This is a genomic window from Solilutibacter silvestris, from assembly GCF_050574925.1.
In the GTDB taxonomy this organism is placed as follows: domain Bacteria; phylum Pseudomonadota; class Gammaproteobacteria; order Xanthomonadales; family Xanthomonadaceae; genus Solilutibacter; species Solilutibacter silvestris_A.
Genome location: NZ_JBCMOO010000002.1, coordinates 1 through 229,397, shown reverse-complemented (window position 1 = coordinate 229,397; position 229,397 = coordinate 1). Strand labels below are relative to the sequence as shown.

The 229,397-nt window shown below is 64.2% G+C and carries 218 protein-coding genes, 4 tRNA genes and 1 other RNA gene; 148 read left to right on the top strand and 75 right to left on the bottom strand.

The features are described 5' to 3' along the window. Positions 1-13: 13 nt before the first annotated feature. The 33 genes from ABE093_RS01635 (at position 14) to ABE093_RS01475 (ending at position 23,293) form a co-directional block, all read left to right on the top strand. A complete protein-coding gene (locus ABE093_RS01635; RefSeq protein WP_430759121.1) occupies positions 14-274 on the top strand; it encodes a hypothetical protein in 261 nt (86 codons plus the stop codon). Positions 275-359: 85 nt separating this feature from the next. Next, a complete protein-coding gene (locus tag ABE093_RS01630; RefSeq protein ID WP_430759120.1) occupies positions 360-908 on the top strand; it encodes a glycoside hydrolase family 19 protein in 549 nt (182 codons plus the stop codon). 5 nt (positions 909-913) lie between these two features. Continuing rightward, on the top strand, positions 914-1,222 hold the full coding sequence (locus ABE093_RS01625) for a hypothetical protein (protein ID WP_430759119.1): 309 nt from the start codon (positions 914-916) through the stop codon (positions 1,220-1,222). Next, entirely contained in the window at positions 1,219-1,464 is a 246-nt protein-coding gene (locus tag ABE093_RS01620) for a hypothetical protein (protein WP_430759118.1), read from the top strand. The genes ABE093_RS01625 and ABE093_RS01620 overlap by 4 nt, the downstream gene beginning before the upstream one ends. Beyond that, positions 1,461-1,895 (top strand): hypothetical protein, encoded by a 435-nt coding sequence (locus tag ABE093_RS01615; RefSeq protein ID WP_430759117.1) that lies wholly within the window; start codon positions 1,461-1,463, stop codon positions 1,893-1,895. The genes ABE093_RS01620 and ABE093_RS01615 overlap by 4 nt, the downstream gene beginning before the upstream one ends. Before the next feature lie 195 nt (positions 1,896-2,090). Beyond that, on the top strand, positions 2,091-2,246 hold the full coding sequence (locus ABE093_RS01610) for a hypothetical protein (protein WP_430759116.1): 156 nt from the start codon (positions 2,091-2,093) through the stop codon (positions 2,244-2,246). A gap of 2 nt (positions 2,247-2,248) precedes the next feature. Then, complete coding sequence (locus ABE093_RS01605; RefSeq protein ID WP_430759115.1) at positions 2,249-2,572, top strand: DUF5681 domain-containing protein; 324 nt, start codon at positions 2,249-2,251, stop codon at positions 2,570-2,572. 3 nt (positions 2,573-2,575) lie between these two features. After that, positions 2,576-4,171 (top strand): TerL protein, encoded by a 1,596-nt coding sequence (locus ABE093_RS01600; RefSeq protein WP_430759114.1) that lies wholly within the window; start codon positions 2,576-2,578, stop codon positions 4,169-4,171. Beyond that, positions 4,168-5,670, top strand: a complete 1,503-nt coding sequence (locus ABE093_RS01595; protein ID WP_430759113.1) for a DUF1073 domain-containing protein — start codon at positions 4,168-4,170, stop codon at positions 5,668-5,670. The genes ABE093_RS01600 and ABE093_RS01595 overlap by 4 nt, the downstream gene beginning before the upstream one ends. Before the next feature lie 25 nt (positions 5,671-5,695). Then, positions 5,696-6,361 carry a phage minor head protein gene (locus ABE093_RS01590; RefSeq protein WP_430759112.1) on the top strand — a complete coding sequence of 222 codons (666 nt, stop codon included), beginning with the start codon at positions 5,696-5,698 and terminating at the stop codon, positions 6,359-6,361. Continuing rightward, positions 6,358-7,638, top strand: coding sequence for a DUF2213 domain-containing protein (locus ABE093_RS01585; protein WP_430759111.1), 1,281 nt, complete (start codon positions 6,358-6,360; stop codon positions 7,636-7,638). The genes ABE093_RS01590 and ABE093_RS01585 overlap by 4 nt, the downstream gene beginning before the upstream one ends. A gap of 12 nt (positions 7,639-7,650) precedes the next feature. Then, entirely contained in the window at positions 7,651-8,142 is a 492-nt protein-coding gene (locus ABE093_RS01580; RefSeq protein WP_430759110.1) for a structural cement protein Gp24, read from the top strand. A gap of 74 nt (positions 8,143-8,216) precedes the next feature. Continuing rightward, a complete protein-coding gene (locus ABE093_RS01575) occupies positions 8,217-9,227 on the top strand; it encodes a DUF2184 domain-containing protein (RefSeq protein ID WP_430759109.1) in 1,011 nt (336 codons plus the stop codon). Between the two features lie 2 nt (positions 9,228-9,229). Beyond that, positions 9,230-9,502, top strand: coding sequence for an STY1053 family phage-associated protein (locus ABE093_RS01570; protein ID WP_430759108.1), 273 nt, complete (start codon positions 9,230-9,232; stop codon positions 9,500-9,502). Further along, positions 9,499-9,876, top strand: a complete 378-nt coding sequence (locus ABE093_RS01565) for a DUF4054 domain-containing protein (RefSeq protein WP_430759107.1) — start codon at positions 9,499-9,501, stop codon at positions 9,874-9,876. Before ABE093_RS01570 ends, ABE093_RS01565 begins: the two co-directional genes overlap by 4 nt. Next, positions 9,873-10,358 (top strand): hypothetical protein, encoded by a 486-nt coding sequence (locus tag ABE093_RS01560; protein ID WP_430759106.1) that lies wholly within the window; start codon positions 9,873-9,875, stop codon positions 10,356-10,358. The genes ABE093_RS01565 and ABE093_RS01560 overlap by 4 nt, the downstream gene beginning before the upstream one ends. Before the next feature lie 14 nt (positions 10,359-10,372). Continuing rightward, entirely contained in the window at positions 10,373-10,729 is a 357-nt protein-coding gene (locus ABE093_RS01555) for a hypothetical protein (RefSeq protein WP_430759105.1), read from the top strand. Next, positions 10,729-11,277, top strand: coding sequence for a phage neck terminator protein (locus tag ABE093_RS01550; protein WP_430759104.1), 549 nt, complete (start codon positions 10,729-10,731; stop codon positions 11,275-11,277). Before ABE093_RS01555 ends, ABE093_RS01550 begins: the two co-directional genes overlap by 1 nt. A 12-nt stretch (positions 11,278-11,289) precedes the next feature. Continuing rightward, entirely contained in the window at positions 11,290-13,092 is a 1,803-nt protein-coding gene (locus tag ABE093_RS01545) for a DUF3383 family protein (protein WP_430759103.1), read from the top strand. A gap of 18 nt (positions 13,093-13,110) precedes the next feature. Continuing rightward, the gene (locus ABE093_RS01540) at positions 13,111-13,557 is read left to right on the top strand and encodes a phage structural protein (RefSeq protein WP_430759102.1); all 447 of its coding nucleotides are present in this window, start codon (positions 13,111-13,113) and stop codon (positions 13,555-13,557) included. Beyond that, positions 13,557-13,952 (top strand): phage tail assembly chaperone, encoded by a 396-nt coding sequence (locus ABE093_RS01535; protein WP_430759101.1) that lies wholly within the window; start codon positions 13,557-13,559, stop codon positions 13,950-13,952. Before ABE093_RS01540 ends, ABE093_RS01535 begins: the two co-directional genes overlap by 1 nt. Before the next feature lie 26 nt (positions 13,953-13,978). Beyond that, the gene (locus ABE093_RS01530; protein WP_430759100.1) at positions 13,979-14,122 is read left to right on the top strand and encodes a DUF6889 family protein; all 144 of its coding nucleotides are present in this window, start codon (positions 13,979-13,981) and stop codon (positions 14,120-14,122) included. Next, positions 14,119-15,858, top strand: a complete 1,740-nt coding sequence (locus ABE093_RS01525) for a transglycosylase SLT domain-containing protein (protein ID WP_430759099.1) — start codon at positions 14,119-14,121, stop codon at positions 15,856-15,858. The genes ABE093_RS01530 and ABE093_RS01525 overlap by 4 nt, the downstream gene beginning before the upstream one ends. After that, positions 15,855-16,487, top strand: coding sequence for a phage baseplate protein (locus tag ABE093_RS01520; protein ID WP_430759098.1), 633 nt, complete (start codon positions 15,855-15,857; stop codon positions 16,485-16,487). The genes ABE093_RS01525 and ABE093_RS01520 overlap by 4 nt, the downstream gene beginning before the upstream one ends. Then, the gene (locus ABE093_RS01515; RefSeq protein WP_430759097.1) at positions 16,487-16,795 is read left to right on the top strand and encodes a phage baseplate plug family protein; all 309 of its coding nucleotides are present in this window, start codon (positions 16,487-16,489) and stop codon (positions 16,793-16,795) included. Before ABE093_RS01520 ends, ABE093_RS01515 begins: the two co-directional genes overlap by 1 nt. Further along, on the top strand, positions 16,792-17,802 hold the full coding sequence (locus ABE093_RS01510) for a baseplate hub protein (protein WP_430759096.1): 1,011 nt from the start codon (positions 16,792-16,794) through the stop codon (positions 17,800-17,802). Before ABE093_RS01515 ends, ABE093_RS01510 begins: the two co-directional genes overlap by 4 nt. Beyond that, the gene (locus tag ABE093_RS01505) at positions 17,802-18,482 is read left to right on the top strand and encodes a Gp138 family membrane-puncturing spike protein (protein ID WP_430759095.1); all 681 of its coding nucleotides are present in this window, start codon (positions 17,802-17,804) and stop codon (positions 18,480-18,482) included. Before ABE093_RS01510 ends, ABE093_RS01505 begins: the two co-directional genes overlap by 1 nt. Positions 18,483-18,497: 15 nt before the next feature. Beyond that, entirely contained in the window at positions 18,498-18,851 is a 354-nt protein-coding gene (locus ABE093_RS01500; RefSeq protein ID WP_430759094.1) for a hypothetical protein, read from the top strand. Further along, positions 18,848-20,356, top strand: a complete 1,509-nt coding sequence (locus ABE093_RS01495) for a baseplate J/gp47 family protein (RefSeq protein ID WP_430759093.1) — start codon at positions 18,848-18,850, stop codon at positions 20,354-20,356. The genes ABE093_RS01500 and ABE093_RS01495 overlap by 4 nt, the downstream gene beginning before the upstream one ends. A 1-nt stretch (position 20,357) precedes the next feature. After that, positions 20,358-21,002 carry a DUF2612 domain-containing protein gene (locus tag ABE093_RS01490; protein ID WP_430759092.1) on the top strand — a complete coding sequence of 215 codons (645 nt, stop codon included), beginning with the start codon at positions 20,358-20,360 and terminating at the stop codon, positions 21,000-21,002. A 15-nt stretch (positions 21,003-21,017) separates the two neighbouring features. Then, complete coding sequence (locus ABE093_RS01485; protein WP_430759091.1) at positions 21,018-21,815, top strand: gp53-like domain-containing protein; 798 nt, start codon at positions 21,018-21,020, stop codon at positions 21,813-21,815. 3 nt (positions 21,816-21,818) lie between these two features. Further along, positions 21,819-22,583, top strand: a complete 765-nt coding sequence (locus tag ABE093_RS01480) for a hypothetical protein (RefSeq protein ID WP_430759090.1) — start codon at positions 21,819-21,821, stop codon at positions 22,581-22,583. Further along, positions 22,505-23,293: a LamG domain-containing protein gene (locus tag ABE093_RS01475; RefSeq protein ID WP_430759089.1), complete on the top strand. Its 789-nt coding sequence runs from the start codon at positions 22,505-22,507 to the stop codon at positions 23,291-23,293. The genes ABE093_RS01480 and ABE093_RS01475 overlap by 79 nt, the downstream gene beginning before the upstream one ends. A 106-nt stretch (positions 23,294-23,399) precedes the next feature. Here the strand turns inward: ABE093_RS01475 and ABE093_RS01470 are convergent, their stop codons facing one another. The 3 genes from ABE093_RS01470 to ABE093_RS01460 form a co-directional block, all read right to left on the bottom strand. After that, entirely contained in the window at positions 23,400-24,395 is a 996-nt protein-coding gene (locus tag ABE093_RS01470) for a P63C domain-containing protein (protein ID WP_430759088.1), read from the bottom strand. A 68-nt stretch (positions 24,396-24,463) separates the two neighbouring features. Continuing rightward, positions 24,464-24,760: a hypothetical protein gene (locus ABE093_RS01465; protein ID WP_430759087.1), complete on the bottom strand. Its 297-nt coding sequence runs from the start codon at positions 24,758-24,760 to the stop codon at positions 24,464-24,466. A 114-nt stretch (positions 24,761-24,874) separates the two neighbouring features. Then, positions 24,875-25,012, bottom strand: coding sequence for a hypothetical protein (locus tag ABE093_RS01460; RefSeq protein WP_430759086.1), 138 nt, complete (start codon positions 25,010-25,012; stop codon positions 24,875-24,877). On the opposite strand from ABE093_RS01460, the gene ABE093_RS01455 reads away from it, so the two are divergent. From ABE093_RS01455 to ABE093_RS01430, 6 genes are all read left to right on the top strand, one after another. Beyond that, the gene (locus tag ABE093_RS01455; RefSeq protein ID WP_430759085.1) at positions 25,011-25,985 is read left to right on the top strand and encodes an FKBP-type peptidyl-prolyl cis-trans isomerase N-terminal domain-containing protein; all 975 of its coding nucleotides are present in this window, start codon (positions 25,011-25,013) and stop codon (positions 25,983-25,985) included. The genes ABE093_RS01460 and ABE093_RS01455 overlap by 2 nt on opposite strands. Positions 25,986-26,059: 74 nt before the next feature. Further along, positions 26,060-26,899 carry an FKBP-type peptidyl-prolyl cis-trans isomerase N-terminal domain-containing protein gene (locus tag ABE093_RS01450; protein ID WP_430759084.1) on the top strand — a complete coding sequence of 280 codons (840 nt, stop codon included), beginning with the start codon at positions 26,060-26,062 and terminating at the stop codon, positions 26,897-26,899. Between the two features lie 27 nt (positions 26,900-26,926). Next, complete coding sequence (locus tag ABE093_RS01445; RefSeq protein WP_430759083.1) at positions 26,927-28,276, top strand: UDP-glucose dehydrogenase family protein; 1,350 nt, start codon at positions 26,927-26,929, stop codon at positions 28,274-28,276. Continuing rightward, positions 28,273-28,485, top strand: a complete 213-nt coding sequence (locus tag ABE093_RS01440) for a SlyX family protein (protein ID WP_430759082.1) — start codon at positions 28,273-28,275, stop codon at positions 28,483-28,485. The genes ABE093_RS01445 and ABE093_RS01440 overlap by 4 nt, the downstream gene beginning before the upstream one ends. Positions 28,486-28,491: 6 nt before the next feature. After that, positions 28,492-29,082: a DUF2058 domain-containing protein gene (locus tag ABE093_RS01435; RefSeq protein WP_430759081.1), complete on the top strand. Its 591-nt coding sequence runs from the start codon at positions 28,492-28,494 to the stop codon at positions 29,080-29,082. After that, complete coding sequence (locus ABE093_RS01430; protein WP_430759080.1) at positions 29,082-29,864, top strand: transporter; 783 nt, start codon at positions 29,082-29,084, stop codon at positions 29,862-29,864. The genes ABE093_RS01435 and ABE093_RS01430 overlap by 1 nt, the downstream gene beginning before the upstream one ends. 7 nt (positions 29,865-29,871) lie before the next feature. Here the strand turns inward: ABE093_RS01430 and ABE093_RS01425 are convergent, their stop codons facing one another. From ABE093_RS01425 to ABE093_RS01405, 5 genes are read right to left on the bottom strand one after another with little or no spacing between them, the layout of a single operon-like run. After that, positions 29,872-30,912, bottom strand: coding sequence for an acyltransferase family protein (locus ABE093_RS01425; protein ID WP_430759079.1), 1,041 nt, complete (start codon positions 30,910-30,912; stop codon positions 29,872-29,874). Then, positions 30,909-31,580 (bottom strand): hypothetical protein, encoded by a 672-nt coding sequence (locus tag ABE093_RS01420; protein ID WP_430759078.1) that lies wholly within the window; start codon positions 31,578-31,580, stop codon positions 30,909-30,911. The genes ABE093_RS01425 and ABE093_RS01420 overlap by 4 nt, the downstream gene beginning before the upstream one ends. 22 nt (positions 31,581-31,602) lie before the next feature. Further along, positions 31,603-34,284 carry a methionine synthase gene (gene metH / locus ABE093_RS01415; protein WP_430759077.1) on the bottom strand — a complete coding sequence of 894 codons (2,682 nt, stop codon included), beginning with the start codon at positions 34,282-34,284 and terminating at the stop codon, positions 31,603-31,605. After that, positions 34,281-35,381 (bottom strand): homocysteine S-methyltransferase family protein, encoded by a 1,101-nt coding sequence (locus ABE093_RS01410; protein ID WP_430759076.1) that lies wholly within the window; start codon positions 35,379-35,381, stop codon positions 34,281-34,283. The genes metH and ABE093_RS01410 overlap by 4 nt, the downstream gene beginning before the upstream one ends. Continuing rightward, on the bottom strand, positions 35,378-36,307 hold the full coding sequence (locus ABE093_RS01405; protein ID WP_430759075.1) for an ArsR/SmtB family transcription factor: 930 nt from the start codon (positions 36,305-36,307) through the stop codon (positions 35,378-35,380). The genes ABE093_RS01410 and ABE093_RS01405 overlap by 4 nt, the downstream gene beginning before the upstream one ends. Before the next feature lie 103 nt (positions 36,308-36,410). Between ABE093_RS01405 and ABE093_RS01400 the strand changes: the two genes are divergently transcribed. The 5 genes from ABE093_RS01400 to ABE093_RS01380 all read left to right on the top strand — a co-directional run bounded on the left by ABE093_RS01400 (position 36,411) and on the right by ABE093_RS01380 (position 46,617). Beyond that, positions 36,411-37,580: an acyl-CoA dehydrogenase family protein gene (locus ABE093_RS01400; RefSeq protein WP_430760054.1), complete on the top strand. Its 1,170-nt coding sequence runs from the start codon at positions 36,411-36,413 to the stop codon at positions 37,578-37,580. A gap of 33 nt (positions 37,581-37,613) precedes the next feature. Then, positions 37,614-42,464, top strand: a complete 4,851-nt coding sequence (locus ABE093_RS01395; RefSeq protein ID WP_430759074.1) for an NAD-glutamate dehydrogenase — start codon at positions 37,614-37,616, stop codon at positions 42,462-42,464. Positions 42,465-42,527: 63 nt separating this feature from the next. Next, positions 42,528-43,295 (top strand): NAD kinase, encoded by a 768-nt coding sequence (locus ABE093_RS01390; RefSeq protein ID WP_430759073.1) that lies wholly within the window; start codon positions 42,528-42,530, stop codon positions 43,293-43,295. 26 nt (positions 43,296-43,321) lie between these two features. After that, positions 43,322-45,676 carry a GH92 family glycosyl hydrolase gene (locus ABE093_RS01385; RefSeq protein WP_430759072.1) on the top strand — a complete coding sequence of 785 codons (2,355 nt, stop codon included), beginning with the start codon at positions 43,322-43,324 and terminating at the stop codon, positions 45,674-45,676. Between the two features lie 29 nt (positions 45,677-45,705). Next, positions 45,706-46,617, top strand: coding sequence for a 5'-nucleotidase (locus ABE093_RS01380; protein ID WP_430759071.1), 912 nt, complete (start codon positions 45,706-45,708; stop codon positions 46,615-46,617). A gap of 3 nt (positions 46,618-46,620) precedes the next feature. Here ABE093_RS01380 and ABE093_RS01375 read toward each other — a convergent pair whose 3' ends face one another. From ABE093_RS01375 to ABE093_RS01350, 6 genes are read right to left on the bottom strand one after another with little or no spacing between them, the layout of a single operon-like run. Beyond that, a complete protein-coding gene (locus ABE093_RS01375) occupies positions 46,621-47,184 on the bottom strand; it encodes a DUF2939 domain-containing protein (RefSeq protein ID WP_430759070.1) in 564 nt (187 codons plus the stop codon). A 2-nt stretch (positions 47,185-47,186) separates the two neighbouring features. Then, on the bottom strand, positions 47,187-47,873 hold the full coding sequence (locus ABE093_RS01370) for a DUF2461 domain-containing protein (RefSeq protein WP_430759069.1): 687 nt from the start codon (positions 47,871-47,873) through the stop codon (positions 47,187-47,189). Next, entirely contained in the window at positions 47,870-49,309 is a 1,440-nt protein-coding gene (sbcB, locus tag ABE093_RS01365) for an exodeoxyribonuclease I (protein WP_430759068.1), read from the bottom strand. The genes ABE093_RS01370 and sbcB overlap by 4 nt, the downstream gene beginning before the upstream one ends. A gap of 7 nt (positions 49,310-49,316) precedes the next feature. Continuing rightward, positions 49,317-50,669, bottom strand: coding sequence for an FAD-dependent oxidoreductase (locus ABE093_RS01360; RefSeq protein WP_430759067.1), 1,353 nt, complete (start codon positions 50,667-50,669; stop codon positions 49,317-49,319). Then, a complete protein-coding gene (kynU, locus tag ABE093_RS01355) occupies positions 50,666-51,943 on the bottom strand; it encodes a kynureninase (RefSeq protein WP_430759066.1) in 1,278 nt (425 codons plus the stop codon). The genes ABE093_RS01360 and kynU overlap by 4 nt, the downstream gene beginning before the upstream one ends. After that, positions 51,940-52,965: an amidohydrolase family protein gene (locus ABE093_RS01350; protein ID WP_430759065.1), complete on the bottom strand. Its 1,026-nt coding sequence runs from the start codon at positions 52,963-52,965 to the stop codon at positions 51,940-51,942. The genes kynU and ABE093_RS01350 overlap by 4 nt, the downstream gene beginning before the upstream one ends. A 222-nt stretch (positions 52,966-53,187) precedes the next feature. Here ABE093_RS01350 and ABE093_RS01345 point away from each other — a divergent pair, with 222 nt between their 5' ends. The 16 genes from ABE093_RS01345 to ABE093_RS01270 all read left to right on the top strand — a co-directional run bounded on the left by ABE093_RS01345 (position 53,188) and on the right by ABE093_RS01270 (position 68,148). Then, entirely contained in the window at positions 53,188-53,565 is a 378-nt protein-coding gene (locus tag ABE093_RS01345; protein WP_430759064.1) for a hypothetical protein, read from the top strand. Positions 53,566-53,577: 12 nt separating this feature from the next. Beyond that, positions 53,578-54,513 (top strand): virB8 family protein, encoded by a 936-nt coding sequence (locus tag ABE093_RS01340; RefSeq protein ID WP_430759063.1) that lies wholly within the window; start codon positions 53,578-53,580, stop codon positions 54,511-54,513. Between the two features lie 8 nt (positions 54,514-54,521). Beyond that, positions 54,522-55,265: a TrbG/VirB9 family P-type conjugative transfer protein gene (locus tag ABE093_RS01335; protein ID WP_430760053.1), complete on the top strand. Its 744-nt coding sequence runs from the start codon at positions 54,522-54,524 to the stop codon at positions 55,263-55,265. Next, positions 55,262-56,575: a TrbI/VirB10 family protein gene (locus ABE093_RS01330; RefSeq protein ID WP_430759062.1), complete on the top strand. Its 1,314-nt coding sequence runs from the start codon at positions 55,262-55,264 to the stop codon at positions 56,573-56,575. Before ABE093_RS01335 ends, ABE093_RS01330 begins: the two co-directional genes overlap by 4 nt. Positions 56,576-56,585: 10 nt before the next feature. Then, entirely contained in the window at positions 56,586-57,626 is a 1,041-nt protein-coding gene (gene virB11, locus ABE093_RS01325) for a P-type DNA transfer ATPase VirB11 (RefSeq protein WP_430759061.1), read from the top strand. 96 nt (positions 57,627-57,722) lie between these two features. Next, positions 57,723-58,502 carry a lytic transglycosylase domain-containing protein gene (locus ABE093_RS01320; RefSeq protein WP_430759060.1) on the top strand — a complete coding sequence of 260 codons (780 nt, stop codon included), beginning with the start codon at positions 57,723-57,725 and terminating at the stop codon, positions 58,500-58,502. 69 nt (positions 58,503-58,571) lie between these two features. Next, on the top strand, positions 58,572-58,967 hold the full coding sequence (locus ABE093_RS01315) for a TrbC/VirB2 family protein (protein ID WP_430759059.1): 396 nt from the start codon (positions 58,572-58,574) through the stop codon (positions 58,965-58,967). Then, positions 58,960-59,271: a type IV secretion system protein VirB3 gene (locus ABE093_RS01310; protein WP_430759058.1), complete on the top strand. Its 312-nt coding sequence runs from the start codon at positions 58,960-58,962 to the stop codon at positions 59,269-59,271. Before ABE093_RS01315 ends, ABE093_RS01310 begins: the two co-directional genes overlap by 8 nt. 3 nt (positions 59,272-59,274) lie before the next feature. After that, complete coding sequence (locus ABE093_RS01305) at positions 59,275-61,749, top strand: VirB4 family type IV secretion/conjugal transfer ATPase (RefSeq protein WP_430759057.1); 2,475 nt, start codon at positions 59,275-59,277, stop codon at positions 61,747-61,749. 23 nt (positions 61,750-61,772) lie between these two features. Continuing rightward, positions 61,773-62,684, top strand: coding sequence for a hypothetical protein (locus tag ABE093_RS01300; protein ID WP_430759056.1), 912 nt, complete (start codon positions 61,773-61,775; stop codon positions 62,682-62,684). A 32-nt stretch (positions 62,685-62,716) separates the two neighbouring features. Further along, complete coding sequence (locus ABE093_RS01295; RefSeq protein ID WP_430759055.1) at positions 62,717-63,862, top strand: type IV secretion system protein; 1,146 nt, start codon at positions 62,717-62,719, stop codon at positions 63,860-63,862. After that, the gene (locus ABE093_RS01290) at positions 63,859-64,353 is read left to right on the top strand and encodes a DUF4189 domain-containing protein (RefSeq protein ID WP_430759054.1); all 495 of its coding nucleotides are present in this window, start codon (positions 63,859-63,861) and stop codon (positions 64,351-64,353) included. The genes ABE093_RS01295 and ABE093_RS01290 overlap by 4 nt, the downstream gene beginning before the upstream one ends. Continuing rightward, complete coding sequence (locus ABE093_RS01285; protein ID WP_430759053.1) at positions 64,353-64,865, top strand: hypothetical protein; 513 nt, start codon at positions 64,353-64,355, stop codon at positions 64,863-64,865. Before ABE093_RS01290 ends, ABE093_RS01285 begins: the two co-directional genes overlap by 1 nt. A gap of 134 nt (positions 64,866-64,999) precedes the next feature. After that, positions 65,000-65,392, top strand: a complete 393-nt coding sequence (locus ABE093_RS01280) for a hypothetical protein (protein WP_430759052.1) — start codon at positions 65,000-65,002, stop codon at positions 65,390-65,392. Positions 65,393-65,675: 283 nt separating this feature from the next. After that, on the top strand, positions 65,676-67,346 hold the full coding sequence (locus ABE093_RS01275) for an XVIPCD domain-containing protein (protein WP_430759051.1): 1,671 nt from the start codon (positions 65,676-65,678) through the stop codon (positions 67,344-67,346). A gap of 88 nt (positions 67,347-67,434) precedes the next feature. Beyond that, positions 67,435-68,148 (top strand): pseudouridine synthase, encoded by a 714-nt coding sequence (locus ABE093_RS01270; protein ID WP_430759050.1) that lies wholly within the window; start codon positions 67,435-67,437, stop codon positions 68,146-68,148. A gap of 6 nt (positions 68,149-68,154) precedes the next feature. On the opposite strand, the gene ABE093_RS01265 is transcribed toward ABE093_RS01270, so the two are convergent. From ABE093_RS01265 to ABE093_RS01230, 8 genes are all read right to left on the bottom strand, one after another. Continuing rightward, positions 68,155-68,523 (bottom strand): hypothetical protein, encoded by a 369-nt coding sequence (locus tag ABE093_RS01265; protein ID WP_430759049.1) that lies wholly within the window; start codon positions 68,521-68,523, stop codon positions 68,155-68,157. An 86-nt stretch (positions 68,524-68,609) separates the two neighbouring features. Continuing rightward, positions 68,610-69,161: a 3-hydroxyanthranilate 3,4-dioxygenase gene (locus ABE093_RS01260; RefSeq protein WP_430759048.1), complete on the bottom strand. Its 552-nt coding sequence runs from the start codon at positions 69,159-69,161 to the stop codon at positions 68,610-68,612. 21 nt (positions 69,162-69,182) lie between these two features. Beyond that, a complete protein-coding gene (locus tag ABE093_RS01255) occupies positions 69,183-69,629 on the bottom strand; it encodes a RidA family protein (RefSeq protein ID WP_430759047.1) in 447 nt (148 codons plus the stop codon). Continuing rightward, positions 69,626-70,288 (bottom strand): carbonate dehydratase, encoded by a 663-nt coding sequence (can, locus tag ABE093_RS01250; protein ID WP_430759046.1) that lies wholly within the window; start codon positions 70,286-70,288, stop codon positions 69,626-69,628. Before can ends, ABE093_RS01255 begins: the two co-directional genes overlap by 4 nt. Continuing rightward, a complete protein-coding gene (locus tag ABE093_RS01245; RefSeq protein ID WP_430759045.1) occupies positions 70,285-71,709 on the bottom strand; it encodes an aldehyde dehydrogenase in 1,425 nt (474 codons plus the stop codon). The genes can and ABE093_RS01245 overlap by 4 nt, the downstream gene beginning before the upstream one ends. Before the next feature lie 27 nt (positions 71,710-71,736). After that, positions 71,737-72,522 (bottom strand): SDR family oxidoreductase, encoded by a 786-nt coding sequence (locus tag ABE093_RS01240; protein WP_430759044.1) that lies wholly within the window; start codon positions 72,520-72,522, stop codon positions 71,737-71,739. A 22-nt stretch (positions 72,523-72,544) separates the two neighbouring features. Continuing rightward, positions 72,545-72,859 (bottom strand): hypothetical protein, encoded by a 315-nt coding sequence (locus ABE093_RS01235; protein WP_430759043.1) that lies wholly within the window; start codon positions 72,857-72,859, stop codon positions 72,545-72,547. A 1-nt stretch (position 72,860) separates the two neighbouring features. Then, entirely contained in the window at positions 72,861-73,181 is a 321-nt protein-coding gene (locus tag ABE093_RS01230; protein WP_430759042.1) for a hypothetical protein, read from the bottom strand. 128 nt (positions 73,182-73,309) lie between these two features. Here ABE093_RS01230 and ABE093_RS01225 point away from each other — a divergent pair, with 128 nt between their 5' ends. After that, positions 73,310-73,594 carry a hypothetical protein gene (locus ABE093_RS01225; protein ID WP_430759041.1) on the top strand — a complete coding sequence of 95 codons (285 nt, stop codon included), beginning with the start codon at positions 73,310-73,312 and terminating at the stop codon, positions 73,592-73,594. Between the two features lie 59 nt (positions 73,595-73,653). Here ABE093_RS01225 and asnS read toward each other — a convergent pair whose 3' ends face one another. Further along, entirely contained in the window at positions 73,654-75,048 is a 1,395-nt protein-coding gene (asnS, locus tag ABE093_RS01220) for an asparagine--tRNA ligase (protein ID WP_430759040.1), read from the bottom strand. An 84-nt stretch (positions 75,049-75,132) separates the two neighbouring features. Here asnS and ABE093_RS01215 point away from each other — a divergent pair, with 84 nt between their 5' ends. The 5 genes from ABE093_RS01215 to ABE093_RS01195 all read left to right on the top strand — a co-directional run bounded on the left by ABE093_RS01215 (position 75,133) and on the right by ABE093_RS01195 (position 78,477). After that, on the top strand, positions 75,133-75,471 hold the full coding sequence (locus ABE093_RS01215; RefSeq protein WP_430759039.1) for a HesB/IscA family protein: 339 nt from the start codon (positions 75,133-75,135) through the stop codon (positions 75,469-75,471). A 167-nt stretch (positions 75,472-75,638) separates the two neighbouring features. After that, positions 75,639-76,055: a 30S ribosomal protein S6 gene (gene rpsF / locus ABE093_RS01210; RefSeq protein ID WP_430759038.1), complete on the top strand. Its 417-nt coding sequence runs from the start codon at positions 75,639-75,641 to the stop codon at positions 76,053-76,055. A gap of 11 nt (positions 76,056-76,066) precedes the next feature. Further along, positions 76,067-76,297, top strand: a complete 231-nt coding sequence (gene rpsR / locus ABE093_RS01205; RefSeq protein WP_430759037.1) for a 30S ribosomal protein S18 — start codon at positions 76,067-76,069, stop codon at positions 76,295-76,297. Positions 76,298-76,349: 52 nt separating this feature from the next. Next, on the top strand, positions 76,350-76,802 hold the full coding sequence (gene rplI / locus ABE093_RS01200; protein ID WP_430759036.1) for a 50S ribosomal protein L9: 453 nt from the start codon (positions 76,350-76,352) through the stop codon (positions 76,800-76,802). Between the two features lie 244 nt (positions 76,803-77,046). Then, the gene (locus ABE093_RS01195; RefSeq protein ID WP_430759035.1) at positions 77,047-78,477 is read left to right on the top strand and encodes a replicative DNA helicase; all 1,431 of its coding nucleotides are present in this window, start codon (positions 77,047-77,049) and stop codon (positions 78,475-78,477) included. Positions 78,478-78,488: 11 nt separating this feature from the next. Here ABE093_RS01195 and ABE093_RS01190 read toward each other — a convergent pair whose 3' ends face one another. The 3 genes from ABE093_RS01190 to ABE093_RS01180 are packed head-to-tail and all read right to left on the bottom strand — an operon-like array spanning position 78,489 to position 79,981. Beyond that, complete coding sequence (locus ABE093_RS01190; RefSeq protein WP_430759034.1) at positions 78,489-78,857, bottom strand: VOC family protein; 369 nt, start codon at positions 78,855-78,857, stop codon at positions 78,489-78,491. Beyond that, complete coding sequence (locus ABE093_RS01185; protein WP_430759033.1) at positions 78,854-79,474, bottom strand: pentapeptide repeat-containing protein; 621 nt, start codon at positions 79,472-79,474, stop codon at positions 78,854-78,856. Before ABE093_RS01185 ends, ABE093_RS01190 begins: the two co-directional genes overlap by 4 nt. Before the next feature lie 30 nt (positions 79,475-79,504). Continuing rightward, entirely contained in the window at positions 79,505-79,981 is a 477-nt protein-coding gene (locus ABE093_RS01180; protein WP_430759032.1) for a MarR family winged helix-turn-helix transcriptional regulator, read from the bottom strand. Positions 79,982-80,111: 130 nt separating this feature from the next. Between ABE093_RS01180 and alr the strand changes: the two genes are divergently transcribed. After that, positions 80,112-81,239, top strand: a complete 1,128-nt coding sequence (alr, locus tag ABE093_RS01175; RefSeq protein ID WP_430759031.1) for an alanine racemase — start codon at positions 80,112-80,114, stop codon at positions 81,237-81,239. Positions 81,240-81,246: 7 nt separating this feature from the next. On the opposite strand, the gene ABE093_RS01170 is transcribed toward alr, so the two are convergent. Continuing rightward, positions 81,247-82,185: a hypothetical protein gene (locus tag ABE093_RS01170; RefSeq protein ID WP_430759030.1), complete on the bottom strand. Its 939-nt coding sequence runs from the start codon at positions 82,183-82,185 to the stop codon at positions 81,247-81,249. After that, positions 82,182-82,739 (bottom strand): RNA polymerase sigma factor, encoded by a 558-nt coding sequence (locus ABE093_RS01165; protein WP_430759029.1) that lies wholly within the window; start codon positions 82,737-82,739, stop codon positions 82,182-82,184. The genes ABE093_RS01170 and ABE093_RS01165 overlap by 4 nt, the downstream gene beginning before the upstream one ends. Positions 82,740-82,863: 124 nt before the next feature. Here ABE093_RS01165 and ABE093_RS01160 point away from each other — a divergent pair, with 124 nt between their 5' ends. Continuing rightward, positions 82,864-85,746 (top strand): sensor domain-containing phosphodiesterase, encoded by a 2,883-nt coding sequence (locus tag ABE093_RS01160; RefSeq protein ID WP_430759028.1) that lies wholly within the window; start codon positions 82,864-82,866, stop codon positions 85,744-85,746. Position 85,747: 1 nt separating this feature from the next. On the opposite strand, the gene ABE093_RS01155 is transcribed toward ABE093_RS01160, so the two are convergent. Together ABE093_RS01155 and xseA are read right to left on the bottom strand one after the other, a co-directional pair. After that, a complete protein-coding gene (locus tag ABE093_RS01155) occupies positions 85,748-87,175 on the bottom strand; it encodes an aldehyde dehydrogenase family protein (RefSeq protein ID WP_430759027.1) in 1,428 nt (475 codons plus the stop codon). Between the two features lie 2 nt (positions 87,176-87,177). Continuing rightward, positions 87,178-88,533 carry an exodeoxyribonuclease VII large subunit gene (xseA, locus tag ABE093_RS01150; RefSeq protein ID WP_430759026.1) on the bottom strand — a complete coding sequence of 452 codons (1,356 nt, stop codon included), beginning with the start codon at positions 88,531-88,533 and terminating at the stop codon, positions 87,178-87,180. A 48-nt stretch (positions 88,534-88,581) separates the two neighbouring features. Here xseA and ispG point away from each other — a divergent pair, with 48 nt between their 5' ends. Both ispG and ABE093_RS01140 read left to right on the top strand, forming a co-directional pair. Continuing rightward, positions 88,582-89,838 (top strand): flavodoxin-dependent (E)-4-hydroxy-3-methylbut-2-enyl-diphosphate synthase, encoded by a 1,257-nt coding sequence (ispG, locus tag ABE093_RS01145; protein ID WP_430759025.1) that lies wholly within the window; start codon positions 88,582-88,584, stop codon positions 89,836-89,838. Beyond that, positions 89,804-90,511, top strand: a complete 708-nt coding sequence (locus ABE093_RS01140; protein WP_430759024.1) for a phosphatase PAP2 family protein — start codon at positions 89,804-89,806, stop codon at positions 90,509-90,511. The genes ispG and ABE093_RS01140 overlap by 35 nt, the downstream gene beginning before the upstream one ends. On the opposite strand, the gene ABE093_RS01135 is transcribed toward ABE093_RS01140, so the two are convergent. From ABE093_RS01135 to ABE093_RS01070, 14 genes are all read right to left on the bottom strand, one after another. Next, positions 90,493-91,056 carry a hypothetical protein gene (locus tag ABE093_RS01135; protein WP_430759023.1) on the bottom strand — a complete coding sequence of 188 codons (564 nt, stop codon included), beginning with the start codon at positions 91,054-91,056 and terminating at the stop codon, positions 90,493-90,495. The two genes, ABE093_RS01140 and ABE093_RS01135, sit on opposite strands and share 19 nt — an antisense overlap. 24 nt (positions 91,057-91,080) lie before the next feature. Continuing rightward, positions 91,081-92,148, bottom strand: a complete 1,068-nt coding sequence (locus ABE093_RS01130; RefSeq protein WP_430759022.1) for a DUF5694 domain-containing protein — start codon at positions 92,146-92,148, stop codon at positions 91,081-91,083. A gap of 91 nt (positions 92,149-92,239) precedes the next feature. Beyond that, positions 92,240-93,139 carry a DMT family transporter gene (locus tag ABE093_RS01125; protein ID WP_430760052.1) on the bottom strand — a complete coding sequence of 300 codons (900 nt, stop codon included), beginning with the start codon at positions 93,137-93,139 and terminating at the stop codon, positions 92,240-92,242. 67 nt (positions 93,140-93,206) lie between these two features. After that, positions 93,207-94,232: a UDP-N-acetylmuramate dehydrogenase gene (murB, locus tag ABE093_RS01120; RefSeq protein ID WP_430760051.1), complete on the bottom strand. Its 1,026-nt coding sequence runs from the start codon at positions 94,230-94,232 to the stop codon at positions 93,207-93,209. Continuing rightward, positions 94,229-95,293: a quinone-dependent dihydroorotate dehydrogenase gene (locus ABE093_RS01115; protein ID WP_430759021.1), complete on the bottom strand. Its 1,065-nt coding sequence runs from the start codon at positions 95,291-95,293 to the stop codon at positions 94,229-94,231. The genes murB and ABE093_RS01115 overlap by 4 nt, the downstream gene beginning before the upstream one ends. Before the next feature lie 33 nt (positions 95,294-95,326). After that, the gene (gene amaB, locus ABE093_RS01110; RefSeq protein ID WP_430759020.1) at positions 95,327-96,865 is read right to left on the bottom strand and encodes an L-piperidine-6-carboxylate dehydrogenase; all 1,539 of its coding nucleotides are present in this window, start codon (positions 96,863-96,865) and stop codon (positions 95,327-95,329) included. A gap of 17 nt (positions 96,866-96,882) precedes the next feature. Further along, positions 96,883-96,959 (bottom strand) — tRNA-Arg (locus ABE093_RS01105). Between the two features lie 62 nt (positions 96,960-97,021). Continuing rightward, positions 97,022-97,849, bottom strand: a complete 828-nt coding sequence (thiD, locus tag ABE093_RS01100; protein ID WP_430759019.1) for a bifunctional hydroxymethylpyrimidine kinase/phosphomethylpyrimidine kinase — start codon at positions 97,847-97,849, stop codon at positions 97,022-97,024. A gap of 58 nt (positions 97,850-97,907) precedes the next feature. Next, a complete protein-coding gene (locus ABE093_RS01095) occupies positions 97,908-99,515 on the bottom strand; it encodes a hypothetical protein (RefSeq protein WP_430759018.1) in 1,608 nt (535 codons plus the stop codon). A 16-nt stretch (positions 99,516-99,531) separates the two neighbouring features. After that, complete coding sequence (locus tag ABE093_RS01090) at positions 99,532-103,140, bottom strand: hypothetical protein (RefSeq protein ID WP_430759017.1); 3,609 nt, start codon at positions 103,138-103,140, stop codon at positions 99,532-99,534. Positions 103,141-103,170: 30 nt separating this feature from the next. After that, positions 103,171-103,869 (bottom strand): YoaK family protein, encoded by a 699-nt coding sequence (locus ABE093_RS01085; RefSeq protein WP_430759016.1) that lies wholly within the window; start codon positions 103,867-103,869, stop codon positions 103,171-103,173. 5 nt (positions 103,870-103,874) lie between these two features. Next, positions 103,875-105,275, bottom strand: coding sequence for a PhoH family protein (locus ABE093_RS01080; protein ID WP_430759015.1), 1,401 nt, complete (start codon positions 105,273-105,275; stop codon positions 103,875-103,877). A 37-nt stretch (positions 105,276-105,312) separates the two neighbouring features. After that, positions 105,313-105,795, bottom strand: coding sequence for a peroxiredoxin (locus ABE093_RS01075; RefSeq protein WP_430759014.1), 483 nt, complete (start codon positions 105,793-105,795; stop codon positions 105,313-105,315). Between the two features lie 20 nt (positions 105,796-105,815). Continuing rightward, positions 105,816-106,376: a glycine cleavage system protein R gene (locus tag ABE093_RS01070; protein WP_430759013.1), complete on the bottom strand. Its 561-nt coding sequence runs from the start codon at positions 106,374-106,376 to the stop codon at positions 105,816-105,818. Between the two features lie 127 nt (positions 106,377-106,503). On the opposite strand from ABE093_RS01070, the gene dapA reads away from it, so the two are divergent. Beyond that, positions 106,504-107,388, top strand: coding sequence for a 4-hydroxy-tetrahydrodipicolinate synthase (gene dapA / locus ABE093_RS01065; protein ID WP_430760050.1), 885 nt, complete (start codon positions 106,504-106,506; stop codon positions 107,386-107,388). A gap of 49 nt (positions 107,389-107,437) precedes the next feature. After that, positions 107,438-107,965, top strand: a complete 528-nt coding sequence (locus ABE093_RS01060) for a hypothetical protein (protein WP_430759012.1) — start codon at positions 107,438-107,440, stop codon at positions 107,963-107,965. A gap of 69 nt (positions 107,966-108,034) precedes the next feature. On the opposite strand, the gene fdxA is transcribed toward ABE093_RS01060, so the two are convergent. Continuing rightward, positions 108,035-108,358 (bottom strand): ferredoxin FdxA, encoded by a 324-nt coding sequence (gene fdxA, locus ABE093_RS01055; protein ID WP_430759011.1) that lies wholly within the window; start codon positions 108,356-108,358, stop codon positions 108,035-108,037. 73 nt (positions 108,359-108,431) lie between these two features. Beyond that, positions 108,432-108,507 (bottom strand) — tRNA-Glu (locus ABE093_RS01050). A 123-nt stretch (positions 108,508-108,630) separates the two neighbouring features. Between ABE093_RS01050 and pcnB the strand changes: the two genes are divergently transcribed. From pcnB to ABE093_RS01010, 8 genes are all read left to right on the top strand, one after another. Beyond that, on the top strand, positions 108,631-109,908 hold the full coding sequence (gene pcnB, locus ABE093_RS01045) for a polynucleotide adenylyltransferase PcnB (RefSeq protein WP_430759010.1): 1,278 nt from the start codon (positions 108,631-108,633) through the stop codon (positions 109,906-109,908). Further along, a complete protein-coding gene (gene folK, locus ABE093_RS01040) occupies positions 109,905-110,423 on the top strand; it encodes a 2-amino-4-hydroxy-6-hydroxymethyldihydropteridine diphosphokinase (RefSeq protein ID WP_430759009.1) in 519 nt (172 codons plus the stop codon). The genes pcnB and folK overlap by 4 nt, the downstream gene beginning before the upstream one ends. Positions 110,424-110,472: 49 nt before the next feature. Further along, a complete protein-coding gene (gene panB, locus ABE093_RS01035; RefSeq protein WP_430760049.1) occupies positions 110,473-111,282 on the top strand; it encodes a 3-methyl-2-oxobutanoate hydroxymethyltransferase in 810 nt (269 codons plus the stop codon). Between the two features lie 3 nt (positions 111,283-111,285). Next, positions 111,286-112,134: a pantoate--beta-alanine ligase gene (gene panC / locus ABE093_RS01030; RefSeq protein WP_430759008.1), complete on the top strand. Its 849-nt coding sequence runs from the start codon at positions 111,286-111,288 to the stop codon at positions 112,132-112,134. Positions 112,135-112,205: 71 nt separating this feature from the next. Further along, positions 112,206-112,586: an aspartate 1-decarboxylase gene (gene panD, locus ABE093_RS01025; protein ID WP_430759007.1), complete on the top strand. Its 381-nt coding sequence runs from the start codon at positions 112,206-112,208 to the stop codon at positions 112,584-112,586. Between the two features lie 4 nt (positions 112,587-112,590). Beyond that, positions 112,591-114,099 carry a glucose-6-phosphate isomerase gene (pgi, locus tag ABE093_RS01020; RefSeq protein ID WP_430759006.1) on the top strand — a complete coding sequence of 503 codons (1,509 nt, stop codon included), beginning with the start codon at positions 112,591-112,593 and terminating at the stop codon, positions 114,097-114,099. A gap of 1 nt (position 114,100) precedes the next feature. Continuing rightward, positions 114,101-115,705 (top strand): hypothetical protein, encoded by a 1,605-nt coding sequence (locus tag ABE093_RS01015; RefSeq protein ID WP_430759005.1) that lies wholly within the window; start codon positions 114,101-114,103, stop codon positions 115,703-115,705. Between the two features lie 4 nt (positions 115,706-115,709). Further along, the gene (locus ABE093_RS01010) at positions 115,710-116,672 is read left to right on the top strand and encodes a PIG-L deacetylase family protein (RefSeq protein ID WP_430759004.1); all 963 of its coding nucleotides are present in this window, start codon (positions 115,710-115,712) and stop codon (positions 116,670-116,672) included. 10 nt (positions 116,673-116,682) lie between these two features. Here ABE093_RS01010 and queG read toward each other — a convergent pair whose 3' ends face one another. After that, the gene (gene queG / locus ABE093_RS01005; RefSeq protein ID WP_430759003.1) at positions 116,683-117,780 is read right to left on the bottom strand and encodes a tRNA epoxyqueuosine(34) reductase QueG; all 1,098 of its coding nucleotides are present in this window, start codon (positions 117,778-117,780) and stop codon (positions 116,683-116,685) included. Here queG and ABE093_RS01000 point away from each other — a divergent pair. From ABE093_RS01000 to ABE093_RS00980, 5 genes are all read left to right on the top strand, one after another. After that, positions 117,779-118,633, top strand: coding sequence for an NAD(P)H-hydrate dehydratase (locus ABE093_RS01000; RefSeq protein ID WP_430759002.1), 855 nt, complete (start codon positions 117,779-117,781; stop codon positions 118,631-118,633). The two genes, queG and ABE093_RS01000, sit on opposite strands and share 2 nt — an antisense overlap. Beyond that, positions 118,630-119,133: a tRNA (adenosine(37)-N6)-threonylcarbamoyltransferase complex ATPase subunit type 1 TsaE gene (gene tsaE, locus ABE093_RS00995; RefSeq protein ID WP_430759001.1), complete on the top strand. Its 504-nt coding sequence runs from the start codon at positions 118,630-118,632 to the stop codon at positions 119,131-119,133. Before ABE093_RS01000 ends, tsaE begins: the two co-directional genes overlap by 4 nt. 79 nt (positions 119,134-119,212) lie before the next feature. Next, complete coding sequence (locus ABE093_RS00990) at positions 119,213-120,517, top strand: N-acetylmuramoyl-L-alanine amidase (protein WP_430759000.1); 1,305 nt, start codon at positions 119,213-119,215, stop codon at positions 120,515-120,517. A 44-nt stretch (positions 120,518-120,561) separates the two neighbouring features. Further along, positions 120,562-122,367 carry a DNA mismatch repair endonuclease MutL gene (mutL, locus tag ABE093_RS00985; RefSeq protein ID WP_430758999.1) on the top strand — a complete coding sequence of 602 codons (1,806 nt, stop codon included), beginning with the start codon at positions 120,562-120,564 and terminating at the stop codon, positions 122,365-122,367. Positions 122,368-122,402: 35 nt separating this feature from the next. Then, complete coding sequence (locus ABE093_RS00980) at positions 122,403-123,356, top strand: TraB/GumN family protein (protein ID WP_430758998.1); 954 nt, start codon at positions 122,403-122,405, stop codon at positions 123,354-123,356. Here the strand turns inward: ABE093_RS00980 and rnfB are convergent. From rnfB to ABE093_RS00955, 5 genes are all read right to left on the bottom strand, one after another. Then, positions 123,340-123,780, bottom strand: coding sequence for an Rnf electron transport complex subunit RnfB (gene rnfB / locus ABE093_RS00975; RefSeq protein ID WP_430758997.1), 441 nt, complete (start codon positions 123,778-123,780; stop codon positions 123,340-123,342). The genes ABE093_RS00980 and rnfB overlap by 17 nt on opposite strands. Continuing rightward, the gene (gene metG / locus ABE093_RS00970) at positions 123,777-125,819 is read right to left on the bottom strand and encodes a methionine--tRNA ligase (protein ID WP_430758996.1); all 2,043 of its coding nucleotides are present in this window, start codon (positions 125,817-125,819) and stop codon (positions 123,777-123,779) included. Before metG ends, rnfB begins: the two co-directional genes overlap by 4 nt. Positions 125,820-125,919: 100 nt before the next feature. Beyond that, positions 125,920-126,360: a DUF2147 domain-containing protein gene (locus tag ABE093_RS00965; protein WP_430758995.1), complete on the bottom strand. Its 441-nt coding sequence runs from the start codon at positions 126,358-126,360 to the stop codon at positions 125,920-125,922. 164 nt (positions 126,361-126,524) lie between these two features. After that, positions 126,525-129,464: a TonB-dependent receptor plug domain-containing protein gene (locus ABE093_RS00960; protein WP_430758994.1), complete on the bottom strand. Its 2,940-nt coding sequence runs from the start codon at positions 129,462-129,464 to the stop codon at positions 126,525-126,527. 206 nt (positions 129,465-129,670) lie between these two features. Next, positions 129,671-131,677, bottom strand: coding sequence for an alpha/beta hydrolase family protein (locus ABE093_RS00955; RefSeq protein WP_430758993.1), 2,007 nt, complete (start codon positions 131,675-131,677; stop codon positions 129,671-129,673). 171 nt (positions 131,678-131,848) lie between these two features. Between ABE093_RS00955 and apbC the strand changes: the two genes are divergently transcribed. The 3 genes from apbC to ABE093_RS00940 are packed head-to-tail and all read left to right on the top strand — an operon-like array spanning position 131,849 to position 133,867. Further along, complete coding sequence (gene apbC, locus ABE093_RS00950; protein WP_430758992.1) at positions 131,849-132,694, top strand: iron-sulfur cluster carrier protein ApbC; 846 nt, start codon at positions 131,849-131,851, stop codon at positions 132,692-132,694. A gap of 55 nt (positions 132,695-132,749) precedes the next feature. Then, a complete protein-coding gene (gene dcd / locus ABE093_RS00945) occupies positions 132,750-133,316 on the top strand; it encodes a dCTP deaminase (RefSeq protein ID WP_430758991.1) in 567 nt (188 codons plus the stop codon). Between the two features lie 32 nt (positions 133,317-133,348). Beyond that, positions 133,349-133,867, top strand: coding sequence for an RDD family protein (locus ABE093_RS00940; RefSeq protein ID WP_430758990.1), 519 nt, complete (start codon positions 133,349-133,351; stop codon positions 133,865-133,867). Here the strand turns inward: ABE093_RS00940 and ABE093_RS00935 are convergent, their stop codons facing one another. Together ABE093_RS00935 and ABE093_RS00930 are read right to left on the bottom strand one after the other, a co-directional pair. Then, positions 133,868-134,293, bottom strand: a complete 426-nt coding sequence (locus ABE093_RS00935) for an HIT domain-containing protein (RefSeq protein WP_430758989.1) — start codon at positions 134,291-134,293, stop codon at positions 133,868-133,870. After that, positions 134,290-134,955: a dienelactone hydrolase family protein gene (locus tag ABE093_RS00930; protein ID WP_430758988.1), complete on the bottom strand. Its 666-nt coding sequence runs from the start codon at positions 134,953-134,955 to the stop codon at positions 134,290-134,292. Before ABE093_RS00930 ends, ABE093_RS00935 begins: the two co-directional genes overlap by 4 nt. A gap of 62 nt (positions 134,956-135,017) precedes the next feature. Between ABE093_RS00930 and rimO the strand changes: the two genes are divergently transcribed. Beyond that, positions 135,018-136,349, top strand: a complete 1,332-nt coding sequence (rimO, locus tag ABE093_RS00925) for a 30S ribosomal protein S12 methylthiotransferase RimO (RefSeq protein WP_430758987.1) — start codon at positions 135,018-135,020, stop codon at positions 136,347-136,349. On the opposite strand, the gene greB is transcribed toward rimO, so the two are convergent. Both greB and ABE093_RS00915 read right to left on the bottom strand, forming a co-directional pair. Further along, positions 136,346-136,849: a transcription elongation factor GreB gene (greB, locus tag ABE093_RS00920; protein ID WP_430760048.1), complete on the bottom strand. Its 504-nt coding sequence runs from the start codon at positions 136,847-136,849 to the stop codon at positions 136,346-136,348. The genes rimO and greB overlap by 4 nt on opposite strands. 31 nt (positions 136,850-136,880) lie before the next feature. Beyond that, the gene (locus ABE093_RS00915) at positions 136,881-138,404 is read right to left on the bottom strand and encodes a helicase HerA-like domain-containing protein (RefSeq protein WP_430758986.1); all 1,524 of its coding nucleotides are present in this window, start codon (positions 138,402-138,404) and stop codon (positions 136,881-136,883) included. Between the two features lie 142 nt (positions 138,405-138,546). Between ABE093_RS00915 and ABE093_RS00910 the strand changes: the two genes are divergently transcribed. Beyond that, positions 138,547-140,127, top strand: coding sequence for a transglycosylase SLT domain-containing protein (locus ABE093_RS00910; RefSeq protein WP_430758985.1), 1,581 nt, complete (start codon positions 138,547-138,549; stop codon positions 140,125-140,127). 3 nt (positions 140,128-140,130) lie between these two features. Here ABE093_RS00910 and asd read toward each other — a convergent pair whose 3' ends face one another. After that, positions 140,131-140,973: an archaetidylserine decarboxylase gene (asd, locus tag ABE093_RS00905; protein WP_430758984.1), complete on the bottom strand. Its 843-nt coding sequence runs from the start codon at positions 140,971-140,973 to the stop codon at positions 140,131-140,133. Further along, positions 140,970-141,623 (bottom strand): SCO family protein, encoded by a 654-nt coding sequence (locus ABE093_RS00900; protein ID WP_430758983.1) that lies wholly within the window; start codon positions 141,621-141,623, stop codon positions 140,970-140,972. Before ABE093_RS00900 ends, asd begins: the two co-directional genes overlap by 4 nt. 74 nt (positions 141,624-141,697) lie before the next feature. Between ABE093_RS00900 and prmB the strand changes: the two genes are divergently transcribed. The 10 genes from prmB to ABE093_RS00850 all read left to right on the top strand — a co-directional run bounded on the left by prmB (position 141,698) and on the right by ABE093_RS00850 (position 151,788). After that, positions 141,698-142,624: a 50S ribosomal protein L3 N(5)-glutamine methyltransferase gene (prmB, locus tag ABE093_RS00895; RefSeq protein WP_430758982.1), complete on the top strand. Its 927-nt coding sequence runs from the start codon at positions 141,698-141,700 to the stop codon at positions 142,622-142,624. Beyond that, positions 142,621-143,697, top strand: coding sequence for a chorismate synthase (aroC, locus tag ABE093_RS00890; RefSeq protein WP_430758981.1), 1,077 nt, complete (start codon positions 142,621-142,623; stop codon positions 143,695-143,697). Before prmB ends, aroC begins: the two co-directional genes overlap by 4 nt. Positions 143,698-143,727: 30 nt before the next feature. Next, the gene (locus ABE093_RS00885; protein WP_430758980.1) at positions 143,728-144,747 is read left to right on the top strand and encodes an aspartate-semialdehyde dehydrogenase; all 1,020 of its coding nucleotides are present in this window, start codon (positions 143,728-143,730) and stop codon (positions 144,745-144,747) included. Positions 144,748-144,802: 55 nt separating this feature from the next. After that, a complete protein-coding gene (locus tag ABE093_RS00880) occupies positions 144,803-146,575 on the top strand; it encodes a FimV/HubP family polar landmark protein (RefSeq protein WP_430758979.1) in 1,773 nt (590 codons plus the stop codon). Positions 146,576-146,578: 3 nt separating this feature from the next. Beyond that, complete coding sequence (gene truA / locus ABE093_RS00875) at positions 146,579-147,358, top strand: tRNA pseudouridine(38-40) synthase TruA (protein ID WP_430758978.1); 780 nt, start codon at positions 146,579-146,581, stop codon at positions 147,356-147,358. A 138-nt stretch (positions 147,359-147,496) separates the two neighbouring features. After that, positions 147,497-148,132: an N-(5'-phosphoribosyl)anthranilate isomerase gene (locus ABE093_RS00870; protein WP_430760047.1), complete on the top strand. Its 636-nt coding sequence runs from the start codon at positions 147,497-147,499 to the stop codon at positions 148,130-148,132. 41 nt (positions 148,133-148,173) lie between these two features. Then, positions 148,174-148,527, top strand: coding sequence for a DUF3144 domain-containing protein (locus tag ABE093_RS00865; protein WP_430758977.1), 354 nt, complete (start codon positions 148,174-148,176; stop codon positions 148,525-148,527). Positions 148,528-148,573: 46 nt separating this feature from the next. Beyond that, complete coding sequence (accD, locus tag ABE093_RS00860; protein WP_430758976.1) at positions 148,574-149,464, top strand: acetyl-CoA carboxylase, carboxyltransferase subunit beta; 891 nt, start codon at positions 148,574-148,576, stop codon at positions 149,462-149,464. Further along, a complete protein-coding gene (glmM, locus tag ABE093_RS00855) occupies positions 149,461-150,816 on the top strand; it encodes a phosphoglucosamine mutase (RefSeq protein ID WP_430758975.1) in 1,356 nt (451 codons plus the stop codon). Before accD ends, glmM begins: the two co-directional genes overlap by 4 nt. A gap of 18 nt (positions 150,817-150,834) precedes the next feature. Continuing rightward, positions 150,835-151,788, top strand: coding sequence for an isopenicillin N synthase family dioxygenase (locus ABE093_RS00850; protein WP_430758974.1), 954 nt, complete (start codon positions 150,835-150,837; stop codon positions 151,786-151,788). 18 nt (positions 151,789-151,806) lie between these two features. Here the strand turns inward: ABE093_RS00850 and ABE093_RS00845 are convergent, their stop codons facing one another. Beyond that, positions 151,807-152,478 (bottom strand): DUF6445 family protein, encoded by a 672-nt coding sequence (locus ABE093_RS00845; protein WP_430758973.1) that lies wholly within the window; start codon positions 152,476-152,478, stop codon positions 151,807-151,809. Between the two features lie 89 nt (positions 152,479-152,567). On the opposite strand from ABE093_RS00845, the gene tpiA reads away from it, so the two are divergent. The 22 genes from tpiA (at position 152,568) to ABE093_RS00735 (ending at position 175,043) form a co-directional block, all read left to right on the top strand. Further along, positions 152,568-153,332, top strand: coding sequence for a triose-phosphate isomerase (tpiA, locus tag ABE093_RS00840; RefSeq protein ID WP_430758972.1), 765 nt, complete (start codon positions 152,568-152,570; stop codon positions 153,330-153,332). 17 nt (positions 153,333-153,349) lie between these two features. Beyond that, the gene (gene secG, locus ABE093_RS00835; protein WP_430758971.1) at positions 153,350-153,769 is read left to right on the top strand and encodes a preprotein translocase subunit SecG; all 420 of its coding nucleotides are present in this window, start codon (positions 153,350-153,352) and stop codon (positions 153,767-153,769) included. A gap of 50 nt (positions 153,770-153,819) precedes the next feature. Then, positions 153,820-153,904 (top strand) — tRNA-Leu (locus tag ABE093_RS00830). 89 nt (positions 153,905-153,993) lie between these two features. Further along, complete coding sequence (locus ABE093_RS00825) at positions 153,994-154,350, top strand: NADH-quinone oxidoreductase subunit A (RefSeq protein WP_430758970.1); 357 nt, start codon at positions 153,994-153,996, stop codon at positions 154,348-154,350. Continuing rightward, the gene (locus ABE093_RS00820; RefSeq protein ID WP_430758969.1) at positions 154,341-154,925 is read left to right on the top strand and encodes a NuoB/complex I 20 kDa subunit family protein; all 585 of its coding nucleotides are present in this window, start codon (positions 154,341-154,343) and stop codon (positions 154,923-154,925) included. Before ABE093_RS00825 ends, ABE093_RS00820 begins: the two co-directional genes overlap by 10 nt. Position 154,926: 1 nt before the next feature. After that, positions 154,927-155,715, top strand: coding sequence for an NADH-quinone oxidoreductase subunit C (locus tag ABE093_RS00815; RefSeq protein ID WP_430758968.1), 789 nt, complete (start codon positions 154,927-154,929; stop codon positions 155,713-155,715). Next, entirely contained in the window at positions 155,712-157,031 is a 1,320-nt protein-coding gene (locus ABE093_RS00810) for an NADH-quinone oxidoreductase subunit D (RefSeq protein WP_430758967.1), read from the top strand. Before ABE093_RS00815 ends, ABE093_RS00810 begins: the two co-directional genes overlap by 4 nt. Then, positions 157,028-157,555, top strand: coding sequence for an NADH-quinone oxidoreductase subunit NuoE (gene nuoE, locus ABE093_RS00805; RefSeq protein ID WP_430758966.1), 528 nt, complete (start codon positions 157,028-157,030; stop codon positions 157,553-157,555). Before ABE093_RS00810 ends, nuoE begins: the two co-directional genes overlap by 4 nt. A 2-nt stretch (positions 157,556-157,557) precedes the next feature. Next, positions 157,558-158,922, top strand: coding sequence for an NADH-quinone oxidoreductase subunit NuoF (nuoF, locus tag ABE093_RS00800; RefSeq protein ID WP_430758965.1), 1,365 nt, complete (start codon positions 157,558-157,560; stop codon positions 158,920-158,922). After that, on the top strand, positions 158,919-161,156 hold the full coding sequence (nuoG, locus tag ABE093_RS00795; protein ID WP_430758964.1) for an NADH-quinone oxidoreductase subunit NuoG: 2,238 nt from the start codon (positions 158,919-158,921) through the stop codon (positions 161,154-161,156). The genes nuoF and nuoG overlap by 4 nt, the downstream gene beginning before the upstream one ends. Then, on the top strand, positions 161,153-162,244 hold the full coding sequence (gene nuoH / locus ABE093_RS00790; protein WP_430758963.1) for an NADH-quinone oxidoreductase subunit NuoH: 1,092 nt from the start codon (positions 161,153-161,155) through the stop codon (positions 162,242-162,244). The genes nuoG and nuoH overlap by 4 nt, the downstream gene beginning before the upstream one ends. Further along, positions 162,241-162,729, top strand: coding sequence for an NADH-quinone oxidoreductase subunit NuoI (gene nuoI / locus ABE093_RS00785; protein WP_430758962.1), 489 nt, complete (start codon positions 162,241-162,243; stop codon positions 162,727-162,729). The genes nuoH and nuoI overlap by 4 nt, the downstream gene beginning before the upstream one ends. A gap of 7 nt (positions 162,730-162,736) precedes the next feature. Continuing rightward, on the top strand, positions 162,737-163,369 hold the full coding sequence (locus tag ABE093_RS00780; protein ID WP_430758961.1) for an NADH-quinone oxidoreductase subunit J: 633 nt from the start codon (positions 162,737-162,739) through the stop codon (positions 163,367-163,369). Then, entirely contained in the window at positions 163,366-163,680 is a 315-nt protein-coding gene (gene nuoK / locus ABE093_RS00775; RefSeq protein ID WP_430758960.1) for an NADH-quinone oxidoreductase subunit NuoK, read from the top strand. The genes ABE093_RS00780 and nuoK overlap by 4 nt, the downstream gene beginning before the upstream one ends. Positions 163,681-163,691: 11 nt before the next feature. After that, entirely contained in the window at positions 163,692-165,746 is a 2,055-nt protein-coding gene (gene nuoL / locus ABE093_RS00770) for an NADH-quinone oxidoreductase subunit L (protein ID WP_430758959.1), read from the top strand. Positions 165,747-165,751: 5 nt separating this feature from the next. Continuing rightward, positions 165,752-167,272 (top strand): NADH-quinone oxidoreductase subunit M, encoded by a 1,521-nt coding sequence (locus ABE093_RS00765; RefSeq protein WP_430758958.1) that lies wholly within the window; start codon positions 165,752-165,754, stop codon positions 167,270-167,272. Then, positions 167,269-168,726 carry an NADH-quinone oxidoreductase subunit NuoN gene (nuoN, locus tag ABE093_RS00760; protein ID WP_430758957.1) on the top strand — a complete coding sequence of 486 codons (1,458 nt, stop codon included), beginning with the start codon at positions 167,269-167,271 and terminating at the stop codon, positions 168,724-168,726. Before ABE093_RS00765 ends, nuoN begins: the two co-directional genes overlap by 4 nt. 227 nt (positions 168,727-168,953) lie before the next feature. Beyond that, positions 168,954-172,025, top strand: a complete 3,072-nt coding sequence (locus ABE093_RS00755) for a TonB-dependent receptor (protein ID WP_430758956.1) — start codon at positions 168,954-168,956, stop codon at positions 172,023-172,025. A 109-nt stretch (positions 172,026-172,134) separates the two neighbouring features. After that, a tRNA-Met gene (locus ABE093_RS00750) sits at positions 172,135-172,211 on the top strand. Positions 172,212-172,329: 118 nt separating this feature from the next. Next, positions 172,330-173,295 (top strand): glucokinase, encoded by a 966-nt coding sequence (locus tag ABE093_RS00745; RefSeq protein WP_430758955.1) that lies wholly within the window; start codon positions 172,330-172,332, stop codon positions 173,293-173,295. Between the two features lie 63 nt (positions 173,296-173,358). Continuing rightward, complete coding sequence (locus ABE093_RS00740; protein ID WP_430760046.1) at positions 173,359-174,318, top strand: N(4)-(beta-N-acetylglucosaminyl)-L-asparaginase; 960 nt, start codon at positions 173,359-173,361, stop codon at positions 174,316-174,318. After that, complete coding sequence (locus tag ABE093_RS00735; protein WP_430758954.1) at positions 174,315-175,043, top strand: copper homeostasis protein CutC; 729 nt, start codon at positions 174,315-174,317, stop codon at positions 175,041-175,043. The genes ABE093_RS00740 and ABE093_RS00735 overlap by 4 nt, the downstream gene beginning before the upstream one ends. A 9-nt stretch (positions 175,044-175,052) precedes the next feature. On the opposite strand, the gene ABE093_RS00730 is transcribed toward ABE093_RS00735, so the two are convergent. From ABE093_RS00730 to zwf, 5 genes are read right to left on the bottom strand one after another with little or no spacing between them, the layout of a single operon-like run. After that, positions 175,053-175,691 (bottom strand): bifunctional 4-hydroxy-2-oxoglutarate aldolase/2-dehydro-3-deoxy-phosphogluconate aldolase, encoded by a 639-nt coding sequence (locus ABE093_RS00730; RefSeq protein WP_430758953.1) that lies wholly within the window; start codon positions 175,689-175,691, stop codon positions 175,053-175,055. Further along, positions 175,688-176,710 (bottom strand): glucokinase, encoded by a 1,023-nt coding sequence (gene glk, locus ABE093_RS00725; protein ID WP_430758952.1) that lies wholly within the window; start codon positions 176,708-176,710, stop codon positions 175,688-175,690. The genes ABE093_RS00730 and glk overlap by 4 nt, the downstream gene beginning before the upstream one ends. Next, positions 176,707-178,539 (bottom strand): phosphogluconate dehydratase, encoded by a 1,833-nt coding sequence (edd, locus tag ABE093_RS00720; RefSeq protein ID WP_430758951.1) that lies wholly within the window; start codon positions 178,537-178,539, stop codon positions 176,707-176,709. Before edd ends, glk begins: the two co-directional genes overlap by 4 nt. After that, positions 178,539-179,228 (bottom strand): 6-phosphogluconolactonase, encoded by a 690-nt coding sequence (locus ABE093_RS00715; protein WP_430758950.1) that lies wholly within the window; start codon positions 179,226-179,228, stop codon positions 178,539-178,541. Before ABE093_RS00715 ends, edd begins: the two co-directional genes overlap by 1 nt. Continuing rightward, on the bottom strand, positions 179,225-180,697 hold the full coding sequence (gene zwf, locus ABE093_RS00710; protein WP_430758949.1) for a glucose-6-phosphate dehydrogenase: 1,473 nt from the start codon (positions 180,695-180,697) through the stop codon (positions 179,225-179,227). Before zwf ends, ABE093_RS00715 begins: the two co-directional genes overlap by 4 nt. Before the next feature lie 335 nt (positions 180,698-181,032). On the opposite strand from zwf, the gene rimP reads away from it, so the two are divergent. The 4 genes from rimP (at position 181,033) to rbfA (ending at position 186,235) form a co-directional block, all read left to right on the top strand. Then, complete coding sequence (gene rimP / locus ABE093_RS00705; protein WP_430758948.1) at positions 181,033-181,626, top strand: ribosome maturation factor RimP; 594 nt, start codon at positions 181,033-181,035, stop codon at positions 181,624-181,626. Continuing rightward, positions 181,619-183,100, top strand: coding sequence for a transcription termination factor NusA (nusA, locus tag ABE093_RS00700; protein WP_430758947.1), 1,482 nt, complete (start codon positions 181,619-181,621; stop codon positions 183,098-183,100). The genes rimP and nusA overlap by 8 nt, the downstream gene beginning before the upstream one ends. Before the next feature lie 104 nt (positions 183,101-183,204). Beyond that, complete coding sequence (gene infB / locus ABE093_RS00695) at positions 183,205-185,856, top strand: translation initiation factor IF-2 (protein ID WP_430758946.1); 2,652 nt, start codon at positions 183,205-183,207, stop codon at positions 185,854-185,856. 4 nt (positions 185,857-185,860) lie between these two features. Further along, positions 185,861-186,235, top strand: a complete 375-nt coding sequence (rbfA, locus tag ABE093_RS00690; protein WP_430758945.1) for a 30S ribosome-binding factor RbfA — start codon at positions 185,861-185,863, stop codon at positions 186,233-186,235. On the opposite strand, the gene ABE093_RS00685 is transcribed toward rbfA, so the two are convergent. After that, the gene (locus ABE093_RS00685; protein ID WP_430758944.1) at positions 186,232-186,663 is read right to left on the bottom strand and encodes a nuclear transport factor 2 family protein; all 432 of its coding nucleotides are present in this window, start codon (positions 186,661-186,663) and stop codon (positions 186,232-186,234) included. The two genes, rbfA and ABE093_RS00685, sit on opposite strands and share 4 nt — an antisense overlap. A 50-nt stretch (positions 186,664-186,713) precedes the next feature. Here ABE093_RS00685 and truB point away from each other — a divergent pair, with 50 nt between their 5' ends. The 5 genes from truB (at position 186,714) to ABE093_RS00660 (ending at position 194,895) form a co-directional block, all read left to right on the top strand. Beyond that, entirely contained in the window at positions 186,714-187,688 is a 975-nt protein-coding gene (truB, locus tag ABE093_RS00680) for a tRNA pseudouridine(55) synthase TruB (protein WP_430758943.1), read from the top strand. Between the two features lie 122 nt (positions 187,689-187,810). Then, entirely contained in the window at positions 187,811-188,071 is a 261-nt protein-coding gene (gene rpsO / locus ABE093_RS00675) for a 30S ribosomal protein S15 (RefSeq protein WP_430758942.1), read from the top strand. A gap of 123 nt (positions 188,072-188,194) precedes the next feature. After that, positions 188,195-190,303: a polyribonucleotide nucleotidyltransferase gene (pnp, locus tag ABE093_RS00670; RefSeq protein WP_430758941.1), complete on the top strand. Its 2,109-nt coding sequence runs from the start codon at positions 188,195-188,197 to the stop codon at positions 190,301-190,303. A gap of 216 nt (positions 190,304-190,519) precedes the next feature. Then, a complete protein-coding gene (locus tag ABE093_RS00665; RefSeq protein ID WP_430758940.1) occupies positions 190,520-192,817 on the top strand; it encodes a TonB-dependent receptor in 2,298 nt (765 codons plus the stop codon). Positions 192,818-192,822: 5 nt separating this feature from the next. Next, on the top strand, positions 192,823-194,895 hold the full coding sequence (locus ABE093_RS00660; RefSeq protein WP_430758939.1) for a phosphocholine-specific phospholipase C: 2,073 nt from the start codon (positions 192,823-192,825) through the stop codon (positions 194,893-194,895). On the opposite strand, the gene ABE093_RS00655 is transcribed toward ABE093_RS00660, so the two are convergent. Then, complete coding sequence (locus ABE093_RS00655; RefSeq protein ID WP_430758938.1) at positions 194,896-195,819, bottom strand: hypothetical protein; 924 nt, start codon at positions 195,817-195,819, stop codon at positions 194,896-194,898. Positions 195,820-195,899: 80 nt separating this feature from the next. Between ABE093_RS00655 and ABE093_RS00650 the strand changes: the two genes are divergently transcribed. After that, entirely contained in the window at positions 195,900-196,937 is a 1,038-nt protein-coding gene (locus ABE093_RS00650) for a LacI family DNA-binding transcriptional regulator (protein ID WP_430758937.1), read from the top strand. A 15-nt stretch (positions 196,938-196,952) separates the two neighbouring features. Here ABE093_RS00650 and ABE093_RS00645 read toward each other — a convergent pair whose 3' ends face one another. Together ABE093_RS00645 and ABE093_RS00640 are read right to left on the bottom strand one after the other, a co-directional pair. Next, the gene (locus ABE093_RS00645; protein ID WP_430760045.1) at positions 196,953-198,542 is read right to left on the bottom strand and encodes an alpha-amylase family glycosyl hydrolase; all 1,590 of its coding nucleotides are present in this window, start codon (positions 198,540-198,542) and stop codon (positions 196,953-196,955) included. A gap of 128 nt (positions 198,543-198,670) precedes the next feature. Beyond that, positions 198,671-200,152, bottom strand: a complete 1,482-nt coding sequence (locus tag ABE093_RS00640; protein ID WP_430758936.1) for an MFS transporter — start codon at positions 200,150-200,152, stop codon at positions 198,671-198,673. A 217-nt stretch (positions 200,153-200,369) separates the two neighbouring features. Between ABE093_RS00640 and ABE093_RS00635 the strand changes: the two genes are divergently transcribed. The 4 genes from ABE093_RS00635 to ABE093_RS00620 all read left to right on the top strand — a co-directional run bounded on the left by ABE093_RS00635 (position 200,370) and on the right by ABE093_RS00620 (position 208,032). Then, positions 200,370-201,995 carry an alpha-glucosidase family protein gene (locus ABE093_RS00635; RefSeq protein WP_430758935.1) on the top strand — a complete coding sequence of 542 codons (1,626 nt, stop codon included), beginning with the start codon at positions 200,370-200,372 and terminating at the stop codon, positions 201,993-201,995. Further along, positions 201,992-204,034 carry a glycoside hydrolase family 97 protein gene (locus tag ABE093_RS00630; RefSeq protein ID WP_430758934.1) on the top strand — a complete coding sequence of 681 codons (2,043 nt, stop codon included), beginning with the start codon at positions 201,992-201,994 and terminating at the stop codon, positions 204,032-204,034. Before ABE093_RS00635 ends, ABE093_RS00630 begins: the two co-directional genes overlap by 4 nt. Positions 204,035-204,045: 11 nt before the next feature. Continuing rightward, the gene (locus tag ABE093_RS00625) at positions 204,046-205,008 is read left to right on the top strand and encodes an alpha/beta hydrolase (RefSeq protein WP_430758933.1); all 963 of its coding nucleotides are present in this window, start codon (positions 204,046-204,048) and stop codon (positions 205,006-205,008) included. A 243-nt stretch (positions 205,009-205,251) separates the two neighbouring features. Further along, the gene (locus ABE093_RS00620; protein ID WP_430758932.1) at positions 205,252-208,032 is read left to right on the top strand and encodes a TonB-dependent receptor; all 2,781 of its coding nucleotides are present in this window, start codon (positions 205,252-205,254) and stop codon (positions 208,030-208,032) included. A gap of 78 nt (positions 208,033-208,110) precedes the next feature. On the opposite strand, the gene dinB is transcribed toward ABE093_RS00620, so the two are convergent. Both dinB and ABE093_RS00610 read right to left on the bottom strand, forming a co-directional pair. After that, positions 208,111-209,199, bottom strand: coding sequence for a DNA polymerase IV (dinB, locus tag ABE093_RS00615; protein ID WP_430758931.1), 1,089 nt, complete (start codon positions 209,197-209,199; stop codon positions 208,111-208,113). Positions 209,200-209,215: 16 nt separating this feature from the next. After that, positions 209,216-210,619, bottom strand: coding sequence for a GntP family permease (locus ABE093_RS00610; RefSeq protein WP_430758930.1), 1,404 nt, complete (start codon positions 210,617-210,619; stop codon positions 209,216-209,218). 159 nt (positions 210,620-210,778) lie between these two features. Here ABE093_RS00610 and ABE093_RS00605 point away from each other — a divergent pair, with 159 nt between their 5' ends. Both ABE093_RS00605 and ABE093_RS00600 read left to right on the top strand, forming a co-directional pair. Continuing rightward, entirely contained in the window at positions 210,779-213,025 is a 2,247-nt protein-coding gene (locus ABE093_RS00605) for a TonB-dependent receptor (protein WP_430758929.1), read from the top strand. Between the two features lie 136 nt (positions 213,026-213,161). Continuing rightward, complete coding sequence (locus ABE093_RS00600; protein ID WP_430758928.1) at positions 213,162-216,482, top strand: hybrid sensor histidine kinase/response regulator; 3,321 nt, start codon at positions 213,162-213,164, stop codon at positions 216,480-216,482. Here ABE093_RS00600 and ABE093_RS00595 read toward each other — a convergent pair. Next, on the bottom strand, positions 216,479-217,147 hold the full coding sequence (locus ABE093_RS00595; protein ID WP_430758927.1) for a response regulator transcription factor: 669 nt from the start codon (positions 217,145-217,147) through the stop codon (positions 216,479-216,481). The two genes, ABE093_RS00600 and ABE093_RS00595, sit on opposite strands and share 4 nt — an antisense overlap. A 175-nt stretch (positions 217,148-217,322) precedes the next feature. Between ABE093_RS00595 and ABE093_RS00590 the strand changes: the two genes are divergently transcribed. From ABE093_RS00590 to ABE093_RS00570, 5 genes are all read left to right on the top strand, one after another. Next, positions 217,323-219,056, top strand: a complete 1,734-nt coding sequence (locus ABE093_RS00590) for a 3-hydroxybutyrate oligomer hydrolase family protein (protein WP_430758926.1) — start codon at positions 217,323-217,325, stop codon at positions 219,054-219,056. 37 nt (positions 219,057-219,093) lie between these two features. Continuing rightward, the gene (gene pssA, locus ABE093_RS00585; protein WP_430758925.1) at positions 219,094-219,726 is read left to right on the top strand and encodes a CDP-diacylglycerol--serine O-phosphatidyltransferase; all 633 of its coding nucleotides are present in this window, start codon (positions 219,094-219,096) and stop codon (positions 219,724-219,726) included. A gap of 65 nt (positions 219,727-219,791) precedes the next feature. Beyond that, on the top strand, positions 219,792-220,877 hold the full coding sequence (phaE, locus tag ABE093_RS00580; protein ID WP_430758924.1) for a class III poly(R)-hydroxyalkanoic acid synthase subunit PhaE: 1,086 nt from the start codon (positions 219,792-219,794) through the stop codon (positions 220,875-220,877). A 1-nt stretch (position 220,878) separates the two neighbouring features. Continuing rightward, positions 220,879-221,985 (top strand): class III poly(R)-hydroxyalkanoic acid synthase subunit PhaC, encoded by a 1,107-nt coding sequence (locus tag ABE093_RS00575; RefSeq protein ID WP_430758923.1) that lies wholly within the window; start codon positions 220,879-220,881, stop codon positions 221,983-221,985. A 20-nt stretch (positions 221,986-222,005) separates the two neighbouring features. Then, positions 222,006-222,443: a hypothetical protein gene (locus ABE093_RS00570; RefSeq protein WP_430758922.1), complete on the top strand. Its 438-nt coding sequence runs from the start codon at positions 222,006-222,008 to the stop codon at positions 222,441-222,443. Here ABE093_RS00570 and ABE093_RS00565 read toward each other — a convergent pair. Next, on the bottom strand, positions 222,440-223,537 hold the full coding sequence (locus ABE093_RS00565; protein ID WP_430758921.1) for a dipeptide epimerase: 1,098 nt from the start codon (positions 223,535-223,537) through the stop codon (positions 222,440-222,442). The genes ABE093_RS00570 and ABE093_RS00565 overlap by 4 nt on opposite strands. Positions 223,538-223,680: 143 nt before the next feature. Between ABE093_RS00565 and ABE093_RS00560 the strand changes: the two genes are divergently transcribed. Next, positions 223,681-224,352 (top strand): YceH family protein, encoded by a 672-nt coding sequence (locus tag ABE093_RS00560; protein ID WP_430760044.1) that lies wholly within the window; start codon positions 223,681-223,683, stop codon positions 224,350-224,352. Positions 224,353-224,435: 83 nt separating this feature from the next. Here ABE093_RS00560 and ssrA read toward each other — a convergent pair. Further along, positions 224,436-224,789: a transfer-messenger RNA gene (gene ssrA / locus ABE093_RS00555) on the bottom strand. A 48-nt stretch (positions 224,790-224,837) separates the two neighbouring features. Here ssrA and ABE093_RS00550 point away from each other — a divergent pair. Next, the gene (locus tag ABE093_RS00550; RefSeq protein WP_430758920.1) at positions 224,838-227,006 is read left to right on the top strand and encodes a CHASE domain-containing protein; all 2,169 of its coding nucleotides are present in this window, start codon (positions 224,838-224,840) and stop codon (positions 227,004-227,006) included. 6 nt (positions 227,007-227,012) lie between these two features. Here the strand turns inward: ABE093_RS00550 and smpB are convergent, their stop codons facing one another. Continuing rightward, positions 227,013-227,498, bottom strand: a complete 486-nt coding sequence (smpB, locus tag ABE093_RS00545) for an SsrA-binding protein SmpB (protein ID WP_430758919.1) — start codon at positions 227,496-227,498, stop codon at positions 227,013-227,015. A gap of 12 nt (positions 227,499-227,510) precedes the next feature. Here smpB and ABE093_RS00540 point away from each other — a divergent pair, with 12 nt between their 5' ends. Beyond that, entirely contained in the window at positions 227,511-227,948 is a 438-nt protein-coding gene (locus tag ABE093_RS00540; RefSeq protein WP_430758918.1) for a type II toxin-antitoxin system RatA family toxin, read from the top strand. Next, positions 227,948-228,250 (top strand): RnfH family protein, encoded by a 303-nt coding sequence (locus ABE093_RS00535; RefSeq protein ID WP_430758917.1) that lies wholly within the window; start codon positions 227,948-227,950, stop codon positions 228,248-228,250. Before ABE093_RS00540 ends, ABE093_RS00535 begins: the two co-directional genes overlap by 1 nt. Positions 228,251-228,254: 4 nt before the next feature. On the opposite strand, the gene ABE093_RS00530 is transcribed toward ABE093_RS00535, so the two are convergent. Further along, positions 228,255-228,665 (bottom strand): outer membrane protein assembly factor BamE, encoded by a 411-nt coding sequence (locus ABE093_RS00530; protein WP_430758916.1) that lies wholly within the window; start codon positions 228,663-228,665, stop codon positions 228,255-228,257. A gap of 113 nt (positions 228,666-228,778) precedes the next feature. Between ABE093_RS00530 and fur the strand changes: the two genes are divergently transcribed. Beyond that, entirely contained in the window at positions 228,779-229,177 is a 399-nt protein-coding gene (gene fur / locus ABE093_RS00525) for a ferric iron uptake transcriptional regulator (RefSeq protein WP_430758915.1), read from the top strand. The last annotated feature ends 220 nt before the right edge of the window (positions 229,178-229,397 follow it).

Genomic DNA, 229,397 nt, shown 5'->3' with positions numbered 1-229,397 from the left:
CGAGGAATCCGAAATGCACTACCGCAATGGCCGCGAGGCCAAGAACGGTGACAAGATCGTGTCCCTTTCCGGATACGGGAGCGCTCACCTGAGCATCAATGCCATCGGCATCCTGTTCGATGCGAAGCCAGGAAATGACTACTGCAATGGCAGCGTCGCCTCGACCATCGGTGGTCCTGTCGTTGGCGCGTGTCTGTGTGACTGCCTGCATGTCGAAGATGTTGTCGCGCTCCTTGCTGAGAAGGGGTTGGACAAACGTCCGCCCGGCAAGTAACACCCCCGTTTTGCCCGCGTCCTCTCGCCAGACCAAGCCATGCCTCCCGCTGGATCGCAGGCCGGGCACCCATTCGGAGTTCCTCATGTACCCCACAACTGATCAGCTTGTGGCGCTTGGGGCTTCACCGGCGAACGCTGCGCGGTATTCCGATGCGCTCGCCGAATCGTGCATCCACTATCAGATCACCACGGCAGCACGCGCTGCGGCGTTTCTGGCGCAGGTGTTCCACGAATCCATCCGACTTCAGTATGCCCGCGAGTTGTGGGGACCGACCCCGGCGCAACAGCGCTATGAAGGCCGCACTGACTTGGGGAACAAGCAACCTGGCGATGGGTTCAGGTTCCGTGGTCGCGGCCTGATACAGATCACGGGCCGCGCGAACTATGCGGACATGCGGGATTTCCTCCGCCAGTCCATTCCTGACGTTCCTGACTTCGAAGCGCATCCGGAACTTCTCGAGCTTCCGCAATGGGCGGCTTATTCCGCGGCAGCATTCTGGGCGCGTCATGGGCTCAATGCAGTGGCAGATTCAGGTGACTTCAACGCGGTCACTCGCGTGATCAATGGCGGATACAACGGCATGGTCGATCGCCAGCAGCTTTGGGCGAAAGCCAAGACGGTGCTGGCGTAATGGACTTGAACACGGACACCGGTGCCTATGCCCTTGGGGGCGGTGGAATGTTTTGGATTGCCCAGCAGATTTGGCGAAAGGTGTTCAGCACTCCGGAAAAGGCGCATGACCAGCTGGTGACGCAGCTCGCTGCAGAAATCGCCGACCTTCGTCTCAGACAGGACAAGCTCGAGCAGGCATTGGATGACGAGCGCAAGCGCCGTCGATCTGCCGAAGACAAGGTTCACGCCTTGGAATTGGACAATTTGCAGCTTCGGGCCACTCTGAAGCAGCACGATATCGAACTTCCTCCCTCATTCGTTGTGGCGCCATGAATCTCGTCCCCGATATCCACAATTTCTGGAAGTGGTGGTCGGTACAGCTTGGGCTGATTTCGTTCGTCCTGACTGGACTGGCTGCGACGTATTCGAATCTGCCGGTGGATTGGACGGCTGGAATCCCTGCATGGGTCAAGACCGCACTGGCTGCAGCGGCAATGCTGTCTTCGGCATCCGCCTTGGTGATGCGCGGTATTCAACAGCCGAAGCTGACGGCGACACCGGATGATCCGCAATGATCGGGCCTGCAGACCTCAACCCGGCCACTTTGGAAGAGCGTGCCTATGCTTGGTTCGCCAAGTTCGTATGGCACCTGGTGCTGCTTGCCATGTTGTGCGGATCTCTGTGGCTGAACCTGGACCAGTACGGCAAGGCCAAGGCCGCGAAAGCTGAGTGCAAGGCTGGAATGTTCCAGGCCGCATCCATCGCCATCCAGAACGAGCGCGATCGCGCCGCCAAGGCCGATAAGCAGGCTGCAGAGATCGCCGACAAGGCCAAGGCCGTCACCGCCAAGGCTGTGGCCACCGATCAAGGGAAGACCAATGAACGCTCGACGCAGATTCATGGCGTGCAGTTGCATGGCGATTGCCGTGTGCCTGTCGGCATGCCAGACCTTTCCGCAGCCGCCCGTGAAGCCAACGCCGCCGCCCGTCTCAAAGTGCATCGCTGACCCGCAAGGCATTTACCCCGATCCGCCCGCCAGCCCGCAACCTGGCGAATCGATCACGGACAACTACCTCGTAGCGCTGGCCGACTACATCAACGTGATCCTCGGGATCGCCACCACGGACAGACACAACTGGTCCGGTGAAAACGACTGCCTGCGTGAACTGCAGAAAGCCGGCCAGATCCGATAGGAGACACCATGTTCGATTTCTTCCTGATCCTCATCATTCTGGTTCTCGCTTCGGCACTGTGGCTCGTGCTAATTCGACATTTCGATCTGAATGAGTACGTTACTGACCTCCTCCAACGGATCAAGGATCTCGAGGATTCGGTCAAGGTAAAACTGAAGGGATAATCGTGGCTGCGCGGTCGAATGGGTTCAAAAAGGGGGTTTCCGGAAATCCTGGGGGGCGCCCGAAAGAGCTTGAAGAGGTCCAGAAGTACGCCAGATCCAAGGGTATGGCTGCGATCAAGAATCTCGAAAGGCTCATGAAGTGCGGGAATCAGCGGGTTGAGGTGGCTGCTACAGAAGCGCTACTCAACCGTGCCTTTGGCAAGCCCAAGGAAGCTGTGGAGCTGTCAACTCCGCCTGGTCAGCCACTCGAGGTCGCTCACCTTCCAATAGATCCAACGGAAGCCGCTCGGGTCTATTCGGAGTTCATGGCAGGAAAGAAGGGCTGATTCATGCCCTTGCCGTTTGAGTTCGATTTCCGGAATCCGGATTATCGAGCTGTTCTGGAATGGCGCATTGAAAGACTGAACCGAATTCGAGCAACGCCTGCGATTCTTCCGGCGTTGTTCGAGTTCTACAAGGCCAATCCGGCCCAGTTCATCATCGACTGGGGCATGACGTTTGATCCTCGTAATGTCGAGCTCGGGTTGCCGGCTTCAATCCCGTTCCTGCTGTTTCCGAAGCAGGAGGAATGGATCCAGTGGTTCATGGACCGCTGGAAGAATCAGGAGCCTGGGATCACAGAAAAGACCCGCGATATGGGGATGTCGTGGCTGACGGTAGGGTTGTCCTCGACCATTTGCCTGTTCAACAAGGGTGTTGTGGTCGGGTTTGGATCTCGCAAGGAAGAGTACGTAGACAAGATCGGCTCTCCCAAGAGCCTATTCTGGAAGGCGCGGCAATTCATCGCCAATCTACCGCCTGAGTTCCGGCAGTCATGGAATCCGGCGACATGCGCTCCGCACATGCGGATCCTGTTCCCGGATACCGGTTGCGTCATTACTGGCGAGTCAGGAGACGGAATTGGTCGTGGTGACCGATCTAGTTTCTACTTCGTGGACGAATCAGCCTTTCTGGAACGTCCGCAGCTGGTTGATGCATCACTCTCGGCGACAACGAATTGCCGGCAGGACATTTCGACACCTAACGGATTGAACAACTCGTTCGCTCAGCGTCGGCATGGTGGCAAGGTCAAGGTCTTCACGTTCCACTGGCGTGATGATCCGCGCAAAGATGATGCCTGGTACGCCAAGCAGGTTGCCGAGCTTGATTCGGTCGTGGTCGCGCAAGAGATCGACATAAACTATGCGGCCTCGGTTGAGGGTGTCGTCATTCCGTCCGCATGGATTCAGGCGGCGATCGATGCCCATGTGAAGCTTGGCATCACTCCCTCCGGCTCGAAGTACGGGGCCATGGACGTGGCGGACGAGGGACGAGACAAGAACGCTTTCGCTGGCGCGCATGGTGTCGTTTTGGATGTCCTCGAGGAATGGTCGGGGGAAGGTGGAGACATCTTCAAGTCGGTGACTAAGGTCTTCGGGTTGTGTGAATCGCATGGATACGAGCGTTTTCTGTACGACGCAGACGGCCTTGGTTCCGGCGTCCGCGGTGATTCGCGTGTGATCAATGAAGCACGACAGGTGGAAGGAAAGAATCAAATCAAGGCTGATCCTTTCCGGGGATCCGGAGAGGTCTATCAACCTGATGGAGAGATGGTCCCGAAGCGCAAGAACAGGGATTTCTTCGCCAATTCCAAGGCGCAGTCTTGGTGGGCGTTGCGACTGAGGTTCCAGGAAACATACCGCGCGGTGATTGAGGGCATGCAGGTCGATCCGGACAAGATCATTTCGATCCCGTCCGGATTGCAGTACCGCGATCGATTGGTGGCTGAGCTTTCCCAGCCAACCTACAGCCTCAATCTCGCGGGAAAGATCGTGATCGACAAACAACCTGACGGAATGAAGTCGCCAAATCTGGCTGACGCCGTCATGGTCCGTTTTAATCCGGGCGGAAACGCCATCGACATTTGGAGCCGATTGGCAGCATGAGCCGCAAGAACCGCCAACGAAATCAGGTGGTTCAGGTTCCTGCAAAGGGGCAGATGCCAGCCGCCGCCCGGGATTCCGCGGCTGCCAAGCGCTGGAATTCTCAGGACAGCTTTGCGAACTTCGAAGCCCGTGTTGGGGTTGGAACGGATAACCAGAGCAGCCAAGGCAGCTATGGGTTCGACTTCATTTCACGCAATCGCATCCAGTTGGAAGCGATGTATCGCTCGAGCTGGGTGGTCGGCGCGATCGTGGACAGCATCGCGGATGACATGACCCGCGCAGGCATCGACCACGAGGGCGAAGTCGATCCGGGCGACACCGCGAAGATCGATCGGGCCTTCGAGCGCATGCGCTTGTGGGATGCGATCAACGACACGATCAAGTGGTCGCGTCTGTATGGCAGTGCGTTCGGCGTCCTGCTGATCGATGGCCAGAAGATGGACCAGCCATTGCGGCTGGATTCCATCGCCAAGGGACAGTTCAAGGGCATCTTGTCGCTGGATCGGTGGCTTGTGCAGCCCACGCTGTCCACACTAGTGCAGGAATACGGCCCGGATTTCGGGATGCCGAAGTTCTATGACGTAGTCGCTGATAGCATGGCGTTATCTCGCCAGCGCATCCATCATTCGCGCATCCTGCGACTGGACGGCGTCGATCTTCCCTATTGGCAGCGCATCAGCGAGAACCTGAGCGGACAGTCGGTGGTGGAACGCCTGTTCGATCGCTTGGTGGCGTTCGACAGCACGACGCAGGGCGCGGCGCAGCTGGTCTACAAGGCCCACCTGCGGACCTATGCCGTGGATGGGCTGCGAGACATTATCGCGACCGGTGGCAATGCACTGGACGGCCTGCTCAAGCAAATCGACATGATCCGCCGCTTCCAGTCCAACGAGGGGTTGACCCTCATGGATGCCAAGGACAAGTTCGAGGCACACCAGTATGCCTTCAGCGGTCTGGATAATGTCCTATTGCAGTTTGGCCAGCAGTTGGCAGGTGCCTGCGGGATACCGTTGGTCCGGTTGTTCGGTCAGTCGCCTTCAGGTATGAACGCGACCGGCGAGTCTGACCTGAAGATCTACTACGACAACATCAAGCAGCAGCAGGAACGCCGGTTGTCGGCTCCGCTGACCAAGCTGATGGGCGTGATGTTCCGGTCGGTGTTGGGCCAAGACATGCCCGACGACTACAACTTCCAGTTCCGCCATCTCTTGCAGATGAGCGAAAAGGAGCGGTCGGAAATCGTCCAGCAGGTGACGACGGCGATCATCGAAGTTTATGACGCGGGCCTGATCTCCGCGGCCACGGCATTGAAGGAACTGAAGCAGCAATCGGACGTGACCAACGTCTTTACCAATATCACCGACGAGATGATCAATGAGGCCGACCAGGAACCGCCAGAGCCGAGTGAGGGCGACGGATCGGAGAATGGCGCGGAAGGCTCGGGAACGGAACCTGACGCGATCGAGGAAGGCCGAGAAGCAATACGCGGCGCAGCTTAGGAAGATCGCCCGCAACGTCGGTCAGATGATCGACGCCATGCGACCGGATGAGAATCCGGAAGTGATTCCTGAGCTCAGATCGATGTTGGAGCGGTACGCAACGACGATTGAACCATGGGCACGAAACGCCGCGCAGCGGATGTTGAACGAAGTCAATGCGCGGGACGCTCAGGCATGGACGCAGCATGCCAAGGCAATGGGCGTGGCATTGCGCAAGGAAGTGGCGAACTCCCCAACGGGAGAAGCCATGAAAGCGTTGCTGCAGGAACAGATTGACCTGATCACCAGCTTGCCAAGGCAGGCCGGAGAACGGGTGCATGAGCTCGCGCTGAAAGGCTTGTCCGACAGCACCCGGGCATCCGAGATCGCCAAGGAAATCCAGCGGTCTGGCGAGGTTACCAAGAATCGCGCCACGCTGATCGCTCGCACGGAAGTGGCGCGAGTGGCATCGACGCTGACTCAGGTCCGGGCACAACACGTTGGCAGTACGGAATACATCTGGCGCACGTCGGGTGATTCCGATGTGCGCCCGGGCCACAAGGCCATGAACGGAAAGGTCTGCAGGTGGGATTCTCCGCCGGCAGTAAACGAAGGTACGGCCAACAGGCCGCATGTGATGCACCACCACGCAGGGGCGATCTGGAATTGCCGCTGCTATCCGGAACCGATCATTCCAGAGGACGACGAGTGAAATTCAACGATGACGGCCTGCGCATCTTCACGCCGGAACGGCTGAGTGCGAAGCAGAGCCTGACGCCGGAGGGTTTCCTGCTATGCCGTGATGTGCCGATCGCCCGCACCGGTGAAATGCTCTACGGCAGTGGGGAAGTGCCGGTCGAGGCCTCCACGGATGGCCTGATCCGCATCAGCCGCACGCCGGAAGAGGTGTTCCGAGACGAGACCTTGGCAAGTTTCGAAGGCAAGCCGGTCACGATCGACCATCCGAGTGATTTCGTGTCGCCGGACAGCTGGCAGGAGCTGACGCATGGGACGGTGTTCAACGTGCGCCAGGGGACTGGCATTGAAGACGATTATCTGCTCGCGGATCTCTTGATCACGAGCAAGCAAGCAATTGAGGAAGTTCGAAGTGGCCGGCGCGAGGTTTCGTGCGGATATGAGGCCGACTACGAACAACTCGAGCCCGGTCGCGGGGTCCAGCGGCAAATCCTTGGAAATCATGTGGCGCTTGTAGAGCGTGGCCGTTGTGGCCCGCGTTGCGCTATCGGAGATGAAGACATGACGCAGAAGCGTAGCAAGTGGCAAGACATGCTCCGTAAGGCGTTACGTGCGCGTGACGCGGAAGAGCTGAAGGAGATCGAGAAGGAGGCCGAAGCCTATGACTCCGAAGAGGAGGAAGAGGAAGAGGAGTCCAAGAAGAAGACCGGTGACCGTGTCGCCAAGGCCCTGGATGCCATCGAAAAACGCCTGAAGGCGATGGACGAGGACATCAAGGAGCTGAAGGAGAAGTCCGAGTCGGAAGACGACGATGAAGACGAAGACGACATGACCGGCGACGAAGATGGTGACCTCACCGATCCGAAGAACGGCGACAAGCTCGATCAGTCGGACGTGAAGCTCTACACCGGCGATGCCGCGGTTCGCATCCAGTCGGCTGCGGAGATCCTCGCACCTGGCACCAAGGTGCCGACGTTCGACTCGAAGGCCAAGGCGAAAGATCGTGCACTGGCGTTGTGCAGTTGCCAACGGCGTGCGCTCGATGTCGCCTACAAGACAGACGATGGCAAGGCCGCCATCGATCCCCTGATCGTCGGAATCGGAGCGACTTTCGACACGATGGCCCCGCAGGCGCTGAACGCGATCTTCCATGCGGCTGCGGCTGCGATCGGTCGTTCGAACAACGGCAATGTGACTTCGCCGACCCGCACCCGTGATTTCGGGAAAACCCTCACCCCGGCGGATCTCAACGCCAAGAACAAAGCTTACTGGGCCGCCCGGTCCAGCCACTAAGGAGAGCATCACATGGGCAACGCATACACCTTTCGCATGCCGGGCGGCATCCCGGGCGACCTGAGCCGCCAGTCTCAGGCGACTGTCGAAGATGGTCGTTTCAACTCGTCCCTTCCGTTCCCGGGCTATGGCTTGCCCGGCAAGCTGGATGGTTCTGGCAACTTCGTGCCGATCGCCGGTGGCGATACCGCGGCTGCGGTCTACGGCTTCCTCGTGCGTCCGTACCCGACGCAGAGCGCCCAGGAAGGCATTGGCGTCGCAACTCCGCCGACCACCGGCATCTCGAACGTGCTGCGCCGCGGCTACATGACCGTGAAGAGCAATGCGGGCACTCCCGCCAAGGGTGGCGCAGTCTTCGTGCGAATTTCTGCCCCGTCCGGTGCCAAGGTCATCGGTGGTGTCGAAGCCGTCGCGGATGGCGCGAACACGATTCAGCTCACCAATGCCACGTTCAACGGTGCCGCTGATGCAGCTGGCAACGTGGAAATCGCCTACAACATCTGATCAACCCCACCAGCTGCCACGCACGGAAACCGCCTTCGGGCGGTTTTTTTGTGGGCGCGATTCGGAGAACACACATGAAAGAACTGATCCTCCCGCGTGCACTCAAGCGCGCCTACACCCGCGATTCGTTGATGACGTTCGATAACCGGACCATCGACAGTGCAGGTGCGTTCCTGGTCGGCGAGCTGGAACGCCTCGACCAGAAGCTGCATGAGCCCTTGGCCTCGGTCACCTGGTCGCGCGACATTGACCTGCGTTCCGACGTCAGCATCGCCGACGAAGTTTCGTCCTTCACCAACTCGTCCTTCGCCGCTGCCGGTGGCAACTCGCCGAATGGCAAGGCATGGGTCGGCAAGGACCAGAACGCCATCACCGGCCTGTCGCTGGACATCGGCAAGACCGCCAATCCGCTGACCCTGTGGGGCATGCAGATCGGTTGGACGATCCCGGAACTGGAATCCGCGCAGCGTCTGGGCCGCCCGGTTGACCAGCAGAAGTTCGCCGGCATGAACCTGAAGTACCAGATGGACGTCGATGAGCAGGTCTACATCGGTGATTCCAGCATCGGTGTGCAGGGTCTGGTCAATAACAGCCTCGTGGCTGCGACCAATGCCCCGAATGGCGCATCGTCTTCTCCCCTGTGGTCGAGCAAGACCCCGGATGAAATCCTGAAGGACATCAATACGCTGCTCAACAACGCATGGCTGGCTTCCGGCTACGCGGTGTGCCCGGGCCGCCTGCTGCTGCCCCCGACCCAATTCGGCCTGCTCGTGACCAAGACCGTGTCCAGCGCCGGCAACATCTCGCTGCTGGAATACGTGAAGGTCAACTGCCTGGCCAACACGATCAACGGACGTCCGCTTGAGGTCTACCCTCTGAAGTGGCTCCCGGGCCGCGGCACCGGTGCAACCGATCGCGCGGTGGCGTACACCAAGGAAGAAGACCGCGTCCGCTTCCCGCTGACCCCGCTGCAGCGCACTCCGCTGGAATATCGCGACATCCGGCAGCTGACCACATACTTCGGTCGCCTGGGCGTGGTGGAAGTGGTCTACCCCGAGTGCATGGCCTACCTGGACGGCATCTGATCATGGCCATCATCGATGTCCATACCCCGTTCACCCTGATGGATGATGACCACAAGGCACACCGGTTCGAAGCCGGTGGGCAGGAAGTCAGCAATTTTGTCGCCAGCCATTGGTGGACGAAGCTCTTTGCTGAAGTGGAAGACGTCACTGAAGACAAGGACGACGACCATTCCGAAGATGATCGGGAGAATGAGTCCAGCGGAAACGCTGATGATTCATCCGATGACTATGATCAGTCCGATGATTACCACGACGATGGTGATTCTAAGAAATGAGCATCACCGTAGCTCAGTTCCGGACGGACTTCCCGGCGTTCTCTGATACAACGAAATGGCCTGACCCCATGGTCCAGTTCTGGATCACGCAAGCCGGATTGTCGTTGAACGAAGATCGCTGGGGTGCATTGCTTCCGCTAGGGACTGAGCTATTCGTCGCGCACAATCTCGTGGTGTCCGCAGGGGATGCCACAGCAACGACGCCGGGCGCCATCAAGGGCCCGGCTAGTTCGAAGTCGGTGGACAAGGTCAGCGTGTCCTATGACATTGCGAGCATCACGATTGCCGATGGCGACTTCTGGAACATGAGCCGATTCGGCATCCAGTTCCTGAGGTATGCACGCATGATGGGCGCCGGGGGCATCCAACTGTGACGGCGGAAGTGGTAAAGGACAACGTGGAACACGTCCTTCGGCAGATCAAGGCGCTCGCTAAGAACGAAGTTTTGATCGGAATCCCGGACGAAACGGCGGGACGCCAGACCGGCGATGCCATCACGAATGCTGCGATTGGCTACATCCAGGAGACCGGATCGCCGATCAACAACATCCCGGCACGTCCGTTTCTCGTGCCGGGTGTGGAGGCCAGCCTGCCCGTGGTCGAGAAATCCCTGAAGCATGGGGCGAAACAGGTACTGCGCGGCATCGGCGGGGCCATCGACAAGGCGTTGAACAAGTCTGGATTGCAGGCCCAGAACAGCGTCCGGGCCACGATCAACAGCGGTATCGATCCGGCCTTGGCCGAGTCCACCTTGGCCGCCCGAAAACGCCGCGGCAGGACAGGCACCAAGCCACTGATCGATACCGGCCAGCTGCGCAACGCCATCACCTACGTCATCCGGAAAAGGAGCAAGTAATGCCATTTCTAGACGTGACGGAAGTGCTGGAAGACCCAGACTTTCTCGATTCGCTCATCTGCAAGCGCAAGGCGCAGACGATTGGATCAGATGGCCGTGCGGTGAATACTGATTCGGTCACGCCATTCCAAGGCGTGGTCACGTCAGATCGTCAGCGCGAGATGATCCGCATGGAAGCCGGGGAACACAACACCGGATCGATCATCGTGATCTCGAAATTCATCCTGTCCAGCGGCAAGCCCGGCTATGACGCGGACGTGGTGACGTGGAACGGGGCGGACTATACCGTGGTCCAGATAGATGATTACTCCCGCTATGGGGCTGGCTTCACCCAGGCGCACTGCGACCTGATCCCGCTGGCAGGTGCGTAATGGCGGACAGTTCTGCTGCTGGCTACCTGTCGCCGACCACGACTGCGATCGAGGATGACGCGCTCGACAACGTGTTGCATGACGCTATCTCCGCAATCTCTGGATTGCCCGGAAACATGGTGCGCCCGCGCTGGCAGCCGACCGTTCCCAAGATGCCTGAGCAGTCCACCAATTGGTGCGCGTTCGGGGTCAAGGAAACACATGCGGACGAATACCCGGCAGAGTCCCACGACCCCACCGGGACGGGCACCAGCACACTGCAGCGGCACATCGAATTTGACGTGTTCCTGAGCTTCTACGGCACCAACGCCATGTCGTTCGCCAGCACCTTGCGCGATGGACTGTTTGTCGCCCAGAACCGTGACGTGCTGATGGCCAACGGAATCAATCTGATCAGCGTGGACCGGATCATCACCGCGCCTGACCTGGTGAACCAGCAATGGATTCACCGCTATGACCTGACGCTGCATTGCAAGCGCCGGGAAGACCGGACCTATCCGGTCCTCAACATCCTGTCGGCGCCGATCGCCGTCACATCATCCCACTGACGGAGCAATCCAATGTCCAAAGGACTCAGCGTTGGCGACATCGTCAACGTCTCGGTAACCCTGTCGCCGCTTGCCGCTGCGGTCCGCAATTTCGGATCGCTTTTGATCATGGGCGATTCGAACGTCATCAACAGCGTGGAGCGTGTCCGGTCCTATCCGAACATCACGTCCGTCGCCAATGACTTCAGCCTTACCTCTCCCGAATACCTCTCCGCGACCGCGTATTTCGCGCAGAGTCCGCAGCCTTCAGCCCTGTATATCGGTCGCTGGATCGCCTCGGCCACCTCCGGAAAGCTGATCGGCACCGGCCTGACTGTGGCGCAGCAGGCCATGGCGAACTTCACCTCGATCACAACCGGCGCGATGAATATCACCGTCGATGGCGTGGTGAAATCGCTGACCGGAGTCAACTTCAGCGCTCAGACCAATCTCAACGGCGTGGCCTCGCAGGTCGGTACCGCGCTGGGTGCCTCGGCCTCGTGCGTGTGGAATTCGAACTACTCGCGATTTGAAGTCACCAGCGCATCCACCGGTGCAACTTCGCTCCTGACCTTCGCCACGCCTCCGGGCTCCGGCATGGCGGCTCCGATCGCCAATAACCCGACCACTTCCACCACGGGCGGCACGCTGGCGGCTGGCACGTACTACTACAAGATCACCGCCATCGGCGCATCGGGCGAATCGCTGGGCTCGAACGAAGTGTCTGTCGTGGCCACGGGTTCGACCAGCTCGAACACCATTACCTGGTCTGCGGTCACCGGGGCGACGGCCTACAAGATCTATCGCGGCACTGCAGCAGGCACTGAAAACGTCTACTACGCGCCTGCGGGAACCGCGACTACTTACACCGATACCAATGCCTCCAGCACTGCGGGTTCGCCGCCTTCTGGAACGGATATCTCGGCGCTGATGGGCCTCAATTCCGGCCAGGGCGGCTATCTGGTGGGCGGCATGGCGGCGGAATCTATGCCTGCAGGTGTCAATGCCATGCTCAATGCATCCAGCGATTGGTACGGCCTCTACATCGCGACCACTGCCACGCAGGCGGCTGCGGACATCCTGACCATCGCGGCCAACATCGAGGCTTCTTCGGTCACGCACATCTACGGCGTCACCTCGCAGGATCCCAACATCCTGGACCCGACCCAGACCACAGATATCGCCTCCAAGCTGCAGGCCGCCAAGGTCAGTCGCACCTTCGTGCAGTACAGCTCCACCAACGCCTATGCAGCGGCCAGCTTGTTTGGTCGTGCATTCACCGTTGACTTCACCGGCAACAAGACCGCGATCACCCTGAAGTTCAAGGGCGAACCGACCGTCACCCCAGAAACCCTGACCGAAGCGCAGGCATCGACGCTGGGCACGAAGAACTGCAACGTCTTCGTGAACTACAACAACACGACCGCGATCATCCAGCAGGGCGTAATGTCGAACGGCTACTTCTTCGATGAAATGCACGGCCTCGACTGGCTGCAGAACAATGCGCAGACCTCGGTGTTCAATCTGCTCTATACCAGCCCGACGAAGATCCCGCAGACCGATGCGGGCACCAATCAGATCGTCAATGCGGTGGATGCTGCGATGGCGCAGGGCAACGCCAATGGCCTGCTGGCTGGTGGCATCTGGGGCGGTCCTCCGATGGGTGCACTGCAGACCGGACAACATGTTGGCAAGGGCTATTACATCTACTGCCCGCCGATCGCAACCCAGAACGCATCCGATCGCGCTGCACGCAAGGCTCCCACCATCCAGGTCGCGGCCAAGCTCGCCGGCGCGGTGCATTTCGCCAACGTCCTGATCAACGTCAACCGCTAATTCCTGGAGAGATAACCCATGGCTGGCACTACTTACAGCTTCCTCAACGTCCAGGCGGCCATCACCGGGCCGGGCGGTTCGTTCAACATCGGTCAGGGCGCAGGCGTCACCGACGAAGGCATCACGATCGAGCCCACCGGCGACAAGAACACCATGACCATTGGCGCGGATGGGTCCGGCATGCATAGCCTGCATGCGGACAAGTCCGGAAACATCACGGTGCGCCTGCTCAAGACGTCACCGACCAACGCCATGCTGATGGGCATGTATACCCTGCAGACCGCCTCTGCGGCGCTGCACGGCCAGAACGTGATCACCGTGACCAACATGGCCAGCGGTGACACCTTCAGCTGCACGGGCGTGGCTTTCAAGCGCCGTCCTACGCAGACCTATGCGAAGGACGGCCAGTTCACCGAATGGCAGTTCAGCGCCATCTCGATCGACGGCATTCTGGGTACCTACTGATGGACTTCAATATCGGTAGCAATACCTATCGCTCCGGGAAAATGGATGCGATGAAGCAGCTTCACGTCGCGCGCCGGCTGGCCCCGTTCATTGGGCAGTTGGTCGGGGTGTCTGACAAGAACCTCATCACGCGTCTCACGGAAGCTGCATCCAAGTTGTCGGATGAGGATTGCGATTACGTGATCAAGTCCTGCATGGCAGTCACCAAGCGCCAGCAGGGCGATGCCTGGTCTCCGGTCATGAATGGCGCCGGATTCCAGTTCGATGACATCGATCTGCAGGCCATGCTTCAGATCGCCTCGCATGTCCTTCAGGACAACCTGTCTGGTTTTTTCTCCGGGATCGTCCAAGCATCACCAGCAGCTGGGACGACGGAGCAGGCGTCCGCTGGGTAAGCCTGCCCAATGGAGAGGACTGGATCATGCGTCCAGTCCTCTCCGGGTTGTGCAAGTTCGAGAGCCTGAAAGACGGATCACTCGATCTTGAAGACGTTGCACTGATGAACGACGCGCTTGACGTGCGCGCCGAAAACGAACGGCTATTCCGGGAGAGTCAAGAACCATGAGCGGGGACGTGATCAAGGAGTTCCTGGTCGGGCTTGGATTCAAGGTCGATAAGCAGGGCGAGCGCCAATTCCTTGAAGGGATCAAGAGCGCGACCGATCACGTCAACACGCTTGGGAACACCGTCAAGGCGATTGCAGGCGGCGCCGCGGTTGCCGGTGTTGCGGCATGGCTGAAGAACATGGCCTCTGGAATGGAGGACTTGTACTACGAAGCCCAGCGTGGCAACACCACGGTCAAGAACCTGCAGGCATTCGGCTATGCGGCATCCCAGATGGGATCGTCTGCTGAAGCCGGACGTGCAGCGGTTGCCAATCTTGCCAATTGGATGCGGACGCATCCGGGAGGTGAGGCATGGTTGCAGGGATTGGGCATTGTCACGCGCGACCCGAAGACCGGCGCAATGCGCGACACCACGGAGATCCTGGACGACTTTGGGCGTTCACTGAAGCAGCGCGATCCTGCCTTGCGTCAGGCACTGGCCAATCAGATCGGTCTTGATCTGCCGACCATGAATGCCCTGATGGAGGGCATGGGTAAGTTCGAGCAACAATACAAGGACAAGGTTTCAGCGTCCGGCGGTGATCCCGACAAGGAAGCAGAGAAGGCCCATAAGGGCATGGTCGCATTGCGGGATTTCTGGTCCACGCTCGCGAATGTTGGTCAGCGTGTCGCTGGAGCCCTTCTATCTCCTGAAGGTGGTGGTGGGGCGCTCAAGAAATTCGAAGACCTCGTTCTGACTCACGTTCCCCAGATCACCAAGCTGGTCGAGAAGTTGGCCAACGTGGCGATCAAGGCATTTGAGTGGGTGCTGGGCCAAGATCCGGACAAGATCGTGATGGGCCTGACGGCGATCGGTGGTGCTTTGGCGCTGCTGATTGGGGCCAACATGCTGAGCGGCGTGGTAACACTCGTCAGTGCATTGACATCGCTCGCTGGCGCCATTGGTGGCGTAGGCGCGGCAGCAGGTCTGGCGGCTACCGCTGCTGCCGTTCTCGCTGCAGGTGCAGGCGGCGCATATGTCGGGAACAAGATTTACAACAGCACGATCAAGGGGACTGCGGCTGACGATTGGATTGGGCGGACGGTCGCCAAGGGACTGGCGTTCTTCGGCAATTCTGATGCCCAGAAAGCTCTGGACAATGAGGCGGCAGCGAATGCGCCTATTGGCCAATCTCCTCGTGGAACGGCCTCACGTGGCAGCGCAGGAATCAATCCACAAGCTTTGTTCGCCAATCTCGAGCGCCAGTATGGACTTCCGGCTGGACTCCTGGATGCCGAATGGGGCGCTGAATCTGCGCGCGGCAAGAACATGCGATCCAGTGCAGGCGCGTTGGGACATTTCCAGTTCATGCCGAAATCCGCGAAGGCATGGGGTGTCAGGAACCCGTTCGATCTGCAGGACTCGGCAACAGGTGCGGCCAAGTATCTGCAATATCTGCTGAAGATGTTCGGTGGTGATGTTCGCCTCGCCACGATGGCCTACAACGCAGGCGAAGGCCGCATGCAGGACTATTTGAAGGGAAAGGGCAAGCCTCTGATGCCTGAAACCATGAACTACTTCAACCGGGTCAAGAAGAACTGGCGGACTGGAACCCAAGGCGCTGGTCTCCAAGCATCGACTGTGATCAACGTCAACGGCGCAGGTGATCCCATGGCCGTGGCCAAGAACGTGGCTGGATTGCAGGTGGATGCCCACAAGCGCATCCAGCGCAACATGAACGTGGCGATCGCATGAACGGTTCCCTCGCCCCCGGCCTGATGCTCGCGGCTTCAGGACATCTGCAGAACGTCCTGCTGAAGCAGGGGCGAAGCATCGCCGGGTTCATCCCGCAGGTGGTGATCGAGGAAGAGCACACCGACGAGCTGATGATCACGTCGCACCCGGTCCAGAAGGGCGCGAACATCTCAGACCATGCGGTGAAGCTTCCGTCCAGCGTGATCATGCGCTGCGGATGGAGTTCATCCGGAACGGCCATCCAAGGCTTGGCCAGCGCACTGGCGGGGCAGAAATCTACGTTCAACCCCAAGGACGCCTACAACACCCTGCTGAACCTGCAGTCGAATGCGCAACCGTTCGACGTGATCACCGGCAAGCGCAAGTACAAAAACATGCTGATCCGCAGGCTGTCCACGGTCACCGACCAGGAAAGCGAGAACGTCCTGATCGCGGAAGTGGAACTTCAGCAGATCATCATCACGAGTCGAACAGGGGAACAGACGACTGCACCACAAGGGCTTGAGCCTGCCAATGCAGCCAACCCTGCCGATGTCACGGCTCCCACCCAGACGGGTGCGGTACAGCCGACCGATGTCACCGCATCGCTGGGTGCGAATGACCTGGCGTATCTCACGGGTCCGAACTGATGGCCGTCTATGAGATTCCGCTCACCGGAGTGAGCCAGAACCTGACCGTGACGCTGGCGGGCGTGGCCTACCAGTTCACGGTGACATGGCGCGATTACGTCAGCACGTACTTCCTAGACATCGCCGATGGCAGCGGGAACACCTTGGTGACGGGGATTGCACTGGTGCCGGGAAGCAATCTCATCGGTCAGTTCAAGCCCATCGGGTTTGGTGGAATGCTGAAAGTCGTCACCCCGGCAGGAAATGCATTCCCGCCGAATTTCGGTGACTTTGGTTCTGTCGCACACCTGATGTTCGTGACGCCATGACGACTCTGTTCAAACGTCAGGTTTTCCTGAACGTCAGCAACCCCGGGCAATTGGTGAACCCGGGAATCCCTGGTGTTTATAAGCCTGGAACTGGTGGTGATGGGTTCAACCTAAGTGACTTGCACATCCAGTTCCATGTGGTGTGCGCGACCTCGCAATCACTGAAACATGCGGTGATCCGCGTGTGGAACCTGTCGCGGGACAATGCGACCAAGGTGATGAACGAGTTCACCAAAATCACATTGTTGGTCGGTTACGAAGGTGTCAATGGCGACGGTGAGCCGATGCGGACGCTGATCGATGGACAGATCGCGGAAGTGCGGTCAGGTAGTGAGGATGCGGTCAACTCCTACCTCGAAATGATCGTGCAGGATGGCGACATGGGGGCCAACAACGGATCCATGTCGAAGACGATCAGCGACGGCTGGACGGATGATGACGTGCTGAACACCCTGCTTCCAGAGTGGAAGAACTATCAGGTGACGCTTGGCTACAAGCCGACCTTCACCACAACTCCGGGACCTCGCGACAAAGTGTTGCATGGTGGACTGCGGGAACTGACCACGGAACTGGCCAAGCGCCAAGGCTGCGACTGGTTCATCGAGGATGGGCAGTTGAACTTCGTTCCGCGTGGAAAATCGATTCCAGGGCAAGCGATCCAGATTTCAACCACGGGCGGCATGATCGGCGTTCCGATCCAGACGTACCAGGGCATTGAGGCACGCTGCCTGATGAATCCCGCAATCCGGGTGGGACGCACGATCCAGATTGAAAACGCCGCCATCAACGTGGCGAAGCGCAACACGCCGGTGGTTGGTGTGACGAATGCCGGTGATGTGTTTCCAAGCCTGAACGCACCGACCGAGCAATTCGGCAGCTACCGCGTCGGCTATTTGGAACACAGCGGTGATACCCGCGGCAACCAGTGGGAGACCTACGTGATCTGCACCTCGATCGATGGCACGCAGCCTAATAGCGGCCCGGCGATCTACGGGGTCGATCTCTGATGCGTGCCTACGAGCGATTCAACGACCCGGAGGAATCCATCCGGCAATCGATGCACCTGCTGAAAACAACCATGTGGTCGTCCATCCCGGGCTATGTGGTGGACTTCGATCCTGCGACCTGTTCCGCCAGCGTGCAGGTGGGTGTGAAGGCGATCCAGCGGGCAAGTGATGGCAGTACACAGGCGATCAACATCTCGGTGCTGAAGAAGGTCCCGGTGGTCTTCCCGCACGGTGGCGGCTGCGCTTTGACCTTCCCGGTGAAGAACGGAGACGAATGCTTGGTGGTGTTCGCCTCACGTTCCATGGATGCCTGGTGGCAATCTGGGGGTATTCAGGCGCAGTCAGATCCGACCAGGGCACACAGCCTGTCCGATGGTTTCGCCATCCTCGGGCCCATGTCGAAACCGAATGTGATCACGGGCATCAGCACGACCACGACCCGGCTGCGCAGCAACGACAACTCCACGTTCGTTGAACTCGACCCGACCGGCAAGCTGGTGAATATCACCGCGCCGAACGGGATCAACCTAAACGGCGTGACCATCGATTCAAGCGGAAATATGAATTCTCCGGCGACGATCACTGCTTCCACAGACGTGGTTGGCGGAGGCAAGAGCCTGAAGACGCACACCCATGGTGGCGTCACTTCCGGTGGTTCCAACACCGCACCTCCGAACTGACGATAAGGAACCCGAATGCGCTACCGGAGGCTTGACGCCTCTGGCGACTATTCCTTTGGTCGCCAGAACGCGAACTTCTACCAAAACCAACCGGAAGCGGTCGCGCAGGCGATCCAGACCCGGCTGCAATTGTTCACGGGCGAATGGTTCCTCGACCTCACCGAAGGCACGCCATGGCAGACGGACGTGCTGGGTAAGTACACGCAAGATGTCTATGACTCGGCTATCAAGGACCGTGTTCTGGGCACGACCGGCGTCTCTGAAATCGTCGCCTACACCAGCACGTTCAACGGCCAGACCCGCAGCCTGAGCGTGAGCATGACCGTCTCGACCCTCTATGGATCAACGCAACTGGATCTGACCCTGTGACCATCACGACCGTAGCCGCTCAGATCACGCCCCAAGGGATCACGGCGCCCCAGTTCGCCGATATCCTCGCCTACCTGCAATCGCAGTTCCGGTCGATTTACGGGGCGGACATCTACATCGATCCGGACTCGCAGGATGGTCAGTTTCTTGCGGTGATCGCCCAGGGATTCACCGACATGAATTCCCTGGCGCTGCAGATTTACAACAGCTTCAGCCCCGCGACTGCGACCGGTAACGCGCTCGCGTCCAACGTCAAGATCAATGGAATTGCACGTCTTGTGGCGAGCTATTCCACGGTGGATGTGACCATCGTCGGCACCGCTGGGACCACGATCACCAATGGCGTTGTCGCGGACGCCAATCGCAACAAGTGGAACCTACCGGCATCGGTGACGATTCCATCTGGTGGATCCATTGTGGCCACGGCGACGTGTCAGGTGCTGGGCGCGATTGGCGCAGCCGCGGGCACCGTCACGACCATCGCCACCCCGACGTTGGGATGGCAATCGGTCACCAACGCCGCTGCAGCCGCGCTGGGTGCCCCGGTGGAGTCCGATGCTGCCTTGCGAACTCGACAGGCGCACTCGACCACGCTGGCATCGCAGGCGATCACGGACGGCATCCTGGGCAACATCGCCTTGTTGCCGAACGTCACGCGCTGGGCGGCCTTCGAGAATTCCAGCGGCACGGCCGATTCCAACGGCATCCCCGGTCACAGCGTCAGTTTCGTGGTGGAAGGCGGTGATGCACTGGCGATCGCCCAGACCATCCAGAAACTGAAAACCCCGGGCACTGGCACCTACGGCACCACGGCGCAATCGGTGGTCACCAACTACGGCGTGACTCAATCGATCAACTTCAACCGTCCGGTTTCGCAGGCCATCACGGTGGCGATCGCGGTGAAGTCCCTGACCGGCTATTCCTCGGTGGTCGGAACAGCGATCCAGAACGCTGTGTCGGCGTTCATCAATGCCATACAAATTGGCGGTGGCACCTCGGGCGTCGTGGAATGGGATCAGTGCTTGGTCGCGGCCAGAAACATCGCCAATGCCAATTCCTTCAAGATCACCAGCCTGACGCTGACCGGAACTGTTCCATCCCCGACCAATGGCGCACTCACGGCATCGGCGGCTGGTGCGCTGGCCGCTGCGACCTACTACGTGAAATCGACGTGGGTAACCGCCTCGGGTGAAACCCTCGGGTCTGCGGAGACGTCTCTGGCAGTCGGTGCGAACAACGTGCTGAATGTCGCAGCGCCTTCCAGTCCGCCCCCAGGCGCGACGGGGTGGAACGTCTATGTCTCGACGTCTACCGGAACGGAAACGAAGCAGAATGCCTCCACGATCGCGCTGGGAACCGCATGGGTGGAACCGACCTCCGGCCTGATTTCCGGCGCGGCATTGCCGAGTTCGAACACCGCAGGTGCGGGAACGCCGGATGTGCCGCTTGCGTTCAACCAGGTAGCCACCTGCGCGCCGGCCTCCGTCACGCTCACGGTGACCTGACGTGAGGGCCGTTGCCGATTACGCCGGGCTGATCACTTCGGAGCATTCATCGCGCCCGAAGTTCATGGCCATGGTCAACGCCATCGCCCAATGCTTTGTGGACCAGCAGACGTTCGTCGCGGGACTTCCTGCCGCGTTCGATCTGGATACCGCGCAGGGCGTGCAGTTGGATGCAGTGGGTCTGTGGATTGGCCTGTCGCGCAATCTGGCCGTTCCGGTCACCGGTGTGTATTTCAGCTGGGATACCGCGGGCGTGGGCTGGGATGAGGGCGTCTGGCAGGGACCAAGTGACCCGACGCAAGGCATCTCGACGCTGGAAGACAACGCCTATCGCTTCCTGCTGCGGGCCAAGGTCGCGGCGAACCACTGGAACGGATCGAACGGCACCTCGCAGACGATCCTCAACAGCATCTTCAATCCGGTCGGCATGACACCGATCCTCACCGACAACCAGGACATGAGCATGTCGGTGCAGGTATACGGATCGCAGTTCAACGCACTCTATCGCGCCATCATCACGCAGGGCTATGTCCCGGTGCGACCTGTTGGCGTGAACGTCAATTACACCATCCAGATTTACAGCCTGAAGTTCGACGGCACATGGGCCTTTGATGGCTCTGAGACTTTCAACGGCATCAAGGTCTAACGGAGACCCACCCCAATGACGCAACAGAATGACTTCCTGCCATTCGCGGCAGGCGGCAGTGCGAACGTGCTTGCTCAAGCGAGCTATGCCAGCGATCCGGCAACCACGAATGGCTTTCAAACGGGTGTGGCGAAGTCCAATCACGCCAACAAGGCATTGCGACAAGCCACCATCATGGCCTCCGTCATTGCTCAGTTCATCATCAAGAACACCACGGCCAACGTTATTGACGATGGCACGCTGACGACGATCGAAGCGAACCTCGAAGCCGCCATTCTGCAGTTGGCAAGCGGTCGAGTGATTCATATCTCGGACGTGATCAACCTGCAGACGACGCTCAACGGTTTGCTGTCGATCACAGGAAATGCAGCATCTGCGTCGAAACTCGCATCAGTGTTCAATCTTGCTCTGACTGGTGACATCACCGGGGGCGCGAACATCGACGGTTCCGGAAATGTCTCACTGGCCACGACCTTCGCAAAGAACTCCGATAGGAGTCTTGCTCAGAACGGCTGGGGATGGACGGCAAGCGGATTGCTCGAACAGTGGGGTTATGTCTCCACCAACTACAACGGTGACCAAGGCTTGGTGTCGGTGACGTTCCCGAAAGCCTTCCCGACAAACTGCTTCAACATCCAGACGACCGACATCATCCCGTCCAGCGGTGGATATGGCGATCAGTTCTACGACATGTATTCGCAGGTGAAGGGCTCACCGAGCCTGACCGGGTTCACGGCATCCCTGCAAGCCCCAGTTGGCGGAAGCGCGGGCAACCACCACTACGCATTTTTCTACAAGGCCATCGGGAACTGAGCCATGACGATCCTAACGCCTGCCAACAGTTTCGATGACGTCACCCAGCTCGACACCACGACCATCGCCATTGGTGGGGCGGGTGGTGCGGCGAATACTCCGCTTCAGAACCTCTGCAATCGCACCTATTACCTGAAGCTGCGACTGGATGGGCTGGGTAAAGCCGCGACGACGAACAACTACAACGACCTGGCTAACCTTCCGGCGTTGGGTTCTGCGGCATATCAGAACACCGCTTCATTCGCGTCGGCTTCGGATGGTGTGTTGGCTCGATCGGCAGTGCAGCCGAGCCAGCTGTCCGGATATGGAATCGTCAATCCGATCACCACCGCTGGCGACATGATCATCGGTGGATCAACTGGGTTGCAGCAGCGACTCCCCGCTGGTACGAACACCTATGTTCTGACAATGGTTGGCGGGTATCCGGCTTGGGCTGCCTCTGGCGCGAGCATTCCGAATGTTCAGACCATCACGTCGGCTGCGACAGTAACACCGACATATAGCAATGACGTTGTGGAAATTACTGCACAGTCTGCTGGATTGACTATCGCTAATCCAACTGGAACTCCGAATAACGGGCAGGCGATTCTTTTCAGGCTGAAGGACAACGGAACCGCGCAGACGATCGCATTCGGGACTGCATTCATTGGGATCGGTGGTGCATTGCCAACGACGACGACAGCGGGGAAGTGGGAATACTTCACTGGCATCTATTCCAGCGCAGATTCGAAGATTCACATCATTCTACCTGCGGCGGTGCAGTCGTGATTCGACCTGGAATTGCGTTTCTTGCTAGTGGTCGAAGTTCAGTAGGTTCACACGACCCATTCTTCTCTAATGTCGTTCTTCTTTTACATTGCGACGGACCTAACGCATCAACAACATTCACAGATTCAAGTTCGAAAAATCATGTGGTAACACCAACTGCATCACAGATCGCATCATCTCCGTCAAAATTTGGCACTGGGTCAGCCAGCGTTACATCAGGTAATGCCTCTCTTGATGTAGCTTCAAGTTCTGACTTTGCGTTTGGAACCTCTGATTTCACAATAGAGTTTTGGTTCATAACTGCAACTGCATGGGGATCATCAAATCTCCCTGCATTTATTGAAACAAGAGATTCATCAGGTTCTGGTAATGGACCAGTGCTCTATGTTGATTCTACCCCTCAGCTCATCTATTACAATGGATCCAATAGGATATTGGGTGGATCACCAAGCGTTCCAACATTAAGCGCCTGGACTCATATCGCAATATGCAGATCAAGTGGAGTAACTAGATTGTTTGTAGGAGGATCACAGGTCGGAACTAACTATGCGGATACTTCAAACTATCCGGCGTCGAGACTAAGAATTAGTTCATCATATTTGGGGGCAAATTCTGCAAACGGATATATTGATGAAATTCGCATTACAAACGGAGTAGGGCGCTACACGTCGAATTTCACGCCGCCGACAACACCTTTCCCAAATAGCTGACGCCGCTCTAGGATTTCCCCGACTGCATACCAGCGTCCGTCGAGGCATCCTGATCTCACACCAAGCCGCCTCTGCTTCGCCATTGGCCCAAGCATGCGGCGGGTGTTCAGAGCTCCAGCTCCAGCTTCAGGTTTTCGCCATACTTCGTGTGGATGCTATCGAGCTTCTCGGCAAAGTCTTCGTAGTCGTTGCTCAGCTTCATGATGGTGACCACGGAAGCAAGGTGCTCGCGCAGCTTCGGGTGTCCGATGTCAGTCGTAAGCCGTTGGTGCAACTTCGCCTTTTTCTCGTCCTTCGTTGCCTGCTGTTTCAACTCCTTGCGCAGCCCCGGCGCGAGCCGGTCATAGACGATATTGTTCGTCAGCGTCCCGAAATACTGCGGACGATAGTTTGCGTTTTCAGGTGGGTACGGGATGCCCTTGAGCCTAAACAACTGCTCGTAGTATTCGGGTGGAAAGGTCTTTACCCACGGCTGAAGTTCCTTTGCAACGAAAGATTCGAGGATCTTGGCCAGAGCGTTCTTTTCGCGATCTTTTTGATACCCGGTCGCTTCATCTACTAGGGCGATGATGCCGACGCGGGCAAATCCTCGAACAAGGATTTCGCATTGATCTGCGACCTGAGATTGCCGTTGGGGCAATGTCCCTGCCCGTCGCGCAGCGAGAATTGCATCGCAGTAGTCGGCCAGCACCGTCGCAGGATAACCATAAGCAATGCCGCCACCACTTGGATTCTGGAATCGAATTGGATTCCTGAGCATCGGCAGTAACTCATTGGTTACGTTGGGTTTTACCCCGTCAGACTCCAATAAAGCGATGTGTCGAGCATCACCAGACCTAGATGAGCCAAGGCTCATCCCGACACCCACAATAAATCCGCGCTGCGACAGGACGCGTGTCCCGTCCTCCAGCACATAACAGGGGATTTCGATATCTCCGATCTTCAATGGGTGATCAGCGGATCCATGGGTCGCTTTCGGCAACGTAGCTAGCTCACGCTTGGCCTGCAGTGCGTTCTGCGAAATCTCCTTCCGGCGAGCAGGAGTCAGTGCCGCCGCCCTGGCTTTGCCGCCCTTGGCCTTTCCTGTTGGCTTGTCTTTCATATGACCTTGCAAGGTTATTGGTTGCAAGCAATTTACTATAAATAATCAGAAATGCAAGCACTCTGCTTTCACCGTATCGGCACAACCCGCTTGGCCGTACCGTAGGTGACCTCCAACGGTTGCCACGTCTTGAAGGAGATGCGGCCAGGGTCAGGTTCTCGGAACCGCCGGCATGTATCGGTATAGACCTCGGCCATGCCGCCGCCAACCTCGACCATACGGACCCTCACCACGCCGTAGGAGACGAGCTCCCGCACGGTACGACCGCGATCATCTCGGGTGGTACGGACGAGGCGCTGGCTGGGGTCGGCCCGCTGCCACTTGCGTACGGCCAGGCGGTAGGTCTCGGGGTCTACTGGGTTCATGCCGGCAGGGTAGCGCCGGCCGGATCATGGGGTGAGACGGCTATCCGATCCTGTACCGTCGGGCGACCTCAAGGGTCGGGCGGCTTAGGGTTTTATCCCCGTGGGGACGCCATATCAGGAAAAACGCCCGCGCAAGCGGGCGTTTTTCTTTGTGCGGCAATGAATCCGTCGTGACCCCGGAATGCCGCCGCGCTCGTCGTCCGCGCCGATTTCCAGCAGAATACGTCGTTTCCAGTCGTCGGATCCCGTCATGCATTCGGTTCGCCTCGCCGCGCTCGCTACCGTCCTCGCCATCACCGCCACGCCCGGCGTGGCCCATGCGGCAAAAAGCGGCAAGGCGAAGGCCGCGAAGAAGCCCGTTGCCACGCAACCGGCGGCAGCCGCAGCGACGAAGGTGGAACTGCGCACGGACCGTGACCGCATCAGCTACATGGTCGGCATGGAAGTGGGCAAGTCGGTGGCCGATATCGGCCAGGACATCGATTTCGCCGAGTTCGAAAACGCCATCCGCAACACCATGGACGGCGGCAAGCCGCTGCTGACCCAGGATGAAGCACGCGCGGTGAGCATGGCGCTGGGGCAGCGCGTCCAGGCCCGCCAGTCGAATGCGACCGTTCCGGCGTTTCCGCCAGGCGTGACGCCAACGAAGGTCGCGCAGTTGGTCGGTATCGACATCGGGCGTTCGCTGGCGCCGGCGCGCGCCGAATTCGATCTGCCGATGGCCATGCAGGGGTTGCGCGCCGTCGCGTTGAAGCAGACGCCGTTGCTCGATGAGGCCCAGGCCAAGCAGGCGCACGATCAGTTGATCGCGAAGATGCGCACGCGCAGCGCCGCGGACGCCATTCGCAACAAGCGCGAAGGCGAGGCATTCCTTGCCCGCAACCGCACCGCGCCCGGCGTGATGACCACGCGCAGCGGCCTGCAGTACCAGGTGATGAAGGACAGTGGCGGCATCATGCGCCCGTCCGCCGATTCCTCGGTGCATGTCAGTTACGAAGGGCGCACGCTCGATGGCCACGTCTTCGATGCCAACAAGGATGCGAACTTCCCGTTGAAGGCGGTGATCGCCGGCTGGACCGAGGGCCTGCAGCTGATGCCGGTCGGCAGCCGCTACCGTTTCTGGATCCCGTCGCAGCTGGCATACGGCGCCAAGGGTTCGCCGCCCAGCATCCCGCCGAACTCCACGCTGGTATTCGATGTCGAACTGCTCGGCCTGAGCCGTTAAAGTAATCCGCCCTGCGGTCCATCCCGCAGCCATTCATCCGCATCGTGCGGTCAAGAAGAAAACCGGAGTTCCCGATGTCCAATCGTCGTTCCCTCATCGTCCTGTCGTCGTTGGCGATCGCAATCACGTTCTCGCTGGGCGCCTGCAAGAAGCCTGCCGAAGGCGCTGCATCCGCCGCCAAGCCCGACGCCGCCGCCGATGCCACCAAGAGTGCCGACAAGCCGGCCCAGACCATCGCCGGCCTGCCGACCGACAAGGACCAGGTCAGCTACATGATCGGCATGAACATGGGCAAGCAGCTTGAGCAGGCCAAGGACGAGATCGATCTCGACGTGATGATGAAGGGCCTCCGCGCCTCGATGAACGGCGAAAAGCCGTTGATGGACGAGAAGCAGGCCGCAGCCGTCGGCGAGGCCTTCGGCCAGCGCATGCAGCTGAAGATGATGCAGAAGGCGATGACCGACGCCAAGAAGAACGGCGAGGAAGGCGAGAAGTTCCTGGCCGACAACGGCAAGAAGCCGGACGTGAAGACCACCGCTTCGGGCCTGCAGTACCAGGTGGTGAGCGAGGGCACCGGTCCCAAGCCGAAGCCGACCGACGTGGTCAAGGTGAAGTACAAGGGCACCCTGCTGAGCGGCAAGGAATTCGACAGCACCGAAGCCCACGGTGGCGAGCCGGCGATGATGCCGGTCAACAAGGTGATTCCGGGCTGGTCGGAAGGCGTGCAGCTGATGACCGTCGGCAGCAAGTACAAGTTCTGGATCCCGGCCAAGCTGGCCTATGGCGAGCAGGGCACCCCGGGCGGCCCGATCCCGCCGAACGCGACGCTGGCGTTCGACGTCGAGCTGGTGAGCATCGAGAAGGGCAAGGCAGCTCCTTCTGCTCCCGCAGCTGATGGCGGCCACGGCAAGTAATCGCACTGCATCACATAGGGAAGACGCATGCACGTTTCCATCTTCGGCACCGGTTATGTCGGCCTGGTCACCGGCACCTGCCTCGCGGAAGTGGGGCACCAGGTGGTGTGCGTCGATATCGATGCCGCCAAGGTGGACGGGCTCAACAACGGCGTGATCCCGATCTACGAACCCGGCCTTGAACCGATGGTGAAGTCCAACCATGCCGCTGGCAGGTTACGCTTCACCACCGACGCCGCCGAAGCGATTTCCTTCGGCGACGTGGTGTTCATCGCGGTCGGTACGCCGCCCGACGAGGATGGCAGCGCCGACCTGCAGTACGTGCTGGCGGTGGCGCGCACCATCGGCAAGCACATGGACAAGCCCGTGGTGGTGGTCGACAAGTCGACGGTGCCGGTGGGCACCGCCGACAAGGTGTCCGCCGCGATTGCCGCGGAGCTGCAGGCGCGTGGCGTCGAAGTGCGCTTCGACGTTGTCTCGAATCCGGAATTCCTCAAGGAAGGCGCCGCGGTCGAGGACTGCATGCGTCCGGATCGCATCGTCATCGGCTCGTCCAGCGACAGCGCGATCGCGACGATGCGACGCCTGTATGCGCCGTTCAATCGCAACCACGATCGCGTGGTGACGATGGACGTGCGTTCGGCGGAACTGACCAAGTACGCGGCGAATGCGATGCTGGCGACCAAGATCAGTTTCATGAACGAGATGGCCAACATCGCCGAGCGCGTGGGCGCCGACATCGAGCATGTGCGCAAGGGCATCGGTTCCGATCCGCGCATCGGCTGGCACTTCATTTATCCCGGCGCCGGTTACGGCGGTTCGTGCTTCCCCAAGGACGTGCAGGCGCTGGCGAAGACGGCGGCGCAAAACCAGTACGACTCGCTGCTGTTGAACGCGGTCGAGGCGGTGAACGAGCGCCAGAAGAGCCATCTGTTCGAATTGATGGTTCGCCACTACGGCAGCGCCGCGGCGCTGAAGGGCAAGACCATCGCGTTGTGGGGCCTGGCGTTCAAGCCGAATACCGATGACATGCGCGAGGCGTCGAGCCGCCGCTTGCTGCAACAGTTGTGGGAAGCAGGCGCCAAGGTGCGCGCCTACGACCCGGAGGCGCGCGAGGAGGCGCATCGCATCTTCGGCGATCGCGATGACCTGATGCTGTGCGATCTGCGCGCGGATACGCTGGCCGGCGGCGTCGATGCGCTGGTGGTGATCACCGAATGGAAGCAGTTCCGCAGCCCCGACTTCGACATGCTCGGCGAACGCCTGCACGATCGCGTGGTGTTCGATGGTCGCAATCTCTACGATCCGATCGAAGTCGAAGCCAACGGCCTGGCCTACTGGGGCATTGGCCGCGGGCGTTCCGTGCGCGCGGCATGAGCGAACAGTCGCGCATCGAGGAACTGGAAATGCGCCTGACCTTCCAGGAGCAGGCGTTGATCGAACTCAGCGACGCACTGGCCGCCGCGCGTGCCGATATCGCGCGCCACGATGCCGCCTTGCGCCGCGTGGTCGAGGAATTGAAATCCGCGCGCGGATCGGGCGTGAGCGTCGATCCCGCCGATGAGCCACCACCGCCTCACTACTGATTGACGATGACAGATTCGTTGCGCGACCAGTTGCTCGGCCTGGGCTTCAAGCCGGCGCCGAAGCCGGCCCACAAGCCGAAGCCAGCCACGCCTGCTGGCAAGGGCAAGCCCGGCCATCATGCCCCGCGCAAGGACGGCAAGGGCGCCCCACCAAAGCGCAAGCCGCAGGGCGGCGAAATGGATCTCGGCAAGGCCTATGCCATGCGCGCCGAGAAGGAAAAGGCCGAACGCATCGAGGCGGAACGCCAGCGCCAGGAAGAGGCGCGCCTGCGTCGCGAAGCGCGCGAGAAGCTGGCGGCTTTCCTCGAAGGGAAATCGCTGAACGCCGCGGATGCCGAGATCGCCCGCCACTTCGATTACGGCGGCAAGATCAAGCGCATCTATGTCACCGCGGAACAATTGCCGCAGCTCAACGCCGGTGCGTTGGGGGTGGTGCAGTTGAACGGGCGTTACCTGCTGGTCACCGCCGAGGTGCTGGCGGAAGCCGGGCGCATCTTCGCGCCTGCGCTCGCATTGAAGGTCGATCCCGATGCGCCGGCCACGGACGATCCGTACAGCGATCCGCAATTCCAGGTGCCTGACGACCTGGTGTGGTGATGGCCGGCCGGATCGCGATCTGTGCATTGTTCGCGATGCTCGCATTGCCGGGACGCGCTTTCGCGCAAGCAGCGCAGCAGCCCGAGACGGACACGCAATTCGACCGCCCCGGGCTGTCGTTCGCGTCGTGGTCGCTTCCACAAGGCGGATTGGTCTGGGAACAGGGCTTGCCCGACGCAAGCTGGCAACGCGATGGCGATACGCGAACCCTCCAGGCGAATGCCGACAGTCGCCTGCGCATGGGACTCGGGCATGGCGTCGAGCTGCAACTGGCAGGATCGCCATACGTCTGGCAGGAAACACGTGCTGAAAGGAAGACACATGCGCACGGCCAGGGCGACACCGACGTTGCGCTGAAATGGACGCTGCCGTTGTCGTCGCAGGATTGGAGCATGGCGTTGCTCGCGACGCACAAGTTCGCATCCGGTGGGCAGCCCTTCGGCTCGTCGGGCCATGCCGACCAGCTCGCTGCTGCGGTCACGCGCGATCTCGGTGACAACCGCAGCTTCTCTGGTTATCTGGCACGCGATTCCCAGCAGCAGGGACGTGGCTGGATGTCGGCGGTGTCGTATGGATTCTCGTTCACCGACGCCTTGTCAGGTTATGTCGAGACCGGGTATGGAAACGGCATCGATCACGCGCGCGTTGCCGGCGGCGGGTTGACGCTGCTGGTCGATCACCGCGTGCAGCTGGATGGCTGGATGCTGCGCGGGCTCGACCGCAACAGCCCCGAGTGGCAGGCCGGGTTCGGTGTTTCCGTGGTGCTGGCGCGCGGGCACTGAGCCCGGATCACACCGCGGGCAATGGCGGTTCCGTTGTCGCGTCCTTGCCCTTGAAGCGATCGAGCAGGGGGCGTTCGATGGCATGCCACGACAAAGCCGCAAGAATCGCAGCGCCGGCCAGCGCCAACGGCAGCATCGCGAGCGGTGCGATCGCCGGATTCCACGCCGCGATGCTCTGTTCCACCGGGAATCCATAGAGGAACAGCCCGTAGGACCAATCGATGCGGCGTGGCCAGGGCAACGCCGGCAGGCGATAGGCCGCCCACAGGCAGAAGTGCAGGGCAGCGATGGCAGCGATCGGACCGAACCAGCGACTGTCGTGCGCGATCGCGGCGAGCACGATCAGTCCCGCCATTCCGACGTGGGTGATCTTCAGTCGGTCGCGCCACACCGCGCACACGCCGCCGCCGAGGAAGATGCAACCGAGTGCGCGCACATCGCGCGCGTCCGGAACGCCATGCCACCACTGCCAGGCGCACCACAGGATCCATGCCGCCGCAATCGCCGTGAACGCCGCGCGCCGGCGCACCAGCGTCAATGCGGCAAGGATGCCGAGCCACAGATACCAGCGCACTTCCACCGCCAGCGACCACAAGCTGCCATTGACCACGTTCGGATACGGATTCGTCGCGAATACGCCCGGAAGGTTCCATACGAAGGATTTCGGAACCGCGTTGCCGAGGACGAAATGCCAGGTCGCCTTGTCGTGCAGATAGACCGATGGCGAGAGCGTGGTCCATGCCGGGCCGAGGACCAGCGCGCAGAACAGGATGCATGCGATGTACGCCGGCCAGATGCGCACGACGCGGTTGCGCGCATAGCGCAGGATCGAGGGTTGGCGCAGCAGGCTGAGGGTGACGAGGTAACCGCTGATCGCGAAGAAGAAGAACACCGCGAGGCTGCCGGCGTAATAGCCGGGCATGAAGCGCTGGACGAGATCGGCATCGCCGGGCGCATGGCGTGTCAGCGCGTAGGCGTGACCATAGATCACCATGGCCGCCGCGAGATGGCGCAGGGGCAGGAAGTTGTCGCGGTTGGCGGGTGTCATGCGCCCAAGCTTAAGCGACGCAGGTGCGAGACTCCGAGATCCCGGATCAGTCGATGGCTCTGGTGCGGCAATGGCGATTCGGCGATGTCCTGGGGGGTGATGTGCTTGCCGCCAAGATCGGGCAGCAGGCGGACATCGGCAGCGGCATAGCAGTGCTGCACCATCGCCGAACAGAACAGGGCATTGTTGCGCGCGAACACGTTGCCGTGACGGCGCAGGCGTCGGCTCGGCATCGCGAACAGGGTGCCGACCAGTTCGGTCAGCGAGTAGTGCGACAGCCCCGACAGCAGGTCCAGCCCGGCGACCTGCACCTGCTTCGTCTGCGCCTCGTCCAGCCCGAAATCGAGGATGGCGAGATTGGGGACCAGATCGTTGTCGAAATAGCGATCGACGCGATTCTCCTGCACGCCCAGCCGCACCTGCTTGTAGTGGATGTCGAGGTCGGACTCCAGGACCCACCAGTGACCGTCGGCGCGGCGTTCGTTGAAGATGAAGGCGTGCGACCACAGGCTGCGATGACCGTCGCCGGTGAGCGGCGACTGCGCCTTGCGGATCAGCTTGCTCATCCATTCCTTGCCGGTGCACAGGCCGATGCGTCCGGGTGCGGCGTGGCGTTCGATGAATTCGCGGTTGCCGAGCCCGGCGGACGTCGCGTGGTCACTGTCCATGTGGCGGATTACCGTGCAAGTGTTATTCGGGATCGTAGTCGAGGTTGGCGGCGAGCCAGCGCTCCGCCTGCTGCAGGGTGATGCCTCGCCGTGCCGCGTAGTCCGCGACCTGTTCGCGCGAGACGCGCCCGACCACGAAATACTGGCTGCGTGGATGGCTGAAATACCAGCCCGAGACCGCGGCGGCCGGCGTCATCGCGAAATTCTCGGTGAGTTGCATGCCGGTGTTCTTCTCGACTTCGAGCAGGTCGAACAACGTGCGCTTCTGGCTGTGGTCGGGGCAGGCCGGATAGCCGGGCGCCGGACGGATGCCTTGGTATTTCTCGTCGATCAGGTCGTCGGTGCTGAGCGTTTCATCCGGCGCATAGCCCCAGAACTCGTGGCGCACGCGCTGGTGCAGGCGTTCCGCCAGCGTTTCCGCCAGGCGATCGGCCAGCGACTTCAGCAGGATGGCGTTGTAGTCGTCGTGGTCGGCTTCATAGCGGGCGACGCGTTCGTCGATGCCGATACCGGCGGTGCAGGCGAAACCGCCGATCCAGTCCTGCTTGCCGGAATCCCGTGGGGCGATGAAATCGGCGAGGCAGAAATCCGGGCGCTCCACCGGTTTGTCGACCTGCTGGCGCAGGAAGTACAGGGTGGTCGCCGAATCCGGCAAGACCACGTCTTCGCCAACCGAATGTGCGGGGAACAGCCCGATCACGCCGCGCGCGGTCAGCCATTTCTCGTCGACGATGCGCTTCAGCATCGCCTGGGCATCGCGGAACAACTCGCTGGCCTGCGTGCCGACGATTTCATCCGTGAGGATTGCCGGATAGCGGCCGGCCAGTTCCCAGGCATTGAAGAACGGCGTCCAGTCGATCAGCGGCACCAGCTCGGCCAGCGGATATTCGTCGAAGACGTGGATGCCGGGCTGGGCCGGTTGCGGCGGCGCGTAGTTCGCCCAATCGCCGTCGAATTTCTGGGCGCGGGCCTTCTCCATCGATACCAGGCGCTTGGCGTCGCCACGGTTGCGATGGCGCTCGCGGATGTCGGCGTAATCGCTCTCGTTGGCGGCGACGAACGAGGCGCGCAGATCCGGAGAAATCAGCGACTGCGCCACGTTGACCGCGCGCGAGGCGTCCTTCACCCAGATTGTCGGTGCGGCATAGTGCGGATCGATCTTGAGCGCGGTATGCGCACGCGAGGTCGTTGCCCCCCCGATCAGCAGCGGCATCTCGAAGCCCTGTCGCTTCATTTCCTTGGCGACGTGGCTCATCTCTTCCAGCGACGGCGTGATCAGCCCGGACAGGCCGATGATGTCGGCGCCGACTTCGCGCGCGGTATCGAGGATCTTCTGCGCCGGCACCATCACGCCGAGGTCGACGACCTCGAAGTTGTTGCAGGCAAGGACGACGCCGACGATGTTCTTGCCGATGTCGTGGACGTCGCCCTTGACGGTGGCCATGACGATCTTGCCGTTCGACTTGCCGGCATCGCCGGTACGCAGCTTCTCGGCTTCGATGAAGGGCAGCAGGTGCGCGACGGCCTTCTTCATCACGCGCGCCGATTTCACCACTTGGGGCAGGAACATCTTGCCGGCGCCGAACAGGTCGCCGACCACGTTCATGCCGTCCATCAGCGGGCCTTCGATCACGTCGAGCGGACGCTTCGCCTGCAGGCGCGCTTCCTCGGTATCGTCTTCGACGTACTGGTCGATGCCATGCACCAGCGCATGCGAGAGGCGCGCGGCGACCGGTTGCTCGCGCCAGCGCAGGTCTTCGACCTTCTTCTCGCCTTTCTTGCCCTTGTACTTGTCGGCGATTTCGAGCAGGCGTTCGGTGGAGTCGTCGCGACGGTTCAGCACCACGTCCTCGACGCGCTCGCGCAGTTCCGGCTCGAGGTCGTCGTACAGGGGCAGGGCGCCGGCGTTGACGATGCCCATGTCCATGCCGGCCTTGATCGCGTGGTACAGGAACACCACGTGGATGGCCTGGCGCACGGGCTCGTTGCCGCGGAACGAGAACGACACGTTGGAGACGCCGCCGGAGATGTGGCTCTTCGGGAAGCGCTTGCGCAGTTCGCGTGCAGCTTCGATGAAGGCGACCGCGTAGTCGTTGTGTTCCTCGATGCCGGTGGCGATGGCGAAGCAGTTGGGATCGAAGATGATGTCTTCCGGCGGGAAGCCGATCTCTTCGGTCAACAGCTTGAACGCGCGCGAGGAAATCTCGACCTTGCGCTCCAGGGTGTCGGCCTGGCCGACTTCGTCGAAGGCCATGACCACCACGGCGGCGCCGTAGCGACGCACCAGCCGGGCCTGGCGCAGGAATTCGCCTTCGCCTTCCTTCATCGAGATCGAATTGACGATGCCCTTGCCCTGCAGGCACTTGAGGCCGGCTTCGATCACCGACCATTTCGATGAATCGACCATCACCGGGATGCGCGCGATGTCGGGTTCGGCGGCCATCAGGTTGAGGAAGGTCACCATCGCCTGTTCGGAGTCGAGCAGGCCTTCGTCCATGTTGACGTCGATGACCTGCGCGCCGCTCTCGACCTGCTGGCGGGCGACGACCAGGGCGTCGTCGTAGCGGCCTTCGAGAATCATCTTCTTGAACTGCGCGCTGCCGGTGACGTTGGTGCGTTCGCCGACGTTGATGAAGTTCGATTCCGGCGTGATCACCAGGGGCTCGAGCCCGGCGAGGCGGGTATGGCGGGCGAGCGCGCTCATGCGACCTCTTCCAGCGCCGGGATCGCGCGCGGAGCGACGTCGCCGACGGCAGCGGCGATCGCGGCGATGTGTTCCGGGGTGGTGCCGCAGCAACCGCCGACCACGTTGAGCAGGCCGGATTGGGCGAACTCGCGCAGGATCACCGCCATGTCTTCCGGCGTTTCGTCGTAGCCGCCGAAGGCGTTGGGCAGGCCGGCGTTGGGATGCGCGGTGACGTAGGTGTCGGCGACCAGGGACAGCGCTTCCACGTGCGGGCGCAACTCCTTGGCGCCGAGCGCGCAATTGAGGCCTATGCCCAGCGGGCGCGAATGGCGCAGCGAATACCAGAACGCTTCCGCGGTCTGCCCGGACAACGTGCGCCCGGAAGCGTCGGTGATCGTGCCGGAGATCATCACCGGCAGGCGCTGGCCATGGGCGTCGAAGGCTTCCTCGATCGCGAACAGCGCGGCCTTGGCGTTGAGGGTGTCGAACACTGTCTCCACCATCAGGATATCGGCGCCGCCTTCGATCAACCCTTCCGTCGCTTCGCGGTAGGCGTCGCGCAGCTCGTCGAAGCTGATGGCGCGGAAACCGGGACGATTGACGTCGGGCGACAGCGAGGCGGTGCGGCTGGTGGGCCCGAGCACGCCGACCACGAAGCGCGGCTTCGATGGATCCTTCGCTTCGGCGGCGTCCGCGGTTTCGCGGGCGATGCGCGCGCCTTCGCGATTGAGCTCGCGCACCAGGTGGGTGAGGCGATAGTCGGCCAGCGAGATGCTGGTCGAGTTGAAGGTGTTGGTCTCGATCAGGTCGGCGCCGGCGGCGAGGTATTGCGCGTGGATGTCGCGAATGATCTCCGGGCGCGTCAGCGTCAGCAGGTCGTTGTTGCCGCGCTGGTCATGGCCTTCGCAACCGCAGCCGGGCCCATGGGCGTGACCCTCGGCGGCGAACAACGCGTCATAACCCTCGGCGAAGCGTTCGCCGCGGTAGTCGGCTTCCTGCAGTTCGTGGCGCTGGATCATCGTGCCCATCGCGCCATCGAGGACGAGGATGCGTTCGGCCAGCGCCCGCTGCAGTGCTTCGGCGCGTTGCGGATTCTTCCAGGGGAGAGTGTTCATGGCTTGGTCCCGATCAGCGAGATGACTTCGAAATGCGGTGGGCGGCGTTCGCGGGTGATGCTGGCGGCGCGATCGCCGTGCAGTCCTGCCTTCTCGATGAACTTCTGCAGTTCCTTGACGGTGAAACCGAGATTGACGTGGCCGAAGGGTTGCGCGGCCGTGGCATGCGCGTGCTTGCCAAGGCTGGACAGCAGGAGGCGGCCGCCGGGACGCAGCACGCGCGCGGCTTCGGCGACGGCCTGTTGCGGCTTGGCGGCGTAGGTGAGGGCATGCATCAGCACCACCAGGTCGAAACTGGCGTCGTCGAAGGGCAGGGCGTGCATGTCGCCTTCGCGCACCTCGACATTCGGATAGGTGCGCAGGCGTTCGCTGGCGGCGTTGACCACGCGGGCGCTGGCATCCAGACAGATGTAACGGTCCGCATGCGGCGCCAGCAGTTCGGCCAGCACGCCGTCGCCGGAGGCGATGTCGAGGACGTCGCCCGGTTCCAGCAATGGCAGCGCGGAACGCGCCAACGCTTCCCAAGTGCGGCCGGGCGAATAGTGGCGCTCCATGTCGCCGGCGACGCTGTCGGCCCAGTTCTGGTCGTTGGCGCGCGCGGCCATCACTTCAGGGATGCGGGCGGCGTCCTGGTTGAGCAGGGGGTCGTCGCTGCCGTTGCGCAGCGCCTGCCACAGGCTTTGCTGGGCGGCATCGAGGGCATCCTCCTCGAAGCGGTAATAGGAGGAGACACCGGAGCGGCGATCGCGCACCAGTCCGGCTTCCTTCAATCGGGCCAGATGGGTGGAAACACGCGGTTGCGCCAACCCGGTGATCGCGGCAAGCTCGGCAACGGTGAATTCCTCGCGCGCGAGCAGCACCAGCAGGCGCACGCGGGTCGCGTCGGCGAACACCTTGAGGCGGTTCGACCAGCCTTCCAGATCCATATATCTCTCTATCCGGATTTAAAGATATATTGTCGCGCAGGGGCTTGGAACGGTCAAGTCGGGAGCGAATGGAAAGTTTCGCGGGATACAATTCCGTTTTCCAATTGGCACGCGGGGACGGATCGTGGATTTCAGCTTCACCGAAGAGCAGTTGATGATTCAGGACGTGGCGCGCCGGATCGCGCAGGAGAAGATCGGCCCGTCCGCCGAAGACCACGACCGCAGCGGCGAATTCCCGCTCGAAAACATCCGCCTCCTTGGCGAAAACGGCCTGATGGGCATCGAGGTGCCGGGCGAATACGGCGGTGCGGAAATGGATCCGATCGCCTACGTGCTGGCGATGGTCGAGATCGCCAAGGGCGATGCCGCCCACAGCACCATCATGTCGGTGAACAACTCGCTGTTCTGCAACGGCATCCTGACCCACGGCACCGAAGCGCAGAAGCAGAAGTACGTGCGCGCGATTGCCGAAGGCAAGGAAATCGGCGCCTTCGCGCTGACCGAGCCGCAGTCCGGTTCCGATGCCACTGCCATGCGTTGCCGCGCGGTGAAGCAGGCCGACGGCAGCTTCAAGATCAACGGCAAGAAGAGCTGGATCACCTCCGGTCCGGTCGCCAAGTATTTCGTGCTGTTCGCGATGACCGATCCCGACAAGGGCGCGCGCGGCATCACCGCCTTCCTGATCGACGGCGATCGCGCCGGCTTCCATCGCGGCAAGACCGAGCCCAAGCTCGGCATCCGCGCCTCGGCGACTTGCGAAATCGAGTTCGCCGATTACGTCGCGCAGCCGGAAGACGTGCTGGGCGAGGAAGGCCACGGCTTCAAGATCGCGATGAGCGTGCTCGACGCCGGTCGCATCGGCATCGCCTCGCAGGCGATCGGCATCGGCCGTGCCGCCTATGAGGCGACGCTCGCCTACGTCAAGGAACGCAAGGCCTTCGGCCAGCCGATCGGTGCGTTCCAGATGACCCAGGCCAAGATCGCCGACATGAAGTGCAAGCTCGACGCTGCCTTCCTGCTGACGCTGCGCGCGGCGTGGCTGAAGGGGCAGGGCAAGAAGTTCACCACCGAAGCCGCGGTCGCCAAGCTCACCGCGTCGGAAGCGGCGATGTGGATCACCCACCAGGCACTGCAGATCCATGGCGGCATGGGCTATTCCAAGGAAATGCCGATCGAGCGCTACTTCCGCGACGCCAAGATCACCGAAATCTACGAAGGCACCAGCGAAATCCAGCGTCTGGTGATCGCCCGCCACGAAACCGGCCTGCGCTGAGCTGGCCCCTTCGCCGTACCCAAGGTTGATGACATGACATCGAAGAAACCTGCTCCAAACAAACCAATTCCCGACGAACGCGCATTCGCGACTGCGCTCTACGCCCACCAGTCCCCCGGGGAAATGCAGGCGCAATCCGCCGCGACCTGGGCCGCGATCGCCAGCGACGCACTCGCATTCGCGCGCAAGCGCAAGCGTGGCGCCGCCGCGGTCCGCGTGTTCAATCCGACCGCGAAGGCCAATGGCTGGGAATCGCCGCGCAGCGTGCTGCAGGTCGCCAACGACGACATGCCGTTCCTGGTGGATTCGATCACCAATGCACTGACGGAGCGCGGCATCGCCGTGCACACGCTGCTGCATCCGGTGCTGAACAACGAATCCTTCATCCATGTCGAAATCGATCGCCTGGATGCCGCCGACGCCAAGGACGTGGAGCGTGCGATTACGGCGGTGCTCGCCGATGTTCGCGCCTCCGTCGAAGACTGGCCGCGCATGCGCGAGAAGATGGAAGTCGCCGCTGAAGGCCTGGCCAAGGGCAAGAGCCCGGTGTCGGCCGAAGTGCTGGCGGAATCGCGCGAATTCCTGCGCTGGGCCGCCGACAACCATTTCACGTTCCTCGGCTATCGCGAATACAAGGTCGAGAAGCGCGGCGGCGAGGACATGCTGGTCGCGGTCGACGGCAGCGGCCTCGGCCTGCTGCGCGGCAAGGATTCCGGCAAGCCGCGTCCGCTGAAGTCGATGGACGCGCATCGCGTGCAGCAGTCGGGATTGCTCGAACCGCTGATCCTGTCGAAGACCAATGCGCGCGCCAGCGTGCATCGTCGCGGCTACATGGATTACATCGGCGTGGTGGAATTCGATGCCAAGGGCAAGCCGGTATCGGAAAAGCGTTTCATCGGCCTGTTCACCTCCAGCGTCTACAACCATCGCCCGTGGGACATCCCGGTGGTGCGCAGCCGCTACGAGCGCGTGATGAAGGAATCCGGCCTGCCGGCGCAGGGGCACAGCGCCAAGGCCTTGCGCCACATCATGGAAACGCTGCCGCGCGACGAACTGTTCCAGTCCACCCACGGCGAACTGCTGTCGCTCGGCAACGGCGTACTCGGCCTGCAGGAGCGCGTCGACAGCAAGCTGTTCCTGCGCCGCGATCGCTACGGTCGCTTCTACTCGGTGCTGGTCTACGTGCCGCGCGAACGCTTCAACACCGACATGCGCCTGCGCATCGAGGCGATGCTGAAGGATGCGCTGTCCGCCGACCATGTCGAAAGCCATGTCACGATGGGCGATTCGCCGCTGGCGCAGCTGCACCTGATCGTGCGTCCGCGCGAAGGCGCGCGCGAGGCCAAGTTCGATATCGCCGGACTGGAAGCACGCCTGGCCGAAACCGTGCGCAACTGGCACGACCGCCTCAACGACGTGCTGGTGGCGCGCCACGGCGAAAGCGAAGGCCTGGCACTGTCCAAGCGCTTCGGTCGTGCCTTGAGCGCTGCCTACATCGAGGAAGCGACGCCGGAAGCGGCCGCCAACGATGTGGTTGAACTGTCGAAGCTGACCAGCGACGACAGCCTCGGCATCAACCTGCGCACCGATCCCGCCGCCAGCCATTGCGCCAATTGCATCGAGGTCAAGCTGTTCCATCGCAACGGCAGCCTGCCGTTGTCGGAAGTGCTGCCGATGCTCGACAACATGGGCCTGCAGGTCATTACCGAGTATCCGCACGACGTCGTCGTCGACGGCCAGCCGTATTCGATCCAGGACCTTGAAGTGCGTCCGTCCGCGGGGGCCGCGATTAACGACGGCAGCGTCGGCTTCTTCACCGAAGCCTTCGGCCGCGTCTGGCGCGGCGAACTCGAGAACGACGGCTTCAATCGCCTGGTGCTCGGCGCCGAACTGCGCTGGAAGCAGGTGGCGATGCTGCGTGCCTACTGCAAATACCTGATGCAGCTGGGCGTGCCGTTCTCGCAGAGCTACGTCGAAGCGACCTTCGCGCGCTATCCGCTGCTGGCGCGCCTGCTGGTGGAATATTTCGAGGCGCGCTTCGATCCGAATACCGGCAAGGAGAGCAAGGCGGAAATCGCCGCCGGCGCCAAGACCTTCGCCGCGCAGATCGATGCGTTGTGCGGTGGCGACGAGGCCGCCAGGGCCATCATCGAGCCGGTCGTCGCCGCGCGCAGCAAGGCGCGTGACGCACAGGTCGATGCAACGCGTGCGGCGATCATCGCGCTGCTGGACCGCGTCAAGAGCCTCGACGAGGACCGCATCCTGCGCAGCTTCATGGGCGTGATCGACGCGACCCTGCGCACCAACTATTACATCGACTATGTCGACGGCAAGCGCAAGGACGGCGGCCCGGCCGACTATCTCGCGTTCAAGCTCGACTGCGCAGCGGTGCCGGACCTGCCGAAGCCGCGTCCGTATCGCGAAATCTGGGTCTGCGGGCCGCGCGTGGAAGGCATCCACCTGCGTTTCGGACCGGTCGCGCGCGGCGGCTTGCGCTGGTCGGATCGCCGCGAAGACTTCCGCACCGAAGTGCTGGGCCTGGTCAAGGCGCAGATGGTGAAGAACACGGTGATCGTGCCGGTCGGCTCCAAGGGCGGCTTCTTCCCGAAGCAGTTGCCGGACATGGCGACCGACCGCGACGGCTGGTTCAACGAAGGCGTGGCCTGCTACAAGCGCTTCATCAACGGTCTGCTCGACATCACCGACAACATCGCGGCGAACGGCAAGATCGTGCACCCGGATGGAGTGGTCCGCCACGACAACGACGATCCGTATCTCGTCGTTGCCGCCGACAAGGGCACCGCGACCTTCTCCGACATCGCCAACGGCATCGCCCAGGCGCACGGGTTCTGGCTGGACGACGCCTTCGCCTCCGGTGGTTCGGTCGGCTACGACCACAAGGGCATGGGCATCACCGCGCGTGGCGCGTGGGAATCGGTCAAGCGCCATTTCCGCGCCATGAACCGCGATTGCCAGAAGCAGGACTTCACCTGCGTCGGCATCGGCGACATGTCGGGCGACGTCTTCGGCAACGGCATGCTGCTGTCGAAGTGCACGCGTCTGATCGCCGCGTTCGACCATCGCCACATCTTCCTCGACCCGAACCCGGACACCGCGATCTCGTTCAAGGAACGCCAGCGCATGTTCAAGCTGCCGCGTTCGAGCTGGGCCGATTACGACGCCAAGCTGATCAGCAAGGGCGGCGGAGTGTATTCGCGCGCCGAGAAGTCGATCAAGCTGTCGCCGGAAATCAAGGCGGCGCTCGGCATCGCCAGCGACGTCCAGGCGTTGAGCCCGACAGAACTGATGTCGGCGATCCTGAAGTCGCCGGTCGACCTGCTGTGGAACGGCGGTATCGGCACCTACGTGAAGTCGAGCCGCGAGACCAATGCCGAGGTCGGCGATCGCGCCAACAACGCGTTGCGCGTGGATGGCCGCGATCTGCGCTGCAAGGTGGTGGGCGAGGGCGGCAACCTCGGCCTGACCCAGCTGGGCCGCGTCGAAGCCGCGCAGCACGGCGTGTTGCTCAACACCGACTTCATCGACAACTCCGCGGGCGTCGACACCTCCGACCACGAGGTGAATATCAAGATCCTGCTCAACGGCGAAGTGCAGAAGGGCAAGCTCAAGCTGCCCGAGCGCAACAAGCTGCTGGCGTCGATGACCAACGAGGTCGCCGACCTGGTGCTCAACGACAACTACCGCCAGAACCAGGCGTTGAGCCTGATGGAGCGGATGTCGCAGTCGCGCCTCGGTTCCAAGCTGCACTTCATGCGCACGCTGGAAGCGCAGGGCCTGCTCGATCGCCAGATCGAATTCCTGCCGTCCGATGCCGAGCTTGCCGAGCGCAAGGCGCGCGGCCAGGGCCTGACGCGTCCGGAACTGTGCGTGCTGCTGTCGTACTCGAAGCTGGTGGCGTATCCGCAACTGGTGGCCAGCGACGTGCCGGAAGATCCGTACCTGTCGCGCGAACTGGTGCGCTACTTCCCCGAGCCGCTGCAGAAGAAGTACGCCAAGGCGATGGAAGACCACCGCCTGAAGCGCGAGATCATCGCCACCGCGGTGACCAACTCGACCATCAATCGCATGGGCGCGACCTTCCTGATGCGCATGCAGGAAGACAGTGGCCGCAGCATCGGCGACATCGCCAAGGCCTACACCATCACCCGCGAAACGCTGGACGCGCGCGACCTGTGGGCGCAGATCGATGCGCTCGACGGCAAGGTCGACGATTCGGTGCAGGTCGACGCGTTGATGGTGATCTGGGAACTGCAGCGCAGCTTCACCCGCTGGCTGCTGTCGCGCCCCGGCGCGATCCCGAACATCCAGGACGCGGTCGATCGCTACCACGACGGGTTCCGCGACATCCGCGCCGGCGAGGGCATCCTCCATCCGTCGCAGCGTCCGGCGTACGAGGAAACCCGCAAGATGTGGCGTGCCAAGGGCGTGCCGGCGGCGCTGGCCGACCAGCTGTCGGCGCTGCCATACCTCGAGCCGTGCCCGAACATCATCGAGCTGGCCCGTGCGCGCAAGCTCAAGGTGATTGATGTCGCCAAGGTGTATTTCCGCCTGGGCGATGCCCTGCGCGAGCCGTGGCTGCGCGAGCAGATCGAGGCGCTCAAGGTCGACGGCCGCTGGCATGCGGTCGCGCGTGGCGTGCTGCGCGACGAACTGGCGACGCAGATGCGCAAGCTGACCGAGCAGGTCCTGCCGATGGCCGGCAAGGACGCGGAGGCCAAGGTTGCGGCATGGCTGGGTCGCGATGACCAGACGCTGCGCTTCACCTTGTCGATGCTGTCGGAACTGGCGGCGCAGAAGACGCTGGATTACCCGACCGTCTCGGTCGCGGTGCAGCGCCTGGCGCAGCTGGCCGATCGCAGCTGATCGTCGTCGCGATGTCGACCGACCGGGGCCCAAGTGGCCCCGGTTTCGTTTTATCCTGCCTGCATGGCAGACCCACGCATCGCCTTCCTCGCCAGCAATAGCAGCGACGCGCAGTCGGCGCTGGCTGCGCTCGAGTCCGTCCATGGCCGCACCAGACTGGAAGATGCCGACGTGCTGGTCGCGCTTGGCGGCGACGGTTTCATGCTGCAGACCCTGCATCGCCACGGTGGACTCGGCAAACCCGTCTACGGGATGAAGCTCGGCACGGTCGGCTTCCTGATGAACCAGTACCGCACCGAGGAGCTCGCGGAACGCATCGCCAGCGCGGAACCGGCGGTGCTGCATCCGCTCGAGATGACCGTGCAGACCGAGTCCGGCGCGACCGTGACCTTGCTCGCCTACAACGAGGTCTCGTTGCTGCGTCAGACCCGCCAGGCCGCGCACATCGCCATCGACCTGCACGGGCAGACGCGGCTGGAAGAACTGATCTGCGACGGCGCGATGGTGGCGACGCCGGCTGGCAGCACCGCCTACAACTTCTCCGCGGGGGGGCCGATCCTGCCGCTGGGCGCGAATGTCGTCGCGCTGACGCCGATCGCGCCATTCCGGCCGCGGCGCTGGCGCGGCGCGGTGCTGAAGGCCGCCACCGAAGTGCGCTTCCGCATCCTCGATCCCTACAAGCGCCCGGTCAGCGCGACTGCCGATTCGCACGAAGTGCGCGATGTCGTCGATGTCGCCGTGCGCGAGGCGCCGGGTCGCGCCGTCACCTTGCTGTTCGATGCCGAGCACGGCCTCGAGGAGCGCATCCTCAGCGAACAGTTCATCGCCTGAGTCCAACCTCCGATGAGGACAATCCCATGGTTTGGAAAACGATTGCCGCATTCGCCATCGGCGGAGCCGCATTGATGTCGACGCCCGCATGGAGCGCCGACGACTGGCGCGCGGCCGGCCAGCGTGGTTACGAAGCCGCGGATCCGATGATCGGTACCGGCGGCGATGGCCACACGTTCCCCGGCGCGACCTTGCCCTTCGGCATGGTGCAACTCAGCCCCGACACGCGGATCCAGCAGCGCAAGGACGGTTACGGTTGGGCCGCCGGCTACAACCATCGCGACAGCAGCATCGTCGGGTTCTCGCATACGCATTTTTCCGGCACCGGCCATTCCGATCTCGGCGACGTGCTGTTGATTCCCCAGGTCGGCGAGGTCAAGACCGAACGCGGCGATCCCGACAAGCCGGGCAGCGGCTACACCGCGCATTTCAGCCACGACAGCGAAGTCGCCAAGCCGGGCTATTACGCGGTGACGCTGGATGATCGCGACGTCCGCGTCGAGCTCACCACCACGCAACGTACCGGCATGCATCGCTACACCTTCCCGAAAGGGAAGCAGGCCCACGTGCTGGTCGACCTGCGCACCTCGATGTACGACTACCCGGGCAAGGTGCTGTGGTCGCGCCTGCGCCTGCGTCCCGACGGCACGGTGACCGGATTCCGCGAGACGCGCGGCTGGGCGCCGGGGCGCCAGCTCTATTTCGCTATGCGTTTCTCGCGACCGTTGACCGGCCATGCGTTGCAGGACAGCGAGAAGGACGTGCCCTACAAGGGCTTCGCCACGCCGGCTTCGAAACAGCCGGCGCAACGCGCGCAGATCGAAGGTCGCCAGCTGACCGGCAGCTTCGATTTCGGCGCGCTGGATGCGCCGCTGGTGGTCAAGGTCGCGATCTCGCCGGTGAGCGAGGAGGGCGCCATCGCCAACCTCGACGCCGAAGCCGCGGATTTCGATTTCGACCGCGTCCATGCGCAGGCGCGCAAGACCTGGGAAGACGCGCTGGGCGTGCTCGACATCCGTGCGCCCGACAGCGATACGCGCATGGCCTATTCGGCGCTGTACCACGCCTATATGGGGCCGTCGCTGTTCATGGATGTCGATGGCCGTTATCGCGGCCCGGACAATGCCGTGCACCAGGCCAAGGGTTACACCAACTATTCGACGTTCTCGCTGTGGGACACCTATCGCGCGCTGCATCCGCTGCTGACGCTGACGCGCCCGGCGCAGCAGACCAACGACATCGTCAATTCGCTGCTCTCCAGCCAACGCGAAAGCCCTTACGGCATCCTGCCGGTATGGGCCTTCCACGGCCAGGAAACGTGGACGATGATCGGTTACCACGCGGTGCCGGTGATCGCCGACGCCTGGATGAAGGGTATTCGCGGTTATGACGGCGCGATGGCATTGAAGGCGATGACCGCCAGCGCGGAATACGGTCCCTATGGCGGCCTCGACAGCTACATGAAGCGCGGTTACGTCGCCATCGACGAAGAGGGCGAAGCGGCATCGAAGACATTGGAATACGCCTACGATGACTGGACCATCGCCCGCGTCGCGCAGACGATGGACAGGAAGGATGTTGCCGATCGCTACTTCAAGCGCGCGTCGAACTGGCGCAATGCATATGACCCCGACACCGGCTTCATGCGCGCACGCCTGAGCGACGGCAAGTTCCGCACGCCGTTCGACCCGGTCGCCAGCGGCTACGGCACCGACTACACCGAAGGCAATGCCTGGCAGTACTCGTGGTACGTGCCGCAGGACGTTGCCGGGCTGGCGAAGGCGCATGGCGGCAGCGACAAGCTGCTGGCGAAACTCGACCAGGTGTTCGATGCCAAGGTCGATCCGAAACTGTTCGAGCACATGGAAGACATCACCGGGCTGATCGGCTGGTACGCGCACGGCAACGAACCCAGCCACCACGTCGCCTACCTCTACAGCTACGCCGGCCAGCCCTGGCGCACGCAGGCGCGGCTCGGCGAGATCATGCGCACCCAGTACGCGCCGCGTCCCGATGGTCTGTCCGGCAACGATGATCTTGGCCAGATGTCGGCGTGGTACGTCTTCACTGCGATGGGCTTCTATCCGGTCACGCCGGGCAGCAACGAATACATCATCGGCCGGCCGTTCCTGCCGGAAGTCGCGCTGCACCTGCCGAACGGCAAGACTTTCCGCATCGTCGCCGAAGGACTGGATGCCGCCCATGGCTACATCGGCAGCGCGAGTCTCAATGGCAAGGCCTTGGATCGCGCCTTCCTGCGCCACGACGAAATCATGACCGGTGGCGAACTCCGCTTCCGCATGCAGGCCGAGCCGAACAAGGCCTGGGGCACGCATCCTGATCGCCAGCCTTACTCGATGAGCGCAGCCGGATCGCAGTGAGCGAGACCACGCCAGTGCAGACTGTGGTGATGGAGCCAGCGAAAAAGCCGACCCTGGTCGTCGCGATCACCTCGCGTGCGTTGTTCGAGATGGAGGACAGTCACGGCCTGTTCGAGCGCGAGGGCGTCGAAGCCTTCAGTCGCCACCAGCGTGCCCGCGAGGACGAGCCGCTGCCGCCGGGCATCGCCTTCCCGCTGGTGCGCAAACTGTTGTCGTTGAATGTGCGGCTCGGTGCGACCGCGGAAACACCCTTGGTCGAAGTGATCCTGCTGTCGCGCAATTCGCCGGATACCGGCCTGCGCGTGTTCAATTCGATCCAGCATCATGGGCTCGACATCCGTCGCGCCACGTTCACCTCGGGCGCGCCGGTGTGGCCTTACATCAAGCCGTTTGGCGCTTCGCTGCTGCTGTCGGCCAATCCGGAATCGGTGCGACGAGCGTTGGATGCCGGCATCGCCGCGGCGACGATTCTTCCCGCGCATGCAAGCGAATCCACTGGCGAACAATTGCGGATCGCCTTCGACGGCGATGCCGTGGTCTTCGGCGATGAAGGGGAACGCGTCTCGCGCGCGCAAGGGCTGGAAGCGTTCGGGCGGCACGAGCGCGCGCATGCGCACGAACCGTTGTCGGGTGGCCCGTTCCGGCCGTTCCTGCAAGCCTTGCACGACCTGCAGCTGATGTTCCCGGCGGGCGACGACGCGCCGATCCGCACCGCGCTGGTCACCGCGCGTTCCGCGCCCGCGCACGAACGTGTGATCCGCACCCTGCGCGAATGGGATGTGCGCCTGGACGAAGCCCTGTTCCTCGGCGGGCGCGACAAGGGCGAATTCCTCAGCGCGTTCGGCGCCGATATCTTCTTCGACGATTCGTTGCACAACATCGATTCGGCGCGTCGCCATGTCGCGGCCGGTCATGTGCCGCATGGCGTCGCCAACGAATGAAGCTCAGTTCCGCTTCGGTTGCGGTGCCGGCAACCGGATGTTGGTGATTTTCCAGCGCAATCCGCGCGGTTCGAGCACGAAGCCGACGTCGCCGCCATCGGTCGTCAAGGTCGCGACGTAGCGGTTGAGCGATTCGAAGCGGCCATGTGCGCCGGTGAACGGATCCGCCGGTCGTGGCTGCTTCACCACGCCATTGCCGACGGTATCGCCGCTGGCCTGCTTGTAGAGCGCATCGCCCTGCAGCAGCACGCCGACGCCGGCCGGGGTCGCCATCGCGTTGACCGCGTTCTCGGAGATCGCCTTCGCTGCCTGGCCGATCAGCCCGCCATTGGCGCCGCTGCCGAGCCGTGCGGAAATGCCGCGGGCGATGCGATCCTCGATCTGCGGCGACAGGTTGCTGCGCAATGCCGCGAAGTCGACATAAGTCTCCAGCGCGCTCGCGTCCTTGGCGGCGATCGCCTTGCGCAGGCCGTGGATTGCCGCGAACGGGCCTGAGAACCAGAAGACGGCGAGGACCACCAGGAGGATGGCGACGACGATCGAGATGCGGCGTTGCACGCGGGTCATGGTCAGAACTCCAGGTCGAGGGCGGCGCAGAGATAGTCGACGAAGGGCGCCAGCGTCGAAAAATCCCTGGCCAGCAGTTTCACCAATCCCGGCGATGTCATGTCGCTGTCTGCAAGGGCGCGGACCATCACGAAATTGCGATGGCGCAGGTCGTCGGCGTAGGCGAAATCCTTGGGGAACCCCGTCGGCACCCGCGTCAGCATCTCGTCGGATTCGAGATCGAAGCGCTTGCGAATGGCCGGCGCGTGCGCGGCGGCTTTCCATCCCGTCGGATTGTCGACGATGAACTGGCGGATCTTGCGTTGCGTCGGTGGTTCCGGGTGCCAGATGCCGGCACCGACGAAGCAATGGCCCGGTTGCAGGTGCAGGTAGAAGGAGGGTGCCGGCAATTCGTTGCGGCGCTCGTGGAAGAGTCGCGCGCCCTGCCAGCCCTTGTAGGGCGATTTGTCGTTGGAAAATCGGGTGTCGCGATGGATGCGGAACAGCGAGCCGCCATTGCCGCGCGGATCGGCGCGGAAATGCTTGCTGATCTTGGCGAGTTCCGGCTGCAGGTCGAGCATCAGCTGCTGGAACGGCGCCTTCAGATGCTGTTCGTAGTCGCCCTTGTGGTCGAGGAACCACTCGCGGTTGTTGTTGCGCATCAATGCGCGCAGGAAACGGAAGGTCTTGTCGTTGAAATGGGCGGTCATGCCAGGCTGGCCTCGATGCGATCGCCCCAGTGCGTCAATGCGTCGAGCAGCGCCAGTTTGTCCGGCGCCTCCGCATGCTGGTGGCGCAGTGTCGTGATTTCGTCGCGATAGGACTGCAAGGTGTATTCGCCCATGCCGGGCTCGAGCATGCGGTTGTTGCGCAGTTCGTTCCAGCGATCCTGCTCGGCGAAGGCCAGCGTCTGCGGCCAGTTGCGCGCGCGGTAGCGGAAGAACAGTTCGCGCAGGCGGTCGTCGCGGAACGGAAAATCCTCTTCGCGCAGGCGCTGCGGCGGCGTGCCGCGCAGCAAGGGAAACATGCGGCGGTCGCTGTCGGGCAGGAAGCGGTCGTAAAGGGCGCCATCGGCGTCGCTGGGGGCGAATTCGCGTTCGTGGGCATAGACGCGACGGATCTTTTCCGCCAGCTGCGGCCCGGCGTTGCGCAGGCGTTCGGCATTCGCCAGCACCGCGGCAGGATCGATCATCAGGCGTTGGAAATCGGCTTCGCGCAGGTGCGTCCATTGCACCAGCATCGGCGAGCGGTTGAGGTGGATCTCCTTGAGCGGAATCCGTTCGACACCCTCGGGCAGGGCATCGCTGGCGACGAACAGCCGTGCGGCGATGGCATCGGTATCGAGGTCGAGCAGTGCACGCGGATCGCTGGCGAGATCGAAGACGACTACCCGGCCATCGAATTGCGGATGGCGGGTCAGCGGCAGTACCGGTGCCGCGCACAAGCGCGAGGCCGGGTAGCGCTGCGAGACGTGCAGCAACGGTTGCGGTCGCATCGGATCGACCAGGTCGCCGACGTGGCGCTTGTCGCGCAACTTCAATGCGTAGTCCCACAGCCGTGGCTGGGTATTGCGGATCAGTCGCGCCAATCCGAGCGTGGCGCGCACGTCCGAGAGTGCTTCGTGGGCATCGCCTTCGCGCAGGCCGTTGTCCTCGGCCAGGTGTTCCAGCTTGAAACTGGTGCCGCCGTCGTCGCGCTGGCGCCAGCGGATGCCTTCGGGGCGCAGGGCATGGACCAGCCGCGCGACATCGAGCAGGTCCCAGCGTGAATTGCCGTTCTTCCATTCGCGCTCGTAGGCGTCGTGGAAATTGCGATACAGCCCGAAGCGGATGAATTCGTCGTCGAAACGGATGCTGTTGTAGCCGAGGCTGCAGGTGCCCGGTTCCGACATCAGCTCGGCGATGCGCGCGAAGGCCTCGGCCTCGACCACGCCATGGTGCTGGGCGTGCTGCGGGGTGATGCCGGTGATGAGGGTCGCGATCGGCGAGGGCAGCAGGTCGTCGGCGGGCTGCACGTAGAATTCGTGCGGTTCGTCGATCTGGTTCAACGCCGCGTCGGTGCGGATGGCGGCGAACTGCGCGATGCGCGTGCGCCGCGGATCCTGTCCGTAGGTTTCGAGGTCGTAGAACAGGAAGCTGTCGGTCATTCCCGCATTATCCCGACAATGGCTCCAGCCGTGCCATCACCGCGGCATCCACTTCGGGCCAGTTCACTTCCGCCAGCGTTTCCAGCCCGCGCGTGGCGTCGACCAGGATCTCGCGCTGGATGTCGCTACGCGCCAGCGCCACCGCGTACGGGATGCGCATGAACGTCACCATCGTGTAATGCGGGACGAAGCGTCCCGGATGACGCTCCTGCAGCCTCAGTTCCAGTTCGCGCTGCAAAAGGAAGGCGGTGTCGTCGACCTTGTCGCGCATCTCGATGTAGTTCTCCAGCGCCATCTGCTGGATCGCCGCGGCATTCGGCTTGCGTTCGGCCTCGAAGGCGGCGTAGGCCTCGGCGAGATCGCGGTCGTGCGACAAATGGTTCGCCAGTGCGATGCAGTCCTCGAAGGCGCAGTTCATGCCCTGGCCATGGAACGGCACCATGGCGTGGGCGGCGTCGCCGATCAGCACCGCGCGTTCGTCGAGGTGCCAATGCTGGTAATGCAGGGTCGCCAATTTGCCGACCGGATTGCGCGCGTAGTCCTCGGCCAGGTCCGGGATCAGTTCCAGCGTGTCCGGGAAATCGCGCCGGAAGAATTCCAGTGCTTCGCCGCTGCCGCGGATCGTGGCGAAACTCGGCGGTTCGCCTTCCAGCGGCATGAACAGGGTGACGGTGAAGGTACGCTCGTCGTTGGGCAGGGCGATGCACATGTAATGGCCGCGCGGCCAGATGTGCAGGGCGTTGGCTTCGATGCGGAAACCGCCATCGGTCGTCGGCGGGATTTCCAGTTCCTTGTAGCCGTGGTCCAGCCACTCGGTGCGTTCCTCGCAGGGACGGAAGGCCTGCAACGCCTGGCGCAATGAGGAGCCCGCGCCATCGGCGCCGATCAGGGTGTGGAACGGCAAGTCGCGCTTGCCTTCGCTGGTGTCGAACGTTGCGGTCCTGTGTTCGAAATCGACCGCATCCAGTCCCATGCCGAAATGCAGGCGCGCGCCGGCGCGTTCGGCGGCATCGAGCAAGGTGATGTTGAGTTCGCCGCGGCTGATCGACCAGATCACTTCGCTGTCGTCGCGACCATAGCGTTGCAGGTGCGGCGTGCCGGCGAGCGGGTGGACGAAGCGCCCGCGCATCATCACCGCCTGTTTCAGCACGGCATCGTCGAGGCCAGCCAGCTTCAGTGCGTGCAAGCCGCGTTCGGCCAATGCCAGGTTGATCGAGCGACCGCCGGCATAGCCTTCGACGCGCGGATCGCCGCGACGTTCATAGACATCGACCTGCCAGCCTTTCTTCGCCAGCAATGTCGCCAGCAGCGCGCCGGCGAGTCCGCCACCAATGATCGTGAGTGGTGCCGATTCGGTCATGGATTCTTCTTCGTCCATTCGATCGCGGCCAGCGCGAAGCGCCGCACGTCCTCGAAGCTGTTGTAGAGCGGGGCGGGGGAGATGCGGATCACGTCCGGCTCGCGCCAGTCGCCGAGCACGCCTTGCATCGCCAGATGGTCGAACAGCGCACGGCCGGCATCGCGACCGGCCTTCACCCGCAGCGAGAACTGCGAGCCGTGCTGGGCGTCGTCGCGCGGCGTCACGATCTCGATCGCATCGGCGAGATGGGCGTCGATCAGCTGGCCGAGATAACTGGTGAGGCGCAACGATTTGTCGCGCAGCGCCGGCAATCCCGCGCGCAGGAACTGCTCGCTGGCCGCACGCAGCGGCGCCAGGCCGAGGACCGGTGGATTCGACAACTGCCAGCCGTCGGCGCCGGGCGTCGGCTGGAATTGCGGGCCCATCTTGAAGCGCACCGATGCGTCGTTGCCCCACCAGCCGGCGAAGCGCGGGCGATCAGTGTTGGCATGGCGCTCGTGGACGAAGCAGCCGGCGACCGCGCCAGGGCCGGAGTTCAGGTATTTGTAGTGGCACCACACCGCGAAATCGGCATTCCAGTCGTGCAGCTGCAACGGCATGTTGCCGACGGCATGGGCGAGGTCGAAACCGACGATCGCACCGGCTTCGTGGCCGAGTTCGGCAATGCGCCTGAGGTCGAAGGCCTGGCCGGTGCGGTATTGCACGCCGGGCCACAGGATCATGCACAGTCGCGCCGCGTTGTCGCGGATCGCCCGTTCGATGCGTTGCATCGAGAACACGCCATTGGGCAGGTCGGGCTCGACTTCGATCAGCGTCATGTTCGCCGGCAGTCCGTGGAACTTCAGCTGCGACTCCAGCGCGTAGCGATCCGACGGGAAGCTGCCGGCCTCGCACAGGATCGCCGTGCGTTCGATGGTCGGCTGGTAGAACGTCACCATCATCAGGTGCAGGTTGGCGGTCAGCGAATTCATCGCCACCACCTCCTGCGGTTTCGCGCCGACGATGTGCGCCAGCGGTTCGCGCACCAGCTCGTGGTAGGGCATCCACTGCGCCGAACCGGTGAAGTGGCCCTCGACCGCTTCGTTCGCCCATTTGTCGAGGACTTCCTCGACGTGGGCGCGCGCGCCGCGCGGTTGCAGGCCCAGCGAATTGCCGCAGAAATACGCTTGTTCGCGGCCATCGTGGCGCGGGATCAGGAATTCGTCGCGGTACGCCCGCAAAGGGTCCGCCGCATCAAGTGCCGCGGCGTGTCCGGGGGAGAGCAGGTCGGTCATGTGAATCTCGATTCGGGCAGGCCCAGCCATTCCAGCGCGGTACCGTGGTAAAGGCGATTGCGTTCGGTGTCGGCGAGTTGCAGGCGTTCGATGCCTTCGCCGGGCGTCTGTTCGCCGAGCGGGAACGGATAGTCGGTGCCGAGCATGACCCGGTCGGCGCCGCAGACATCGAGCAGATAGCGCAATGCGCGATCGTCGGCGACCCAGGAATCGAAATACAGCCGCTTCAGGTATTCGCGGGGATTGCGGAAATTGTCGGTGGCGACAAGATCGGGGCGCATGTTGAAGCCGTGTTCGATGCGACCGATGGTGTAGGGGAAACTGCCGCCGCCGTGCGCCAGCGCGATCTTCAGTTTCGGCAGGCGTTCCAGCACGCCGCCGAAGACCAGGCAGCAGGCGGCGCGCGATTGCTCCGCCGGCATGCCGACCAGCCACGGCAGCCAGTATTTCGGCATCGATTCGCTGCCCATCATGTCCCAGGGGTGGACCAGGATCGCGGCGTCGAGTTGCGCCGCCGCCTCGAAGAACGGGAACAGTTCCGGCGCGTCGAGGTTCCAGTGGCGGCCATCGGGCAGGTTGATGTGCGAACCGATCTGCACGCCCTGCAGGCCGAGCTCGTCCATGCAGCGTTCGAGCTCGCGGATCGCCAGTTGCGGCGATTGCAACGGCACCGTGCCGATGCCGGCGTAGTGGCGCGGATAGGCGCGGATGGTCTCCGCCATGTGGTCGTTGAGCGAGCGGTGCAGCTCCAGCGCCTGGTGCGGCTGCGCCCAGTAGCTGAACATCACCGGCACCGTGCTGATCACCTGGACCTGCACTCCGAAACGGGCGTAATCCTCGATTCGTTCCTGCGGGTCCCAGGTCTTGGGCCAGATCTCGCGGAAGAATTTGCCATCGCGATAGATGCGGTGGCGGCCGTCCTCGCCGTGGTGGATCACCGGGAAGCGGAGATCGCCGTATTTGCTCGCCAGGTCGGGCCAGTCGCGGGGCAGGACGTGGGCATGGGTGTCGATGCGCAGCATCGCCCGATTCTAGCCGTGTCCCCTGTTACCGGCAGGAATCGCCCATTCATGCAACGGATTGCGCCTCTTCGAGGTTGACGCTGTCACAAATTTTCGGATAACGTGGACGCAGGCACAGAAAATTGTGCCTCCCGTCGCTGTTCCAGGTAGGCGATGTCGCTGGAGGGCGTACGGAGTTACGGCTGCACAACAGGGGATCAAGTGAAGAATCTGACCAGGAACATGGCCTTGGCCATGGCAACAGCGGCGCTGGCGTCTGCATGCACGACCACGCCGGCTCCGGAATTCGGTGGCAAGTGGCGTCCCGTCAACCGTTTCGCCGACACCACGCGGGAAATCCCGCTCAATCCCGCCTACATGTATTACGCGCTGCCGATGGACGGCACGCTCAAGGGCGTACTCGCGCGCTGGGCCAAGGACACCCACGCGGGCCTGTCCTACCAGTTGTCCTCGGACTACACCTTGCCGGCCGCAGTCGGGCAGATCCGCACGGCGGACAGCGCGGCGGCGCTGCAGCAGCTCGCACAGGTCTATGCCGCCCAGCGGATCGAACTCACGGTCGACAACGGCGCCATCACGGCCCGTCCGGCCAAGAACTGATCCGGGGGCACCATGGCATTTGGAAAGAAGAAAGCGTCGACCGCGATCGACGCTGCGGTGAACAAGGCCGCCAATTTCGAAGTCACCGTCGCCGATCTCGCGCGCCGTAGCGAAAAGCGTGCGTGGTGGGTCGCCGGGGCATCCCTGTTGATGTCGCTGGCGCTGGCTGGCGTGCTCGCCTACATGCAGCCGCTGAAGAAGGAAGTGCCGTACCTGGTGATGGTCGATCCCTACGCGGGCATCGCACGCCTGGCGCGCGTTTCCGGCGACGACGGTTTCCAGAGCGTCACCGCCAAGGAATCGATCAACCGCGCCAACATCGCTTCGTACGTGCTCGCGCGCGAATCCTACGACTCCGGCCTGGTGAACGAGCGCGACTATCGCACCGTCTACACCATGTCCGAACCCGACGTCTGGGGCGCCTACAGCGCAACACGCGATGCGCGCAATCCGGAAAGCCCGGGTGTGATGTACGGGGCGCGCACGGCGATCCGCGTCAAGATCACCAGCGTCACGCCGCTTGGCGCCAAGCCTGGCAAGCCGCCGACCGGTGCCACGGTGCGCTACCAGCGCCAGCTCTACGACAAGTCGAGCGGTGCCACCCGCCTGCTCGACAGCCGCATCGCCACCATGGAATTCGCCTACCGGCCCGAGCTGAAGATGGACCGCGAGGACGACAACATGGTCAATCCGCTGCGCTTCCGCGTGACCAACTATCGCAGCGACCTCGATTCCGCCACGCCGGCGCCCGCTGAATTCCCGGCAACGGGAACGGCGCAACCGGCGGCGCCCACCGCGGCCGCGCCAACGACCGGCGCCACGCCGCTGTCGCAGCCGGCAACAGCGGTTCCGGGCGCGACGCAACCTGTTCCGGCGTCCGTCCAGTCGCCGCCCCAATCGGCAGCCGGCCCGGCATCCCCGGCCAGCCCGACGCAAGGAGTCAAGTGATCATGCGCATGCGCAGTCTGTTCGCCTTTCTGATCGCGGGCGCGATCCTGTTTGCCGGAAATGCTTCCGCGCAGGTCGTGCAGGAATACACCTATGCCGCCGATCGCATCTATCCGATCCGTACCGGACTCGGCATCACCACCCAGATCGAGCTGAGCCCCAGCGAGAAAGTGGTGGATTACAGCGTCGGCTTCAGTGGCGGCTGGGACCTGCAGCGACGCGACAACGTGTTCTACCTGCGTCCGAAGAACACCGATGTCGACACCAACCTGATGGTGCGCACCGAAACCCATACCTACATCTTCGAACTGAAGGTGGTGGCGACCGACTGGCGCGCGCTCGACCAGGCCAAGGCCGCGGGCGTGCAATACAAGGTGACTTTCCGGTATCCGGAAGACACCCGTTTCACCCAGAAGAAGGCCGATGAACCGGCTGCGGCGGATACCGCGCTGTCGGCGGGCCGCGTCTACAACTACAGCTACGACTACTCGACCAACAGCAAGGCGGGTTGGCTGGTGCCGGTGGCCGTCTACGACGACGGCAGCTTCACCTATATCCGCATGAGCGACCTCAAGGGCATTCCGACCGGCAACTTCCCGGCGGTCTACGGCCGCGACAAGGCGCGCACCAGCGACTTCCTGGTCAATACCACGGTCGAGAACAACACCATCATCGTCCACGGGGTCTACCCGTTCCTGATCATCCGCCATGGCGACAACGTCATCGGCTTGCGCAGGGGATCGCAGCAATGAGCCAGTACTACCCACCTTCCGACGACAACAACGCCCAGTCGCAGGCGAATGCCGGCCAGGCGCACGAAGCGCAGCCGCAGCAGCAGGGCAATCCGTATTTCGATCGCGTGCAGGACAACACCGCGCCCGACCTCGATGCATCGGCGCCGACGCTGACGCAGACGGAAATGCAGCAGCTCAACCGCAAGGCGATGTTCTTCCTCGCGGCCATCGTCGGGCTGTTGTTGCTGGTCGCGTTCTGGATCATGCATTCGCTGTCCAACCGCGACGACGGCAAGAAGAAGGCGTCGGCCGATGCGCAACGCGCGACCCAGGTGGTGGAGACGCCGGACCTGCCGCGCGCCGCGCCGACGCCGGCGCCTGCAGTGAATGACGCCGCGGCCCAGCCGATCGATGTCGTGAACAACGCACCGCCGTTGCCGACGCCGGACAACACCGGATCGCGCCACGCCCGCGCCAGCAACTACGGCGACAGTGGCGATACCGCCCAGGCCATGCCTGCCGGCCCGCGTCCGCCGAGCCTGGTCGAGCGCCGCATGTGGAATGGCAGCGTTCCGCCTGCCGATGCCGCGGCTCCGCAGGGCGGCCAGGCTGCAGGGGGGCCGCAGGGCCAGCAGGGCGGAATGATGGTGATGGGACCCAATGGCCCGATGTGGGTGCCCACCGGCGGCAAGGAAACGGTGTCGCAGCCGGAAAGCACCGCCAAGCTGCTGGCCAATCCGGATGCGTTGCTGGTGCGCGGGACCTATATCCGCTGCATCCTCGAAACGCGCATCGTCACCGACGTGCCGGGCTACACCTCGTGCATCGTCACCGAGCCGGTGTACTCGATCAACGGTCGCCGCCTGCTGTTGCCGCGCGGTTCCAAGCTGCTCGGCAAGTACGACAACGGCGGTATCGCCCGCGGTCGCGTCGCGGTGATCTGGGATCGGGTGGTGACGCCGAACGGCTACGACATCACCATGTCCAGCCCGGGCACCGACCAGCTCGGCGGCGCCGGCCATCCCGGACAGTACGACGCGCATTGGCCGAGCCGCATCGCCACCGCGATGTTGATCAGCATGATCAGCGACCTCTTCAAGTACGAGGGCGAGAAGCAGGGTCCGAAGGGCACGGTCATCACGCCGAGCGGAACCGCCTACGAAACCCCGTACCAGAGCAACACCGCGCGCACCGTGCAGAGCATGGCCGACCAGGCCATCAGCGAAAGCGCCAACCGCAAGCCCACGGTCACCATCAACCAGGGCACGCAGTTGAACGTGTACGTGGCGCAGGACGTCGACTTCAGCAACGTGCTGGCGCGGCGTTGACGGGGGCAGGGTGGAAGACGACAGCTCCCCGGTTGCGCGGATCTCCAACGATTTCCTCGAGTATCAATACGGGGTGCTCGGAATCCTCGAGCACCTCAACTCGCCGCGCGTCACCGAAATCTGCATCAACCGCCCGGGCGAGCTGTATCTGGAAACCCGCGACGGCTGGGAGCACCTGTCGGTTCCCAGCCTGACCTTCGAACGCGCGCGCCAGTTCTGCACGGCCGTCGTCAACGAGAGCAATACCGGCCAGCGCATCACCGACATCGATCCGATGGTGTCGCTGACGTTCCCGACCGGGCAGCGTGCGCAGTTCGTGATTCCGCCTGCCTGCGATCCCGGCAAGGTCTCGATCACCATTCGCTTGCCGGCCAAGCAGAGCCGCACCTTGCAGCAGTACGAGGACGATGGCTTCTTCGGCCAGATCCTCGAGACCAACGGCGAATTGCCGCCGCACGACCAGGAATTGCTGGAGCTGAGGAAGGAACGCAATTACGGCGAGTTCTTCCGCAAGGCCGTGCACTACAAGAAGAACATCGTCGTTTCCGGCGCGACCGGCAGCGGCAAGACCACCTTCATGAAAGCGCTGGTCGACCACATCCCGATGGACGAACGGCTGATCACCATCGAGGACGCGCGCGAGCTTTTCATCCCGCAGAACAACGTGGCGCACCTGCTGTATTCCAAGGGCGGGCAAAGCGCCAGCCACGTCACCGCCAAGACCTGCATGGAAGCCTGCCTGCGCATGAAGCCGGACCGGATCATCCTGGCCGAGTTGCGTGGCGACGAATCCTTCTACTTCATCCGCAACTGCGCATCGGGCCATCCCGGCTCGATCACCAGTTGCCACGCCGGCAGCACCGAACAGACCTGGGACCAGATCGCCCTGATGGTGAAGGCTTCGCAGGAAGGCGCGGGCCTCGAGTTCGCGACGATCAAGCGCCTGCTGATGCTGACCATCGACATCGTCGTCCACATCAAGGCACACGCCGGGCGACGCTACATCACCGGCATCGACTATCAGCCTGGGCGACAGTTGCCCGCCGTATGAGTTCATATTTGTGACAGCAATAGCAGAAATATTGACAATGCGGTTGCGTACTGGCACATTCCAAGCCATGCGCACGCTTCTTTCAGGGGGGAAGAGATGCTGCCCGGTCTCGAACTGATGGGCTGTCCGCTGGCCGTGCCGGCGCAGGTCATGCAACACGTGGTCAATGTCGAGTCGTCCTACAACCCGTATGCGATCGGGGTCGTGGGCGGCCATCTGGTGCGCCAGCCGAAAACCCTGCCGGAGGCGCTGGCCACGGTGCGCATGCTGGAATCGCGCGGCTACAACTTTTCGCTCGGCCTGGCCCAGGTCAATCGCTACAACCTGCCGAAGTACGGCCTCGAGACCTACGCGGAGGCCTTCCAGCCCTGCGCCAACCTGATGGCGGGTTCGCGGATCCTCGCCGAATGCAACCAGCGCGCCGGCGGCCACTGGGGCAAATCGTTCAGTTGCTACTACTCGGGCAACTTCGTCACCGGGTATCGCCAGGGTTACGTCCAGAAGATCGAGCGCTCGATGTGGGGCGATCGCCTCGCGCAGGCCGATGGCGCGGCGGCAATTCCGGTTGTCGATAGCCGCAGTCGCGGCCAGCGCGCGGCATCCGGCAGCCGTGTCGCGACGCGTGGCAAGAACGCGCGCGCGGCCGTCGTTCGCAACGAGGGCCAGCTCGATGCCCGCAGCCTGGTCGCGCGTCGTGGCGGGGCAGTCATGCCGGCCGTCGCCGACCAGCCGCAAGCCGCTTCCATGCAAATGCCGATGCAGGCGATGCCCGCCGTCGCCATGCCGACGATGGCGCAGCCGATGCCAGCGCAGGCGCAGCTGGAAGCAGTGCCGAAATCACAGGAATCCGCTGGTGACAGCGCATTCGTGTTCTAGGGGAAAGCAGGACAAACCGTTGCATCCATCCGTTCACTACCAGACGTTGCATCCAACCAGGAGTTGAAAATGAAGCTGAAGAAGACCTCCCGCAAGCCCAATCTGACGCTGCTCGTCATGCTGCTGCTCGCCACGCTGTGCCTGTTCGCGCCTGATGCGATGGCTCAGACCGACGCGCAGACCAAGCTGTGCGGCGTGATGAAGAACGTCTACGACATCCTTAAGGTCGCTTCGATCCTGATCGTGACGGTCGCGATCATCTTCGCCGGCTACCAGATCGCTTTCGCCCACAAGCGCATTTCCGATGTCGCCCCGATCCTGATCGGCGGCCTACTGATCGGCGCCGCGGCCCAGATCGCCGCCATGGTGATCGGCAACGACAAGATGAAGGGCAGTGGCGATTGCACCGCCGACACCAGCTCCAATGCCTTCGTGATCATGGTCGATCCGGGCTACCGTGCATAAGAACATCATGTTCCGCGGCTGCACCCGCCCGCCCATGTTCCTGGGCGTGCCTTACGTCCCGTTTTTCCTCGGGGCGGGCGGCGTGCTGCTGATCGCGATGTACAGCGGCAATCTGCTGTTCATCCTCTTCGCGCCGGTCGTCATCTACATCATGCGGATGATGGCCAAGCGCGACGAACACATCTTCACCTTGCTGGGATTGAAGTTGGGCATGCGCACGCGCATGCGCAACGTTCGCGATCGCGACGGATTGTGGGTTTTCAACCCCAATCCGTATCGCGAAAAACCGGCGCCACGCGACTAAGACATGTTCACGCCAGATACTCCCGTCAGCGAATTCATTCCGTTTTCCACCCATGTCTCGCCGACCGTGGTCAAGACCACGGGCGGCGATTTCCTGGTGGTCTGGCATCTTGGCGGCCTGCCGTTCGTGGGGCGCGAGGAATGGGAGATCGAACACAAGCACGCGACCTTCAATCGCCTGCTGCAGACTCTGCGCGCACCGGATTTCCTCAACGTGGCGTTCTGGGTCCACGACATCCGTCGCCGTCGCCGGATCAAGACGAACTCGAAGTTCCGGCACGCCTTCAACCAGCAGATGTCGGATCGCTATTTCGACGCGCTGTCGTCGCAGAAGATCATGCAGAACGAGTTGTACCTGTGCATGGTCTATCGCCCCAACGGCGGGCAGCGCATCAAGGACAAGGTCAGCGACATCGGCCGGCTGGAACGCTTGCAGAAGGAGTCGGTCGCGCGCATCCAGGAGCTCGCTTCCAACGTCGAGGCCGTGCTCAAGGACTATTCGCCGTACCGCCTTGGCATGTACGAGGCCGACAACGGCGTGGTGTTCTCGGAGATCCTCGAGTTGTACGGCTACATCCTTAACCGCATCGACGAGCCGGTGCCGGTGCTCAACGCGCCGATCAAGGACTACCTGCCGGTAAGCCGGTTGATGTTCTCGGTGAAGAGCGGCGACTTCGTCGTCAATCCGCCGAACAACACCAACCAGTACGGCGCCATCCTCAACGTCAAGGAATACCCGGAAGGGACCTGGCCGGGCATCCTCAATGGCCTGAAGTATCTCGACTTCGAATACGTCATCACCCATTCCTTCAGCCCGAAGGGACGCGCCGACGCGCTCAAGGTGCTGGAACGCACCAAGGGTATGATGATTTCGTCGGGCGACAAGTCCTATACGCAGATCCAGGAACTGGACGTGGCGATGGACCAGCTGACGTCCGGCAACTTCGTGCTCGGCGAATACCACTTCATCATCGCGCTGTATGCCGAGTCGCAGGAAAAGCTCGGCCAGCAGATCGCGGCGACGCGCGCAGAACTCTCCAACGCCGGCTTCGTCTCGGCGAAGGAAGACATGGCGGTCGCGCCGTCGTTCTACTCGCAATTCCCGGGCAACTGGCGCTATCGCACCCGCACCGCCAACGTCAGCTCGCTGAACTTCCTCGGGCTGTCGCCGCTGCACAACTTCGCGGTGGGCAAGAAGGACAACAATCCGTGGGGCGAATGCGTCACCACGCTGCAGACCACCAACGGCCAGCCGTACTTCTTCAACTTCCATGCGACGCATCCGGGCGAAAACTCGCTCGGCGAGAAGGCGATCGGCAACACCATGGTGATCGGCAAGTCGGGTACCGGCAAGACCGCGCTGATCAACTTCCTGCTGAGCCAGGTGCAGAAGTTCGATCCGGTGCCGACCATCTTCTTCTTCGACAAGGATCGCGGTGCCGAGATCTTCGTGCGCGCCTGTGGCGGCAACTACCTGGCGCTGGAAAGCGGGCAGCCGACCGGCTTCAACCCCTTCCAGTGCGAGAACAGCGAAGAGAACGTCCAGTTCCTCTCCGGCCTGATCAAGGTGCTGGCCGCCAAGCCGGTCTACACCGCGCGCGAGGAAGAGGAGATCCACCGCGCGGTCGAGTCGATGCTGGACATGCCGATGCAACTGCGCAGCATGACCAACTTCCAGAAGAGCCTGCCCAACATGGGCGACGACGGCCTCTTCGCGCGCCTGCGCAAGTGGACCGCTGGCAACTCGTTGGGTTGGGTCTTCGACAACCCGGTGGACACGGTCGATCTCAGCAAGGCCAACATCATCGGCTTCGACTACACCGACATCATCGAGAACCCCGAAGTGCGCGTGCCGGTGATCAACTACCTGATCCACCGACTGGAAGCGCTGATCGACGGGCGTCCGCTGATCTACGTGATGGACGAATTCTGGAAGATCCTGGAAGGCAAGGGCGGCCTCAAGGAATTTGCCAAGAACAAGCAGAAGACCATCCGTAAACAGAATGGCCTCGGCATCTTCGCGACCCAGAGCCCGGAAGATGCATTGCAGAGCGATATCGCCGCGGCCCTGATCGAACAGACCGCGACCCTGATCCTGCTGCCGAACCCGAACGCCAGCAAGGAAGACTACGTCGAGGGGCTCAAGCTCACCGAGGCCGAATACAACGTGGTGGTGAGCCTGGACGAACGCTCGCGCTGCTTCCTGGTAAAGCAAGGCCATGCCGCCAATGTCTGCCAGCTCAACCTGCGTGGCATGGACGACGAACTGGCGGTGATTTCGGCATCGACCGACAACATCGAAATCCTGCACGGGTTGTTGCAGGAACAGGCGATGCGCCATGGCGTGACGCCGGACCAACTGACGCCCGAACAGTGGTTGCCCGAGTTCTACGAGAACCGCAAGGGATCCGGCAAGCGCCGCAGCAGCAACGAGGACAGTGATGCCAGGACCCGCCGCATGGCCGGGCGTGGCAACTGAACACAGATATGGAGGAGATGCGCATGAAGAACGCACAACGTCCCGCACCCCGGTCGCGCCGCCGCTTGCATACCGCGATGGCCATCGTCATGACCGCCGGCCTCACCATCAGCGTGGGGGCATGGGCGGACTGGGCCGTGAATGATGCCGATGCGATCGATGAATTGAAGGCGATCCACAAGGCGATCGGCGACCCCAACAGCAAGAACCTGCTCGAATACCAGAAGAGCCAGAGCACGGTCACCAAGGGCGACTTCAGCCCGGACGCCCAGAAGGGCGATCAGCAGGGACGTTACAAGGATCCCGACGTGATTTTCAAGTCGACGGATGTGGCCTTGACCGCCAATCCGTCGGCCAAGCTGTCCAGCGTCGACATGAGCGACGAAACCCGTTGCTCCAAGCCGAAGAAGCCGGATGCACCCAAGGTGGACGGTCTCGATACCAGTTCGGCGATTTCGAGCGCCGGCAGCGCGACGGGCGATGGCATTCCCGACCAGCAATACAAGCTGTGCAAGGACATCCTGGAAACCCAGAAGGCCCAGTTCAAGTACAACGTGATGATGAGCGAGCTGGCCGACGTGCGCTACCAGCGCCTGCAGCAGATCGAGCGCGATCGCGGCGGTATCGACGATCTGGAAGCCGGCAAGTTGCAGGACAACACCAACCGCATGCTGGCGCTGATCGCCTTGATCCAGATCGACCAGCAACAGCAGAAGACCTACAACGATGCCTACAACGCGCGCCTGACGTACTTGAAGGGCGTGCAGGATCGCCTGAGCCAGATGGCCCTCAATGGTACGAGCGGCACCGACAGCGGCGGCGGTCCGTTGGGCAGCGCGGGTGGCCAGGCAGTGAATGACGCCGCGACGATGGCCGTGATGACGCTTGCACTCGGCGACAACTCGCCGCTGCACAGCAAGCAGCGCGACCAGTGAGCCGCTGCGCACAGGGGGAGTAAGGAGAACACATGGGCAGCATCGGACAATGGATTTTCTTCAGCCTGATCTTCAAGTTCCTGGACAAGGAAATCGAGATCTTCCGCACCAACCTGATGAGCGGGCTGATCCAGTGGATCCTGTTGTTCGGCACCATCATGGTGGTGTCGTGGATCATCTTCCAGGGCTGGCTGATCGTTACCGGACGTTCGCGCGAACCGATGATGGCGCTGGTGACCAATTCGATGCGCGTGGTGCTGATCACCCTCATCGCCAGCTCCTTCTCGCTGTTCGGGAACGACATTTCCGACCTGTTGAGCAACACCTTGCCGCGTGCGATCACCGGGCTGGTGACGGTCGATGAAGTGTCGCCGGCGCAACAGATCGACCAGAACCTCACCTTGATGCAGTCGACGTTCGCGCTGCTGGATTCCTATGCGACCGCAGGCGGTAGTGCGGATGCCTGGAAGGATCAGCTCAGCCATATCACCACCATGAGTGCGGTCGGCACCGCAGGGCCGGCAGTGGTCGGTGGTGCATTGCTGCTGATGTACAAGGTCGCGCTGGCGCTGTTCGTCGGGCTTGGGCCGCTGTTCATCATGTGCCTGCTGTTCCAGTCGACCAAGAGCCTGTTCTCGAAATGGCTGCAATACGGCATCGGCACCTGCTTCTCGCTGGCAGTGCTGTGCTTCATGGTGTCGGTGGCGATGAAGATGGTCGCTGCGGTTGGCGCCGCGATGTTCGTCAAATACACACTGGCGATCAACGGCATGGGCGCGATGGAGGGCTTGAACACTGTTGCAATGCAGCAGGGCGGGCTTGGGCTGGTGCTGACAGTCTTGCTGGTGACCTGCCCGCCGCTGGCGGCGCAGTTCTTCAATGCGACGGTGGGGAACTTCAGTGCGTACTCGCAGTTTGGGATGACAGGAGGGGCAGGCGGTGCCCGACATGCGCGGGATGCGATGGGCAATCCGGTTGGGAGGGGCGCCGATTGGGAGGGTGCTCAGCGAACTCCTTCGACTGCTAATACCCAAGTCGACCCACGAGTAACGGTCCCTCATACGCATCACGGAGCGGATACAAAATATTTAGCGAACAATCAATCGTCCGTTCAGCCACCACAAGATCAAATCAAGACGCAGAAGAAACTGCCGGTGGATGGAGAACAGGCGTCATGAAACGGTTGATTTTGATGTTGATGTTTGCATGCAGCTCGTTTGCGGCACATAGTCAGCAGCCTCCGAATGGTGGATCACCATGCCCTCCGGGGATGATTCCTGGCTATGGAAAGTGTTATGCACCGAATGATCCAGACAGATTTTACCAAGGGCCAGAAGTAGAGAAGCCGGGCTATAGCGGACCCCTTTGGCAAGATCGGTTTGGTGCGATTGCATTGGATTCTGAGACAGGTTCCATTGGCTGGGCATCTGGCGCCAAGAGCAAGAAAGATGCAGCCAAAGCGGCTATTGCCGACTGCGGAGGAGGTGGGTGCAAGATCAAAGCCCAGACTCGCAACAGTTGTCTGGCTACGGCATGGGGAGATGGCGTCAGTGGGTTTGCCGGCGATCCGGATATACGGAAAGCCGAAGCAATGGCGCTGAGCAATTGCGGAAATGCAGGGTGCAAGATCCAATACAGCGCCTGCAGCCTTCCAGTGAGGGTTCGCTGATGCGCATATTCTCGGTACTTTTCTTGAGCTTGGCTGTCGTAGCGTGCAAGCCGCAACCAGCCCCCTCAACCAATACCCCTTCGCCTCAAGCCTCCCCGGCAACTACTGCAGATGCCGGGCACACCGAACAGCCTGCGCGTCCCCTCGAGGGTGATGCAGCCGCATGCCCCGCATCTGATTTCAATGGCTTCGCGGACAAGTTCGCAAGCAGCATTTCCGTGCAGGCGAAATACACGCATTGGCCCCTGGAGTCGACCTCGATCGATGCAGCGGCGGCCCCCGAGCCGAAGCCTGTCACGAAGCAGGTGTCCGAGCAGGAAACGTCCTATCCGTTGCTGATGGCCTTCGATCGCGCGAAGCGGGAAGGACAGGTCGTCGAGGTGACCCAGATCCCCGCGGATGGTGCGCAGATTCACTACACCAAGCCGGATACCGATTACAGCATCCGCTACCTGTTCAAGCGGCAGGGGGCGTGCTGGCAGCTGGTCGCCATCAAGGATGAATCGCTATGAATTTTCGGTGCCTGCTGGTTGGGGTTGCTGCACTGCTGGCATTGACGGCATGTGGACCTCGCGGCGATGCAACTGCCGCAGCCGGCAATGGCCGTGCCGCCCAGAAGAATGAAGCAACAGGAGAGGGGAAACCGGTGGATACAGCATTGAAGAACCCCGGCACCAGGGTGTCGGGACTGGATGCATTGCTTCGGGACAAGCCGTCCTATGCGGATGCGAGACAGTCGCTCATTTCGGCTGGTTGGGTTCCGGTTGCCGATCCCAACGGCAAGGAAAACGTGATCGGTTCGGACTGGAAGGAAATCTGCGCAACAGATCCCAAACGTTGCGAGGTTTTCGACAAGCTCCCGGAACTCACGAGCGCCAGCGCCGATGGGCAGGCGCTGATGCGCTTCCGCGATCCCGATAGCGGACAGGTCATCGCTGTGCATGCAATGGGAATGCTGTCCGATTACGCAGTCGCTGGCCCGGATTCGCGCCTGTCCTACATGGGCTGGAGCAAGGAGGAATCGAACCCTCCGCACTAACGATATTTCGCTTCCGGGAGACCGGATGCGAGAGGGCGCAAGAAGCGCTCGCCGGATCGCTGAGCAAGGGTGATCCGGTTGCGAGTTTCACGACTCGCTGCGATCGCGTCACGTTCAGGAGGAACAGGCCGTTCGCATCCACTCAACTTGTGTATATGGAGATTTGAAGATGCCGAACAATCCTTTGTACGACCTGATGCACCAAGGCGAATCCGGAGTCCCCGGGTACAACGCCTACAATCGCGGAACCCATTGGGACGCCCAAAAGCACCGAAACGTCATCGTGGGCGCCGATCACCCGATCGACTTCTCCAAGTTGACGCTCGGGCAAGTCATGGACATGCAGGCCTTGCCTGCCCGCGATTCGGACCGCCTGTTTGCGGTTGGCAAATACCAAATCACGCCCGACACGATGAAGGACGCGGTGCGAAAGTTGCACCTCGACCGGAACGAGCCGTTCAGCACGCAGATGCAGGACCAGATCTTCTCCGAATACCTGATCAAGGATCGGCGGACTCCGGTGCGCGATTACCTGATGGGCAAGGAAGGTGCGACGCTCCAGTCGGCCCAGCATTCGCTGGCCCAGGAGTGGGCGAGCTTCCCGGACCCGGCAAAAAACGGCGCGAGCTACTACAGCAAGGATGGGGTGAACAAGGCCCACATTTCGCTGGACCAGTCCGCGAACGCCTTGAAGGAAATGCGCGCCAGCTACAAGGCCGCGATCGACCAGGGCAAGTCTCCGGGCGACGCCTGGGCGGCCATGGTCGGTGGTGAAGGCCGCAGCCAAACCGCCCCTTCCAACAATCCGCAGCCGTCCCAGCCCCATCGCACCAATGGCAATGGCTCCGGATTCCAGGCGGCGATGAATACCGTCCTTCCGGGACAGAACGGCATTACCCCGCACATCACCGGGCATTACGGCGAACACCGTGGAGAGAAGGGCCCGCACGGCGGCGTCGATTTCAATTATGTCGGCGGCCAGAACGGGCTCAACCTGCGCCATCCGCAAGTGCATTCTCCGGTGGCTGGCGTGGTGGAAGTCTCGGGTGGCCAGTACGGCACGGTCGGCATCCGCGACAAGGACGGCAATCTGCACCAGTTGCTGCACCTGCAGTCGCAATCGGTGAAGGTTGGCGACAAGGTCGAGCCCGGACAAGTCATCGGCACGATGGGTGGCCGTGGACCGCGTGGTGCGAACGACTACGCGCAGCACGTGCACTATCAGATGAAGGACAAGAACGGGCATTTGATGAATCCCGAGAACTACTGGAGCGAACACCGGATCCAGGGCGGGAACGGTCCTTCGGTGGCTGGGGCTGCCGGTCCGCAGTCCGCTGCGAAGGGCGGTGCGGGGCTTGCCGGGAAGGATGCGATCGAACTGCAGACTGCCTTGAACAACCTGGGATATGTCGGCAAGGACGGCAAGCCGCTGGAGACGCGCTCGGGCATCGTCGGGCCCAATACAGAACATGCGTTGCGTGGATTCCAGGACGCCCACGGGTTGAAGGCGAGCGGCCAGGCCGACCCGAAGACACTGGAAGCGTTGAAGCATGCCAAGGACCATCCGTTGATCAACGAAGCCGGTCATCCCGCGCAAGGCTTGTACGGGGAAATCAAGGAGCAGACCGACAAGCTTGGTGGGGCGAAGGCACTCGGGTTCCAGAGCGAAAAGGAATACACTCAAGCACTCGTCAACATGACGTACCAGGCAAAGCTGACAGGCATGCAGCACGTCGACCATGTGATCGAGACCACCAACAAGCAGAACCTGGTGATGATCAATGGCGGCCTGAACGACCCGGCCCAGCAACGCGAAGTGGCGAACAAGGCGCAGGCCGCGCAGGTGTCGGTCTCGCAGAGCACGCAGCAGCTGCAGCAGGATGTCCAACAATTGCAGCAGCAACACAATTTGCAGGCCAACAAGCAGCAGCACGCGCCGCAGACGCCGCACTGACCGCGGGAAGCGGAAGGAAAAGAGCCCGGTATCCGGGCTCTTTTTTTCGTTCCGGCCCCCCTGGCTCCGGGCATGGGACAATTCCCCCATGCGACTGAACAAGTACATTTCCGAGACCGGCCTGTGTTCGCGCCGGGAGGCCGACCGCCTGATTGCCGCCGGCCGCGTCAGCGTCAATGGCGAGCGCGGACGCGTCGCGCAGGAGCTGGCAGAAGGCGACGAGGTCCGTGTCGATGGCGAGAAGCTGGCGATGCGCAACGCGGCCACCGGCAAGCGTCGCCACGTCTATATCGCGTTGAACAAGCCCGTTGGCATCACCTGCACCACGGAATCGGCAGTGAGGGGAAATATCGTCGATTTCGTCGACCACGAGCAGCGCATCTTCCCCATCGGCCGGCTCGACAAGGATTCGGAAGGGCTGATCCTGCTCACCAGCAATGGCGACATCGTCAACGAGATCCTGCGCGCCGAGAACAAGCTGGAAAAGGAATACCTGGTCGCGACCAACCGTCAGGTCAGCGAGGAGTTCCTGCGCGGCATGTCACGCGGCGTGCCGGTGCACGGGCAGGTGACCTTGCCGTGCAAGACCGGGAAACTCGGTCCGTTCGGGTTCCGCATCATCCTGGTGCAGGGCCTGAACCGGCAGATCCGCCTGATGGCGGCCCATTTCGGTTATCGCGTGAAGCAACTGGTGCGCGTGCGCATCGGTCCGGTCAAGCTCGGCCATTTGAAGCCGGGCAGCTGGCGCAACCTGACCGACGTCGAACTGCGTGGGCTGCTGCCGCGCAGGACCGAGTGGTGACGTCGCTTACTTCGATGGCGCCGCTTTTTCCTTGAGATAGGCGTCGTACTGGGACTTGGCATAGGTGTTGCAGGAGGCGATCTTGCCGCCCATGTATTTCTGGGCGCTGGTCGGCTCCATCTTGTTGAGCTTGCCCATGAACGCATCGATGGTGCCGTTGAATTGCTTCTGGGTGACCCCGGCCTTTTCCATCGACCACTGCATCAGGTTCTGCGATTTGACGATGTCGGACTTGTTGCCGGCATTTTGCGGCGCATCGCCCGCCATCTTGTAGACGGCGAAGCACTCGATCGCCTGCGTGCCGGAGGCGGCGGGCGTCGCGGCCTGGGCGGAGAAGGCGAGGGCGGTCAGGGCAAGGGCGTACAGGGACTTCATCATGGATCCTGGATCAATGCGTGTGGCCATGATCCCGGCCACGGTGGAACGACGGATGAACCGCGACCCCGGCATGGGGCGATCGGTCAGGTGATGTCGGCCTCCGAACGGGCATCCAGTTCGTAGCGAGAGGGGCGCGGATTGACGGTTCCGCATTGCGTGCAGGTACGCAGGGCATCGTCGCGGTAGAAGCGTTCGAACACGCGGAAGAAGTCGGTCTCGATGTCGACGAGGTGGAAGAATTCCTCGTACAGCTTGTGGTTGCAGTTGACGCAGAACCACATCAACCCGTCGTCTTCGAACGACAGGCGACGACGCTCCATCACCAGGCCGATCGAGCCGGGCATGCGCTGGGGAGAATGCGGGATTTCCGGCGGCAGGTAGAAGGTTTCACCGGCCCGGATCGGGATGTCGCGCGGCTTGCCGTCCTCCTGGATGCGCAGCACCATCTCGCCTTCCAGCTGGTAGAACCATTCCGGTCCCTTTTCCCAGTGGTAGTCGGTGCGGGTATTGGGGCCGCCGACGATCATCACGATGAAGTCGCCGTCGATGATGCATTTGTTGCCGACCGGGGGCTTCAGCAGATGGCGGTGTTCATCGATCCACTTCTGCAGGTTGATGGGATCGGGCAGGGGCATGGTCGGGTTCTCCGATATGTGTCAGGCGCCGTCGCGCAGGCCTGCCGGCAGAAGCGCCACGCACTTGAACTCGATGGCGATCGGCGCCGGCAGCGCGGTGATGCCGAGGGTGGTGCGGCAGGGCGCACGTCCGGGATCGGGGAAATGTTCCGCCCAGATGGCGTTGTAGGTCGTGAAATCGCGCGCCATGTCGGTGAGGTAGACGGTGACATCGACCACGTCGTCCCAGCTGGCCCCGCAATCGGCGAGGATGTGGCCGACATTGGCGAATACCGAATGCGTCTGCGCGGCGATGTCGTAGGAGACCAGCGAGCCGTCCTCGGCGTGGACATTGCCCGGCGCGCGGTTGGTCTGCGGATCGCGCGGGCCCACGCCCGACAGGTACAGCCACTGGCCGACGCGCCGCGCATGCGGGTAATGGCCGACCGGTTTCGGCGCGTTGCCGCTGTGGATCCCCGTCGTGCTCATCGTTCTTCCACGTCGGCGCGGATGCGCGCAAGGGCCTCGGGATATTCGCGGGCGAGATCGTCGTTGCCGGCGACGCTGATGCCGAGATCGTGCACGCGGCCATCGCGCAGCGTATACACCCATCCATGCACGGCGAGTTGCTGGCCGCGCGCCCAGGCGTCCTGCACGATGGTGGTCTCGCACACGTTCACCACCTGCTCGAGCACGTTGAGCTCGCACAGGCGATCGTGCTTCAGCGCCGAATCGTCGTGGCTGTCGAGGATGCCGGCGTGCATGTGGGCGACGTCCTTGACGTGGCGGACCCAGTTGTCGGCAAGGCCCAGGCGCGTGCCGTGCAACGCGGCATGGACGCCGCCGCAACCGTAATGGCCGACGACCAGGATGTGCTTGACCTTGAGCACGTCGACCGCGAACTGGATCACCGACAGGCAATTGAGGTCGGTGTGCACGACGACATTGGCGATGTTGCGATGGACGAAGACTTCGCCCGGTGCGACGTCGATCACCTGGTTGGCGGGTACGCGCGAATCCGAGCAACCGATCCACAGGTATTCCGGGGCCTGCTGCTTCGACAAGCGCTCGAAGAAGGTCGGGTCCTCGGCATGGACGCGTTCGGACCAGGCGTGGTTGCTGGCGAGAAGATGACGGAGACGGTTCAAGTGGCGATTCCGATGTTGCGGGGTTCGGTGAAGAAACGCATGGCCTCGGCGCCACCTTCGCGCCCGAGACCGGATTGATTGCTGCCGCCAAACGGCGTGCGCAGATCTCGCATCAGCCAGGTGTTGATCCAGACCATGCCGGTGCGCAGTTCGCGACTGAATCGCAATGCGCGTGGCAGGTCGCGATCCCACAGCGTTGCGACCAGACCGTAATCGCTGGCGTTGGCGAGCGCGAGGGCATGGTCGTCGCTGTCGAACGGCTGCAATGTCACGACCGGGCCGAAGATTTCCTCGCGGTTGGTGGCGCTGTCGGGACCAAGGCCTTCCAGGACGGTCGGCGCGACGTACCAACCGGCGCGATCGATGGCATCGCCACCGCACAGCACGCGCGCGCCTTCGGCGCGGGCAGTCGCCAATGCGCGCATCACCTTGTCGAAATGCGCTTGCGAAACCAGTGGGCCCATTTGGGTTGCCGGATCTGCCGGATCGCCGACGCGCAATGCCTGCACGCGCGCGACGAAGGCGTCGCTGAATTCATCGTGGATCGATCGCTCCACCAGCAGCCGCGATCCGCACAGGCAGATCTGTCCGCTGTTCTGGAATGCCGAACGCACGATGGTGTCGAGATTGTCGCGCCAATCGGAATCGGCGAATACCAGGGATGGATTCTTGCCGCCGAGTTCCAGCGAGACTTTCTTCAACAGCGGTGCGGCGAGGGTGGCGATGCGCTTGCCGACCGCGGTGCTGCCGGTGAACGAAACCGCCTTCACTTGCGCATGCGTCACCATTGCTTCGCCAACTGCCGGGCCGGCGCCGTGCACGAGATTGAACACGCCGGGCGGAAACCCGATGCTCGCTGCGATTTCCGCCAACAGCGTCGCGCTGTGCGGCGTCACTTCCGATGGCTTGGCGACCACGCAATTGCCGGCAGCCAGTGCTGGTGCGATTTTCCAGGTGAAGAGATAGAGCGGCAGGTTCCACGGGGAGATCGTCGCGACGACGCCCAGTGGTTGCCGCAGCGTGAAGTTGAGCCCGGCTTCGCCATGGTGCGATTCGCTGGCGAACTGGGTCGCCGCGTGGGCGAAGAAACGCAGGTTGGCGATCGCGCGCGGAATCTCGACATCGCGCGCCAGGGTGATCGGCTTGCCGCCGTCGCGCGACTCAGCCTGCGCGACGTCTTCCAGGCGTTCTTCGAGCGCATCGGCCAAACGTTCCAGCCATTGCGCGCGTTGCGAGTTCGGCAGCGCCGACCACATCGGGAAAGCGCGCTGCGCAGCCTGCATCGCGGCATCGACATCCGCGGCTGTTCCGGCTGCGACCTGGGTGATCACCCCACCAGTCGCTGGCGCATGGACATCCAGCCACGCGTCATCCGCGGGCGGGTAGGGCTTGCTGTCGATCCAGTGCGGGTAGCGCTGCATGGCGTCAGCTTACCGGTTCGTGGACGATCAGATCGACTGCATCCGGCCGCCGTCCACCGCAATGGACTGGCCATTGATGTAGCCACCGACCGGTGCGCACAGGAAGGCGATCAGGCCCGCCGGCTCCTCGGGTCGTGCGAAGCGTCGTGCCGGCACGCCCGACATCATGTCGGCGCGGATTTCGGCTTCGCTGGCGCCTTCCTTTGCCATACGCTCACGCACGATCTGGTCGATGCGTCCGGTCTCGGTGTAACCGGGCAAGACGTTGTTGACGGTGATGCCGTCCGCCGCCAGTTCGCGCGACAGCGTCTTGGCCCAGCTGGCGACCGCACCGCGCGTGGTGTTGGAAACGCCGAGGCCGGGAATCGGTTCGTACACGGACGTCGAGACGATATTGACGATGCGTCCGTACTTCGCCTCGCGCATGCCGGGGACGAGCGCCTGCGCCAGCGCCTGGTTGGCGAGCAGGTGCTTGGTGAAGGCATCGAGGAAGGCGCCGGCGTCGGCGTCGATGGCGCGACCACCAGGCGGTCCGCCGGTGTTGTTGATCAGGATGTGGACAGGGCCATGCGTGGCGAGTTCGTGTGCCTTTTCGCCGAGCCCGATGGTGTCGGCGGCATCCGCGACGATCAATCCATGATGCTGGCCGTTCGGTGTCGGCAATGTCCGCAGCACTTCTTCCAACGCCTCGCGGCGTCGCGCCAGAACCGTCACTTCGGCGCCGAGCGATGCCAATTCGTATGCCGAGGCGCGGCCAATGCCTTCGGAGGCGCCGCAGACCAGCACGCGCTTGCCGGAGAGGTCCAGATCCATGTCATGTCTCCTGATTGGGAGGTCAGGCGCGTGCGCCCAAGACTTGCACCATCAATGGCCGCAATGCGTCGTCGCTGATGGCGCGTGGCGGCGTCACTTCGCCGAGGCGAAAACCGCGGGCGAGCGCGTCATCTTCATCAAGTCCGTCAAAGGCGACGAATTCGGCGTCCATCAATGCGGCACGCGCCGTGTCCGGACTGTCGTAGGACAGGGTATTGCCGTCGGAATCGAGGACTTCCGCAGTGCCGGCTTCGCGCACGCGCAGGCGCGCCCACACCAGCGTGCGGCCCAAGCTGGCCAGCCACCATTCGTCGTGCTGGAGAGTGTCGTCGAGCATGTCAGACGCGTCCAAGTGCGGGGAACAGGATTGAAACCAGCCACAACAGGCCAGCCGCCAGCAATCCGCCGATGATCACCAGCAGTGCGACGCGCGCCGGCGTGGCGAGCCCGGTGAAGCTGCGATCGCGCACCTCCCGGTAGCGCCCGAGCAGCAGCCACGACAACGCCGTCGGATTGAGGAAGGAGAAGTCGCCGATGTGCCCGCGCAGGTCGGGATGGCGATCGCGCAGGTGCACCAGCGACAGCGGCCAAAAGATCACGAAGGCGCAGAAGCCGGCGATCGCGGTGGCGAGGAACAGCATGGCAAAGAACAGGAGCATAAATGGGGATATTTGCGATGGCGATTGATTTAAAATGTGATTTTCATCGCATATTTATAGGGCGATCAGGCATAGCATCCAAACTGCAGGGGGAATTCCAACAATACTTGGGGTGAGACATTATGAGAATGATGGTTCTGGCTGGGGTTGCATTGTTGGCAGTTGCATTGAATGTTCAGGCCGTCGGTCCGAACAAAGCAGCCGACGAGACACAATCCGGCGCGGTGAACCGCGCGCAAGACACTCAATACAAGGTAAAGCCTATCGTTCCGTTATGGCAAAAGGTGGAGCCTAGTAAAACTGGCAAGCAATTGGCATCGGCAAAACGTCCGGACTGTGGCTCCCAACTGACCAAGGAAGATTGTGATGCGCTTTGGTATTGCACCTGGACTGTGGATCGTTGCCATTTATGATGGTGTACTGATGTAACTGCAGTGGTAGAGAGATACATCTGATGTATCTCTTTACTTTTTCAGAACTCCGCGCTTCCCGGCGCACGCGGGTAGGCGATGGCATCGCGGATGTTACCGAGTCCGCAGACGTAGACCACCAGGCGTTCGAAGCCGAGGCCGAAGCCGGCGTGCGGCACGCTGCCGTAACGACGGAAGTCGCGGTACCAGCCGTAGTGCGCGGGGTCGAGGCCGAACTGCGCCATGCGCGCATCGAGCACGTCGAGGCGTTCCTCGCGCTGGCTGCCCCCGATGATTTCGCCGATGCCGGGCGCCAGCACGTCCATCGCGGCGACGGTCTTGCCGTCATCGTTGAGGCGCATGTAGAACGCCTTGATCTGTTCCGGATAGTTCATCACCACGACCGGGCGACCGACGTGTTCCTCGGTGAGCCAGCGTTCGTGTTCGGTCTGCAGGTCGAGGCCCCATTCCACAGGGAATTCGAACTTCTTGTTGGACGCCTGCAACAGCTTGATCGCCTCGCTGTAGTCGATGCGTTCGAATGGCGCGTTGATGAAGCCCTCGAGGCGGCTGATCGCGTCCTTCTGCACGCGTTCGGCGATGAAGGCCATGTCGTCGGCGCGTTCGTCGAGCACCGCGCGGAACAGGTACTTGAGGAATTCCTCGGCGAGGTTGGCGTCGTCGTTGAGGTCGGCGAAGGCGATCTCCGGCTCGATCATCCAGAACTCGGCGAGGTGGCGCGAGGTATTGCTGTTCTCGGCGCGGAAGGTCGGGCCGAAGGTGTAGACCTTGCTCAGGCTCAGGCAGTAGGCCTCGACGTTGAGCTGGCCGGACACGGTGAGGAAGGTTTCCTTGCCGAAGAAGTCGCGGCTGAAATCGACCTGGCCGTCCTTGCCGATGGGCAGGTTGGCCATGTCCAGCGTGGAGACGCGGAACATCTGGCCGGCGCCTTCGGCATCCGAGGTGGTGATGATCGGCGTCGAGATCCAGAAGAAGCCGCGCTCATGGAAGAAGCGGTGTACCGCCATCGCCAGCGTGTTGCGAATGCGGGTGACCGCACCGAACAGGTTGGTGCGCGGGCGCAGGTGGGCGACTTCGCGCAGGAATTCCGGCGACATCGGCTTGGGCTGGATCGGGTAGGTGAGGGGATCCTCGACCCAGCCGACCACTTCGATGGCATCCGCCTGGATCTCGAAGCCCTGGCCCTTGCCCTGCGATTTCACCAGCTTGCCGCTGGCGATCACCGCGCAGCCTGGGGTCAGGCGCTTGATGTCCTCGAAATTGGCCAGGCCATCGGACGCGACCGCCTGGATCGGGGCGAAGCAGGAGCCGTCGCTGACATTCACGAAGGCGAGGTTGGTCGAACCGCGCACCGTCCGCACCCAGCCGCGAACGCTTACCGCGCCGCCCTCGGGCAATTTGCCAGCCAACGCATCGGCCACCGAAGTCGTGGTCATGTCTTGAATCCCGCCTCGTCCAAACCTATCTAGAAGAAGCAAGTTTAAACGACGTTCGCCATTCATCCCGCTAGAATTGTCCCCATGATCACCCTCGCACCCGCCGCCCTCGAACGTGTCCGCAGCTATCTCGCCGCAGATCCCGGCAAGGCCGGCCTGCGCTTCGGCGTCCATCGCACCGGCTGTTCCGGCTGGGGCTACCGGATCGAGATGGCGGATGCCGCCGCCCCGGGCGACCACGATTTCGCCCAGCAGGGCGTGCATGTGCTGGTCGACGCCGACAGCCTGGCCCTGGTCGATGGCACCGAGATCGACTTCGTGAAGCAGGGCCTGAACGAGCAGTTCGTGTTCCGCAATCCCAACGTGAAGGGCGAGTGCGGCTGCGGCGAGAGCTTCACCACGGACGCCGACCGCGCCGGGTGAGCCAGGCGGTACGCGCCCGCTGGGCGCGGGGTCCCGCAAACCCTTGATTCATGCCATAATATCCAGCTCCCGCTCCTGCGGGGGCTTGCCCGAACGCGTCGGTTCTCCGATGGCCGAGGGCTTTCCGGCCGGCATCCCGCCGTCCGGTCATCCACAAGGAACCCACAATGCGTCATTACGAAGTCGTGTTCCTGGTCCATCCGGACCAGAGCGAACAAGTGCCGGGCATGATCGAGCGCAACAGCGCCGCGATCACGAATGCTGGTGGCAAGGTCCACCGCGTCGAAGATTGGGGCCGCCGCATGCTGGCCTATCCGATCAACAACCTGGTCAAGGCCCACTACGTCATGCTCAACATCGAGTGCGAGCAGGCGACGTTGAACGAACTGGTCGACGCCTTCCGCTTCAACGATGCGGTGCTGCGCCACCTCGTCATCGTGCGCGACGAAGCCGTGACCGAACAGTCCCTGATCATGAAGAACAAGGACGAGAAGGGCGACAAGCCCGAGCGCGGCGAACGCCGTCGCCGTGACGACGAAGGCGACGCCCAGGGCGATGCCGACGACACCGCCGAAGCCGCCTGAGGAGCACCCCCATGTCCAAGTTCTTCCGCCGCCGCAAGTTCTGCAAGTTCACCGCCGAAGGTGTCAAGGAGATCGATTACAAGGATCTCGGCACCCTGCGCCAGTACATCACCGAGAACGGCAAGATCATCCCGAGCCGCATCACCGGCACCAAGTCGCACTACCAGCGCCAGCTGGCGACTGCCGTGAAGCGCGCGCGCTTCCTGGCGCTGCTGCCGTACACCGACAACCACGACGTCTGATCCATCCGGACAGCATTTGCTGCGATCCCCGATCGCTAACGGAGATATCCAAATGAAGCTCATCCTCCTGCAGAAAGTGCAGAACCTCGGCGTTCTCGGCGACACCGTGACCGTGAAGCCGGGCTACGGCCGCAACTACCTGGTGCCGCAGGGCAAGGCCGTGCCGGCCACCGCTGCCAACCTGGAACAGTTCGAAGCCAAGCGCGCCGAATACGAAGCCAAGGCCAAGGCCGTCCATGACGAAGCCGAAAGCCGCCGCGCCAAGCTCGAAGGCCAGAGCGTGACCGTGAAGTCGCACGCCTCGGCCGAAGGCAAGCTGTACGGTTCGGTGACCCCGCGCGACATCGCCGAAGCCCTGACTGCCGCCGGCCATCCGGTGCAGAAGAGCGAAGTGGTGCTGGGCGAAGGCCCGCTGCGCCACGTCGGCGAGTTCGACGTGATGGTGCATTTCGCCGCTGGCGTCGAGACGCCGGTCAAGGTGATCGTCGAAGCCGAAGCCGCCTGATCCTGCTCCGCTGCGACATCGAAACGGGCGCTTCGGCGCCCGTTTTTGTTGGTGTCGTCGCAGCTGGTGAGATCTGCACGGGTTATCCAGCAGATATCCACGGGATCGTACGGGTTATCCACAGCATGTCCCCGCGAACACCACAATATTCCCCCCGGGTTTTGCGTAGCAGTCGGACCGGGTCCGTGATTAGATGGATCCTTCGACCCTTCATCCACCCCTATCGATCGGTGCGGGCAGCTTGATGCCTGCAGAGAGAGGTTTTGCCCCGATGTCGTCGCGCCCGCGTTTCACCCGCCAGGACAGTCAATCCGATCCGCGCGTCGAGCATTTGCGGATACCGCCGCAGTCGGTGGAGGCGGAGCAGGCGGTGCTGGGCGGCCTGATGCTGGTGCCGGAGTCGTTCGATCGCGTCGCCGACGTCCTCACCGAACGCGATTTCTATCGCCGCGATCACCAGCAGATCTATCGCGCGATCCGCGAGCTGAGCGAGAAGGGCAAGCCCTTCGATGCGGTGACACTGGGCGAATGGTTCGAATCGACCGGGCAATCGGAACTGGTCGCCGGCGGCGCCTACCTGATCGAACTCGCCAGCACCACGCCATCGGCGGCGAACATCCGCGCCTATGCCGACATCGTGCGCGACAAGGCGGTGTTGCGGCAGTTGATCGACGTCGGTTCGGACATCGTCAACGACGCCTTCCAGCCGGAAGGGCGCGACAGTGCCGAGATCCTCGCCAAGGCCGAACAGGAAGTGTTCAAGATCGCCGAGGCGGGCAGCCGCGGTCGCGAGGATTTCGTGCCGGTGTTGCGCGCCCTGAACGAAGCCGTGGACGTGTTGCAGGAACGCAGCGATCGCGGTGGCGGCATCACCGGCCTGCCGACCGGCTATGTCGAATTCGACGAGATGACCGCCGGCCTGCAGCCGACCGACCTGGTCATCCTCGCCGCGCGCCCGTCGATGGGCAAGACCACGCTGGCGCTCAACATGTGCGAATACGCCGCGTTCAAGAGCAAGAAGGCCGTCGCGGTGTTCTCGATGGAAATGTCGGCCAGCCAGTTGGCGATGCGCCTGATTTCCTCGGTCGGGCGCGTCAACGCCACGCGCCTGCGCACCGGCCAGCTCGAGGACGAGGACTGGGCGCGCGTGACCCACGCGGTGAGCATGCTGCGCCACGCCAAGATCTTCATCGACGACACGCCGGCGCTGTCGCCCGACGTGCTGCGTTCCAAGGCGCGTCGACTCAAGCGCGAGCACGATCTCGGCCTGATCATGATCGACTACCTGCAGCTGATGGCGGTGCCCGGCAACAGCGAGAACCGCGCCACCGAAATCTCGGAAATTTCCCGCAGCCTCAAGGCGCTGGCCAAGGAGTTGAACGTGCCGGTGATCGCGCTCAGCCAGCTCAACCGCTCGCTGGAAACGCGTACCGACAAGCGTCCGGTGATGGCCGACCTGCGCGAATCGGGCGCCATCGAGCAGGACGCCGACCTGATCACCTTCATCTACCGCGACGATTACTACAACAAGGAAAATTCGCCGGACAAGGGCCTGGCCGAAGTGATCATCGGCAAGCAGCGTAACGGCCCAACCGGGTCGGTCAAGCTGAAGTTCTTCGGCGAATACACGAGGTTCGACAACCTCGCGCACGACAACATCGGAAGTTTCGAATAAGGCAGCCTGCGTTACAGCGGCTGGCCGAAATACAGGGTGTGTCCCTGGTCGTCCTCGACCACGAATTCGCGTGTCTGCCAGTCGGTGTCGTGGACATCCGAGACCAATGCGACGCCGCGCTCGCGCAGCGTTCCGGCGAGTGCGCGGACATCGTCGACTTCGAAGTAGAGATGGAAGTGCCCGTGTTCGCGCACATCGTGGATGGATGGATCGCGTTCGTCCACGTGCTTGAGATGGAGGATGCGGTCCCCGGAGCGAATCCCGGCATAGAAGTCCTGGTAGCGGAATTCCAGGGTCATCCCGAGTTTCGAGGTGTAGAAGTCGATGCTGCGCTCGAGGTCGGTGGTGCGCAGTTGGGCGATGATGTTGCGGATGGTCATGGCGCCCGTCCGTGAAGCAGGTCGGTCACCAGGATCCCGTTGATGGTCATGCCGGCCAGGTTGGCATTGGAAATCTCGACGTTGCGGAAGTCGATATTGGCGAACTTCGCACCCTTGAACGAGACGTTCGAGAACGATGCATCGGCAAGTGCGACATCGTCGAAGGAGGATGATCGCAAGTTCACATCGTGGAAACGTGCGCCTGCAAGCGAGGTCGATTCGAATTTCGGTTGTTCATCGGGCATGGCGGAATTGCTTCTTTGCTCCGGCCATTGCCTGAATATGACGCAGACGTCGGTCTTGTCGAGGACGCCGAATTCGCGTGCGCCCCATGGCTTGAGCGTGATCGTGGCGCCGTTGCGATGGAGCAGGTGAGGTGCGCGAAAGGAAATTTCCGCGAACAACGCATCGATGGTGTCGGTCTCGATCGCGATTTCCGGGCGGTCCTTCGCGGCGAACTCCGGGCTTTCGACCAGGTAGGCCTTGGCGCCGTCGCGGGCGACCACGGCGAGATCGTCGTCCTGGTGAAGTACTTTGAAGCCAAGTCCGGAGACGAACAGGTCGAGTCCGTCCTGCAGGTGGTTGTAGAAGACCTTGGGAATCAGGTTGATGAGCATGGCGATCTCCGTGGATGCTTGGTCGTGGAATCAGGTGTCGTCTTCGGCGGCGTCTTCGTCGCGGTCGAGCGCGATCAGCGCAGCAAGGCTGCGACGCAGTTGTGCGATCTGCGCGCCGCCAATCCTCTCCGCGAGTTGCGCATCGATACGTTCGCGGGCAGCGGCCTGGACCGCCGCCGCGGCACGGCCGCGCGCAGTGAGGCCGACCACGAGCCGGCGTCGATCCTGCGGATCCTCGCTGCGTTCGAGGTAGCCGCGCAGCACCAGGGTATCGACCAGCTGGCCGGCCGACTGCTTGGAGATGCGCAGGCTGCGGATCAGTTCCGACAACGGCACGTCACGCTGCTCGCCGAGGGCGAGGCCACCGACCACGTACAGGCCGTTCTTGGGAATGTCGCCGTATCCGCCGTCTTCCAGCGCCTGGCGCATGGCGCTGCCGTAGGTGTTGCGGGCGTGCCGCAACAGCGCGGGGATGGCGACGATGTCGTACCAGGGCGTCTCGGGCATGACTGAAAGTCCATTAGATTGATAGTAAAAATAATTTACCAATTGGCGATTGTCAAATGACGCCTGAAGTCCCTCATCCATGGCGACGATTCTTCTGGCCGCATTCACGTCGGCGTGATGGAATATCGCCATGACCACGCCGTTCACCCAGCGCCCGACCCATATCGACGTCGATCTCGATGCGATCAGCCACAACCTGCGGGCGATCGCCAGTCATGTCGGCGTGCCGGTGATGGGGATCGTCAAGGCCAATGCCTATGGCCATGGGTTGGTGCCGGTGGCCCGTCATCTGGTGGCGCAGGGCGTCGATCAGTTGGGCGTCGCCTTCGTGGAAGAGGGCATCGCGTTGCGGCAGGCCGGGATCAAGGCGCCGATCCTCGTGCTCGGAGGCATTTTCGGTCCGCAGGTGGCGCGGTTCCTCGAACACGATCTCGAGATCACGGTGTCGTCGCTGGACAAGCTGCGCCAGGTCGAGGCCGCCGCGCAGACGGCGGGGCGCAAGGCGGTGGTGCACCTCAAGGTCGATACCGGGATGGAACGCATCGGCGTCCACAGCGAGAGCGCGGCGCCGTTGATCGAGGCCGCGGTGGCGTCTTCGTGGTGCACGATCAAGGGCGTGTATTCGCATCTGGCGTGCTCGGATGATCCGCAGTCCCCGATGACGCGCGTGCAACTCGAGCGTTTCCTCGCCGCGTGCGCGCATTTCGAGCGCATCGGTGCCCCGATGCCGATCCGCCATCTCGCCAATTCCGGGGGCGTGCTGCACTTCCCGGAAACATGGCTCGACATGGTGCGCCCCGGCATCATCCTTTACGGCGTGTCCCCGGGCGAAAGCGCGCGTCCGCCCTTCGAACTGCAACCGGCGCTGTCGCTGCTTTCGCAAGTCGTCTACTTCAAGGTGGTGAAGGCAGGACGCACGGTGAGCTATGGGGCGACCTGGACCGCGCCCCACGATACCCGCGTGGTGACGGTGCCGATCGGCTATGGCGATGGTTATTCGCGTGGATTGTCATCGCGTGGCGAAGTGCTGATCCGCGGTCAGCGCCATCCCATCGTCGGGCGCGTGTGCATGGACCAGTTCATGGTCGATCTTGGGCCGCAGGGCAGTGCCTGGAACGAGGACGAAGTCGTGCTGATCGGCTACCAGGGCGGCAACGCGATCCGTTGCCAGGACGTTGCCGATTGGGCAGGGACGATTCCCTACGAAATCCTGGTTGGCTTGAACGAACGCATTCCGCGCGAATACCGCGGCGGTTGAATCGCGATCACGGCGTCTTCGCCGGCGGCGCTGCCAGCAGAGGTTGCAGGTCGGCCGGAATCGTCGCGTCGGGATAGCGCGTCCTGTATTCCTGCAGGCTGCCGCGGGCGCCATCGCGATCGCCCTGGGCCATCAGCTCCCGGATGCGCTTGAGCCAGTCGTTGCGCACGCTGGTGTCCTGCACGGTTGCCGGCGGGCGCGCGTCGTAGCCGTTCTCGGTATCGGCCGTGGCCGCGGCCTTCGCGCGCATCGCGTTGACCGTGACGGGGGTGGATTTCGGCTGTTCGCGCGGTTTGACCGCGCCTTCGGCGGAAGCCGCCGCAGGCGCGGCTTCCATCGATTGCACGGGCGGCGGCGGTGGTGGTGCGGGAGGCGCAGGCGGCGCGGGTGGCGGCGCCAGCACGGGTGCAACGGCGGCTGGCGCCGGGGCAGAGTAGGACACGGCATCGTTCGCGGACGAAACGATGGGCGGCGGTGGTGTCGGCGGCATGGCACGCGCCGATGCCGGGCGCGGCGGTTGCGGCGGAAGGACGACTTCCTTGGGTAGTGGCACTGCGGCGGCATCTTCTGCGCTCGCCTTGTCGCTGACGGAATCCGCTGCGGCGTTCGCGCGCTCCTGTGGTGCCGGAGGCGCCTCGACAAGAGGCTTGGACGCAGGCAGCGGAACAGGGGCGGGTGCTGCCGCGTGTTGGCCGCGTTGCACATGCGACGGCCACAGCTGCCAGGCCAGTCCTGCCGCGAGCACGCACACCGCGGCGGCGCTGGCATAGCCGGGCAGCCCGCGGTACCAGGGCGCCGGGCGACGTCCGCCGCCCGCCGTGCGCGCCATCGCCAGGATGCGCGCGTCGAGATCGGGCGCAGGCTCGCCATGCGGCGGCAGGCGGCGCAGCTGCGCGGCCAGTGCGCGTTCTTCGGCGTCCAGTGGTGCGTCTTCGTGGCGCTTCATGGCTTCATCTCCACCCGCAACTTGTCCATGGCGTAACGCAGCCTGGATTTCACGGTTTCCCGGCCCACGCCGGTGATGGTGGCGATTTCCTCCAGTGTCAGTTCCTGTTCCAGTCGCAATGCGACCACTTCGCGTTGTTCGCGCGGCAATGTCTCGAGCGCGAGCTGCAAGCGCCGGCGCTGCTCGAATTCGGAAACCGTCCGTTCCGGCGTGTCCTGGTCGGGGATCGCGGCAACGCGCTCCTCGGCATCGATGGGGGCGGCCGGGCGATGGCGGCGCGCGCGCCAGTAGTCGTTGATGCGATGGTGCGCGATCTGGTACAGCCAGCCGCTGAACGAGCCGCTCGGCCGCCAGCCGTTGCGGGCGCCGATCACGCGCTGCCAGACGTCCTGGAACAGCTCGTCGGTGGCGGCGCGATCACGCAACAGGCGCAGGATGTAACGGTACAGGCCGGCGCGGTGGCGGCTGTACAACAGTTCGAATGCACGCTGATCGCCCGTGGCATAGGCGGTCATGAGCGCATTGTCGTCGGGCTCGTTGGGCACGCCATCCATCAGCCATAGGATAACGGTTGCGCGCGATGTTGCCGTGCAGGCCTCCATGCCGTTACAAACGGCCGGGCACGGGAAACGGGGTTGCACTGGTGAACGGGCAATGCCGGGGTACTCTATCCCCATCATGAACGCCGCCATCCTCCCAGAGGCTTCGGTCCTGCCCACGCAGTGGGCCGGCCTGCGTTCGCACTCGGCGGTCCGCGGCCTGCTGGAATCCCTGCATGCGCTGGTCCCCCAAGACGTGACCCTGGCGCTGGCCTGGCGCGATGCCCAGGGCAGCAGCGATGTCGAAGCGTTCGGTCCGCGCGAGGCATTGGCGCGCGGTGCCGCGGTGGATGCGTTGTCCGGCAAGGACAACGATGGCCATTGCCTGCAGGCCCGGCTGGACGACAGCGTGCCCTACGTCTTGCTGGCGCATCCGCGGGGGCGGGTGGAAGCGCCGGGATCGGAATGGATGGACGTGATCCATTCGGCGATCCATGCGACGCTGACGCGACTGCTCGCCGATTCCCGCGTCCAGGTGCTGTCGGAGGCGCATCGCATCCAGCGCGCGCTGTGCCGCATCTCGGAGTTGTCGCAATCAGGACTCGACCTGCGCACCACGCTCGAGCGCATCCACGACGAAGTGGCGGGACTGATCTACGCCCAGAACATCCTGATCATGCTGTGGGATCGCAGCAACGACGAAATCCGCATTCCGTATTTCGTCGACCAGGTCGACCACTGGCCGGTGCACGAGGGCGCGTTGCCGCTCTCCAGCCTGAAAAACAGCCTGACCGTGCGGATGATGCAGAAGGGCGAGCCGATGATGGGGCCGTCGAGCGCGCTGGCGGCGCAATTTGGCATCGCCGAGGACGAGGGCATCGGCCCGGCCAGCCTGTCGTGGTTGGGCGTGCCGATGGTGAGCGATGGCGAGGTGCGCGGCGCGGTGGTGGTGCAGAGCTACGACCGCCCCAACCGCTACACGCGTGAGTCCGCAGAGGTGCTGGCCTACGTCGCGCAGCATATCGGGATCGTGCTCGATCGCCGCGACGCCAAGGTCGGGCTTGAAGACCAGGTGGCGCAGCGCACGCGCGAATTGCGCGACGCCAATGCGATGCTGGAACTGGAAATCCAGGAGCGCAAGCGCGCCGAACGCCTGCAGGCGGCGCTGTTCCGCATCAGCGAAATGTCGTCGAGCCAGGGCGACGGCTGGAATTTCTACAGCGGCGTGCACGCCGTGCTCGATGAACTGATCGACAGCCGCAACTTCTTCATCGCCTTGGTGAGCGAGGATCCCGGCTTCCTCGACTTCGTCTACGTCGCCGACGAACTCGACGATATCCCGGCGCGCGTTTCGCGAGGTCGCGGCGTCGCCGATTACGTCGTCAACAACGGCCGGCCACTGCTCCTGGATGAAGCGACCCTGCTGCGATTGCAGCGCGATGGCCTGATCGACGTGCGCGGGCAGATGGCGGTGTCGTGGCTGGGCGTGCCGCTGCTGCGCAACGGGATCCCGGTGGGGGTGATGGCGATCCAGAGCTATCGCGACGACGTCCGCTTCGGTGCCCAGGACATGGAGTTGCTGTCGTTCGCGGCGCAGCATGTCTCGGTGGCGCTGGAGCGACGCGGCCTGTTGCAGGAACTGGAAGGCCACGTCCGCGATCGCACCCGCGAACTGGCCGAAACCAATCGCACGTTGCTGGCGGAAATCGGCGAACGCATCCGCGTCGAACAACGGCTGCAGTACCAGGCGAGCCACGACGGCCTGACCGGATTGCCGAATCGCCAGCAGTTGCTCGAACGCCTGCAGCTCAACATGCTGACCTCGCGCGGCTCGGTCGACATGCCGGGATTCGCGGTGCTCTATCTCGACCTCGACCAGTTCAAGCTGATCAACGACAGCATGGGCCACGCCGCCGGCGACGAGATGCTGGTGCAGGTGGCCAAGCGCATCCGCGGCCAGCTCGGTCCGCACGACCTGGTGGCGCGCCTGGGGGGCGATGAATTCGCGGTGCTCGCCGAATTGGTATCTGGCGTCGACGAGGTCGTCGCGCTGGCCGAACGCATCATCAAGGCGTTCGAGACGCCGATCTTCGTCCACGATCGCGAACTGTTCCCATCCACCAGCGTTGGCATCGCGATGTGGCGTCCCGGCTACGAGTCGGGCGAGGAAATCCTGCGCGACGCCGACGCCGCGATGTATCGCGCCAAGGCCAACGGCCGCTCGCAGGCGATGGTGTTCGACGAGGCGATGCGCGCGGAATCGCTGCGCCTGCTCGATCTCGAGGCCGACCTCCGGCGTTCGATCAATGCCGATGCGTTCGACGTCCACCTGCAACCGATCGTGCATCTCGGCAACGGTCGCGTCGTCGGCCACGAGGCGCTGGTGCGCTGGCGCCATGAAACACAGGGCTTGCTCGCCCCGAGCGCCTTCATCGGCGTCGGCGAGGACAGCGGGTTGGTCCGCGAGATCGACTGGCTGGTCTATCGCAAGGTCGCGGAGTGGATGGCGGGATCGCGCACCAAGGGCTACGTGTCGATCAACGTGTCCCCGCTGCATTTCCGTTCGCCGGAATTCGCCGCGCGCCTGCTGTCGACGCTCGACGCCGCCGGCGCCGATCCGGCGCGCCTGCGCATCGAAGTCACCGAAGCCTCGTTGCTCGAAGACAGCGGCCGCACCCTGGAGCAGCTCAACCAGCTGAAGTCGCGCGGCGTGCTGGCGATGCTCGACGATTTCGGCACCGGATTCTCCGCGCTCTCGTACCTGCGCAGTTTTCCCTTCCATGCCCTGAAGATCGATCGCAGCTTCGTCGCCGGCCTGCAGGATTCCAGTCGCGGCGAAAGCGAGGCGCTGGTGCGCGCGATCGTGTCGCTGGCCGATGGCCTCGGCATCGACTGCATCGCCGAAGGCGTGGAAACCCGCCAGCAGCGCGAATGCCTGCGCGAGGAAGGCTGCCAGTACGGACAGGGCTTCCTGTTCGGCCGGCCGCAGGCGCTGACCGCGCTCGGCGCGAAGAACGGGTGACTCAGGACTTGATGACGAGCAGCCTGCGCTCGGTCATGTCCTCAATGGCGTAACGCACGCCCTCGCGTCCCAGTCCCGACGCCTTGACGCCGCCATAGGGCATGTTGTCGACGCGGATGCTCGGCACGTCGCCGACGATCACGCCGCCGACTTCGAGACGATCCCAGGCGCACATGGCGTGGTCGAGGCGGGCGGTGAACACGCCGGCCTGCAGCCCGAAATCGCTGGCGTTGGCGCGGTCGAGGGCGTCGTCGAAATCGCCGAAGGTTTCGAGCATCGCCACCGGACCGAAGGCTTCGCGCTTGTAGAGGTCGCAGCCGTGGGGCACGTCTTCGAGCAGGGTCGCCGCGATCATCCGGCCGTTGCGCTTGCCGCCGGCGAGTCGCTTGGCGCCACGCTTCACCGCGTCGTCGATCCAGGATTCGATGCGGTCGGCGGCGCCGTCATCGACCACCGGGCCGATGAAGGTGCGTTCGTCGCGCGGATCGCCCATCTTCAAGCCCTTCACCGCTTCCGTGAGCTTCTTGCGCAGCGGCTTGGCGATGTCCTTGTGGACGAAGATGCGCTGCACGCTGATGCAACTCTGGCCGCTCTGGTAATAGGCGCCGAAGACCAGGCGTTGCACCACCGCATCGAGATCGATGCCGGGATCGGCGTCGACGATGCAGGCGGCATTGCCGCCGAGTTCCAGCACCACTTTCTTGCGGCCGGCACGCGCCTTCAGGTCCCAACCGATCAGGCCGCCGGTGAACGACAGCAGGGCGATGCGCGGATCCTCGACCAGCAGGCCGGCATCATCGTTGGAGCAGGGCAGGATCGAGAACGCGCCTTTCGGCAGGTTAGTTTCGGCCAGGACTTCGCCGATGATCAGCGCGCCGATTGGAGTCTTCGGCGCCGGTTTCAGCACGAACGGGCAGCCCGCGGCGATCGCCGGGGCAACCTTGTGCGCAACGAGGTTCAGCGGGAAATTGAAGGGCGTGATGAAGGCGCAGGCGCCGATCGGCACCCGCTTGACCATGCCGCGATAGCCGCGCGCGCGTTCGGACACGTCGAGCTCGATCACTTCGCCGTCGCCGCGCGTGGCTTCGCCGGCAGCGATCCGGAAGGTATCGATCAGGCGCAGCACTTCGCCGCGGGCGTCGTGGATCGGCTTGCCCGCTTCGATGCACAGGGCAAGCGCCAGCTCTTCCTGGCGTTCCTGGAAGCGGCGCACGCAATGTTCCAGCACGTCGCGGCGCGCATCCGGCGGGAACGCAGCCATCGCCTCGCGCGCCTTGTGCGCGGAGGCGATGCCCTTGCGCACCGTCGCGGCGTCGGCGAAGGCGATGCGGGTGGCGCGCTTGCCGGAATATTTGTCCAGGACCTCAAGGTCGGTATTGGCGGCGACCGGGCGATTGGCGAGGTAGTAGGGATACGACTTCCGCAGCATGGTCAGGACTCCGTGGCTGGGGGAAGGATGGCGTCGACCTGCAGTGCGAGCTCGCCGTCGTGCAGGCGGGCGCGGATGCGATCTCCTGGCGACACTTGCGCGATCGATTGCACGGGAACACCGTTCCCATCGCTGAGGATGGCGTAGCCACGGGCCACGGTGGCCAGGGGACTGACCGCGTGCAGGGCGCGCACCGCAGAGCGCAGGCGCAGGGTTTCCTGTTGCAACTGGCGGGCGACCGCCAGTCGCGGGCGCTGGCCGATTGCAGCGAGGCGTTCGCGCAGGTGCTGCAGGCGCAGTTGCGGATGACGCGCGCGCAGCACCGCCTGGGCGTGGCGCAACCGCGCGCGATCGCGTTCGCTAGAACGCTGCCAGGCCGCGTTCAATCGCTGTCCGAGTTGCAGCTGGCGCAATGCCAGCGCGTGCAGGCGTGCCGCCGGTTTTTGCGCATCGAGCTTCAGCCAGGCGCGATCGAGCCGTTGTGCGAGATCGCGCAAGCGTTGTTGCTGGCGTTCGCGCAGGCGACGTTCCAGCGACGCCAATCGTCGCTGCAGGTCGCCACGATCCAGGCTCAGCAGTTCCGCCGCGGCCGAAGGCGTGGCGGCGCGGACATCGGCGGCGAAATCGGCGAGGCTGACATCGCTCTCGTGACCGACCGCCGAGACCACCGGTACCGCACTCGCGGCGATCGCGCGCGCCAGCACTTCCTCGTTGAAGGCCCAGAGGTCTTCCAGCGAACCGCCGCCACGGGTCACGAGCAAGGCGTCGTAGCGTCCGCTTTCGCCGGCGCGCTTCACCGTGTCGGCGATCTGCGCGGCCGCGCCGGTGCCTTGCACCGGTACCGGCAGGATCTCCACCGGCAACAAGGGGAAACGCCGGCCGAGCACGCTCAGCACGTCGTGGACGGCGGCACCGCCTGGCGAGGTGATCACGCCGAGCCGACGCACGAAGCGTGGCAGCGGGCGCTTGTGCGACTGGTCGAACAATCCTTCGGCTTGCAGCTTCTGGCGCAATTCCTCGAAGGCACGGCGCAGCGCGCCTTCGCCGGCTTCTTCCAGCGAATCGAGGATCAGCTGGTAGTCGCCGCGCGCCTCGTACAGGGTGAGGCGGCCGCGCGCCAGCACCATCAGGCCTTCGCGCGGCTGGAAGCGCAGCCATTGGCTCTTGGGCCGGAACAGCGCGCAACGGATCTGGGCGCGGGCATCCTTCAGGGTGAAATAGAGATGGCCGGAGGCGGGGCGCGAGACGTTGCCGAGCTCGCCCTCGACGTTCACCACCGGGAATGTGTCTTCCAGCAGGTTGCGCGCCAGCGTGTTGAGCTGGCTGGGTGTGAGGACATCATCGCGGCGGTCATCCATCCACGTCAGGATAACGGTCGCCCGCCACGGACAGGTAAAATCGCCGTCATGACCGCACACGCCGATCCCGCCGACCACTTCGGACCCCATTCACGCCACCACACCAAGCCGGTCATGGTCGGCAAGGTGGAGGTCGGTGGCGGTGCGCCCGTCGTCGTGCAGTCGATGACCAATACCGATACTGCCGATGTCGCATCGACGACGAAACAGGTCGCCGAGTTGTGGCGGGCGGGATCGGAACTGGTGCGCGTCACCGTCAATACCGCCGAAGCCGCCGCCGCCGTGCCGCGCATCGTCGAGAAGCTGGCGATGATGGGCATCGACGTCCCGATCATCGGCGACTTCCACTACAACGGCCACACGCTGCTGACCAACGAACCGGCCTGTGCCGAGGCGTTGGGGAAATATCGCATCAATCCCGGCAACGTCGGCTTCGGCAAGAAGAAGGACACGCAGTTCGCGCAGTTGATCGAATTCGCGATCCGGTACGACAAGCCGGTGCGCATCGGCGCCAACTGGGGGTCGCTCGACCAGGCGCTGGCCGCGCAGCTGATGGATGAAAACCACGCCCGCGCCGAACCCTGGGATGCCGGGCGCGTGTTGCGCGAGGCCTTGATCCGTTCCGCGCTGGATTCGGCCCATCGCGCGGTGGAATTGGGCTTGCCTGCCGAACGCATCATCCTGTCGGCGAAGGTCAGTGGCGTGCAGGAACTGATCGCGGTCTATCGCGAGATGGCGCGTCGCAGCGATTTCGCCCTCCATCTCGGCCTCACCGAAGCCGGGATCGGCAGCAAGGGCATCGTCGCCTCGAGCGCCGCCCTGTCGGTACTGCTGCAGGAAGGCATCGGCGACACCATCCGCATTTCGCTCACCCCCGAGCCCGGCGCCTCCCGCACCCAGGAAGTGATCGTCGCCCAGGAGTTGTTGCAGACGATGGGCCTGCGCGCGTTCACGCCGATGGTCACGGCCTGCCCTGGGTGTGGTCGCACCACGTCCGAGTTCTTCCAGGAGCTCGCCGGGGTGGTGCAGGAGCATGTGCGTGCACGCATGCCGGAATGGAAGGTCAAATATCCCGGCGCCGAGAACATGACGCTGGCGGTGATGGGCTGCATCGTCAACGGTCCCGGCGAGTCGCGTCACGCCAATATCGGCATCTCGCTTCCGGGCACCGGCGAAGCGCCGGCCGCGCCGGTGTTCGAGGACGGGCAGAAGACCGTGACCTTGCGCGGCGAGGGCATCGCCCAGGAATTCATCGGCATCATCGACGCCTATGTCGCGCGGCGCTATGCCGTCCACGCCGACTGATCCCACGCAAAGCGACGCAGGCGCGTTGGCGTTCCTGCGTCGCAACGGCCGACGGATCGCGTTGCTGTTCATCGCGGTCCTGCTGCCGCTGTGGGGCTTTGGCGAGTTGGCGGAAGATGTCGGCGAAGGCCGCGATTTCGGCTTCGACCGCCCGATCCTCGAATGGCTGCATGTACATCACACGCCGATGTTCGATCAACTGGCGCTGCTGTTTTCGCGGCTCGGCTACCAGTACGGCGTCATTCCGTTCGACATCATCCTGGTTGCGGCGTTGTGGTTTCGCCAGCGCCGGCGTGATGCGGTGTTCGCGACAACGGCATTCATCGGGTCGGCGCTGATCAATATTGCCGCCAAGCATTACTACGGACGCGCGCGGCCATCGCTATGGGAATCGCTGGCGCCGGAAACCACCTTCAGCTTTCCCAGCGGCCACGCCATGGGGTCGATGACGCTGGCCACGGTTCTGGTCTTGCTGGCGTGGCGCACGCGCTGGCGTTGGCCGGTCGCCGCGGTTTCGGCGTTGTTCGTGCTCGCGATCGGGGCGTCGCGCCCCTACCTTGGCGTGCACTATCCCAGCGATGTCCTCGCCGGATGGGCCGCGGCGCTGGCCTGGGTGGTCGGCGTCTACGTGACGATGTTCGGCCTCCGGGCCGCTCAACGCTTCGGCAGGTAATCCGCCGGCAGCGGCGTGTCCGGCGTTTCGCCGACCCACATGATCGATACGATCCACCAGCGTTTGCCGTCAAACAGCAATTGCAGGCTGTTGATGCCGCGTTCGTGGTAGTCGCCCTTGTCGGTGCGGCCATCGTAGGTGCTGAACACCTGCGCCATGTTGCCGAAACGGTCGGTCTTGCGCGCCAGTTCACGCTCGTGGAAGCCGTCGCGTTCGATCAGCGCGCCGGAAGTCGCGACGTAATCGTTCACCGTCATCCAGCGCATGCGCACCGCGCCTTCCTTGGTCTTGCGCGTCGGGATCATGCGCGCTTCGGGCACGAACAGCGAACGCATGCGGTTCCAGTCGCGCGCCTTGCCCGGCGGCCCGGAAATCACGTCGTAGAGCGCGGCCATGATCGAGTCCATGCTGGCGACGTCGGCGGGCGCCGCCGCCGGCATGCTGGTGTTGAGCGGGGTGTCGGTGGTCATCGCCGGAGGCGTCGTCTGCGCCGCGAGTGGCGTGGCGATGGACAGGGCGAGCAGGGCAGGCAGCAGACGGCGCATGGCGAACTCCTTGAAGGGACGTGATTACTTCAGGACGGTTTCGGCGTCGACGATGTCGACGCCTTGCATCTGGCCGAGGAAAGTGTCGAACCACGGCTTGTGGGAACTGCCGACGACCGACAGCACGCGCGCACCCGGGTGGTAGGCGAACGCGGCACGGATGTTGGCGACCATGCGCAGGTTGCGGGTTTCCCAGCCGGCCACGTAGAGGCGGCCGAAATGCTGCGGGGAGGGATCGCGCAGCGCGCCGCCGAAATCGGCATCGATCGCCAGATGCTGGTAACCGGGCTGGTTGACGAAGCGATAGAGCGCGAGCATGTCGCCGCTTTTCGCCAGCGCGTCTTGTCGTTCGCGCGCCTGCAGGGCTTCTTTCGACGCGGTGCCCCAGGCTGCGGTGATCGCCTTTTCGTAAGCAGCCTCGTCATCGATCTCGATGTTGTCGCCGGTGTGGTCGTCGGTCGAATACAGGCGCTGCAACCCGAGTCTTGCCGCCAGCGCGGCGGCAACCAGGTAGTTTTCATTGTTGCGCGTGGTCAGCGTGTCGAGCTTCTTCGCGAGTTCGGCATCGATGCCGTCACCGGCGCGACGTTCCGCTTTCGGCAATTGCAGCCACTGCACCACGGCGGAGGGATCGTCGCCGGCGGCGAGGAAGACGCTGGCGAGATGACGACGCTGTGCGGCGGTCGGGTTCTGCGGCCAGTTCTTCAAAAGGGTCTTCTGTTCGGCGATCGCGGCGGGCACGTCGAGTCCGGTCGCGGCCTTCGCCGCTGCCGTGCTGCGGCAATAGGGGCCGATATCCTTCGGGCTGTAGATCGCGGGATGACGGGCGATCAGGTCGCATTGTTCGCCGGGCAACGATTCGATGGTGATGATGTCGGGGCGATACGCCGCCAGGCGATCCAGTACCGGCTGCAGCGATTCCGCCTTGAAATCCTTGGGCATGCCCGAGAGATGCGCGGAACCCAGCACCAGTACCTGGGTGCGCGGCGCGGGCATGCCGGCGTCGAGTTTCGAGATGTCGACTTGTTGCGCGTTGGCGAGCGCGCCGGCGCAGGCCAACGCGACGGCGATGGCAAGGGGGAAAAGACGCATGCAGAACGATTTCCGTATCGGGACCCGACGACCTTAAGCCAGAACCGCGCGACGCCCCCGTGCCATTGGTCATCCGCGCGAGGGCGGCGCGTCAACGCCCGGCTTCGGCGGCCTCGCTGGCGGCGATGCTGCGGTGCTGCCGCGCGAGCTGCGCCTCGCGATGGGCGATGTAGGCGGTCGAGGCGAAGATGATGCCGGCGCCGAGCAGCGTCCAGCGGTCGACGTGTTCGTCGAACAACAGCCAGCCCGCGATCGTCACCACCACCAGTTGCACGAAGCTGATCGGCGTCAGTGCCGAGACTTCGCCGAGCTTGAGCGCACGCGTCCACATCACCTGGCCGACGGTGCCGAGCGCGCCGGTCAGCGCCAGCCACAACCAGGTGATGCCCTGCGGCCAGTGCCACTGGAACAGCGCGGCGACCAGCGACATCGGCACCCACAGCATGTAGGTCCAGAACACGATGGTGTCCGGGCCGTCCGTGGTGGAAAGCTCCTTGATCTGGATGGCGACGATCGCGCTGGTGATGGCTGCGGCCACCGCGACCAGCGATCCGAGGGTGAACGTGTGCGAGAACGGACGCACGATCACCAGCATGCCGATGAAACCGATGGCGACGGCGAGCCAGCGACGTATGCGCACGACTTCGCCCAGCATCAGCACGGCGGCAATCGTGACGAAGATGGGCGAGGAATACGCCAGCGCGATCGCCTGCGACAACGGCAGGTTGGCGATCGACCAGAAGCCGAGGAACATCCCGATCATGCCGATCAGTGCGCGCACGCCGTAGCGCGACAGTCGGGTGGTGTGCACGGTCTTGCGGAATGCCGCGCGCGGATTGGGCGTCCGCAATGCGGGACCGAGCAGCAGCGGCAACAACGCGATCAACCCGAAGAAGTTGCGGAAGAAGGCGATTTCCAGCGTCGATTCGGTCTTCGAGGCGAGCCGGATCGTCACCGCCATCAGGCCGAAGCCGACGGTGCTGAGCAGCATGTACAGCGCAGCGCGCAGCAGGGGCGGGCGTTGCTGCGCTGGCGTGGCGGCGTTCACTCGTTCGTGCTCACCAGCTCGCGCCGATGATGCGGGGTTCCGGTTCGATCGCGACGCCGAAGCGTTCCTGCACCGATGCGGCGATGCGTCGCGCGAGATCGAGCAGTTGCGCGCCGCTGGCGTTGCCGTGGTTGACCAGCACCAGCGCGTGCCCGGCGGAGACCCCGGCGTCACCGTCGCGATGGCCCTTCCAGCCGCAACGATCGATCAGCCACGCCGCGGACAATTTGCGGCGGTCGGGTGAACCGGCGGGAAAGACCGGGAGATCGGAGTGCTCGCTGCGTAGTGCATCGGCGAAGTCGCTCGCCACGATCGGATTCTTGAAGAAGCTGCCGGCATTGCCGATCACGGCAGGGTCGGGTAACTTGCGGCGACGGATGCGGATCACCGCCGAGGCGACATCGTCCGCGGTCGGTTCGGCGATCCCCATCGTCGCCAGTTCCTCGCGGATGCCGGCGTAGTCGAGTCGCAACCGCGGTTGGCGATCGAGGCGGAATTCCACAGAGGTCACCACGTAGCGATCGGGTTCGTGCTTGAAGCGACTGTCGCGATAGGTGAAGGCGCAATCGGCGGCGGCGAAGCGCAGCCAGCGCGCATCGTGGCGATCCCAGGCGTCGACGGCGATGATCCGTTCCATCACTTCGACGCCGTAGGCGCCGATGTTCTGGATCGGCGAAGCGCCGACCGTGCCGGGAATCAGCGACAGGTTCTCCAGACCGGACCAGCCGCGCTGCAACGTGGCCATCACGAAGTCGTGCCAGACCGCGCCGGCGCCGCAACGCACGTCGACGTGGTCGTCGTTTTCCGCGCTCACCGCGATGTCGTCGTTGGCGAGTTCAAGCACGGCATCGGGAGCCGCGACCAGCAACAGGTTGCTGCCGCCACCGAGCACCAGCGCATCCGGCGCCATCGCCAGTGCGTCCGGCAGTTGCTTGGAATCGCGGACGCGCAATGCGAGCGGCGTGGCGACGTCGATTCCGAAGGTGTTGCGCGTGCGCAGCGATTGCGCGCGGGTGACCTGCAGGCCGTCGCTCATTTCAGCGCAGGCGTCGAGGCTTGCTGGGTGCGCCGGTGGATCGCGTCGACGCATTCACGGATCAGGCGCGGCCCCCGGTAGATCAGCCCGGTGTAGAGCTGCACCAGTTGCGCGCCGGCCGCGGTCTTGGCGATGGCATCGGTACCGCTGGAAATGCCGCCGACGCCGATCATCGGGATGTGGTCCGAGAGTCGCGCGCGCAGGCGGCGCAGGGTCGCGGTTGAGCGTTCCAGCAGCGGGGCGCCGGAGAGGCCGCCGGCTTCGGCCGCCAGCGGGCTCGGCTGGATTTCGCTGCGCGAAACCGTGGTGTTGGTGGCGATCACGCCGTCGACATCGAGATCGTTGAAGACGCGTGCGATCGCATCGATGTCCTCGTCGCTGAGGTCCGGCGAAATCTTCACCAGCAGCGGCACGCGCCGGCGCTGCTGGCCGGCCAGCCGTTCCTGGGCATCGCGCAGTCCAGAAACCAGCCGACGCAGCGATTGTTCTTCCTGCAATTCGCGCAGGCCCGCGGTATTCGGCGAGGAAATGTTGACGGTGATGTAGTCCGCCAGTGGGTAGGCGCGCTCGAGGCAGATCAGGTAGTCGCTCAGTGCATCGGCATTGGCGGTGTCGCGGTTCTTGCCGATGTTGATGCCGAGGATGCCGCGCTGCGCGCCGCCATGGATGTGTTTCGAACGCTCGACGTTGCGCACCAGCGCGTCGATGCCGTCGTTGTTGAAACCCATGCGGTTGATGATGGCGTCGTGCTCGGCGACGCGGAACAGGCGCGGCGCCGGATTGCCGGCCTGCGGCCGCGGCGTGACCGTCCCGACTTCGATGAAGCCGAAGCCGAGCCCGAACAGCGCGTCGACGTGCGCGCCGTTCTTGTCCAGGCCTGCGGCCAATCCGACCGGATTGGGAAAACGCAGGCCCAGGGCCGACGTCGGCAACGGCGCTGGCGGACGCACCAGCAAACCCTGCAACCCGGTCGCGTGCACGCGGTCGAGCCAACGCAACGCACGATCGTGCGCGCGTTCGGCATCCATCGACATCAGCAGCGGGCGGGCGAGGGCGTACATCGGTCAGTAATTCCTTTTACTTTGCCAATTCGATCAGAGGTCGAACTTGATGCCCTGGGCCAGCGGCAACGCGTCGGAATAGTTGATCGTATTCGTCTGGCGACGCATGTAGGCCTTCCACGCATCCGAACCGGATTCGCGACCGCCGCCGGTTTCCTTCTCGCCACCGAAGGCGCCGCCGATTTCCGCGCCGCTGGTGCCGATGTTGACGTTGGCGATGCCGCAGTCGGAACCCGAGGCCGCGAGGAAGGCTTCCGCGCGCTTCAAATTGGTGGTGAAGATCGACGACGACAGACCCTGCGGCACGTCGTTCTGCATCTCGATGGCGTCGTCGATGTCGCGATACTTCATCACGTAGAGGATGGGCGCGAAGGTTTCCATCTGCACGACTTCGGCATCGTTCTTGAGGCCGGTGACGATCGCCGGCAGCACGAAGTTGCCCTTGCGGTCATCCAGTGCCTTGCCGCCGCTTTCGATGGTGCCGCCGCTGGCCTTGGCCTTCTCGATCGCGGCGAGGTAGGCCTTGACACCGTCCTGGCTGTTGAGCGGGCCCATCAGGTTCGCCGGATCGGTGGGATCGCCGATCTTCTTCTCGACCTGCGCATAGGCGGTCTTGAGCTTGGCGAGCACGTCGTCGTAGATCGATTCGTGGACGAACAGGCGACGCGTGGTGGTGCAGCGCTGGCCGGCGGTGCCGACCGCGCCGAACACGATCGCGGGGATCGCCAACTTCAGCTCGGCGGTCTCGTCGACGATGATCGCGTTGTTGCCGCCGAGTTCAAGCAGGCTGCGGCCCATGCGGGTGGCGACGCGCTCGCCGACGTTGCGGCCAACCTTGGTGCTGCCGGTGAAGCTGACCAGGGCGACGCGCTTGTCGTCGACGAAGGACTGCGCGAGTTCGGTGCCGGCGTCGTTGAACAGGAAGAACAGGTCGGGGAATCCGCCGGCCTTCAGCGCCTCATTGCAGATCTTCATCGATGCGATTGCCGACAGCGGTGTCTTCGGCGACGGCTTCCAGATCGAGATGTCGCCGCACACCGCGGCGACGAAGCTGTTCCATGCCCATACCGCGACCGGGAAGTTGAAGGCCGAGATGATGCCGACCAGGCCGATCGGATGCCACTGCTCGTACATGCGGTGGCCGGGGCGTTCGCTGTGCATGGTCAGGCCGTACAGCTGGCGCGACAGGCCGACGGCGAATTCGCCGATGTCGATCATTTCCTGCACTTCGCCATCGCCTTCCGGCTTCGACTTGCCCATTTCCAGCGCGACCAGCGAACCCAGCGCGTCCTTGTGGGTGCGCAGTGCATCGGCGCACAGGCGGATCGCTTCGCCGCGGCGCGGCGCCGGCGTCTTGCGCCACACCTTGAATGCCGCCTGCGCGCGTTCGACGATGGTGTCGTAGTCGGACTGCGAGGAGGCATGGACCTTGCCCAGCACGTCGCCGGTGGTCGGATTCACCGGTTCCAGCACGCCGGCGTCGCTGGTCTTCGACCATTCGCCATTGCCGAGATAGGTGCCGGATTCGTTCTCGCTCAGGCCGAGCGCGGACAGGACGGGGTGCAGGGACATGGGATCTCCGATTGAAATGGCGGCCCCGGCGCGATTCGAACGCACGACCTTCCCCTTAGGAGGGGGACGCTCTATCCAGCTGAGCTACGGGGCCAAGACGACAATTTTCGCAGAGAACCGGTCGCGATGCCGCATTGCGGCGATTCGCCCAGGGTTTCAGGCGTTTCGCGCCTGCCAATGGCCCAATACCGTCAATCCGCCGAGTCCGGGTACCGAACCGGCCAGCAATGCGCGATGGACGTAGTCGGATGCGGCGAGGCAGGCTGCGCGCGGCGACAGACCCAGGGCCAGGTTGGCGGCGATCGCCGAGGACAGCGTGCAGCCGGTGCCGTGGCCCTCGACGTCGATGCGCGGGTGTTCGATCGATGTCGTGCCGTCCGGCCCGAGGTAAAGATCGCGCACCGGATCGCCGGGGACGTGGCCGCCCTTGAGGAAGACCGCATGTGCGCCCGACGCCACCAGCCTGGATGCCGCGGGTTCGAGATCGTCGCGATCGTGGATGGTTCCCGAGCCCAGCGCTTCCGCTTCCGGGACATTCGGCGTCACCACCGTCGCCAACCGCATCAGTCGCGTGCGTAGGGCGGTGATCGCGCCGTCCTCGAGCAGCTTCGCGCCGGAGGTCGCGATCATCACCGGATCAAGGACGATGGCGAGGTCGCGGCTTGCATCCCGTCGTCGCGCAAGCACGTCGACCACGGTGTCGATGACCTCGCGATTGGCGAGCATGCCGATCTTCACCGCGCGCACGTCGAAGTCGTCGAAACAGGCGTCGAGTTGCGCGCGCAGGAATTCGACCGGCGGCACATGGACCGCGCTGACGCCTTGCGTGTTCTGCGCGGTGAGCGCGGCGATCGCCGACAGGCCATGCACGCCGTGCGCCGCGAAGGTCTTGAGGTCGGCCTGGATGCCAGCGCCGCCGCCGGAATCGCTGCCGGCGATGGTGAGGACGGAGGCGCGGCGTGGCTGTGCAACGGAAGAATTCATGCAGGCCAGTGTGCAGGGTTGGCGTCCACCAAGGCAATGCGATCGCGACGAAAACCCGTCAGCGCGATGCTGCCCCGGCGCGCGCCGCCGCATCATGGACGCCGGCGGCGGCTTCGATCGCATCCTGAACGCGCCCGCGGCGACGCAAGTCGCCTTCATGCGCCTGCCGGACCATTCCCAGCAATTCACTCGTGGCGCGGATGTACATGCGCAAGCGATTGGCCGTCGCATTCAAATGGTCGACGATCAGCATGAAGTCTTCGAGGGTGATGGCGAATCCAGCGGCTTCCGTTTCGGCTAGATCGGCAACCGTCCTGGGTACCCCGTCGCCGCTTTGTGCAGCCATCGCCGCGGCTTCATCGGCGGCCTGGCGGTATTGCTGTTCGTGGGTCTGGAAGCCCAGCAGCAGTTGCTCGATATCGGCCAGTTCGTCCAGGCGTCCGCGCACGCCTCCCAGCAACATGCCGCCGAGTTCGTCGAGCAGGCGATTGAACGCATCCTCGTCGTGGGCGGCTGAAGCGGCATCGAAACGCCGGGTGAAGTCGCGCTCCCAATCGCCACCGCCATCGATGTAGTCCACGCGGACCCAGTGCGTTGTCGCACGCAGCAACTGCCCGAGGTAGTTGACGTCGATATCCAGTGGTTCGACGGCAAGCCCGCGTTCGACATGACTGCGCAGGTTCCACAGGTCGATGCCGTCGGCCGCCAGGTCGCGTGCGCGCTGGCGTTCACGCTGTTGATCGGCCAAACGCATCGATTGGGCCAATTCGGAGTAGGTGGACGCGCGCGCGCCGCTGGCGATGATGGTCAGCAAGGTGGCGATGGCTGCAGCCGCTCCGGCCCTGCGTATGCGCTCCGACGCCAGGCGTTGCCGACGGGACAGGCGGAAATGCTGCACGAATTCTTCCAACGCATCCGAGCTGGCATCGGCATAGCGCCCCATAGGGAATGGCGTCGCCGCGCCGAAGCGATTGAGCCATTGCCGGTTGCGCGGGGCCGGTTGCAGATGGAAGTTGCGCGCCTGGAATACATAGAAAGGAACGCGGTCGCGCGGGATCATGTGGTCGATATCGATCGTGATCCAACGGCTTGCGCCACCCGGCGGCTCGTACAGGAATTCCGGGGCCAGGCCCTGGCTGCGGCCGGTGCTGCTGAGCCGCAAGCGGCCGGCGGCAATTTCCCGGTCGACGATGGCGCCACCTGCCGTGCTGCCGTACACCGCGCGCCACATCGTGGTGCGCGCGTTGTCCCATTGCCCATCGCCAAGGTCATAGGCCTGGTTGAGCAAAACCAATGCGCGCGCGCGGTCTTCCGAGGTCAGTTCGGTGCTGGTGCGGCCCATGATCGTGCGGAATTCGGTTTCGCCGACCGTGATCCCGGCTTGCGCGCGGGCCACGCGCGCATCGTTTGCAAGCGCGCCCGGTGCTTCGTTGCGCAGCACGGTGCTGAGGGCGTTCAAGGTCTGTTCGCGCTGGCGCAGGGAGGCCTCGAACGCCAGGCGCTGGGCGGACGGCGTCGGCACTTCGCCGCTGCCGGCGCCGGGCATGCGTACCCCTGGTGGCTCGGTTGGCACGATCGCACGCTCGACCGCGCGATCGACGGCGGGATCAATGCCGCGTGCGGCTGGACCTGTCCCGCGTTCGGCTTGGGTGCGCGGATCGCACATCGTGGAGTTGCCTCGCTCAGGTCTCGATCACGCCGCCGGGCTGGCCTTGGACCAGCACGAACTTGTCGACGCTGGTCGGATCAATATCGAGCACGTCGCCGGCGATCCTGGCGGCGCGCCGCAACGCATCGATACGCTTGGCGCGCACTTCCTCCTCGACCTTGAGCACATCCAGGCCGCGGTGGGCGAGTTTGAACGGCTCAAGCAGGCTGCCATCGCCCTTCAAGGCTTCCATGAACAATTGCCCGGTCGGCAGCACGATTTCCTGCTCGGCATCGGGCCAGCGCAACATGGCGTCCACCACCATGCTCGCCAGTCGCGTGCGGCCGGCCTCGTCGAGCGCGGCGTCCGGATCGTTCCAGGCCGCCTGCGCGTAGGCGAGCAGCTCGGCACCGGTATAGGGCAGTTCGAAAGCAGGATCGCGCACGCCGAAATACTCGTCCGCGAACGGATGAAGCATCACGTCGGTCAGCTGGCAGCACGCGCGCAACGGGAAGATCGCGAAATTGCCACGGAATCCCAGCAGCCGGTCGAGGTCGGCGATGTCGCCGAGCTTGCGCTGGGGCAGGGCGTCGAGGCTGGCCGGCGGTGCCGGCGGCACGAATTCGAGCACGTAGGCCGCGCCTTCGCGCATGAGTCCGGGCACTTCCTCGTCGAGTTCTTCCGGCCGCGCCGCGCGCAGGCGGTAATCGTCGGGATTTGGCGGAAAGAACGGAACTTCGCGGTCGTACAGGCTGAAGTAACGCGCGTCCGGATGCTCGCGCATCCATTGCTGCTGCATGTAGTGGAAGATGTTGTTCTTCACGTGCAGGCGCAGCTGCAAGATGGCAGTGTCCCGCTGCGCCTTCTGCTTGATCGCGGCGGCGAAGCGCTTGCTGGCTTCGTCCAGCGCCGATTGCGCGCGCGCAAGCGCCGCACCCTTCGACTCGATTTCGGCATCCAGGTATTCCAACGCCTTCTCGGCGGCCTTGCGCCGCGATTCCAGGCGCTCGTCGGTGTCGCTCTGGCCGCCCCCGAACAATTCGGTGAGCCCGCCGCTGAAGATCGCCGCGGCGATGCGGTCGCCATCGCTTACCTCGCTTGCGCGCGCTTCGCCTTCACCTTGCAGGAAGCGCACGATCTGGGCACGACGGTTGCGCGCCTGTTCGGCGAGCCCGTTGTATTCCATTTCCAGGGCCTGGGTAAGCCGTTGCTGGGCGAGAAAATTGGTGCGTAGCAATTCCAGCTCGAGGTCATCGCCGGTCCTGCCGTCTTCCAGATAGCGCAGGGCCGGTCGCAGTTCCGCGTCAAGCAAGCTGTCGCGCAGCATCCAGGCATGCTCAAGCAGCCAGCCTTCGTCGATGTCGTGCGGCATCGGCATGTCCATTGCCACGAGGATCACGGGCTGCACGCGGTGCAGGCGACTGGCGACCTGATAGCGGCGTTCCAGTTCGTAAAGCAGGTAGGTGACGGTGATCTCGTTGTTCGGATTGGACAGGGTGTGCTTGGCGTTGCTTTCGGTATAGGTCTCGGTTTCGCTTTCGATGGTGACTTCCGATTCGCTCTTGACCTGTTCGGCGGCCTTGCGCGCGATTTCGGCGAACGTCTTCTGCATCCGCCGGCTTTCCTGGGTGAAGTTCTGGCTGAACTCGGAGCTGGCGCCAATGGTCCCGATGCCGATGTTGAGTTCGGCTTCGGAGGAAAGCCGGTTGTTGATCGCCATCGTGCTGGCGTTCAGTGCCTCCTGTTCGGTGCGGGTGGTGGACTGGGTCTCGCGCGACGACTCCTGGGATTGCTTGCTGGTACGGCGTTCGTGCTCGGTCCGCTTGCTGCTGCGCTTGATCGTGAACTCGCGACTCTCGCCCGGCGCCAATGGCATGGTCTCGACCAATCGACCGACCTGGTAGCTGACCGGAGACCATTGCTGGCGGTAAGTCAGCAGCGCGCCGTAATTGACCGTGCCTGGCGCGAACACCGAGAAGTGGTAGGTTTCGGCCAACGAAGCTTCCAGGTCCGACACCAGCGCTTCGGCAGTCGCGATCGGGCTGCGGCTGTGCGCGGCCAGGATCGCTTCGGCATCGCTGCGATCGGCTTCGGGAGAAGAGGGGGCCGCCTGGCCGCCGGTCGTCACCGTCGTCCACGACTGGCCATCCGCGCGACGCACGCTGATCTGCGGTGCGCGCGCCTGGATGCGCTCGGCCAATTGCATCAGCATGGATTTTCCGGTTTCGTCGAGGCCATTCCATTGCGAAGCGGTCAGCCAGGGCAGGGTGCCGGCCACTTCCGAAGGTACGCTTTCGATGCCGGCGTATGCGGCGCTGCCGAGGATGTCGTCGAGCAGGCTGCGCAATTCCTGCGCGCTGCTGACGCCTTCGATACCCGTGCCGGAAATGCCGTAATCCGTTTCCAGGCGCACGAGGTTGCGATACAGCTCGCGTGCGCTGCGCTCGAAATTGTGGTCGAAGAAACTGGTCCAGACCGATTCGAATGCGATTTGCAGCACATTGAGGTCGCGCGTTGCCACGACGTTGGCTGGGCCACCGGACATCTCCAGTTTGCGGACGATGTCTTTTATCCGCAGCAAGTCGTCGGCGGGCGTGGTGCCACGGGCACTGTCGATGTCGGGCAGTTGCGCCACTTGCGCGCGCAGGCGCTGCAGGATCTCGTTGCGTACCAGGGTCGCCGTCGCATCCGCGTCTCCCCCAGCGGGGGGCGTATCCGTTTGGGGGACAGGCGTTGTTGTCGATAAGGCGCGCACCGCGCGGCGTGCCTGCAATGCAGTCAACAGGTCGCGATTGCGCAGTAGCGTGCCGTCCGAACCAAGCCTGTGCGCGAGATCGCAAAAGGTGACCGGGAAAGTCGCGCCCGCGGCGATCGCCGCCGGATCGCCTCCAAGCGCGCGCAAGTCGGCATCGCCCAGGCGGAAACGCATCGCGACGCGGGTCTCGCGATGTTGCTCCAGGGTGCGCCGCCAACGGAGATGCAGGGCGTCGCGCACCGCGGCGAGCGCTGGCGACAGGCCAATGAAGCCCAGGCGCGGAAACACGCCATCGTTTGCCAGCCGCTCCATCAAACCGTTGACGGTCGTTCGTTCCTGTGCGAGCACGGGCAGCGCCAGGCCGACATATTTGCGCTGAACCTGGGCGATGGCCTTGCGTTGACTGGTTTGCTGTTCCAGGCGGAGACGCAGGGTATCGGCGCCCAATCCCGCGGCGGATGTTTGCGGAAGGCGTATCCCGGCGCGCTCCAATTGCGCCTGGTCAATCTGGATGACGAAACTTTCGATGTCCGCGGCGTTGGCAATCGCAGTGCTGGTCCGGAACAGCAGGCGATGTTCGTAATCCAGTCCATTCGCCTGCTTGGCGGAAGCGGGGCGATCGGGACCGAGAATGCACAGCATCAGGTCGGGACGCGATGCCTTGCCTCCGGCCGGGGCGAAGCGCGCCTCGTCGAAGTCCAGGCTGAACCGGCCTTCGGCATCCGTCAGTATCGATCCCAAGCGCTCGTTGCCGGCGAAGGCCGTCGTGTTGGCATGGGTCGGCAGCGTCGACAGGGACGAACCGGGATCGAATATGCAGACCACCAAATCGGCGATGCCGCTGCCGCTTTCCGCTACGACCACTCTGCCCTGGACGCGATACGCCATTGCCGTGCCCCGTTGGATGCAACCCGGCGACTATAGTCCTTCGGCTCCGGAACCGGGAGGGCGGTCGTGCAGCATGGCGAATTGCCGGTAGGCCACATAGCCGATGCCGACGAGGCCGGTCATCGCCGCCGGAAACAGCAGCGCGTCATAACCGATCCGCACAAACAGCCAGCCGCCGATGATGCCGCCGGCAAGGAAGCTGGAAATGATCAGCACGCTCAGCAACAGGCGACGGCGTTGCAACGGCATCCCGCGCAACGCATGGCCGATGCCGATCCCGAGGTCGGTGAACATTCCGCTCAGGTGCGTGGTGCGGATCACCGCGCCGCTGAAGGTCGTCGCCATCGCGTTCTGCAGACCGCAGGCGGCCGCGGCGAGCAGCGGTCCGCCGATGGATTGCGCGGCGAACAACGGCACGGCGAGGAACAGCAGGACCGATTCGATCATCAGCACCACGCCGTAGCGACGACCGAGCCGCAGGGTGCTGTCCTGCACGATCATGCCGCTCAACATCGCGCCTGCGAGGAAGGCCAGCGCCATCCCGCCCAGCCGCAGCATCGCCGCGACGTCGCCATGCGCGATCGCCGCGCCGAGCAGGCTGGTGTTGCCGGTGAGGTGGGTGATCGCCTGGTGCTGGAAGCCGAGGAAGCCGATGACGTTGATCATGCCGGCGATGCAGGCCAGCGATCCCGCGCCGATCCACACCCACCGCGGCAACTGCACGCCCATCCGCGCTACAGCACTTCCGACGCCTGATCGGCCAGTCGCGAACGCTCGCCGCGACGCAGCGTCACGTGCGCGCTGTGTTCCCAGTTCTTGAAGCGATCGACGACGTAGGTCAGGCCCGAGGTCGTTTCGGTGAGGTAGGGCGTGTCGATCTGCTCGACGTTGCCGAGGCAGACGATCTTGGTGCCCGGGCCTGCGCGCGTGATCAGCGTCTTCATCTGCTTCGGCGTCAGGTTCTGCGCTTCGTCGAGGATCAGGTAGCGACTGAGGAAGGTGCGGCCGCGCATGAAGTTCATCGAACGGATCTTGATGCGCGAGGCGAGCAGGTCGTTGGTGGCCGCGCGGCCCCACGATCCGCCTTCCTTGTTGTTCGGCATCAGCACTTCGAGGTTGTCGGTCAGCGCGCCCATCCACGGCGTCATCTTTTCTTCCTCGGTGCCGGGCAGGAAGCCGATGTCCTCGCCGACGCTCACCGTCGCGCGGGTCATGATGATTTCGCGGTAACGCTGCGCATCCATCGTCTGCGCGAGGCCGGCGGCCAGGGTCAGCAGCGTCTTGCCGGTGCCGGCGGTGCCGAGCAGGGTGACGAAGTCGATCTCGGGATCCATCAATGCGTTGAGCGCGAAATTCTGCTCGCGATTGCGCGCGCTGATGCCCCAGACCGCGTGCTGGTGCGAACGGAAATCGTCGACGATCTGCAGCACCGCCTTGCCGTCGGCGATCTTCGCCACGCGGAATTCGGACTGCTCGTCGCCGGGCAGGTAGAGGAACTGGTTGGCGTGCCAGTCGTCGCCCTCGGCCATCGCCACTTCATAGAAGGTGCGGCCCTTGTCGGTCCACGACTTCAGGTCCTTGCCGTTGCGCGACCAGAAGTCCTCGGGCAGTGCCTGCGAACCGGTGTAGAGCAGGCTGAAGTCGTCGAGCGCGCGATCGTTTTCGTAATCCTCGCTGACGATGCCGGCGATCGCCGCCTTGATCCGCAGGTTGATGTCCTTGGACACGAACACCACCGGGGTTTCCGGCTCGTGCGCCTGCAACGACAGGATCGCCGCCAGGATGTGGTTGTCGGGCATCGCCGTGCCCATCACCTTGCCGCCGCCGAAATCGCTGGTCTGGAAACGCAGCACGCCGCTGCCGGCTTCGCTGCGCAGCTGCAGTCCGCCGGGCGGGCGCAGCTTCAATCCGGTCGCGATCTTGTCGGTGCCCTGTTCTTCGATCAGCTCGTTCATGAACCGGCTGACCTGGCGCGCATTGCGGCTCGCTTCCGACGTGCCTTTCTTGCTGTTGTCGAGCTCCTCGATCACCTGCATCGGCAGGAACACGTCGTGTTCCTCGAACTTGAACAGGGCGGTGGGATCGTGCATCAGCACGTTGGTATCCAGCACGTAAATGCGCTTGCCCTTGGTCATGCGGATGGATTCCCTTTGCAGTGGAGGAGTGATGTGATCAGGAAGCGCGCTCCTTGAGCGCGTCGAGCACGGCCTGCGCATGCCCGGGAACCTTCACCGGCTGCCAGACCTGCGCGACCTTTCCCTGCGGATCGACCAGGAAGGTGCTGCGCACGATCCCTTCGAATTCGCGGCCATAGAGTTTCTTCATCTGGATCACGTCGAAGGCGCGGCACAGCGCTTCGTCGCCATCGCTGACCAGCGGGAAGGTGAAGCCCTGCTTGGCGCAGAAGTTGGCGTGCGATTTCACCGAGTCGCGCGAGACGCCGATGATGTCGGCACCGAGCTTGCGGAATTTCGGCAGCAGCGCCTGGAAATCCAGGCCTTCTGTGGTGCAACCCGGCGTGGAATCCTTCGGGTAGAAATAGAGGACGATCCAGCGGCCGGCGAAATCGGCAAGCGTGGCGGTCGATCCATCGCCCAGTGCCAACGGCAGTTTGAGGACGGACTTCGGGACGGCCTTGCCAGCGGTGATGGTCATTATCTGTGCGTCTATCCGGTTCAGAACTTCATCGGGTCCATGATCGCGTCGAGGTTCAGGCGATCGGAGAATTCGAGGAAATCGTCGCGCAGCCCGGCGATGTGCATGTCGGCCGGCACGCCGATGGTGAGCTGGGCGGTGAACATCTCGGCGCCGGTCTGCATGGCGCGATAACGCGAGCAATGCAGGTTCTCGACGGTGATGCCCTGGCGATCGAAGAAATCGGCGAGCTGGAACAGGATGCCCGGCTTGTCGGCAGCGACCACTTCGACGATGTAGGGAATGAGGTTGGACTGCAGCGGCTTCGGGCCGGTGCGGTACCAGTTGAGCTTGTAGCCTTCTTCGCGCTCGAGGCGGGAAAGCATCGCTTCCAGCTTGGCGATGGCATCCCACGAGCCCACCGCCAGCATGCTCACCGAGACATCGCGGCCGACCGTGCTCAGGCGCGCGTCCACCAAGTTGCAGCCGGAATCGCTGATGCGCCGGGATACCGGCAGCAGCGGCGAGTCGGGGTGCGTCGCGTAGGCGTTGATGAGCAGGTGGTTCTCGTTGCCCGTGGGGCGTGCGGCGGTATCGCTCAAGATGTTCGTGTCCGGCGGCGGTCCGCCCAGGCGCCGGCAGAGCGCCGACACCGACAGGATACTTGCCGCCTATTTCACGCCGCAAGTAACATGCAGGCTGTCTTTCGACCCCTTGCGGGCGGTTCTCTTGCAACTCTCCGGCATCATCACGGCACTGGCGACCCCCTTCACCGAGGCGGGCGCCGTCGACTTCGACGCCTGGTCCAGGCTCATCGCGCAACAACTCGAAGGTGGCGTCCACGGCCTGGTCGTGGCCGGTTCGACCGGCGAGGCCAATGCGCTGGACGATTCCGAATACGACGCGCTGCTGCAGGCGGCGGTCCGCCAGGTCGCCGGGCGCGTCCCGATGCTGGCCGGAACCGGCACCTCGAACACCGCCAAGACCATCGCGCTGACCCGCCGCGCGATGCAGTCGGGCGCCGATGCCGCCCTGGTCGTCACGCCACCATACGTGCGCCCGACCCAGGCTGGCCTGGTCGCGCATTTCCGCGCCGTGGCCGAGCAGGGCGGCCTGCCGGTCGTGCTCTACAACGTGCCGGGCCGCACCGGCTGCGACATGCAGCCCGAGACGGTGGCCGAGCTGGCTGCGCACCCCAACATCATCGGCATCAAGGAAGCGGTCGACGCCGAGGCGCGCATGCAGGCCTTGCTGGCCCTGTGCTCGCCGCAGTTCGCGGTGCTGAGCGGGGACGACCCGACCGCCTGCCGCGCCATCCTCGCCGGTGCCGGCGGCCTGGTTTCGGTCGGATCGAACGCCGCGCCGCGTGCGTTCCGCCGCCTGTTCGACCTCGCCCACGGCGGGAATGCCGCCGACGCGCAGGCCCAGGACGGGCGGATGCGCGGGCTCTACGCCTTTCTCGCCGCTGAACCCAACCCCATCCCGGTCAAGGCATTGCTGGCCGAGTTCGGGTATGGTCACGGCCTGCGGTTGCCTCTGCTTCCGCTGTCCTCGGGACCACGCGCCGGATTGGCGGCGATGGCTGCCGCGGTCGGCGATCTCGAAGCGGCCTGAATCACCCAAGAAATACCCATTCGTACCGATTCCCGGAGAACGCTGTCCCATGCAAGTTCGCACTCGTCTCGCTCTCGCCGCGCTCGCCGTCGCCGTCCTTTCCACGTCCGGTTGCAGCTGGGTCCGCGGCAAGCACAAGACCGAGGCCTACAAGCTCGCCGCCGAAGCGCGTCCGCTGGAAGTGCCGCCGGATCTCGATCGTCCCACGGCCGATGCCGCGATGAACCTCCCCAGCGGCGGCGGCAGCGTCTCCGCCTCGCAGGTCCAGCCGCGCGGTTCGGTCACGCCGGCCGCCCCGCGTGAAAGCGCCAGCGCCTTCATCGTGCCGGGCACCCGCGACGACGTCTTCAACAAGCTCGGCACCGCGCTGGCGGGCGTGCAGGGCGCGACCGTCAAGAACAAGTCGCAGCTGCTCGGCACCTACGATGTCTCGTATTCCGGCCACGATTTCCTGATCCGCACCGCGACTGTTGCCAATGGCGTGCACGTCTCGGCGATCGATCCGCGCGGCAGCCTCGATGCCGGCGCCGAAGCGACCAAGGTCATCGCCGACCTCAAGGCCGCGCTCGCCAAGTAATCGGGCGATCCGCGCAAGACGAAACGGGCGCCATCGGCGCCCGTTTTCATTGTGTCGATCGCTGGAGGTTCAGCGTTCTAGGTGTGGCAGCTTGTTCGGCTTGCCGTCCCAGTCCGCGGCATCCGGGGGCGGATTCTTGCGGGTGGTGATGACCGGCCAATCGCGCGACAGCTCGGCATTGAGCGCGACGAAACCTTCCTGGCCTGCGGGCACGTCGTCCTCGGCGAAGATCGCGTTGGCCGGGCATTCCGGTTCGCACAGGGTGCAGTCGATGCACTCGTCGGGATCGATCACCAGGAAGTTCGGGCCTTCGTGGAAACAGTCGACCGGGCACACCTCGACGCAATCGGTGTATTTGCACTTGATGCAGTTATCGGTGACGACGAAGGGCATGGAGCGGGTTCGCGGTAGTCGGACGGGTATTTTACGGCAACGAAAAACCCACGCCGGGGCGTGGGTTTTTGTATGGCGCTCCCTACGGGATTCGAACCCGTGTTTTAGCCTTGAGAGGGCCACGTCCTAGGCCTCTAGACGAAGGGAGCAAAAACGTCGATCTCCGATCCGTGCCGGGGATCCCGGCTGGACGTGCCGGTAGCTTGTTAGTATAGCAGGATGATGTACCCATTCAGCCATGACGCCCAGCGCATCCACCACGGGGCGATCGCTTGAGCCAGCCGCTTCGAATCATCACGCGCGACCAGCATTCGGTATCGCGCAAGGCGATCAGCCCGAACGCGCTGCGCGTGTTGTACCGGCTGCACGAAGCCGGTCACGCCGCATTCCTGGTCGGCGGCGCGGTGCGCGACCTGATCGCCGGCATCCAGCCCAAGGATTTCGACGTCGCCACCGATGCCACGCCCGAGCAGGTGCGCGCGCTGTTCCGCAATTGCCGCCTGATTGGCCGGCGCTTCCGGCTGGCGCACGTGGTGTTCGGCCGCGAGATCATCGAGGTCGCGACCTTCCGTGCGTCGTCGGACGACGGCAGCGGTGATCGCGAAGTCCACGATGACGGCCGCGTGCTGCGCGACAACGTCTACGGCAGCATCGAGGAAGACGCGGTCCGTCGCGATTTCACCGCCAACGCGCTGTACTACAACATCGCCGACTTCTCGATCCACGATTACGTCGGCGGTTTCGATGACGTGATCGCACGGCGCATGCGCATGATCGGCGACGCCGAAACGCGCTATCGCGAGGATCCGGTGCGGATGCTGCGCGCGGTGCGCCTGTCGTCGAAGCTCGGCTTCACCATCGCCGAAGACACCGCCGCGCCGATCGCATCGCTGGCGCCGCTGCTGTTGCAGGCGGCACCGGCGCGCCTGTTCGACGAATGCCTCAAGTTGTTCCTGTCCGGCCACGCCGTCGCGAGTTTCGAAGGCCTCGAACGTCACGGCCTGCTGGCGGTGCTGTTCCCGGAAACCGCGAAAGCGCTGGCATCGAATCGCAGTGGCGCATTGCGACGCATGGTGATCGCCGGTCTTGCCGGCACCGATGCCCGTGTCGCCGCTGACGAGCCGGTGTCGCCGGCCTTCCTGTTCGCGGTGCTGTTGTGGCCGGCCTATTGCCGTTCGCTGGCGCAACTGGAAGGACAGGGCATGCACGCGGCGGAAGCGCAGCGTCGCGCCGCCGATCGCGTCACCCTGCACCTGACCCAGGTGGTGGCGTTGCCGCGGCGGTTCTCGCTGCCGATGCAGGAAATCTGGTTGCTGCAGCCGCGCTTCGCGCAACGCAAGCGCACCGGGCGGTTCATCGCCCATCCGCGTTTCCGCGCCGCATTCGATTTCCTCAAGCTGCGCGAACGCGCCGCGCCCAGCCATGCCGGCGATGTCGCCTATTGGGCGGAATTGCAGGCCGGCCTGCCACAGGCGTCGGAAACCTACGATGACGTCGAGGGTGGCGAGGAACAGCCACGTTCGCCGCGCCGGCGCCGCCGACGTTCATGACCGTCGCGGTCCGCCCAGTGCGGGCTGCCATTGGCCTCGGCGGCAATGTCGGTGATGTTCCGCAAGCCTTCCGTTTCGCCATCGAACGCATGGGGGCGGAGCCCGGCATCGCCAACATCGTGGTGTCGCCGCTGTACGCCACCGCGCCCTGGGGCGGCATCGAGCAGGACCGCTTTCTCAACGCGGTCGCGGTGCTCGACACCACGCTGTCGCCGCATGCCTTGATGGAAATGTTGTTGAAGATCGAGCGCGAAGCCGGCCGCGATCGCAGCCGCGAAACGCGTTGGGGGCCACGTCGGCTCGATCTCGACCTGCTGCTGCACGGCGATGCCGTGATCGCGGCCGATGGCTTGCAGCTGCCGCACCCGCGCCTGCACGAACGTGCGTTCGCGCTGGTGCCGCTGCTGGATGCGTGGCCGGATGCGGCGATCCCCGGCATCGGTCCGGCCCGGCAGGCATTGGACGCGCTCGATCCGGCCGATATCGCCGCGATCATCGCCGGTCGGGTAGGCTAGGCGCCCTGCGAACGCCCCTCTTCAGGAACTTCCGATGAAACCCTCGCGCATGGGCGAAGCCAGGCCGGTCATGGTGCCGGACCTGCGAATTGCGAAAGAAGCCGGCAAGCGGCTGACGATGCTGACGGCCTATGACGCCGGATTCGCGCGCGTGATCGACACCAATGGTGTCGATCTCATTCTCGTCGGCGATTCGCTGGGCATGGTGGTGCAGGGGCAGGGGAACACGCTGGGCGTCACCGTCGACGACATTGCCTATCACACCGGCTGCGTCAGCCGCGCCGTGCAGCGCGCGCTGGTGATCGCCGATTTTCCGTTCCAGGCCGACGCCAGCGAAGATCGCGCGCTCGACGCCGCGACCCATTTCCTGCAGGCCGGCGCCGGCATGGTCAAGCTGGAAGGCGCAGGTCACAAGCTCGACGTGATTCGTTACCTCGTCGAGCGCGAGATTCCGGTATGCGCGCACCTCGGGCTGACGCCGCAATCGGTGCTGCGTTTCGGCGGCTTCAAGGTGCAGGGGCGCGATGACGCTGCCGCCGCGAAACTGAAGGAAGACGCGCTCGCGGTGCAGGCCGCCGGCGCGGCCCTGCTGGTACTGGAAGCGGTGCCGTCGCCGTTGGCGAAGGAGATCACGGCCATGCTCGACATCCCGACCATCGGCATCGGTGCCGGGCCGGACTGCGATGGCCAGGTGCTGGTGTTGCACGACATGCTCGGCCTCGACAGCGGTCATCGCCGTCCGCGTTTCGTCCGCGATTTCCTTGGCCAAGGCGGATCGGTGGCGGGTGCCGTACAGGCGTATTGCGCGGCGGTGCGCGACGGCAGCTTCCCCGACGACGAACATTCCTACTCGAAGTAATTCATGCAGATCCTGACTGATCTCACCGGCCTGCGTGGCGCGCTCGGCCAATGGCGCCGTGCCGGGCAATCGATCGCCTTCGTGCCGACCATGGGCAATCTCCACGCCGGCCATTACTCGTTGATCGCGCGTGCGCGCCAGCTCGCCGATCGTGTCGTCGCCAGCGTGTTCGTCAATCCCACCCAGTTCGGCCCGAACGAGGATTTCTCGCGCTATCCGCGCACCCCGGAGCAGGACGCCGAAGGCCTGGCGAACACCGGTTGCGACGTGTTGTGGCTGCCGGGCGTGGAGACGATGTATCCCTTCGGCGCCGACCGCGCGGTGGGCATGCATGTGCCCGGCATTACCGACGTGCTCGACGGCGCGGCGCGCCCCGGCCATTTTGATGGCGTCACCACGGTGGTCACGCGCCTGTTCCATCAGGTGCAGCCGGATGTCGCGATCTTCGGTCGCAAGGATTACCAGCAGCTGGCGGTGATCCGCTATTTCGTGCGCGACCTCGCGTTCCCGATCGAGATCATCGGCGCCGAGATCAAGCGCGCCGACGACGGCCTCGCCCTGAGTTCGCGCAACCAATACCTCAACGAGGACGAGCGCGCCCGCGCGCCGATGCTGTACCGCACGCTGCAGTCCATGCGCGATCGCCTGCTGGCCGGCGCGGCGCGGGTGGAGGTCGAGACCGCCGCCACCGCCGCGCTCGAGGCCGCCGGGTTCCAGCCCGATTACGCGGTGATCCGCACGCCCGCGCTGGAGGCCCCGGTGGACGGCCAGCCCGGCCCGCGGGTGGCCCTGCTGGCGGCGCGGCTGGGCACGACCCGACTGATCGATAACCTGGAATTCGACCTGCCCTGAACCTCGGTTGTTGCAGTGCGACAGAGGGGTCTACAATCGAAGGCTGTCCGCTCCAGACCACTGCCACCGCCATGCACATCACCCTGCTCAAGGCCAAGATCCACCGCGCCAGCGTGACCCACGCCGAGCTGCATTACGAAGGCTCCTGCGCCATCGACAGCCGCCTGCTGGAGATCTCCGGGATCCGCGACAACGAGCGGATCGAGATCTACAACGTCAGCAACGGCGAGCGCTTCGCCACCTATGCCATCCGCGCCGAAGCCGGCAGCGGCATCATCTCGGTGAACGGCGCCGCCGCGCACAAGGCGGAACCGGGCGACCTGGTGATCATCTGCGCCTACGGCATGTGCGATGAGGCGGAAGCCGCGAAGCATAAGCCGACGCTGGTGTATGTCGACCGCGACAACCGGTTGACGCATACCAACCACGGCATCCCGGCACAGGCGGCCTGACGCCATGGGCCTGCAGGATGCGTTGGAGGCCCAGGTCAAGCGCCTGGAAGGAACCACACTGCAGGATCTGTTGCGCGCCGACGCCACGCGTGCGGGATCGTTCTCGCTGAGGGCGGGTCCGCTGTACGCGAACTTCGCGCGCCAGGACTACGACAAGGCCGCGGTCGACGCCTTGTTCGATCTCGCCGAAACGCGCGGCGTGCGCGCCGCGTTCAAGCGCATGGTCGATGGCGAAGAGGTCAACGTGACCGAACACCGCCCGGCGCTGCACACGGCGTTGCGTGGTGATCTGTCGCCGGCGAAGACCGCGCACGAGGCCTACGAGGTCGCGAAGGCGACGCGCGAACGCATGCTCGGGCTGGTGCGCGAATTGCGGGCGTCCGGCGTGCGTGACGTGATCAGCCTCGGCATCGGCGGTTCCGATCTCGGCCCGCGTTTCGTGGTCGATGCACTGGGTTCGGACGACGGTGCGCCGCGCGTGCATTTCGTCTCCAACGTCGACGGCCACGCGCTGGCGCGTGCGATCGAGGGGCTGGATCCTGCAACCACCGCGCTCATCATCATTTCCAAGTCGTTCGGCACCCAGGAAACGCTGGCCAACGCGAAGGTCGCGCGGGCATGGCTGGGCGATGAAGGCGCGCGCACCTATGCGGTGACGTCGAAGCCGGACAAGGCCGAGGCGATCGGGGTCGCGGCGGAACGCGTGCTGCCTATGTGGGACTGGGTCGGCGGGCGTTATTCGCTGTGGTCGGCGGTCGGTTTCCCGATCGCGATCGCGATCGGCCCGGAACGTTTCGATGCTCTGCTGCGTGGCGCCGGCGATTACGACCGCCATTGCCTCGAAGCACCGGCGCGCGACAACCCGTCGTTGTGGCATGCGCTGACCGCGGTGTGGAATCGCGACGCGCGCGGACGCGGCAGTCTCGCCGTGGTGCCCTATGACGATCGCCTGAAATTGCTGCCGGCCTACCTGCAGCAACTGGTGATGGAAAGCCTCGGCAAGTCGGTGACGGTCGATGGTGCTGCCGTCGACGTGCAGACCTCGCCGGTGTGGTGGGGCAGTGCCGGCACCGACGCCCAGCACAGCTATTTCCAGATGCTGCACCAGGGCACCGGGATCGTGCCGATGGACCTGATCGGCGTGGTCAATGCCGATCATGCGCACGCCGAGAACCACGCACTGTTGCTGGCCAACCTGTTGGCGCAGGCGCAGGCCTTGGCGATGGGCGAGTCGTCGGAGGATCCGCATCGCAACTATCGCGGCGGCCGTCCCAGCACCTTGCTGCTGCTGGACGCGCTGACGCCGGAGTCGCTGGGGGCGCTGATCGCCTTCTACGAACACAGCGTGCACGCGCAGTCGGTGCTGTGGGGCATCAACGCCTTCGACCAGTTCGGCGTCGAGCTGGGCAAGCGCCTGGCCGATCGCACCCTGCCGGCGCTGAAGGGCGGGGCAGCCACCGGCGACGCGGTGACCGATGCCCTGATCGCCGAGCTCGGGCAGCGCACGCGCTGAAATGAAGCGGATCGCAATCCACGGCGGCGCCATGCTCATGGTGCTGTACGCGATCCTGCGGCTGTTGCTGGTGCGTGGCGCCGCCCTCGATTCCGACGAACCGCAACACCTGCACGTGGTGTGGGCGTGGACGCAACACGGCGTTCCCTATCGCGACGCCTTCGACAACCACATGCCGTTGTTCCACATGTCGTGCGCGCCGTTGTTGTCGCTGCTCGGCGAGCGCGCCGACATCCTCGACTGGATGCGCCTGGCGATGGTGCCGTTGGCGGTCGCCGCCTTCGTGCTGGCGTGGCGTTGCGGTCGTGCACTGTGGGGGAGCGCGGCAGCGAGTTTCGGATTGGCGCTGCTGGCGCTGGAACCGACCTATCAGCGCATGGCCGGGCAGTTCCGTGCCGACACGCTGTGGGCATTGGCGTGGATCGCGGCGATGGCCGCCTTCGTGCTGGTGCGTCGACCGGTGTGGCGATCATTGCTGACCGGACTTGCGGTCGGCGTGGCGATGGCGACTTCGCTGAAAACGATGCCGCTGCTGGCGTGCGCGCTGGTGACGGCGATCTTCGTGTTGGTCTGTTTACCGAAACAGGCGCGGCCGAATTGGCGATCGCTGGCCGGAGGGTTGACGTTTGGTGCTGTTGCTGCGACTGCCGTGGTCGCGATCGTCATCGCCATCGTTGCGGCGCGTGGCGGATTGGCCGCGATGCACGAAGCGGTGCTCGGGCACAACCTGCTGCCGGGATTCGGTCGCGATGCGGATACGCGGCAATTGGCGTTGCGCTGCGTCGAAGCGGGCATCGTCGCGCTGGTTGCCGGAGTGTTGGCCTGGCGATCGATCCGCCGTTCCGCCACTCCGGCATTGACCGCGCAACGCTGGTTCGTTGCCGGGTCCTGCGGTCTGTTTGCGATCTTCCTCTATGCCGTTTGGCCGCTGCTGACATCGCAGGACTATCTGCCGGTGCTGCCGCTGTTCGTGCCGTGGCTGGGTGGAGTGCTGTTGCGCGGGCTCGGACGGCTGCGGATCCAGCCGACAGCGGCATGGGTCGGTTACGCGCTGCTGGCAGCGGTCCTGCTGGCTTCGCGCGCGCCGTGGCGCGATCGCCTGCAGGAATATCGCCAGCAATTGGCGACCGTATTGGCGATCACGACGCCGGCCGACATCGTGATGGACGCCAAGGGCGAGGGCATCTATCGCCGCCGCGCCTTCCATCCGGTTCTGGAGATGGTCACTCAGGAACGACTGCGTCGTGGTTTGTTGGCGGACACGATTGTCCCTGACATCCGTTCCAGCCAGGCGCATGTGATGCACCCGGAGCGCATGCCGGATGCGGACCTGCAGGCCCTGCGCGCGGACTTCATCCCCTATGCCAACGGCGAATGGGTGGCGGGGCGCGAGTTGGGCGAGCAAGCCGCGGGGCCGTTGCGTGTCGCGGCGATGATCCCGGGCTGCTATCGCTGGTTGCGGCTCGATGGCGAACGCATCGCCCAACTCGGACCGGAACTGCAGTTCGATTCCGCCGATGCGGTGATCGATCTTCCGCAGGCCGGGCGCTATCGCCTGCTGTGGTGCCCCGCGGCAAGGCAGCTGAAAGCCGCGCATGCACAATGACGCGATGATGCCCGCTTTCGATTCCGATACCCGCCTGCTGGTGGTCGCACCGCATCCCGATGACGAGATCATCGCCTGCGGGGGATTGCTGCAAGCGGTGACACGGGCTGGTGGCCGCGCACGCGTGCTGTTCGCGACCGATGGCGACAACAATCCGTGGCCGCAGCGCCTGAGCGAACGCCGTTGGCGGCTCGATGCGCAGGCGCGCAAGCGCTGGGGCGCATTGCGCCGGGCCGAAGCCGAGGCTGCGCTGGATGCATTGCAGTGCGACGGACTGGATGGCATCCACGTCGGCTGGCCGGATGGTGGCTTGACGACCTTGCTGGCGCCGACACGCTCCGCGGAGGCGATCGACACATTGACTGACGTGATGGCCGATTTCGCCCCGACGCTGGTGATGGTGCCGGCCTTCGGCGATTACCATCCCGATCATTCGGCGCTGGCGTTGCTGGCGACGCTTGCGTTGCGGCGCTTTCCCGGCGTGCAGGCCGGCGCGTTCCATATCCATGTCCCGCCATCCACTGCCGCCCAGGAATGGTCGCTGGTGCTGGATGCGCAGGCGCTGGAACGCAAGCGCGACGCCTTGCGTTGCTATCGCAGCCAGCTGCACTTCGGGCAACAGCGACTGCTGAAATTCGCGCGGGCGAACGAGGCATTCGATATCGGTACGGGGGTTCCGCAGACAGTCGTAACTGGCGATCGCTGGCGCTGGCGGATCGAGCTGCCCGACTGGATGGCCAAGGCCGGCGCGCGTCATTTGCGGATCCTCGCGCTCGACGATTCCGGATCGCTGCTCGACCAGCGCCTGCCGTTGTCCGACCCGCGGCTCAAGGCGGTACGCAGGGCTGGCGTGCTCGAAATCGAGATGCAACCGCTCGTTGCCGGTGCGCGCCAGGTCTTCGCCAAGGTCGAGCACGGCGTCGATGCCTTCGTCTACGACATCACGTTGTGGACGGCAGCGGAATAGGCGCCGGGTTCTAGCGCAGGTGCTGGGCCAGCGCCCATTGCACGTGTTCGGCAACGAGTGCATCCGCTTCGTTGCGCGCGGATTCCAGCGCGGCGATCACGTCCGGCGTGGACGGCGCATTGCCCAGCGCCACCGCGATATTGCGGCGCCAGCGCTGATAGCCGCTGCGACGGATCGCGCTGCCTTCGCTGCGACTGAGGAATTCGTCCTCGTTCCAGGCGAACAGTTGCGGCAAGGTCGCGGTGTCGAGGGCGTTGCGGGCGCGGAAATCGGCTTCGTCATTGCGCCGGGCAAACTTGTTCCACGGGCAGATCAGCTGGCAATCGTCGCAACCGAAGATGCGGTTGCCGATCAGCGGGCGCAGCGCCTCGTCGATCGCGCCTTCGTGCTCGATGGTGAGATAGGCGATGCAACGCCGGGCGTCGAGTTGGTAGGGCGCGACGATCGCCTGGGTCGGGCAGATGTCGATGCAGCGCGCGCAGGTGCCGCAGTGGTTGCCGGCGGGCGCGTCGACGGGCAGGTCGAGATCGACGAACAGTTCGCCGAGGAAGAACCACGAACCGCCGTCCTTGTCGATCAGGCAGGTGTGCTTGCCGATCCAGCCGAGGCCAGCGTTGCGCGCCAATGCGCGTTCCAGCACCGGGGCGGAATCGACGAAGACGCGATGGCCGAGCGGGCCGATCATCGCGGCGACGTCGTCGGCGAGCAGCTGCAGGCGCTTGCGCATCAGCTTGTGGTAGTCGCGACCCAGCGCGTAACGGGCGACGTAGGCGCGTTCGCCATCGTCGAGGGTCGCCCATGCGGGCTCGGGATCCTGGCCGTAATCCATGCCGACGCAGATCACGCGCAAGGTGCCCGGCACCAGTTGTTCCGGCGCGCTGCGCTTGTCGTGGTTGCGTTCCATCCACGCCATGTCGCCGTGGCGGCCCTGCGACAGCCAGCGCTCGAGATGCGCGATGTCCTCGCCGAGTTCGACGCCGGACACGCCGAAGCGCTGGAAACCACGGGCGCGTGCCAGCGCTTCGATCTGCCGGCGCAGTCGTTGTGGCTCGTTCGCAGCGGGAGCATTGGGCGTGGACACGATGCGCAAAGTATAGAATCCGCGCATGACCGCAGCCTCGCGACATCAAGTGGCCACGCTTGCCGATGCCCAGGCGCAGATCCCGCAACGTCCCCGCGATGCCCACAAGGGCATGTTCGGCCACGTGCTGTGCATCGGTGGTGGCCGCGGCATGGGTGGTGCCTTGGCCCTGTGTGCGGAGTCGGCGTTGCGCGCGGGCGCGGGGCGCGTTTCGGCGGCAACGCGCGCGGAACATGTCGCGATGCTGTTGGCGCGACGCCCGGAATGCATGGTGCATGCGGTCGAATCGCCGACAGGCATCGCCGAGTTGATCGACAGTGCCGACGTGATCGCCATCGGTCCCGGCCTTGGACGCGATCCCTGGGCGGAATCGTTGCTGGAAGCGGCGCTGTCATCGGGGCGCCCGTTGGTGATCGATGCCGATGCGTTGACCCTGGTCGCGCGCGCCCAACGACGACCATTGCCGGCGGGCAGCGTCATCACGCCGCATCCGGGAGAAGCGGCGCGTCTGCTTGGAATCTCCACCGATGACGTGCAAGCCGATCGTTTCGGTAGCGCGCAGGCATTGGCCGAACGCTATCGCTGCGTCGCAGTGCTGAAAGGCCACGGCACGTTGGTCGCCGCGAATGGCGAAGACACACGCGTCGTCGAAGGCGGCAATCCCGGGATGGCCTCGGCTGGCATGGGCGACACCCTGACCGGAATCGTCGCGGCCTTGCGTGCGCAGCATCACGATGCGTTCGCCGCGGCATGGATCGGCGCGGTGCTGCATGCCGCGGCCGGCGATGTCGTCGCCGAACGACAGGGCGAACATGGCTTGCTCGCTTCAGATCTCATCGCTGCGCTGCCGTCGGTGTTTCCACGGAGAATGGCTGGATGAAACCCGGTCTCCCGATCCATCTTTCCGACGAAGCCGCCACGATCGCCTTGGCCGGTGCATTGGCGCGACGGCTGCCGGCGCGTGCCGTCGTCTGGCTGCACGGCGATCTCGGCGCCGGCAAGTCGACCCTGGCGCGGGCGATGCTGCGCGCGTTGGGTGTGCAAGGCGCGATCCGCAGCCCGACCTACACGCTGGTCGAGCGCTATCCGATCGCCTCGGGTGACGCCCTCCACCTCGACCTCTATCGCATCGGTGATGCCGGTGAGCTGGAATTCCTCGGTCTCGACCCCGACGACGGCCGCCTGTGGCTGGTGGAATGGCCGGAGCGGGGCGCCGGCGCATTGCCGCCGGCCGATCTCCATGTCAGGCTCGAGGTCGCGGGTTCGGGACGTGCCGCCAGCTTCGATGCGGACACGGAAACGGGACGGGAGTGGCTGGAAAAGCTCGAGGAACCTGAGAGATTGCTGACCCAAGTTCCCGATTCGCAAGGAATTCGTTGAAATGACGCAGGCAGGATGCTTGAATCGGCAAGGCTTGGTCCAGGGGCGAGTAGTGCGCGCGGTACGAACAGCGATCCCGATGATCCTTCTGCTGCTCGCGCTTCCGTCGTGGGCCGCGGACGTGCGCGCCGTGCGCGTGAGCCAGGGCGCGACCGGCACCCGGGCCGAGATCCAGCTCGACCGCGACGCCCAATACACCATCATCAACCTCGACAATCCGCGCCGCCTGGTCGTCGATTTCAAGGACAGCGCGGTCTCGTCGGACCTGCCGATGCCTTATGGCGCGGGCCTGGTCCGCGGCGTCCGCAGCGGAACCCCGGAGCCGGGTTCGGCGCGACTGGTCTTCGACCTGCGCGGCGACACCGTGGCGATCCGTCCCCACATGGAATCGAACGCCAACGGTCGCGTGCTGGTGATCGAGTGGCCGGACGACGGCGAGGGCGATGCCCGTCCGGTCGCCGCCGCAACACAGAGCGCACCGGCAACGACCAGTGAGCCGCAGCTCGTCGAACAGCCGCCGGCGCAACAGCCCGTGGTCGAACGACCGCCGGTGGTCGTCGCGCCGCCGCCGAACACCACGCCGACCGCGCAGGCGCCTGTCCGCACCGTCGCCGACGTCGCCAAGCGCGGCGGTGGTCGTCCGCTGCTGATCGCCATCGATGCCGGCCACGGCGGCCAGGACACCGGCGCCCACGGCGCAGCGGGCAGCCTCGAGAAGAACATCACCCTGCAAGTGGCGAAGGAGCTGGCGCGCCAGGTCAACGCGACGCCGGGGATGAAGGCCTATCTCACCCGCGATTCCGATTTCTTCATCCCGCTGGTGCGGCGCTACCAGCTCGCACGCCAGCACAAGGCCGACATGTTCGTGGCGATCCACGCCGACGCCTTCACCGATCCCTCGGCGAGCGGTTCGTCGGTCTGGGTGCTGTCGCGGCGTGGCCAGACCTCGCAGGCCGCGCGCTGGCTGGCCGACCAGGAAAACGCCGCCGACCTGGTCGGTGGCGTGCGCCTGCGCGACAAGGACAATACGCTGGCTTCGGTACTGCTCGATCTCTCGCAGAGCGCCACCCAGCGCGCCTCCGAGGAAATCGCCAGCCAGGTGCTGCGTGGCCTCGCCGATCTCGGCAAGACCCATCGTGGCGAGATCGACCGTGCCAATTTCGTGGTGCTGCGTTCGCCGGACGTGCCGTCGATGCTGGTCGAGACGGCTTTCATCAGCAACCCCGGGGAAGAGCGCAAGCTCAACAATCCCGACTACCAGCGTGAACTCGCGCGCGCCGTGCTGAACGGCATTCACACCTATTTCCGCCGCCAGCCGCCGCCGGGCACGCAGTACGCCGCGATGTACATGGGTGGGGCAAGCAATACCGCCGCGCGGCCCTGAGGACCTCCCGGTATCATCACGGATCATCCCGATCCGTGTGCCCGATGCCGATTCGCCAACTGCCCGAAACCCTGATCAACCAGATCGCCGCGGGCGAAGTGGTGGAACGGCCGGCATCGGTGGTCAAGGAACTGGTCGAGAACGCGCTCGATGCCGGCGCGCATCGCATCGAAATCGAATTGCAGGATGGCGGCACCCGCCTGATCCGCGTGCGCGACGATGGCGGTGGCATTCCCGCCGACGAATTGCCGCTGGCGATCCAGCGCCATGCCACCAGCAAGATCGCCTCGCTGGACGATCTCGAGGCAGTGGGCACGCTCGGGTTTCGCGGCGAAGCGTTGCCGTCGATCGCTTCGGTGAGTCGTTTCAGCCTCGGTTCGCGCCATCGCGATGCCGACCATGGCGCTGAACTCGCCATCGAGGGTGGCCGCATCGGCGAGGTCGTACCGAAGGCGCATCCGACCGGAACCACGGTGGAAGTGCGCGACCTGTTCTTCAACACGCCGGCACGGCGCAAGTTCCTGCGCGCCGAACGCACCGAGCTCGGGCATATCGAAGAGTGGTTGCGCTCGCTGGCGCTGGCGCGTCCCGACATCGAGTTGCGCCTCAGCCACAACGGCAAGCCATCGCGACGCTATCGCGGTGAGCCCAATGACGCCGGACTGTTCGCGCAGGGACGCCTGCAGGAAACCCTGGGCGCGGAGTTCCTCGCCCACGCCCTGCATCTGCAACACGAAGCGGGCGGCATCGAGGTCTCCGGCTGGGTTGCCGATCCCACCTACAACCGCGCCAGCGCCGACCAGCAATACGTTTACGTCAATGGCCGTTCGATTCGCGATCGCACCATCGCGCATGCGGTGAAGCAGGCATACGCCGATGTGCTCTATCACGGCCGTCAGCCGGCCTATGTGTTGTTCCTGGCGCTCGATCCACGCCGGGTCGATGTCAACGTGCATCCGGCCAAACACGAAGTGCGTTTCCGCGATGCGCGCTTGATCCACGATGCCGTCTACCACGCCGTCGCGGCGACATTGGCGGAAGCGCGGGCAGGGCGCGAGGCGACGACGCCGACGGCTGCAACCGGCGATCGACCGGCGTTCGCGCCAGCCGGCATGTCGTTGCCGCAATCGTTCGCGCAAAGCGGGCTGGGCTTGCGTGTTGCCGAGCAGACGACGCAGGCGTGGCAGTCGCTGTATGCCTCACCGTCGGAACAGTCGTCGTCGATGGCAATGCCGGCGGCCATGCCGATGGAAGCACCCGGCGAAATCCCGCCGCTGGGCTACGCCGTGGCGCAATTGCACGGTATCTACATTCTTGCCGAAGCACGCGATGGCCTGATCGTGGTCGACATGCACGCCGCGCACGAACGCATCGGCTACGAACGCCTGAAGACCGCGCACGATGGCCTGGGCCTGCGCACGCAACCGCTGCTGGTGCCGATCACGCTCGCGGTCGCCGAACGCGAAGCCGAAGTCGCCGAGCAGGAGGCCGCGACATTGCAATCGCTCGGTTTCGAACTGACGCGCTCGGGCCTGGGCAGTGTGGTCATCCGCTCGGTGCCGGCACTGCTCGCCAATGGCGACACCGAAGGGCTGGTGCGCGATGTCCTTGCCGACCTGCGCGAACACGGTGCCAGCCGGCGCGTGGCGGAAACGCGCGACGAACTGCTTTCGACCATGGCCTGCCATGGCGCGGTGCGCGCCAATCGCCGCCTGACCATTCCGGAAATGAACGCCTTGCTGCGCGACATGGAAGCGACGGAACGTTCCGGCCAGTGCAACCATGGTCGTCCGACCTGGGCGCATTTCTCCCTTGCCGACATCGACCGCTGGTTCCTGCGCGGTCGCTGATCCCTTCGAATCCGAACCCAGTGAGACACGCACGAATGAATCTCTTCCGCATGCTTGGCCTGGCACTGCTCCTTTCCTGCGGAAGCGCACTGGCGCGCGATGCCGCGCCGGCGACGTCGCGTCCGGTGCCGCTGCTGTGGAAGGCTTGCGATGCCGACAATTGCGTCTACCTGCTCGGTTCCTTCCACGTCCTCAAGGCCAGTGACTACCCGTTGTCGAATGACGTCGATGCCGCGTTGGCGAAATCGACGAAGGTGGTGTTCGAGATATCCCCGACGGAAATGCAGGACAAGAACGCCGCCGCGATGGCGTTGTTCAAGTCCGGGTTCCGGATGGACAGCACCACGCTCGACAACGACCTGACGCCGAAGCAGCAAGCCAAGTTCGCGGCATGGGCCAAGAAGCACGAAGCAGAACTGGCGAAGTCCGGACTCAGTCCTGAAATGCTGCGGCGCTTCAAGCCATGGTTCGTCGCGATCATGATCACCCAGCTCGAATACCAGGCAGCCGGCATGTCGCCGGAATTCGGCTTGGACGAACACATGAGCAAGGCCGCCAGCGATGGCGGCAAGCAGACGCTCGGACTGGAAACGGTCGCCGAACAGGTGCAATTCCTGTCCGGACTGTCGCAGAAGGACCAGGTGCAGATGCTTGAGGAATCGCTCGACGACGATGGTTCGACTGCCGGCGAGATCGAAACCCTGCACAAGGCCTGGCGTGCCGGCGATGCCGATGCCCTGTGGAACGACATGGGGTTGAAGATGCGCGACCACTACCCGGATGCCTATCGCGCCATCGATGCCGATCGCAATGCCCACTGGTTGCCGCGTCTGGCATCCATGATCGACGCGCCCGGCGAGAAAGACACGCTGGTGGTGGTCGGTTCCCTGCACCTGCTCGGACCGGATGGCCTGGTGGAAGGATTGAAGGCGCGCGGCTACAAGGTCGAGCGCGTGTGTTCGGCGTGCGGGGTCAAGGCGACGCGCTGACGCCAAGGGCGCCGACCGCCGGCTTCATCACGATGCAATCGACCGGGCAGGGCGGGATGCACAACTCGCAGCCGGTGCAGAGTTCGTCGATCACCACGTGCATCAACTTCGATCCGCCGATGATCGCGTCGACCGGGCAGGCGGCGATGCACTTGGTGCAGCCGATGCATTCGTCTTCGATGATTTCCGCCACGATCGCCGACTTGCATTCGCCGCGCGTACGATCGTAGGGACGCGCGTCAACGCCAAGCACTGCGGCAAGCGCGATCGCGCCTTCATCGCCGCCAGGAGGGCAGTGGTCGATGCCAGCTTCACCCCGCGCCATCGCCTCGGCATAGGGGTGGCAGCCGTCGTAACCACACTGGCCGCATTGCGTCTGCGGCAGCAGGCGGTCGAGGCGTTCGACCAGATCGTGACGGTTCACCGCACCGGCATGCCCGGCAGCGCACCGCTGTCGGCGTCGAGCAGGAACAGTCCGCCGCCGTCGAAGCCGGCGGACAGGATCATTCCTTCGCTGGTGCCGAAACGCATCTTGCGCGGGGCGAGGTTGGCGATGAACACCACGCTGCGGCCCACGAGCTTTTCCGGTTCGCCGTAGCTGGCGCGGATGCCGGAGAAGATCTGGCGCTGGCCGAGGTCGCCGGCATCGAGCAGGAAGCGCAGCAGCTTGTCGGAGCCCTCGATGAAGCCGCACTCCAGCACCTTGCCCACGCGCAGGTCGAGCTTGGCGAAATCGTCGATCCCGATGAAGGCCGGCTCGCTCTTCGTTTCGGTGGCGGCCGTCGTCGTGGCCGGCGCGGTCGTGGCTTGCTGCAAGGTGTCTTTCGAAGCTTCGGTCATGGCGTCGATCTGTTTCGGGTCGATTCGGGTGAACAGCGGCTGGTAAGCGTTGATTCGTTGCGCGAGGAGCGGACGGTCGCAATCCGTCCACGCCGACAATGGCGCCTGCAGCCACTCGGCGACGCGCCTGGAAACGTCGGGCAACACCGGAGCGAGCGCCAGCGCCAGTACGCGGAACAGGTTGATGCCCTGGGTGCACACGGCCTGCAGTTCGGCGTCGGCGCCATCTTGCTTGGCGATGACCCACGGCTTGCGCTCGTCGATGTACTTGTTGGCCTCGTCGGCCAGCGTCATGGTCAGGCGCAGCGCCTGCGCGATGTCGTCGTTGGCGTAGGCGGCACGGATCGCAGCAAGACGCTTGACGAAATCGTCGTACATCGCCGCTTCCGGCAGCGTTGCGGCGAGCATGCCGTCGAAACGCTTTTCGATGAAACCGGCGCAGCGGCTGGCAAGGTTGACGAACTTGCCGACGATGTCGCTGTTCACGCGGGCGATGAAATCGCCGAGGTTGAGGTCGAGGTCGTCGACGCCACCGGATGATTTCGCAGCGAAGTAGTAACGCAAGGCTTCGGGGTCGAGGCCCTGTTCGAGATAGGTACGCGCCATCACGAAGGTGCCGCGCGATTTCGACATCTTGGCGCCGTCGACGGTCAGATAGCCGTTGACGTGCAGGCGCGTCGGCGTGCGCTGGCCGGAGCCATGCAGCACCGCCGGCCAGAACAGGCCGTGGAAGTTGACGATGTCCTTGCCGATGAAGTGGTGCATTTCGGCATTGCTGCCGGCGCGCAGGTAGTTGTCGAAGTCCAGGCCGCGTTCCTTGCACAGCACCTCGAAGCTGGACAGGTAACCGATCGGCGCATCCAGCCAAACGTAGAAATACTTGCCGGGCGCGCCGGGGATTTCGAAGCCGAAGTAGGGCGCGTCGCGCGAGATGTCCCAGGCGCGCAGGCCGCCATCGCCGTCCAGCCATTCCTGCAACTTGGCCTTCACGCCGGGGATTGCGACATCGCCGGACAGCCATTCGCGCAGGAAGGCCTCGAACTGCCCAAGCTCGAAGAAGTAGTGTTCGGAATCGCGTAGCACCGGCGTCGCGCCGGACACCACGGACTTGGGATTCTTCAACTCGGTCGGGGCATAAGTGGCGCCGCAGACTTCGCAGTTGTCGCCGTACTGGTCGGGGCTGCCGCAGTTGGGGCAGGTACCGCGCACGTAGCGGTCGGGCAGGAACATCCCGCGTTCGGGATCGTAGAGCTGCGACACGCTGCGCTTGCCGATGTGGCCATTTGCGAGCAGGCGTGCATAGATCGATTCGGTCTGCGCGCGATTGCCCGCGGAGTTGGTCGAATCGTAATGGTCGAAGGCGACATGGAAGGCAGCGAAATCGCGTTCGTGCGCTTGCTGGATGCCGGCGATGAACGCTTCCGGCGTCTGCCCGGCTTTTTCCGCCGCCAGCATGATCGGTGTGCCGTGGGTATCGTCGGCGCAGACGAAATGCACCTCGCGGCCCTCCATCCGGCGCGCGCGCACCCACATGTCGGCCTGGATGTAACCCACCAGGTGGCCGAGGTGGATCTGCCCGTTGGCATAGGGCAGGGCGCAGGTGACGAGGGTCGGAGACGACATCGGGAAGGTCATGTGACGCGGGGTTCGCGATTATCGCATGGGCCCCAAAAAACAGGCCCGGCGATGCCGGGCCCGTGTGGTGGAGCGATGCCTGGTGCGATCAGTGCTTGCGGATCCAGGTCTGGCTGCGACCGAGCAGCGAGAAGCCCATGTAGCCGCGCACTTCCATCTTGCTGCCATCGGCGCTCGGGGTCAGCTTCACGGAATAGGTCTTGCCGTTGTGCGGATCGAGGATCTTGCCGCCGTCCCAGGTGTCGCCGTCCTTGCGGACGTTCCACATGATGACCATGCCTTCGACGGGCTTGCCCTTGCGTTCGCCGGAGCAGGCTTCGCATACCGGGTGCGGTCCCTGGTCGGACTGCAGCACTTCAACCACCTTGGCGGCCAGGGAGCCATTGGTCGTGGTGTAGATCTCGACGGTGGACTTCGGCTTGTTGGTCGCGTCGTCGATGGTCGTCCATGTTCCGACCGGCGATGCGTGCTGGGCGAATGCAGCCAGCGGGAGGGCGGACAGGCAGAGGGCGATCAGGGTTTTGCGCATGGTTCGGAAACTCCTTGGATGCCGGGCATCGGCATTGGAGAGACTTATAGCCGAACACGGTGAATGTGTCCTGTCGCTACGCCGCATGTTCAGCTGGTATGGAAGTTGGGCAAAAAAGAACCCCGCCGAAGCGGGGTTCCCGTTTGCAGGTGCTGCGTTCAACCTCAGAACTTGTAGTTGAAGCGGCCGAACAGCGTGCGGCCGTAGATGTCGTACTGGGTCGCGAAGGCCGGGATGTTGCCGTACTTGGTGGCGACGCCGGAAGACACCAGCGGCGGCTTGCTGTCGAACAGATTGCGCACGCCGAACAGCATCGACCAGTTGCCGTGCGAGTACTGCACCGAAGCGGTGTGGTACAGGCGGGCCTTGGCATGGACCAGGCGCAGGCCGCCGACATAGCCGAAGTAGCTGTCGGTTGCCGTGGTGACTTCCCTGACGTCGAAGTTCTTGGTCTGCCCGACGTAGTTCATGCCCCAGGTGTAGGTGAAGTCGTTGCGGCGGAGCGACGTGCGCAGGTCGCCCACCCACTTCGGATAGCCGATGTAGCCGGTGGCATTGGAAGTACTGAAACCGCTGGCAGCCGCGGTGCTGAACAACTGCGAGGTGTCTTCGATCGCACGCGTGATGTTGGCCTCGACTTCAAGCTTGCCGAAGCTGAACTTGTTGTCGTAGCGAATGATCATGTCGTAGCCGCGCGCGCGTTCCTTGTTGATGTTGACGTACGTCGCGTGGACAGTCGTGATCTTGTTGGGATCGACCGCGGCGTTCGGCGCGTTGCGCGAGAACATCTTGCAGAAGTCGTTCGGGTAGACCGTGGCGCCATAGCAGCCGCCGAGGATCGTGCTCGCGCCCAGGCTCGTGATTTCACCGAAGATCTGGTAGTCGTAGTAGTCCAGCGCAACGCTGATCGGTGCGAAGGACGGCGTGAACACGATGCCGCCGCTGAATGCCCGCGAGGTTTCCGGCTTCAGGAAGCCAGCACCACCGCCCTGGAAGACTTCGGCCGTGGAGCCGCCGCCGGTGTAGTTGTTCGGGATGCCGGCCGCGGAGCAGTTGGCGCGAATCTTGGGATTCTGGCTGTCACCCCAGTTGATGCAGGGGTCGATCGAGGTCTGCGACACGAAGCCGGACAGGTTGCCCAGGTACAGTTCGTACAGGCCGGGCGCGCGGAACGAGGTGCCCTTGGTGGCGCGCAGGCGAATCGCCGGGGTGATCTGCCAGCTCAGTCCGAGCTTCCACACATTGTCCCAGCCGCCCTTCACGGAGTCGTACTTGAAGGCGCGTGCCGAGGCGTTTGCCGTCAGCGCTTCGATGCCGGGAATGCCCTTCAGCAGCGGGACTTCGATTTCGCCGAAAACTTCCTTGACCTTGTCGGTGCCGCGGGTGATCTGGGCCGAGGAGTAACCCCAGGTGTTGCCGCTCGTCGATTCCACGCTGGGCTGGTCGTTGATGCTGTAGCGACGGTAATCGACGCCGAAGGCAGCGCCGACGTCACCGGCGGGCAGGTGGAACAGCGTACCGCTGAGCGAGCCATTGACGTCGAGCTGGTTGTAGGTGGTGGTGCCCTTGGTCCAGGCGCCGATCGCATTCACCAGCTCGTTCATGCGCGAGCCGTTGAGGAAGCCCGGATCGAAATAGTCGAGCTTCGGTGCGATATCGGTGTAGTTGGCGTCGCCGGACTTGGACTTCAGGATGTCCAGGTGTTCGTAAGTACCCTTCGATCGGGTGTATGCCGTGCTGACCTTCCAGGTCCAGTCCTTGAACGGAAGCTGGCCGTCGAGTCCGAACACGCCGTAGAGGTAATCGACCTTGACGTTCCAGTCGTCGCGGAACGGCATGATCGGCTCAGCCAGCCCGCTGGGAACCTTGGCGACATAGTTCGGGTTGTCCGAATAAGCGTCATAGATTGCATTGGTGGCAACAATCGGGAAGAACTGGCGGAAGCCGCGTGCTTCGGTCTTGCGCTGGTTGTAGAGCACTTCAGCGGTGAAATTGACCGTGCTGCTCAGCGCAAAGTCGGCGGTTCCATAGAGGGTGCCGTGCTGCTGGCGGTTCACGATATCGGCATTCTTGAGGAAGTCGCCGTTGAGCACGTCCTCGTAATAGGCCTGTCCGGTGTTGTTCGGGCCGTAGGTCTTGTTGGCGCGCGGGCGATAGCCGGGAATCATGCCGACGGTCGTGCCATCCGGCGACGGGATGTAACGCCGACCGGTGACGACATCGATCACGGTGTTGAAGTACATGTTGTTGCAACCGGCGAGCTTGCTGCCGGCGAGGATCGAGCGATCCTGGCGGTCGATGCGCTGGCCGTAGGTGCCGTACGTGAGGTCGTTCGAGCAGCTGAGGTAGCTGCGGTCGCCCTTCTTCAGCGCTTCCGACTTGTCGAGGCTTGCCGCCAGGGCGATGTTGCCGCGGTTGAAGTTCCAGCCCACCAGCCCGGAGACGGAGAGGGACTTGCCGCCGCCATGGACCGGATCGCTGGCGGTGATCGAAATCTCCGGCTTGGAGATGTTCTTGCGGGTGATGAGGTTGACCACGCCGGCCACGGCGTCGGAACCGTAGATCGAGGACGAACCGTCCTTCAGGATTTCGGCGCGCTGCAGGATGATCTGCGGGATCACGTTGAGGTCGAACGCGCCGACCTGGCCTTGGGTGCCGCCGGGACCGGGACGATTGCCGTTCAACAACACCAGGGTGCGGTTGGCGCCAAGGCCACGCAACGAAATGGTCTGCACGCCGGTACCACCTTCAACGACGAAGCCGCTGAACTGGTTGGTGATCTGGGTCGCGCCGGCAGCGACGCTGGACTTCTGCAGGAACTGGGCGGTGTCGGTCTGGCCAACCATGACGCTGGTATCGGCGGTAATCACCTGCACCGGCGAGATCGAATCGAATTCCTTGCGCTTGATCAGCGAGCCGGTGACGGTGACCGTGCCGAGATCGCTGCTCTTGGCTTCGGCTTTGCCGTCTTTCTTCTTGGCGTCGCTGGCGGGTTGCTCGGACTGCGGCTTGTCCTGCGGCGTCGACTGGGCGAGCGCGGAAGAGCCATAGAGGCAGCCCATGACAGCCAGGAACAAAGGCAATTTACGGTTGACAGATCGCACGTGGTGACTCCCCATTAATTACGTATTTGTTCAGGGAGTATAGGTAGGCGGGTCTTGAATTGGCCGTTTTGTGTTTGTTTTATGTAATTAACCGGTTAAAAATTGATACATGTCACAAAAAATTAATGTCTGACTGCTAAGACAATCCGCAACGGCAACAACCGGTTGGACAAGCCAACCGGTTGTTGTGCACCTGCACACAGGACTCAGGATCTCTTGCAGTCTTTCTGCAGGAAGCTCTCGATGGCCGGAAGCGTCAACATCTGCGCCTCGTAGGTCCAGGGCATCTGGTGCTTCTGGTTCGGGACCAGCAGGAACTTGGCGGGGACGCGCCCCTGCACGGCGTCGTAGAAGCCCTTGGCGTGGAAGGCCGGCGTACGGACGTCGCGGTCACCCACGAACAGCAGGACCGGGATGCTGGCCTTGTCGGTGTTCTTCATGGGGTCCATGCCCTTGACGGTATTGCCCTGCAGGATGCGTTGCAGCCGGCCTTCGCTCCAGTTGCGGCCGATGCGTGCCAGGTCGGTGACCGGGGCGCCGGCGATGGCGCAGCTGAAAGGTCCACCTGGGCGCACGACGGCGGCCGAAGCGGCGAAACCGCCATAGGAATAGCCGAAGATCGCGATGTTGCCGGGCTTGGCGATGCCCTGCTTGACCAGCCAGTCGGCGGCATCGTCGTTGTCGTCCTGCATCTTCAGGCCCCATTGGCCGTCACCGGCGAGCCACAGCTTGCGACCGAAGCCCGTCGAGCCACGGTATTGCGGACGAATCACGGCATAGCCGCGTGATGTCATGAAGGGCACCCAGCCGGAAGCATCCCAGCCGGCGTTGTCGCGCGCCCAGGGACCGCCATGCGGATGCACCACCGCTGGCACCGGTGCGTCGCCCTGTTTCCAGCCGGCGGGAAGATCGACGATGGCCGGGATTTCCATGCCGTCGCGCGCCTTGTAGGTGATCAATCGTTCTTCGCCGAGCTGCGCGGGATTGATCCACGGCCGTTCGCTGCCGATGTCCATCACGTTCTTGCGGTTCAACAGCAAGTGGTAGGACGGCGAATGCTGTGCGCTTTCGGTCGTGAACAGGACGCGCGAGTAATCGTCGTTGTAGCTCTGGATGAATACCGTCTGCTTGGGGAAGGCCTGCTTCAGTCCGGCCTGAAGTCCTGCCAGATCCTTGTCGGTGTAGACGACTTCCGTCTCCAGGCCATCGACGGTGAAGCCGAGCACCTTGTTGAAGTCGTGCGGCTGCTTGCCGAGGATGAGTCGGCCGATCGAGTACTGCGGATGCGCGACCAGCGGTTCTTCGTCGAATTTCTTCGTGACCGGGTCGTACATGCGGGCCTGCATCAAGTCCGAGAACTTGTCGGTCAACACATAGTATTTGCCGGTGCTCTCGTCGATGCCCTGGAACTCCACGGCATAGCGTTCGCTGGCCTTGTGCGAGAGGGCGGGCTGCGCTTCGAATTCGCCGGTCTTGGAATTGCGGATCGAATAACTGAAGACGTAGTCGTCGCCGCTGGGTTCGGATTCGGCACGAACCAGGACATCGCCATTGCGGGGATTGATCAACTCCGGCGAACTCTTGTCGTCCGCTCGGAACAGCAACTTGGCGCCATTGCTGCGCAGGTTGTAGAGAAAGTAATCGTTGCGTCCGCTCTGGGTCTCGTAGCGCTGGATGACCACGTTTTCGGGATCGAGCGGCAGTGCATTGACCAGTCGCGCAGTCGACATCAGGTCGAGGCAGCGACGGGTGTCCTCGCTCACGCCGGCCCGGTAACTCTTGTCGGTAAAGGCTTCGCTGAAATTCTTCTGGCTGACGTCGGTCAGGTAGGTCTTGTTGACCACGGTCTTGGTGGCGCCACTTTCGTTGCCTTCGCCGCAACCGCCGAGCTGGCCGGTCCAGTCCTGCTGGCCGCTCACCAATACGCGGCCTGCTTTCAGGGCGCTGGCGAAAATGAATTTCATGCGCTCACCCGAGGGGGTGACGACGGAGCCGGCGGATGGGTTGTCCAGGTTCCAGGTCGCGAGCGCCGTGTCCTTGTGGTTGGAGTTGGGGGCTTCGATCAGTGCGACCAGCGTCTTGCCATCCGCGCTCATCGACACGGACTGGATTTGCTGCCTGCGCGCAAATGCGTCCGCGGGAATGGGTTCGCTGGCGTTGGCGGCGGTCGTGGCTGCCATCGCGGCAAGCAGGGCAAGGCGCAATTTCGACATGGATCGGTTCCCCTCGAATGTTGTTGACGGTGAAATGGAGCGGCACGAGGGGCATGCCAGCAAACGCTCGCGATCACCACTCCGTCCCCCCATGCCGCAAAATATACACAGTTGTCGACTTGGGCCCGTGTGCGCCGGCGGCCACGACTCCCTTCCCAGAGTGTTCTCCAGATGTCCGGACTCAATTCCCACGCCGTCCAGCCCAATCTTTCCCCCGACCCGCGCATCCGCAACATCATCGCGGTCGGCTCCGGCAAGGGCGGGGTGGGCAAATCCACCACGGCGGTGAACCTGGCGGTGGCGCTTGCACAATCCGGCCTGCGGGTCGGCGTGCTGGACGCCGACGTCTATGGCCCGAGCATTCCGATGATGCTGGGGACGACCGATCGCCCGGAAAGTCCCGACAACAAATCGATCGAGCCGCTGCGCGCGCACGGTTTGCAGCTGATGTCGATCGGCGCGCTGGTCGACCAGGAGGACACCGCGATGATCTGGCGTGGGCCGATGGCGACTTCGGCGCTGACGCAACTGTTCAACGACACCCGTTGGGACGATCTCGACATCCTCGTCATCGACCTGCCGCCGGGGACTGGCGACATCCAGCTCACCCTGGCGCAGAAGATCCCGGTGGCGGGCGCGGTGGTCGTCACCACGCCGCAGGACATCGCCACGCTCGACGCGCGCAAGGCCGTGAAGATGTTCGAGAAGGTGAACGTGCCGGTGCTGGGCATCGTCGAGAACATGGCGGTGCACGTCTGCAGCAATTGCGGACATGCCGAGCACATCTTTGGCGAAGGCGGCGGCGAAAAGATGGCCGAACGTTACGGCGTGCCGCTGCTGGGATCGTTGCCGCTGGACATCCATATCCGGGAGCAGGGCGACGCCGGCATCCCGATCGCCGCCGCTGAACCCGAATCCGCGGTCGGGCAGGCCTACCGCCGCGTCGCCGAGCGCCTGTTGGAGGCGCTGGACCGTCGCCCGCGGGCGACGTCGTCGATCTCCGCCACCTTGCTGTGAGCCGCGCCGGCGCCTGCACCGATACAATTCCCGTCTTTACCCGCCGGACACCCCGATGAGCATCAAGAGCGACCACTGGATCCGCCGCATGGCCGATCAGCACGGCATGATCGAGCCGTTCGAGGCCGGGCAGGTCAAGCAGGTCAACGGCGAACGCATCGTCAGCTACGGCACTTCGAGCTATGGCTACGACGTGCGCTGCGCCCGCGAGTTCAAGGTGTTCACCAACATCAATTCGACGATTGTCGATCCCAAGCATTTCGACAACGGCAGCTTCGTCGACATCACCGCCGACGAATGCATCATCCCGCCGAACTCCTTCGCGCTGGCCCGCACCGTCGAGTATTTCCGCATCCCGCGCGACGTGCTGGTGGTCTGCCTCGGCAAGAGCACCTACGCGCGCTGCGGCATCATCGTCAACGTCACGCCGCTGGAACCGGAATGGGAAGGCCACGTGACGCTGGAATTCAGCAACACCACGCCGTTGCCGGCGCGCATCTATGCCAACGAAGGCGTGGCGCAGATGCTGTTCTTCCAGTCGGACGAAGTCTGCGATACCAGCTATCGCGACCGCGGCGGCAAGTACCAGGGACAGACCGGCGTCACGCTGCCGAAGACCTGATCCGTTTCATTCTCACTGCACGGGGAAGCACGATGGAAGATCAGAATCCGTACCGCAGTCCCGAGTCCGCCATCACCGATGTCGCGGTCATGGGGGATGCCAATCTCGCCGGTCGTGGCGAACGATTCGGGGCTTCCCTCATCGACGGTTTGATCATGGGCGTGATCATTTTTCCGCTGATGTTCGTGGGGGGCTATTGGAGCGCGGTCATGACGGCGGCGTCCGAAGGACACCAGGTCGCCATCGGCACCATGTTGCTGTGGGGCGTGATCGGCTTCGCCGTGTTGATCGTGGTCCAGGGGATTCCGCTGCATGCGTCCGGCCAGACCTGGGGCAAGAAGATGCTGGGAATCAAGATCGTCGATCTGTCGGGCGCCAAGCCTTCACTCGGTCGATTGCTCGGCCTGCGTTACTTGCCGTTGCAAGTGATCGCGAACGTTCCCGTCATCGGGCCGCTTGCGATGATCGTGGACCCCTTGCTGATTTTCCGCGACGACCGTCGTTGCGGACATGACCTGATCGCGGGAACCCAAGTGGTGAAGGCGGAATAGTCAGCCTTCGTTGACGAGGCGCTCCAGGACATCGCGCAAGCGCGACAGGCGTTCGACGGAGTCTTCGGCCGGATACGGCCTCGCCGGCTGCGCGCCCCACACCGGCTTCGGCCATGCTGCGTCGCCCTTGAATCGGGCGACCACGTGGACATGCAACTGATTCACCATGTTCCCGAGCGCGGCGATGTTGAGTTTGTCGGGCACGAATTGTTCGCGCAGCGCTCGCGAGGCGATATCGATTTCGCGCCATAGTCGCGTGCGATCGCCTTCGTTGAGATCGAGCAGTTCGCTGGCATCGGCGACGCGCGGCACCAGGATCAGCCACGGATAGTGGGCGTCGTTCATCAGCAGGACGTCGCACAAGGGCAACGATGCGACCGGAAGCGTATCCGCCGCGAGTTGCGGATGCAGCTGGAATTCGCTCATGCCAGGTGTTCCCGGAAAAATGCCAGCGTCTCCGCATTGGCAAGCGTCGCCGCGTCGGCATGATAGTGCGATGGGTCGCAGTCGCGATTGAAGGCATGGCCGGCGTCCGGATAGACCATGAAGGCGGCCTGCGGCCATGCCGCGCGTTGGCGTTCGATGTCGGTAGCCGGCGTCGAGGCGTCTTCGGCGCCGAAGTGGAACAGCATGGGTGCGCGCAAGGGTTCGTCGAGGAAATTCGCATTGCGGGCGCCGTAATACCCCACGGCGGGCAGGCCGAGCCGCAGGTTGGCGAGCAGGGCGAGGGTGCCGCCCCAGCAGAAGCCGACCACGCCGACATGCGTTGCGCCTTCTTCACGCAGGCGCCGTGCGCCCGCATCCACCAGCCGCAATGCCCGGTCGAAGCCCAGTTCACCGATCAGCGTGCGGCCCTGCTGCATGCCGTCGCCGTCGTAGGGGAGGTCGACGCCGGGTGTGACGACATCGAACAGTGCCGGTGCCAGCGCGATGAAGCCTTCCCCTGCATAGCGGTCGGTGATGTCGCGGATATGCGCGGTGACGCCGAAGATTTCCTGGAGGACCACCAGGCCCATGGTCGATGGCCGGTCCGGGCGGGCCAGCCAGCCGCCGATGCGGCCATCGGGCGTGTCGAGGGTGATGTTCATGGGGAAGTCTGCCGGGAAATGGCGGGTTCCCTATAATTCCACACCCTTTCCCGGTGGCCTGCATGTCCCTGTCCCAGCCCAAAGTCGGTTTCGTCAGCCTCGGTTGCCCCAAGGCGCTGGTCGATTCCGAGCGCATCCTCACCCAGTTGCGGGTCGAGGGCTACGACCTGGTGCAGAGCTACGACGATGCCGACGTGGTGGTGGTGAACACCTGCGGCTTCATCGATTCGGCGGTGGCGGAGTCGCTGGACGCGATCGGCGAGGCGATGGCCGAGAACGGCAAGGTGATCGTCACCGGTTGCCTCGGCAAGCGCAGCGAGGTGATTCGCGAGGCCTATCCGGACGTGTTGTCGATCAGCGGGCCGCAGGACTACGCCAGCGTGATGGATGCGGTGCATGTCGCGCTGCCGCCCAAGCATGATCCCTTCATCGATCTGGTGCCCGATTACGGCCTGAAGCTGACGCCGAAGCATTTCGCCTACCTGAAGATTTCCGAAGGCTGCAACCATCGCTGCAGCTTCTGCATCATCCCGTCGATGCGCGGCGACCTGGTGTCGCGCCCGGTGGACGACGTGTTGCGCGAAGCCGAGAAGCTGGTGCGTGGCGGCGTCAAGGAATTGCTGGTGGTGTCGCAGGACACCTCGGCCTATGGCGTCGACCTGAAGTACGCCGAACGCGAGTGGCATGGCAAGTCGTACGCGACGCGGATGAAGGCGCTGTGCGAAGGCTTGTCCGAACTCGGCGCGTGGACGCGCCTGCATTACGTCTATCCGTACCCGCACGTCGACGACGTGATTCCGCTGATGGCGGAGGGCAAGATCCTTCCGTACCTCGATATCCCGTTCCAGCACGCCAGTCCGCGCGTGCTGAAGCTGATGAAGCGCCCCGGCGCGGTCGACAAGACGCTGGAACGCATCCAGCGCTGGAAGGCGATCTGCCCGGAACTGACGATCCGCTCGACCTTCATCGTTGGCTTCCCCGGAGAGACCGAAGCCGAGTTCGAAGAGTTGCTGGATTTCCTCGAGGAAGCGCAGCTCGATCGCGTCGGCGCCTTCGCCTATTCGCCGGTAGAGGGCGCGGCGGCCAACGCGCTGCCAGATCCGGTGCCGGACGAAGTGCGGCAGGAACGCCTGGCGCGCTTCATGGACGTCCAGGCGGCGATTTCCGAAGCGAAGCTGGCGGCCAAGATCGGTATGGTGCAGGAATGCATCGTCGATGCGATCGATGGCGAACTGGCGATCGCGCGATCGAAGGCCGATGCGCCGGAGATCGATGGCTTGGTGCAGATCCAGGACGGTTTCGAGGCTGGCCTCAAGCCGGGCGATTTCGTTTCGGTGCAGATCATGGGCAGCGACGAGCACGATCTCTACGGCGAAGTCGTTTACAACGATTAAGCGTCGTACTCGATCTCGACAATCGCGAAATGCACCACGCCGCCCGGCAGCGTGGCATCGAATTCGTCATCGACACGCTTGTTGAGCAGCGCACGCGCCAGCGGTGAATCGATACTGATGTGGCCGAGCGCGGCGTCGGTCTCGTCCGGTCCGACGATGCGGTAACGCACTTCCTCGCCGCTGTCGCCGCGTTCCAGCGTGACTTGCGCGCCGAAGAACACCCGGTCGGGATGGCTCGGCCTGCTTTCCACTACATGCAGCAGCGGCAGTCGCTTGCTCAGGTAACGCACGCGGCGGTCGATGCCGGCGAGCTGCTTCTTGCGATAGGTGTATTCCGCATTCTCCGAACGATCGCCTTCGGCCGCCGCCGCTGCCAGTGCACGCACGACCTCCGGACGCTGCACGCGCCAGAGATCGTCGAGTTCCGCCTTCAGCCGGTCATGGCCGGCACGGGTGATCAGCGCCGTGCTCTGTTCGGCGGGCGGTCGCCAGCGGCCCATCGGCGGCTGCGTCATCGTTGCGCGCCCGGCGTCAGCGCTTGCTGCCGCCGAAAATGCCGCCGAGCACGCCACGCAGGATCTGGCGACCGACCTGCGAACCCATCGTGCGCACGGTCTGCTTGGCCATCGTCTCGATCATGCCCTGGCGGCGCTTGGTGCCGAAGACCGCATCCTTCACCGCCTGGCCGAAGCCGCCTTCTTCCTCGTGCTCCTCGCCCTTGGCAGGCGGGGCATCGTTGTTGGCCGCCGCGGCATCGGCCTTCTTCGACAGCATCTCGAATGCGGATTCGCGATCGACTGCCTGGTCGTATTTCATTCCGACCGGGCTGCCTGCGCGCACCTGCTGGCGCTCGGCATCGGTGATCGCGCCCATCCGGCAGCGCGGCGGCGCGACCAGGGTGCGTTCCACCGGCATCGGAATGCCCTTGTCCTGCAGGGTCGAGACCAGCGCCTCGCCGACGCCGAGTTGGCTGATCGTTTTCGCCACGTCGAGTTCGGGGTTGGCGACGAAGGTTTCGGCGGCGGTCTTCACCGCCTTCTGGTCGCGCGGGGTGAAGGCGCGCAACGCATGCTGGAAGCGGTTGCCCATCTGGCCGAGGATGTTGTCGGGCACGTCGTCAGGGAATTGCGAGCAGAAATACACGCCCACGCCCTTGGAACGGATCAGTCGCACCACCTGTTCCACGCGCTGCAGCAGCGCAGGCGGCGCATCGTCGAACAGGAGATGCGCTTCGTCGAACACGAAGACCAGCTTCGGCTTGTCGAGATCGCCGACTTCCGGCAGTTTCTCGAACAGTTCCGACAGCAGCCACAGCAGGAAGCTGGTGTAGAGCTTGGGCTTGAGGATGAGCTGGTCGGCGGCGAGGATGCCGATCATGCCGCGGCCGTCCTGCGTGGTGCGCATCAGGTCGCCCAGCTCGAGCGCCGGTTCGCCGAAGAAGGCATCGCCGCCTTGTTGCTCGATCTGCAGCAAGGCGCGCTGGATCGCGCCGATCGACTGCGTGCTCACCAGTCCGTAGCTGGTCGAGATGTCCTTGCGTTCGTCGGCGATCAGGCCGAGCAGGGCGCGCAGGTCCTTGAGGTCGAGCAGCAACAGGCCGCGGTCGTCGGCGAGCTTGAAGAGGATTTCCAGCACGCCCGATTGGGTGTCGTTGAGTTCGAGGATGCGCGACAGCAGCAGCGGGCCCATCTCGCTGACGGTGGTGCGCACCGGATGGCCTTTCTGGCCCCACAGGTCCCAGAAGATGGTCGGGTTGCCTTCATTGGTATAGCCGTCGACGCCGATTTCGGCGACGCGCTCGCTCAACTTGTCGCTGGCTGCGCCCGCCATCGCCAAACCGGCAACATCGCCCTTGACGTCGGCCAGGAACACCGGGACGCCCAGGCGCGCGAATCCTTCCGCCAGCGTCATCAATGTCACCGTCTTGCCGGTACCGGTGGCGCCGGCCACCAGTCCATGGCGATTGCCGTACTTGGGCAGCAACCAGACTTTGTCGCCCTTGGCGGTGGTGATCGATTTGCCGACGAGAATATTGCTTGTCGAAGCCGGATCCATGGAACTTTTCCGCATTGAAAGCGTCGATTCTAAGCGGCGTCGCGTGAGCGCATGAATGCGCGGGTCAGGACATGGGTTGCCCGCGGCTTCCCGCAACCGTTAGGCTTCCGGATTCCCCTGCGTGTTCCAAAGGATTCGAGTGATGGTGCGACCTGCAACGCCGTTGGTGTCTCCCTTGTTGGCATTGGCATTGAGTTTCGTGGCGACCGGCGCGGTCGCGGCTGATCGCAAGGATCCGATGGCGGATTGGAAAGCGCGCATGACGGATCTCGACACCCGTATCAAGGCCGCCCAGTCGGAAGCCGAGCAGCACGGCTTGCAGGCGCAGGCGGATCAGTTGCTGCAAGCCTGCGCCCAGGCGCGCGGCTGCGATATCGCCCAGCTGCTGCCGATCTACCGCGAAGCCAGCACGGCGCGTCGCGGCAATCCCAACGACGACAACGACAACGACGACGACGGTCCCGACGAGATGATCGACGTGGCCGGCGAAAAAACCCCGGCGCAGGCCACCGCGGACAAGTTGCTGGACGAACGCAATCGTCACTTCATGGACATGGTGAAGATGAATCCGGCGGTGCAGGCCGGCATCCGTCGCTGGCTGACCGACATGCGGCCGTCGCTGATGAACAGTTACGAGAATTTCCAGTACCTGAAATCGAGCATGCTGCCGGCCTTCCAGAGCCGCGGCCTGTCGGAGGCGCTGCTGTTCGGCATCATCGCCAAGGAATCCAACGGCAAGGTGCACGTCGGGTCGCGCGTCGGTGCGGTCGGCCCATTGCAGTTCATGCCGGCCACCGGCCGCCGCTTCGGGCTCGGGAACGATGGCAGCGGGTTCGACACCCGCTATGACCCGAAAATGTCGGCGGCAGCAGCGGCGGAATATTTCAGCGAACGCTACGCCGAGCTCAACAACAACATCGAGATGTCGCTGGCGGCCTACAACGGCGGAGAAGGGCGCGCATTGCGTGTCTATCAATCGACCGGTGGCCGCAGCTTCTGGGACGCCGACGTCTATTCGCAATTCCCGGCGGAAACCCGCGATTACGTGCCGATGGTGATCGCCGCCGCGTGGCTGTACCTGCATCCGCGCGAATACGGCGTGCGCTTCCCGCGCGTGTCCGACCGCCCGGCCCAGATCAAGCTGGAAAAACCGACCACGTTCAACGAAATGACCATCTGCATGGGCAACGCCCGCGGCACCGATGGCTATCTGCGCGCCCTGCGCAACATGAATCCGCGGTATTCGCCGGATACCTGGCTGGCCGCCGGCACCGTGCTCAACGGCACCACCGCGATGTCGCGCGCCTACAACTGGAACTGCACCAGCGGCCGTCGCGCCGAGCTGGCGCATGAATTGACGGTCGCCAACGCAAGTGCCGCCATCGTCCGCATCGGCCCGCTGGAACCGGCGCAGGCCAGCGCCGCATCCGCGCAGATCGGCGAGTCGGGCCTGGATGCGACGGCGCAGGACCCTGCCGCCCGCGTGCAGCCGGTCGCGGCGCCAAAGCCGGCGCCGCCGAAGCAGGTGGCAAAGGCCGAGCCGAAAAAGGAAAAGCCGAAGAAGGTGAAGATGTACCGGGTCGCGCGTGGCGACACGCTTGGCCGCATCGCAGACAAGCACGATTGCGAACTCAAGACCCTGGCCAAGGCCAATGGCCTGCGCGCGCCGGGTTACATCGTGAAGCCGGGCAGCAGCATTAGGCTGGAAGGCTGCGGAGACTGAGGATCAGCGCAGCGTCGCCAGGCGCTGCCCAAGCTTGACCGGCGATTCCGCCTGCAATCCCGGGGCGAAATCGGCGACACCGGGCGGCAGCAACACGATGACCGTCGAACCGTAGTTGAAACGCGCCATTTCGGCGAAGCGTTCGACCTGGATGTCGCGATTGCGGTGGTCGCGATAGCGGATGCCATGGCCATAGGGTGGAATCTCGACGCCGCCCCAGACCGTTTCCACGCCGGACACCAGCAGCGCGCCGACCATCACCTGGCACATCGGACCGAAGTCGGTATCGAAATGGCAGGCGAGGCGTTCGTTGCGGGCGAATACGCGCGGCACGGAGGCGACGGCATCCGGCCCGACCGAGAACAACCGTCCGGGTACGTGCATGGTATCGCGCAGGGTGCCGGTCCACGGCATGTGGACGCGGTGGTAGTCGCGCGGGGAGAGATAGACGGTGGCGAACAGGCCGTCGCGATACGGGCGCGCGGCTTCGGCATCGCCCAGCAACTCCTCGACGGTGAAGGATTGGCCCTTGGCCTGGAAGATGCGGCCATCCTCGATCTTGCCGAGTTGGCTGATGCGGCCGTCGGCGGGCATCAGCAGGGCGCGCGGATCGGGATCGGCGATGCGCGCCCCCGGCTTCAGCGCGCGGGTGAAGAAGGCATTGAAGCTGGGGTAGTGGTTCGGATCGGGATCGGCGGCTTCGGCCATGTCCACGCCGAATTTCGCGATCACGGCGTCGATCAGCCGCTGCTTGATCGCCGGGCTGGTCGAATAGGCGAGGCGTCGCGCCAGCGACGACAGCAGCCGGTGCGGCAGCACGTAGGTGAGTGCGGTCAGCGGGCTCATGGTTCGTCTTTTTCCGAGTACGAATGGCTCAGTGCGGCCATGTCAGTGGCAATCGCCTGCGGATCGAAGGGCGGGGTGATGGTGCCGGCCATCCGCACCTGCGGGTCGAGCACCACGATCGCGGCGGAATGGTCGACGCCATAGGCGTTTGCCGGTGCGCCGGGCATGGGTTCGCTGCGCATGAACACCATCGACAGCGAATGGGCGAAGGCTTCCAGGGGCTTCAGGTCGGCGGTCGCGGCCAAGGTGTCGGGATCGAAGCCGTGGGCATAGGTCTCGACCTGCTGCGGGGTGTCGCGCCCGGGATCGACGCTGACGAAAAGCAGGCGCGGACGAGTCGCTTCCGGCAAGGCGCGCCATTGCTTCTGCGCCACCGACAGCTGCGCCAGCGTGGTCGGGCAGACGTCCGGGCAGTGGGTGAAGCCGATGAACACCAGCGTCCAGTGGCCGCGAAGGGTATCGGCGGTCAAGGCGCTGCCATCGCCGCGCTGGAGCGAAAACGCCGGCACCGCGCGCGGCTGCGGGAACAGTTGCACCGCACGGGTCTGTACCGGAGGGGCGGCGCGATCGCCGAAGACGGCGAGCCCGGCGAACAGGCCGGCGACGGCGACGGCCAGCACCAGGAGAATGACGAGAGAGCGTTTCGGCATCTGCGCATGATACCGGCGCAACGGTTTTCCGGCCTTATACTGGCCAGTCACCCTTGTTTTGCCGAAGATTCCCCGTGACCGACGTCGCCAGCGAGCTCCGCACCATCATCGACTTCATCCGCTACGGCGGCTCGCGTTTCAACGCGGCCGGGCTGACCTTCGGCCACAGCCACGACAACGCGATGGACGAGGCGACCCAGCTCGTCCTCCATGCGCTGCATCTGCCGCACGACCTGTCACCGGTCTATGGCGCATCGCGCCTGGTCGCCGAAGAGAAGGCGCGCATTCTCGAGCTGTTCCGCCGCCGCATCGAAGAACGCATTCCCGTCGCTTACCTCACCGGCGAAGCATGGTTCGCGGGGCTGAGCTTCAAGACCGATCCACGCGCGCTGGTGCCGCGTTCGCCGATCGCCGAATTGATCGAATCCGGCTTCGAGCCGTGGTTGGGCGGACGCGAGGTGCAACGCGCGCTCGATATTTGCACCGGCTCGGGCTGCATCGCCATCGCGATGGCGCACTACAACCCGGAATGGCAGGTCGATGGCGTCGACATCAGCGACGAAGCGCTGTCGTTGGCCGCGGAGAACAAGGAACGCCTCCATGCCGGCAATGTGCGTTTCCTCAACTCCGACCTGATGACCGCGTTGAAGGGTGAGAAGTACGACCTCATCGTCACCAATCCGCCTTACGTCACCCACGCCGAAACCGATGCGCTGCCGCCGGAATACGCGCACGAACCGGAACTCGGCCTGCGTGCCGGCGACGATGGCCTCGATCTTGCGCTGAAGATCCTGCGCGACGCGCCCGACCATCTCAACGAGCACGGCCTGCTGATCTGCGAAGTGGGCGAGGCCGAGCGTGCGCTCGATGCCTTGCTGCCGGAATTGCCGATGGCCTGGGTCGAGTTCAAGGTCGGGCAGATGGGCATCTTCGTGGTCGAGCGCGAGGATCTGGTCGCCCACCACGCGCGCATCGCCGAACTGGCCGCGACACGGCCATGAATTCGTTTGGGCATCTCTTTCGCGTCACTACTTTCGGCGAATCGCACGGGGCGGCCATCGGTTGCGTGATCGATGGCTGTCCTCCCGGCATCGCCATCGCGCCGGAAGAATTCGCGAACGATCTCGGTCGCCGCGCCACCGGCAAGACCCGCCACACCTCGGCGCGCCATGAGGCCGACGAGATCGAGATCCTCAGTGGCGTCTACGAAGGCGTCACCACCGGCACGCCGATCGCGTTGCTGATCCGCAATACCGATGCCCGCAGCAAGGACTACGCCAACATCGCGCGCCAGTTCCGCCCCGGTCACGCCGACTACACCTATTGGCAGAAATACGGCATCCGCGATCCACGCGGTGGAGGACGCAGCAGCGCGCGCGAAACCACCATGCGCGTCGCCGCGGCAGTGATCGCCAAGAAATGGCTGGGTGAGCGCGGCGTCCATGTGCGCGGCCATCTCGCCCAGATCGGCGATGTGGTGCCGGCCGGCCACGACTGGTCGGCTGTCGAGGGCAATCCGTTCTTCTGGCCGCATGCCGCGCAGGTGCCGGAGCTCGAGGCCTACATGGATGCGCTGCGCAAGTCCGGCGATTCGGTCGGCGCGAAAGTGGTGGTCGAGGCCGATGGCGTGCCGCCGGGCTGGGGCGAGCCGATCTACGGCAAGCTCGACGGCGAATTGGCCGCGGCGATGATGTCGATCAACGCGGTCAAGGGCGTCGAGATCGGCGACGGTTTCGCGAGCGTCGCCCAGAGAGGCACCGAGCATCGCGATGCGATGGCGCCTGACGGTTTCGCGTCGAATCACGCCGGCGGCATCCTCGGCGGCATCAGCACCGGGCAGACCGTGCGTGTCGCCGTGGCGTTCAAGCCGACCTCGAGCCTGCGCCTGCCGGTCGACAGCGTCGATGTCGACGGCAATGCGATCGAAGTGGTGACCACCGGTCGCCACGACCCCTGCGTCGGCATCCGCGCGACGCCGATCTGCGAGGCCATGCTGGCGCTGGTCCTGATCGACCAGGCGCTGCGCCATCGCGCCCAGTGCGGCGATGTCGGGCCGGTGCAGCCGCGCATATAGAATCAACCAACCCCAAGACAGGAAACGGAAGTGAGCAAGCAGTACGTGGTGGCAGTGGTGGGCGCGACCGGCGCCGTGGGCGAAACGATGCTGTCGGTACTGCATGAGCGCAAATTTCCGGCGAAAGACATCATCGCCCTGGCCAGCGAACGCTCGGCCGGCACCGAGGTGAAATACGGCAACAAGACGATTGTCGTGCGCGACCTCGCCACCTTCGACCCGGCCGGCGTCGATGTCGCGCTGTTCTCGGCGGGAGGCTCGGTGTCGAAGGAATACGCGCCGAAGTTCGCCGCCGCCGGTGCCGTGGTGATCGACAATTCCTCGGCCTTCCGCGGCGACGACGACGTGCCGCTGGTGGTGTCGGAAGTGAACCCCGAGGCGCTGAAGAATCGCCCGCGCGGCATCATCGCCAATCCCAACTGCTCGACCATGCAGCTGATGGTGGCGCTGGCGCCGATCCAGCGCGCCGTCGGCATCGAACGCATCAACATCGCCACCTACCAGTCGGTGTCGGGCACCGGCGTCAAGGCGATGGAGGAACTGGGCAAGCAGACCGCCTCGCTGCTCAACTTCCAGGGCGCGGAAGCCAACGTCTATCCGGTGCAGATCGCCTTCAACGTGATCCCGCACGGCGGCGATTTCCTCGACAACGGCTACACCACCGAGGAATGGAAGCTGGTCACCGAGACCCGCAAGATCCTCGGCGACGACAGCATCCAGGTGAACGCCACCGTGGTCCGCGTCCCGGTGTTCTACGGCCATTCCGAGGCCGTCCACATCGAGACCCGCGAGAAGGTGACGGTCGAGCGGGCACGCGAACTGCTCGCCGCCCAGCCCGGGCTGGAACTGGTGGACGATCGTGCGCCGGGCGGCTATCCGACCCCGGTCACGCACGCTTCCGGTACCGATCCGGTCTACGTCGGTCGCCTGCGCGAGGACGTCTCGCACCCGCGCGGACTCGACATGTGGGTGGTCGCCGACAACATCCGCAAGGGTGCTGCGCTCAATGCGGTCCAGGTCGCCGAACTGGTGATTGCGGAACAGGGCTGAATTGCCAAGCCCGCGGACCGTCGCTAGAGTCCGCGGGATAATGTTGGAGAATTGCTTGAAGAAACGCCTGCAAACGCTGGCTTTGTCGCTGCTGCTCGCGGCGGCGGCCAGCCCCGCGTTTGGACTCGGCCTGGGGCAGATCCAGGTCAAGTCGCGGATGAACGAGCCGCTGGTGGCCGATATCCCGGTCATCACCAATGATCCGGCGGAGCTGGCGCAGCTGCAGGCGAAACTGGCCGAACCCGACACCTTCGTGCGGATCGGCCTGCCATTGCCGGACAAGCTGGTCTCCGACCTGCGCTTCCAGGTGATCGACGGCGCGGATGGCAAACCATATATCCGCGTCACCAGCAGCACGCCGGTGACCCAGCCGCTGGTCAACTTCCTGGTCGAGGTGGACTGGGGCGACGGCAAGCTGGTGCGCGAATATTCCGCGCTGGTGGCGACGCCCAACAGCGTCGCGGCGACGGCACCGCCAGTGGTCGAAGCGCCGAGCGTTGCCACCGCGCCGGCCAATACCATCGAACGTCCGGCCGCGACGACAGCCGCACCCGCGGCAACGATACCGGCGGCGCCCGTTGCCACGGAAAAGAACAGGCAGCCCGACGCGACACCGTCGTCCGCCAGCGCACCTGCCGCGGTTGCGGTGGCGCCGGCGAATGGCGCTTCCAGTCCCGCGCCGGCTCCTACGTCCACCTCATCGATGCCGGCGGCATCGGATGCGAAATACGGACCGGTGCAACGCGGCCAGACGCTGGGGGGAATCATCGGGGGGCTGCAGGATGGCGGCCAGGATCACGATGCGGTGATGCAGGCATTGGTGGCGCTGAATCCCGACGCCTTCATCAATGGCGATCCCAATCGCTTGCGCGCTGGCGCGGTACTGCGGATGCCGCAAGGCGTCCAGCCTGCAGCGGGTGCCGACAGCACCGGCAAGACGATTGCGCGCAATGTGGCCCGCGCCGAGATCGCCAAGTCGCGCAGCACCCGTTCGACGCCGCGACGTCCCGTCGATGTCGCCAACGCACCGGCGAATGCCGCGCATGCTTCGACGGGCGACGACACTGCAGCACCGGCGAAGCGCGTTGCCGATGCCCATCTGCGCATCGCGCCTGCAATCACCGGTGACGGCGGGGCCGCCGGAACCAAAACGGGGCGGGGATCGTCCGGAGGAAACGGAGACATGCTCCAGCAACTGCAGCAATCGCAGGAAACCATCGCCACCCGCGATGCCGAGATCACCGAATTGAAGTCGCGCGTCGGCAACCTGGAACAGATCCAGCAGAAGCAGGCGCAGCTGATCGCGATGAAGAACAGCGAACTCGCCAGCGCGCAACAGAAGCTTGCCGCCCGCCAGGCGACGCAGTCGGCGACGACCGGTGGGTTCGGCCTGTGGTGGTTGCTGCCCGCGGCCCTGGCGGCGGCCTTGCTGGCTGCGCTGTGGCGTTTGTTCGGCAGTCGCCGCGGGCGTGCGACCACCCAAGGATTCGCATCGGCAGCACAAGCGCCCGCCGCGCCGCCAAGCGAACCACAAGCGGGCAAACCGACGGCAGACACCGCCGCTGCGCCGCCGCCTGCGCGTGAAGACGGCTTGCCGACCTGGGCGCGTGGCGATGCCTGGTTGCCGGACAACGGTTCGGAACAACCGGCGCAGCCTTCCCCTGCAGCGCCGGCGACTGCCGCCACCGATAGCCGCCTGCAGCTGGCGCGGACCTATATCGATCTCGGCGACACGGCCACCGCGCGTGCGCTGTTGCAGGACGTGCAGCAGGAAGGCGATGCCGCGGCGCGCGCGGAAGCGTTGGCGCTGCTCGACAGCCTGAGATGACCGATGCCCCGGTACGCGCTCGGCGTCGAATATGACGGCGGCGCTTTCCACGGCTGGCAACGCGTGGAAGCGGGCGTCCGCAGCGTGCAGGAAACGCTCGAGACCGCGTTGTCGTCGGTGGCAGACCACGACATCCGCGTGGTCTGCGCGGGACGCACCGATGCCGGCGTGCACGCGCGTTGCCAGGTCGTGCATTTCGACAGCGATGCGCCGCGCAGCACGCGCGCATGGGCGCTGGGCACGACCTCGCGCCTGCCTCCGGACGTCAGCGCGCTTTGGTGCAGGGAAGTGCCGGAGACGTTCAGTGCACGCTTTTCCGCGGTGGCGCGTCGTTATCGCTATCGCATCCTCAATCGCCAGATCCGCCCGGCATTCGAGCACCAATACCTGACCTGGGAATTGCGGCCGCTGGATCACCTGCGCATGCATGCAGCAGCGCAGGCCTTGCTCGGCGAACACGATTTCGAGTCGTTCCGCAGCGCGCAATGCCAGGCCAGCCATGCCCGTCGCGAACTGCAATCGATTTCAGTGACCCGTAGTGGCGATGAAGTCGTGATGGAGGTGCAGGCCAACGCTTTCCTCCACCATATGGTGCGCAACATCGTGGGTTCGCTGCTGCCGGTCGGGCGCGGCGAACGCCCGGTCGAATGGATTGCAGCGCTGCTGGCAGGCCGCGACCGCACCCAGGCTGGCCCGACTGCGCCGGCCGACGGATTGGTGTTCGTCAGCCCCCTGTATCCGCCGAACTGGAACTTGCCGGCGGAAATTACGTTTTCGCAATGAAAACCTGAATGATTCAGCAGGCGTTGTTTGTGCGTGTGTCCACAAAAACAAGGGATAAACGGGACTTCCGTGTGGATTTTTCTTCACCTCGCCTCGGTATTCTCCAATCGTCTTCCGAGTGCCAAATGACGTTTCGTGCTGAAGGATCAGTTTTTTCGTACACGCATCAGATTCGATGGATTGACCCGACCCGGCGATGTTCGTCTCGCGGGTGAATTGGGCGTCGATGCCATCGGTTTCGATTTTGCACGCGATGCACGGCGCCAACTCCGCGTCGAGGATGCCCGTTTCATGCGTCACGCCCTGGCGCCCCTGGTGGCGAGTGTCGCCATCTTCCGTGACAACAGCATCGAGGACATCCGCGAGATCGTGCGCCTCCTGCGTCCGTCGCTGATCGAATTCCATGGCGACGAGGACGACATGCGCATGCGCTCGTTCGGCGTGCCTTATGCGCGCGCCCTGCGTCGCGAGGAGTGGGCGACGATGAATGCCGCTGCGATCCACACGCGTTATCCCAATGCAGCGGTGTTCGTCCTGTACGCGGACGAAATCGCGGACGGCGCGACCGATTGGTCGTGGATGCCGCAGGGGTTGGGCAAGCCGGTGATACTCGCCGGCGGGATCGTCCCGGACAATGTCTCGACGATCATCGGGGCGCTCGGACCCTGGGGCGTCTCCGTCCTCGACGGCATCGAATTCGCGCCGGGCCGGATGGACGGCGATCGCATGAATCGCTTCCTGCTCGAGTCCAGGGGTGCCGATCGCAGGAAATAGGTCGATAATTGGTCATCCGAGTCCATCAGACAGCATCTCCAATGACCGATTCCATCCAGCCGGCCGTTCAGCCCGACCAGATCGACCCCGAATTCTTCGTCTGCAGCAATACCTACCTCAACATCGCCAACCAGCAGGCGCGCCAGCAGGGCCTGCGCCGGGTCAGTGGCGCCATCCTCTATGCCGCCGCCCGCTACAACGTGCACGCCTACCTCGGTTTCGAGACCGACGTGAGGGGCACCAGCGCAGGTTTCCTCGACTACATGACCGGCCTGTACCGGAGCATGCTGGAAGAGCATCTGGCCAGCTTCGCCAACGAGCGCGGGATCGATCTCGGCACGGCCGCTGCCGAACCGTCCGCGGGCGCCTCCGACGAGTCGATGCCGCCGGTCTGAATCGGTCTGGTCTAGACTGTCCGGTCTTTCCAATCCAGCGATCCCAATGTCCTGGCTGACGCGACTCATGCCTGCCCGCATCCGTACCGATGCGGATGCAGAACCCCGCAAACGCAGTGTTCCCGAAGGACTCTGGGAGAAGTGCGACGAATGCGGCGCGGTCCTCTACGCGCGCGAACTGCAGGAGAACCTGCAGGTCTGCCCGAAGTGCGGCCATCACATGCCGATCCGGGCGCGGGTGCGCCTGGCGGCCTTCATGGACCCCGGTGCGCGCGAGCTGGGCACCGGCCTCGGCCCGGTCGACGTCCTCAAGTTCAAGGATCAGAAGAAGTATTCCGATCGCATCAAGGCGGCCCAGAAGTCGACCGGCGAACGCGATGCGCTGATCACGGTCTCGGGCATGTTGAAGGGCGAGCCGCTGGTCGCCAGCGCCTTCGATTTCGCCTTCATGGGCGGTTCGATGGGCTCGGTGGTCGGCGAGCGCATCACCCTTGGCGCCGAAGAAGCGCTCAAGCGCGGCTGTCCGTTCGTGTGCTTCTCCGCCAGCGGCGGCGCGCGCATGCAGGAAAGCCTGTTCTCGCTGATGCAGATGGCCAAGACTTCGGCGGCGCTGGGGCGCCTGCGCGCTGCCGGCCTGCCGTACATCTCGGTGCTGACCAATCCGACCACCGGCGGCGTCTCGGCGTCGTTCGCGATGCTGGGCGACATCAACATCGCCGAACCCAAGGCGCTGATCGGTTTCGCCGGCGCCCGCGTGATCGAACAGACCGTGCGCGAAAAGTTGCCGGAAGGCTTCCAGCGTTCGGAATTCCTGCTCGACCATGGCGCCATCGACCAGATCTGCGATCGCCGCGAACTGCGCGACCGCGTCGCCGACCTGTGCACGATGATGATGCGCCAGCCGCGCCCTCAGGCCGATTCGGAGCTGGTGGCGTGAGCCGGAAGTACTTCGGTACCGATGGCATCCGTGGCCGCGTCGGCAGCGCGACGATCTCCGCCGATTTCGTGCTGCGCCTGGGCAACGCCTATGGCCACGCGCTGCGCGAGCGTGCGCAGGCTGGCGGGGTCTGGCGCAAACCGATGGTGGTGATCGGCAAGGACACCCGCATCTCCAACTACATGTTCGAGGCCGCGCTGGAAGCAGGCCTGGTCGCAGCTGGCGTGGACGTGCAGCTGATGGGACCGATGCCGACGCCGGCCGTTTCGCACCTCACGCGTTCGCTGCGCGCGGATGGCGGCATCGTCATTTCGGCCTCGCACAATCCGCATTACGACAACGGCATCAAGTTCTTCTCGGCGGCGGGCGAAAAGCTTGACGACAAGACCGAGGAGGCGATCGAGGCCGCGCTCGACGTGCCGTTCTCGACCGTGGAATCGGAACAGCTTGGCCGCGCGGAGCGCACCCGCGATGCCATCGGCCGCTATGTCGAGGCCTGCAAGTCGGCGGTGCCCAAGGGCTTCGATCTCGGCGGCATGCGCCTGGTGGTGGATTGCGCCAATGGCGCCACCTACCAGATCGGACCGCTGGTGTTCCGCGAGCTCGGCGCGCGCGTCGACACCATCGGCGACCAGCCGAACGGCACCAACATCAACGCAGGCGTCGGCTCGACCCATCCGGAGGCGCTGTGCGCCCGCGTGGTCGAAACCGGCGCCGATCTCGGCATCGCCTTCGACGGCGACGGCGACCGCGTGATGCTGGTCGATGGCGCCGGCAACGTTCGCGATGGCGACGACCTCATCTACATCCTCGCCCGCGACTGGCAGGCCAGCGGTCGCTTGCAGGGACCGGTGGTCGGCACGTTGATGAGCAATTTCGGACTCGAGCAGGCGCTGACCGCGGCTGGCATCGATTTCCGTCGCGCCAACGTCGGCGATCGCTACGTGCATCGCATGCTGATCGACAACGACGGCGTGCTCGGTGGCGAAGCCTCCGGGCACATCCTGTGCCTGGACCGCAGTGCGACCGGCGACGGCATCGTCGCTGCGTTGCAGGTGCTGGAAGTGATGAAGCGCACCGGCAGGTCGCTGGCCGAATTGCTGGAAGGCTTGCAGCGCGTCGCCCAGAAGACCCGCAACGTGCGCTGCGCCGACGCCAAGCGTGCGGTCGCCGATCCCGGCGTGGTCGCCGCGCTGGAAAAAGCGCAGGCCGACGTCAAGGGCAGGGGCAGGGCGTTCCTGCGTCCGTCGGGCACCGAGCCGGTGGTGCGGGTCACCGTCGAAGCCGCCGATCCCGCGCTGGTCGATTCCACCCTCGATGCATTGGCGCGTGCGGTCGAAGCCGCCGTCTGAATTCCTGGAGTTGTCGCAATGAGCAGTGCCATTCCCACCCTCGACATCCGTCGTTTCACCCATCCGTCCAGCGCGGAGGACCGCCAGGCGTTCGTCGACGAGCTCGGCGCGGCCTATCGCGAATGGGGCTTCGCCGGCATCCGCAACCACGGCATCCCGCAGTCGCTGATCGACGACAGCTACGACGTGTTCCAGCGCTTCTTCGCGCTGCCGGAAGAGACCAAGAAGCACTATCACGTGCCTGGCGGTGGTGGCGCGCGCGGCTATACCGCGTTCGGCGTCGAAACCGCCAAGGGTGCGAAGTACTCCGATCTCAAGGAGTTCTGGCACATCGGCCGCGAGATTCCGCGCGACTCGAAATACGCCAGCGACATGCCGGCCAACCTGTGGCCGTCGGAAGTCGATGGCTTTCGCGAGAAGGGCTATGCGCTCTACCAGGCGCTCGATGACCTCGGCTCGCAGGTGCTGGGCGCGCTCGCGCTGCATATCGGCCTGCCGGAAACCTATTTCGCCGACAAGACCGATTCCGGCAATTCGATCCTGCGCCCGATCCACTATCCGCCGATCACCGCCGACGACATCCCGAATGTCCGTGCTGGCGCGCACGAGGACATCAACCTGATCACCTTGCTGGTCGGCGCCAGCGCGGCCGGGCTGGAAGTGCTGTCGAAGAAGGGCGAGTGGGTGCCGTTCACCTCCGACGCCGACACGATTGTCGTGAACATCGGCGACATGCTGCAGCGCCTGACCAACCACGTGTACCCGTCGACGACGCATCGCGTGGTCAATCCGCCGGGCGAGCAGGCGCGCAAGCCGCGCTATTCGACGCCGTTCTTCCTGCACCCGAACCCGGACTTCCTGATCGACGTGCTGCCGTCGTGCGTGAGCGCCGACAACCCGAGCCGTTACCCGGAAGCGATCACCGCGCAGGGATACCTGGAAGAACGCTTGCGCGAGATCAAGCTCAAATAAAGCCGGCCTTGTACGGCTTTATTGCGCCATCCAGAAAAACACCGCGGCCATCCGCTTCTCTTCCAGCGTCTGCCCCCAGTAACGGGTGGCGCTGTGCATCAGGTTGCTCTGGTAGAGCAGCAGGCGGTTGAACTTGTGCGGGATCGCGACATCCTCGACGAAGCTGTCGGGCGGCACGAAGCGCGTTCCCAATGCCTCGACGAGATTGGCGTGGGGCGGCATCACCACGTTGCCGCCGAGACCACCGCCGGGCAGGCGCTGGCGATAGAAGCTGGTGCCGCAGTCATCCGGCACATCCGGATTGAGGTAGAGCACGGCGGCGTAGCGGCACAGCTTGCGGGAGTCGGTGTGCGGGCGCGGGCCGCATTCGTCGGCGCCGACCACCTGGATGCAGTTGTGGTTGAGATTGGCGCCGTCCGGCGCGCTTTCCGTCCACAGTTTTTTGGCGCCGGTGGCCTGCAGGACCTTGCCTTCGACGATGGCCACCTCGTCGGCGGTCAGCCCGGGCATGACGCGCATGCCGGGCCAGCTTTCCGGTTTGCGCGGCCAGCCTTCGACCCAGTCGTCGCGTTCGAGGCAGCGCACACGCGCCGCCGCGGGATCGGGCAGGACGTCGTCGAAGATCCAGTAATCGCGGCCGGCGGTGGGTTTGCGATAGGGCAGCGGGCGAATCGGGGCAGGGCGGTTCATCGGCCCGACTATAACGGCGCGGGCCGGTGTCTGGAAAAATCGGGCATTGCTAAACTGCGCGCCATTGTTTCGATGCAGGGGAAGCGCGGATGCGCCGCAAGATCGTCGCAGGCAACTGGAAATTGAATGGCGACCGTGCCTTCGGCATGGGCTTGGCCGATGCGCTGAAGGATGGCGCGGCGCAGGCGCGCGTGCGCGTCGATTGCATCATTTTCCCGGCCATGCCCTATGTCGCCGGACTGGCCGGTCATTGCGCGGGAACCGAGGTCGCGGTCGGTGCCCAGGACGTCAGCGAACACGCCAAGGGTGCGTACACCGGTGAGGTCTCGGCGACGATGCTGCGCGACGTCGGCGCCACCCATGTGCTGGTCGGCCATTCCGAGCGCCGCGAATACCACGGCGAGGACAGCGCGCTGGTGGCGCGCAAGTTCATCGCCGCGCAGGCGGCCGGACTGGTGCCGGTGCTGTGCGTGGGCGAGCGGCTGGAAGAACGCGAAGCCGGCACGACGGAAGCCGTGATCGCGGCCCAGCTGGCGCCGTTGCTGGACGACGAAGCAGGGATTCGGGCGCTGGCGGACGGAATGGTCGCCTACGAGCCGGTCTGGGCGATCGGGACCGGTCGCACCGCCACGCCGGAGCAGGCGCAGGCCGTCCACGCATTCATCCGTTCTCAGGTGGCGCGCCGGGATGCTAGAATCGCTAACTCGCTGCCGATCCTGTACGGCGGCAGCGTGAAGTCCGACAACGCCGCGGCGCTGTTTTCGCAGCCCGATGTCGATGGCGGACTGGTGGGTGGCGCTTCGCTCGTCGCCCGCGACTTCCTCGACATCATCACGGCAGCCGCGGCTGCCTGAACGCTCCACGGACTGCCATGCTTTCGCTCATTCTCAATGTTGTGTACGTGCTCGTCGCCATCGCGATGATTGCGCTGATCCTGCTTCAGCAGGGCAAGGGCGCCCAGGCCGGTTCCGGCTTCGGTTCCGGCGCCTCGGGCACAGTGTTCGGCGCGCGCGGCGCGGCCAACTTCCTGTCCAAGACCACGCGTTGGCTGGCCATCGCCTTCTTCGGCATCACCCTGCTGATGGCGTGGCTGTTCGTGCACGGCAACCAGAAGCAGGTCACGACGGGCAGCAGCATCATGGCGACGCAATCGGCGGCTCCGGCTCCGGCCGCGAAGACCGCTCCGGCGAGCGGCATCCCGCAGGCACCTTCGCAGGCGCCCGCGCAGAACGTGCCGCAGGCCCCGGCAAACGCGCAGGGAAATGCGCCGGCTGGTTCGCAAACGCACTGATCCGTTTTACAATCTCTTGATGGCATGCGGAGACGCACGCCGAACACATTGCCCAGGTGGCGGAATTGGTAGACGCACTACCTTGAGGTGGTAGCGGCTTAGGTCGTGGGGGTTCGAGTCCCCCCTTGGGCACCAACACTGCATGCGGACCGTCGGTCCGCATGCCATCACGCCGGACAGGACGTCCGGTTCATCGGGTCGGAGCGCCCTACAGGAAGACCGAAGTGCTGGCCGAATACCTGCCGACCTTGCTGTTCCTCCTGGTTGCCACCGGCATCGGCATCGCGCTGATCGTCATCGGCAACCTCCTCGGACCGAAGAAACCCGGACTCGAGAAACTCTCTCCCTACGAATGCGGCTTCCTGCCCTTCGAGGATGCCCGACTCAAGTTCGACGTCCGCTATTACCTGCTGGCGATCCTGTTCATCGTCTTCGATCTCGAAATCGCCTTCGTCTTCCCGTGGGCGCTGGTGTTCCGCGAGCTCGGTCCGTTCGGCCTGGTCGAAATGGGAATCTTCCTGTTCCTGCTGGTGCTGGGTTTCGCTTACGTGTGGAAGAAGGGAGCACTGGAATGGGAGTGAGCCATACCCCGTTCTTCAATCCGATCCCCGAGGGTCGGTTGGATGATCTGCTGCGCCCCGAGGGCGACAACCCGGTGATGCAGCAAGGCTTCGTCACCACCAGCATGGACGCGTTGTGGAACTGGGCGCGCACCGGTTCGATGTGGCCGATGACCTTCGGTCTCGCCTGCTGCGCGGTGGAGATGATGCATGCCGGTGCCGCGCGCATCGACATGGACCGCTTCGGCGTGGTGTTCCGCCCGTCGCCGCGCCAGTCCGACGTGATGATCGTGGCCGGCACGCTGGTCAACAAGATGGCCCCGGCACTGCGCAAGGTCTATGACCAGATGCCCGATCCCAAGTGGGTGATCTCGATGGGCAGCTGCGCCAACGGCGGCGGCTACTACCATTACTCGTATTCGGTGGTGCGTGGTTGCGATCGCATCGTCCCGGTGGACGTCTACGTCCCGGGCTGCCCGCCGACCGCCGAGGCGCTGGCCTACGGCATCCTGCAGTTGCAGAAGAAGATTCGCCGCACCACCGTGTTCGGTGATCGCGGCCAGATCGCGGACGCACGCCCGGCGCGGGTGGCTTGACATGGCGGATACGCAAACCAACCACGGCCCGATCGCCGATGCGCTGCGTGCGCGCTTCCCGGAAGCGCAGGTGCTCATCGGCGCGCGCAACGAAGTGACGCTGGAAGTCGCGCCGGCCGCATGGCTGGCCGCCGCCCGCGCGCTGCGCGACGAATTCGGCTTCGAACAATGCGTCGATGTCTGCGGCGTCGATTACCTCGGCTATGGCGATGACGAGTGGGACACCGATGTCTCCTCGGAAGGCTTCAGTCGCGGTGTCGAGGGCAGGGCAGTCGGCCGCTTCAAGTGGGGCGAGGCGCCGCTGCGCCAGGTCGCGCAGCCGCAGGGCGAAGCGATCGAAACCGTTCCCGGCCGCCGTTTCGCCGCCGTCGCGCACCTGTTGTCGATCAGGAACAACCAGCGCCTGCGCCTGCGGACGTTCTGCGCCGACGAAGCGCTGCCGGTGGTCGATTCGCTGACTTCGGTGTGGGCGGGTACCGACTGGTTCGAGCGCGAGGCGTTCGACCTCTACGGCATCGTCTTCGAAGGACATCCGGACCTGCGCCGCATCCTCACCGACTACGGTTTTGTCGGCCATCCGTTCCGCAAGGACTTCCCGCTGATCGGCAACGTCGAAGTGCGTTACGACGCCGAGAAGCAGCGCGTGGTGTACGAACCGGTGACTTCGGTCGAGCCGCGCGTCGGCGTGCCGCGCGTGGTGCGCGACGACGCCCGCCTGGAAACCGCGCAGGGCGAATCGCGCGATCTCAATCTGGGCGTGCGCCAGGCGCCGGCCGGGAGCGCCAAATGACCGCTGAATCCATCCAGTCGCCGGCCGCGCAATCCGCGTTCGCCAGCAATCCTGCCGAAGCCCGGCAGGAAATCCGCAACTACACGATGAACTTCGGCCCGCAGCACCCGGCCGCGCACGGCGTGTTGCGCCTGATTCTCGAGATGGACGGCGAAATCGTCCAGCGCGCCGACCCGCACGTCGGTCTGCTGCATCGTGGCACCGAGAAGCTCGCCGAATCCAAGCCGTTCAACCAGTCGATCGGCTACATGGATCGCCTCGACTACGTGTCGATGATGTGCAACGAGCACGCCTACGTCGCCGCGATCGAGAACCTGCTTGGAGTCACGCCGCCGGAGCGCGCGTTGTGGATCCGCACGATGTTCGACGAGATCACGCGCATCCTCAACCACCTGATGTGGCTGGGTTCGAACGCGCTCGACCTCGGCGCGATGGCGGTGTTCCTGTACGCCTTCCGCGAGCGCGAAGAGCTGATGGATGTCTACGAGGCGGTCAGCGGCGCGCGCATGCACGCGACGTATTACCGTCCGGGCGGCGTCTATCGCGACCTGCCGGACCACATGCCGAAGTACCGCGAATCGAAGTGGCGCAAGGGCGGCAGCCTCAAGCGCTTCAACGAGTGGCGCGAAGGCTCGATGCTCGATTACCTGGAAGCCTTCACCAGGGACTTCCCGGCGCGCATCGACGAATATGAAACCCTGCTGACCGACAACCGCATCTGGAAGCAGCGCACCGTCGACGTCGGCATCGTCACGCCGGAAGAAGCGCTGGCCTGGGGCATGAGCGGCCCGATGCTGCGCGGTTCCGGCATCGAATGGGACCTGCGCAAGAAGCAGCCGTACGCCAAGTACGCGGAAGTCGATTTCGACATCCCGCTCGGCAAGAGCGGCGACTGCTACGACCGCTACCTGGTGCGCGTCGCCGAGATGCGCGAAGCCAATCGCATCATCCAGCAGTGCGTGAAGTGGCTGAAGGCCAATCCCGGCCCGGTCATGCTCGAGAACCACAAGGTGTCGCCGCCGTCGCGTGAAGCGATGAAGGACGACATGGAAGCGCTGATCCACCACTTCAAGCTGTTCTCGGAAGGCTATTCCGTGCCGGCCGGCGAAAGCTACGCCGCGGTGGAAGCGCCCAAGGGCGAGTTCGGCGTGTACCTGGTGTCCGATGGCGCCAACAAGCCGTTCCGCTGCAAATTGCGTGCCCCGGGCTTCGCCCACCTGTCGTCGATGGACGCGATCGTGCGCGGCTACATGCTTGCCGACGTGGTGGCGATGATCGGTACGTATGACATCGTGTTTGGAGAGATCGATCGATGAAAGCGACTGGCAATTTCGAGAGCGCTCGCAGCGTCGATCCGATGGTCGTGCTCAATGCCGACACGCGCGCGCACATCGATCACTGGCTGACCAAGTTCCCGCCCGATCGCAAGCGTTCGGCGGTGTTGCAGGGCCTGTTCGCCGCGCAGGAACAGAACGGTGGTTCGCTCACCGACGAATTGATCGCGGGCGTGGCCAAGTACCTCGGCCTGCCGCCGGTGTGGGCGTATGAAGTCGCGACGTTCTATTCGATGTTCGAGACGCAGCCGGTCGGCCGCAACAACGTCGCCTTCTGCACCAACATCAGCTGCTGGTTGAACGGCGCGGAAGACCTGGTCGCGCACGCCGAGAAGAAGCTCGGCTGCAAGCTCGGCGAATCGACCGCCGATGGCCGCGTCTACCTGAAGCGCGAAGAAGAATGCGTGGCCGCGTGCTGCGGCGCACCGGTGGTCGTGATCAACGGCCATTACCACGAGAAGCTCGACGCCGCGAAGGTGGACGCGCTGCTGGACGGGTTGAAGTAACGATGGCAGGTCACTCTCACTACAGCGAAGGCTACGGTCCGGTCGGTCCGGCGCCGCAGGAACACAACGTCGTCTACACGACGCTGCATTTCGACAAGCCCTGGAGCTACGACAACTACCTCAAGACCGGTGGTTACGCCGCGCTGCGCAAGATCCTCGAGGAGAAGATCGCGCCGGCCGACGTCGTCGAGATGGTCAAGGCCTCCGGCCTGCGCGGTCGCGGTGGCGCCGGCTTCCCGACCGGCCTGAAGTGGAGCTTCATGCCCAAGGGTCCGGGCCAGAAATACATGCTGTGCAACTCCGACGAATCGGAGCCGGGCACCGCCAAGGATCGCGACATCCTGCGCTACAACCCGCATTCGGTGATCGAGGGCATGGCGATCGCCTGCTACGCGACCGGCGCGACGGTGGGCTACAACTACCTGCGCGGCGAGTTCCACCACGAACCGTTCGAGCACTTCGAGGAAGCGCTGGCCGAAGCCTACAAGCACGGCTGGCTGGGCAAGAACATCCTCGGCAGCGGCGTCGACATCGATCTGTATGGTGCGCTCGGCGCCGGCGCCTACATCTGCGGCGAAGAAACCGCGCTGATGGAATCGCTGGAAGGCAAGAAGGGCCAGCCGCGCTTCAAGCCGCCGTTCCCGGCCAACTTCGGCCTGTACGGCAAGCCGACCACGATCAACAACACCGAGTCCTACGCATCCGTGCCGGCCATCATCCGCAACGGTGCGGAGTGGTTCGCCAACCTTGGCAAGCCCAACAACGGCGGCCCGAAGATCTTCTCGATCTCCGGTCACGTCAATCGTCCGGGCAACTACGAGATCCGCCTCGGCACGCCGTTCAAGGATCTGCTGGAACTCGCCGGCGGCGTCCGCAACGGCCATCGCATCAAGGCGGTGATTCCGGGCGGTTCGTCGATGAAGGTGTTGAAGGGCGAGACCATGATGGAACTCACCATGGATTACGACGCCATCCAGAAGGCCGGTTCCGGCCTCGGTTCCGGCGCCGTGATCGTGATGGACGAGACCACCTGCATGGTGCGCGCCTGCCATCGCATCGCGCGCTTCTACTTCAAGGAATCGTGCGGCCAGTGCACGCCGTGCCGCGAAGGCACCGGCTGGATGTACCGCATGCTGAGCCGCATCGTCGACCACACCGCGACCATGGATGACCTGCAGATGCTCAAGGCATCGGCGGGCCAGATCGAAGGTCACACCATCTGCGCCTTCGGCGAAGCCGCGGCGTGGCCGGTGCAGGGTTTCCTCGCCCAGTTCTGGGATGAATTCGAGTACGCGATCGTGAACAAGCGTTTCTACGTCGACGATCTGAAGGCCGGCACCGTGGTGCAGAAGGCGGTGGCGGCATGAGCGCGCAACCGCAGCCGGTGAATCCGAACCTGCCGCCCGACCACGTCACCGTGTTCGTCGACGGCATCGAGATCGCCGCGCCCAAGGGCTCGATGATCATCCAGGCCGCCGATCGCGCCGGTGTCGCGATTCCGCGTTTCTGTTACCACGACAAGTTGCCGGTGGCCGCCAACTGCCGCATGTGCATGGTCGATACCGAACTCGGCGGCCGTCCCGGTCCCAAGCCGTCGCCCGCCTGCGCGACACCGGTGGCCGATGGCCTCAAGGTGTTCACGCGCAGCGAGAAGGCGTTGAAGTTCCAGCGCGACGTGATGGAATTCCTGCTGATCAACCATCCGCTCGATTGCCCGATCTGCGACCAGGGCGGCGAGTGCGAATTGCAGGACGTGTCGATGGGGTATGGCCGCTCGGTCAGCCGCTACGTCGAACGCAAGCGCGTGGTCCCGGACGAGGATCTCGGTCCGCTGGTCGCCACCGAAATGACGCGTTGCATCCAGTGCACCCGTTGCGTGCGCTTCACCGCGGACATCGCCGGCACCTACGAGCTCGGCGGCATGCAGCGCGGCGAGAACCTGCAGATCGGCACCTTTGACGGCAAGCCGTTGACAACCGAACTCTCCGGCAACGTCGTCGACGTCTGTCCGGTCGGTGCGCTCACCAACAAGGTGTTCCAGTTCAAGGCGCGTCCGTGGGAACTGGTCGCGCGCGAATCGCTGGCCTACCAGGACGCGCTCGGCAGCAACCTGTTCCATCACGTGCGTCGTGGCGAGATCCTGCGCAGCGTGCCGCGCGACAACGAAGCCGTGAACGAGTGCTGGTTGTCGGACCGCGACCGCTACGCCCACCAGGGCCTGCAGGCCGAAGACCGCGCAACCGTGCCGATGATCAAGGACTGCGGCCAGTGGCGTGAGGCGAGCTGGGACGAAGCGCTGGCCAAGGCGCAGTCGATCCTCTCCGCGAACCGTGGCGATGCACTCGGCATGCTGGTGCATCCGGCGACGAGCAACGAGGAAGGCCTGGCGCTCGCCGCGCTGGCCGACGGCCTCGGCTCCACGCACGTCGACCACCGCATCCACGCGCTCGATCTTTCCGACGGCGCGGTGTCCGAGGCATTTGCCGCCGCGGTCGCCGACATCGAAAAGGCCGACGCCATCGTCATCGTTGGCAGCAACCTGCGCCATGAAGTGCCGCTGCTGCACGCTCGCGTGCGCAAGGCGACGCTGCACGGCGCGAAGGTCCATGTCGTCAATCCGGTCGACTTCGATTTCGCGTTCGAGATCGCCGGCAAGCACATCGTGGCGCCGTCGCAACTCGCGGCAGAACTCGCCAAGGTCGATCTCGGCGCCGCCAAGGCGCCGGTCGTGATCGTCGGCAACGTCGCCGAACGCGGCGTGCACGCCAGCGCGATCCGCAAGGCCGTCGCCGATTTCGCTGCCGCGAAGAACGCCGGGCTGTGCCGCATCCCGCAGGGCGCCAATGCGCTGGGCCTGACCAAGGCGGGCGTGTTGCCGTCGGGTCGCGATGCGCTCGCCATGCTGCGCGAACCGCGCAAGGCCTACATCGTCTATGGCATCGAGCCGGGCCTCGATTTCGCCTATCCGGGACTCGCGGCACGCGCACTGGGCGATGCCCAGGTCGTCGCCTTCAGTCAGTTCGCCTGCGAATCGACCCGCGCCGTCGCCGACGTGATCCTGCCGATCGCGGCGTTCCCGGAAGTGCAGGGCACGCTGACCAACCTCGAAGGCCGCGAACAGCGCAGCCAGGCCGCCGGCAAGATGCCGGGCCAGGCCCGCGAAGGCTGGCGCGTGTTGCGTGCGCTGGGTGGCGCGATGCAGCTCGCCGGTTTCGACTTCACCGATCTCGACGGACTGCGCGCTGCATTGAAGCCGCGTGCGGTCGCGGTCAAGCCGGGCGCCGCAGTCGGCGCCAGTGGCAGCGGCCTCGAAGTCGCGGCGTCCGATGCGATCTATCGCAGTGACGCAGTGACGCGCCGTTCCTCGGCCTTGCAATCGCACGTGCTCACCCACGGCGCGCAGGCGGCAATCCATCCGCAGACTGCCGCTGCTGTCGGCCTGCAGGATGGCGCGACCGGGCGCTTCACCACCGGTGACGGCACGGCTTCGCTGCCGGTGCGCCTGGATGCAGGTGTCGCCCAGGGTTGCGTGTGGATCGAACGCGGTTACGGCGCCACCGCGCCGATTGCCGCCGCCGACGTGGAGGCGCGCCCGGCATGAACGGCCTGATCCAATCCATCAATCACACCATCCAGCAGTTCCATGACTGGCTGACCGGTTTCGGTGCGGTCGGCACCGTCGCCTGGCTGGTCCTGCTGATCCTGCTGATCGCGGTGCCGGTGATCATCTCGGTGGCGTTCTACGTGGTGTGGGAACGCAAGCTGATCGGCTGGATGCACGTCCGCCACGGCCCGATGTACGTCGGCTTCGGCGTGTTCCAGGCCTTCGCCGACGTGTTCAAGCTGCTGTTCAAGGAAGTGATCCAGCCGAGCAGCGCCAGCAAGTTCCTCTTCATCCTCGCGCCGCTCATCACGCTCGCGCCGGCATTCGCCGCGTGGGCGGTGGTGCCGTTCGACGACAAGCTGGTGCTGGCCAACGTCAACGCCGGCCTGTTGTACCTGTTGGCGATGACCTCGCTCGGCGTCTACGGCATCATCCTTGCCGGTTGGGCGTCGAACTCGAAGTACGCCTTCCTCGGCGCGATGCGTTCGGCCGCGCAGGTGATCAGCTACGAAATCTCGATGGGCTTCGCGCTGGTCGGCGTGCTGGTTGCCGCGGGCAGCCTCAACATGACCGACATCGTCCACGCGCAGGCGGGTCGTTTCGGCTTGTTCAGCTGGTTCTGGCTGCCGCTGCTGCCGCTGTTCCTGATCTACTTCATCTCGGGCGTCGCCGAAACCAACCGCGCGCCGTTCGACGTGGTGGAAGGCGAATCGGAAATCGTCGCCGGCCACATGGTCGAGTACTCGGGATCGCAGTTCGCGCTGTTCTTCCTGGCCGAATACGCCAACATGATCCTGGTGAGCTTCCTCACCGCACTGTTCTTCCTCGGCGGCTGGCTCAGCCCGTTCCACGGCTTCGGCATCCCGCTGCTGTCGGCCGACGGCTGGTGGTGGCTACTGGCCAAGGTCGCGTTCTTCGCCAGCGTCTTCATCTGGTTCCGCGCCGCGTTCCCGCGCTACCGCTATGACCAGATCATGCGCCTGGGCTGGAAGGTCTTCATTCCCATCGCGATTTTCTGGATTTTCGTGACCGCATTGCTGGCGTATTACGGCGTGATTTCGCCTGGCACGGGAGGCCACGCATGAGCCGCGTCGCTTCCTACCTCAAGAGCCTGATGCTGCTGGAGCTGGCGAAGGGCATGGGCCTCACCTTCAAGTACATGCTCAAGCCGAAGTACACGGTCATGTACCCGATGGAGAAGATCCCGCAGTCGCCGCGTTTCCGCGGCATCCACGCGCTGCGCCGCTATCCGAACGGCGAGGAGCGCTGCATCGCCTGCAAGCTGTGCGAAGCGGTGTGCCCGGCATTGGCGATCACCATCGACTCGCACAAGCGCGAGGACGGCACCCGCCGCACCACGCGCTACGACATCGACCTGTTCAAGTGCATCTTCTGCGGGTTCTGCGAAGAGAGCTGCCCGGTCGATTCGATCGTGGAGACGCACGTGCACGAGTACCACTTCGACAAGCGTGGCCAGAACATCCTGACCAAGCCGACCCTGCTGGCCATCGGTGACCGCCTCGAGGCGGAAATCGCCGAACGCCGCGCCGCCGACGCACCTTTCCGCTGAGGACGACATGGACTTCCCCCTGATCGCCTTCTACTGTTTCGCGGCGTTGGCAGCCGCTTCCGCGCTCGGAGTGATCTCCGTGCGCAATTCCGTGCACGCCGCGTTGCTACTGGTGCTGACCTTCTTCTCGGTCGCTTGCACCTGGATCGTCGCCGGCGCCGAATTCCTCGGTGTCGCCCTGATCCTGGTCTACGTCGGCGCGGTGATGGTGCTGTTCCTGTTCGTGGTGATGATGCTCGACATCGACAACGAGCGCGTCCGCGAAGGCTATGTGCGCTTCCTGCCGATCGGCATTGTTGTTGCCGTGGTGATGCTGGTCGAAATGCTGATGGTGATCGGCGTGCGTTCGCGCATGCAACCGTTCGCCCAGGCCGCAGCGACCGACGCCACGATGCCGAACGCGAAGTGGCTGGCCCACGCGCTGTTCACCGATTTCATGCTGCCGTTCGAAGTGGCGGCGGTGATCCTGACCATCGCGGTGATCGCGGCGGTGATGCTGACCTTGCGCAAGCGCACCGGCGCGCGTACCCAGAAGCCGGCTGATCAGGTTCGCGTCAAGGCAGGCGACCGCCTGCGCATGGTGAAGATGGCGACGGAACAACCGAAGCCCGTTGAAGCGACCCCGGAGGTGAAGGAATGACCACGGCATTGGGCCTCGGCCACTACCTCGCGCTGGGCGCGGTGCTGTTCTGCATCGCGATCGCCGGCATCTTCCTCAACCGCAAGAACGCGATCGTTCTGCTGATGTGCATCGAACTGATGCTGCTGGCGGTGAACATCAATTTCGTGGCGTTCTCGCGCGACATGCACAACGCGACCGGCCAGATCTTCGTCTTCTTCATCCTGACCGTGGCCGCCGCCGAAGCGGCGATCGGCTTGGCGATCCTGGTCACGCTGTTCCGCAACCGACGCACGATCAATGTCGGTGAACTGGATTCGCTGAAGGGATGACCGGAACCACCATGGATATTTCGATCTCCCAATTGCTCATCGTCGTCCTGGCCCCGGTGCTGGGTTCGATCCTCGCCGGCATCTTCGGCAAGGTCATCGGCCGCACCGGCGCCCACGTCGCCACCATCGCCGGCGTCGCCATCAGCTGCGCGCTGTCGATCGGCGTGCTGTGGAAGCTGCTGCACGGCGCCGCCCCGGTGAACCACGACCTCTACACCTGGTTCGACGTCGGCGGACTGCAGGCGCATGTCGGCTTCATGGTCGACAACCTGACCGCGATGATGATGGTCGTCGTCACCTTCGTCTCGTTGCTGGTGCACATCTACACCATCGGCTACATGGCCGACGACGACGGCTACCAGCGCTTCTTCAGCTACATTTCGCTGTTCACCTTCAGCATGCTGATGCTGGTGATGAGCAACAACTTCGTCCAGCTGTTCTTCGGCTGGGAAGCGGTGGGCCTGGTCTCGTACCTGTTGATCGGCTTCTGGTTCAAGCGCCCGACGGCGATCTTCGCCAACCTCAAGGCGTTCCTGGTCAACCGCGTCGGCGACTTCGGCTTCCTGCTCGGCATTGCCGGCATCGTCGCCTGGGTGGGCACGCTCGATTACGCCACCGCGTTCCAGCACCTCGACAAGATCAATGGCACCGTGGAGATCCTCCGCGGCCATCCGTGGTCGATGGCGACCTTCATCAGCATCTGCCTGTTCATCGGCGCGATGGGCAAGTCGGCGCAGGTGCCGCTGCACGTATGGCTGCCGGATTCGATGGAAGGCCCGACGCCGATCTCCGCGTTGATCCACGCCGCGACGATGGTGACTGCCGGCATCTTCATGGTCGCGCGCATGTCGCCGATCTTCAATCTGTCGCCGGTCGCGCTCGACTTCATCCTCGTCATCGGCGCCACCACCGCGTTCTTCACCGGCCTGATCGGCATCGTCCAGAACGACATCAAGCGCGTGATCGCGTACTCCACGCTGTCGCAGCTCGGTTACATGACGGTCGCGCTCGGCGTCTCGGCGTACTCGGCCGCGGTGTTCCACCTGATGACCCACGCGTTCTTCAAGGCGCTGCTGTTCCTCGCCGCCGGCAGCGTGATCATCGGCATGCACCACGAGCAGGACATGCGCCGCATGGGCGGCCTGCGCAAGTACATGCCGGTCACCTTCTGGACGTCGCTGATCGGCACGCTGGCCCTGATCGGCACGCCGTTCTTCGCCGGCTTCTACTCCAAGGACAGCATCATCGATGCCGCCAAGGAGCATGCGCTGGAACACGGCGGCTTCATCGCCCAGTACGGTTATTACGCGGTGCTGCTCGGCGCCTTCGTGACCTCGTTCTACAGCTTCCGCCTGCTGTACCTGACCTTCTTCGGCAAGGAACGCTTCCGCGAAGTCGCGCACGACGATCATCATGACGACCACGCGCATGGCCACGACGATCACGGCCATGCCCACGAGCCGCACGAATCGCCGTGGGTGGTGACGCTGCCGCTGATCCTGCTGGCGATTCCGTCGATCGTGATCGGTTACCTCACCATCGGCCCGATGCTGCATGGCAAGACCACGGGTGGCGAGGAAGCAGGGAAGTCGTTCTTCGATGGTGCGATCCAGCTGCCGGAGCATGGGGTGATGGCCAAGCTCGGCGAGGAATTCCACGGCTCGCTGCAGATGGCACTGCACGGTTTCACCCAGGCACCGTTCTGGCTGACGCTGGCCGGCTTCGCGCTGGCGACGTGGATGTACCTGCTGAAGCCGGAAGTCGCCGCCAAGGCGCGCAAGACCTTCGCGCTGCCGGTGCGCATCCTCGAAGACAAGTACGGCTTCGACAAGTTGTGGATCAACGGTTTTGCCGGCGGTGGCGTCCTGCTCGGTCGCATCTCGCGCTGGTTCGACAGCCGCGTGATTGACGACTACCTGGTGAACGGTGCGGCGCGTGAAACCCGCGAAGTCGCTTCCGAGATCCGCAAGATGCAGACCGGTTACCTCTACAGCTACGCCTTCGCGATGATTGTCGGCCTGATCCTGCTGCTGGCATGGCTCATCAAGTCGGGGGCCGGAGCATGAACTCGATGACGCAAACCCCGATCCTCAGCCTGCTCATCTGGCTGCCCATTCTTGGCGGCGTGCTGACCCTGCTGATGGGCAAGCGCGACAACGCCGCCCGCTGGCTGGCGATTGTCTTCGCCGCGGTGACGCTGTTCGCCAGCCTGCCGCTGATCGGCAACTTCGATTACGCCAATGGCGGCCTGCAGTTCGTCGAGCAGTGGGCGTGGATCGATGCCTACCGCATCCAGTACCACCTTGGCGCCGACGGCATCTCGGTCGCGCTGATCGTCCTCACCACCATCACCAGCCTGCTGGTGCTGATCGGTGCCTGGGGATCGGTCGACCGCAAGGTCAACCAGTACTACGCGCTGTTCCTGATCCTCGAAGGCCTGATGATCGGCGTGTTCAGCGCCCAGGACGCGATCCTGTTCTACGCCTTCTTCGAAGGCATGCTGATCCCGATGTTCATCCTGATCGGCGTGTGGGGCGGACCGCGCCGCGTCTATGCCGCGGTGAAGTTCTTCCTCTACACCTTCCTCGGCTCGGTGTTCATGCTGGTCGCGCTGGTCTACCTGTACCTCAAGGCAGGCAGCTGGCAGTTGGCCGACCTCTATGCATTGCCGCTGACGGCGAAAGAGCAGACCTGGATCTTCTTCGCCTTCCTCGCCGCGTTCGCGGTGAAGGTGCCGATGTTCCCGGTGCACACGTGGTTGCCGGACGCGCACGTCGAGGCGCCGACCGGCGGCTCGGTGATCCTGGCCGCGATCATGCTGAAGATCGGCGGATACGGTTTCCTGCGTTTCAGCCTGCCGATCACTCCGGACGCCAGCGCCGAATGGGCATGGCTGGTGATCACGCTGTCGCTGATCGCGGTGGTCTACGTCGGCCTGGTCGCGCTTGTCCAGGACGACATGAAGAAGCTGGTGGCGTACTCGTCGGTGTCGCACATGGGTTTCGTCACCCTCGGCACCTTCGCCGGCGTGTTGCTGGCGCACTCGCAGGGCGCCAACGGCGCCGGCACCCAGCTGGTGCTGCAGGGTGCGATGGTGCAGATGATTTCGCACGGCTTCGTGTCCGGCGCGATGTTCTCCTGCATCGGCGTGATGTACGACCGCATGCACACCCGCATGATTCGCGATTACGGCGGCGTCGCCAACGTGATGCCGTGGTTCGCCGCCTTCGTGGTGCTGTTCGCCATGGCCAATTCCGGCCTGCCGGCGACCAGCGGTTTCGTTGGTGAGTTCATGGTCATCGTCGGCGTGTTCCAGCAGCATCCGCTGATCGCCTTCGCCGCCGCGACCACGCTGGTGATCGGTGCGGGTTACACCCTGTGGCTGGTCAAGCGCACCATCTGGGGCGAAGTCGCCAACGACCACGTCGCCGAGATGAAGGACATCAACCTTCGCGAAGCCTGCGTGCTCGGCGTGTTCGCGCTCGGCGTGCTCGCCATCGGCCTCTATCCCAAGCCGCTCACCGACCTGATGGCGCCGGCCCTGCAACACCTCGGCAGCCAGATCGCCGCCAGCAAGCTCACCGGACTTTGATGATGGGCAATCTCACGACTCTCAATCCCGCCGAACTCTGGCCGCTGCTGCCGGAGCTGGTGATGGTCACCGGCGCATTCGCGCTGCTGGTGCTCGACCTGTTCGTGTCGTCGCGCCGCAACGGCATCGTCCACATGCTCGGCCTGCTCCTGCTGGTGGTGACGGGTGCGCTGTGCATCGCCGGCAGTGGCGGCCACGGCACGGTCCTCAACGGCATGTTCGTGCGCGATACCCTGGCCGACCTGCTGAAGGGCGGCATCCTGCTGACGACCGCGCTGGCCTTCGTCTATGCGTGGCCGTTCCTGCGCGATCGCGGCCTGTACAAAGGCGAAGTGACGCTGCTGATGCTGTTCGCCGCACTCGGCATGATGTTGCTGGTCTCGGCCGGCAGCCTGGTGATGGTCTATCTCGGACTGGAAATGCTGGCGCTGAGTTCGTACGCGCTGGTCGTCACCGATCGCGACAATCCGGTGGCGTCGGAAGCGGGCATGAAGTACTTCGTGCTCGGCGCGCTGGCCTCGGGCATGTTGCTGTTCGGCATGTCGCTGATCTACGGCGCGACCGGAACCCTCGATCTCGCCCAGATCAATGCTTCGGCGCAGGGCGGGGGAGCACACCGCGACCTGCTGCTGGCCGGCAGCGCCTTCGTTGTCGCCGGCATCGCCTTCAAGTTCGGCGCCGCACCGTTCCACATGTGGCTGCCCGACGTCTACCAGGGCGCCGCCACGCCGATCACGCTGTTCATCGCCTCGGCGCCGAAGATCGCCGCGCTGGGCATGGCGTTGCGCCTGCTCGTCAACGGCCTGTCGCCGGTCGGCGACCATTGGCAGCCGATGGTCGCCGCGCTGTCGGCGTTGTCGCTGATCATCGGCAACTTCGCCGCGCTGATGCAGACCAACCTGCGGCGCATGCTCGCCTATTCGACGATCTCGCACATCGGCTTCCTGCTGATGGGCGTCGCCGGTGGCGGCGTCGAAGGCAATGCAGCGGCGGTGTTCTACGCCGTGGTGTACGCGGTGACCGCCGCGGCCGCCTTCGGCCTGATCACGCTGATGGCGCGCAACGGCTTCGATGCCGACGAGATCGACGACTACAAGGGACTGGCTGCGCGCCAGCCGTTGATGGCGCTGCTGTTCCTCGGCGTGATGGCGTCGCTCGCGGGCGTGCCGCCGTTCATCGGATTCTTCGCCAAGCTGTCGGTGATCGAAGGCGCGCTCAATGGCGGCCTGCTGTGGCTGGCGATCGTCGGCATCATCTGCGCCGTGGTCGGTGCGTTCTACTACCTGCGCGTGATCAAGGTGATGTATTTCGACCAGCCGGCCGAGAACGCACACCCGATGGTCGCGCACGGCGAGGGCGGGGTGAAGTGGCTGTTCGTCGTCAACGCCGGCGTGCTGCTGGTGCTGAGCGCTTTCCTGCAGCCGTTGATGGCCTGGTGCCGCAGCGCGTTCTGATCGAAATCAATCTGTTCGCGACAGGAAGCCACCGGAGGAATCCGGTGGCTTCTTCTTTTGTGACGCCAGGGTTTGCAGCGTTTTTTGCGACGGATATTCCTGAGTGTCGTTTTCAGAGGTTGACAAGGAAGACCAAACATTACTTTTTTGTTTAACTAAAATTAATATTTCTGACGACTTCAGGATGGAAGATTGCTGCTTCCTTCTGAATTTGTCTCGAGATATCAATGGCATACCAACGCGTACGTTTTGCCCGCCATCATGCGCTGGCAGCCGCACTGGCCCTGTGCTTCGCCGGGAACCTGAGCGCCCAGTCCAACGTTACTGGCAGCATCTTCGGTACCGCCGAGTCTGGCGCCACCATATCCGTCGAGAACAAGGACACCGGCCTGGTGCGCCGCATTTCCGCGGACCAGAACGGCCGCTACCAGATCAGCGCACTGCCGAACGGCACCTACAAGGTGACCGAAGAGAAAAACGGCACGACGATCGCCACCCGCGACAACATCGCGGTGAACATCGCCAGCGGTACCGAGGTCTCGTTCGTGGCGGCCGCCAAGACCAATGACCTGGGCACGGTGACCGTGACCGCGACCGGTGGCGCCGGTATCGACGTCACCCAGACCGATACCCGCACGGTGCTCACCGCCGACCAGCTCAACAAGATTTCGGTCGCACGCGACGTGTCCAGTGCCGCGCTGCTGGCGCCGAGCGTGGTCTTCAGCGACAGCTACAAGCAGGCCAACGGCACCACCATCCCGAGCTTCGGTGGTTCGGCATCGTCCGAGAACGCCTACTTCATCAACGGCTTCAACGTCACCAACCCGTTCAACTCGCTCGGCTTCGCTTCGTTGCCATTCGATGCCATCCAGCAGCAACAGGTGCTGACCGGCGGCTACGGCGCCGAATTCGGCCGCTCCACCGGTGGCGTCATCAACATCGTCACCAAGCGCGGCGGCAACAAGTGGAAGGGTGGGGTGTACACGACCTGGGCACCGTCCGGCACGCGCTCGCAGGCCCGCGACTACTACTACGGCAATACCGGTCGCACGCCGGCGACCGATGGCACGCTGTATCAATACCGTGGCCAGGACAATTTCTGGAACACGAACCTCGGCGCCTACGTCTCCGGCCCGATCATCAAGAACCACCTGTTCGTCTATGCCAATCTCGAGACCACGCGCGAGGAGGGCAACAATGTCACCTCCATCCGCCTCGATTCCCCGACCGGCGCCAATGGGCGTTCTGGCTGGAAGGATTACCAGCGCAATACGCCGCGTTCGCTGATCAAGCTGGACTGGAACATCAATGACAACCACACCATCGAGTTCACGGGCCTGGGCGAGAACGCCAAGAACCAGACCGATGGGTATGCGTTCAACTACAACGGCTACGTGCACGGTTCCCAGAAGAACACCAGCACCGTCACCGAGGATCGCACGCGCCTGTACGTGGGCAAGTACACCGGCGTCCTCACCGATTCGCTGACGCTGTCTGCGTCCTATGGCCAGTTGAAGACGACGCACGACTACAACCTGATGGGTTACAACCCGAACTGCCCCGCGATCACCGTCGGCACTTCGCCCAACGCGCGCGCGCCGGGCATCCCGAGCGCGAACTACGATGGCGGCGCCGCTTGCCAGCCGTATTCCGGCTTGGCATTCGTTCCGGGCGAGCAGCGCTTCGACAAATCCAAGGGCGGTCGCCTCGACATCAACTGGCGCGTCGGCAAGCATGACCTGCGCTTCGGTTACGACCGCCAGGATTCCACCTCCTACACCAACCAGCAGTTGCTGGGCGGTTACCAGTGGTCCTACCTGAAGGCAAGCAATGCGGCTGCGAACCTGGCGACGGATGGCAGCATCGGTTCGCCCGCCGCGGGCGGTGGCGTGTACGGTGCACAGGGTTACTACGTCACCAAGTCCTACAGCAATCGCCAGGCCAACCTGCGCACGGTGCAGGCCTCGCAGTTCATCGAAGACCGCTGGCAGATCACCGACAACGTGCTGCTGTCGCTCGGCCTGCGCAACGAACAGTTCACCAACTACGACGCCGCCGGCAAGCAATACATCAAGCAGTCGAAGCAGATCGCGCCACGCATCGGCGCGACCTGGGACGTTTATGGCGACAGCCGCCTGAAGGTCTTCGGAAACGCCGGTCGCTATCACCTCGCGCTGCCGAGCAGTGCCGCCCAGCGCGCCCAGGCCCGCATCACCACCGAGTACTACACCTATGACGGCGTGAACGCCGACGGCACGCCCACCGGTTTGCACAACATCCCCCTGGATCCGACCAAGGGAACGGTCTGCGCCGGCACGAACTGGGTGTCGAGCAACCAGGAATGCGGCAAGCCGCGCGATCCGCGCACCGAATCCGCCAAGAACATGAAGTCGCACTACCAGGACGAGTTCATCCTCGGTTTCGAAGCCGCGTTGACCCCGACGGTGAACTTCGGCGTGAAGGGCACCTATCGCGCCTTGCGCAGCGCGATCGACGACGTCTGCTCGCCGTTGATCAACTACGGTCGCTGCACCAACTTCAACCCGGGCGTCACCAACACGTTCGAGTCGCAGGACCGCAACGGCAACTTCACGACGATCACCCTGACGCGCGAGCAGATGGGCTTCCCGAAGCTGAAGCGCAAGTACCAGGCGCTCGACTTCTTCGTCGAGCACGCCTATGCCAACAAGTGGTACGGCAAGGTGGAATACACCTTCTCGCGCAGCACCGGCAACACCGAAGGCCAGCTGTCCTCTGAACTGGACACCGGCGCGGGCGGACAGATCGACGTGTCGCGTACCCAGGACTGGGACAAGCCGGGCCTGATGGACAACTCGTACGGTCTGCTGCCGAACGATCGTCGCCACCAGTTGAAGGCTTACGGTTACGTGCAGCTGTTCCCGGAATGGCGCGTGGGTGCGACGTGGATGTGGGCCTCGGGCCGTCCGCAGAGCTGCCTGAGCTTCCACCCGGATCCGAAGGCCGATACCTACCAGAGCTCGACCAACTTCTTCTGTGGTCTGACCGCGTTCGGCAACGCCGTGGCGATGGAGCGTGGCACCTACAGCAAGACGCCGCCGAGCAACCAGCTGAACCTCAATCTTGCCTATACGCCGAATTGGGCAAGCAAGAAGCTGACGCTCCAGGCGGATCTGTTCAATGTGCTGAATCGCCAATCGCCGGCGATGTACTACCCGCGCTATGCCTCCAACCCGAGCACGATGAACGCCTTGTTCGGACGCGAGTTGTACTACAGCTCGCCGCGCTACCTGCGCCTGACCGCCCGTTACGATTTCTGATCGGAACGGCAGGATGCGAGGAAAGCCGCCGGAGCAATCCGGCGGCTTTTTCTTTTGGAATCCCCGGACTTGCAACAACTTCCGCAGCGCGTCATAATGGTCGGCCTGGTGCGGGGTGGAGCAGTCTGGCAGCTCGTCGGGCTCATAACCCGAAGGTCGTAGGTTCAAATCCTACCCCCGCTACCATTTTTCACAGAGAACGGCGTGCCGCGAGGCGCGCCGTTTTTCTTTGGTTTCGGCGGGGTCGGATCCACGCAAGTGCGGTAGGATCGTCCGACACGACAAAACGCCCCGGGACGATCACGTGACGCCAAGCGATTCCGCCGAATTCCTCGCTGCAGACATCGGTGGAACGCATGCACGCATCGCGCGGGTGCAATCGCAAGACGATCGCATCGTCGTCCTGGAACAACACGTGGTGCCGGTGGCGGGTTCGCGATCGCTGGCGGCGTTGCTCGAGGATCGTCCGGCATCGATCACGGTTGCCGCGATCGCGGTCGCCGGCGCCATCGCAAGCAATGGCGACGTATTGAGCCAGAACCTGCCGTGGCCGATTTCGGCAGCGCAGGTTGCGCGCGAAGCCGGGCTCGAGCATGTCGGCCTCGTCAACGATTTCGAAGCGGTCGCGCACGCCATTCCGCACATCCGTCCCGATGCGCTGACGCATGTCTGTGGTCCACGCGATGCCATCGCGAACACCGCGATCGCGCTCGGTCCGGGCACCAGCATGGGCACGGCGGTGCGCTTCGGCGATGGCCGCGTCATGCCCAGCGAAGCGGGGCATGCTTCGCTGGCGCCGGGGACGCCACGCGAATGCGACCTGGTGCGCTGGTTGCTCGAACATCGCAGTCATGTCGACAACGACCGCGTACTGTCGGGACCGGGACTGCTGGAGGCTTATCGCGGCTTGTGCGCGCTTGATGGCGCGGCAACGCTGCATGCAACGCCTGCGGAAGTGGTCGCGGCGGCCGGCAAGGGATCGGATGCATTGGCGCTGGAGGCGGTCGAATTGTTCTGCGCGATGCTCGGTGCGTTCGCGGGCGATCTCGTCGCCACCTTCCATGCCGATGGTGTTTATCTGGCTGGCGGCGTCGCCGCGCACGTCAAGGCGTTCCTGCCCGCAGGCGGCTTCGAGCAGCGTTTCATCGACAAGGGCGTGCTGCGTCCGATGATGGAGCGCGTGCCGGTGCGGCTGGTGGAAGAACCGCATCTTGGCGTGATCGGTGCAGCCGCCTGGTATCTCGGCCGCCACGGTAACAGGAGCGAGTAAAGAATGAAGACGACGCGACGCGGTTTCCTGCAGGCAGGCGCGGTCGGTTTGGGCGCGCTGTGGATGTCGGGCGGCCTCGGTGCCGCTGTGAAGGCTCCTGCGTCGGCCAGGTTCCCGCGCGTGGTTTCGACCTGGGATTTCGGTGTTGGTGCGAATGCGGCGGCGTGGAAGGTGCTGGGGCAGGGCGGAAGCGCGCTGGACGCGGTCGAGGCCGGTGCACGCTGGGCGGAAGCCGACTTGTGCAATCCGACGGTGGGCCATTGCGGCAATCCCGATCGCGACGGCGTGTTGACCCTCGATGCCAGCATCATGGATGGCGATGGTCGCGTCGGTGCAGTCGCGGCGATCGAGGACATCCTTCATCCGGTGTCGGTGGCGCGCAAGGTGATGGAAGACAGCCCGCATGTGTTGCTGGTCGGGCAGGGCGCGCAGCAATTCGCGATCGAGCATGGCTTCGAGCGCAAGCCGCTGTTGACCGACAGCGCGCGCAAGGCCTGGGAAGAGTGGAAGAAGACGTCGAAGTACGAACCCGTCATCAATGCCGAGCGACGCCTGCGTCCCGGCGATTCCACCAACCACGACACGCTTGGCATCCTCGCCATCGACGCCAAGGGCCACATGGCCGGCGCCTGCACGACGAGCGGCATGGCCTGGAAAGTGCATGGCCGCGTCGGTGACAGCCCGATCGTTGGCGCCGGCCTCTATGTCGATGGCGAAGTCGGTGCCGCAACGGCGTCTGGCGTCGGCGAGGAAATGCTGCGCAATGCGGCGAGTTTCCTCGTGGTCGAATTGATGCGCCAGGGGCGTTCGCCGGCGCAGGCCTGTCGCGAGGCGATCGCGCGCGTCGTCCACAAGCGCCCGGCCGCGAGCAAGACATTGCAGGTGTGCTTCCTGGCAATGAACCGTCGTGGCGAAGTCGGCGCGTACGCGCTGCACAAGGGCTTCGTCTATGCGATGCAGGATGAGGCCGGCGCCCACGGCCTCACCGATTCGGCATCGGTGTACACGACGGAACAGAAGTGAGGAAACTGCTGGAAATCGCCGCCGATGGCGTGCGCTCGGCGGTCGCGGCGGAAGCGGGCGGTGGCGATCGCATCGAACTGTGCGCAGGGCTGGGCGAGGGCGGCACCACGCCATCGCATGGCGTGATCGCGGCGACGCGCGATGCGGTGCGGATTCCGGTCTTCGTGTTGATCCGGCCGCGCAACGGCGATTTTCTCTACGACGCTCGCGAAGTCGAGGCGATGTGCAGCGACATCCGCGATTGCGCCGCCCTGGGTTGCGAAGGCGTGGTGATCGGTGCGCTCGATGCCGATGGCAGGATCGATATCGACGCCTGCCGCGCGATGATCGATGCCGCGAAAGGCATGGAAATCACGTTCCACCGTGCATTCGACGCGGCGGCGGATCGTACGCATGCACTGGAACAGATCATCGATCTTGGCTGCTCGCGGGTGCTGACTTCCGGTGGCGCGCGGAGCGCGCCCGAAGGCGCTGCCGCCATCGCCGACAACGTGCGTCAGGCCGCGGGTCGCATCGTCATCCTGTCCGGCGCGGGGATCAACGCCGGCAATCTCGGCGAACTGGTCACGCGCACGGGGGGCCAGGAGTTCCACGCTTCGGCGCGCGGAATCGTGCATTCACCGATGCGCTGGCGCAATCCGGCGCTGGAAGGACTTTCGGTGGATTGGCAGGACACCGACGCCACGCGCGTGCGGGCCCTGCGCGAGATCCTCGATTTGCTCTGAGCGCGGCGATTACTTCGCCGGATGCAATGCCGCCGCCTGCGCGGCAAGCTGGCGAATGCGATCCCAGTCGCGCGCGGCGACGGCGTCCTTCGGCATCATCCACGAGCCGCCGACCGTCAGCACGTTCGGCAACGCCAGGTAATTGGGCGCGGTGTCGGCGCTGATGCCGCCGGTCGGGCAGAAGCGCGCTTCGGCGAACGGGCCTTGCACCGCGCGCAACCACGTCGTGCCGCCGCTGGCTTCCGCCGGGAAGAACTTGAAGTGGGTGAAGCCGGCGTTCAGCCCCTGCATCAGTTCGCTTGCGGTGGCGACGCCGGGGATTAACGGGCAATCCACGGCGTTTGCCCGCAACAGCTCCAGTGACGAACCGGGCGAGATCGCGAACACCGCGCCGGAATCGCGCACGGCCTCGTAGTGTTCCGGCGTCAGCACGGTGCCGGCGCCAACGATCGCGTCGGGGACTTCGCGCGCAATCCTGGTGATCGCGGCCATCGCCGCCGGCGTGCGCAAGGTGATTTCCAGCACGCGCAAGCCGCCGTCGACCAACGCGCGGGCGAATGGCACTGCGTCGTCGAGGTTGTCGATGGTGATGGTGGGGATGATCGGCGCTGCGCGCAGCACCTGGTCGGGAGTCAGTGAGGTCGTCATTGCTTGTTCTCGAAGCTTCGGATGGCCGTGGCTGCACCGAGCAGGCCGGGGTTGGGATGGACGATGACGCGCACGTCGATGCGCTCGAGGTAGGCGACGTAACGTCCCTTCATCAGGAAACGTTCGCGGAACGCGCTGCTGCGCAGGAACGGAATGAAACGCGGCACGATGCCGCCGGCGATGACCACCGAATGCGCGCCGTGGATCAGCACGCAGTCGCCGGCCACGCTGCCAAGCACCGAGCAGAAGCGCGCGAGCGTCTGGCGCGCGGCGAGGTCGTGGCCGTCAAGCGCGGCGGCCACGATGTCGGCGGGATCCCGCAGGCTGCCGTGCAGGCCCGACTCCCCGGGCCCGACGCCGAGCGTGACGTTCGAGACCACCGCCGGCACGCCGCGATAGACCGCATCGATCTCGGAAATGCCTTTGCCGCACAGCACGCGTTCGGTGGACGTGCGGCCATGGCGCGCGGTCATCCACTGTTCGATCATGCGTTCCTCGTCGCCGACCGGCGCGAAGCTGACGTGTCCGCCTTCGGTGGCGACGACATTCCAACCTTTCGCGGCATCGCCGACCAGCAATGCAACGCCGAGACCGGTTCCGGGGCCGAGCACGCTGATCGGGCCGTGGTCGATGTTGTCCGGGCCGAACAGGCGGACGTAATCCTGCGGCTTCAGCGTCGGAATCGCCCACGCGATCGCGCCGAAATCGTTGATGACGTGCAGTGCGTCGAGGCCGAGCGACGCCTGCAGCTCGCGCTGGCTGAACGACCATGCGCGATTGGTCAGGCGGATCTCGTCGGCGCTGACCGGGCTGGCGACGGCGATCGCGGCATGCTTCGGTCGTTGCCCGACGGCGGTCAGATAGGACTCGATGGCGTGTTGCAGACTGGCGAAGTCATCGTTGCGCAGCGTCTGCGCCTGCTGCAAGGTGCAGTCGACGGCGTCGAGATCGACCAGGGCGAAGCGCGCATTGGTGCCGCCGACGTCGCCAACCAATGCCAATCGTTCGCCGCCGCTCATGCTTGCACATCCTTGACGAAGAGGCTGCATGCGCCGGTTTCGGCATTGCCGACGTTGTTGCGCATCAGCCCGAACAGCTCGCGGCCCATGCCGGCGTGGTGCTTCGAAACATCGGGACGCTGCGCCGTGCGCGCGTTCCACTCGGCTTCGGGCACCAGTGCGTCGATCGTGCCGGTCTCGCTGTCGATGCGGATGCGGTCGCCATCGCGCAATTTCGCGATCGGGCCGTCTTCCACCGCTTCGGGATGGAGATGGATCGCTGCCAGCACCTTGCCCGATGCGCCGGACATGCGGCCGTCGGTGAGCAGGGCCACGCGTTGGCCGCGATCCTGCAGTGCCGCCAATGTCGGTGTCAGCTTGTGCAGTTCCGGCATGCCGATCGCGCGTGGACCTTGTCCGCGCACCACCGCGATGAAGTCGCCTTCAAGCTTGCCGGCCTTGAACGCGGCGATCAGCGCATCCTGCGATTCGAACACCTTGGCCGGGGCTTCGATGCCGCGGTGTTCAGGCGTGACTGCCGAGACCTTCACCACGGCGCGGCCGAGATTGCCTTGCAGGCGACGCAGTCCGCCTTCCTTGTCGAAGGCTTCGGCGAGCGGGCGCAGGATCGATGGATCGCTCGACTGCGTCGGTGCATCCGCCCATTTCAATGTCGTGCCATCCAGTTCGGGACGCATGGCCTGCTGGCGCATGTTGCCGCCATGCACGCAGAGGATGTCCGCGTGCAGCATCCCGGCATCGAGCAGTTGTTCGATGATGAAACCAAGTCCGCCGGCGTCGTGGAACTGGTTCACGTCGCCGGAACCGTTGGGATAGACACGCGCCAGCAGCGGCGTGGCCCGCGACAGCGCATCGAGATCGTCCCAGTCGATGACGATGCCGGCTGCCTGCGCCACCGCGACCAGGTGGATCGCGTGGTTGGTCGAACCGCCGGTCGCGGCGAGCCCGACCAGCGCGTTGACGATGGCCTTCTCGTTGATGGTGTGGCCGATCGGGCGATAGTCGTCGCCGAGTGCGGTGATGCGCAGCACCTGTTCGGCGGCGGCAACGGTCAAGGCATCGCGCAACGGCGTATTGGGCGGAATGAAGGCGCTGCCCGGCATGTGCAGGCCCATCACTTCCACCAGCATCTGGTTGGAATTGGCGGTGCCGTAGAAGGTGCAGGTGCCCGGCGCGTGATACGAGGCGCCTTCGGCATCCAGCAATTCTTCGCGCGTGGCTTCGCCGATGGCATAGCGTTCGCGTACCGCGGCCTTCTGCTTGTTGGGAATGCCGGAGGGCATCGGTCCCGCCGGCACGAAGATCACCGGCAAGTGACCGAAGGCCAATGCGCCGATCAGCATGCCCGGCACGATCTTGTCGCAGACGCCGAGGCAAAGCGCGGCATCGAAGCTGTCGTGCGACAATGCAACGCTGGTGGCGAGTGCGATGGCGTCGCGCGAGAACAGCGACAGCTCCATGCCGTCGCGGCCCTGGGTCACACCGTCGCACATCGCCGGCACGCCGCCCGCGACTTGCGCGCTGGCGCCGGCATTGCGCGCGGCCATGCGGATCAGACTCGGGTACTGCTCCATCGGCTGGTGCGCCGAGAGCATGTCGTTGTAGGCGGTGACGATGCCGATGCTGGCGCCGACGCCATTGCGAAGATTCGCCTTGTCCGGGCCGGCGGCGGCGAAGACGTGGGCGAGGTTGCCGCAGGCCAGTGCGTCGCGGCTGGGGCGATCGCGGCGCGCGGCGGCATCGATGCGTGCGAGGTATTCGGCGCGGCTGGCGCGGCTGCGCTCGACGATGCGTTCGGTGACGCGGGCGACGACGGGATGCAAAGCCATTACGGACTCCAATGGACGTGGACCGCCACGGAGGTCTGCCGCAACAAGGCGGCGACCGGGTAGGGCAGGTCCGATGTTTGCGAAGCGGCCTGTTCGAGGATGTCGAGTTTGCGCGCGCCGGTGATGCACAGATGTGCAGAACGCGTGCGCAACAGGCGCGGCAAGGTCAGGCTGATGCGACTGAATGGCGCTTCCGGCGGCAGCGGATCGGGCGTGGTGAGGATGGCGTCGTCGCGTACGTCGATCGCCAACCCGTCCCGCAGATTGACCGCGCCCGGAAACAGCGAAGCGAAATGGCCGTCCTCGCCCATGCCGAGCAGCACGGCGTCAAAGGTGTCGAATTCGCGCAGCACGTCTTTTGCGATCGCCAGCGAGGCTGCGTCGCCGCCATCCGCGGCAGTGATTGCGCGACAGTCGGCGCCGCCGCCGAAAGCTGCGCGCAATGCCGCGATGTTGCTGGCTGGATGTACGTGGGCGACGCAGCGATCGTCGGTGGGGACGATGCGCGCGCGTTGTCCGCTCCGTGACCAGCGCTGCGCCAGCGCGCGATAGATCGGCAGCGGTGTCTTGCCGCCGGCGAGCGCCAGGGCCGGTGCAGTCGATGTGGTGCAGATATCGGCAAGCAACGACGCCAGCGCATCGCACATGGCCGCCGTGTCGGAATAGCGATGCAGCTCCATCGCGTTCATTCGCGCCATTCGTGGCCGTGGCGCTCGATCAGCGAGATCGCCGCGTTCGGTCCCCAGGTGCCGGCCGGATACGGGCGCGGCGGCGCACCCGACTGCTGCCATGCCGAAAGGATGCTGTCGACCCATTCCCATGCGGCTTCGGTTTCGTCGCGGCGCACGAACAGCGTGCCGATGCCTTCCAGCGCATCGAGGTAAAGGCGTTCGTAGGCGAGGCGGCGACGGGCGTTGGCGAACTCCTCGTGGAAGTCGAGGTCGAGCCCGACCTTGCTCAGGCGCATGCCCTTGCGGTCGAGGCCCGGGGTCTTGCTCATCAACTGCAATTCGATGCGTTCTTCCGGCTGCAACAGGATCAGCAGGCCGTTCGGCTGCAGGTCGCGGCGAGTGGCGCCGCCGAAGATCGAATAGGGCACCGACTTGAACTGCACGTAGATTTCGGTCTGGCGCGAGGGCAGGCGCTTGCCGGTGCGCAGGTAGAACGGCACGCCCGACCAGCGCCAGTTGTCGACGTGGGCACGCAGGGCGACGAAGGTTTCGGTCTTGCTGGGACGCCCGAGTTCGTCGGCATAGCCCTTCACCGCGACGCCTTCGACGGCGCCGGCGGTGTACTGGCCGGCAACCGCTTCGTGCTCGATGTTGTCGGCGTGGATCCGCCGCAGCGAACGCAGCACCTTGATCTTCTCGTTGCGCACCGCGGTCGGATCGAAGCGCGCCGGCGGCTCCATCGCCACCAGCGCCAGCAGTTGCAGCAAGTGGTTCTGCACCATGTCGCGCATCGCGCCGGAATGGTCGTAGTAGTCGGCGCGACCTTCGACGCCGACGGTTTCGGCAACCGTGATCTGCACCTGTTCGATGTTGCGCGAGTTCCACAACGGCTCGAACAGCGAATTGCCGAAGCGCAGCGCGATCAGGTTCTGCACGCCTTCCTTGCCGAGGTAGTGGTCGACGCGATAGATCTGCGATTCATTGAAGATCTTGCCGACGCCGTCGTTGATCGCTTCGGCGCTGGCGAAGTCTTCGCCGATCGGCTTCTCCAGCATCACGCGCGCCCACGGGCCGACGGCGCCATGCTTGGCCAATGCCTGGCAGGCCGCGACGTAGAAACGCGGTGCGGTGCTGAGGTGGTAGAGGACATCGCCGTCGCCGCGCAGCTGCTCGACCTTCTGCGAGAACGCCGTCATGGTGACGTCGTCGTCGATGTCGGCGGGCTGGTAATCGATGCGCGCGAACAGCTTGTCCTGCACCTCGGCCTTGAATTCGTTCTTGGGGATGCGCTGGGCCAGCGCGCCGGCGACCTGTTCGAGGAATTCTTCCCGGCTCAATTTCGCGCGGGCGGTGCCGAGAAGCTTGAGTTGCGGAATCAGCAGGTTTTCGGCTTCGAGGCTGTACAGCGACGGCCACAACATGCGCAGGGCGAGGTCGCCGGTAGCGCCAAACAGGGTGAACAGGTGCGCGGTCTTCGGGGTGGACATCGTTGTCTCCTGGGAACGTCGAGCCTAACCGCTCGCGACGTTTGCTGCACCTGCGCAATCGTTTGCATTCGCAACCATTTCGCGGTCGTTGTCGGGTGGATTCGGGCAGGGAGCCGAAACTTGCCGGATTTCACCCTTCCGGCTATCATTCACCGCTTCGTCGCCTGGACACCACTGGGCACGACCCGATGGCCGGTTCGCCGCGCCGTCAGGGCCCTGGCAGGGAATCCTCCCCGCCAGACCGGACATCGCAAGACCGGACAAGGGCCCTCGGGCCTTTTTTTGTTTCCGGGCTTCAGCCACAGACACGTCCCATTCGAATCGCTCAGACAGGCATGACCAAGACCGACCAGCTACAGGATCTGCTCGCCCCGACCGCGCATGCGCTCGGACTCGAGCTGCTGGGCATCGAATACCTGCCGCAGCCAGGCGGGTCGTTGCTGCGCCTGTACATCGACGTGGCGGAAGCGGAAGCGTCCGAGCGTTCGGTCGGCATCGACGAGTGCGAGAAGATGAGCCGCGAGGTGTCGGCCGTGCTCGACGTCGAGGACCCGATCTCCGGCAATTACACGCTGGAAGTGTCGTCCCCCGGCATCGAGCGCCCGCTGTTCACCGCGGCCCAGTTCGCCCGCTTCATCGGCGAGAGCGCCAAGGTCGGATTGAAGCTGCCGCAGGACGGCCGCCGCCGTCTGCAGGGCCGGATCGTCGCGGTCGAAGGCGACACGATCCGTTTCGACGTCGACGGCAGTCCGTTCGAGGTCGCGCATTCCAATATCGAAAAAGCCCGCATCGCCCCCGACTGGGTCGCGATGGGGTTCGGCGCTGCCAAGCCGGGCAGTCGCGGCAAGAAGGCCGCGAAGGGCAAACAAGAATCAACAACGTCAACCGGCGGAGAAGCATCCGCCACGGGTGGAGCCGAAAATGAGTAAGGAACTGCTGCTGGTCGTCGATGCGGTGGCCAACGAGAAGGGCGTGCCGACGGAAACGATCCTCGAAGCGATCGAAGCCGCGCTGGCGTCCGCCGCCAAGAAGCGCTATCCGGAGCAGGACGTCTCCGTGCGCGTCTCCATCAATCCCAAGGATGGCAGCTACGAGACCTTCCGTCGCTGGGAAGTGGTGGCCGACGACGTGGTGATGGAATCGCCGGATCGCCAGATTCGCCTGATGGACGCCGTCGACGAAAGCGAAGGCGCCGAAGTGGGCGATTTCATCGAAGAGCACATCGAGAACCCGGACTTCGGCCGCATCGCGGCGCAGGCCGCCAAGCAGGTGATCGTCCAGCGCGTGCGCGAGGCCGAGCGCCAGCAGGTGGTGGATGCGTGGAAGGATCGCGTCGGCGAACTGGTCACCGGTACCGTCAAGCGCGTCGAGCGTGGCAACATCTATGTCGACCTCGGCGGCAATGCCGAAGGTTTCATCGCCAAGGACAAGGGCATCCCGCGCGATGCCCTGCGCGTCGGCGACCGCGTTCGCGGTTATCTGTACGACGTCCGCACCGAGCCGCGCGGCCCGCAGCTGTTCGTCAGCCGCGCCGCCCCGGAATTCATGATCGAACTGTTCCGCCTGGAAGTGCCGGAAGTCGGCCAGGGCCTGGTGGAGATCAAGGCCTGCGCCCGCGATCCGGGCGACCGCGCCAAGATCGCCGTGCTGGCCCACGACACCCGCACCGATCCGATCGGCGCCTGCATCGGCATGCGCGGTGCGCGCGTGCAGGCGGTGACCAACGAACTCAACGGCGAGCGCGTCGACATCGTGCTGTGGAGCGACAACGTCGCCCAGTTCGTCATCAACGCGATGGCGCCGGCGGAAGTGCAGTCGATCATCGTTGATGAAGACAAGCACTCGATGGACCTGGCCGTCTCGGAAGAGAAGCTGGCCCAGGCGATCGGCCGCGGGGGCCAGAACGTGCGCCTCGCCAGCCGCCTGACCGGCTGGCAGCTCAACGTGATGACCGCCGAGCAGGTGCAGGCGAAGTCGGAGGCCGAGCAGGCCACCGCGCGCCAGACCTTCATGGACAAGCTGGAAGTCGACGAGGAAATCGCCGGCATCCTGGTCCAGGAAGGCTTCACCACCGTCGAGGAAATCGCCTACGTGCCGGTCGGCGAGCTGCTGGCGGTCGAGGGCTTCGACGAGGACATCGTCGAGGAACTGCGCGCCCGCGCCCGCGACGCACTGATCAACGAGGCGCTGGCCGCCGAGGAAGGCGAGGAGGGTCCGGCCGAGGACCTGCTGACCCTGCCGGGCATGGACGAGGCGACCGCCTACGTCCTGGCCAGCCGTGGCACCCGCACCCGCGACGACCTGGCCGAGCTGGCGGTGGACGAAATCACCGACATCGAGGACATGGACGCCGAACGCGCGGCGGCCTTGATCATGGAGGCGCGCAAGCACTGGTTCGAGTGATCGGCCGTGCTGGGTTTGGCGCCACGGCGCCGGCTCGCGAGTAACATCCTTCCCCCCTGCCTGCGGCGCCCTCCGGCGACGCAGGCAAAGACACCGGAAACCGCATGTCGCAGAACAACACCATTCGCCAGCTAGCCGAACTGGTCAACACGCCGGTCGACAAGCTGCTCGAGCAGCTCAAGGAAGCCGGCATGCCGTTCGACAGTGCCGACCAGGAGGTCACGAGCGCGCAGAAGGTCAAGCTGCTCGGATTCCTGCGCCGCACCCACGGTCGCGGCGAGAGCGCGACGTCGGGCGCCGCCGCAGCGGGCGAAGGCTCGGGCAAGATCACCTTGAGTCGCAGCCGCAAGCAGGAAATCACCGTCGGCGGCGGCAAGAACAAGGCGACCGTCGACGTCGTCGTGCGCAAGAAGGTCACGCTGAAGCCGAACGCCGCTGCGGAAGCGGCCGCGGCGGGTCCGGTGGACGACGAGCGCGCCGAGATCCTGCGCAAGCTCGAGGAATCCAAGCAGCGCAACCTCGACGAACAGCAGCGCCTGGCCGAAACCGACCGCGCGCGCGCCGAAGACAAGAAGCGTCAGGAAGAGGAAGCGCGCCAGGCCGCCGAGGAGGCGCGTCGCGCCGCCGAAGAGGCTGTCGTGACCCAGGCCGCCGAAGTCGAATCGGAAACCAAGCCGACGCGCGCAGCCGCCAAGCCGGGGACCCATGGCCACGGCCACGCGCCGCCCAAGCCCGCGCGCGCCGGTGCCACGGACGATCGCAACAATGCGAACAAGGCGCACAAGAGCCGCGGTTCGCACGCGATGGTCGCCGGTGTCGAGGACGACGACAACGCCGCGCGCTTCGCCGGCAAGTTGCACCTCAGCGCCGCCGATCGCGCCCGTCGCACCACGACCGGTGGTCGCAACAAGCCGCGCCAGCAGTCGCGTTCGCTCGACCAGTCGCGCACCGGCGGCGGCGAGCACGGCTTCCAGCGTCCGACCGCGCCGATCGTCCGCGAAATCACCGTTGGCGACGCCATCACCGTGTCCGATCTCGCGCAGAAGCTCGCGCTCAAGGGCGGCGACGTGGTCAAGGCGTTGTTCAAGATGGGCGTGATGGCGACGGTGACGCAGTCGATCGATCACGACACCGCGGTGCTGGTCACCGAAGAACTCGGCCACAAGGCCGTGCGCGCCAGCGACAGCGATGCCGAAACCGAACTGCTGGCACAGGTGGAAGACGCCGAGCAGCAGGGCGATCTCGAACAGCGTCCGCCGGTGGTCACCATCATGGGTCACGTCGACCACGGCAAGACCTCGCTGCTCGACTACATCCGCCGCACCAAGGTCGCGACCGGCGAAGCGGGTGGCATCACCCAGCACATCGGCGCGTACCACGTGAAGACGCCGAAGGGCACGATCAGCTTCCTCGATACCCCGGGCCACGCCGCGTTCACCTCGATGCGTGCCCGTGGCGCCAAGCTCACCGACATCGTGGTGCTGGTGGTGGCCGCCGATGACGGCGTGATGCCGCAGACCATCGAAGCGGTGCAGCACGCGCGCGCCGCCAAGGTGCCGCTGATCGTCGCCATCAACAAGGTCGACAAGTCCGACGCCGATCCCATGCGCGTCAAGAACGAACTGCTGGCGCAGGAAGTGGTGGCCGAAGATTTCGGCGGCGACACCCAGATGGTGGAGTTGTCGGCCAAGACCGGCCAGGGCGTGGACGATCTGCTCGACGCCATCCTGTTGCAGACGGAAGTGCTGGAACTCAAGGCGCCTGCCGATGGCCGCGCCGCCGGTATCGTGATCGAATCCGCGCTCGACAAGGGACGCGGTCCGGTCGCGACCGTGCTGGTCCAGCGCGGCACCCTGCGCAAGGGCGATTACCTGGTGTGCGGCGTGCAGTACGGCCGTGTGCGTGCGCTGTTCAACGAGAACGGCCAGCAAGTTGCGGAAGCGGGCCCGTCGATTCCGGTGCAGGTGCTCGGCCTGTCGGGCGTGCCCAGCGCCGGCGACGACTTCGTGGTCGTGGCCGACGAACGCCTGGCCAAGGACGTGGCGCAGCAGCGCGAAGCCAAGCGTCGCGAGACGCGCCTGATCAAGCAGGCCGGCAACCGCATGGAAGACGTCATGGCGCAGATGGGTCAGGGCGCTGCCCAGCAGGTGCTGAACCTGGTGGTGAAGGCCGACGTGCACGGTTCGATGGAAGCGTTGCGCGAAGCGCTCACCGGGTTGTCGAACGAGCAGATCCGCATCAACGTGATCGGTTCCGGCGTTGGCGGCATCACCGAATCCGATGCCCAGCTGGCGGCGACCTCGAAGGCCGCGTTGATCGGCTTCAACGTCCGCGCCGATGCCTCCGCGCGCAAGATCATCGACTCCAACGGCGTCGACCTGCGTTACTTCTCGATCATCTATGACGTGATCGACCAGGTGAAGCAGATCGCGTCCGGCGTGCTCGGCAAGGAAATCCGCGAAGAGATCATCGGCACCGCCGAAGTCCAGCAGGTGTTCCGTCATTCCAAGTTCGGCTCGATCGCCGGCTCGGTGGTGGTGGAAGGCGTCATCCGTCGCGGCAAGCCGATTCGCGTGCTGCGCGACGACACCGTCATCTTCTCGGGCGAACTCGACTCGCTGCGTCGCTTCCAGGAGAACGTCGACGAGGTCAAGAACGGCACCGAATGCGGTATCGGCGTGAAGGGCTACGACCAGGTGCGTGCCGGCGACAAGATCGAGTGCTTCGAACGCGTGGAAGTGCAGCGCACGCTGTAATCCCATGGCCACGAAGAAATCCTTCCATCGCACGGATCGCATCTCGGCCCAGCTGAGGCGCGATCTCGGCACGCTCGTGCACAACACCGTGCGCGAGCATGGCCTGCCGTCGGTCAGCGTGTCCGACGTCGAGGTCACGCGTGATCTCGCCCACGCCAAGGTGTTCTTCACCGCGCTCGATCCGTCGCGCGCCAAGGAAGCGCTCAAGGGCTTGCAGGAGCAGGCGCGCGAGATCCGCTTCCAGCTGGCGCATGCGATGAAGCTGCGCCACGTGCCGGAACTGCATTTCCTCTACGACGATTCGGTCGATCGCGGCGAGCGCATCGAGCAGTTGCTGCGCGACCTGCCGCCGGCCGGCGAAGAGGACGACGCGTCCTAGGGCACGCGCGTGGCCTGGCTGAAGGCCACCTGCCAGCGTCCATCGCGCTTGCGCCAGACATCGGCGAAGCGCAGCCGCACGGTGAACTCCTTGCCTTCGCTGTGGCCATGCAAGGTGGCGACGCCCGCCAGCAAGGCGCCATCGCGCCAGACGCGCAGGGTTTCGTCTTCGACGGTGAACGGATCGAAGGTGGTGGTCGCGGCATCGCGAAGGAAATCGGCCTTGTGATCGACCTTGCCGGCGCTGTTCTGCAACACGTAATCGTCGGCGAGCAGGCGTTGCAGCGCGGCCACGTCGCCTTGCGCCTGGGCGCGGTCGTATTCGACCACGGCCTGTCGCAGATCGGGTGGCAGCGCTGCATGGGGATCATCGGCATGTCCGGCAACGGGAGCGGCGAGTGCAAGCAGCAGGAAGGGAAGCAGGGACATGCAGGGACTCCTGGTCTGGCGGATTGCGTGCATCAGACTACAATCTCGCGATGACGACGCCGCGTCCACGCAGCCGCTTCCGCAAGGTCGACGGCATCCTGTTGCTGGACAAGCCGCGTGGCCCGAGTTCCAACCAGGTGCTGCAGCGCGTGCGCCATCTGTTCCGCGCGCACAAGGCCGGGCATACCGGCGCGCTCGATCCGCTGGCGACCGGACTCCTGCCGATCTGCTTCGGCGAGGCGACGAAGATCGCCGGCGGTCTGCTCGGCGCGCGCAAGGCGTATGAAGCAGTGGCGCGCATGGGCATCGTCACCGATACCGACGACGCCGAAGGCCAGGCGCTGCGCGAACGGCCCGTGCCGCAATTCGACATCCCCACGCTGGATGAAGCGTTGCGCGGCCTGACCGGCCACATCCAGCAGATCCCGCCGATCTACTCCGCGCTCAAGCGCGGCGGCGAGCCGTTGTACGCGAAGGCGCGCCGCGGCGAAACCATCGAGCTGGAACCGCGTCCGGTCGATGTCCACGCATTCGATCTCCTCAACGCCGCCGACCTGCTCGACGAACATCCGAACCTGCGGCTGCACGTCGAATGCGGATCGGGGACCTATATCCGCAGCCTGGTGCGCGATCTTGGCGAGGTGCTCGGCTGCGGCGCCCACGTGACCGAGCTGCGGCGACTGTGGGTCGATCCCTTCCGCGAACCGAAGATGTGGACGCTGCAGGCGCTGGAAGAGTTGGCCGAGCGCGGCGAGCGCGCCCTCGACGCCTGCCTGCTGCCGATCGAGACCGGCATGGCCTCGTGGCCGCAGGTCCATTTGTCGCCGGCGCAGGCGAAATTGCTGGGGCAGGGCCAGTCGGTGGCCGGGCCGTTCCAGCAGCTGGGCGAGGTGGCCGTCATGGACGGCTGGGGCAAGGCGCTGGGCCTGGGCGAGGTCGATCCGTCGGGTCGTTTGCGTGCCCGGCGCATGTTCACCTGGGCGGTGCCGGGACGGGAAGTTGTTCCCGAGGCCGAGGCCGGCTAGAATATTGCGGCCCGATACGGTCTGTGTCGGCGCATTCATGTTTACGGCGGACCCAGCGGTGCGACCCGGGAGGCGACTCTCGCGGCGTTCCTGCCAGTCCCGCATCTACCCAGGAAAAAGAAATGTCCATCGACACCAGCAAGATCATTGAAGACAACAAGCGCGCTGCCAACGACACCGGTTCGCCGGAAGTGCAGATCGCACTGCTGACCGCCCGCATCGAACTGCTCACCGAGCACTTCAAGGCCCACAAGCAGGACCATCACAGCCGTCGCGGCTTGCTCAAGATGGTCAACAGCCGTCGCAGCCTGCTCGACTACCTGCATCGCAAGGATGCCGAGCGGTACAAGGCACTGATCCAGAAGCTCGGCCTGCGCCGCTAAGCTTCGACAACGCGGCTCGGAAACGGGCCGCGTTTTGTTTTGCAGCACGCAATTCCTCGCAATACCACTCCCCACCGTGCGGACAGGGGTTCGCACGGAACCACAGACAGGATCCCAACACTCGTGGCCAAGATCAGCAAATCCTTCCAGTTCGGCAACCGGACCGTCACCCTCGAAACCGGCGAAGTCGCCCGCCAGGCCGGCGGCGCCGTGCTGGTCTCCTGCGAGGGCACCGTCGTCCTCGCCACTGCCGTCTGCGCCAAGTCGGCACGCGAAGGCCAGGACTTCTTCCCGCTGACGGTGGACTACCAGGAGAAGTTCTACGCGGGTGGCCGGATCCCGGGTGGCTTCTTCAAGCGCGAAGGCCGTCCGACCGAAAAGGAAACGCTGATCAGCCGCCTGATCGATCGTCCGATCCGCCCGCTGTTCCCCGAGGACTACAAGAACGAAGTCCAGATCATCGCCACCCTGATGTCGCTCAACCCGGAAGCGGAAGGCGACATCCTCGCGCTGATCGGCGCGTCCGCTGCGCTGGCGCTGTGCGGCAGCCCGTTCCAGGGCCCGATCGGTGCCGCCAAGGTCGGCTACAAGAATGGCCAGTACCTGATCAACCCGACCGTCAGCGAGTTGAAGGATTCCGAACTCGAACTCGTCGTCGCCGGCACCTCCAACGCCGTGCTGATGGTGGAATCGGAAGCGAAGGAACTGTCCGAAGACGTGATGCTGGGTGCCGTGATGGCCGGCCATCGCGAACTGCAGAAGGCGATCAACGCCATCAACGAGCTCGTGGTCGAAGCCAACACCAAGGCGTCGAGCTGGGAAGCCCCGGCCAAGAACGAAGCCATGATCGGCGCGCTGAAGGAAGCCGTGGGCGGCCAGCTGGCCGAAGCCTTCCAGGTGCGTGACAAGCTGCAGCGTCGCGACGCCATTGCCGCGATCAAGAAGGACGTGATGACTGCATTGGCCGGTCGCGCCGAAGCCGAAGGCTGGGCTGCCGGCGACATGTCGAAGGAATTCGGCGAGCTCGAATACCAGACCATGCGTGGTTCGGTGCTCGACACCAAGATCCGCATCGACGGCCGCAAGCTCGACGATATCCGTCCGATCAGCGTCAAGGTCGGCGTGCTGCCGCGCGTCCACGGCTCGGCGTTGTTCACCCGCGGCGAAACCCAGGCGCTGGTCATCACCACGCTGGGCACCGCGCGCGACGGCCAGATCATCGACGACGTCGCCGGCGAGTGGAAGGAAAACTTCCTGTTCCATTACAACTTCCCGCCGTACTCGGTGGGCGAGACCGGCCGCTTCGGCGCGCCCAAGCGTCGCGAAATCGGCCACGGTCGCCTCGCCAAGCGCGGCGTGCTGGCGATGATGCCGGCACTCGAAGCGTTCCCGTACACGGTGCGCGTCGTGTCCGAAATCACCGAGTCGAACGGTTCCTCGTCGATGGCTTCGGTCTGCGGTTCGTCGCTGGCGCTGATGGATGCCGGCGTACCGGTGAAGCGTCCGGTCGCGGGCATCGCGATGGGCCTGGTGAAGGAAGACGACAAGTTCGTCGTCCTGTCCGACATCCTCGGTGACGAAGATCACCTCGGCGACATGGACTTCAAGGTGGCCGGTTCCGAGCAGGGCATCACCGCGCTGCAGATGGACATCAAGATCCAGGGCATCACCGAAGAGATCATGAAGGTTGCGCTGGCCCAGGCCAAGCAGGGCCGCCTGCACATCCTCGGCGAGATGGCGAGCGCCATCACCACGCCGCGCGAAGAGTTGAGCGAGTACGCGCCGCGCCTGCTGACCATCAAGATCCACCCGGACAAGATCCGCGAAGTGATCGGCAAGGGCGGTGCGACGATCCAGGGCATCACCAAGGAAACCGGCACCCAGATCGACATCCAGGACGACGGCACCATCACCATCGCTTCGGTGAACAATGCCGCCGCGCTTGCCGCGAAGGCACGCATCGAACAGATCACCAGCGACGTCGAGCCGGGCCGCATCTACGAAGGCAAGGTCGCCAAGATCATGGACTTCGGTGCGTTCGTCACCATCCTGCCGGGCAAGGACGGTCTGGTGCACGTCTCGCAGATCTCCAACGAGCGCGTCGAGAAGGTCGGCGACAAGTTGAAGGAAGGCGACATCGTCAAGGTCAAGGTGCTGGAAGTCGACAAGCAGGGCCGCATTCGCCTGTCGATGAAGGCCGTGGAAGAAGGCGAGGGCACGCCGGCGGCGTAAGCCGTTCGCAGCCACATCGCGAAAAAGCAAAGAGCCGGCGCAAGCCGGCTTTTTGTTTGCGCGAATCGATCGAATTCCTTGCGGTATATCGATCGATGCAAACAATGTGAAAGCAGAACGTCACGGAACTGAAATCGGAAATCCTCAAGCTGCGCCGTCCGCCGGCGTATCGAAGCGGCGCGTCATCTTCCATTCCGATTTCAAGGATCGTTCCGCATGTCTTTCCCAGCACGTCTCCCCGCGCGCAGCCTGCTCGCGCTGTCGCTCATTGCTGCGATGGGTTCCAGCTTTGCACAAGGAATGCCCGCGCAGGACATGTCCGCGCAGCAGGCCGCTCCCGGTCCCGCCGACACGCAGCCGGGCAACACCACGACCAGCAAGGACCTCGACACCATTTCGGTGATCGGTCGTGGCGAAACGCGCCAGGTGCAGCGCATCACCGCGAAGGACATGAAGACGTTGCCGCCGGGCACCAGCCCGCTGAAGGTGCTGGAAAAACTGCCGGGCGTGCACTTCGAATCGGCCGACAGCTACGGCAATTACGAATGGTCGACGCGCATCAGCCTGCGCGGCTTCAACCAGACGCGCCTGGGCTTCACGCTCGATGACATTCCGCTGGGCGACATGAGCTACGGCAACAACAACGGCCTGCACATCAGCCGCGCGTTGATCTCCGAAAACCTCGGTAGCGCCGAACTGGCCTCGGGCATCGGCGCGCTGGGCACGGCGTCGACCGGCAACCTCGGCGGCACCGTGCAGTTCCATTCCAGCGATCCGGCGCCGGAATACGGCGTGACGCTCGCGCAGACCGTCGGAAGCGACAGCACGTTCCGCACCTATGGCCGCCTCGATACCGGCGACCACCACGGGTTCGCGATGTATCTCTCCGCCGAATCCGCCAGCGCCGACAAGTGGAAGGGCGACGGCAAGCAGAAGCAGTTCCAGTTCAACGGCAAGGCCGTCTACAACTTCGGCGACAGCAAGGTCGGCGCGCTGTTCACCACCTCGAAGCGCAACGAAACCGACTACCAGGACCTGTCCTGGGACATGCTGAAGCGCCTCGGCTGGAACTGGGACAACTGGGCGCCGAACTGGAATGCGGCGGTGGACGCGGCGAAGACGCAGTGCGGCGCCACCTATGTCTATACCTGCGATGACGCCTATTACGCCGGTCGCGGCCTGCGCAACGACAGCGTGACCTCGCTGTTCGGCGATTTCGCACTGGCCGAGGGCGTGCGCCTGAAGGCGACCGCCTACCACCACGAGAACCGCGGCCAGGGCCACTGGTTCACGCCGTACCAGGCGTCGTATCCGGGCACCGCGCAGGAAGTGCCGATCTCGATCCGCACCACCGAATACGGCATCAACCGCTCGGGCGTGATCGCCGGACTGGAGTGGACGCTGGGCAACAACCTGTTGCAGGCAGGCGTGTGGGGCGAAGACAGTCATCACACCGTGCAGCGCAATTTCTACTTCATCAGCGGCCCGGTGGATGACAGCTACTTCCTGCGCAATCCGGATATCCGCAAGTTCTACCAGCGCTATGCCACGCAGACGCGCATGTTCTACCTGCAGGACAGCATCACGCTGCTCGATGGCCGCATGCGCTTCGACATCGGCCTGAAGAGCCCGCATACCACCACGACGTCGACCACGGTGCTGGGTCCGTATGCCAACGGCCGCCTGCGCGCCAGCAAGGGCGCGCTGCCGCAGCTCGGTTTCGGCTACAAGTTCGACGACCACAACGAAGTGTTCGCCTCGTACGCGCAGAACATCGCCGCGTTCCAGGCCGGCATCAACGGTCCGCTTGCGACGACCCAGGCCGCGTTCGATGCCTTCGCCAGCAAGTTGAAGCCGGAAGAGTCGTCGACGATCGAGGCGGGGTATCGCCATGGCGACGATTTCTTCGAAGGTTCGATCGCGCTGTACACGGTGAAGTTCAAGAACCGCCTGCTGTCGATCCAGCAGTGCTCGTCTGGCATCCAGGGCTGTCCGTCGGCCTATGCCAACGTCGGTGCGGCCAACAGCCGCGGTGCGGAAGCCACCTTCATCCTCAAGCCGATGCAGGGCCTGCGCTGGTACAACTCGCTGTCGTACAACAAGTCGACCTATGCCGACGATTACCTCAACGGCACCACGCTGGTCCCGGTCAAGGGCAAGACGACGGTGGATTCGCCCAAGCTGCTGTTCAACAGCGAACTGGCGTGGACGATGAACGGCTGGGACGCGCATCTGGCCGCCAATTACACCGGCAAGCGCTACTACACCTACCTCAATGACGGCTCGGTGCCCAGCTACTGGCTGTTCAATGCCTCGGCAGGATACGATTTCGGCAAGACCGGCTTCCTGCAGGACCTGCGCGTGGCGCTCAACGTGACCAACCTGGCCAACAAGCACTACTTCGGCACCATCGGTTCGAACGGCTTCGCCGCCAGCGATGTCGGCGGCTATTTCGCCACCATGCAGGCCGGCGCCCCGCGCCAGGGCATGCTGACCGTGACCGCGAAGTTCTGACGGCCGTGGTTTCGGACGGGCGCCGGCGTTTCCTCAAGGGTTCGGCTGCAGCCGCGGGGGCGTTGGGCCTGCAGCTGATCCCCCCGGCGATCCGTGCGGCGCTTGCAGTCGAACCGGCGCGCGTGACCGGTTCGCTGCGCGATGTCGAGCACATCGTGGTGCTGATGCAGGAGAACCGTTCGTTCGACCACTATTTCGGCGCGATGCGCGGCGTGCGCGGATTCGGGGATCCGCGACCCGCGCCGTTGCCGAATGGCCACACGGTATGGGAGCAGCCGGCGCTCCCCGGTGGCGAGCCGGCGATCACGCCGTTTCACCTCGATTCGAACGCCACGGCGGCGCAATGCTTGGCCGACATCGATCACGGCTGGAAGGATTCGCACGAGTTGTGGCGCCACCACGATGCATGGATGAAAGTGAAGGGGCCGATGTGCTTCGGCCACTTCACCCGCAGCGACCTGCCGTTCTATTACGCGCTGGCCGATGCCTTCACCGTCTGCGACGCCTATCACTGCTCGATCTTCGGGCCGACCAATCCCAACCGCCTGCACCTGTTTTCCGGCACCAGCGGCCTGACCGCCGGCAACAGCGGCAAGCAGGCGGTGACGAATGTCGATGACGGCAACTGGAGCGCCGACATGTCGGCGGACAAGGCCGGGTTCACGCCGTTCGCGTGGCACACCTATGCCGAGAAACTCCAGGATGCCGGCGTCGCCTGGAAGGTGTATCAGGAATACGACAATTACGGCGACAACCCGCTGCAGTCGTTCGCGGCATTCCGCGGGCTCGATCGTTCGTCGCCACTCTACATGCGTGGTCGCGCCTGGGCGGAAGGATCGACCAAGGACAACGCACCGAAGACGCGTGGCGAGCATGTGATCGCCCAATTCGCCCGCGACGTCCGCGATGGCAAATTGCCGCAGGTGTCGTGGATCGTGCCGCCCTACATCATGAGCGAGCACCCGGCGGCATCGCCGGCCTACGGCGAATCGCTGAGCGCGCAATTGCTGGCGGCGCTGGCCGCCAATCCGGCGGTGTGGGCGAAGACGGTCTTCATCATCAATTACGACGAGAACGGAGGCTTCTTCGACCATGTGCCGCCGCCGATCGGCACCCATGCGGCGAACATCGGCGCAAGCACCGTGCGCCTCGATGGCGAGGATTACCACGGCGTGCCGGTCGGGCTCGGGCCGCGCGTGCCGATGCTGGTGGTGTCGCCCTGGAGTCGCGGCGGCTGGGTGAACTCGCAGGTGTTCGATCACACCTCGGTGATCCGCCTGATGGAAGAACGCTTCGGCGTGCGTTGCGACACCATCAGTCCGTGGCGGCGCGCGGTTTGTGGCGATCTCACCTCGACGCTGGCGTTCGATGTCCATGACGATGCGTGGCCGAAGATGCCGGATGCGTCCGGTCGCCAGCAGTGGGCCGATGCCAGCTGCAAGCAGGCGATCCCGAAAGCGCCGACGACCCCGACCGCATTGCCGACCCAGGAGCAGGGGCGACGCCCGGCGCGGGCATTGCCCTATGCCTTGTCCGCGTCAGTGCATGTCGATCGCGGCGCGCAGGGCATCGAGCTCGAGTTCACCAATTCGGGCAAGGTCGGTGCGGTGTTCGCGGTCTATCGAACCGACGGCGACGCCGGTCCGTGGTGGTTCACGGTGGAAGCGGGCAAGCAGCTGCGTCATCGCTGGGCGCTTGCGGGTGATGGCGGGTATGCATTCGAGGTGCATGGTCCGAACGGCTGGCTGCGTACGTTCAACGGCAAGGTGGCCGGCAAGGGCCCGCGCCCGGAAGTGGAATTCGTCGCGCAAGGCGACCGCTGCGTGTTGCGGATGCGCAACGACGGCGACACCGTCTGCATGTTGCGTGTGGCATCGGGCCATTACGACCGCGGCGCGGCGCGTACGCATGTGCTGGCGCCGGGCGCGCATGTCGAGGACAGCCGCGATATCGCCGCATCCGATCATTGGCACGACCTGCAGGTGACGCTGGAGGGCGATGCATCGTTCAAGCGTCGTTTTGCCGGCCACGTCGAGACCGGGCGCGCCAGCCGCAGCGATCCCGCACTCTCGGACTGATCAACCGTCCAGGGTGTCGCGATCCGGTGGCGGCCCCAGCTTGATCGACAATTTCTTGCGCATCTGGCGGCGGAACACTCGCGCCAACATGGCGAAGCCGACGCTGGTCGGATGCATTTCGTCGGCCCAGAATTCGGGATCGGGCAGTGTGCCGCGCAGGTCGACGAAATCGAAGACGCGGCCGCTGGCGGGGTCGTCGCGCAGTGGAACCAGCACCTTGTCGACGAATCCGTCGATCATCGCCTTGGCGAATTCGCGCTGGTCATCGGCGCGCGGCAATGCACTGGCGATATTCGGTGCGATCCATGGTCCGATGCCGTGGGAGAACAGGGCTGCCAGGCCGAGGTTGCCGAGGGTGAACTTCGCGCGTTCGCCCATCCGCTGCGGATAGTCGTAGCTGTGGGCGAGGATCGGCGTCTGCGGTTTGACCGCGCGGAACGCCTCGATCAGGCGATGGTAGGACGCGCGCACGGCGTCGTAGCGGCCACTGGCTTCGACGCGCGCGAAGGCGGCATCGACGCTCATCTCGGTCGTGCCCTCGAACAGTTGCCCGAGGAAATCGCCGACGAAGTCGTTGCCGCCGCCGCTGAGCAGGACGAGGTCGAAGGCGAAATCGCGATACCAGTCGGAGAGGTCGGCGACGCCCCTGGGCGAGAACATGTCGATGGCGAGATCGCCGACGCGTTCGGTGCGGAAGAACAGTCCGCCGGCGCCGAACAGCGGGACGCCTGCGGCTTCGTCTTCGGGAGACGGATAGACCAGCCAGTCGAGCAGGTTCATCGCCAGCGGCGTGGCGAACCAGGAGTCGCCTTCGCAGAAGATCACCGGGGTGGAATGGAACGCCGCGGGATAGCGTTCGAGCTCGCGATAGAGGTCGCGGAACTGGCCGGCGCGGGTGGTGAGCAATGATTGCGAGGAAGGCATGCGAATTTCCGCGTTGCAACATTGTTCGTGACGATACTCGCATAACGCGGCGTTGAGTGAATGCGGTTTACACTGCGCCGATGCAGCCTTCGCGCAAGAAGTCCCGGATCACCTCGCTCGACATCGCGCACCGCGCGGGCGTATCGCAAGCCACCGTATCGCGCGTGCTGCGCGGTAGTCCGTTGGTGAACGCCGAGACGCGTCGCCGCGTCGAAGAGGCGGTTCGCGAGCTCAACTACAAGGTCGATCGCCACGCATCGAGCCTGCGCACCCAACGCGCCGGCACCCTGGCGCTGTTGCTGTTCGAAGAGCCGGGACCGGAGGACGCGGTGATCAATCCCTTCTTCCTGTCGATGCTGGGCTCGATCACCCGCGAGTGCGCGCGCCAGGGCCACGACCTGCTGGTGTCGTTCCAGCAGTTGTCGGACGACTGGCATGCCGATTACGAGGACAGCATGAAGGCCGACGGCCTGATCCTGCTCGGCTACGGCGACGACGTGCTGTATCAGGAAAAGCTCGAACACCTGCACGCGCAGGGCACGCATTTCGTGCGCTGGGGGCCGGTGCGCGCGGGGCAGATCGGGATTTCCATCGGCTGCGACAATCACCTCGGCGGCCAGCTCGCCGGTGCGCATCTGCTGGAGCTCGGGCGCAAGAAGATCGCCTTCCTCGGCGATGCGTCTTCGCACTATCCGGAATTCTTCGCCCGCTTCAACGGTTGCGAAGCGGCGTTGAAGGCGCGCGGATTGACGCTGGATCGCGCGTTGCAGGTCGATGCCAGCAGCAGCGAGGAAGACGGCCATCGCGCCGCGCGCGAATTGCTGGCGCGCGGCGTCGACTTCGATGCGATATTCGCCGGCAGCGACCTGATCGCGATCGGGGCGATGGCAGCCCTGCGCAATGCCGGCAAACGGATCCCGCAGGATGTCGCGGTCGTCGGTTTCGACGGCATGCCGCAGGCGCGTTACAGCACGCCGCCGCTGACGACGGTGGTGCAGGACACGCAACTGGCCGGCCGCTTGCTGGTCGACAGTCTGTTGATGCTGATCCGCGAGCAGTCGGCGAACAGCATCATGATCGCGCCGCAGCTGGCGGTGCGGGCGTCGAGCGGGGGTTGATGCGTCGGTCGCGCGTCAATCCTGCTTCTTGCGTGCTCCCGCCATCGCGGCATCCAGCGCGGACAACAGTTTCGGTTCGGTAACCTTTGCCGCCAGCGTGTAGACCTGCACGCCATGCGCGGGCACGCGACTGGTCAACGCCTGGCCCGAAGCGATCTTCCGTTTGCCGCCATCAATCGCCGATGCCCAATTGCCTGCCTGGACACCGTCGATGCGAAACTCCTGTGGGGTATCGCCCTTGTTGAGCAGCACCAGCGCGATCTCGTCGCGGCCGGCATGCTGGTAGACGCGCCAGAACGCAGCGCGATCGCCGGCGAGCTCCAGATCGACCTGCAATCCGCGCTGCAAGGCGACATGTGCCTGCCGGACCTTGGCGATGCGGGTCATCGCTGCGCGGATCGGGCTCTTGCGCGCTTCGGCAATGCCCTTGGTGCCGAAGTAGTTGCGATTGCCGGCATGTTCGGCGGCGCCGCGTTCGAAGCCCATCTCCGAACCGTAATAGATCACCGGGATGCCGCGCGCGGTGAACAACCAGTTGTTGGCGTCGATGAAGCCGTTGTCGCTGGCATCCATCCGCGCCATGTCGTGGTTGTCGTAGAAGGTCATCAACTCGTAGGGATTCGCATACGGGCCATCGGTCAGGTACAGCGGCTCCGCAAGCGCGGCGTAGGAACCGCCGGAATGCTCGAAGGTCGCCTGCAAGGCCTTGCGCAACGGGAAATCGAGCACGCTGACACTGGCGTTGCGCGTCCAGGTGTGCTCGGCGATCTTGTTGGCGTCGTAATCGAAGGCTTCGCCGAACATGAAGAAGCCTGGGCGCTTCTGGCGGATGCGATTGACGAAGGCATGCCAGTAGGCGTGCGGCATCCAGCCGATGGTGTCGATGCGGAAGGCATCGGCGCCCTGGTCGATCCATTGCGAATACGCGCCGACGAAATACTCGAGCACCGCCGGGTTGTTCTCGTTCATGTCCGAGAGCTGCACCAGGTTGCCGCTGGTGTTGTACCAGGCATGCAACGGATTGTTCTTCGGATCGAGCTTGTCCGGTGCCAGGTTCTGCTCGTCGGCCATCAATCGCCAGTGCTTGTCGTAGATCTTGCCGTACTTTGGCTGGTCCTTCGGCATGGTGAAGGCGGGCGAGCCGTGGTTGCAGACGATGTCGAGCACGACCTTCAAGCCGTGTGCGTGCATCGTGCGGGTGAAGCCGCGGAAGTCGAGTCCGCGGCTGGGCAGGTGTTCATCCACCACCCAGAAGTTGTCGCCCCAATAGCCGTGGTAGCCGGTCTTGCCGCCATCGGTGAAGTGGCCGCCCCATTTCACCGGTTCGCCGCCGGTGAAGGCCTCGTCCGGGTTGTCGACGATCGGCGTGATCCACACCGCGCCGAAGCCCATTTCCTTGATGTACGCGATGTTGTCGACGATGCCCTTGAAGTCGCCACCCATGTAGCCGACGTTGTCGCTCTTGCCGCCTGGTGCGCCGGGTACCGGGCGATCGAAGGTGTAGAACGCCGCGCCCTTGGCCTTGCCCTGGCCGCGATGGTCGTTCGACGGGTCGCCGTTGACGAAGCGATCGGTCATCACGAAATACACCGCGTCGCTGGCCATCGGTTGCAGCGTGCCGTAGTAGTCGCCAGGCGAGGGTTGGGCGGAAGTTCCGGCGTGGACAGTGCCGGCGATGGCAGTGGCGAGCAGCGTTACTGCCAGAGTCGAGATCTTTTTCAGCTTCGTCATCTTCATGCAGTCCGTGGTTCGGGTACGCGCAGGGTCAGCAAGCCGGCGACGGCCATGCAGATCGCGCCGATGACCAGGGCGTAGATCGGCTGGTTGCCGAACAGGTGCTTCACCAACAGGCCAAGCAGGCTGACCGCGACGAGCTGTGGGATCACGATGAAGAAATTGAAGATGCCCATGTAGATGCCCATCTTCTCCGCCGGAACGCTGTCGGAGAGCAGGGCGTAGGGCAGGGACAGGATCGACGCCCAGGCAAAGCCGACGCCGATCATCGACAACAGCAGCAGTTTCGGATCGCGGATCAGGAAGACCGACAACAGGCCGAGCCCACCCAGCAGCGAGTTCAGCAGATGGCTGCGGCGCAGTCCGATCGCGCGCACCATGCGCGGAATCACGATCGCAGCCAATGCCGCAAAGGCGTTGTAGGCGGCGAAAAGCACGCCGACCCAGTTGGCGCCTTCGTTGTAGGCGACCGAAGTCGGATCGCTGCTGCCGTAGTGGACGGAGGTGACCGCCGGCGTCGTGTAGATCCACATCGCGAACAGCGCGAACCACGAGAAGAATTGCACGACCGCCAGTTGCCGCATCGCCGACGGCATCTGGTGGAGATCGCGCATGATGTTCGCGAGCATGCCGGTATTCGCGGTATGGCCACTGAGCAGCAGCAAGGCCCCGTAAGCGGCCACGCCGCCAGCCAACACGTACAACTGCTTGTCGAGCGCGAAGTGGCCGACGCTCCAGAACCCGGCCAGGCCGACGACGAGCGCTGCGGTCGCGAGTCGCGACCATTTGCGCGGACTGGTGCCGTTGTCGTGGATGCTGCTTGCTTCAGGCGCGTGGTCATCGAAGGACGCGAGTTCTGCAGGGCTGTATTCGCGGCTGCGGAACACGGTCCAGGCGATGGCGCCGAGCAGCACCACGCCGCCGATATAGAAGGAATAACGCACGGTATCGGGGATGTGGCCGCTGGGCGCGGTATTGGCCACGCCCGAATGTTCGAGCAGCCATGGCAGCAAGCTGGCGACGACCGAACCCACGCCGATGAAGAAGCTCTGCATCGAGTAGCCGGCGGCGCGCTGTTCCTGCGGTAGCTGGTCGCCAACGAAGGCGCGGAACGGCTCCATCGACACGTTGATGGAGGCATCGAGGATCCACAGCATGCCGGCCGCGACCCACAGGGCGCCGACGTTGGGGAAGGCGAACAGCGCCAGCGAGGCGAGGATCGCGCCGCCGAGGAAATAGGGGCGGCGGCGACCGAGCCCGCTCCAGGTGCGGTCGGAGAGATAGCCGATCACCGGTTGCACCAGCAGTCCGGTCATCGGCGCGGCGATCCACAGCAACGGGATGTCGTCGACATTGGCGCCGAGCGTCTGGAAGATGCGGCTGACGTTGGCGTTCTGCAGCGCGAATCCGAACTGGATGCCGAGGAACCCGAAACACATGTTCCAGATCTGCCAGAAGCCGAGGCGGGGTTTGGCGGCCATGCCGGAATCCGTCTTGAAGATGCAGGCATCGTGCCGCCTGCAGGCGGGGCTGGCATGTTGCAGTGCAAACAAAACAGCCTGTTTCTGGGGTGAAAGGAGGGGCCTGCCCACGCGCGCATGCAGCTATACAAGCGTGCGCGTGCATGCATACGTATTCATCCGGGTAACGCCGTGATGCATGGAATAGTGCGCGCTGGCACAGCTTATGGGGCAGGCAATGGCGCATCCGTGGTGGCGCGGAGCGGTGATCTACCAGATCTATCCGCGCAGCTTCCGCGACAGCAACGGCGATGGCATCGGCGATCTGCCGGGCATCACCGCGCATCTGGATCATGTCGCCACCCTCGGCGTCGACGCGATCTGGATCTCGCCGTTCTTCACTTCGCCGATGGCCGATTTCGGCTACGACATCGCCGATTTCCGCGGCGTCGATCCGATCTTCGGCACGCTGTCCGACTTCGATGCGCTGGTGAAGCGCGCGCATGCACTCGGCCTGCGGGTGATGATCGACCAGGTGCTGAGCCATTGCTCGATCGAGCATCCGTGGTTCCGCGAAAGCCGGATGAGCCGCGACAACCCCAAGGCGGACTGGTTCGTCTGGGCCGACGCCAAGCCCGACGGTTCGCCGCCCAACAACTGGTTGTCGATCTTCGGCGGCGTGGCCTGGCGCTGGGAGCCGCGACGCGGCCAGTACTACCTGCACAACTTCCTGTCGGACCAGCCGCAGCTCAATTTCCACCAGCCGGCGGTGCGCCAGGCGCAGCTCGACAATCTGCGCTTCTGGATGGATCGCGGCGTCGACGGCTTCCGCCTCGACTCGATCAACTTCTGCTTCCACGATGCGCAGCTGCGCGACAACCCCGCGAAGCCGATCGAGGCACGCAGCGGACGCGGGTTCTCGCCGGACAATCCCTATGCGTTCCAGTACCACTGGTACAACAACACGCAGCCGGAAACTCCGGTGTTCCTCGAGGAATTGCGCCGGCTGATGGACAGCCACGGCGAGATCGCCGCGCTCGGCGAGATTTCGTCGGAGGATTCGCTGGCGACGATGGCGGAATACGTCACGCCCAAGCGCCTGCACATGGGCTACAGCTTCGAGTTGCTGACCGACGATTTCAGCGCGGCGCACATCCGTGGCACCGTTGAAACGCTGGAAGCCAAGATGCAGGGCGGCTGGCCATGCTGGGCGTTGTCCAACCACGACGTGCAGCGCGTTGCCAGTCGCTGGGGCGGCGCCGATCCACATCCGCAACTCGCGCGCCAGCTGGTCGCGCTGGTGTGTTCGTTGCGCGGCTCGGTCTGCCTGTACCAGGGCGAAGAGCTCGGCCTGCCCGAAGCCGATGTGCCGTTCGAGGCATTGCAGGACCCTTACGGCAAGACGTTCTGGCCGAATTTCAAGGGTCGTGACGGGTGCCGCACGCCGCTGCCGTGGACCGACGCCGCCGACGCCGGATTCGGGGCGCCACACCCTTGGCTGCCGGTGCCGGAAGCGCATCGTGCGTTGTCGGTGGCGGCGCAGGAAGCGGAAGCGGAATCGACCTTGCATGCGGCGCGGGCATTCCTCGCCTGGCGCAAGGCGCAACTGGCATTGGTCGAGGGCGCGATCCGTTTCTTCGATGCGCCGGAACCGGTCCTCGCATTCGAACGCACGGAGGAAGGCGAGCGCATGCTGATGGTCTTCAATCTCTCCGCCAGCCCGGCCGAGTGGAATGTCCCGTCGCAATGGGCAGGGGCCACGCAGGTTCATGCGCCAGGCGTTGCCGCTGGAACACTGACCGATGGCCGCGTGGTATTGCCGGCGCACGCCGTGGTCGTATTGAAGATGGTGGATGAACGATGAAATCGAAATTGCTCGCATTGCTGCTATTGGCCAGTCCGCTGCTGGCCCAGGCCGGCACCAATGAAGTCGCGCGCGTCAGTTCGCCCGATGGTCATCTCGTGGTCACCGTACTCGACGTCAATGGCGAAGGACGGATCGGTTACCGGGTGGCGCGCGACGGCAAGCCGGTGATCGGCGACTCCCGCCTGGGATTCGTGCTGCGCAATGGCGCCGAACTGCTGCGCAATTTCAAGCTGGAATCGCAGTCGACCAAGAGCGTTGACGAGACCTGGGACCAGCCCTGGGGCGAACGCCTACATACCCGTAACCATTACAACGAACTCACCACCGCCTTTGTCGAAGGCGTGAACGACAAGCGCCATCTCGAAGTGGTGTTCCGTGTTTTCGATGACGGCATCGGCTTTCGCTACCGCTTCCCGAAACAGCCCAATCTCGGTCGCGTCGAGATCGTCGATGAGGTCACCGAGTTCGATGTCGCGCGTCCGGCCACCGCGTGGTGGGAGCCGGCAGGCGAGTGGAATCGCTACGAATACCTCTACAACAAGACGCCGTTGAACCAGGTGTCGCAGGCGCATACGCCGGTGACGATGAAGACCGACGACGGCCTGTACCTGTCGATCCATGAAGCCGCACTGGTCGACTACGCATCGATGTGGCTGCGCCGTGTCGATGGCCAGCGGTTGAAGGCGCGCCTGGCGCCCGGGGGCACGCAGCCGGCGAGCGTCGTTCGCGACACTCCGTTCGTCACGCCCTGGCGCACCATCGAGATTTCCGATCGGCCCGGCGGGCTGGTTGAATCCAGCCTGATCCTCAATCTCAACGATCCCAACGTGCTGGGCGATGTCGGCTGGTTCAAGCCGGCGAAATATGTCGGCGTGTGGTGGTCGATGCACCTCGACCAGCAGACCTGGGGCACCGGTCCGAAGCACGGCGCCACCACCGAGAACACCAAGCGCTATATCGATTTCGCCGCAGCCAATGGTTTCCGCGGCGTGCTGGTGGAGGGCTGGAATCCCGGTTGGGATGGCGACTGGTTCGCGCATGGCTGGAATTTCGATTTCACCAAGGCCACGCCCGATTTCGACATCGAATGGTTGTCGAAGTACGCCGCATCCAAGGGCGTGCACCTGATCGGCCATCACGAAAACGCGTGCGCCGTCAGTCACTACCTGGGCCAGCTCGACGCGGCGCTTGATCTCGACCAGCGCCTGGGCATCGACGTGGTGAAGACCGGTCACGTCTGCGATGCCGGCCAGATCGAACGCCAGGACACGCCAAATGATCCGATCACGCGCGAATGGCACGATGGCCAGTGGATGAGCAACGTGCATCTGCGGGTGGTGAAGGAGGCGGCCAAGCGCCACATCGCCATCAATCCGCACGAACCGATCAAGGACACCGGCCTGCGCCGCACCTATCCGAACTGGGTGAGTCGCGAAGGCGCCCGCGGCATGGAATACAACGCCTGGGGCGATCCGCCGAACCCGCCGGAACACGAGATCAACCTGGTGTTCACGCGCATGCTCGCGGGCCCGATGGATTACACGCCGGGCGTCCTCAGTCTGACCGGCAAGGGTGGACAGGAAATCCAGAGCACGCTGGCCCGCCAGCTCGCGCTGTACGTGACGATCTACAGCCCGATCCAGATGGCCGCCGATCTTCCGGAACACTACGCACAACACATGGACGCGTTCCAGTTCATCCGCGACGTGCCGACCGATTGGCAGGACACGCGCGTGGTCAATGGCGAGATCGGCGAGTACGTGACCATCGCGCGCAAGGAGCGAGGCGGCGACAACTGGTATCTCGGCAGCATGAGCGATCGCAATGCGCGTACGCTCAAGGTGCCGCTGTCCTTCCTCGATGCCGGCAGGAAATATCGCGCCGAGATCTATCGTGATGGCGAAGGCGCGGACTGGCATGGCGCGGCGCGCTTCATGTTCATGAAGGAAAGCCGCACCGTCTCTGCCAAGGACACGCTCGATCTATGGCTGGCCGGCGGTGGTGGTGCGGCGATCCGCTTCGTTGCGCTGAAGTGATACAAAAAGCGATGGAACGCGCGCCGCGCATGCTGTCGTTGGCGCTGTTGCTTGGCCTGCTGCCGGTGCAGGCATTCGCGGCACCACGTGGGCCGGTCGAGGTGAAACTCGATGCGCCCATGGTATCGCCCAAGCCGATGCGCGTGCGCTTGTGGTTGCCTCCGGGATATCGCGCAGGCTCCGCGGCGCGCTACCCGACGCTTTACATCAACGATGGCCAGGACATGGAGGCGGTCGGCCTGCAGGCAACGCTCGATGACCTGTATCGACACCGCCTGATCAAGCCGATGATCGTCGTCGCCATCGACATGCCGCAGGATCGCATGGCAGGGTACGGACTTTCGGATCGCGCGAAAGGCGTGTCGGTTGTCGCGCCGACCAAATACGGTGCGGTTGGCGCCAATGCACAGGCCTATTCGCAGTGGCTAGCGGACAACTTGGTGCCGTACGTCGATGCGCATTGGCAGACGCGCCGCAACGCCGATTCGCGCTGGCTGCTGGGCTGGTCGCTGGGTGCGATCAACGCGTTTTCCGTGGGTTGGCAATACCCTCAGATTTTCGGTCGAACCGGCGCGTTTTCGCCTTCATTCTGGCTATCGACCGATAGCAGCGATGCGCGCGCCGTGCAGGCTACGCGCATCGCCCATGCCTTGGTGGAAACGACACCACCGCCATCCAGATCCCGATTCTTCTTTGCCGCCGGCGATGCCGAGGAAAAGGGCGATCGCGATGGCGACGGCATCATCGACGTGATCGATGACGTGCTCGACCTGATGCAGGGCTGGACGGGCGATGACGGCCGCGTCCACAAGGGGCTGAAACAGCTCGGCTATTCGATCGATATCGATTACGCGACGAAACCCGATGCATCCGCTGCGGTGTTCTACCGTTTGCCCGGCGGCGAACACAATCAGAAGAGCTGGGCACGAATGCTGCCTGCATTCCTGCTGTGGCTGAATCCGTCATCGAAATGAATGCTGTCGTGATGTGGCACGCAGGGTGACGTTGCGGTGCAGCAAGTCGATAGAAAACCTCCTATTCAACTACTGCGCGCCCGTCGTCTAAGCGGTGCCAAAAGCATTTGGATCGTGCCAAATAGCCGAAATTATGACGATTTGTGATGAATACGTATGCAGAAAGTTATCCATTCGTAAAGCTTTGACTACGATCCGACCCCAATGGTGCGCAGGCACCGAGGCGCAAAACCGGAGAAAGCAATGATGCAGTTGAAGCGGAACATGCTGAGCGTGGCGCTGGTGACGGCGATCGGTATGGTGGCAACCGCGGCGCAAGCCCAGTCCACCACCAACGACACGGCGGCAACGCAGGATGCGAAGAAGAAGGCCGACGAGAAGAATGTGCTCGACTCGGTGGTCGTGACGGGTATCCGTCGCGGTATCGAAGGCGCCATCACCACCAAGAAGAATGCGACCTCGATCGTCGAAGCCGTCTCCGCGGAAGATATCGGCAAGCTGCCCGACGTTTCCATTGCAGAATCGATTGCACGCCTGCCGGGTCTGTCGGCGCAGCGCGTCGCCGGTCGCGCCCAGGTGGTCAGCGTGCGCGGACTCTCGCCGGACTTCTCGACCACGCTGCTCAATGGCCGCGAAATGGTCAGCACCGGCGACAACCGCAGTGTCGAGTTCGACCAGTATCCGTCGGAACTGATGGCGGGCGTGACCGTCTACAAGACGCCGGATGCCGGTCTCGTCGGTCAGGGTCTGTCGGGCACCATCGACATGCGCACCGTGCGCCCGCTCGATTTCTCGAAGTCGGTGACGGCGATCGGTGTGCGCGGCCAGCGCAATTCGCTGGGTTCTGCGGGTGGGCAGAGCGCCAATGGCAATCGCATCAACGCCAGCTATATCGGCCAGTTTGCCAACCGCACTTTCGGCTTGGCGCTTGGTTATTCGCATTCTGAAAACCCGATCCAGGAGCAGCAGGTCGGTTTGTATGAACCGTGGGAGCAGGTCGGCGCCGGTTGGCGTCCGGGTGTGCCCGCCGGCACCTGGTATTCCGAAGGTATCAAGGCGCTGCGCCGCACTGGTCGCGAGAAGCGCGATGCGGTGATGGCGACTCTGGAATACCAGCCGTCGAAGACCTGGACCAGCACGCTTGATCTGTTCTACACCAAGGCGGGACACAAGGACACCGCCAACCAGTTCGAAGTGAACCTCGGTGACTACAACGGCGGCTACGGCCGTATCAATGTCACCAGCCCGGTGATCAATGGCAATGGCACGTTCGAAGGCGGTACTGCGGCCAACCTCTATCCGCTGGTGCGCGGGATGTACGACAAGCGCGAGGACAAGATCAAGGCTTTCGGCTGGCGCAACGACTTCAATCTTGGCAACGTCAAGCTGTTCACCGACCTGAGCTATTCGCATGCCGATCGCAAGGAGCTCAGCCTCGAGAACAATACCCAGCTGTATCCGGCGCCGCAGCTGGACACGCTGAAACTCGGGTATTTCTCGAACAATTTCTCGCAATTGAATCCCGGCCTGAACTATTCCGATCCGTCGAAGCTGTATTTGCAGAACACCATCTACGGCTCCGGCTACGGCAAGGTGCCGGAAGTGCATGACACGCTGAAGAGCGCCAAGGTCGGGGCCTCGTTTGCCGCGCCGGAAGCCGTGACCAAGTGGATTTCGGATTTCGAGGTCGGTCTCAATTACGCCGACCGGGAAAAGAACAAGAAGCAGCCGGAAGGCAACATCAATCTTGGTGCACAGGGCCCCACGGCGATCGCTTCGGACCTGCAGTACGGAACCGTCAATCTCGGCTTTGCCGGCGTCGGCAACATCCCGGCGTGGAACGTCCCGGGTGCGGTTGCGCGCTACATGGTGTTCAACCCCGCCATCGACCAGCCGTGGCTCATCGCGAAGACCTGGTCGTTGACGGAAAAGATCGAAACTGCCTACCTCAAGGCCAACCTCGATGCCCAGCTTGGTAGCGATGTCCAGTTGCGCGGCAACATCGGTCTGCAGGTCCAGCACGTCAAGCAGTCTTCCAGCGCGAACTCGACGATCAGCGACGCCAGCCCCGCCGGATTCCGCGCGGTGCCGGTGACCTTGGGCGCGACCTACAACGAAGTATTGCCGAGCATGAATCTCGCCTTCTCGTTCCCGCATGACCAGGCGCTGCGTGTTGCGCTTGCCAAGCAGTCCGCACGCCCGCGCGTCGACGACATGAGCGCCAGTGTCGGTTTCGGCGTCAACACCACGAACGGCAAGCCGGGCGGCGGTGGCGGCAATCCGCAACTGAAGCCGTGGCGCGCGAATGCCTTCGACCTGTCGTACGAAAAGTATTTCGGTACCAAGGCCTATGTCTCCGCCGCGTACTACTACAAGCAGTTGACCAGCTACATTTTCAACCAGACGGTCGATGGCTATGACTGGTCCGCGTACGTTGCCCAATATGTTCCGCCGGCAGGCATGACGGTGCCGGTACAGACGCACGGCACCTATACCGCGCCGCAGAACGGCAAGGGCGGCAAGATGCAGGGCATCGAACTGACCGCTTCGCTGCCGTTCGAGATGTTCACGCCGGTACTGAAGGGCTTTGGCGTGGTCGCCAGCGCCAGCTTCAACGACAGCAGCATCAAGATCCCGCCGCCGGATGGCTCGCAGTCGAGCGTGGGCAACAACCCGATTGCATTGCCGGGTCTGTCGAAGCGCGTCTACAACCTGACCGCCTACTACGAGCGCAACGGTTTCGAGGCCCGCATCAGCCAGCGTCGTCGCTCCGACTTCATCGGCGAAATCGGCAACTTCAATGGCAACCGTACGCTGCGTTACGTCGTCGGCGAGAACATCACCGATGCCCAGGTCAGCTACAACTTCAGCGAAGGTTCGTCGTTGAAGGGATTGAGCCTGCTGCTGCAGGCCAACAACCTGACCAACTCGGCCTACCGCACCTATGCGACGACCAAGGACCGTCCGCTGGAATACATCAAGTGGGGTCGCACGATCCTGCTGGGTGCCAGCTACAAGTTCTGATCGCGCATCACGTTGCAAACGGAAACCCCGTCGCTCGCGCGGCGGGGTTTTCTTTTGGGTGGAGGACGGTGGCGGTTCTTAATCGATGCCGAACAACTCGTCCTGCGGCGCATCGCCTTGTTCGATGAAGCCGGCAACGCCAACGCCGACCAGTCGATACAAGGTGTCTTCCGGCAGCGAGACGCGTTCCCGCAGGCGCGATGCGACGACCGCCAGTGCATTGGCATCCGTGGGGAACGGCAATTCCGTAAGCGAGCGGGTGAGGGTGCGGAAATCCCCGGTCTTGAGCTTGAGCACCACGGTGCGGGCATGGCGATCCGGATGCTGTCCGCGCTCGCGCTGGTAGGCCGCCCAGGTTTTTTCGGCGAGGCGATGGATATGTTCCTCCAGCGCGTGCAGCGGCAGGTCCTGCGGGAAGGTGTCCTCCGCGGAAATCTGCAAGGTCGGTCGTTCCGGACTGACGCCGCGTTCGTCGATGCCGTGGGCGAGTTCGTGCAGGCGGCGTCCCCAGCGGCCGAAGTGCGTTTCCATCGTTTCGACATCGACCGCGCGCACGTCAGCGCAGGTGTGCAATCCCAATTCCCCGAGACGGCTTTCGGTGACCTTGCCAACGCCGGGAAGTCGCCCCAGCGGTAGCGCGGCGACGAAGGCATCGACCATCGACGGCTTGAGCACGAACAATCCGTCCGGCTTGTTCCAGTCGCTGGCGATCTTGGCGAGGAATTTGTTGGGCGCGACACCGGCCGACGCGGTCAGCGCCAGTTCCTCGCGAATATCGGCGCGGATCGATTCGGCGATCGCGGTGGCGCTTCCGAGGTCGCGCTTGGGTACGGTGACGTCGAGATAGGCTTCGTCCAGCGACAGCGGCTCGATCAGGTCGGTATGGCGGGCGAAGATCCCGCGAACATGCTGCGACACCGCCTTGTAGCGAGTGAAGTCGGGCGGCACGAAGACCGCGTCGGGGCAGAGCCGCTCGGCGCGCACCGCAGGCATCGCGGAACGCACGCCGAACTTGCGCGCTTCATAGCTGGCCGCGCATACCACCGAACGGCTGCCGCGCCAGGCGACCACCACCGGGCGCCCGCGCAACGTGGGATCGTCGCGCTGTTCCACCGACGCGTAGAACGCGTCCATGTCGACGTGGATGATCTTGCGCGGGGTGCTCACCCCGGCATTTTAGGCCTCAAACCAGCCCGGTCAGCGAATACAGCACGATCACCACGAAGACCGCGAAGGTCTTCACCAGCGTGATCGCGAAAATGTCCTTGTACGACTGGCGATGGTTGAGCCCGGTCACCGCCAGCAGCGTGATCACCGCGCCGTTGTGTGGCAACGTGTCCATGCCGCCCGATGCCATCGCCGCGACGCGATGCAGCACTTCCATCGGGATGCCAACCGCCTGCGCGTTGACGATGAAGGTGTCCGCCATCGCCGCCAGCGCGATGCTCATGCCGCCCGACGCCGATCCGGTAATGCCGGCCAGCGCGGTCACCGTGACCGCTTCGTTCACCAGCGGATGCGGGATCGCCTTCAATGCGTTGGCGACCACCAGGAAACCGGGCAGGGCGGCGATCACCGCGCCGAAACCGTATTCGCTGGCGGTGTTCATCGCCGACAGCATCGCGCCGCCGACCGCGGCCTTGCTGCCTTCGGCCAATTGCTTCATGACGTCGCGCCAGGCGAATGCGAGCACGCAGAGGATGCCGAGCAGCAATGCACCTTCAACCGCCCAGATCGCCGCGATCTTCGAGACCTCCTGCACCACCGGTGCCTGCTTGCCGATCACCGCCGGCACGAAGCTGGTGGATGCGCCGTACCAGGTCGGGATCGCCGAACTCAGCCACTTGTTGGCGCCGCCGACCAGCACCAGCGGCAGGATCGCGATCAGCGGATGCGCCAGCTTCTCGCCGGTGAACGGCGCCGGTTCGTTGCGCAGCTGCGCGGGATCGCCATAGCCTTCGCCCGCGCGCAAGGCGGTGCGACGACGCCATTCCAGGTAGGCCATGCCGATGACGAAGATGCAGATCGATCCGGCCACGCCCAGCCAAGGCGCGGCCCAGGTGTTGGTCTTGAAGAAGGTGGTCGGGATGATGTTCTGGATTTGCGGCGTGCCGGGCAGGGCGTCCATGGTGAAGGTGAACGCGCCCAGGGCAATCGTGCCGGGGATCAGCCGCTTGGGGATGTTGCCCTGGCGGAACAGCTCGGCGGCGAACGGGTAGACCGCGAACACCACCACGAACAGTGAGACGCCGCCGTAAGTGAGCAGCGCGCAGACCAGCACGATGGCGAGCATGGCGCGGCTGGCGCCGACCACGCGGATGGTGGCGCTGACGATCGCGCGCGAGAACCCTGAAATCTCGATCAGCTTGCCGAAGACCGCGCCGAGCAGGAATACCGGGAAGTAGTTCTTGAGGAAGCCGACCATCTTGTCCATGAACAGGCCGCTGAACATCGGCGCGACCAGCGCGGGATCGGTCAGCAGCACCGCCAGCAGGGCTGCGATCGGTGCGAACAGGATCACGCTGTAGCCGCGATAGGCCACGAACATCAGGAAGCACAGCGCGGCCAGCACGATCAGGAACGCCATCGGGACATCCGGCAAGGAAACGTCCGTGGAGTGTGCGCAGTCACGGTCCGGCGCGCCCTTGTCCGAAGGTACGATGTGGCCGGCGCCGGCTTCCGCCTAGTCTGCATGCCATCTCGGGGGAATCCGCTCCCGGCTGTCATCAGCGAGAGGAACACATCCATGCGCCGCACCCATCGTCACGCTCCACTTTGCCTCGCCATCGCGCTCGGCCTGGCCGGTCCGGCCGCCCACGCCCAGCAGGCGACGCAGGATGGCCAGCCGTCCGCGCAGGCCAACAAGCCGCAGGCGTCGAACAATGGCGAGCTCGGATCGATCACGGTGACGGCGCGTCGCCGCGAGGAAACCTTGCAGGAAGTGCCGGTGGCGGTGACCGCGTTCACCTCGCAGGCGCTGGACAAGCTCAACGTGCAGGACCTCGGCGACCTCAAGGGCCAGGTGCCGAATCTCACCCTGTATGCGGCGCGTGGCTCCAACACCACCATCACCGCCTATATCCGTGGCGTCGGCCAGTCCGATCCGCTGTGGGGCGTCGATCCCGGCGTCGGCATGTACATCGACGACGTTTACGTCGCGCGTCCGCAAGGCGCCTTGTTCGATCTGCTCGACGTCAATCGCGTCGAAGTGCTGCGCGGCCCGCAGGGCACGCTGTACGGCAAGAACACCATCGGCGGTGCGATCAAGTACGTGACCAAGCCGTTGGCGACCAACTTCAACGGTTTCGTGCAGGGCACGGTCGGAAATTACAACGAGCGCGATGTCAAGTTCGCGGTTGGCGACGCCTTCGGCGATGCCAAGGCGCTGCGTGCGCGTCTGTCGATGGCCAAGCTCACCCGTGACGGTTTCGGCAAGAACCTGACCAGCGGCCACGATGTCAGCGACAAGGACATCTTCGCCTGGCGCCTGGCCGTCGGCGCCTACGTGACCGAAAAGTTCGACCTGCAGTTCGCCTACGACCATACCGATGACGAATCGGGCGTGCGCGGGGCGCAGATGCTGGCGAAGAATCCCTTCGCGCCGACCTATTCGCCGATGGCGAGCCGTTACGACGTGCGCAACGGCATGCCCGACGTCAACCACACCAAGCTCGATGGCCTGTCGATGACGGCCAACGTCAAGCTCAACGAGAACTGGGCGCTCAAGTACGTCTGGGCCAAGCGCCAGTCCAATACCGAGACCAACATCGATTTCGACACGCTGCCGAACAAGGTCGCGGACGTGAAGGCGTTCTATCGCGATCACCAGACCAGCAACGAGATCCAGGTCAATTACGATGCCGGTGGTCGCGCCCACGGCGTGATGGGCATCTACCAGTTCGACGGCGATGCCGGCGGCCAGGTACTGAACAACTTCTTCAACCTGTCCTTCGGCGATACCCGCGGCACGGTCTACACCAAGAGCACGGCCGTCTACGCCGACTGGACCTTCGACCTGACCAGCAAGTTCAAGCTGGATGCGGGCGTGCGCTACACCGACGAGAAGAAGCACACCATCGTCCACAACATCGGCTATACCGATGGCACCTTCACCAAGCCGAGCGGGGTGATCGCCGCCGACTTCGACAAGTCGATCGGCTTCAAGAACGTCTCGCCGAAGCTGTCTCTGGATTACCAGATCACGCCCGGCGTGATGGTCTACGGACTGGCGTCGCGCGGCTTCAAGTCGGGCGGCTACAACATCCGCGCGCAATCGGTGGCGGTGCCGCGTTCGGCCGAACCGTTCCGCGACGAGCGCGTGGACAGCCTGGAAATCGGCAGCAAGATGGCGCTGCTCGACCAGTCGCTGTTCCTCAACATGGCGTACTTCCACAACAAGTACAAGAACATCCAGCTCTCGGTGTTCACCGAATACACCACGCCGGCCAACACCAAGGCGTTCTTCGGCGACTTCACCAACGCCGGCCAGGGCACGGTCAGCGGTTTCGAGTTCGAGTACCAGTGGCTGCCGAGCAAGCATTTCGCGCTGACGGGCAACCTGGCTTGGCTGAACGCGAAATTCGACGAATACATGTACAAGAACTTCAACATCGCCGACCAGCAGAAGTTCACCAATGCGCCGAAGTTCTCCGGCGCGATCAATGCCGAATACCGCACCAGCCTCGGCAGCGCGGGCGACCTGACCGCGCGCGTGAGCTACACGCGCCAGAGCAGCGTGGTCGCGACGACCGAAGTCACCCACGATCCGGTGACCGGCGTCAACACGCAGCCGATCGAGCAGGGCGCCTATGGCCTGATCGGCGCCGGCGTGATCTGGAAGCCGTCGAAGCCGTGGACGGTGTCGTTGCAGGGCAGCAACCTCAACAACACCAAGTACCTCACCACCGGTTACGTGATCCCGGCGCTCGGCGTCCGCACCGGCTTCTATGGCGCGCCGCGCCAGTACACGCTGTCCGTGCGTTACGACTTCTGAGGGGAGTCGCGGCCGGCCCGACACGATGCGGTGGATGTCCGCGTCGTGATCGGGCCCGGCATGCGCTCGCGGGGCGCAGGCCCTATCCTCGACGGATGATCGCGCCACCAGTTCCATTCGCCAGCAGGGAGTCCGCATGGGCTTGAGCGGCGCATGGGTCGCGCTGGTGGCGTTGGCGTGGCTGGCCTTCATCTTCGCCGCCGCGCTGTTCGCCGATCGCCGGCCGGCGTTGCTGTCGCGGCACTGGGGCTGGATCTACGCGCTGTCGCTGGCGGTGTATTGCACGTCGTGGACCTTCTTCGGCACCGTCACCCAGGCCGCGCGCTACCAGTGGCCGCTGCCGCCGACTTTCGTCGGCACCATCTTGCTTTACGCGCTAGCCGGCACGGCGATGATCGGGCTGGTGCGTCGCGCACGCGAAGTCCACGCCGGCTCCATCGCCGACTTCATCGCCGGACGCCTCGGCCGCGATCCGCGCCTCGCCGCGATCGTCACCCTGATCGCGATCCTCGGCCTGATTCCTTACATCGCCTTGCAACTCAAGGCGGTGGCGATGGGCTATGGCCTGCTCACTCACGGCATCGGTGGAAAAGCCGATACCGGCGGAATCGATGTTGGCCTGGTGATCGCGCTGGTGATGGCGGCGTTCACCATGTTGTTCGGCACCCGCGATGTCGGCTGGCACAACCGCGGGTTGGTGTTCGCGGTGGCGGTGGAGTCGCTGTTCAAGCTTGCGGCGATGCTCGCGCTTGGGATTTTCGTGGCGCGCAATCATTCCGAACTGGCGACAACCGCGACCCTGCAGCAGCCACCGGATCGGCAAGGCTTCGCGCCGCTGGTGCTGCTCGGCGTGCTCGCCATGTTCACCTTGCCGCACCAGTTCCACGTCGGCGTGGTGGAATGCCGGCAGGAATCGCATCTGCGCACGGCACGCTGGCTGTTCCCGTTGTACATGCTGCTGATCTCGCTGCCGCTGCTGCCGCTGGCCCGAATGGGTGGCGCGGAATTGGCCGGTGGCGTCAGTTCCGATCTCTACGTGATCGCCTTGCCGATGGCGCACGGAAATTCCGGCCTCGCGCTGTTCGCCTACCTCGGCGGCATGGCTGCGGCGACCGGCATGGTGGTGATCAGCCTGCTCACCCTGAGCTTGATGATCGGCAACCACTGGCTGGCGCCGGGCCTGTTGCGCGGGGCCTGGGCGCGCGGCGGCGGCGATCTGCGCGGACGCGTGTTGATGCTGCGGCGCATCGGCATCCTCGTCATCGTCTTTCTTGCCTGGGGATATGGCCGTGCGGTCGCTGGGGAGGTCGCATTGGCCGACGTCGGCGCGGTGTCGTTCTCGGCGTTGGCGACGCTCGCTCCGGCGATGGCGTTCGCGGTGTGGCAGCCGCAGATGCCGGCGCGCGCGGTGTCGGTCGGCATCATCGCGGGATTCGTCGCCTGGGCCTGGGCGATGCTGGTGCCGCTGCTTGGCGATGCCGGCTTGATCTCGCCGGCGCTGGTGGAGCAGGGGCCGTTCGGTTGGCGCTGGCTCGCTCCGGATCACCTGTTGGCATTGACGGGCTGGGGACGCCTGGCGCGTGCGGTTGGCGTGAGCCTGCTGGTGTCGACCGCCGTCACGCTCGCCGTCGCCTTCTGGTTGCCGCGCCAGCAACAGCGCGAGCGTGAGCGCTTCGACGTCGCGACCTTGCGCAACGCCGGCATGCGTTTTCTCGGGCTGGAACGCATCAGCAGCTTGCTGGCCGATGCCCCGGCGAAAGGCGACGTGCCGCCGCAGATATCGGATGCGGTCGAACGCGAACTGGCCGCGTTGCTCGGCAGCGCATCCGCGCGGTTGCTGCTGGATACCGCGCGCCGCAAGACCAGCGCCGAACTCGACACGGTGGCGATGATCGTCGACCAGGCGTCCAAGGACCTCAACTTCAACCAGCGCGTATTGCAGGGTGCGCTCGAGAACATGAGCCAGGGCATCAGCGTGGTCGATGGCGACTTGAAGCTGGTGGCATGGAACGCCCGTTACCAGGAATTGTTCGGATTTCCTGACGGCTTGCTGGAAGTCGGGATGCCGGTGGAGACCTTGAGCCGTTGGGCATTGGAACGGATGCATCCATCGGGCGACCGCGAACGTGCGTTGCAGCGGCGCCTCGCCCACATGCGCGCCGGCACCTTGCATCTGTCGGAACGGGTATTCCCGAACGGCAGCATCATCGAAATTCGCGGCAATCCGATGCCTGGCGGCGGCTTCGTCGCCACCTTCACCGATGTCACTGCGTTCCGCCGCGCCCAGAACGAATTGCAGGACATCAACGCCACGCTGGAACAGCGCGTCGACGAACGCACGCATCTGCTCGATGCCGCCCGTCGCGAAGCCGAGCGCGCCAATGACGCCAAGACGCGCTTCCTCACCGCGGTCGGCCACGATCTGCTGCAACCGCTGCATGCGGCGCAGCTGTTCGCCGATGCCCTGACGCAGCAACTGGACGACATCGAGCACAGGCGCGTGGTCGGGCAGATCCACGGCGCGCTCGATTCCACGACCGATCTCCTGACAGGCTTGTTCGACATGTCGCGGCTGGAAGCCGGCGGACTGGTGCCGGAGCCGCGCGCGTTCCCGTTGGCGGAAGTGCTGGATCCATTGGCGGTGCAGTTCGCGGCACTGGCGCAGGCGAAGGGGTTGCGTTTCCGCTATCGCCCGACGCACGCCTGGGTCGACAGCGATCCGCGATTGCTGCGCCGGATCGTGCAGAATTTCCTCGCCAACGCCGTGCGTTACACCGCGCAAGGATCATTGCTGCTGGGCGTCCGGTACATGGATGGTGGTCTGCGACTGGAAGTCCACGACACCGGGCCGGGCATCGCGCCCGAACAGCAGGCGATGATTTTCGAAGAGTTCCGTCGTGGCGAGAACGTGCCGGGGCAGGGACTCGGTCTTGGCCTGGCGATCGCCGATCGACTGGCGACCTTGCTGGATTCGCGCATCGGCCTGCGCAGCCGGATCGGTCGCGGCAGCGTGTTTTCCATCGACATTCCGCGGGCGAAAGCGCCGGAGGCGGTCAAGCCGATGACGCAACGACAATCGGGAGGCGTGCGCATCCTCGCCGTCGACAACGATCCGCAGGCGCTGGATGCGCTGGCATTGCTCCTGCGCGGTTGGGGTTACGAAGTGGCCACTGCAACGGACCAAGCGTCTGCAATCGCCGCGATGACGTCGTCCGGAGCCGATGCCTGGTTGTTCGACTATCACCTCGATGGTGGACTCACCGGGATCGCCTTGCACGACGAGTTGGCGCAGCGCTTCGGCATGCGCCCGGCGTTGATCCTGAGCGCCGACGACGGCGGTGCAACGCGTCGCGACGTGCTCGAGCACGGCCTCACGCTGCTGCGGAAACCGCTGCGGCCATTGGCGTTGAAATCGGTGCTCGATCGCGTGCTGGCGTCGGCGGTGCGTGTCGCTTAAACCAGCGGGACGTGGCGACTGGGATCGCCGAGCTCCAGTTCGCGCAACACCACGCCGGCCTGGGTGCGATTGCGCACGCCAAGGCGTTCGAAAATCGCGGTAACGTGGGCCTTGACGGTGCGTTCCTGGATGTCGAGGCGATCGGCGATCTGCTTGTTGAGCAGGCCTTCGGCGACCATCTGCAGCACGCGGAACTGTTGCGGCGACAGGCTGGCCAGGCGCGAGGCGAGGGCGCGATCGTCGGACGATGAATGCGCGTGCTCGACGGCGGCACGCAGGCTGTCGGGCAGCCAACGCTCGCAGGCCAGCACGGCGCGAATTGCGGAATGCAGCTCGTCGAGACCGGAAACCTTGGGCAGGAATCCGGCGGCGCCATGGTCCAGGGCGCGGCGGACGACCCGTGGATCGTCGTTGGCGGAGACCACGATCACCGCCACCTGCGGATATTGCGCGCGGATCGCCGCCAGCCCGGTCAGGCCGTGGTTGCCGGGCATGTGGATGTCGAGCAGCACCAGGTCGATGTCGGGATGCGCGTCCAGCACGGCCAGTGCGGCGTCCAGCGAATCGGCTTCGTGCATGCGCATGTCGCTCACGGCATCGGCCGCGACCTGTTTCAGGGCCGCGCGGAACAGCGGGTGGTCGTCGGCGATCAGTACCGTGGGCATCGGGTCTAGCCTAGCAGTCGCAGGAACGCACCGCCTCGCACCAAAGTACGATGCGGATGGAAGAGCGAACGGGTACTGTCGCGATATGCGACCGCTCATCCTCCTTCTTTCAGCCCTCGTGTCGGCCGGTTCTGTCGCCGCTGCCACGCGCCCGAAACACGCCACGAAGAACGCCATGGACGCAGCGCACGTCACCATCACCGAACATCGCAACGGCGACGACCTGCTCACCGCCGGGCTCGGCCTCGATGGCCTGCGAGCGATGACGCCGCCCGCGTTCGCCGACGCCACGCATCCCACGGCTGCCGAGCGTCGTCGTCGCGCGATCTGGGCGAACTGGCGCGGCATCGCCGATCTTTCGCCCAATGGCGGTTACGGCACCATCTACGGCAGCACCGCCAGCGTGCCGGGGCGTGAATACTCGACTTTGCTGACATTGCCGGGCGCGCATGCGCCGCATCGCGTGGTGCTGCAACTGCCGGATGCCTTCGATGCGCGCAAGCGCTGCGTGGTGGTGTCGGTTGCTTCGGGTTCGCGTGGCGTCTACGGATCGATGGCGGTCGGCGCGGCATGGGGGCTGCCGAAGGGCTGCGCCGTCGTCCACACGGACAAGGCGGCGGGCACCGATTATTTCGACATCGATGCCGGTGAAGGCGTCGACGCCGCAGGCGAGCGTATCGCCGCGGAGAAGGCCGATGCCTTCAAGCCGCAACTCGCCGCTGGTGCAAGCGGCATCGCCTTCAAGCACGCGCATTCCGGTGACAATCCGGAAGCCGACTGGGGCCGCCACGTGAAGCAGGCGGCGGAATTCGCGCTGCGCATGCTCGACCAGGCCTATCCGGCGCAGGCGCCGTTCACGCCGCAGAACACGAAGATCATTGCGACCGGCATTTCCAATGGCGGCGGTGCGGTGTTGCGCGCGGCGGAACTCGATGGCGGCTGGTTGTCCGGCGTCGTGGCCGGCGAGCCGAACGTCCATGCTGAAGGCGGTCGTCCGCTGTACGACTTCGCCACCGAAGCGGCACTGCTGATGCCCTGCGCCTTGCTCGACATGCCGGCCGCGGACTTGCCGCAGCCGCCGCTGCGCGCGCAGGTCGAACCGGTGTGGACCCAGCGTTGCGCCAGCCTGAAGCAACTCGGCCTGGTCGAAGGCGAGACTGTCGCGCAGCAGGCGGCATCCGCGCATGCGCAGTTGCGCGCGAAGGGCTGGAGCGATGCCGCGCTGCATGGCGGCGCCGCATCGGTCGGCTTCGACCTGTGGCGCGCGGTCGCGGTCGCCTATGCCTCGGCATACGGCCGTTATCGCGCCGGCGAACATCCCTGCGGATTCAACTATTCGGCGATCGGCGCGGATCTCAAGCCGCGCCCGACCACGCCTGCCGAACGCACGACATGGTGGAGCGACGGCAGCGGCATTCCGCCGGGCAACGCCATCGGCATGATCGATCCGAAGATGTCCTTGCCGGATGCCACATTGGCCGGCGAACGCTGCCTGCGCGCGTTGTGGACGGATCCATCCGTCGACGGCAAGCGCGTGCGAGACGGCATCGCCGCGACGCATGCCAAGGTTCCGCAGAAAGGCTTCCCGATCCTGGTGATCCACGGTAGCGACGATGGCCTGGTGCCGCCGGCCTTCAGCAGTGCGCCGTGGGTGGCGGCTGCGCGTGCCGCCGGTCGCCCGGTCGGCTACTGGACGGTGGGCAAAGCCGAGCACTTCGACGCCTTCCTCGCGTTCCCGTCGTATGCGCAACGCTTCGTGCCGCTGCTGCCGTACATGTATGAGGGACTGGATCGCGTGTGGGCGCAGATTGAAGGTCATGCGGCCATCGCCACCACCGATGTCCGAATCGATGCCAAGCCGCGTGGCGATGCCGCACTGAACCGCGACGACCTCCGTCTGCCGAATTGATTTGCCGTCCCGGCTGCCGATCTGGCAGTCTGGTGGCATGGACAGATCCGAATCCGGAAAACCGAAGCGTTTTTCCATGCTGCGCGAGTTCCGGCTCGCCGACTGGTTCACGCTGGGCAACGCGTTCTGCGGCACCGGGGCGATCTTCGCGGCGATGCGTTTCCTGCAGGACGACGTCACTGGCGACTTGCTGGTCGGCATGGCCTTGATCCCGCTGGCCTTCATCTTCGATGCGCTCGACGGCCGCATCGCGCGATGGCGCAAGGTCGCTTCGACGCTCGGGCGCGAACTCGATTCCTTGGCCGACGTGATTTCCTTCGGCGTCGCGCCGGCGGCGCTGGCCTACGCCTGCGGCATGCAGGGACTCTGGGACTGGATCGTGCTCAGCTTCTTCGTCGGCTGCGGCGTGAGTCGACTGGCGCGCTACAACGTCACTGCGGAACAACTGTCCGGCGCCGAAGGCAAGGTCAAGTATTTCGAGGGCACGCCGATTCCGACCAGCCTGCTGCTGGTGGTCGTGCTCGCGATCGCGGTGTGGCAGAACCACATCGGCCAGAACCTGTGGGGCGGAGTAGTGATGCTCGGTCGCTGGCAGTTGCATCCGCTGGTGCTGATGTTCGCGCTGTCGGGGTCGTTGATGATCAGCACCATTCGCATTCCCAAGCCCTGAATCGGCACCACGGACGCGTCATCGCTGCGTGCTAGCATCGTCCCATTCCACACGGACGACACCGCATGAACTCGCCCTGGCCCGCGGATTTCGAGCAGCTTTCGCGTCAATACTGGACGGCCTGGAACGACATGATGCGCAACGGTGGCGCGGCTGCGTCGCCCTTTGGTGCGCCCCACGCATCGCCGTTCGGATTTTCACCGGGGATGATGGGTGCGCCGGGGTTTGGCATGCCGGGTGCGATGCCGGGCATGGCCGGAATGATGGGCGGTGCGCCCGCGGGTTGGCGCGAGGCGATGGCGTTCTGGAACAACGCGGCGATGGGTGTTCCCGATCACGGCGTGCGCAATTTGGCCGGTCGCATGAACGCGCAGGCCAGCACGTGGTGGAGCGAAATGCAGAAGTTGGCGGCGCAGCTCGCATCGCAGAATGCCGATGCCGCAGAAATCGCCAGGCAGTGGCGGCAGGTCATGGACGGGCAGGGCAACCAGGCCGTACTCGACATGTTCAAGGGCCTGCAGGGCGCGGAATCGCACAGCCTTGAAGCGTGGTACGACGCCGCGCGTCCGTGGCTCGATGCCTGGCGTCGCGAAACCCACAGCTTGCTCGGCATGCCGGCGTTCGGATTGACGCGCGAACACCAGGAACGCATCCAGTCGCTGATGCAATCGCAGGTCGAATACCAGGATCGCCTGTCGGCTTACAACGCATTGCTGCTGAAGGCCAGCCAGGACGCGGTCGGCGTGTTCGAGACGCTGTTGGTGAAGCACGAAGCGCCCGGCAAGCAGCTCACCACCGCGCGCGCATTGTTCGATGTCTGGGTCGACGCCGCCGAACAGGCTTACGCCAAGATCGCCTTGTCCGACGAATTCCGCCGCGTCTACGGCGAAATGGTCAATGCGCAAATGCGCCTGCGCCAACAGGTCCAGCGCGAGATCGAGCAGGTGTGTTCGGTGTTCGGATTGCCGACGCGCACCGAACTCGATTCCGCCCATCGCAAGATCGCCGAACTCGAACGCATGCTGCGCCGCCAGTCGACGGCAGCCAAGCCGGCTGGCGATGCGCCCGCCGCGCGCAAACCGGCGGCACGCAAGAAGACGACATCGACAACAGCCAAGACCACCGACAGCAAACGTCCACGGAGCCGCTGACATGGCCACAGAAGACGCGAACGAAAAGAGCCCGGACAGGATCGGCCCGCTCAACTTCACGCCCGAAGCGCTGGTCGAGGAAACCATCGGCATGCAGTCCAAGCTCGGTGCCGGGCTGGGGACGCTGCGCGATGTCGGCGATTACGATTACGGTGCGACCGAGCGCGAGGAAGTGTGGCGCGACGGCAAGACCGTGCTCTACCGCTTCCATCCCAAGAAGCAGGCGCTGGCGCGCACGCCGATCCTGGTCTGTTACGCGCTGGTCAATCGTCCCTACATGATCGACCTGCAGGACGATCGCTCGCTGGTGAAGGGGCTGCTGGAACGCGGGCAGGACGTTTACGTCATCGACTGGGGTTATACCGACCGTTCCGACCGCTACCTTACGCTCGAGGACTACATCGAACGTTTCCTCGGCGGCGCCGTCGATTTCCTCCGCGACAAGCATGGCGTCCACGGCATCAACCTGCTCGGCGTCTGCCAGGGTGGCGCTTTCTCGCTGTGCTACGCCTCGCTGCATCCGGAGAAGGTGCGCAACCTGATCACCATGGTGACGCCGGTCGATTTCCAGACGCCGGACAACATGCTGTCGAACTGGACGCAGGGCCTCGACGTCGATCTCTTCATCGACACCCTCGGCAATGTTCCCGCCGACCTGATGAATTATTCCTACCTGATGCTGAAGCCGTTCCGGCTCAACATGCAGAAGTACGTCGGCCTGGTCGACATCCTCGACAACAAGAAGGCGCTCGAGGATTTCCTGCGCATGGAGAAGTGGATCTTCGATTCGCCGGACCAGGCGGGCGAAACCTTCCGCCAGTTCATCAAGCAGTTCTACCAGGGCAACGGTTTCGTCAACGGCGGCATCACCATCGGCGATCGCGAGGTCGACCTCGGCTTCATCGACATGCCGGTGCTGAACATTTACGCCGAACAGGACCATCTGGTGCCGCCGGATGCATCGAAGGCATTGAAGGGACTAGTCGGCACCGACGACTACACCGAGCTCAGCTTCCGCGGCGGCCACATCGGCATCTACGTCTCGAGCCGCGCCCAGCACGAAGTGCCGGAAACCATCCACACCTGGCTGGTCCGGCGCTCGCGTTGAGTGACTGAGTCCGGACACCGATGCATCCGTTGTCGCGCGGCCTGCTGCAGCTGCTGGGTGCCGCCTGGACCTTGCCGAACAGCTTGATCGGCGCCTTGCTCGGCATCGTTGCGCTGCCATTCGGTGCGAAACCGCGCTGGCGTCGCGATGATCTCGCGCTGGTGTTCCAGCACTGGCCCTGGGGGCCGGGCGGGGCGATCACCTTCGGCAACGTCATTCTCCATACCGGCGACACGCTCGATTGCCCCTGCGTGACTTACGCGCAGCGTGCGGGCATCGCGCAAACGCCGCTCATCGTGCTGGGCGACCACGAACGCGCGCATGTCTACCAGTACATGGCCCTGGGCGTGCTGTTCCTGCCGCTGTACCTGCTATGCGGCGGAGTCAGTCATCGCAACCGTTTCGAGCAGGCGGCGGATCGTTACGCGATGACGGGGCAGGGATGGTGGCCGTTCTAGGCCGACAGCCACTCGATTCCGTCGATCTTCCCGATTCCCAACCCGGGCCCATCGCCGAGCACGATTTCCGCTTCATGGAAACGCGTCGTGCCGTGCACCGGGTTGATCGTGCACAGCGAAGGGCCGTCGAGGTCGATCTTGGTGATCGTTGTCGCGCGCGCCACCGCGACATGCGCGGCCGCGGTCACGCCGATCGGGCTTTCCAGCATGCAGCCCATCATGCATTCGCCGCCCTGGACGGCAGCGATGTCGGCCATCTTCAGTGCGTTGGAAATGCCGCCAGCTTTCATCAGCTTGATGTTGACGATGTCGGCGGCGCGCGTGCGGAGCAGTTCGATCGTTTCGCGTGGACCGAACGCGCTTTCGTCGGCCATCACCGGAGTGTGCACATTGGCGGTGACTTCGCGCAGGCCATCGATGTCGTGCGCCTTCACCGGCTGTTCCACCAGTTCCATGCGGACACCAGCATCTTCCAATGTGCGGATGGCGTGGATCGCTTCGCGGGCCGTCCATCCCTGGTTGGCGTCCAGGCGCAGCAGGGCGCGCCCGGCCACGGTATCGTGGACGGCGCGCATGCGTTCGATGTCGGTCGCCATGTCCTTGCCGACTTTCACCTTCAGCGAGGTGAAACCGCGCGCCAGCGCATCGAGACTGTCGGCAACCATCTTGTCGATGCTGTCGACGCTGATGGTGATGTCGGTTTCGAGCTTGGGATCTCCGCCGCCCAGTAGCAGGTAGAGCGGTGCGCCGTGCAACTGGCCCCAGAGGTCGTGGAGCGCGATTTCCGCCGCGGCCTTGGCGCTGGTATTGCGTTGAAGCGCGCCTTGCACGCTCGCAACGAGAGTATTGAGTTGCGCGATGTCGCCGCCGACCAAGCGTGGTCCGATGTAGCCGCGCAATGCATCGATGATCGAACCATGGGTGTCGCCGGTGATCGCGGCGGTCGCCGGTGCGCTGCCATGGCCGACATGGCCATCATCGGTTTCCAGCGCGAACACCACGTCCTCGACCTGTTCCACCGTGCGCAACGCGGTCTTGAACGGCGTCTTCAAGGGAATGCGCAGCATCCCGAGGCGGAAGGAGCGGATCTTCATGGCATGCGGCGGCGGTGGCGATGCTCGCAGCATAACCGTGTTCTGCGGCGATCCGTCTGGTGTCACGGTCCGTGCCGACCGGCCAAAGTACACTTCGGCCGGTCGGCGAAGCCGATATCTTTTACTTGGATACGGAAAACATCATGGAGACGAGAGAGAACGCGCCCTTGCCGTTGCTGAACATGGTCGAGGCCCGCGTCCTGGGATGCTTGATCGAAAAGGCCGTCACAACGCCGGATGTCTATCCTCTGACCATCAATGCGACGCAACAGGCTGCCAATCAGAAAACCGGGCGCGACCCTGTCATGTCACTTTCGCCCGGGGATACCAATCATGCTTTGCGCCAATTGGAACAGAAGGGATTGGTGCGGCAGTCGTTCTCGTCGCGAGCCGATCGTTACGAGCATCGGGTGGAGACTGCCTTCAGCCTGACGCCCCCGCAGTCGATTCTTTTGGGGCTGCTGTTGCTGCGCGGCAAGCAAACCGCTTATGAATTGTTGGCGCGCAGCGAGCGCATGGCCAAATTCGCCGAAGTGGAAGACGTCCGCCACCAACTCGACCGTCTTGTGCAGCGCCAACCGGCACTGGTCGTGCGATTGCCATGCGGTCCCGGTCAACGCGAGGATCGTTATACCCATTTGTTGGGCGGCCCCGTGACCGAAGACAGTGTCGTCGTGACCGACTCCCGGGAACCCCCTGTCGCGGCGGTTGCACCGTCGCCGGATTTGGGTGCGCGGGTGCTGGCGCTCGAAGCTGAAGTGGCTGCGTTGCGTGAGGCTGTCGCGCAATTGCTTCCTGTGCCGGAAGCGTCCTGACCGTTTCGGCACGGTGTCGAGAAACGAAAAACCCCGCTTTCGCGGGGTTTTTCGTGCCTTCCGGATGTCCCGGTCGGCTGGTGTGGTGGAGATGGCGGGAATCGAACCCGCGTCCGAAGGCACTCCATGCCCGGCACTACATGCTTAGCTCGGTGTTTGGTCTCGGATGATGGCAACACACCGTGCGAGGCACACCATCATCCACACCCGCTTTGATTTCGGAACCTGCTGACGGGTCGCCACCGGTTCCTATCCCGTGATAATGACCCTACATCCGCGAGCACGGGCACAAGCGGGTTCGGGGCTAGGCCTTAAGCGGCCAGAGCGTAGACGTCGTCGTTGGCGTCTGAGTTTTTGCAGCTGGATTAACGAGGAAAGCTACCCCCTCGGCATGCGCCAAGCGATTTCGCAACCCCCGTCGAATCCAGTGCATCCCCGGGAACCGTTGTCTCGCCGACACAGCCAGTATAGGGCAGAATCCCTGAATGCCGAATCAGGCCGACGCCCACGACCAATTCAACCAGCACGCCCCCATCCTGTTCGGCGTGCTGGCGGGAATCTGCGCCACCATCATGGTGCTGCTGATCTGGCGGAACGAGCAGACGGTGGCCCATCGCGAAACGATGGCCGAACTCAATTCCGAAGCGGATCTGGTCGAATCGCTTGTGCGCCAGCGCCTCGATGCGCTGGAACTGATCATGCGCGGCGGCGCGTCGCTGATCGCCGGGGATACCTTGCCGACGGACGAGCAGTGGCAGAGCTATGTCGCCGGTCTCGATCTCGAACAGCGTTACACGGCGGTGGTCGGCCTTGGTTATGGCCCCTACATCGATCGCGTCGACCTGATGCGTTTCCAGCAGGACTGGAAGGAACGCACCGGCGAGATGATCAACATCCAGCCCTGGGGCGTTCGCCCGGAATACGCGCCGGTGATCTATCTCGCGCCGGCATCGCAAGCGACGCGATCGCTCATCGGGCGCGACATGTACATCGAGGCCACGCGCCGCGAGGCCATGCAGCGGGCGATGGAGAGCGGCCATCCCTGGTTGTCCGGTTCGGTCGAGTTGTTCCTGGATGGCGGCAATCCGAGCGTGCGCAGCATGATTTTCTATACCCCGGTCTACCGCGGCGGCGAACATCCGGAAACGGTCGCGGCGCGCCGGGCAAACATGATGGGCTGGGTCTATATCCCGTTCCGTATGCCGAAATTCATCGACATGACGCTGAAGTCGGTGAAGCGCAAATTGAAGCTGAGGATCAGCGACGCCACGACCGTCGGGAAGCCGATCACGCTGGCGGAAGACCCCGGCCTGTCGGGCAAGGCGTTCCGCGGGCCGATCGAGCGCAGCATTCCCGTCTATGGTCGCGTGCTGCGGCTGGAGTTTTTCGGCGAGGAGGACGCCGGCGCCGAACGCAGCCAATGGGTGTTGTGGTCGGGCCTGCCGCTCGCGCTGGCCACCGGCCTGATCGCCTTCCTGCTGGCACGGACGCAGGCGCGTGCGCACGTCCTGGCGCGCGACATGACCCGCGCACATGCACGCAGCGAGGCCCTGTTCCGCAGCGCGATGGTGCACTCGGGCATCGGCATGGCATTGCTCGACGACAAGGGCGATATCGTCGAGGTCAATCCGGCGTTCACCCGCCTGTTCGAGCGCGATATCGGGGCCTTGCGCGGCACGCATTTCGCCGCCTTGCTCGACCATGGCAGCGTCGGCCTGGTGGAGCAGGGCGAGGAGGGCGGGATGCGCATGGAAATCCGCCGCTTCGCCCGCCGCAACGGCGAGTTGCGGCATGTCTCGCTGGTGTACGGAAAGATCCCGTCCAAGGATGGCGTCGACATCAGGCTGCTGGTGCAGACCGAAGACATTTCCGATCGCGTTCGCAGCGAAGCACGCATCCGCGCGCTCAATCGCACCCTGGAATTGCGCGTCGATGCGCGTACCCGTGAACTCAGCGAGGCCAACCAGCAACTCGAAACCTTTGCCTACAGTGTGTCGCACGATTTGCGCGCGCCGTTGCGCGCGATCGACGGCTTCAGCCGCCTGCTGTCGGATCGCCACGCCGATGCGCTGGATGACACCGCGAAAGGGTATTTGTCGCGCATCCGCGAGGGCGCGCGCCGGATGGACGACCTGATCGGCGCGATCCTGACGATTTCCCGCGTGAGCCGCGGCGAATTGCAGCACCAGCCACTCGATTTGTCGGCGCTTGCACGCGAAATCGTCGACGAGCTCGCGGCGAGCGATCCGCAGCGCGTGGTCGAGGTCGAGATCGCGCCTGGCCTGCACGCCGAAGGCGACGCATCGCTGGTGCGGACGCTGATGCAGAACCTGATCGGCAACGCCTGGAAATTCACCCGCGATCGCGAGACCGCGCACATCCGCATCGGACGCGATCCAGGCGGGTATTTCTTCGTCGAGGACGATGGCGTGGGTTTCGATCCCGCGTATGCCGGGAAATTGTTCCAGCCCTTCCAGCGCCTGCACACCGAATCCGAATTCGTCGGTTACGGCATCGGCCTCGCCACGGTGCGACGGATCGTGGAACGCCACGGCGGAACCCTGCAGGCGCGGGGCGAAGTGGGGCGTGGCGCGTGTTTCGCCTTCACGTTGCCGGGCGTTCTCCACGACAACGACGACGACCACCAGATCTGAGGGCGCTCAGGCGTCCTTGTTGTGCCGGCGCAGCAGGCGCTGCTTCTCGCGGTTCCAGTCGCGTTCCTTGCTCGCTTCGCGCTTGTCGTGCGTCTGCTTGCCCCGCGCCAGCGCCACTTCGAGCTTGACCTTGTTGCCCTTCCAGTACAGCGCGGTGGGGACGAGGGTGTAGCCGTCGCGCTGGACCCGACCCACCAGCTGGTCGATCTCCTGGCGATGCAGCAGCAGCTTGCGGTCGCGGCGATCGTTGGCGATCACGTGGGTGGAGGCCTGGATCAGCGGGGTGATCTGGGCGCCGACCAGGAAGATCTCGCCGTGGTTCACCAGCGCATAGCCATCGCCGATATTGGCGCGGCCGGCACGGATCGCCTTCAGTTCCCAGCCTTGCAGGGCAAGGCCCGCCTCGACGCGTTGTTCGAGGTGGTATTCGTGGCGCGCGCGTTTGTTCAACGCGATGGTGCCGCCATTTGCCTTATCCTTGGTCTTGCTCATGTCCGTATTGTAATGACCACCACCATCGAACGCAGCGCCCTCGTGGCCCATTCCGCCGAGACCATGTTCGACCTGGTCGATGCCGCGGAGCGCTATCCGGACCGTTTTGGCTGGTGCCAGGCCGCCAATGTCGAGCGCCTGGACGAAGGGCGTTACGTCGCGCGCCTCGATATCGGGCTCGGCCGCTTCAAGACCTGGTTCAAGACCGAGAACACCAGCGAGCGTCCGTTGCGCATCGACATGCGCCTGGTGGACGGGCCGTTCAAGACCCTGGAAGGCCATTGGCGTTTCACCGCGCTGGATACCCACGCCTGCAAGGTGGCGCTGGAACTGAAGTTCGAGCCGGCGTCGTCGCTGCTCGGGCCGGTGCTGGCGCTTGGCCTGCAGAGCCTCGCCGACCGCATGGTCGATGACTTCATCCGCGTGGCCAACAAGGCGGGGCTGCCTTGATGGCGGGCGCCATCAGCGTCGAAGTCGTCGCGGCATGGCCGCATCGCTGCGAACGCGTGGCAGTGGAATTGCCCGTAGGCGCGCATGCGGAGGATGCGATCGCCGCGGCCGGATTCGCGTCGCTGGCCGATGTCGCCGGGATCGCGGTATTCGGCCAGCGGGTGACGCCGCGCCATCTGCTTTCAGATGGCGATCGCGTCGAATTGTTGCGTGGATTGAAGGTGGATCCCAAGGCCGCGCGGCGCGCGCGTGCCGAGGTCCAGCGCGACGTGGCCCGGAAAAGTCGCCGGACCGTGCGTTGACGGCTTATTCGCCGCTGTCGCTGTCTCCGCCGCCGCCGTTCTTCTTCTTGTCCTTGCGCAGGTTGGGACCGAAGCGCTTGATGGAGTCCTTGGCGAGCTGCTCGTCCTGTTCGGCGAAATAGTTGCCGTCCCACTTGGTGACCAGGTCGTTCTCGAAATAGACGGAGAAGTTCTTGATCTGGGTCTTGCCGGTACGACCGACGCGCTCGGTACTGGTGTAGTCCCAGCGGCTGTGGTGGAACGGGTCCTGGATCGAGGGCAGGCCCAGCAGTTCGGCGACCTGGTCCTTCGTCATGCCGGCCTGCAACTGCTCGACCTTGGTCTTCTCCATCAGGTTGCCCTGATAGACGGGCTGGCGATAGAAACAGCCGGTCAGGGCGATGGCGGCGATGCAGGCGAGCAGGAATGTGCGCATGTGAACAGGCAGTGTCACGAATTTCAGGGATGATACACGTCCCGCCCAGCCGTCGCCCCGCGCCGGCAGGCGGCGGTTCAGCCACTGGTCGTTGTCAGAGTTTGGAGAATGTGATGGAAACCCGCGATCTGCGCAGCCTGGGCTTCAAGGTCACCCAGCCGCGCCTGCGCGTGCTCGAGTTGCTGGAGCGCGCCAAGCCCCGCCACATGACGGCGGAGGAGATCTATCGCGCGTTGCTGGACGGTGGCGAAGACGTCGGGCTGGCGACGGTGTACCGCGTGCTGACCCAGTTCGAAACTGCGGGACTGGTGCTGAAGCACAATTTCGAGGGCGGCCACGCGGTGTACGAGCTCGATCGCGGCACCCACCACGACCACATGGTGGATGTGGAGACCGGCAAGATCATCGAATTCACCTCGCCGGAGATCGAGGCGTTGCAGCGCCAGATCGCCGCGAAGCACGGCTACGCGCTGGAAGACCACGCGCTGGTGCTGTACGTGCGTAAGAAGTGAAGCATCGCCCGGCTGTGCGCCCTTAGCGGTTATCCGCAGTGGCCGACACGCCGTGAACCCATCCATGGGGGCTCGACTCGGCATCCATGCCTCGTATGGTCGGCCACTGCGGACGAACCGCACGGCGCCGCCGGTGGATGCTTTCAGGTGGGCTGAGTGAAAAGCAACAGCTCGCGGGGCTGTTGCTTTCAAGTCTCCGCGAAGCAACAACACGCGCGCT

Coding starts and splice junctions, on each gene's coding strand:
- sbcB (WP_430759068.1), bottom strand. CDS start 49,309: ATGACCGACAGCTTCCTGTTCTACGACCTCGAAACCTACGGACAGGAT.
- ABE093_RS00810 (WP_430758967.1), top strand. CDS start 155,712: ATGACCGCTGAATCCATCCAGTCGCCGGCCGCGCAATCCGCGTTCGCC.
- ABE093_RS01185 (WP_430759033.1), bottom strand. CDS start 79,474: ATGCTCATCAACCTGATTCCCAAGGTCTTCTACAACCACCTGCAGGAC.
- ABE093_RS01330 (WP_430759062.1), top strand. CDS start 55,262: ATGAGCCAGTACTACCCACCTTCCGACGACAACAACGCCCAGTCGCAG.
- ABE093_RS01315 (WP_430759059.1), top strand. CDS start 58,572: ATGAAGCTGAAGAAGACCTCCCGCAAGCCCAATCTGACGCTGCTCGTC.
- truB (WP_430758943.1), top strand. CDS start 186,714: ATGACGACGCCGCGTCCACGCAGCCGCTTCCGCAAGGTCGACGGCATC.
- ABE093_RS01590 (WP_430759112.1), top strand. CDS start 5,696: ATGATCGACGCCATGCGACCGGATGAGAATCCGGAAGTGATTCCTGAG.
- ABE093_RS01180 (WP_430759032.1), bottom strand. CDS start 79,981: ATGCCCGAGACGCCCTGGTACGACATCGTCGCCATCCCCGCGCTGTTG.
- ABE093_RS01165 (WP_430759029.1), bottom strand. CDS start 82,739: ATGGATGGCGTGCCCAACGAGCCCGACGACAATGCGCTCATGACCGCC.
- ABE093_RS01485 (WP_430759091.1), top strand. CDS start 21,018: ATGACGCAACAGAATGACTTCCTGCCATTCGCGGCAGGCGGCAGTGCG.
- ABE093_RS01170 (WP_430759030.1), bottom strand. CDS start 82,185: ATGAAGCGCCACGAAGACGCACCACTGGACGCCGAAGAACGCGCACTG.
- ABE093_RS00900 (WP_430758983.1), bottom strand. CDS start 141,623: ATGCCGAAACGCTCTCTCGTCATTCTCCTGGTGCTGGCCGTCGCCGTC.
- ABE093_RS01395 (WP_430759074.1), top strand. CDS start 37,614: ATGACATCGAAGAAACCTGCTCCAAACAAACCAATTCCCGACGAACGC.
- ABE093_RS01410 (WP_430759076.1), bottom strand. CDS start 35,381: ATGAACACTCTCCCCTGGAAGAATCCGCAACGCGCCGAAGCACTGCAG.
- ABE093_RS01195 (WP_430759035.1), top strand. CDS start 77,047: ATGCCTGCAGAGAGAGGTTTTGCCCCGATGTCGTCGCGCCCGCGTTTC.
- secG (WP_430758971.1), top strand. CDS start 153,350: ATGCTTTCGCTCATTCTCAATGTTGTGTACGTGCTCGTCGCCATCGCG.
- ABE093_RS00645 (WP_430760045.1), bottom strand. CDS start 198,542: ATGGCCAGCGACGCGGTGTATTTCGTGATGACCGATCGCTTCGTCAAC.
- ABE093_RS01000 (WP_430759002.1), top strand. CDS start 117,779: ATGACCGCAGCCTCGCGACATCAAGTGGCCACGCTTGCCGATGCCCAG.
- ABE093_RS00665 (WP_430758940.1), top strand. CDS start 190,520: ATGTCTTTCCCAGCACGTCTCCCCGCGCGCAGCCTGCTCGCGCTGTCG.
- panC (WP_430759008.1), top strand. CDS start 111,286: ATGCAGATCCTGACTGATCTCACCGGCCTGCGTGGCGCGCTCGGCCAA.
- ABE093_RS01080 (WP_430759015.1), bottom strand. CDS start 105,275: ATGACCAAGGGCAAGCGCATTTACGTGCTGGATACCAACGTGCTGATG.
- rpsF (WP_430759038.1), top strand. CDS start 75,639: ATGCGTCATTACGAAGTCGTGTTCCTGGTCCATCCGGACCAGAGCGAA.
- ABE093_RS01405 (WP_430759075.1), bottom strand. CDS start 36,307: ATGGATCTGGAAGGCTGGTCGAACCGCCTCAAGGTGTTCGCCGACGCG.
- accD (WP_430758976.1), top strand. CDS start 148,574: ATGTCCTGGCTGACGCGACTCATGCCTGCCCGCATCCGTACCGATGCG.
- ABE093_RS00600 (WP_430758928.1), top strand. CDS start 213,162: ATGGGCTTGAGCGGCGCATGGGTCGCGCTGGTGGCGTTGGCGTGGCTG.
- nuoG (WP_430758964.1), top strand. CDS start 158,919: ATGAGCGCGCAACCGCAGCCGGTGAATCCGAACCTGCCGCCCGACCAC.
- infB (WP_430758946.1), top strand. CDS start 183,205: ATGTCGCAGAACAACACCATTCGCCAGCTAGCCGAACTGGTCAACACG.
- ABE093_RS00930 (WP_430758988.1), bottom strand. CDS start 134,955: ATGAACATCACCCTCGACACGCCCGATGGCCGCATCGGCGGCTGGCTG.
- ABE093_RS01575 (WP_430759109.1), top strand. CDS start 8,217: ATGAAAGAACTGATCCTCCCGCGTGCACTCAAGCGCGCCTACACCCGC.
- ABE093_RS00915 (WP_430758986.1), bottom strand. CDS start 138,404: ATGGATCCGGCTTCGACAAGCAATATTCTCGTCGGCAAATCGATCACC.
- ABE093_RS01455 (WP_430759085.1), top strand. CDS start 25,011: ATGCATTCGGTTCGCCTCGCCGCGCTCGCTACCGTCCTCGCCATCACC.
- ABE093_RS00730 (WP_430758953.1), bottom strand. CDS start 175,691: ATGACGACCTCACTGACTCCCGACCAGGTGCTGCGCGCAGCGCCGATC.
- ABE093_RS01635 (WP_430759121.1), top strand. CDS start 14: ATGCACTACCGCAATGGCCGCGAGGCCAAGAACGGTGACAAGATCGTG.
- ABE093_RS01090 (WP_430759017.1), bottom strand. CDS start 103,140: ATGGCGTATCGCGTCCAGGGCAGAGTGGTCGTAGCGGAAAGCGGCAGC.
- ABE093_RS01440 (WP_430759082.1), top strand. CDS start 28,273: ATGAGCGAACAGTCGCGCATCGAGGAACTGGAAATGCGCCTGACCTTC.
- ABE093_RS01155 (WP_430759027.1), bottom strand. CDS start 87,175: ATGCTGCGGAAGTCGTATCCCTACTACCTCGCCAATCGCCCGGTCGCC.
- ABE093_RS01445 (WP_430759083.1), top strand. CDS start 26,927: ATGCACGTTTCCATCTTCGGCACCGGTTATGTCGGCCTGGTCACCGGC.
- ispG (WP_430759025.1), top strand. CDS start 88,582: ATGACCGCACACGCCGATCCCGCCGACCACTTCGGACCCCATTCACGC.
- ABE093_RS01425 (WP_430759079.1), bottom strand. CDS start 30,912: ATGACACCCGCCAACCGCGACAACTTCCTGCCCCTGCGCCATCTCGCG.
- ABE093_RS01480 (WP_430759090.1), top strand. CDS start 21,819: ATGACGATCCTAACGCCTGCCAACAGTTTCGATGACGTCACCCAGCTC.
- nuoI (WP_430758962.1), top strand. CDS start 162,241: ATGAGCCGCGTCGCTTCCTACCTCAAGAGCCTGATGCTGCTGGAGCTG.
- asnS (WP_430759040.1), bottom strand. CDS start 75,048: ATGACCACGACTTCGGTGGCCGATGCGTTGGCTGGCAAATTGCCCGAG.
- ABE093_RS00965 (WP_430758995.1), bottom strand. CDS start 126,360: ATGCGCAAAACCCTGATCGCCCTCTGCCTGTCCGCCCTCCCGCTGGCT.
- rimO (WP_430758987.1), top strand. CDS start 135,018: ATGTCCCTGTCCCAGCCCAAAGTCGGTTTCGTCAGCCTCGGTTGCCCC.
- ABE093_RS00595 (WP_430758927.1), bottom strand. CDS start 217,147: ATGCCCACGGTACTGATCGCCGACGACCACCCGCTGTTCCGCGCGGCC.
- ABE093_RS00570 (WP_430758922.1), top strand. CDS start 222,006: ATGCATCCGTTGTCGCGCGGCCTGCTGCAGCTGCTGGGTGCCGCCTGG.
- ABE093_RS01390 (WP_430759073.1), top strand. CDS start 42,528: ATGGCAGACCCACGCATCGCCTTCCTCGCCAGCAATAGCAGCGACGCG.
- aroC (WP_430758981.1), top strand. CDS start 142,621: ATGAATTCGTTTGGGCATCTCTTTCGCGTCACTACTTTCGGCGAATCG.
- ABE093_RS01085 (WP_430759016.1), bottom strand. CDS start 103,869: ATGGGCGTGCAGTTGCCGCGGTGGGTGTGGATCGGCGCGGGATCGCTG.
- pgi (WP_430759006.1), top strand. CDS start 112,591: ATGGGCCTGCAGGATGCGTTGGAGGCCCAGGTCAAGCGCCTGGAAGGA.
- panD (WP_430759007.1), top strand. CDS start 112,206: ATGCACATCACCCTGCTCAAGGCCAAGATCCACCGCGCCAGCGTGACC.
- ABE093_RS01125 (WP_430760052.1), bottom strand. CDS start 93,139: ATGCTGCTCAGCACCGTCGGCTTCGGCCTGATGGCGGTGACGATCCGG.
- rpsO (WP_430758942.1), top strand. CDS start 187,811: ATGTCCATCGACACCAGCAAGATCATTGAAGACAACAAGCGCGCTGCC.
- ABE093_RS00935 (WP_430758989.1), bottom strand. CDS start 134,293: ATGAGCGAATTCCAGCTGCATCCGCAACTCGCGGCGGATACGCTTCCG.
- ABE093_RS01130 (WP_430759022.1), bottom strand. CDS start 92,148: ATGCGTCTTTTCCCCCTTGCCATCGCCGTCGCGTTGGCCTGCGCCGGC.
- ABE093_RS01450 (WP_430759084.1), top strand. CDS start 26,060: ATGTCCAATCGTCGTTCCCTCATCGTCCTGTCGTCGTTGGCGATCGCA.
- ABE093_RS00755 (WP_430758956.1), top strand. CDS start 168,954: ATGGCATACCAACGCGTACGTTTTGCCCGCCATCATGCGCTGGCAGCC.
- ABE093_RS01190 (WP_430759034.1), bottom strand. CDS start 78,857: ATGACCATCCGCAACATCATCGCCCAACTGCGCACCACCGACCTCGAG.
- ABE093_RS01060 (WP_430759012.1), top strand. CDS start 107,438: ATGCAAGTTCGCACTCGTCTCGCTCTCGCCGCGCTCGCCGTCGCCGTC.
- ABE093_RS01295 (WP_430759055.1), top strand. CDS start 62,717: ATGGGCAGCATCGGACAATGGATTTTCTTCAGCCTGATCTTCAAGTTC.
- ABE093_RS01515 (WP_430759097.1), top strand. CDS start 16,487: ATGGCCGTCTATGAGATTCCGCTCACCGGAGTGAGCCAGAACCTGACC.
- ABE093_RS01240 (WP_430759044.1), bottom strand. CDS start 72,522: ATGGATCTGGACCTCTCCGGCAAGCGCGTGCTGGTCTGCGGCGCCTCC.
- ABE093_RS01540 (WP_430759102.1), top strand. CDS start 13,111: ATGGCTGGCACTACTTACAGCTTCCTCAACGTCCAGGCGGCCATCACC.
- ABE093_RS01235 (WP_430759043.1), bottom strand. CDS start 72,859: ATGCTCGACGACACTCTCCAGCACGACGAATGGTGGCTGGCCAGCTTG.
- ABE093_RS00850 (WP_430758974.1), top strand. CDS start 150,835: ATGAGCAGTGCCATTCCCACCCTCGACATCCGTCGTTTCACCCATCCG.
- ABE093_RS01300 (WP_430759056.1), top strand. CDS start 61,773: ATGAAGAACGCACAACGTCCCGCACCCCGGTCGCGCCGCCGCTTGCAT.
- ABE093_RS01360 (WP_430759067.1), bottom strand. CDS start 50,669: ATGACCGAATCGGCACCACTCACGATCATTGGTGGCGGACTCGCCGGC.
- ABE093_RS00540 (WP_430758918.1), top strand. CDS start 227,511: ATGACCACCACCATCGAACGCAGCGCCCTCGTGGCCCATTCCGCCGAG.
- nuoE (WP_430758966.1), top strand. CDS start 157,028: ATGAAAGCGACTGGCAATTTCGAGAGCGCTCGCAGCGTCGATCCGATG.
- ABE093_RS01535 (WP_430759101.1), top strand. CDS start 13,557: ATGGACTTCAATATCGGTAGCAATACCTATCGCTCCGGGAAAATGGAT.
- ABE093_RS00765 (WP_430758958.1), top strand. CDS start 165,752: ATGACGCAAACCCCGATCCTCAGCCTGCTCATCTGGCTGCCCATTCTT.
- ABE093_RS01340 (WP_430759063.1), top strand. CDS start 53,578: ATGGCATTTGGAAAGAAGAAAGCGTCGACCGCGATCGACGCTGCGGTG.
- ABE093_RS01245 (WP_430759045.1), bottom strand. CDS start 71,709: ATGCAGCGCTACCCGCACTGGATCGACAGCAAGCCCTACCCGCCCGCG.
- ABE093_RS00955 (WP_430758993.1), bottom strand. CDS start 131,677: ATGTCGAAATTGCGCCTTGCCCTGCTTGCCGCGATGGCAGCCACGACC.
- rpsR (WP_430759037.1), top strand. CDS start 76,067: ATGTCCAAGTTCTTCCGCCGCCGCAAGTTCTGCAAGTTCACCGCCGAA.
- rplI (WP_430759036.1), top strand. CDS start 76,350: ATGAAGCTCATCCTCCTGCAGAAAGTGCAGAACCTCGGCGTTCTCGGC.
- ABE093_RS01565 (WP_430759107.1), top strand. CDS start 9,499: ATGAGCATCACCGTAGCTCAGTTCCGGACGGACTTCCCGGCGTTCTCT.
- ABE093_RS01570 (WP_430759108.1), top strand. CDS start 9,230: ATGGCCATCATCGATGTCCATACCCCGTTCACCCTGATGGATGATGAC.
- nuoF (WP_430758965.1), top strand. CDS start 157,558: ATGGCAGGTCACTCTCACTACAGCGAAGGCTACGGTCCGGTCGGTCCG.
- ABE093_RS01370 (WP_430759069.1), bottom strand. CDS start 47,873: ATGACCGCCCATTTCAACGACAAGACCTTCCGTTTCCTGCGCGCATTG.
- ABE093_RS01510 (WP_430759096.1), top strand. CDS start 16,792: ATGACGACTCTGTTCAAACGTCAGGTTTTCCTGAACGTCAGCAACCCC.
- ABE093_RS01610 (WP_430759116.1), top strand. CDS start 2,091: ATGTTCGATTTCTTCCTGATCCTCATCATTCTGGTTCTCGCTTCGGCA.
- metG (WP_430758996.1), bottom strand. CDS start 125,819: ATGTCGTCTCCGACCCTCGTCACCTGCGCCCTGCCCTATGCCAACGGG.
- fdxA (WP_430759011.1), bottom strand. CDS start 108,358: ATGCCCTTCGTCGTCACCGATAACTGCATCAAGTGCAAATACACCGAT.
- ABE093_RS01010 (WP_430759004.1), top strand. CDS start 115,710: ATGATGCCCGCTTTCGATTCCGATACCCGCCTGCTGGTGGTCGCACCG.
- ABE093_RS01375 (WP_430759070.1), bottom strand. CDS start 47,184: ATGACCCGCGTGCAACGCCGCATCTCGATCGTCGTCGCCATCCTCCTG.
- ABE093_RS00590 (WP_430758926.1), top strand. CDS start 217,323: ATGGACGCAGCGCACGTCACCATCACCGAACATCGCAACGGCGACGAC.
- apbC (WP_430758992.1), top strand. CDS start 131,849: ATGTCCGGACTCAATTCCCACGCCGTCCAGCCCAATCTTTCCCCCGAC.
- ABE093_RS01595 (WP_430759113.1), top strand. CDS start 4,168: ATGAGCCGCAAGAACCGCCAACGAAATCAGGTGGTTCAGGTTCCTGCA.
- ABE093_RS00535 (WP_430758917.1), top strand. CDS start 227,948: ATGGCGGGCGCCATCAGCGTCGAAGTCGTCGCGGCATGGCCGCATCGC.
- ABE093_RS01075 (WP_430759014.1), bottom strand. CDS start 105,795: ATGACCATCACCGCTGGCAAGGCCGTCCCGAAGTCCGTCCTCAAACTG.
- phaE (WP_430758924.1), top strand. CDS start 219,792: ATGAACTCGCCCTGGCCCGCGGATTTCGAGCAGCTTTCGCGTCAATAC.
- queG (WP_430759003.1), bottom strand. CDS start 117,780: ATGCGCGGATTCTATACTTTGCGCATCGTGTCCACGCCCAATGCTCCC.
- asd (WP_430758984.1), bottom strand. CDS start 140,973: ATGAGCCCGCTGACCGCACTCACCTACGTGCTGCCGCACCGGCTGCTG.
- ABE093_RS01335 (WP_430760053.1), top strand. CDS start 54,522: ATGCGCAGTCTGTTCGCCTTTCTGATCGCGGGCGCGATCCTGTTTGCC.
- nuoK (WP_430758960.1), top strand. CDS start 163,366: ATGACCACGGCATTGGGCCTCGGCCACTACCTCGCGCTGGGCGCGGTG.
- ABE093_RS01135 (WP_430759023.1), bottom strand. CDS start 91,056: ATGCGCCGTCTGCTGCCTGCCCTGCTCGCCCTGTCCATCGCCACGCCA.
- ABE093_RS00980 (WP_430758998.1), top strand. CDS start 122,403: ATGAATCTCTTCCGCATGCTTGGCCTGGCACTGCTCCTTTCCTGCGGA.
- ABE093_RS01470 (WP_430759088.1), bottom strand. CDS start 24,395: ATGAAAGACAAGCCAACAGGAAAGGCCAAGGGCGGCAAAGCCAGGGCG.
- ABE093_RS01460 (WP_430759086.1), bottom strand. CDS start 25,012: ATGACGGGATCCGACGACTGGAAACGACGTATTCTGCTGGAAATCGGC.
- ABE093_RS01435 (WP_430759081.1), top strand. CDS start 28,492: ATGACAGATTCGTTGCGCGACCAGTTGCTCGGCCTGGGCTTCAAGCCG.
- edd (WP_430758951.1), bottom strand. CDS start 178,539: ATGGCTTTGCATCCCGTCGTCGCCCGCGTCACCGAACGCATCGTCGAG.
- ABE093_RS00715 (WP_430758950.1), bottom strand. CDS start 179,228: ATGAACGCGATGGAGCTGCATCGCTATTCCGACACGGCGGCCATGTGC.
- glk (WP_430758952.1), bottom strand. CDS start 176,710: ATGAGCGGCGGCGAACGATTGGCATTGGTTGGCGACGTCGGCGGCACC.
- ABE093_RS00820 (WP_430758969.1), top strand. CDS start 154,341: ATGGGAGTGAGCCATACCCCGTTCTTCAATCCGATCCCCGAGGGTCGG.
- ABE093_RS01140 (WP_430759024.1), top strand. CDS start 89,804: ATGTCGCGCGGCGCTATGCCGTCCACGCCGACTGATCCCACGCAAAGC.
- ABE093_RS01230 (WP_430759042.1), bottom strand. CDS start 73,181: ATGCTCCTGTTCTTTGCCATGCTGTTCCTCGCCACCGCGATCGCCGGC.
- ABE093_RS00940 (WP_430758990.1), top strand. CDS start 133,349: ATGGAAGATCAGAATCCGTACCGCAGTCCCGAGTCCGCCATCACCGAT.
- nuoL (WP_430758959.1), top strand. CDS start 163,692: ATGGATATTTCGATCTCCCAATTGCTCATCGTCGTCCTGGCCCCGGTG.
- ABE093_RS01630 (WP_430759120.1), top strand. CDS start 360: ATGTACCCCACAACTGATCAGCTTGTGGCGCTTGGGGCTTCACCGGCG.
- ABE093_RS01430 (WP_430759080.1), top strand. CDS start 29,082: ATGGCCGGCCGGATCGCGATCTGTGCATTGTTCGCGATGCTCGCATTG.
- folK (WP_430759009.1), top strand. CDS start 109,905: ATGACCGTCGCGGTCCGCCCAGTGCGGGCTGCCATTGGCCTCGGCGGC.
- ABE093_RS01225 (WP_430759041.1), top strand. CDS start 73,310: ATGATGGTTCTGGCTGGGGTTGCATTGTTGGCAGTTGCATTGAATGTT.
- zwf (WP_430758949.1), bottom strand. CDS start 180,697: ATGTCCACCCCGAAGACCGCGCACCTGTTCACCCTGTTTGGCGCTACC.
- ABE093_RS00625 (WP_430758933.1), top strand. CDS start 204,046: ATGGAACGCGCGCCGCGCATGCTGTCGTTGGCGCTGTTGCTTGGCCTG.
- ABE093_RS01620 (WP_430759118.1), top strand. CDS start 1,219: ATGAATCTCGTCCCCGATATCCACAATTTCTGGAAGTGGTGGTCGGTA.
- ABE093_RS01600 (WP_430759114.1), top strand. CDS start 2,576: ATGCCCTTGCCGTTTGAGTTCGATTTCCGGAATCCGGATTATCGAGCT.
- ABE093_RS00655 (WP_430758938.1), bottom strand. CDS start 195,819: ATGCCTTCCTCGCAATCATTGCTCACCACCCGCGCCGGCCAGTTCCGC.
- dcd (WP_430758991.1), top strand. CDS start 132,750: ATGAGCATCAAGAGCGACCACTGGATCCGCCGCATGGCCGATCAGCAC.
- ABE093_RS01345 (WP_430759064.1), top strand. CDS start 53,188: ATGGCCTTGGCCATGGCAACAGCGGCGCTGGCGTCTGCATGCACGACC.
- ABE093_RS01285 (WP_430759053.1), top strand. CDS start 64,353: ATGCGCATATTCTCGGTACTTTTCTTGAGCTTGGCTGTCGTAGCGTGC.
- ABE093_RS01500 (WP_430759094.1), top strand. CDS start 18,498: ATGCGCTACCGGAGGCTTGACGCCTCTGGCGACTATTCCTTTGGTCGC.
- ABE093_RS01260 (WP_430759048.1), bottom strand. CDS start 69,161: ATGCCCCTGCCCGATCCCATCAACCTGCAGAAGTGGATCGATGAACAC.
- ABE093_RS00610 (WP_430758930.1), bottom strand. CDS start 210,619: ATGGCGTTCCTGATCGTGCTGGCCGCGCTGTGCTTCCTGATGTTCGTG.
- ABE093_RS00560 (WP_430760044.1), top strand. CDS start 223,681: ATGGAGACGAGAGAGAACGCGCCCTTGCCGTTGCTGAACATGGTCGAG.
- ABE093_RS01385 (WP_430759072.1), top strand. CDS start 43,322: ATGGTTTGGAAAACGATTGCCGCATTCGCCATCGGCGGAGCCGCATTG.
- nuoH (WP_430758963.1), top strand. CDS start 161,153: ATGAACGGCCTGATCCAATCCATCAATCACACCATCCAGCAGTTCCAT.
- metH (WP_430759077.1), bottom strand. CDS start 34,284: ATGAGCGCGCTCGCCCGCCATACCCGCCTCGCCGGGCTCGAGCCCCTG.
- ABE093_RS00605 (WP_430758929.1), top strand. CDS start 210,779: ATGCGCCGCACCCATCGTCACGCTCCACTTTGCCTCGCCATCGCGCTC.
- ABE093_RS01255 (WP_430759047.1), bottom strand. CDS start 69,629: ATGAGCACGACGGGGATCCACAGCGGCAACGCGCCGAAACCGGTCGGC.
- ABE093_RS01380 (WP_430759071.1), top strand. CDS start 45,706: ATGGAGCCAGCGAAAAAGCCGACCCTGGTCGTCGCGATCACCTCGCGT.
- ABE093_RS01160 (WP_430759028.1), top strand. CDS start 82,864: ATGAACGCCGCCATCCTCCCAGAGGCTTCGGTCCTGCCCACGCAGTGG.
- nusA (WP_430758947.1), top strand. CDS start 181,619: ATGAGTAAGGAACTGCTGCTGGTCGTCGATGCGGTGGCCAACGAGAAG.
- smpB (WP_430758919.1), bottom strand. CDS start 227,498: ATGAGCAAGACCAAGGATAAGGCAAATGGCGGCACCATCGCGTTGAAC.
- ABE093_RS01215 (WP_430759039.1), top strand. CDS start 75,133: ATGATCACCCTCGCACCCGCCGCCCTCGAACGTGTCCGCAGCTATCTC.
- ABE093_RS01305 (WP_430759057.1), top strand. CDS start 59,275: ATGTTCACGCCAGATACTCCCGTCAGCGAATTCATTCCGTTTTCCACC.
- ABE093_RS01520 (WP_430759098.1), top strand. CDS start 15,855: ATGAACGGTTCCCTCGCCCCCGGCCTGATGCTCGCGGCTTCAGGACAT.
- ABE093_RS01350 (WP_430759065.1), bottom strand. CDS start 52,965: ATGCTGCGCATCGACACCCATGCCCACGTCCTGCCCCGCGACTGGCCC.
- tpiA (WP_430758972.1), top strand. CDS start 152,568: ATGCGCCGCAAGATCGTCGCAGGCAACTGGAAATTGAATGGCGACCGT.
- xseA (WP_430759026.1), bottom strand. CDS start 88,533: ATGGATGACCGCCGCGATGATGTCCTCACACCCAGCCAGCTCAACACG.
- ABE093_RS01465 (WP_430759087.1), bottom strand. CDS start 24,760: ATGAACCCAGTAGACCCCGAGACCTACCGCCTGGCCGTACGCAAGTGG.
- ABE093_RS01290 (WP_430759054.1), top strand. CDS start 63,859: ATGAAACGGTTGATTTTGATGTTGATGTTTGCATGCAGCTCGTTTGCG.
- ABE093_RS00815 (WP_430758968.1), top strand. CDS start 154,927: ATGGCGGATACGCAAACCAACCACGGCCCGATCGCCGATGCGCTGCGT.
- ABE093_RS01015 (WP_430759005.1), top strand. CDS start 114,101: ATGAAGCGGATCGCAATCCACGGCGGCGCCATGCTCATGGTGCTGTAC.
- ABE093_RS01115 (WP_430759021.1), bottom strand. CDS start 95,293: ATGTACGCCCTCGCCCGCCCGCTGCTGATGTCGATGGATGCCGAACGC.
- ABE093_RS00620 (WP_430758932.1), top strand. CDS start 205,252: ATGATGCAGTTGAAGCGGAACATGCTGAGCGTGGCGCTGGTGACGGCG.
- greB (WP_430760048.1), bottom strand. CDS start 136,849: ATGGGCCGCTGGCGACCGCCCGCCGAACAGAGCACGGCGCTGATCACC.
- thiD (WP_430759019.1), bottom strand. CDS start 97,849: ATGAATTCTTCCGTTGCACAGCCACGCCGCGCCTCCGTCCTCACCATC.
- ABE093_RS00640 (WP_430758936.1), bottom strand. CDS start 200,152: ATGGCCGCCAAACCCCGCCTCGGCTTCTGGCAGATCTGGAACATGTGT.
- ABE093_RS01545 (WP_430759103.1), top strand. CDS start 11,290: ATGTCCAAAGGACTCAGCGTTGGCGACATCGTCAACGTCTCGGTAACC.
- ABE093_RS01265 (WP_430759049.1), bottom strand. CDS start 68,523: ATGAAGTCCCTGTACGCCCTTGCCCTGACCGCCCTCGCCTTCTCCGCC.
- ABE093_RS01505 (WP_430759095.1), top strand. CDS start 17,802: ATGCGTGCCTACGAGCGATTCAACGACCCGGAGGAATCCATCCGGCAA.
- truA (WP_430758978.1), top strand. CDS start 146,579: ATGCCCCGGTACGCGCTCGGCGTCGAATATGACGGCGGCGCTTTCCAC.
- ABE093_RS00910 (WP_430758985.1), top strand. CDS start 138,547: ATGGTGCGACCTGCAACGCCGTTGGTGTCTCCCTTGTTGGCATTGGCA.
- pssA (WP_430758925.1), top strand. CDS start 219,094: ATGGACAGATCCGAATCCGGAAAACCGAAGCGTTTTTCCATGCTGCGC.
- ABE093_RS01580 (WP_430759110.1), top strand. CDS start 7,651: ATGGGCAACGCATACACCTTTCGCATGCCGGGCGGCATCCCGGGCGAC.
- ABE093_RS01320 (WP_430759060.1), top strand. CDS start 57,723: ATGCTGCCCGGTCTCGAACTGATGGGCTGTCCGCTGGCCGTGCCGGCG.
- mutL (WP_430758999.1), top strand. CDS start 120,562: ATGCCGATTCGCCAACTGCCCGAAACCCTGATCAACCAGATCGCCGCG.
- ABE093_RS00550 (WP_430758920.1), top strand. CDS start 224,838: ATGCCGAATCAGGCCGACGCCCACGACCAATTCAACCAGCACGCCCCC.
- ABE093_RS00635 (WP_430758935.1), top strand. CDS start 200,370: ATGGCGCATCCGTGGTGGCGCGGAGCGGTGATCTACCAGATCTATCCG.
- murB (WP_430760051.1), bottom strand. CDS start 94,232: ATGAGCGACGGCCTGCAGGTCACCCGCGCGCAATCGCTGCGCACGCGC.
- ABE093_RS00780 (WP_430758961.1), top strand. CDS start 162,737: ATGGACTTCCCCCTGATCGCCTTCTACTGTTTCGCGGCGTTGGCAGCC.
- ABE093_RS00530 (WP_430758916.1), bottom strand. CDS start 228,665: ATGCGCACATTCCTGCTCGCCTGCATCGCCGCCATCGCCCTGACCGGC.
- panB (WP_430760049.1), top strand. CDS start 110,473: ATGGGCGAAGCCAGGCCGGTCATGGTGCCGGACCTGCGAATTGCGAAA.
- ABE093_RS01550 (WP_430759104.1), top strand. CDS start 10,729: ATGGCGGACAGTTCTGCTGCTGGCTACCTGTCGCCGACCACGACTGCG.
- ABE093_RS00865 (WP_430758977.1), top strand. CDS start 148,174: ATGACCGATTCCATCCAGCCGGCCGTTCAGCCCGACCAGATCGACCCC.
- ABE093_RS01615 (WP_430759117.1), top strand. CDS start 1,461: ATGATCGGGCCTGCAGACCTCAACCCGGCCACTTTGGAAGAGCGTGCC.
- amaB (WP_430759020.1), bottom strand. CDS start 96,865: ATGTCCCTGCACCCCGTCCTGTCCGCGCTCGGCCTGAGCGAGAACGAA.
- kynU (WP_430759066.1), bottom strand. CDS start 51,943: ATGACCGACCTGCTCTCCCCCGGACACGCCGCGGCACTTGATGCGGCG.
- ABE093_RS01525 (WP_430759099.1), top strand. CDS start 14,119: ATGAGCGGGGACGTGATCAAGGAGTTCCTGGTCGGGCTTGGATTCAAG.
- alr (WP_430759031.1), top strand. CDS start 80,112: ATGACCACGCCGTTCACCCAGCGCCCGACCCATATCGACGTCGATCTC.
- rimP (WP_430758948.1), top strand. CDS start 181,033: ATGACCAAGACCGACCAGCTACAGGATCTGCTCGCCCCGACCGCGCAT.
- ABE093_RS00565 (WP_430758921.1), bottom strand. CDS start 223,537: ATGAAGATCCGCTCCTTCCGCCTCGGGATGCTGCGCATTCCCTTGAAG.
- ABE093_RS01530 (WP_430759100.1), top strand. CDS start 13,979: ATGCGTCCAGTCCTCTCCGGGTTGTGCAAGTTCGAGAGCCTGAAAGAC.
- ABE093_RS00575 (WP_430758923.1), top strand. CDS start 220,879: ATGGCCACAGAAGACGCGAACGAAAAGAGCCCGGACAGGATCGGCCCG.
- rbfA (WP_430758945.1), top strand. CDS start 185,861: ATGGCCACGAAGAAATCCTTCCATCGCACGGATCGCATCTCGGCCCAG.
- ABE093_RS00845 (WP_430758973.1), bottom strand. CDS start 152,478: ATGAACCGCCCTGCCCCGATTCGCCCGCTGCCCTATCGCAAACCCACC.
- tsaE (WP_430759001.1), top strand. CDS start 118,630: ATGAAACCCGGTCTCCCGATCCATCTTTCCGACGAAGCCGCCACGATC.
- ABE093_RS00740 (WP_430760046.1), top strand. CDS start 173,359: ATGTCGGGCGGCCTCGGTGCCGCTGTGAAGGCTCCTGCGTCGGCCAGG.
- ABE093_RS01270 (WP_430759050.1), top strand. CDS start 67,435: ATGCGACTGAACAAGTACATTTCCGAGACCGGCCTGTGTTCGCGCCGG.
- ABE093_RS00650 (WP_430758937.1), top strand. CDS start 195,900: ATGCAGCCTTCGCGCAAGAAGTCCCGGATCACCTCGCTCGACATCGCG.
- ABE093_RS01095 (WP_430759018.1), bottom strand. CDS start 99,515: ATGTGCGATCCGCGCACCCAAGCCGAACGCGGGACAGGTCCAGCCGCA.
- ABE093_RS00630 (WP_430758934.1), top strand. CDS start 201,992: ATGAAATCGAAATTGCTCGCATTGCTGCTATTGGCCAGTCCGCTGCTG.
- ABE093_RS00685 (WP_430758944.1), bottom strand. CDS start 186,663: ATGTCCCTGCTTCCCTTCCTGCTGCTTGCACTCGCCGCTCCCGTTGCC.
- ABE093_RS01420 (WP_430759078.1), bottom strand. CDS start 31,580: ATGGACAGTGACCACGCGACGTCCGCCGGGCTCGGCAACCGCGAATTC.
- ABE093_RS00990 (WP_430759000.1), top strand. CDS start 119,213: ATGATCCTTCTGCTGCTCGCGCTTCCGTCGTGGGCCGCGGACGTGCGC.
- fur (WP_430758915.1), top strand. CDS start 228,779: ATGGAAACCCGCGATCTGCGCAGCCTGGGCTTCAAGGTCACCCAGCCG.